Genomic DNA, 226631 nt, shown 5'->3' on the forward strand with positions numbered 1-226631 from the left:
GCCTGCAGGCCCTCGCTCGTGAGGTAGGAGTCGGTGCCGCGGAAGCGAACGGGAGTGGGAACCGGAGTCATGGATGGTTCCTTTAACATCCTGGGGAATGTTTCCATCCCTCCCCAGGCGGTTGGGTGTATATCCTGCCCCACATGGCCCCACTTTCCCTTGAAACCGAACTTCGCGACATGGTCCGCCGCGAGTTGCAACTGCAACTGGCTCCCGTTCAGAAGGCCGTGGCCCGTATGGCCAAGGGGCTGGATGCGTTGGATGCGCTGCGCGCGGTGACCGACCGCCTGGCGCCGCTGTCCAGCCGCCTGGGAGCCGTCGCGGGCGTGCGCACGCCCACGCTGGCGCCGGAGCCGGTGGCCCGCCGCCGTCCGGGCCGTCCGCCGAAGGCCACGCCCGCCGCGAAGGCCGCGCCCGTGAAGGCCGCGCCCACCGCGAAGACGCCCGCCGCGAAGGCCGCGCCCGTGAAGGCGCCCGCCGCGAAGTCTCCGGGCCGCCCGCCGAAGGCCGCCGCCGCGGAAGGCAACGAGGCCTGCGCCGTCGTTGGCTGCAAGCGCCAGAGCCGCTCCAAGGGCTACTGCTCGGCGCACTACCAGAAGCTGCGCCTGCTCATCCGCACGGGCCGCCGCCCGGACGCGTGGGTGGATGGCGCGAAGCCGCAGTCGGTCCCGGACGTCACGCTGCCGCGCGGTCGCGCGGGCAGCCAGGCGCTGAAGGAAACGGCGAAGCCGGCCGCGCCCGTGGCGCCGCCCAAGCCCAAGGCGTGGTTGCGCAAGAAGGGCTCCAGCGGCGGCATGGTGTCGCTGACCTGACGGAGGACGTCGTCCGCGCGCCTCCCCGCGTGCCGGGTCGCCCCGAGCGGCCCGCCGTGCGTGCCTCGGGCCCGACACGGCTTGCTTCCTTTGATTGACATGGGGGTCGTGGCGGTGGGAATCCCGGCCCCATGAGCGAGCAATATCCAGTCACCGTCGCGGTCCGCCGTCCCGACGGTTCGGTGGAGCAGGTTCGGGTGGGCACGGCGTACAGGAATGGCGAAGGCTTCACGCTGCAACTGGGCGAGCTGTCCATGAGCGCCACGCCCGTCGCGGCGTCGGCCCCGGCGTATCGCCGTCCCGCGTCCTCGGGCGCCCCGTCTGGTGGTGGCGGCGGCGGCGGTGGCGACGGCACGCTCCTGCCCAACTACGGCCGCAGCAAGGGCGCGCCCGTCTACGGCGCCAGCCTCCAGGACCTCGAGTTCTACGCCAACGGCGCGCGCCGCTCCCTGTCGGACCCCAGCAAGTCGCGCTGGCACGACAAGGAGCGCCAGCTCCTGGCCGCCATCGAAACGGAGATTGCCCGGCAGCGCGGTGAGGGCGGCGGTGGTGGCGAGGCCCCCTCGCGCGGTGGAGGCCGGGGTGGTGGTGGCTACGGCTTCGGCAACCCGCCGGACGACGGCGACATCCCGCCCCCCGGCGACGACGACAACATCCCTTTCTAGAAGGGGCGCGATCCACCCGGGCCCGCACCGCGCAATATCCGAAGAGGAATTCGACGCACCTGGGTGGCCGAAATCCGACTTTCCCTGTCTTCCGTAGTGCGGTCAGGGCTCGGAGCGACCTGCTGGCAATAGGGGGGGAGGCGCGGCGGGCTTGTCGTCAGTCCACCGCCCGCCCGGCAGGGGGCGGTGGACCCTTGCCGACGCGGGGGCCATTGACAGCGCCAGACCAATGGCAGACACCGTGGGTCATTCGAATGTCCACCAGCAGTGAATTGACACGTCGCGTGTGATTCATTCCACGTCGATGGCTTCACTTCTGAAACATTCCGCATCCTGTGGATTTCACAGGCCTCCGAGGCAGTTCTGTCCTGGCCTGTACTTCACGAATGACTTGTCCAGGAACAGGAACTCCGTCTTTCCAAGGGCTTAGGAAGTGGCCTGGAACGTGCTCTAGGCACAGGAGCCAGGGAATCCATCCCGTCCGGCAAGGCTGTGAAATCACGAGGCCATGGAAATGACCGAACGGGTGTGTGTGGTGGGCGCGGGTTCGTTCGTCCCAGCACGGACCATCTCCAACGAGCGGATCGCGAAGGCGATCCCCGGCTGGTCGGCCGCCCGCATCGAAGAGAAGATTGGCATCAAGGAGCGCCGCTTCCTCTGGGACTTCGACGACGAGACGGGCCGCGCCATCCCGCCGCCGGACGACGTGATGGGGCGCTTCTACCCGGCGACGAACACGGACATGTGCGAGGTGTCGCTGCGCCAGGCCCTCTCCCGCGGCGGCGTGGAGGCGAAGGAGCTGGACGCGCTCTTCGTGGTGACTTGCACCCCGGATGCGCCGCACTTCAACCACGACGCCATGGCGCTGCATGAGCGGCTGGGTCTGCGCGAGGACGCCTTCGCGCTGGTGGTGGACGACGGCTGCGGCGGCACGCCCTACGTGCTGGACCTGGTGCGCAAGATGATGGAGGGCGGCCGCTTCCGCACGGTGGCGGTGGTGGCCTCGGCGTTCACCTCGCCGCTGCTCAACCGGGAGGTCTACACGGACGAGCTGCCGCCCACGCCGGGCCGCCCCAAGGCGCTCAACGCCTACCTGTCCATGTATGTCTTCGGAGACGGCGCGGGCGCGGTGGTGCTGCGCAACCAGGAGGTCCCCGAGGACGGTCCGGGCATCCTCTCCTCGTTCTCCGGCAACGCGTACGCGGAGCTCGTCGCGCGCCGGGGCGGCGGCATGCTGAAGCTGCCCTACCAGCCGGGTCGCACGCGCCCGGCCGAGATGGCCTTCGTGGTGGACGGCTTCAAGGTCGCGCGCAGCTACCCGGAGTACATGCAGAAGTGCCTGAACGCGGTGCTTACGCCCACGGTGCGTGAACAGGTGAAGCGCTATTACTTCCACCAGCCCAACAAGCGGGTGATGGACTCGTTCGTGGCCCGCGCGGGCCTGCCGAAGGAGTCGGTGGCCTGCAACGTGGATCGCATTGGCAATACTTCCGCGGCCGGGATGTTGATTCTCCTAGCGGACGATTTGGAGCAGGGTCGCGTTGCACTCGGCAGTGGGGACCTGGTGGTGGTGGCGGCTGTCGGTGCCAACGTCCATTATGGGGCCCAGCTCGTGCGGCTGTAGCGCGCACGGGTGTTCATCTCCTCCCCCCTCGGAGATTCCCCCCTCTATGAGTGAGCAGCGCAAGGAAGTCGCGGTCCTGGAGCCGGCCATCGCCCAGGACCTGGAGAAGCGCCTGTCCGTGGCGACCCCCGACGACACGGCCCGAGGCATGTTCTTCAACGGCGCGTTGAACGCGGTGCGCATCCTGGGCGGCGACGCCGCGGTGGAGAAATGCCTGGCGGTGGTGCCGGAGAAGAAGTTCGTGGACTTCTTCAACTACCCGGTGGCGGGCTTCCTGAAGCTGTCCTTCACGGGCGCGCAGTTGATGGGCCCGCAGCTGGGCGGCTTCGACGCGATGTTGCGCAAGATGGGCACGCAGGCGACCACGGACTTCCTGTCGTCGGCGGCGGGCAAGACGCTGCTCCTGCTCGCGGGTGACAGCCCCAAGCGGCTGGTGTCGAACCTGCCCACGGGCTACCGCGCGGCGGTGAGCTACGGCGATCGCTCCGTGGAGTGGTCCAGCGACCGCGCGGGCAAGCTCATGATGAAGCGGGACTTCATGCCGCCCGCGTACCACGAAGGCGTGCTCCAGGCGGTCATCGAGGCACTCGGTGCCCGAGGCGTCCAGGTGAAGGGCCGCCAGACGGGCCCGGTGGACACGGAGTACGCGCTGTCCTGGCAGTGACCGGAGCACGCAACCCGCGGTCCTGAAGATGGGTTTGGACATGACGAGGGAACAGGCAGGAGCCACGGTGCGGCTGCGGTCCGGCACGGAGTGGGTGTATGCCTTTCGCTCGCAGGAGGATGCCGCCACGCCGCCGGATGAAGCGGTGTGCGCGGCGGCGCCCTTCACGCCCACCGTGAAGCTGGGCGCGGGGCTCTACGTGCCCGCGGGAGACGGCGCCTACGAAAGGGTGGGCTCGGCCACGGCCTGCTTCCGGCTGACGGACCGGGGCTTCACCCCGGGCACGCAGGTCCCGTTCCACGCGCGCTTCCTCCTGCCGGTGGGGGCCTTCACCGCGCAGGGCGAGTGCGTGCTCGTGAGCAACGACCAGCCCCAGTCAGGCGTGGTGCTCGCGGGAGGCGCGCTCAAGCTGGTGGAGGTTCCACCGGGCTTCGTGGGCGGCGTGATGACGAACCTGAGCGTGTTCAACCCCCTCAAGCTGCCCGGCTTCGCCACGGGCTCGTACTACACGCTCTACACCTTCCGGAAGGAAGGCACGGGCGCCTCCAGCCCCTGAGCTCCGGCACCCCAGGGTGAGCAGGAGTGTCGGGGATGCCTGGGAGAATACGTCCCTGGGCATCCGATGCCATCACCAGGGGGACGCATGGAAAGCAGGTGGAATCCGCTCTACGAATCGCTCGGCTACCGGCCGCCCGCGAGGAGCGGAAGGTCCGTGCCGTCGGAGGCGCCGCCGGAGGACACGGACCTGCCCCTCCTCGGCCCGGAGGAGCTGGAGGCGCTCAAGTCCGCCTTCCTGCGGGAGCCGGAGGACGTGCTGCGCTGGACGGAGAGTGGCCTGGGCGCGAGGGTCACGGTGGGCGCGTTCGTGGAGGCGCTGCGGGAGCTCGAGCTGCTCTTCACGGACCCCGGCCAGCTCCAGGAGCAGCTCGACGCGACGGAGCGTCACGCCCGTCAGGGATCGGGAGGGCTGCCCGCGGACTTCACCTTCCCCTTGAGGACGGAGGAGATCCCCATCGACCCCACGCGCACGCGCTTCGAGCCTCAGGCGGACCTGCGCGGCTGGCTGTTGTTCAGCGGCCCGGTCTGGTTGGAGCAGGGCGCGGCGGCGCGGCAGGCCCCCTTCCGCTGGCACTTCGGAGCGAAGAGCCGCTTCGTCTATCCGCTGCGGGAGCCGGAGCCCGGCCATCCGGTGGAGGTGGCGCTCTTCGGGGACTTCGGCACGGGCGAATATGCCTCCCGGTACATCGCCCGGCAGTTGGTGATGCGCGGCGAGCGCCTGGACTGCGCGGTGCACCTGGGCGGCGTCTTCTATTCGGGCCGCCAGGGCGAATTCGACGCGCACCTGGCGGAGCCGCTGGAGCCGCTGCTCGGGACGACGGCGCTGCTGACGCTGAACGCGCCGCCAGAGATGCGCTCGGGCGCGGGCGCCTACTTCCGCTACCTGGACGAGCGGCGGGGCGCGAGCTCCCGTCACCCGCAGGAGGGCAGCTACTTCTGCCTCGCCTCGGAGCGCTTCCAGCTCATCGGCCTGGACACCGCGTGGTTCGAAGCGGGCCGCCACCGTGAGCCCGCGCTGCTGCAGTGGCTGGAGCAGCGCCTGTCGGAAGGACGCCGGCGCGGAGCGATGAACATCCTGCTGACCCACGCCGCGCCCTACGGCCCGGACGCGGAGCGGCTCGCCCCGCTGGTGACGGAGGACCTGAGCCCCCTGGTCGTGGAGCGCGAGTGGGTGGACCTCTGGTGCTGGGGAGGCGCCCAGGCCGGAGCGCTCTACGACCGCGCACCGGGCCTGCCCTTCATCGGAGCCAGCCTGGGCCACGGGGGCTTCCCCTCCGAGCGCAGGGACGCACCGGAGTACCCGGTGGCCCCGGTCCGCTTCTTCGAGTCCCGGCCGCGCTTCCCGGAATGGACGGGCGTGCGCCAGGACCGCGGCAACCACGGTCACGCGACGCTGTGGCTGCACGCGGACGGCAGGGCGTCGCTGCGCTACACGGACTGGATGGGCCAGGTGCGCTGCGAGGCGACGCTGTCACGCCGGGGCCCCAGGGAGCCCGTGACGCTGAAGACGCTCGACGTGAGGGAGTGAGTCACTGTCCCTGAACGCCGCGCTCCTTCATGTACTTGCGCAGGCCGGCGGCGCCCTGGGCGCGCACCTTGTTCTGCAAAAGCGGCGTCCACCCGAGCGCCCACCCCACTGGCCCCAGCGCCTGGCGCGACCAGGTCCAGAACGGGAACCGGTCGGTGTGGCGGACAATCTTCCCGTCCTTGAACTCGAAGGTCGCGTCGATGCGGTTGAGCACCTTCCGGCCCGTCTGGCTGAAGGTGTAGCGCGCATCCCAGTGGGCGCTGCCGGTGCGGTCATCGGCCTGGACCTGGCTGAACTCGAGCTCCAGGTCCTTGCCGCGCTCCAGCAGCATGCGCCACATGGAGGTGACCCCCGCGTAGCGAAGGCCCTGGAACACGGCGTCGTTGAACTCCACGTCCGGGTGGTAGCAGGCGGCCATGCCGTCCGCGTCGCGCCGTTGGAAGGCCGTATAGAAGTCAGTGATGAGCTGGGAGTGCGGGTGCATGCCGCCGGTCTAGCGGAACTGCCGAGCAATGGAAGGGGCCGCATGGCAGAGTCCGCCGCATGGCTCGCGACATCGTCATCTGGCCCCACAAGGTACTCACCACCGCCACCCAGCCCGTGACCGACTTCGGCCCGGCGCTCGAAACGCTCCTCCAGGAGATGTCGGAGGCCATGGCGGAAGCCAAGGGCATCGGCATCGCGGCCAACCAGGTGGGAGTCGCCCTGCGCGTCGCCATCGTCGGCCGCGAGGACGGCACCCAGTTCGAAATCGTGAACCCCCAGCTGCTCTCGAAGGAGGGGAGCGTGAAGTACGAGGAGGGCTGCCTCTCCGTGCCGGACGTCTGGGAGAAGTGCCCCCGCGTCGAGCGCGTGAAGGTCCGCTACCAGGACAAGACGGCCCAGTGGCACGAACTGGAGGCGGACGGGCGGCTCGCGCACGTGCTCCAGCACGAAATCGACCACCTGGACGGCCACGTCTTCGTGGACCACCTCTCCAGCCTGAAGCGCACCCTCATCCTGGACCGGATGAAGAAGCTGCAGAAGTCGCTCGCGCGCCGGAAGGAAGAGCCCGCGGAAGACAAGGGTCCGAAGCGCTCCTGACGCATGGAACCGCGCCCCGTCCCCCAGAAGGTCCAGGCCTTCCGTGAGGAGTACCGGGCGCGGACCCTCGGGCCGGGCTACCGGGGGCAGGTCCACTTCGCCTTCACCAGCCTCGTCTGCCTGGGCGGAATCGCCCTGGCGCTGAGCCAGGTGGAGGCCCCTCGTTTCTGGGAGCTGCTCGGCGTCCCGGCGGTCATCGCGTTCGCGAACACCGTCGAGTTCCTCGGCCACCGGGGCCCCATGCACCACCGCACCCGGGGCCTGGGCCTGATGTTCGAGCGGCACACCGTCCAGCACCACCGCTTCTTCACCCACGAGGCGATGGCGTACGAGTCCCCCCGGGACTTCAAGATGGTGCTCTTCCCGCCGGTGCTGCTCCTCTTCTTCCTGGGAGCCATCGCCGCCCCGCTCGGAGCGCTCTGCTTCCTCCTGATATCCCCCAATGCGGGCTGGCTCTTCGTCGCCACGGCGCTCGGCTACTACCTGGCGTACGAGTGGGTGCACTTCGCCACGCACCTGCCGGGCAACCACTGGAGCGCTCGGCTGCCCGGCATCTCCTTCCTCCGGCGCCACCATCAGGTGCACCACGAGCCCAGCCGGATGGGCCGGCACAACTTCAACATCACCTTCCCTCTGGCGGACGAGCTCTTCGGGACGCGATGGCGCGCCCCACAGGACGAGGAGCAGGCAGCACGCCGAGGGAAGTGACTGGGAAAGAAGAAAGCCGGAGCCGGGGGTTCACACCTTGGAACGGCGTGCCCATATCCCCGGCGGCTGGGGACGAATGATCAGGCCCGGATCAATCAGGGTTTGACGTCGCCGAACCGAAGCGTTAGAGACTGGACCCCCGCGCAACGAACCGCTGGCCCCCGGGCCTCGGAAAGTCAGCGCGGGGGAAGAAAAGGATCGACGAAGGTTGTTGATCCCGAACGCGGCAAAGAGGTAGAAGCCGCGCCCCGCCCGAACCGGACCGAACGCAGCAGCTCGGAACGCGGAGAGTGGACAGCAGCAAACGGTCGCCACCAAAATGGTTGATCGCGGATGCGGTGGTGGTACAAGCCGCGCCCCTCGCTACGAAGCCCGCGCACTGGTGCGGAAGGCACTTCGTGGAGAGAGCAGCACCGACAAGGAAATAGGGCAGTCAACGAGCGGGTTGACAGCGAACGCGGCGAAGAGATAGAAGCCGCGCCCCACCGAAGAAGCAGCCGTCCGGAAGGCAACACAACGGACGCAAAGCGGTGGGAAAAGCTGACAGCAAGCGGTTGACAGGGAACGCGGCGCTGAAGTAGAAGCCGCTCCCCTTCGAAAAGAAGCGGCGAAAGTCACTGGACGGTGCCGACGAGATTCGAAGCAGCCCGCAGGACGCAAAAGCGAAGTTGACGCTGACTGCGAACTGAAATAGAAGCTGCAACCCCGCCGGTTGAAACGAAACCGGCAACGAAGTAGACGGTAGCAAAAGTCGCGAAGCAAAACAAGCGGCTCGGTCTTTGAAAACCAAATAGCAAGCCCAAGCAGTAATGGATTGCGGAAACCCGCAGTCAATTTTTTGAGGGCGCTTCACCTCCAAGAGCAGCGCTGAAAAGCGCAGCGAGGAGGGGAGTGCCGACGAATCAGCGAGCCGAGACTCCTTAGCCGGGTCTCGGGGAACGCCGGTTCAAGCAAACCAAGAATACAATTGGAGAGTTTGATCCTGGCTCAGAACGAACGCTGGCGGCGTGCCTAACACATGCAAGTCGAGCGCGAATAGGGGCAACCCTTAGTAGAGCGGCGCACGGGTGCGTAACACGTGGATAATCTGCCTGGATGCCTGGGATAACCAGTCGAAAGATTGGCTAATACCGGATAAGCCCACGGTCTCTTCGGAGGCTGAGGGAAAAGGTGGCCTCTGTATACAAGCTATCACAACCAGATGAGTCCGCGGCCCATCAGCTAGTTGGCGGGGTAATGGCCCACCAAGGCAACGACGGGTAGCTGGTCTGAGAGGACGATCAGCCACACTGGAACTGAGACACGGTCCAGACTCCTACGGGAGGCAGCAGTGGGGAATTTTGCGCAATGGGCGAAAGCCTGACGCAGCAACGCCGCGTGTGTGATGAAGGTCTTTGGATTGTAAAGCACTTTCGACCGGGACGAAACCGTAAAGCCTAATACGCTTTGCCTTGACGGTACCGGGAGAAGAAGCACCGGCTAACTCTGTGCCAGCAGCCGCGGTAATACAGAGGGTGCAAGCGTTGTTCGGAATTATTGGGCGTAAAGCGCGTGTAGGCGGCTTTGCAAGTCGGGTGTGAAAGCCCTCAGCTCAACTGAGGAAGTGCGCCCGAAACTGCAGAGCTTGAGTGCCGGAGAGGGTGGCGGAATTCCCCAAGTAGAGGTGAAATTCGTAGATATGGGGAGGAACACCGGTGGCGAAGGCGGCCACCTGGACGGTAACTGACGCTGAGACGCGAAAGCGTGGGTAGCAAACAGGATTAGATACCCTGGTAGTCCACGCCGTAAACGATGAGAACTAGGTGTCGTGGGAGTTGACCCCCGCGGTGCCGTAGCTAACGCATTAAGTTCTCCGCCTGGGAAGTACGGTCGCAAGACTAAAACTCAAAGGAATTGACGGGGGCCCGCACAAGCGGTGGAGCATGTGGTTTAATTCGACGCAACGCGCAGAACCTTACCTGGTCTTGACATCCTCGGAATCCTTCAGAGATGAGGGAGTGCCCGCAAGGGAACCGAGAGACAGGTGCTGCATGGCTGTCGTCAGCTCGTGTCGTGAGATGTTGGGTTAAGTCCCGCAACGAGCGCAACCCTCGCCTTTAGTTGCCACGCAAGTGGATCTCTAGAGGGACTGCCGGTGTTAAACCGGAGGAAGGTGGGGATGACGTCAAGTCCTCATGGCCTTTATGACCAGGGCTACACACGTGCTACAATGGCCGGTACAGAGCGCTGCAAACCCGCGAGGGGGAGCTAATCGCAGAAAACCGGTCTCAGTTCAGATTGGAGTCTGCAACTCGACTCCATGAAGGCGGAATCGCTAGTAATCGCAGATCAGCACGCTGCGGTGAATACGTTCCCGGGCCTTGTACACACCGCCCGTCACACCATGGGAGTCGATTGCTCCAGAAGTCATCTCACCAAGAGATGCCCAAGGAGTGCTCGGTAACTGGGGTGAAGTCGTAACAAGGTAGCCGTAGGGGAACCTGCGGCTGGATCACCTCCTTTCTAAGGAGACCGGGCATCGGGCTGACTCTTCGGAGCAGCAGGCGATGCCAGTAGCCGAAAGGCTATCAGGTCTAACTAGGTCAATGTTTCCGGTAAACAATCCATTATGAACTTCGGGCTTGCTGTTTGGTTTTGAAGGACCGAGCGAAGGTGTGCTCGGCTCTTTGAGAATGAAGGACGCTGTAAGGTTCGCCGATGCTTTAGCCCCCCTGGGCCTATAGCTCAGCTGGCTAGAGCGCGCGCCTGATAAGCGCGAGGTCGGTGGTTCAAGTCCACCTAGGCCCACCACTCTTCTTTCCTCACTGGAGGGAAGACACAGAGTGACTGGTGCTGACGCGAGAGTCGGGGCTGTAGCTCAGCTGGGAGAGCGCCAGCTTTGCAAGCTGGATGTCGTCGGTTCGAACCCGATCAGCTCCACAAGTTTCCTGGAAGTCGCAGGACGTTCTTTGACAAGTGCATACGAAGGGTAAGTTGCAATTTCTGCTGAGTGAAGTTCTCAACAGAAGTGCCGACTTCGAAATGAGTCTCACCTGGCGCCGCGAGGCAGCCGAGTGGGGCAAAAGCGAAGTCTCCCACACAAGAAGAAGCAGTGAGAAACAGCAATAAAGAATGTCTTCCGGGCCTGCTAGCGAAGAGCAGAGGTCTGGGCCTTGGTCTCCGAGTTTCGACAATCCGCCGGGAGGCGGGCGTTAGACAAGAGATTAGGGCAAGTAAGCTACTAAGGGCGTGCGGTGGATGCCTAGGTGCCAAGAGGCGATGAAGGACGTGGGTGGCTGCGAAAAGCTTCGGGGAGTTGCCAACCAAACGTTGATCCGGAGATGTCCGAATGGGGAAACCCAGCGCGGCGAATAGCTGCGTTACTGCAAACTGAATTCATAGGTTTGCAGAGCAAACCAGGGGAAGTGAAACATCTCAGTACCCTGAGGAAGAGAAAACAATGAGTGATTCCCAAAGTAGTGGCGAGCGAAATGGGAAGAGGCCAAACCAGCGCCATGCAAATGGCGATGGGGTAGCGGGTCCGCGGTAGGACTCTGGAGGGCTAGTGGAAGCGTCCTGGAAAGACGCACCAAAGAGCGTGATAGTCGCGTACACGAAAGCCAACTGGAGCTGAGCGGGTTACCCAAGTAAGACGGGACACGTGCAATCCTGTCTGAATCTGCCGGGACCATCCGGTAAGCCTAAATACTCCTTGGCGACCGATAGTGAACAAGTACCGCGAGGGAAAGGTGAAAAGAACCCCGGTGAGGGGAGTCAAAAGAACCTGAAACCGCATGTCTACAAGCAGTTCGAGCACTACGGCGCAAGCCAGTGCGAGAGCGTACCTTTTGCATCATGATTCGGCGACTTAATATACGTAGCGAGGCTAAGCCGTTAGGTGGAGCCGGAGCGAAAGCGAGTCCGAATAGGGCGCTAAGTTGCGTGTATTATAACCCGAAGCGGGGTGATCTACACATGGCCAGGTTGAAGTGCGGGTAACACCGCATGGAGGACCGAACTCATGAAAGTTGAAAATTTCTGGGATGAGCTGTGTGTAGGGGTGAAAGGCCAATCAAACTCCGTGATAGCTGGTTCTCCCCGAAAGATATTTAGGTATCGGCTCGGGTAATTCAATGCCGGAGGTAGAGCACTGAAACGGCTAGGGGTCTCACCAGATTACCAAACCGTATCAAACTCCGAATGCCGGCAATTGTTATCCCGGGACGCAGTCAGTGGGTGATAACGTCCATTGGCAAGAGGGGAATAACCCAGACCGACAGCTAAGGCCCCCAAATCTAGTCTAAGTGAACACTAGAAAGGATGTGGCAGGTCATTGACAACCAGGAGGTTGGCTTAGAAGCAGCCATCCTTTAAAGAAAGCGTAATAGCTCACTGGTCAAGACAGGCCGCGCCGAAAATGTAACGGGGCTCAAGACTAGTGCCGAAGCTTCGGGTCATGCATGTTTGGCATGCATGGCGGTAGGGGAGCGTCCCAGTTGCAGCGAAGGTGGACTGAAAAGGCCGCTGGAGCGACTGGGAGTGCTGATGCCGAAATGAGTAGCGATAAAGGGGGTGAGAAACCCCCTCGCCGTAAACCCAAGGTTTCCTGGGTCAAGTTAATCTTCCCAGGGTTAGCCGGGTCCTAAGCCGAGGCCGAAAGGCGTAGGTGATGGCAAGCAGGTTAATATTCCTGCGCCATCTTGCAGACGTTGAACTGAGGGAGGACGGAGAAAGCTAGGCGAGCTGACCGGTGGTTGTGTCAGTCTAAAGGCGTAGGGGTGTCGCGTACGAATAAAGGCGCGGCAGTCATCCCCGAGACCCCATGGCGCCCCGCAAGGGGTAAGTCGCTGATGCTCGGCTTCCAAGAAAAGTCCCGCAGGGAGTCTGCAGGGTGTCCGTACCGCAAACCGACACAGGTGGGTGAGGAGAAAATCCTAAGGCGCTTGAGAGAACTCTCCTCCAAGGAACTAGGCAAATTTCCACCGTAACTTCGGAAGAAGGTGGGCCTCTGGTAGGTGTAGGCGTACAGCCGAAGCCGAGAGAGGTTGCAGAGAAATGGCGGTAGCGACTGTTTACCAAAAACACAGGACTCTGCGAAGGCGACAAGCCGACGTATAGGGTCTGACTCCTGCCCGGTGCTGGAAGGTTAAGGGGATTCGTCAGCCGCAAGGCGAAGCGATGATCCGAAGCCCCAGTAAACGGCGGCCGTAACTATAACGGTCCTAAGGTAGCGAAATTCCTTGTCGGGTAAGTTCCGACCTGCACGAATGGAGTAACGACTTCCGCACTGTCTCGGAGAGGGACTCAGCGAAATTGAAATAGCTGTGCCGATGCAGTTTACCCGCAGCAAGACGGAAAGACCCCGTGAACCTTTACTACAACTTGACAGTGACACTAGGGATTGACTGTGTAGGATAGGTGGGAGCCTTTGAAGCCGGGCCGCTAGGTTCGGTGGAGGCAACGGTGAAATACCACCCTGTTGATTTCTGGTGTCTAACCACGTCTCGTCAGCCGGGACTGGGACACTGTCTGGTGGGTAGTTTGACTGGGGCGGTCGCCTCCCAAAAAGTAACGGAGGCGCGCGATGGTTCCCTCAGCCCGATTGGAAACCGGGCGTCGAGTGCAATGGCATAAGGGAGCTTGACTGCGAGACCGACAGGTCGAGCAGGTGCGAAAGCAGGTCATAGTGATCCGGTGGTCCTGAATGGAAGGGCCATCGCTCAACGGATAAAAGGTACTCCGGGGATAACAGGCTTATCTCCCCCAAGAGTTCACATCGACGGGGAGGTTTGGCACCTCGATGTCGGCTCATCGCATCCTGGGGCTGGAGCAGGTCCCAAGGGTTTGGCTGTTCGCCAATTAAAGCGGTACGCGAGCTGGGTTCAAAACGTCGTGAGACAGTTTGGTCCCTATCTGCTGTGGGCGTAGGATACTTGAGAGGCTCTGACCTTAGTACGAGAGGACCGGGTTGGAGGCACCGCTGGTGTACCAGTTGTCTCGCCAGAGGCATCGCTGGGTAGCCATGTGCCGATTGGATAACCGCTGAAAGCATCTAAGCGGGAAACCGACCTCAAGACCAGGTATCCCGGGCGCAAGCCCCTGAAGACTCGTGGAAGACTACCACGTTGATAGGCTGGGTGTGTAAGCGCGGTAACGCGTTAAGCTAACCAGTACTAATAAGTCGAGCGGCTTACTTCCCCCATTCTCTTGCATGCCCCCTCAAGGGGAGTAAGGGACTCGGGGCCAAGGCCGAGGCCAGGACGCCCATGCGCGTCCGCCCGGAAGGCAGCTGTTTCAATTGCTTCTTCGACTTCTGTCGCAAGAGGCTTCACTCAAGCGGAAGCTTGCAACTTACCCTTCGTATGCACCGTCATTCGTTTTTCCGGTGGCAATGTCGGAGGGGTCACACCCGTTCCCATCCCGAACACGGAAGTTAAGCCCTCCAGAGCCGATGGTACTCCGCGGGAAACCGCGTGGGAGAGTAGGTCGCTGCCGGATTCTTTTTGAAAGCCCCTGGTGCCGCAAGGCGCCAGGGGCTTTGTCTTTGCGGGCTGGTGCTCCCCCTGCCTGATCCTGGCTTGGGATGTTTGTCTTTGCGGCTCAGCCCAGCAGGCGTACCGCGAGAAAGACTGGCAGGGCCACGTAATACAGCGCCCGGCAGGTCCACTCCGCGCCGGTGCGGACGTTGCGTGCCCACCGTGGGCCCAGCCACGCGGCGCCGAAGCAAAACGCTTCAGCGAAGGCTCTCCAGAAACAACCAAACAACAGCAGGGCCAGGAACACTGGCAACCAGGTGCGTGCGAAGGACGTGAAGTACGCTGTCCATCCGTACATCTGGGCTTCTCCGAACGGACCTCCGAAGGAGATGTACTGGTGAGCTCGGAAGAAGATGCCGGCGAGCGCTCCGGGCACCAGGCCGTACTTCAAGGCCCAGTCGTACCAGCGCCTCCGCCACTTCTCGCTCCGCGCTTGCGCGTAGCGCACCCGCGGATCATTTCGTGCCTCTCCCAGCGGCCCCATCGCCTCGAGCAGGGGCATGGGCGCCTGTACTTCCAGTCCGTAGTCGAAGGCTCTTCCTGTGCGCAGCCGCAGGGTCAGTCCCGGGCCTGGAGTGGGCAGACGCCATGGACGGATGGATTCCAGTGCTTCGAAGGGGAGCTCGAAGTGCGCTCCCCCGGACAGGGTGAGCACCAGACCTTCTGGCCGGACCGTGACGGTGGCCCTCGTTCCCAGGCGCAGTAGGCTCAGCGCGATGAACGGCAGGACTCCCCCTGCCACGAGTCCTGTCGCCAGTGGCCCGGGGGCCAGCGTCTGGGTGCCCGCGAGCACGTCCTTGAACAGCAGCGCGGTGAAGTAGCCGAGCGTGCCCAGCACCGTGGTGTGCAGGAACGCTCCCAGCGCGCGCAGACGGGGTGTGAAGGCGTGAATGCGGAAGGGGCCGGACGCTTCGACGGTCATGGGAGGGGCATGGCCGCGCGCGCATTGCTTCGATGCGAGCGGCTTCCGTAGCATACGCACCCCGGAGGCCCCTCAAAACATGCGTTCCCCGCAGCCTGGCCCTGAGTGTCGCACGGATTCCGATGGCGTGACGCGGGTGGCGCCCTCGCGCGAGTCCTCGGGTGGCGTGGGCTCCTGGCTCATCGGTGGCGCCGTCGTCATCACCGGGCTGTGCGTGGGGCTCTGTCTCTGGTGGCTCTCCCGACCTGTTCCCGTCGAGGAGCTGCCCCAGGTTGTAGTGGCCGAGCGCCCCGCTCCGGTGGCTCCCTCCCTGGAGCCTGCGCGCCCTTCCGTGCGTCCCGCCGTCGCGCGTGTCGCCGCGCCCATGCCCGTGGAGGAGCCTGCTCCCATGCCTATCGATGACCCGCCGCCTCCTCCCGAGGGCAAGAGCGGGACGGCGCTGTATCAGCGCGGCACCAAGCCGCTGAAACGGGGGCTCGTGGTGCCCGACGGCTTCGAGTTGCCTCCTGGCTACATGCGCCACTACCAGGCGACGGACAACGGGCAGCCACTCGCGGCCATCCTGATGTTCCATCCGGACTTCACTCCCAAGGATGCCAACGGGCAGCCCATCCCCATCCCCGAGAACCGCGTGGTGCCCGAGGAGATGGCTCCCCCCGGCATGCCCCACCAGCTGCTGGAGATTCCTGTCGAGGACGGGGACTCGCAGTGACGTCCGCGAAGAGGTGGGCCGTGGCGCTACTGGGCGTCGCGGCGACCACCGTGCTGTTCGCGGCGTTCGGACAGCTGCGACCGGGTTGGGTGTGGCTGGGCGTGGTGGCGATGGCGCCCTGGCTCGCGGCCTTGGACGGGGCTCGTTCCGCTCGCGCCGCCGTGGGGCTGGGCGTGATGCTGTCGGTGACGTTCACTGCGGCGGTGTTCGGTTGGTTCCCGGGCGCCATCGCGGCGTACTCCCGTGCTCCATTGTGGCTGTGCTGGGGCGTGTTCCTGCTCATCGCGCCCGTGCTGGAGCTCCAGTTCATCACCGCCGCAGGGGTGCGCTGGTACGCGCGCCGGCGGGTGGGGGATGCGCCGCGCCTGGCGTGGGTGCCTCCCGTGCTCACCGCGCTCGTGTACGTGGGCACCGAGTGGTTCACGCCCAAGCTGTTCGCCGAGACGCTGGGCCACGCGCTCTATGCCTCGGAGACCCTGCGCCAGGGCGCGGACCTGGCGGGTGCTCCAGGGCTCACGCTAGGCCTGCTGCTCATCAATGAATGTGTCGTCTCAGTGGTGAAGGGATTGGCTTCGCGGCGGGGCTTACGGCCGCGGCCCGTAGTCCTGGCCGTGGTGCTGGCCGTTGTGGGCTGGGGCTATGGATGGATGCGGCTGGGGCAGGTGCGCTCGGCGGTGCACTCGGCTCCTTCGCTGGTGGTGGGCGCCGTGCAGGCGAACATCACCCACATTGAGAAGCTGGCCGCGGAGCAGGGCACGTACGAGGTCGTTCGCCACATCCTGGATACGCATTACGCGATGTCGGATGCGCTGTTGCGCTCGGGGCCGCTGGACCTGCTGGTGTGGCCGGAGACGGTGTATCCGACGACGTTCGGCACCCCGAAGAGTGAAGACGGCGGCGCGCTGGATGATGAGATCCGCTCCTGGGTGGCGGAGCGTGGCGTTCCACTGGTGTTCGGCACCTACGACCTGGACGGTGAACGCGAGTTCAACGCCGCCATGTTCCTGGGGCCCTCCGCGACGGGCGAGCTGGCCCAGGCCGCGTATCGGAAGACGATGCTGTTCCCGCTCACGGAGTGGGTTCCGGATGCGGTGGACACGCCCACCCTGCGCGCGATGCTTCCGTGGACCGGCCGATGGAAGCGTGGTCCGGGGCCCCGGTTGGTGGACTTCCGGATCAACGGCGGCCGGGTGCTCAAGGTCGCTCCGCTCATCTGCTACGAGGCCATCTTCCCCAACTACGTCGCGGCGGAGGTGCGCCAGGGGGCGGACCTGATTCTCACGCTGTCGAATGACTCGTGGTTCTCTGGCACTCCCGCGCCCCGGCTGCACCTGATGCATGCGGCGTTTCGGAGCATCGAGACGCGCACGGCGCAGGTGCGGGTGACCAACTCAGGCATCTCCGCGTTCATCGACCCCGCGGGGACGTGGACCTCCGAGCTGGAGGACAACCAGCGTGCCGGCACCGTGATGCGTGTGCCTGCGGCGGATCGGCTGAGTTCGCTCGCGGGGGCCTGGGGGGATTGGTTGGGGCCCGTGGCGCTCGTGCTGGCCGTGGTGCTGGGCGTGCGAATCAGGCGGCTTCGGCCTTCTGCGTAGGGAGCTGCGCGTCCGTCTTGGGCTTCTGGGCGATGACCTGGATCTCCCGGCGCATGTGCGTCAGGCGGCAGACCTGGACCCAGGCCCAGAGGAAGGCGAAGCGGACGTACTCGTAGGGGGCCCGTACCCCCTTCGCCAGCCTGCTGCGGAAGATGTCCTTGCCGGCCTTCACCGGCTGCATTCCAGCCCTGGCGCAGGCGTCCGCGAGGTTGTGCTCGTAGAAGTAGACGTGGTGCTGCCAGCCTCGGCGGTCTGGCCGGAAGGAGCGGCCCTTCTTCGGCATCACGATGATCTTGTAGTAGGCTGCGTCCGGCACGATGACGAAGGCCACTCCTCCGGGCCTCAGCACTCGCTGGATTTCGCGCAGCCCGTCCATGGGCTGATCCACGTGTTCCAGCGTGTGCTTCAACGTGATGATGTCGAAGGACGCATCCGGGAACGGCATCTGGGTCAGCGAGCCGTATTCGGCGGTGTAGCCCCGCTCGCGGCAGAGGCTCACCGAGAAATGGGAGTAGTCCAGGCCCGTGGCCTTCAAGCCTGCTCGCTGCGCTGCCTCTAGCACGTAGCCCGCGGAACAGCCCACATCCAGCAGGTCCTTCGCGTGCGGCGCGTACTCCAGGCAGACCAGCACCTGCCGCAGGCACTTGCGCACCCGGTGGTCCCAGCGGCTCAGGTACTTCGCGCGGTTGTGCTTGAAGTACTTCTCCTCGTAGCCCTCGCCCAGCCCTGGCTTCTGCTCGCGCTTGTAGATGAGTCCACAGCCTGTGCAGCGGCCGTAGCTCAGCTCCTGGAACGCGACGACCGGGCGGGATCCGGTTTCATTGCAGACAGGGCACGCGGAGTAGAAGGGTGCGAGCATTTCGCGTCGCACCATCAGGCTTCGCGTTCCAGAGTGTCAATCCCACTCACTCAGTGCGCGGGGGCTCGCTCCGCCAGGTTCAGTGCTCCCAGGGCGAGCAGGGCGGCGATGGCGACTCCCAGGGCCATGGGCCTCGCGGTGCCGTCGTGGCTCGCGCTCACCGCCGCGGAGGCTCCCGCCGCCAGCATGAATTGCAACGCTCCCAGCACCGCCGACGCGATGCCTGCCTGCTTCGCGTGGTGCTCCATCGCCAGCGCCGTCGCGTTGGGCGTGATGGCGCCCAGGCTGGAGACGAAGACAAACAGCGACAGCGCGATGCCCCACAGCCCACCGAAGCCTGTCGATGCCACCGCCACGAGCGCCAGCCCCGCGAGCGTGGCGACCCGCACCGCCTGCTTCAACACGCGGGCTGGCGAGGAGCGCGCCAACAGCCAATGGTTAATTTGGGACATCGCCACGAGTCCCGCGGCGTTCGCTCCGAAGAACCAGCCGAAGTGCTCCGGCTTCACGCCGTGCAACGTGATGAATACGAAAGGCGAGCCGCCGATGTACGCGAACATCCCTGCCTGCGCGAGCCCCGCCGCCAACGCGTGCCCCAGGAAGTCCGGCGCCTTCGTGATGCCCCACAGGGTCTGGAAGGGCTTGGAGGGGGTGGATCCGCTCCTCGGGGGCGCGGTCTCCGGGAGGATGGCGAGGACCGCTCCCAGGGCGATGAGCCCGATGACCGCGTGGCTCGCGAAGATGGCGCGCCAGCCCGCGGCTCGCAGCACCCAGCCTCCCAGCAGTGGGGCCAGGATGGGGGCCAGGCCCATCACCAGCACCAGGCGCGACATCATCCTCGCCGCGGCTGCTCCGGAGTGCAGGTCCCTGACGACGGCCCTCGTGGTCACCATGCCCACCGAGCCACCCAAGGCCTGCACGAACCGGCAGGCCGCCAGGATGTCCGCCGATGGCGCGGTCGCGCAGCCGATGCTGCCCACGACGTAGAGCAGCAGGCCCACGTAGAGCGGCTTCGTGCGACCGAAGCGGTCGCTCACCGGACCCGCGAAGAGCTGCCCCACCGCGAGCCCCGCGAAGAACGTCGCCAGTGTGCGCTCCACCTCGCCCGCGGTCGCGTGCAGCGACTCGCCGATGGCGGGGAACGCCGGCAGGTACATGTCGATGGACAGCGGCCCGAAGCCGATGAGCACCCCCAGGATGAGGGTCAGCCAGGGCCCCTCCGTGGAGCGGGAGAGCTTGGGCGTGGCGGTCGTCATCGGGTGGTCCTCTTCCGCGGCTTTCGCGCGGGTGCTTCCGCTGGCGTCAGCAGCACCCGGATGAGCTGGCGCAGGACGGCTTCGTCTCCGCCTGGGGCATAGGTGGCGCCGCCCACGTGGGCGTTGAAGCAGCGGGCCTCCAGCACTCCACAGAGTGCTTCCGCCGCGACCCTGGGCTCGGCCAGGTCCACCCTTCCGGCTCGCTTCACCCGGGCGAGCCACTTCGTCAGTCCCTCTCGCAGCGCGACAGGGGGCGGCGTGTCCAGGTGCATGGCCCTCGCGCCGCCCAGCGCCGAGTAGTGCAGCACGAACAACCAGGGCACCAGTTGGCGCAGGAAGTCCCGGTGGTGCAGGAGCGCTTCCAGGAGCTGGTCCTCGATGGACGCGGTGTCCTTCGGTCCTGGGGCCAGCAGCGCCAGCGCGGTGGGCGGGACGGGGCGCAGGGCTCGCGCCATCAGCGCTTCCTTCGTGCCCACCCGGTGCAGGAGCGCTGGCTGCGAGATGCCCAGCCGCTTCGCGATGTCCTGCAGCGGCGCGGAGGGGCCCTGCGCCAGGAACACGGCTCGGGCCGCTTCATCGATCTGCAGGTCGCTGACGCGTGGGGGACGGGACATGGCGCGAAGGGTTAGTTACTGACTGGTAGGTAATAAATTCGCGCCAGTCGTGCAAGGAGCCCGTTTCTCGCGGGCCCCTCGCGGTGACTTCAGGGGGGGAATCAGATGCGGCCGGCCTTGAGCTCGCCCACCAGGTGGGCGCAGGCGCGGACGGTGAGGGCCATCATCGTCAGGGTGGGGTTCTGCGGGCCCTGCGAGGGGAAGCAGGAGCCGTCCGTGACGTAGAGGTTGGGGACATCCCAGCTCTGGTTGAACGGGTTGAGCACGGATGTCTTCGGGTCCTTGCCCATGCGCGCGGTGCCCACCTCGTGGATGGCCATGCCCGGCTCGGAGAGCTGCTTGTTGACCTTCTCCACCGTGCAGCCCGACTCCTCCAGCATCTCCAGGCAGGACGTGACCGCGTCCTCCGTCATCTTCAGGTCGTTGTCCGAGTGACGGCACTCGATGTGCGCCGCCGGAATGCCCCAGCGGTCCTTCACCGTGTCGCTCAGCGTGACGCGGTTCTCCGCGCGCGGGACCATCTCTCCGAAGGGCACCATGTGCATCTGGTCATCGAAGGTGAAGACCTGCACGCCGTAGCCTCGGGCGAAGTCCGGGTGGCGCTCGGTGACGTTGCGGAACTGGGGGATGTACGCCCAGCCGTGCTCCTTCTGGTGCAGGTGCGAGGGCAGGTTCATCCGCGCCTCGATGCCTCGCAGGTACATGTGGTCCATCAGGTGCTTGCCCACGAGCCCGGAGCTGTTCGCCAGGCCGTCCGGGAACGCCCGGTTGCGCGAGTGCAACAGCAACCGCGTGGATTCAATCGTTCCCGCGGCCACGACCACGACCTTCGCGCGCACCTCTTCGGACGTGCCGGTGTTCGCGTCGATGAAGGACACCCCCGTCGCCTTGCCCGTGTTGGGGTCGTGCAGGAGGTGGCTGGCGATGGCGTGCGAGCGCAGCGTCAGCCGCCCCGTCTTCAGCGCCGCGGGCAGCGTCACCGGCGCGTTCGAGGTCCGCCGGGCGACGACGTGGCGGTCGGGCCAGCGGGCCTTCACCTTCTCGCGCAGGCGGACCTCGCCGGGGGACAGCGGCGCGGGGCCGGCGAAGACGGAGTCCGGCAGCGTGTCCACGCCGTCCGAGTTGCCGTACAGGCCCATCCAGCGCTCCACGATTTCGTAGGACGGCGCCAGGTCCGCGTGCGACAGCGGCCAGTCCGGGCTCAGCCCGTCCAGGCTTCCCGCGTGGAAGTTGAAGTCAGACAGCCGGTAGAACTGGCGGCCGTGAGCCTTCACGCTGGTCCGCCCGCCCACCTGCCTCGCGCGAATCCACGCGAACGGCGCGTCGGCTGGCGTGGTGTAGGGATTGTCCACGTCATCCACGAAGGCGTGCGGATGGAACGGCCAGGCGAAGCTGGTGGCCTGGATGGACTGGCGTGACGTGCGGGAGGCGTCCGATTCGATGCGGTAGCCCAGCTTCTGCTTCACGCGGTGCATCAGGTGGAGCGCCCGGTCCGCGTTCGCGCCGCGGCCCGCCTCCAACACCAGCACCTGAAGCCCGGCTTCCGTCAGTTGCTTGGCGGCCCACCCACCGCAGGCCCCCGAGCCCACCACCACCGCGTCATAGACCGTCTTCGACGTCTTCATGCCTGCTCACCCAGGACGGTCACTCTGCCGCCGCTGCTAAAGTTCGCCTAAATTGTAAATCAGGGACCCTGGTAGCGCCTATAGGGTCTCGATGTCTGGCGGGAGCCAACACCTGCCTCGGGCGGTGACTTCCGCCCTGGGGACGGGTCGCTTGCTGTCGGAGAGGTGCGGACATGGCCGGGGTGTTGAAGCGAATTCGGTGGGGGCGGGTGCTGGGTGTGTTGGTGTTGCCGTTGCTGCTGGTGGTGCTGGCGTTGGGTGGCCGCGCGGCGTGGCGCTCCGAGCAGTACTTCCACTACCCGAGACCGGCGGCGGTGCTGCCCGCGGACTTCGGCTCCGCGCGCGAGGTGACGCTGCGCACGGACGATGGGGTGGAGTTGCGCGGCTGGTACGTGCCGTCCCGGAACAAGGCGGCGTGGGTGCTGGCGCATGGCCTGTCGCAGACCCGTATGGATTTGCTGCCCGAGGCGCGTGTGCTGCGCGACGCGGGGTATGGCGTGTTGCTCTTCGACCTGCGCGCGCATGGACAGAGCGGAGGCGAGACGTCCACCTGGGGTGACAAGGAGCGCCAGGACGTGCGCGCGGCGCTGGCGTACGTGCGGGCCCAGCCGGACGTGGATCCGGCTCGCGTGGGGGCGCTGGGGTTCTCCATTGGATCCGCGGCGGTGGCGGAGGTGGCGGCGAAGGACCCGCGGGTCGCGGCGGTGGTGCTGCTGTCTCCGTTCAACACGCTGTGGCTGGCGGCGGCGTATGACTTTCGCCGCTTCGGTGTCATCACCCAGACGGGAGCGCTGATTCCCTTCTGGCGGCGGGGGATTGCCCTGGACGAGGTTCGGACTCTCGACGCGGTGGACCACATCAAGCCCCGGCCGCTGTTCATCGTCGCGGGGACGGAGGAGTCCGGACAGCCGCTGCTGGATGAGTTGTTCACGCACGTCGCGCCGTATGCCCAGACGTGGCGCATCCCTGGCGCGTCGCATGGCAACTTCGCCGCCGCCGCGCCCACGGAGTATCCGCGCAGGCTGCGGGAGTTCGCGGACTCGGCGCTGAAGCCGGCGGCTCCCGCCGTGGAGACGCCCGTGGCTCCGGCCGTGGAGAAGAAGGCTCCGGCGAAGAAGCCCTCCCGGCGGACGAAGAAGGCGGGGGCCCGCTAGGCCTGGGCGGGCTGGGCGGCTTCGAGCTTCGCGAGCTGATCCAGGTACATGCGGCCCTTCTCCGGGTCCGTCATGTGGATGAACGCCGCCATGCCCTTGAGCTGCTCCAACGACTCGCCCTCGCGGCCCGGCTTGCCCTTCAGGCGATTGTGGATGGCCGCGCGCAGGCGGCGCACCACGTCGCGGGGGACCCGGGCGGCGGGCGTGCCTTCCTTGGACTCGTTGACCACGAGCCCCGTGACGCGCTGACGGCTGCCCTTGCGCGCGACCCGCGTCTTGTCCGGGTGCACCGTGAAGCCTTCCGCCTCCACGATGTCCTTCACTCGCGCGAGCAGCACCGCCACCGGCGCTCCCTGCGCGCGGCGGGCCTTGGGCGCCTTCGCCTTCGTCCAGGAGAAGGTCAGGTCGTCCGCGTAGCGCGTGTACGTGAAGCCCAGCTTGCGCGACAGCGCCGAGAGCCGCTTGTCCAGGCGCAGGCACAGCGCGTTGGTGATGCCCGGTGAGGTGGGCGCGCCCTGCGGGAGGGCTCGCGGGCCCTTCGCCACGTGCAGCGTCTTGCCCCGGAAGGACATGCGCTCGCGCGGCGCCTCCGTGGACATCAGCGCCAGCAGCGTGGACGTGTTCTCCGGCAGCCCGCCCTTGCGCAACAGGCCCTTCACCCGGCGCCAGTTCACGGAAGGGAAGAAGTCCTTCAGGTCCACCTTCACCAGCACGTCCGCGCCCCGGTGCGCCAGGGCGTTGGTGAGGATGGAGCGCCCCGCCACGAAGCCGTGCGCCGCGCCGTGCACCGGCAGCCGCTCCACGACGTTGGACAGCACCCAGCGCTGCGCTTGCTTCAGCTCCGGCTTGGGCGAGGTGATGGTGCGCTCGCCGCCCGTGCGCTTGGGGATGCTCCACGTCACGTAGTTGGAGCCCGTGTCCACGTCGCGGTGGAACGCGAAGCCGCGCAGCTTGGACACGCTCAGGCCCAGCGCCTTGGCCAAGTCCTCCGCGTTGTTCAGCGGGGGCAGGCCGTTCTGGCGCGCGCGCTCCTCGCGGTGCTCCAGGTCGAACTTGTCCGGCAGGCCGGCTTCGTTCCAGTAGATGCCCACGCCCAGGTGGTTCACGTGCGTGGCCTTCCACGCCTCGTGGGCCTGGCGCTCCAGCGCGCGGCGCTCCACCGCTTCGGCCTTCTTCTTCTCCTTCCAGGCCGTCTTCTCCTTCTCCTTCAGCGAGGAGAAGTCGACTTCTTCCGCGAGCGCGCCCTTCGCGACGAGCTGGGCGCGCACCCATTCGTCCGCGCCGCCGGCCTCGGTGATGGCCTTCCAGCGCGTGAGGAGGGCGTCGTGCGCGGCCTTCGCGGCCTCGCGCTTCGCGGCGGTGTTGGGGGATGCGGCGGGCGTGACTTCAGGAGCAGCCTGCGGCGGGGCGGCGGGGACGAACGACTCCAGCTTGGCGGTCATCGAGTTACCTTCGACGGGCGCGGCGGCTCAGGGAGGGGCGACGGAGACGAATTCGAGCGGTCGAGGGAGGCCAGGAAGGCACCACCAGCTCACCTGGGGCACGGTAGCCTCACCGGCTCTCCCCTCCCGAGCACTACCGTCGGGGTGGGAAAACGGCGGCTGCGTCGTTGGTTCCGCTTCCCGCCCCGACGGTAGTGCTCGGGAGGGAGAGAGCCAAGAACAGGCTACCTTGCGGAGAGTGTCCAGCATTTCAACCAGAACGGCGCAACGCCGTTCCTACGCTCGAGGCGTTGAGGCTGATGCGGTCCAGACCTCTCTCGACCACTCGCTATTCGGTTTTCGTCCGGCGCCACCATCCTTCCGGCCGCCCCGTCGGCGGCCGGGCCGTTGAGTGAGTGTTTACACCAGAGTCGAGGCCGCGTCGATGTAGCCGTCCGCGGTCAATTTCTCCAAACGGCTGAAGTACGCCGTCCGGGCTTCCGTATCCGTGTCGAACCAGAGTCGCTGGTGGCGCGAGTCTCCCAGGCGCGGTCCCCACGTGAGGGCCACCACCTTGCCGTCCAGTGATACGCGATACACCTGCTCCAGCCCCGTGGCCGGGTCGCGGCGTACGTACGCGCGCGTCTCCGCGCGGATGAGCTTGCGGCCCTCCGGCGTCTGACGGAGCGCTTCTTCCTCGGCGCGGCGGCGGGCGTACGCCAGACGCAGCGCGAGCATGTGTTCGCAGGGGCCTTCGCGCAGACCGGAGCGGCGGAAGTGCGGGCAGCCGCAGCTCGCGTCCTTCACGCGGCCCTCCAGGTCCATGGTGAAGGTGGGGAAGAAGCTGCGCACCGCCTCGCGGTCCACGACCTCTCCCTGGATGCGCGTGCCTTCGCCGACCAGGTCGTGCACCTGGGTGAGCTTCACTTCGCCGGAGCCCGGGGCGCCGTCGCCCAGCAGGCGGTGGGCGCGGGCCTCGCGCTCGTTGCCGTAGCGCAGCGCGGCCTCGTCCACCGGCGTGGGCATCAGCTCGCGCGGGCGGTAGGTGCTACGGGACACGTCGAAGAGGACGCGGCCTCGCAGGCATTCGAGTTGGAGCGCGGCGCGCACCTGATCCTTCGGCGCTCCCGCGTCCTTCGCCAGCACTTCGAAGGCGAGGGGACCGTCCTTGCGCAGGCGGTTGCGCAGCTGCTCCGCCAGACCTTCCGGCACGTCGCGCGGCATCAGCGCGTCGAAGGCGGCGGCGCTGGACCAGCCGCTCTCCGTCCAGCCGGTGAGCCCCAGCGTCAGCGTGGCCGCGCCCAGGTCGATGACCCAGAACACCGGCAGGCCCGGACCCAGCAGCTGCACGTGCACGCTCTTCGCGTGGGGCAACAGGCGCGCGAGCGCGGCGAGGCGCTGACGGCCGAAGGTGCGCACCACCGCGGGCGCGCTGCCCGTGTACACGCCGCCGTGGCACTCCAGCACCTGCTCCCAGGGCTCCAGCACCAGCCGGGGCGGGGCGCCGGGGACCAGCTCGAAGCGCAGCGCGCGGGGCGCCTTCTTCGAGCGGCGGGTGCGCAGCGCGAAGAGCAGGTTGTACAGGTCGATGGGCGCGATGGCGCAGGTGGTGGCCGGCAGCGTCGCGGCGGACTGCACCTGGAGGAAGCCTCGCAGCCACGCATGGGGGACCTCCACCGTGCGCGGTGCCCGGGGCTCCGTGGCGGGGGCGGGCTTCGCGGTGGGGGCGACGTGGGCCTCCAGCACCACCGGGGCGTAGGCGCGCAGGCGGTCCAGCCGGGCGGGCAGGTCCTGCGGCACGTCCAGGAAGGTGGAGCCGTGCGCGGCCTGGCGCTTGTCGAAGAGGCTGTTGTCGAAGGCGAGGCGCGCGTAGGCGCTCTCGTCGCGGGAGAAGACCTCCAGCGAGACCTGATCCGGATCCACCGTGAGGACGGGGTCCAGGACGGCGTCCTTCTTCTCCTCGCCCTCCAGCGCGTTGTCGAGGAAGGCCTTCTGCGCTTCCCAGATTTGAGCGCTGGCGCGCTTGCCCTGCTTCATCAGGTACGCGAGGTACGCGGTGCGGTCGCGGCCCCGGTAGCGCAGGTCGCTGGAGAGCACCGCGAAGGCGGCGGCCAGCGCGTCGCGGAAGAGGGTGGGGTCCTTCACCTGGCCACTGACGCCCACGGTGCCTCGCGAGCCCTCCAGGGCCAGCTGCACGCGCGAGGCGTCCGGCGTGACGACCACGTCGCTCTGCGCGGCGTAGCTCAGCGCGACGGGATGACGTGCGGTTGCGGTGCTCACGACGGTTGACCTTCCTTCCGGGCGCGCTCAGCGGCCCGGCGTGCACGTTTGTGGGCGCGGTAGGCCGCCTTGCGCAGCTCCACCGACTGCGACTTGTCGAACGCGGCCGTCTTCAGCAGCGCCGCGGCCTCGTCTCCGCCCAGGCGGCCCAGCGCGGCCCAGGCGTCCTGCTTCACCTCCGCCTTCGGGTCGGCGGCCACGGACTTGAGCGGCTCCAGGTCCTTCTTCGCCAGCAGCGCGGGGACCGCGAGCCGGCGGCCTTCGCTGGCCGTGAGCGCGGACGTGGCCACCTTCGCGCCCGTGGGGCCCAGGGCCACCGGGTCGAAGGGCTTCACCTCCAGCGCCCAGGCCGCGGACTGCTCCGGTACCAGCGCGGCCAGCACCGACGCGGCGGCGGAGCGCACGTTCGCGTCCGGGTCACCCAGGGCGGTGCGCAGGGCCTGCGCTTCGCTCGACGCCTTCAGGCGGCCCAGCACTCGCGCCGCTTCCTGGCGCACGGCGGCGGGGGACTGGGCCTCACCCTTGCGGAGGATTTCGGCGGACGTCGCCACCAGCTCCTTCGCGCCCAACCGTGAACCCGCCCAGAGCAGGCGCTCCCAGGCGGCGGCCAGCGGCTCCTTCTTCGGCGGCTGCGCGGTGGCCCAGGCGGTGGCGGTGCGCCGTTCGGCGGCCACCAGCGCGCGGGTCAGTCCGGCGGTGTCCACGGCGCCGGCTTCACGCGCGTCACCCGTCCAGGTGCCCACGAGCCGCGCGGCCTCCTCGCGAGCCTCCGGCTTGTCGTGGCCGAAGAGGGCGATGACCTCCGGCACCGGCATCGCGCCACGGCGGGCGAGGCCGCGACGCAGACGCAGGCGCAGTTCCACGTTGTCCAGCGTGGCCAGGCGGGGCACGAGCAGGGCGGGGTCGCCTTCGCTCGCGAGGTACGTGGCGGCGGGCTCGGAGATGTCCTCGTGCTCGCTCTGCACCGCGAGGAACTCCACCCGCGTGCGCTCCTTGGGGAAGAGCACGTCCAGGGCCTTGCGCGCGGCGGCGCGAAGGTCGTCGTCCTCCTCGTTCAGCGCGGCGGCCAGGGCGGCCTCGGCGGCCGGGTCTCCGAGCTTGCCGAGCTGCTCCGCGACCGTGGCGCGCACGTCGTCGTCCGTCTCGCCGTCGGCGAGCAGCGCCTCCAGCTTCACCCGGGCGCGCTCTCCACCGATGGCGCGCAGACCGCGCACGCCGGCTTCCTGGCGCTGGAAGGCGGCGCCGTCCGTGGCCGCGGCCTCCACCTTCTCCTCGATGCGGCGGCGGTCCTCGCCATCCGGCATCCGGTTCGCGAGCCGGCCGAGCGCCTCGATGGCGGCGAACACCATGTCCTCTTCGGCCGGAGCGTCCGGCGTGCCTCCGCCGGCCACTGTCTCCAGCTCGGAGAGGGCTCGCACGTCGCCCAGGGTGCCCAGGGCGAGCAGGGCGCGGCCCCGCTCGTGCGGCTCACCGGCGCGCGCGTACAGGAGCAGGGGACGCAGGGCGCTGGCGCGGCGCTGGTGCGCGACGCCTTCCGCCGCGGGCAGCATCAGCTCGCGGGCGCCGGCGCGGAGGATCTCCTCCAGCGGCTCCACCGCCGCGCCCTCTTCCACCACGCGCTTCGAGTAGTGCTCCACGGCCGCCGCGCGCACGGTGACGTCGCGGTCGTTGAAGAGCTGGACGAGCAGCGCGTCCTGGCCCTCGCTCTTGCCGTGCTCCAGCTCGCGGGCGGCGGCCTTGCGGACCTCCGGGTCCTGGCTCTTCACCGCCACGCGCAGGAAGCGCACCGCGAGCGCCGCGTCGCGCTTCTTCAGTTCGCGCTCGTGCTCCTTGAGCTTCTCCTGCTCCGGCGGCCAGGTGAGCTGCATCGCCGCCGTCACGCAGGCGAGGCGCACGGAGGGGGCTTCATCCTCCACGCTCTGGCGCGCGAGCACGTCCAACGCGTCCGCGCGGTGGGTGCGGCCCAGCGCGGCCACCAGCCGGGTGCGCTCCGGAATCTCCGTGGCCACCGTCAGGCGCGCGGCGAGCGCGGCCACGGCGGCGGAGGTCCCCAGTCGCGCCAGGGCCTCCTGGGCACGGCGGGCCACGGCCGACGTCTCCGAGCGCAGGAAGGTGCCCAGCACCTCCACCGCCCGGTCGTCGCCCCGGAACGCGAGCAGCTCCGCGGCGCGCAGCCGCAGGTCCTCGTGCTCGCTGCCCATCGCGCGGCCCAGGGCCTCCGTGACGCGCGGGTCGTTGGCGCCCGCGAGCCGCTCGATGACGCCCACGCGCAGGTCCGCGTGCTCGCTGCCCAGCGCGGCCAGCAGCGGATCCAGGCTGCCCGGCGGGCTCAGCTTCTCCAAGAGCTCGAAGGCGGACTTGCGCACCTCCGGCAGCGGCGAGTTGAGCGCCGCGGCCACTCGCGGACGGGCCTTGTCACCGCGCTCCGCCAGCTCCTCCAGCGCGGCGCGCGCCACGTCCGGGGACAGCGAGGCCAGGGCCAGCGCCAGCGGCTCGTCGCTGCCGACGGGGTACAGCTCCTTGAGGCCCGCGAGCGCGGCCCGGCGCACGAGCTGGTGCGGGTCCTCCAGCGCGCGCAGCAGGGCGGCCACCGCGGCGGACGTGCCCGCGTAGCCTTCCTGCGTGAGCTTCACCACGCGGTCCACGGCGTCGCGGCGGACGCGGTGGCCCTCTTCGTCACCCGCGGTCACCTGCCGCAGCAGGCCCACGTAGGCACCGAAGGCGAGGCGGCGCAGGTGCTGACGCTCCGCCTGCGTCGCGTCCTTCGGCGTGCCCGTGCCCGCGCCTTCCGGCGGCTTCACCGCGGAGAAGAGGCGGCGCAGCCAGCTCTTGCCCGTGGCGGAGGCCGTGCCCTGCTTCTCCGGCGTGGAGGGTTGGATGACGTGCGCGGCGCCCTCGGCCGTCTCCGGCTTCCAGGGGGCCTGGAGCGAGCTGGGCCGCGCGACCTTCTGCGCCTCGCGGAAGTAGTCCAGCGGCTTGTTGCGCAGCAGCAGCACCTGGGCCGCCGCGTAGCGCTGCTCCGGCTGACCGCTGGAGAGCGCCTCGGCGAGGCCAATCACGCGCTTGGCCCGGTCCTCCTCCGAGGGCCAGTCCTTCATGTCGCCGGCCTTCTCCGGACGCGGCGGCAGCAGCACCTCCACCAGGTGCGCGCGGTAGGCCTCCGGCTCCGTGCGCAGCTCCAGCGCGCGGGCCGCGGCGTAGCGCACCTCCGGACGGCCGCTGGACAGCGCGCTCGTCAGCAGGTCTGGCGGTCCCCCCTCGCGGCTGGCGCGCAGGTCCCGCGCGAGCACGATGGCGAAGACCATCTCCTGCACTTCGCGCGCGGAGTCCTCCAGGCCGTGCAGCAGGCCGCCGTCGCCCTCGTGGCCCAGGGCCGCGAACGCGAGGATGGCGCCCAGGCGGATGGGCAGGTGCTCATGGCGCAGGTTTCCGGTGAGCACCGGCAGCGCGCGCACGTCACCCAGGCGGGCCAGACCGTCCGCCGTCCACGAACGCGCCGCCACCAGCGAGTGGCCCAGCGCGTCCAGCAGCGCGCCCTCGTCGCCCCGGCGGCTGGCCGTGGCGAGACCGCGCGCGCCCTGCTCCTGGAGGTCCGTCACCTCGTGGGGCAGGAGCGTGGTGGCGTAGAAGCCCAGCAGGCGCCGCGAGCCCAGCGTGGCCAGCGCGCGCGACGCGCGGATGCGCAGGGGGACGAGGATGGCGGGCGGGTACATCCGCTCCAGGTCCTTGTCCGTGATGAGCCCGCGCATGGGCTCGATGATGTCCTCCGCGCCGCGCGGGGCGAGCAGCTCCGAGGCCCGCACGCGCACCGGCAGCGCCGACGCCGCGATGCCCGCGAGCAGCGGCCCGTTCTCGTTCGGGATGAGCTTGTCGAGCGCCTCCAGCGCGGCGAAGGCCACGTCCAGGTGCTCGTCCTGCACGCGCTTGAGCAGCGCGGAGCGCATGGCTTCCGCCGGGGCGTGCACGGAGGCCTTGGCGGCCTTCTCGCGCAGCGCCGGGTGCGTGGTGTTGAGCGCGGCCAGGTGCGGCTCCGCCTTCTCCTTGCCGGCCAGCTTCACCCACGCCTCGTAGGCGGCGGTGGCCACGCCCGCGTCGCGGTCCTCCACGGACTTCTTCAGCCGCTCCAGCGCCCAGTCGTCGGTGCCCTTCTGCGCGAGCACCTCCACCGCGCGGGTGCGCAGGTCCGGGAAGCGGCCCGCCAGCGCGCGGTCCAGCGCCTTCACCGGCTCCTGGTCGTTCCACGCCCACAGCGTGCGGAAGGCCTCGCCGCGCACCTTGGCGGACTCGTCCTCCAGCGCGTCGCCCAGCAGCCCTTCGGCGCCCTCCGCCTTCGCGCCCAGCTTCACCAGCCGGTCCAGGCCGCGCACGCGCACGTCCTCGTGACCGGAGCGCAGCGCGGCCTCCGCGGCGGACAGCGGCGCATCCACGTCCAGCGCCACAACGGCCGCAAGCGCCGCCGCGCGCACGTCGCCGTCCGCGTCGTCCAGCATCCACACCAGCCGCTCGCGGGCGCGGGGGTCCTGCAACGCCTGGAGCGCGGTGGCCGTCTCACGGCGGATGGCGGCGTCGTCCTCGCGCGACAGCTGGAGCAGGGCGCCCAGGGCGCGGCCGTCACCCAGCTGCGCCAGCACGCGCGCGCCACGCACGGCGGTGTCCGGCATGCGGCACGCCATGGCGGCGAGCAGCGGCTCCAGGTCGGCTTCCGTCAGCGCGGTGCCGGCGGGCGTCTTGCCGAAGAGCTGCTCGCGCGAGGCGGCCAGCTCCGCGTCGGTGTTGAACTTCGCCTCGGTGTCCCCGGCCGCGCGCTTCGCCTGGAGGGTCAGCATGCGGGCCACTTCCCGCACCGTGCGCGCGAACTCCTCGTCCTTGGCCTCCAGCGTGGCGGCCAGCGCGCGGCGCTCCAGCACGCGCACCGCGAAGGCCACGCGGCGCACGTCCCGGTCCGCGTCGTCCAGCGCGCGAGCCACCAGCGGCTGCAGGCGCGGGTCGCCCAGCAGGCCCGCCACGGACGCGCGCAGCAGCACCTCCACCTTGAGGGCCGCGGGGCCGCGCTCGAAGGCGAGCTTCAGCGGCTCCGTGCTGCCCTTGGGCGACACGGTGGTGAGCGCGTCCAGCGCGGCGATGCCCACGTCGTTGTGGGTGTCCGGCAGCTTGCTGGCGATGAGGCCCGGCACCAGCGGCGACACGCTGCCCTGCTTCGCCAGCAGGCGCAGGCCCTGCACGCGCGTGTCCACGAAGCGCGAGTCCAGCGCGGCGCGCGGGGCCGCCAGGGGCGACTCCGTCTCCAGCTTCACCAGCGCGTCCAGCGCCGCGGCGCGCACCGTCTTGTCGTCGTCGTTGAGGCGGTCGCGCAGCTTCGGGCGCGCGGCGGTGCGGCCGTGGTTGCCCAGCTCCGTGGCGGCCAGCCGGCGCGCCGCGACGTCCTTGTCCGAGGACAGCACGCCCAGGACGAAGTCCAGCGCCTCCGGCTCCTGGAGGGCCACCGCCTCCTTCACCGCGGCCTCGCGGCGGGGGAGGGCGGCCTTCAGCGCCTCGTTGAAGACGTCGAAGCCGTGGCCGAACGCCGTCGTCTCATCCGTGGGCTTGCCGTCCGTGCCCAGCGTGATGCGGGTGACGCGGCGGTCCTCGCCGCCCACGAAGAGGAAGCCCAGGAGCTGCTTCGCCTGGCGGGGGTTCGCCGGCGGCGCGAAGGCCACCGCGTTCAGGGCCTTGCTGCCCAGCTCGAAGGTGCGCGGCTTGCGGCGCTCATCCAGGCGCCAGACCTTCAGCTTGCCGTCGCTGCCCACGGACGCGATGCGCTCCGCCGGGTCCTGGCCCGCTTCCGCCTGCGGCGTGGGCGGGAACACCAGCCCCAGCACGGAGCCCGCGTGGCCGCTGTCCTTGTCGCCGCGGACCTCGAACTCCACCGCGCCGACGAGGTAGCCGATGCGCAGCTTGCCGTCGTCACCCGCGGAGACGAGCCGCCCGTCGCGCGGCGTGAAGGCCAGCGCCCGCACCGCGCCCTCGTGGCCCGGCATGTCCCGGCGCGCACCCGTCGCCACCGTGAACGAGCGCACCACGCTGTCATCGCCCGCGCAGGCCACGTACGTGTGCGTGGGGTCCACCGCCACCGCGCGCAGCGGCTGCGAGGACGCGCTCCACTCCTTGAGCTTCTTCGTGCTGTCCCAGTCCCATGCGCGCACGAAGCCGTCCGCGCCGGCCGTGTAGAGCACCTTGCCGTCCGGGCTGGCCGCCACCGCCGTGCACCCGCCCGGGTGCGCGTCGTGGAGCTGGAACTTCACGGTGCCGTCGGTGAGCGACCCGAAGCGCACGGTGCCGTCCGCGCCCGCCGCGGCGAACTGCTCGCCGGACAGCGCCACGCCCAGCACGTGCGCGGGCAGCGGCGAAGTCCACAGGACCTTGTTGTTCGCTGCGTCGTACGCGGTGAGGCGGCTGTCCGCGGCGGCGCGGGTGCCGCCCACGATGAGCAGGCGCGCATTGGCGGCGAGCGCACGGACCTTCTCGATGTTGCCGATGGAGAGGCTGGCCATGGTGTCGTTGTCCTAGATGCCGCCGAGCTGCACGCCCGGGTGTGCCGCACGCAGTTGCACCAGCGAGGCCAGGCAGCTCTGCCACTCGCCCTTCGCCACGGAGCCGGTGAACTCGCCCAGCACGGGCGTCACCACTCGCGCGAAGCTCTCGTCTTCCAGGCCCAGGTCGCGCACCAGCTCCACCACGCGGCGCTTGGCCACGCTCGCGGAGAGCCGGCGCTGCACGTCGCCCTCGCGCGCTTCCTTCGCGCGCCCGGGCGGCAGGCCGAACATCATGCGCCGCAGGAACGTGCGCAGCGCTTCCACGTCGCTGAAGCGCGTGGTGCCACCCGCCTCGCGCTCGTCCTTGCCGCCGCCCGCGGGCTTCCAGCCCTCCGGCAGGTGCAGCGGGCGGTGCTTCTCCCAGAGCAGGCGCACCGCGAACAGGCCCACCTCGCGGTCCGCGCTCTGCATCAGGCCGGACAGCCGCTCCGCGCCACCCAGCCGCGCGTAGTGCCGGCGGATGAGCTCCACGGCGACTTCACGCGTGCTGCGCTTGGTGGACTCCGTGAGGGCGAAGACCTTGCCCGCGTCCAGTTCGTCCGGCTGCAGCGTGTGGCGCGCGTCCGCGCCCGGCTCGCCCGCGTTGAGCAGGGCGTCGTAGGCCAGGTTGCGGATCTCCTTCGCGTCCGAGTCCGCCAGCTCGTACACGCGCGTCTGGTAGCCCCACGCGCGCAGCTCCGAGCGGGCGATGGTCAGCGCGAAGCGGCGCACGTCGTCGCGCGCGTCGAAGAGGGCCGGCCACAGCCGCTCCGCCGAGTACGCCTTGCGCGGCGCGCGCGGGCGCAGCTCGTAGGACTTGGACTCCGGCTGCTCCGGCCCGATGCCCGGGTGGTGGCAGCGCAGGTACATCTGCGCGAACGCGCGCACCGGCGGCGGCTGCTTCGCGCCCAGCGCCAGGTCGAACAGGCGCTCCAGGCCCGCGTCCGCGTCGCCCGTGTCGCTGAAGTCCGCGGGCACCACGTTCGCCAGCAGGTAGCGGTGCGCGAAGTCGTGCAGCTGCGGGTCCGCCCGGCGCGCCAGCGCCAGCAGCCAGGGCACCGTGAGCTGCCGCGCGGTGAAGAGCTTGCGGTTGCCCAACAGCCCCAGCGCCGTGCCGCGGAACTTGCCGTTGAAGACGAGCGCCTTCACCCGCTCCACGTCCAGGCCCGGCAGGCTGTCCGCGCGGGTGAGCCACTGCGCCGCCTGACGGCCCAGGCGCGGGTTCGCGACGAGGTCCAGGACCCACTCCGGCCCGATGACCGCGACCTTGTAGGTGGACAGGGCCTTCATCGCCACGTCCTCCACGATGCGCTGGCGCGTCGAGTGCTGCTTCGCCTCCGTGAGCGCCACCTTCCAGAAGTCCGCCGGCATCTCCCCGGCCGCGTACTTCGTGGCGACGTAGTTCTTCGCCCAGTCGAGCTGCTGCTGCTTGCCCCAGAGCAGCTCGCGCAGGAAGTCGTGCGTGAGCTCCGCGCGGTCGAAGGACTGCTCCAGCGCCTTTGACGCGAACGCCGCGGTGGGCTTGGACACGAGCAGCCGGCCCAGCAGCGGCAGCCCCAGGTCGCGCGGCTTGTGCTTCTCCAGGGCGGCGGCGGCGAACTTCTGCACGTCGTCCTCGCCCTTCTCCACCAGGTCCGCCAGCCGGTCCGGGGCCAGGTCCTGCGCGTGGCCGCGCGCGTACTCGATGGCGTAGGCGCGGGCCTTGTCGCTGGGGGAGAAGAGCAGCGCGAGCACCGCCTCGTGCAGCCCGGCCGCGCGCAGCTTGCCCTGGTGGAAGTCCGGCGAGCCCTGGAGCGTCTCCACCAGGAAGTCGTGCGCGCTGCCCAGCGGACGGCGCGCCAGGCGGTCCAGCCACGCGGGCGTCACCTTGCGCAGCGCCTCCGGGTGGTCCTTGCGCAGGCCCTGGATGGCGAACTTCGCGGCGGGGTCCGACTGGCACGTGTCCAGCAGGCGCATCAGCGCGTCCGGCGAGCGCTTCCACGCGTCCGGGTACATGCGCTGCTTCACCATGTCGTTGGGCGGCTGGATGGCGAAGCGCGATGCCGTATAGCCCTTGCTGTTGTGCGCCCAGACGTGGTGCGCCACCCAGCACTGCGCCCAGGTGGTGTCCGGCTCGTAGTGCCGCAGCACCTCCACCGCGAACTGCGGGTAGAGCTCCGGGACAGCCGCGCCCAGGTGGCGCAGGAAGCGCCACGCGCGGCGCTGGAGGTAGGTGAGGGTGCCGCCGCTGACCTCGCGGTGACGGCGTCCGCCGCGCTCGGTGTCGAAGCGCCAGGCCATCGCGCCGAACATCTCCGCGTCGTGGCGCGCCTCCGCCAGTTTGTAGATGCGCTTGAGGCCCGCCCACAGGCCGAACTTCAGCGGCGCTTCCTTCACCAGGGTGATGAGGGCGGCTCTCGCGGGCTCGGTGTTCTTCTCGTAGAGGGACACCAGCAGGTCCGCGAGCAGCAGGCGCGGCGGCAGCGGCACGTCCTTCTGCGCGAGGAAGCGCTGCCACGCCTCGTGTGAACCCTTGCGGCGGCCCGGCTTGTCGTCGCTCGCGCGCGCCTGCTCCAGGAGCTGCTTCAGCGCGTCGAAGGACAGCGCGCCCTGCGGCAGCGGCGTGTCCGACGTGCGGTCCGGTTGGTCGAGGAAGGCCAGCACGGACTCGGCCAGGTCCGGTGCCTCCGCCCTGGCCAGACGTTCGAGGTCTGCTGCGCTCAGCGCGTCACTCGGGGTCATACGTGGGGTTTAACACAGCTCCCCTGGACCGCGAGGCATGTCGGACCCGCCTCACCACGGCAGCGCGGGGACCTCCACCTCCTGCGTGTCCCGCGAGGTGCCCGGGCCCACCGTCACGTCCTGACGGAACGACAGCCAGCGTCCCTCACGTTCTTGCAACACGAGAAGCGTGTACGGACCGGGAGGGACGAGCGCCCAGTGCCCTCCGATGCTGGGGATGAGCGCGGGGAGTGCCTGTTCGCGCAGCCACCGCACCTCCGCGGCCGAGGCCGATTCGGGCGGCGCGGGGACCCGGCCGGGGAGGAGATAGGAGGTGCCCTGCCTGCCGCGCTCGCCCCAGCGCAGCTTCAGCATGATGCCTGTCGTCGTCAGCGGCAGGTCCACCCGGTTGACGCGGTGGGGCTCCACGCGCACGACGCGAGGGATGGCCCTGCCGGTGTTCCCGCCCGCGATCTTCACCACGTAGTCGCCCGGGGCCAGGTCGCGGAACAGGGTTGTGCCGTCCATCGCCGGGGCGGAGATTTCCTTCTCCGGGTCCGCCTTCGAGACGGCCGCCAGGAAGTTCGACGATGGCCGGCCCTGGGCGTCCCGCGCCGTGACCTCCAGGCGGGTGGAGATGGGCAGGCGCAGCTCGAGCGTGTCCTCGGTGGGGCCCACGATGCGCTCGAGCAGCGCGTGTTCCTCCTCCTGCGCGGTGAGCAGGTAGGGCCGGGACTCCACGGCGGGCAGTTGGAAGGTGCCGTCCGGGCCGGTTTCGACGTCCGAGAAGGACCTGTCCTGCTCCGCGTTGGCGGCGCCTTCCGCGGGCAGCGACAGGGAGATGGACACGCCCTCCATCGGGGCGCCGGTGGCGTCGTCCACCACGCGGCCCTGGATGACGTGGCCCGCCTCCATGTGCACCGTGCCCAGGTCCACGTCCCGGCCGGCGGGGACGTCCACGTCGCGCTGGGTGAGGGCGTGACCGGGCGCCTCGAAGGTGAGGTGCTGGGGGCCGGGCTCGTCCACGAAGACGGCGAAGGCGCCCTTCGGGTCGCGCACCGCCTCTTCGTTCACGGTGAAGCGGGTGATGGGCGAGCCGTCCTTCTTCGCCAGACGGCCGGTGATGCGGCCCTGGAAGGCGAGGGTGATGCGCACCTCCATGTTCCCCGCGCGGGCCATGAGCTTGGGGCCCTCCCGCTCCTCCAGCCATCGCTTGTGCCTGGCCTTTATCTGCTCGAAGGTCTCGTCGTCCGGGGGCTCGTCGGAGCGCTCCTTCCTAGGCGGCTTGGGCAGCGCGTAGCCCGGCTTCGCCGCCGTCAGCTCGTAGTCCCAGTCGCGTACCACCGGCTCCAGGACGAAGCGGCCGTCCGGGCCCGTCGTGGCGGAGAGGGGGGAGTACCCGCGGCCGGTGCTGTCCTCCTCCTCCTTCGCGGTGGCCTCCACGGCGACGTCCGCCAGGGGACGGCCCTCCGCGTCCACGACGATGCCGCCCACCCGGCCGTCCATGTCCAGGCGCAGCGCCAGCTCTACGGTCTCCGAGCCGCGCAGCACCACGCGGTCGGGCAGGTGGCGCTCAAAGCCGCCCGTGGTGGTCCGCATCCACACGGCATAGGTGCCGGGCGGCAGGCCCTTGATGTCGAAGCGGCCGTCCTCGCCCGAGGAGCCCGCGAAGGTCGTGCGCTCGCCGTCGGACGCGCCGTCATCTTCTTTTCCTTCTGGAGACTCCGGCTCCTGCCGCTCCAGGGAGACGTCCACTTCATTGACGGGCGTGCCGCCCGAGCTCGTCACGGTGCCGCGCACGGTGGCGCCCGAGTCCAGGGTGAGCTTCAGGCCGGAGGTGGGGGCGCGGACCTGGAGCGTGCGCGGCAGGTAGCCCTCGGCCTCGACGGTGAGGGTGCCGGAGAGGGGCTGGTCCGCCTTGATGGCGAAGTGGCCCTCCTCGTCGGAGGTGGCGTCGAAGGTGAGGGGCGCTTCGTAGGACGGGGGCCTCATGATGAACGAGCGCGTGTACACGGGCGGAGGCATGCTGACCTTGCGCTTGCGGTCCGGGGGACGCAGCGACAGGGAGGCGTCCACCACCGGCTGGCCCGCGGCGTCGGTGACGGTTCCCTCCACGAGAATGGCGGGGGAGAGGACGAAGTCCAGCGCGGGGCCGCCCGCGGCGACGGTGCGGGTCTCGGTGAGATCCAACATCCGGTCCGCCTCCACCTGGAAGGTGTAGCCGCGGGCCCGGAGCGGGCCCAGGCGCACGCGGCCCTCCGCGTCGGTGGTGCCGAGCGCCTTGAAGCGGTGGGGGGCGATGTCCTCGTCGCGCTCACTTGGGAGGGCGGCGCTCACGTCGGCGTGGGCCACGGGGGCGCCGGCGGTGTCGTGCACGGTGGCCTCCACGTAGAAGATGGTGCCCAGGCGCAGCGTCACCGAGACCTCGCGCTGGTCCTCCCCGACCTCCACCGTCTCGTGCGCCTGGAGGCCGCCCTGCTCCGCATCCAGGGTGTACTCGTCGGGGGTCATTCCTTCGAAGGTGAAGCGCCCCTGGGCGTCGGTGGTGGCGACGAGATCGGTGTCGGCCACCGTGACGGTGGCGCCAGCGACGGGGTGCTCGCCGTCCACCACGGTGCCCACCATGCGCCGGGGCGTGTACAGCACCACGTCCTCCGGCAGGGGACCCACGGCCACCCCTCGCATCCACAGGGTGATGCGTCCCTGCCGGGCGGCGAGCAGGCCATAGGTGTCGTCGGGCAGGGGGCCCACGGAGAAGCGGCCGTCCGCGCCGGTCTTCGCGTCGAAGAAGCGCGCCGTGCCCAGATGCATCACGGTCACCTGGACCTGGGAGAGCGGGGCGCCGTCCTCGTCCACCACGCGGCCCGTGAGCGCCTGGCTGGCCTCGAGCTCCAGCGTCACGTCCTGGGTGCCGGAGGCGACGTCCTCCAGGAGTCCCGCGCCCTGGGCGCCCAGGGCCCAGAGGGTGACCGTCCCCTGGGGCAGGCCCTCCAGGGTGAAGGAGCCGTCCTGGGCGGAGGTGGTGCGCGACAGGACGAAGGCCCCGCCCCGGTGGGCCTCCACCAGCTCCCGGACCCAGAGGTTGGCGGGGGACGTGAGGCAGTCCTCCGAGGCCAGGGACACGTCGGGCTCGGCCGTGTCACACGGCAGCTCCGTCAGGGTCTCTCCGGGCAGCGGGACGGAGGCGGAGACCTCGATGCCGGCGACGGGCCGGCCCTGGAGGTCGACGACGCGGCCCTGGACCTGGAGGGCGCCCTGGGGCGGCGGGGGCGGCGCGGGGGGGAGCTGGCGGCGCGAGGCGTGGGCGGCCGGTGGGGCCGCGGGGGCGGTGGGGGTGGGGCGCGGCCACCAGAAGACCCCGGCTCCAATGAGGAGCAGGAGCACGACGCCTCCAATGACCACCGCCGACGTCTTCCGCATGGCGCCCCTCCAGGGTGGGCCACTGTAGCAGGAGCGCTGACGCGGGCCTCTTCAGAGGGGGCCGGCGAAAAAAAACAGGGCCGAACCAAGGTTTTTCGCGGCCGACGTATTGAAGGCGAGGTGGGGATGCTGGGGGCAGAGCCACCAGGGTCCAAGGGCTCGGGACGCAAGAGCGGACCGGGCAGCGGGGGAAAGGGTTTCGGGGGTCGATCTTCCGGGACTCAAGGTTTTCGGTAGTCGACGTCTTGAAGGAAAAGCAGGACGGACGCGGAGCTTTGGGGGCCGCATCCGAGAGGGGGACCCCTCGGGGGAGGGGTTGAGTTACTGGGAGCGCGTCGAGGGGGCGCGCTCCCAGTATTTTTTTGTGCGCCAGGGTCTGGTGCCGCGCGGCGGGTAGAATCGCCCGGCATGAACGCTCCGTCCTTCGAGAAGCCCTGGCGGGAAGCCTTCGAGGACTACTTCCGGTGGTCCACGCAGGGGCCACAGACCGTGGGCATCGACCTGGGCGCCAATACGCTCGCGCCCATGGCCAGTCACCCCGTGCTCTGGCGACTGGCCCTCCCGTTGAAGAACCCGATGTCGAACGGGCTCCGGGACAGCGACGAGCAGGACGCGGTGTTCGCGGTGCAGGGCGCGCTGGAGGCGTGCTTGCGTCCCCTGGGGCTGCTCAGGGTCGGGCACCTCGTGGATCAAGGCGTGCAGTTCGTCTACCTGTATGGCCCGAAGTCCATCTCGGCCAGGCAGGTACGGCCGCTCGTGCGGGCCCATCAGGGGACCTATGACGTGGGCGTGTCACGGACGTGGGACCCCCACTGGACGGCGTATCTCCGGATGCTCTTCCCGCCGCCCCTGCACTATCAGTTGAGGATGAACCGCCAGCGGGTCGCGCTCCTGCGAGCGGAGGGGGAGCCGCTGGACGTGGCCCGCAGGGTAGAGCACCGCGTGTCCTTCCAGGTGGGGGCGTTCGCGCAGGACGCGGAGGACGGGCTGAGGAGCGCGGGGTTCCAGGGCTTCCGGTGTGAGCTCGTCCGGGCGCCCGGGAGCGTGCTCGGGGTGGAGTGGCGCATGGACTTCCACCGGGTGGACACCGTGGACGACGCGCGGGTGGACGCGGTGGCCGAGGAGATCCAAGACATCGTGGAGTCGTACCACGGCACGTATGACGGCTGGGACTGCCTGCTCGTGGCGGAGGACTTCTAGCTAGCCGCTGGAGACGACTCGCAGGCTTTCACGGGGGGACTTCGTGGCGCCGGGCAGCTCCAGCACGTGGGCGCCCTCCGCTTCGAAGTGCTCGCGCAGCCACGGGTGGCAGGTGAAGGCGATGACCTGGTGGGCCTCCGCCAGCCTCGCGAAGAGCCGCACCGCGCCCCGGGCCCGCTCTGGATCGAAGTTCACCAGCACGTCGTCCGTGATGAGCGGCAGCGCGCCCCGGGTCTCTCCGAAGTCGCGGATGACGGCCAGCCGGAACGCGAGGAACAGCTGCTCGCGCGTGCCCCGGGACAGCTGCTCCGCGCTCCAGTCCCTGGTGCCGTCGCTGACGCGCAGCTCGCGCGCGTCCCCGGCCGGGATGAAGACGCGGCGGTAGCGCCCCGCCGTCAGCTCGGAGAACAGCTCGCTCGCCAGTTGGATGACGCGCGGCTGCTGCTCCTCCTCGAACCTCCGGCGCGCCCTCCCGAGCAGCGCGAGCGTCAGCCGGTCCGCCGCGTAGCGCGTGGCCAGCTCCGCCGCCTTCGCCCGCAGCGTCTCCTCCTGGATGCGCAGCCGGGACACCCGGTCGTCGTTCTCCCACTGCGACAGCTGCGTCTTCAGGCTGCCCTGCTCCGTGAGCAAGGCCTTGTGCCGCTCGCCCTCGGCCTTGTGGCGCTCGCGCAGCGTGGCGAGCTGTTCCTTCAGGCCCGCCTCACCGCCCGCCGAGTGGACCTCCTCGTTCGCCGCGTTCTCACCCAGGCCGGTGAGGGCCTGCACCCGCTGGACGTGCTCGCGCACCCGGGCGGCCAGCTCCGCGTACCTTCGCGCCTGCACCGCGCGGCGGCGGAAGGTGGCCTCGTCCTGGCAGCCGCCTTCCGTGAGCAGCGCCTCCCAGGCCTGGTCCTCGTCCAGCGACAGCTGGTCCAGCCGCGCCTTCTCCGCCAGCAGCTCTCCGCGCTGACCGTCCAGGTGCCGCTGGTCGGCAGCCCGCGAGCGCACCTCTTCCAGCGCCACGGACACGCGCGCGGCCACCGTCTCCGGCGGCCCCTCGGGCAGGCCGGCGGCCCGCGCTTCCTGTAGCAGCCGCGTCGTCACCGCGTCGCACGCGGCCTCCGCCACCGTGAACTCCTCTTCGTCCGTGCGCAGGTCCAACAGCCGCTGCCGCAGCGCCGCGGCATCCAGCCACAGCGTCAGCGCCGACGCCGCGGAGAGGGTCTCCGGGAAGCGGCGCGCCACCAGGAACGCCCTCCACTCCTCGCGCAGCACCTCCTCTCGCTGGCTCGCGCGCAGCCGCGCCTCCTCCACGCGCTGGTCCTCGCGCACCGCCGCGTCCCAGGCGGTGCGCAGCGTGTCCTCCTCGCGCACCAGCAGCTCGCGCCGCTCGGCCTGCGTCAACAGCTCCGCGAGCTGGGACTCCTGCGCGGCCAGGTCCGACAGCGAAGCGCCCGGGGACAGCCCCGCCGCGCCGGAGGCGTTCAGCAGCTCGCGCTGGAGCAACTCCTCCCGCGCGCACATCGCGGCCTGCGCCGAGCGGAAGCGCTCCTCCTCCTGCTGCCGCCAGCGGTGCCGCGCCGCCTGCGCCTCCAGGCTGGCCTTGCGCGCCGTCTCCACGCGGTGGCGCACGAACAGCAGCAACCCCACCAGCAGCAGGCCGCCCACCGCGCACAGCACGCCCACCGACGGACCCGCGAGCCACGCCGCGAGCGCCGCGAACCCCCACGCCACGAGGGCCGCCGCCACCACCCAGGACAGCGGCAACAGCGAGCGCAGCGGCACCGCGTCCGTGGGCGCCCGCACACCGTCCATCTGACGGCGCTGCTCCATCCGCTGCTCGGCCAGCCGTTCCAAATCTCCGCGCACCGCGCGCATCCGCCCCACCGCCGCCTGCCGCTGCCGCACCTGCGCGGGCCGAGCCTCGGGCAGCACCTCCAGCTCCGCCTGCACGCGCCCCAGCGCCGTCTCCAGCCGGGCCCGCTCCTCGCGCGTGCGCGCCTGCTCCGCCTCCGCCTGCGCGAGCGCCGTGTCCGCCGCGTCCAGCCTCCCCGCGAGCGACTCCAGCTCACCTCGCGCCCGCGCGCCCAGGTCCAGTGCGAGCAATCCGCCCGCGTCCACCGCGAGCCCCAGCTCTCCCAGCGACTGCTCCAACTGACGCCGCCGGGACGTGAGCGACGCCCTGCGCGCGGGCAGCGAGCGGAGCTGTTCGGAGTGCCCGGAATACGTGGCCAGCGCCGTGCGCAGGGACTCCGCGCGCTCGCGCACGGGCCATGGGGCCGCCAGCCGCTCCCGCGCCTCTTCGATGGGCGCGAGCCTTTCGTGCAGCTGCGCCTGCTGGGCCCGGTACGTCTTGCGCCGCTGGAGCACGTCCTCCAGCCGCGTCTCCGCGCCCGGTGGGAAGGTGTCCAGCACCGGCAGCGTGGCCAGCTCCGCCCGGTCGCGCGCGAGCACCGCCAGGTCCCCCAGCGCGGACTCCAGCCGCGAGGCGCGGTCCAGCTCGTGCTCGGTGTGCTTGCGCGCCACCTCCAGCGCGTGGCCCTCCGCGATGCGCTCCGCCAACTGGTCGCGCGTGGAGAAGTAGAGCGCGGGCCGGTCTCCCGCTTCGCGCAGCGCCTGCTGCACCTCCTCCAGTTCCTTCATCACGCGGTTCAATTCGGGCTTCTGCCCGCGCGGCGCATACAGCGCCTCCGCGTCCTTGCGCAGCCGCTCCACCGCCTCCGGCAGCCGCCGCGCGCCCTGCATGCCCGCGGCGAACAGCGCCTCCGACACGCCGCGCTGCTGCGCGAGCCGCTGGAAGGAGGACAGCTCATCCAGGCGGAAGGCGAACACCTCGAAGAACAGCTCGCGCGGCACGTCCGCCAGCGCCTGGTCGAGCAGCGTCTCCGGCAGCGGCTGTCCATCCAGACCGCGCACCGTGAGCGTGCCCTCCGACGCGCGCTTGCCGCCGTGGCGGTGCACCACCAGCGGGCCGACGGCCGTGTCCAGCCACAGCTCACCGCCGAAGAGCGCGCCCTCCGGTTCGTAGCGCTCCGGCTGGCCGCGCTTCTCGAAGCCGAACAGCACGCCGCGCAGGAACGCGAGCAGGGTGCTCTTGCCCGCCTCGTTGGGCCCGTACAGCAACGTGAGCCCCGGCCCCGGCGTGCCCGAGTAGCCCCGGAAGTGCCCGAAGCCGTCCACCTGGAAGCGGTTGATGCGCAGACCCGGCTTCATGATGCCTCCTCGTGGAGTTGCTCCACGCCGCGCTGGCCCGCCTGCGACACCCACTCCGGCCGGGGCGCTTCCAGCGCATCCACGCCCAGCCGCTTGAGGCGCTGTCCCAGCGTCGTCAGGTCCTCGTCGTCCCATAGGGCCGCGAGCGCTTCGTCGTCCTGGGTCAGCGCCCGCGCTTCTTCCAGCAGCGTGCCCAGGAAGCCGCCCCCGGCGCGCACCGCCTCCAGGTCCACCTCCGGCCGGCTGCCATCGCGCAGCGACTCCAGCAGCACCGGCGGATGCGCGCGAGAGAGCCGCTCGCGCAGGTCCGCCTCCAGCTGCGTCCTCGCGTTGGGCCGCGCGAGCTCCCGGTGCAGCGGGCCGCGTCCGGCCAGCGTGAGGCGCACCGCGTGCCCGTCGAAGTCCTCCGCGCAGCGCGACTCCACCACCTCCGTGGCCACCGCCTGGAGCATGTCCAGCGACGTGACGCCCGCGAGCGGCACGTCCAGCCGGTGCCAGCGCACGCGGTCCACCGGCACGAAGCGCCTGCGCGCGACGCCGTCCTCCACGTCCACCACCACGCAGCCGCGCTCGCCCGTTTCGTGCACGTGCCGGCCCTGCGGGTTGCCCGGGTACACCGCCACGCCGCCGCCGGGCAGCAGGTGCTCCGCGCGCGTGTGCACGTGGCCCAGCGCCCAGTAGTCCAGCCCGCCCGCCGCCAGGTCCGCGGCGGTGCAGGGCGCGTAGTTCGCGTGGCCCGCGTCGCCGCCCAGGTTCGCGTGCAGCAGGCCCACGCTGAAGTGCTCGCCGGTGCGGCGGAAGCGCGCGGACAGGTTCTCGCGCACCTCCACGTCCGGATAGGACACGCCCTGCACGTGGCACAGGCGCCGGCCCTCGCGCCGCACCTCCACGTCCTCCCACTCCGGGCCGAACACCTTCACCGACGCGGGCAGCCCCAGCGTGCCGGTGTCCCCGCTCAGCGGATCATGGTTGCCGTGGACGATGAAGGTCTGGATGCCCGCGCGGTCCAGCCGCGACAGCTCCGTGCGCAGCGCCAGCCGCGCGCGCACCGAGCGGTCCTTCACGTCGAACAAGTCCCCGGCCAGGAGGAGGAACGTCACGCGCTCGCGCAAACACACGTCCACGATGCGCGCGAGTGCATGGAAGGTGGACTGCTGGAAGCGCTCCAGGAGCGGGCCGTGCGTGGCCACTCCCCGGAACGGCGTGTCCAGATGGAGATCCGCGGCATGCACGAAGGAGAAGCGCATCGTGCGGGAACCGTACCCGAGTCCTGCCGTCCTCCCGACTTTCCCGCCCCCCGGGGTGATGCGCGGGTGGACAGAGGGGATGCCCCCGGGTCCCATGCCGCGTTCACCTCTGGAAACCCCGCACGTCGGACGCGCGGTCCGCCCCTCTTGCGCTTCGCGCGAAGTCCCATACCGGCTCCCTGCGATTCGCACGACGCCAGGGCCCACCCCGCTTCGCCAACCTCGCGGGGTTGCTGGCGTCCCGCGCGTTTCCGCCCCCGGGTACGACGGCTGCAATCCCGCCCGGCCATGAGACCCGTCACCTCCTGGCTGCCTCCGCTCCCGCTCCTACCCGCGCTCGCCGTGTTGCTGCTCGCACCGCGCGCCGAAGCCCAAGCCCCGTCCGACGAGGGCCCCGCGCCGCTGGCCTTCGCGGACTTCTCCTGGCTGCCCGGCAACGCGGGCGCCAGCGAGAGGCCGCTGAGCTTCGGCCCGTTCACCGGCGAGCTCCGCCTGGATACGGCGTACCACTACAGCTTCAACCGCCCCCAGGACGACACGCTCTCCGGCTCCAGCGAGGTGTTCCGCCACGGCGAGGTGCAGGTCACGCAGCTGGGGATGGGCGGGGACTTTCTCTACAAGAACGTCATGGGCCGCTTGATGACCCAGTTCGGCATGTACTCGCAGACCACGCCGCGCAACGACGCGAGCCCCTCGCGCGGCCAGTGGAGTCTGGACAACGCCTACCGCTACGTCTCCGAGGCCTACGGCGGCTACCACTTCGATGCGCTGCGAGGCATCAACCTGCAGGCCGGCATCTTCATGAGCTACATCGGCTTGTGGAGCTACTACAACGCGGACAACTGGACCTACCAGCCGTCCTACGTGTCGTCGAACACGCCGTGGTTCTTCAACGGCGTGCGCGCTCAAATCTTCGTCAGCGACACGCTCAAGATTGAACCGTGGCTCGTCAATGGCTGGCAGTCGTATGGCCGCTTCAACGACGGCCAAGGCGTGGGCGGGCAGATTCTGTGGCGTCCCACGGGCTGGCTGTCGGTGGTGGGCAACCAGTATTACGGCTCCGACACGCTGGGGAACCCGGGCCGCAAGCGCGTGCACACCGACGACAGCGTGATGGTGAAGTACCACGACGCGCCGGCCCGCTTCGTCAGCAAGGCGGCGGCGTCGCTCACGCTGGACGCGGGCTGTGAGTTCGGCGGCGGCGTGGACTGCGGGTCGCAGTACTTCCTGGGGTTCATGGCGTACCACCGCGCGTGGTTCCTCCAGGACCGGCTGGCGCTGACGGTGGGCGGTGGCGCCATCACCAATCCCGGGCGCTACCTGGTGCTGCTGCCGCCCATCAACGGGACGACCGCGGCCTCCGGCACGCCGTACTTCACCGCGAACCCGGGCGACCGCTACCGCGCCTGGGACCTCCAGGTGGCCGTGGACGTCATCCCCCAGCCGTTCATCACCTTCCGCGTGGAGTTCAACCACCGCGCCGCCAGCGTGCCGTACTTCTCCGGACGCGGAGGCGTCACGCCGCCCGGTGGCAACCAGGGCGCGCCGGGCTCGTTCGTGGACGGCTGGCGCCCCGACCTGGTGAAGACGGAGAGCCGCCTCACCGGCGCGTTGATGGTGAAGCTTTGAGCGAGGCGCGGGCGCGCCAGCAGGGCACGCCCGCGCCTTTCAGGGGCAATGAATGCCTAGCGGGTGGGCTCGGGGACCGTGCCACCCGTGTTCCCGGTGTCGGTGTTGCCGCTGGATTCCGGCGTCATGGAGCCGCCGGTGTCGCCACCGGTGCTGCCCGGCTCCATGCCGGAGCCGCCCGTGCCGGAGTCGTAGCCGGAGCCGCCGGTGCCCGCGTCGTAGCCGGAGCCGCCCGTGCCCGCGTCGTAACCGGAGCCGCCCATGCCCTGGTCCATCGTCGAACCTTCGCCCTGGGGCGGGGTCTGTTCCTGCCCCGCGCCCATGCTGGGCTCAGTGCCCTGGGTCCCCTGCGTGCCCTGGGACCCCTGCGTGCTTCCGGCGCCCCCCGTCCCACCCATGCTCTCCTGCGAGCGCTCCTTGCTCTGGCACCCCGTTAGGGCCATCGCGCCCGCCACCGCCCCCATCACCATCCATCGCGTGAAACCCGTCATGCATGTCCCCCCTTGTTGGTGTGACGAACCCAAGGCTGGGGGTGGGGCGGCGCGGGAGCATCGTCCGGGGGGCGGCACGACGCCGGGCCGCCCTCCCCACGTGCCTTGGGGCAGGGGCCCGCCAGGCCGTCTGTGCATGGGCTGCGGCTCATGCCTCGCGGCGCAGCACGAGCAGCGCGTACTCCAGGCCTCCATCCAGCAGGCCCTGCTGCAGCCACAGGTGCTCGCGGCGCGACTCGGCGCGCATGGCGTTGAGCGCGGCGCGCAGGCTGCGTGCGTCCGTGGGCGCGCGTGCCATGTGCTCGTGGATGCGCAGCTCCGAGCTCAGCGTCCAGAAGCCCACCGCTCGCGCGGACACGTCGTCGTGCACCTCCAGCTCCAGGCCTGCTTCGCGCGCGTCGGCGAGGAACGCGTTCACGCTGCCCAGGTGCCGGCTCCATGCGTTCTCGGTCGGATGCACGGCGTCGGGCCGCACCCAGAAGCAGTCCGCGATGGCGAGCATGCCGCCGGGCTTGAGCCGGGCGTGCGCGGCGCGCAGCCTCTCCGCCCGGGGCAGGGCGCAGGTGTTCTCCACGGCGATGATGGCGTCGTAGCGCTCGCGGGGCCGGGGCGGCTCGCCCGTACACGGCCGGACGTGCACGTGCGCGCTCATGCCCGCCTCGTGCACGAAGCGGCGCGCCTGCTCCACGTGCGTGGGCTCGCTCACCATCGCCGTCACGCGCGCGCGGTGCTCCTGGGCCCAGTAGAGCGCGCTGCCGCCCAGCACGCTGCCCACGTCCAGCACCTCGCCGCCGTCCGGGAAGGGGCCCATGGCGCGCGCCAGCTCCGCGAGCAGCGCCTCCTGCGAGCTCCTCAGCCGCTCGCGCAGCTCCGGTCCCGGCGTGCCGGGGGGAGGCAGCCGGTCCACCAGCCCCGTGTGGCAGTACACGCGGGGGCTCGCGCCCTGGCGGGCGAGGCCGCGCGCGGCGAGGGCTTCATGGTAGGCGCGCACATCGAGCGGGGTGGGCACGTGCGGGCCGCTGGACGGGGTCACCGCCTCATTCGCGGCGCGCCCGCGCGTCGGGGTCGTGGACGGCGTCGGGGTGGGTGCGCTGAGGGGCTTCATGGGTACTCCCGGGGCAGCAGGATGCGGAGCAGGGCGCCGCCTCCTGGTCCGTTGTGCCGGTGCAGCAGGCCCCCGCTGGCGCGGAGCAGGCACTCGCTGGTGTAGAGGCCCAGTCCCGTGCCCTGGGACTTGGTCGTGTAGAGCTCCTCCGCGGGTGCGGTGAGGCGCTCCGGAGGGAAGCCGGGTCCGTCGTCCTCGATCTCCACCTCCAGGCGTCCGCTGAGGGGTTCGGTGCGCGCCCGGATGAAGACCCGGGACGCGCCCTGCTCGCCATTGCCCTCGCATGCGTTGACAACCAGGTTCTCCACCACCCGGCGCAGCGTGAGCGGCCCGCCGCGCAGGAGCGCGCGAGGCGGCTGGGGCATCTGCAGCTCCACGTGGATGTCCACGTCGGGGAAGCGCAGGGACACCTGGGCCTGCACGGACTCCAGGACGAGCCCCAGGTCCACGGCCTCCGGCTCCGTGCCGGCGAAGCGGCGGCTCTTGGCGCGCACCTCCTTCACCATCTCCTGGAGCTGGCGCAGGCTGTCTTGCAGCTGGCGGGCCTGGTCCTCGAAGCCGGTGCGCGCGAGCACGCCGCGCTGCGTGCCGAAGGCCTTCATCATGTCCGCGGCGGTGCCGGCCTCGTGCAGCGCCTGGTCCATGCCCTGGTGGTGGCCGAGGATTTCCGCCATGGCCTGGGTGAGGCGGCCCACGTCGCGCTCCTGCTGCTCCACGAGCTGCGCGTGCACGGCGGCGCGCAGGCGGTCCGCGTCCGCGCGGGCCTGGTCGTAGCGCATGGCGAGCGAGCCCAGGTACACCTGCGCGCCGAGGGCCGCGGGCCCCACGACGGCGAGGAGCAGCCCGTTGTGGGCGTGCCACGCCAGGACCGCTGCGCCCAGCAGGGCCGCGAGCGTGCCGATCATGAGGAAGGGCTCGCGCCACGTCACGCGGTAGCGCTGGCCATGCACCGCCGAGGTGCCGATGAGCAGCAGGCCGAGGATGAACACCCCGGGCGGCGCGGCGAGCGCGGTGAGGCCCGCGAGGAAGAAGTGCTCCAGCGCCAGGCCCGGCAGCCACGCGAGCCAGCTCCCCTCGCCCACGCGACGGTGGCGCGCGTGCACGCAGGCGAAGGCGACGCGGTGGACGGCGCCGGGCAGGAAGCACGCGAGCGCGGGCGTGAGGGGCACGGCGAAGAAGGAGTGGACGCCGGGGGCCCACGCGACGGCGCCCACGAGCGCCGAACCCCGGAGGAGGTAGCCCGCGAGGGGGCGCACGCGCAGGGACGCGAGGAGCTGGCCCGCGTCCTGGGCGCGCATCCAGCGGCGGAAGGCCGTCACTCCCTGGCAGGAGGACGGGGGCGGGGACTTCATGCGGACGCTCCGGTGCCGGACCGCCACGCGGCGGCGCGGGCAGGTCGGTGCCCGGACGGATGCAGGTCTCCGCGATACGGACGCATGCTGGTCAACCCCCCGGCACCAGGCGCAGCCCTCGACACGGAGAAGCAAACGGCGGAGGAGGCCTCCCGGTCAAACCCGGGGGCATGGCCATTGTTGGCCAGTCCGCCGTCCCTGGCCTTCCGGTCAGGGCGGGGGGATGACTCCTGTCCGGAGCGACAGTGCTTGGGAGGGCGTGCGGGGCGCGATAGAGGGGCGCCCCATGCGTGACAGAATCCAGACGGTGTTGCGGCAGCTGGCTCAAGCTCCGGAGTTGGAAGTGCGGTGGCTGCACACGTTGTCGCTGCTGGAGTTCATTGGGGCGCGGAAGATTTCGCGCACGGTGGCGGACCGGCACCCGTCGCTGGAGGTGCTGGGGCACCTGGCGGACGAGACGCGCCACGCGTTCACGTTCAAGCGGCTGGCCTGTGAGGTGGCGGGCCGCGAGGACGTGACGGAGTTCCTGAGCGTGGACGCGGCGTCCGCGTGGTTCCAGTCGTTGGATCGGCAGTTGGCGGAGTGGGTGACGGGCGTCACGGGGACGGCGGACGTGTACCTGCACTACCTGCTCACGACGGCGGTGGTGGAGCGCCGGGCGATGGTGCTCTACCCGCTCTACAAGGCGGCCACGCGGCACGCGGTGGTGCGCGAGGAGCTGGGGCGCGTGGTGGTGGAGGAGCAGTCCCACCGCCGCGCCATCGAGGACGCCTGCCAGCAGCGCCTGGACAAGGCGGGAGTGACGCTGGAGCCCGCGCTCGCGCTGGAGGAGCGCCTGTTCGAGACGTTCCTCACCCAGTTGGAGAAGGACGTCACCCAGGCGCTCGGCGGAGCCCAGGCGGCCTGAGCCGTCACTCCGGTGACGGCTCGTCTTCGCCGTCACCGGCCGCGCTGGACAGCACCAGCTTCCCGCCCGTCCACGCCGCCTGGAGGTTCCTCGCTCGGCGTGCCCGCTTGCGGCTCAGCTCCACGCCCACCGCGTCCAGGCCCAGCGCGTTGGCCACCGCGAGCGCGGTGCCGTGGCCGCAGAACGGGTCCACTACCGTTCGCGTCCGCGTCTGCTCCAGGATGAAGCGGCACGCCACCAGGCACGCGTTGAGCCCCATGCCTCGCGTCCACGTCACCTCACCGGGGTCCGGCAACACGTCCGCCGTGGACCTCGCCGCGTCCGCCTTCAACCCCCGGCTGAAACACAGCAGGTGCGAGTACGCGGGCCTCCCGAACGTCACCGTCCCCGGCGTCCTGCGACACACCACCTTGTGCCAGAGCGTGTCGCACCCTGACAGCTCCGCCGCCTTCGACACCAGGTAGCCCTTGTCCACCCAGGCGCCGTCCTTCTTCACGTCCGACTGGTAGAACACCGCCACCCCGTCCTCCGGCACCCGCGACAACACCTTCGCCGCCGCCCCCACGAACCAGTCCTTCCACTGGGGCACCGTGAGCTGCGGGAACTCGGAGACGTCCGGCAGCGACGCCACCATCGAGCACCCCTCCAACACCGGCCGTGCGTCCAGCCACGCGAGCGCGTCCTCGCAGTACACCGTGCGCTTCGCTGCCGCCGTCCCGCTGCGTCCATCCGTCATGACGCACCCGAGTCTGCCGTAACCGCGCACCCGCTCCCACCCTTCATTCCCTCCCCCTCACACCTACCCGCCAGGACAGCTCGCTCCTCGGACCGTCAGGCAACCCCCGAGCATGTGGACGGCCACGCCCCAGTCGTGGCTTGCTACGCTTCCCCTGCAAGACGTGACTTCTCAGTCTTTCCCCCCGAAGAGGACAGCCCCCATGCCCACGACCCACGCGACGGATGGCACACCCCTGAACTACCGGGTGTTCGGGGACGGTCCTCGCGACGTGGTGCTGGTGCACGGGTGGATGGTGTCCGGCGCGGTGTGGGACGCGATGCTGGAGAAGCTGGACATGACCGGCCTGCGGCTCATCGTCCCGGACCACCGGGGCACCGGGGCGTCCGGGCGGCCGGCGTCGGGGTACACGCTGGAGCAGTACGCCAGGGACGTGCTCGCGGTGGCGGACCACGCGAAGGCGCAGCGCTTCGCGCTGGTGGGCCACAGCATGGGCGGGCAGATCGCCAAGTGGGTGGCGGCGGATGCGCCCTCGCGCGTCAGCGGCCTGGTGCTGCTCAACACGGTGCCCGCGGCGGGGCTGCCCCTGCCTCCGGACGCGGCGGGGCTGTTCCGCACCTCCGCGGGCGACCGGGAGAAGCAGAAGACCATCCTGGGCCTGGCCTGCAAGCAGCTGTCGCCGGAGTCGCTGGAGGTCCTGCTGAAGGACTCGGGCGCGGTGTCGAAGGACGCCATCGAGCAGTGCTTCGACTCCTGGACGGCGGGCGGCTTCGCGGACCGGCTGTCCGCCATCACCGCGCCCACGCTGGTGGTGGCCACGGATGATCCGTTCCTGCCGGCCGTGTTCCTCAAGCAGGCGGTGGTGGGGCTCATCCGCAACGCGCGCCTGACGCACCTGCCGGGGCCGGGGCACTACCCCCAGGTGGAGCGTCCGGCGGAGACGGCCGCGCTGGTGTCGGCCTTCCTCGCGGGCAACGCCGCGCAGGCCTGAAGGAGGACGTGACATGGCCTGGGGTATGTCGTTCGAGCGCGACGCCGAGCACGACGTCGTCACCGCGAACTTCACCGACTGCATCCTGGTGACGGACGAGGACGTGTTCCGCTGGCGGGACGAGGTGGAGGCCCAGTTCGCGAAGTTCAACGGCCGGGTGGACCTGCTCATCAACCTGGATGGGCTCGTCGTCCGCCACACGGCGGGGCGCACCTTCGGCAAGGTGCGCCGCGAGGTGCTGGAGCGCAACACGCACCGCTCGTACCGCTACGGCGGTGACACGACGACGCTCGTGTTCATCAACACCAGCGGCGCCATCAACGGCGCCGCCGTGAACCACTTCGCCACGCGCGAGGCCGCCCTGGCGGCCCTGCTCGCCGAGCGCGAGAGCCTGCGCAAGCGCGGCTTCACGCCGTTCCTGCCGGGCGTCATCAACTCCAAGCGCTAGACGCCGGCGAACCACTCGTAGCCGCGGTCCTCCCAGGTGCCCCCCGTGGGCTCCGGGAGGAAGCGCACGGTGGTGAGGTACTTCACCATCTTGTAGCCCAGCTTCACGCCCGAATAGAGGCGCAGCGGCGCGCCGTGGCCGGGGATGAGCGGCGCTCCGTTCATGCCGTACGCGAGCACGGTCTGCGGGTGCAGCGCGCTCGGCGCATCCCACGACGAGTAGTAGCCCTGGTCGAACGAGCGGAACTCCACGAACCCCGCGCGCGGATCCGCGCCCACGGCCTGGGCCAGGTCGCGGAGGGCCACGCCGTGCCATGACGCCACCGCGCTCCAGCCCTCCACGCAGTGGTGGCGGATCCGGTAGTCCGTCCGGGGCAGCCTCCGCAGCTCCTCCAGCGTGAAGGCGCGCGGACGGGCCACGAGTCCGCCCACTTCGAGCCTCCAGCCCGCGGGGGCCAGGGGCACGGTGTCGGAGATGAAGTAGTGGGGGAAGTCGCCGGGCGGGGTGAGCTGCTCGACGGGCTCCTCGGGGGCGAGCCGGTGGGGATGGAAGAGGGCGGCCTGGGCGCGCTCGTTGAAGCGGTCCATCACGCCGAGGAAGCCCGCGCGCGGACGTTGGGAGTCGCAGGCGCTGGTGGCGAGCGCCGCGGCGCCCAGGAGGACTCGGCGGCGGGTGAGGACGCGCTCAGCGGGCATCGGGCTTCCTCCCTCCGGTGATCATCTCCCCGAAGGTGCGCGGGTGCAGGGCGACGAGGAGGACGTGGCCCACGGTGAAGAACGCGAACAGCGCGAGCAGCAGCAGGTGCACGAAGCGCGCGGGGTCGTAGCCCCCGAAGAGCCGGGTGAGCCACTGGAGCTGCACGGGCTTGTAGAGGACGAGCCCGGACAGGATGGACAGCGCGCCCATGAACAGCGTGGCGGTGTACGCCAGCCGCTGGAGCCCGTTGTAGAGGCCCGTCTGTACGGGCGCGGGGCGCAGCCGCAGGTAGTACGCGAGCGTGGCCACGGCATCGCGCGTGTCGCGGCGCGGGAGGAACAGGCGGCGGCGCCACTCGCCGCTGATGGCGAGATAGAGCACGTACGCGAAGCCGTTGAGGGCCAGGAACCAGCCGAACGCGAAGTGCCAGCTTCGCGCCCCCGCGAGCCAGTCCCCCAGGCGCAGCCACGACGGCGGCGTGGCGTCCTGGAAGGGATAGAACGCGAAGGGCTGTCCGCGAGCGCCCATGCGCGGATACGCGGTGAGGATCTGCAGCCCGCTGGCCGCGAGGATGGCGAGCAGCGGCACGTTGGCCCAGTGCGCGAACCGGATGGGCCAGGGCTGGGGACGGCGGGACTCGGGCGGGTGCACGCGGCGGAACCCAACACCGCTGCGCCGCGCGAAACCATGCGGCGGGAGGGTGGCGCGAACGCTCGGGAGAGGACTTCGGTGGCACTGGCCCGCCGGTCGCGTAGGTCTGGCAGGCATTGGACGGCGTGCCGGATGCACGCGGCCCGTGTCCCCCGTGGATTGGACGTGTGGGAACGAGCCAGTATCGTTCCTGCTCCCGTCCTACTTCCCCGAGGATGCCGTGACCCTGAAGCCCGCCCGTGCGTTGCACCTCGTGGGGTTGTTGTTGCTGTCCACGTTCGGTTGCGTGGAGGAGGAGCCCGCCGTCACGGCGCCGCTGGCCGGTGGCGTGAGGGTGGTGGTCGCGGCGCCCCGCGCGGTGACGCCTCTCTTCGTGGGCGCGAGCGCGGGCCCTGCGTCGATGAACCTGACGCAGGCGCCAGAGGGGGGCCCCACCTGGGCCGGAAGCTTGAAGCCGGATGCCCCCGGGGAAGAGGTCTTCCTGTCCGCGGACGTCATGGACTCGGAGGACACCATCGCGGCCTCCATGAGGCTGGAGACGGGAGTGCGGGTCCCCCGGTATGGCGAAGCGCTCGCCGTCCTGGTGCCCACGCTGACGAGGAACCCGCCCCAGGGGTTGGCGAACCATGCGCCGAACATCCTCGCGGTGACCGGACCGACCGCCATCGTCGGGGACGGAGAGACGGTGGACCTGCTCGCGCACGCGAGCGACCCGGATGCGGACGCGCTCACCTACGCCTGGACCACCTCCTCCGGTGTGCTCGACTGCGCGGAGGCTTCATGCCAGTGGACGGCGGCCCTTCCCAAGGACGCCGATGAGCGCAGGAAGGGCGCGTTGATCAGCTTGCAGGTCACGGACGCGCGGGGCGCGGTGTCCACGCTCCAGTTCCGGATCGCCGTGGGCACCGTTCGCGGGCCCGCGTGGCTGGGGGACACGCGCTTCAACCGGGCCCCCATCCCTTCCGAAGCCGGTGAACCCCAGCAGGTGATGCTGGGCAGTGCCTTCCAGGTCCAGGCGACGGTGACGGACGAGGACGGGCCCCAGGAGGTGCTGACCTACGCCTGGAGCGCGACGTGCGAGGGCACCTTCGACAACGTCACCCTGGCCACACCCGCCTTCAAGCCTACGGCGGAGCCCACGGACGGCTGCGCCTGTCAGCTCAAGGGCGCCGTGACGGACGGCTTCGGTGGAAGCACGACGCAGCTCGTGAACCTGTGCGTGCGCGCGGAGGCGCCGCCGGTCCTGGAGACCACGTCGCAGTCCGCCACGAGCGCGCTCGCGGGTGAGCGCGTGACGTTCACGGTGGCCGCGACGGATCCGCGCGGCGAGGGGATGACGTTCGCCTGGTCCTCGAACGTCGGCGCGCTCGGCACGCCGGTGGGAAGTGGCGCGACGAGCACGGTGGACTGGACGGAGCTCTCCTGCCTGCCGGCGGGCGTGACGCCCACCGTGGAGTTGGTGGTGACGAACGCCTCGGGCGCGAGCTCGCGGCACTCCTTCCCCGTGGAGTGGATGGGCCGGCGCTGCGGCCCGGGCGAGACGGCCTGCGCCATCACCCTATCGCCCGGACAGGTGACGCTGCGCGAGGACTGCGTGGTGCAGAGCGCGGTGTTCATCCCGGACGGCTACACGTTCGACGGGGGCGGGCACACGCTGACCGCGTCCGAGGACGGGGCGGGGGCCAATTACAAAGGCGCGGTGCTGCGCAACCGGGGCGCGGTGGCGAACGTGCGGTTCGTCACCGTGACGGCGCGCAACCTGTCGGACGTGTGCGACGCGGGAGGGGACCGGCTGCGCGGCATCCTGCTGGAGGACGCGAGCGGCACCATCGAGAACACGGCGGTGGAGGACCTGAACCAGGGAAGCATCAGCGGATGCCAGGAGGGCTTCGCCATCGACGTGCGCAACAGCGCGACGGTTGGGGCGCCGCTGCCGGTGGTCATCCGGGGCAACCGGCTGCTGGGCTACCAGAAGGTGGGCGTGGTGGTGCAGGGGCGCGTGGCGGTCACGCTGGAGGACAACACCCTCGATGGCCTGGGGCCTACCGGCCGCATCGCGCGCACTGGCATCCAGCTCTCCTACGGCGTCTCCGGGCAGGTGGTGGGCAACGAGGTGCAGGGCAACGCGTACCAGTTCGATGAGCTGCGATTCGCCGACTACGGCTCCGGCATCCTGGTGGTGGGGGGCTCGGCCTACGGCGCGGGGCGGGAGCTGTGCCACGACCTGCTCATCCAGGAGAACGAGCTGGTGGGCAACGACGTCGGCGTCAACCTCATCCAGGCGGAGGGCAACGACTACGACCCGCCCGCCACGCCCCAGAACATCCAGGTGATTGGCAACGAGCTGAGCAAGGACGGGATGACGAACCAGGTCTACCAGGCCGCCATCTCGGACAACGGGACCGCCAACCTCATCAGCCGCAACCGCATCAGCGGTGACGGGTACAACGGCGAGCTGTACGAGAACGCCATCGGCGTGGACGTGGTGACGCAGGGCGATGAGCGCCAGGTGGGCTTCGCCACTCCGGCGCGGACGCTGGACGTGGGCACCTGTTCGGAGGAACTGGTGGTGCAGGGCTGGGACCTGGTGGGCAACCTGGCCGCGCTGTCCGTGCCGGAGGTGACGCTGGCCGCGTCGGATCCAGGCGCGACCTTCCACCTGCTGCCGGACTGCTCGGATGCGCCCGTGACGGAGGTCAGCCTCAAGAACGCGCAGCGCGAAGGCCTCTTCTTCGTCCGCGCCGCGACCGCCGGACCGCTGACCGTCACGGCGACGGGCGACGGCGCGAGCAAGTCCCAGGATCAGACGGTCCGTTGATCCACGCTGTGCGTGCGCGCGGCGGACCGACCGCCGGTCCAGATGGAGACGGTCCTCGCCGGATGTTCGCCTCGGCGATGCGGGCGCGGTAGAGGGGGATGCGTGTACGGACGGGCGGTCATTTCCTGGGTGGGGCTCTGCCTCCTGTTGCTGCTTCCCGCGTGCGCGCCGCGAGCCACGAAGCCCGCCGCGCCCACCGCGCCCACCGTGGCGCCCGGAGGCGTCGAGGACCGGGCCCTGCGGTACCTGGAGGCCTGGGCGCGCAACGACGTGGCCGCGCAGCGCCAGGTGGTCGTGGACGCGCCCCAGGACTTCGACGCGCAGCACGCGCGCTGGAGGCAGGACCTGGGCGTCATCGCCTCGCGCTTCGACCCGGTGGCGGTCGAGTCCCAGGACGCCACCACGGCGGTGGTGCGCTTCCACGGCGTGCACACGCTGCGGGGCCTGGGCGACTGGGAGGTCGAGTCCCGCCTGCGCTTCGTGCTCCGGAACAAGCGCTGGTACCTGCGCTGGACGCCGGAGGTGTTCCATCCCGACGCGCGGCCCGGAGACCGCTTCGCGCGCACGCGGAGCTGGGGCCCTCGCGCGGACCTGCTCGATGCGGAGGGTGAGTCGCTCACCGCGCCAGGCGAGGTGATTCGCATCGGCGTGATGCCGGGACGGGTGAAGGACCGCGCGGCCGTGGCCAGCGTGCTCCAGTCGCAGCTCGGCGTGGACCCCGCGAGGGTGCTCGCCGCGCTGAATGCCCCGAGCGCGCAGCCCGAGCAGTTCATCGCCTTCATCGACGTGCGCCCGGAGCGCTACCAGCAGGTGCGCCCCGTGCTCGCGCCGGTGCCCGGCATCTTCTTCCGCAAGCGGCCCGCGCGCCTCACCCCCGCGGAGGGCTTCGCCGCGCACACGGTGGGACGGGTTGGGGAAATCACCGCGGAGGTCCTCCAGGCGCTGGGCCAGCCCTACCAGCCGGGCGACATGGTGGGCCTGTCCGGCCTGGAGCGCGCGCAGGAGCGGACGCTGGCGGGACGTCCCTCGGGTGAGGTGCGGCTCCAGCGCCGCGCCGGCGGCAGCGAGCTGCTGTACCGCTTCGAGGGCGAGCCGGGACGCGCGGTGCGCACCACGTTGCGGATGGACGTGCAGGCGGCGGCGGAGGCGGCGCTCGCGGACGTCACCCAGCCCGCCGCGCTGGTCGCGGTGGACACGGCCACGGGCGAGGTGCTCGCGGTGGCCAGCCGGCCGTTGGGGGAGGGGTGGCACCGCGCGCTGATGGGGCGCTATCCCCCGGCCTCCACGTTCAAGCTGGTGACGGCCACGGCGCTGCTCGAAAACGGCCTGAAGCCGGACTCCCGCGTGGACTGCCCCCTGGAGGTGACGGTGGGCCGCAAGCGCTTCCGCAACTTCGAATCCGAGGTGCTGGGCACCACCACGCTGCGGCGGGCGTTCGCGTTGTCGTGCAACACGACGTTCATCCAGCAAGCGGCGAAGCTGGACCCGCGCGTGCTGGAGGACGCGGCCCGGCGCTTCGGCTTCGGGGTGCCCTACGATGTCGGGCTCCCGTCACCGGGCGCCACCTTCCCCCCGCCGAAGGACGACGCCGAGCGCGCGGCGGACGCCATGGGCCAGGGGCGCGTCCTGGTCACGCCGCTGCACATGGCCACCGTCGTGTCCGCGGCGGCCACCGGCGTCTGGCACGCGCCGCGCCTGCTCGCGGACGCGGCGCCCGGCCCGGAGGCGCGGCTGGGCGCGGGCACCACGGTCATGCTGCGTGACCTGATGCGCTCGGTGGTGACGGACGGCACGGCGAAGTCCGCCGCCGCCATGCCGGGCCTCATGGGCAAGACGGGCACGGCGGAGTTCGGCATGTCCGTGCCGCCCGAGACCCACGCGTGGTTCGTCGGCGTGCGCGACGGCATCGGCTTCGCGGTGTTCGTGGAGGGCGGCGGCGTGGGAGGCCGCGTCGCCCTGCCGCTCGCGGTCCGGTTCCTCCAGGCGCTGGACGCGGCCTCGGTCCTCTCCTTCAAGCGGGACGACGCCAGCTAGGGCCACGGGGCCGCCCCTCCGAGCGCCGCGCTCCCCTCCCGCGCTGGCTGGTCACCCCGGAGGACACTGCCCACGTTGCGAGGATGGGCGCCCAACGCTCGAGCGGCCAGGGCACCGGGCCCCTGGCGCACCCCCCGCGTCACTCCGGCGCGCGGCGGAGGCAGGCACCGAAGCGTGAAGGGCCCCCTGCCTGGAGCGAGCCGGTGGACTCCCTGCGCGCCCGCCTGGGTTCCCCACTCCAAGGACTGTCTCCCCAGGAGGCCGAGGAGCGGCTCGAGTCCCTGGGCCCCAACGCGCTGGAGTCCCGGCGCCGCCGGCCGCTCCCCCTGGAGCTGTTGCTGCGGTTGGGCAACCCGCTGGTGCTGGTGCTGCTGGTGGCGTGCGGCATCTCGGCCGTGGTCCACGACCTGACCAGCTCCGCCATCATCGCCGTCATCGTGTTGATCAGCGTGACGCTGGACTTCGTCCAGGAGCACCGCGCCAGCAACGCGGCGGAGCGCCTGCGCGGCACCGTGGCCCTGCGCGCCCGGGTGCTGCGCGACGGCGAGGAGCAGGTGCGGCCCGCCACGGAGCTCGTCCCCGGGGACGTGGTCCTGCTGGCCACCGGCAGCCGCGTCCCCGCGGACGCGCGCCTCCTGGAGTCACATGCGCTGTCCGTGAACGAGTCGCTGCTCACCGGCGAGCCCTACCCCGTGGAGAAGACGCCGGGCCTGGCGCCCGCGGACGCACCGCTCGCGGAGGTGGGCAACACCGTCTTCGCCGGGACGTCCGTGCTGGGAGGCACGGCCCGCGCGCTCGTGTTCGCCACCGGCCGCGACACCGAGGTGGGCGGCATCGCCCGAGGGCTGGACGCGCCCGTCTCCTCCACCGCCTTCGAGCGGGACACGCGCCGCTTCTCCGTGATGCTGATGCGGCTCACGGTCCTGATGGTGCTGTTCGTGCTCCTGGTGAACCTGACGCTGGAGCGCCCGCTGCTGGAGTCCTTCCTCTTCGCCATGGCGCTGGCGGTGGGGCTCACGCCGGAGCTGCTCCCCATGGTGGTCTCGGTGACGCTCGCCCGGGGCGCCCTGCGGCTCGCGGACCAGGAGGTCATCGTCAAGCGGCTGAGCGCGGTGCACGACCTGGGCTGCATGGACGTGCTGTGCACCGACAAGACGGGCACGCTCACGGAGGCGAACATCCGGCTGGAGCACACCGAGGACGCCGCCTCCCGGCACAGCGAGCGCACCCTCGCGTGGGCCTGCCTCAACAGCCACTTCGCCACCGGCCTGCGCAGCCCCATGGACGAGGCCATCCTGGCCCGGGGCGTGGCGTGCGCGCAGGGCTGGCGCAAGCAGGACGAGCTGCCCTTCGACTTCGAGCGCCGCCGCGTGTCCGTGCTGCTGGAGAAGGACGGCCGCCGCGTCCTGGTGGTGAAGGGCGCGCCGGAGGCCCTGCTGTCCCGCTGCGAAGCGTGGGAAGCCCCGGAGGGTCCGCCGCGAGCCCTGGACGCGGTCGAGCGGGAGGCGCTGCAAGCCCGCGCCGATACCCTGGGCGAACAGGGCTTCCGGGTGCTGGGGCTGGCCTGGCGCGACGTCCCGTCCCAGCGCGAGCCGCTGTCCCCGGAAGATGAGACGGGCCTCGTCTTCGCGGGCTTCGCCTCCTTCCTGGATCCGCCCAAGCAGAGCGCCCGGCCCGCGCTGGCGGCGCTGCACGCGGCGGGCGTCGCGGTGAAGGTGGTGACGGGCGACAACGCGCGCGTGGCGGTGCATGTCTGCCAGGAGCTGGGGCTGGAGGTGCGGGGCGTGCTCACCGGCGCGGAGCTGGCCCTGCTGGACGACCCGGGCCTGCGCGCGCGGGCGGAGGACACCACCGTCTTCGCGCGCGTGTCCCCCTCGCAGAAGAGCCGCATCCTGCGCGCGCTGCGGCAGCGCGGCCACGTGGTGGGCTACCTGGGGGACGGCATCAACGACGCGCCGTCGCTGCACGAGGCGGACGTGGGCATCTCCGTCGCGGGTGCGGTGGACGTCGCGCGCGAGGCCGCGGCGCTGCTCCTGCTGCGCCAGGAGCTGGGCGTCCTGCACGACGGCGTCCAGGAGGGGCGGCGCACCTTCGGCAACGTCATGAAGTACATCCGCATGGGGACCAGCTCCAACTTCGGCAACATGCTGAGCATGGCCCTGGCGTCGCTGGTGCTGCCGTTCCTGCCCATGCTGCCCATCCAGATCCTCCTCAACAACATGCTGTACGACGTGTCGGAGCTGGCCATCCCGCTGGACACGGTGGACGCGGAGCAGCTCGCGCGGCCTCCCCGCTGGGACCTGCGCTTCGTGCGCCTCTACATGGCGGTGTTCGGCACGCTCAGCTCGCTCTTCGACGCGGCCACCTTCACGGTGCTGCTGCACGGCTTCCGGGCCGACGCGCCGCTCTTCCAGACGGGCTGGTTCATGGAGTCGCTGACCACGCAGGTGCTGGTCATCTTCATCATCCGCACCCGGGGTGGCTCGGCGCGCAGTCCCCCCGCGCGGCTCCTGGTGCTGTCCTCGCTGGGCGCGGTGGCGGTGGCCTGCGTGCTGCCCTTCACGCCGCTGGGGCACTACTTCGGCTTCGTGCCGCCGCCGCCCGCCATCCTCGCGTCGCTGGGCGCGCTGGTGGCGCTGTACCTGGGCTGCGCGTGGGGGCTCAACCGCTGGTTCTTCCGCCGCTTCGACACCGCCTGAGGATGCAATCGCCCCGCCAACGGGGCGTAGGTAGGCTCATGCGTGGGAGAGAGCGAATGACCTGGAACCCGTTGCGCGTGCTGGCCGTGGCGCTGCTGTTCATCTCCGAAGCCGCGGTCGCCGCGACGAAACCGCAGGAGCTGGACAGGTTGCTGACGCAGTACCACCAGTTGCGCCAGTTCAACGGCGCGGCGCTCGTGGCCAACGAGAAGGGCGTCATCCTGAAGAAGGCCTACGGCCAGGCCAACTTCGAATGGAACGTGCCCAACACCCCGGACACGAAGTTCCGCATCGCGTCCGTGACCAAGCAGTTCACCGCGATGGTCATCCTTCAGCTTGTCGCGGAGGGGAAGCTGAAGCTGGATGACACGCTGGTGTCGGCCCTGCCGGACTACCGCAAGGACACGGGCTCGCGCATCACCGTCACGCACCTGCTCAACCACACGTCCGGCATCCCCAGCTACACGAACGCGCCGGACTTCTTCGCCAAGGTGTCGCGCAATCCCTACGTCGTCGCGGACTTCGTGAAGCAGTTCGCCAGCGGGGACCTGGAGTTCGAGCCCGGCTCGAAGTTCGCCTACAACAACTCCGGCTACTTCCTGCTGGGCGCCATCATCGAGCGCGTCACCGGCAAGACGTACGCGCAGGCGGTGCAGGAGCGCATCTTCACGCCGCTGGGCATGAAGGACTCCGGCTACGACGTCTCCACTACGGTGCTCCCCAAGCGGGCCAGCGGCTATGAGCTCGCGCCGGACGGCTACGTGAACGCCACCTACCTGGACATGTCCCTGCCGTACGCCGCCGGGTCGCTGTACTCGACGGTGGAGGACCTCTACCGCTGGGACCGCGCGCTCTATGAGAACAAGCTGCTGCCAGAGGCCCTGAAGCAGAAGATGTTCACGCCCGGCCTGGAGAACTACGGCTTCGGCCTGACCATGGACCCGCTGCCGCTGGACGACGGCAAGACGGTGCTCGCCACCATCGGCCACAGCGGCGGCATCAACGGGTTCAGCTCGCGCATCTACCGCGTGCCGGCGGGCAGGGAGGTGGTCATCCTCCTGGACAACACGGCCCGCGGCGGCAAGCTCAAGGAGCTGTCCGCGGGTCTCTTCAGCGTGCTCCACGGCATCCCGCCCAAGGCGCCCCGCATCGGCATCCGGGAGCTGCTGAGCACGACGGTCGAAAAGGAGCCCGTCGCGAAGACGATCGCGCGCTACCGCGAGCTGAAGGCCTCGAAGCCGGACGCGTATGACTACTCCGACGGAGAGCTCAACAGCCTGGGCTACCAGTTGCTCCGGATGAAGCGCCCGGCGGACGCCGTCGAAATCTTCAAGCTCAACGTGGAGATGTTCCCCAAGGTGGGCAACGTCTACGACAGCCTGGGCGAGGCCTACCTCGCGGTCGGAGACAAACAGCAGGCCCGCGTGAACTACAGTAAGGCGTTGGAGCTGGACCCGAAGAACACCAACGCGGCGGCCGCGCTTCAGAAGCTGGGGGCTCAGGCCGCTCCCTGACGCACGAGAGGTGCCTGCATGAAGCTCTATTTCAATCCGCGCAGCCGGGCGGTCATTGGCAAGTGGATGCTCGACGAGGCCGGAGTCGAGTACGAGATCGTGCCCATCGACCTGGAGAAGCGGGAGCAGAAGTCGCCGGAGTTCCTCAAGGTGAACCCCGCCGGCAAGCTGCCCGCGCTGGTGGACGGAGATGCGCGCGTGTTCGAGAACGCCGCCCTCTGTCTCTACGTCGCGGACAAGTACCCGAAGGCGAAGCTGGCGCCCGCGGTGGATGCGCCCGAGCGCGGCCGGTACCTGTCGCTGATGGTGTACTCCACGTCGCAGCTGGAGCCGTCCATGGGCGACCACATGGCCAAGGCCCCCATGCTGCCGCAGCGCGGGTGGACGGAGTACGCGCAGACGCTGGACGCCGTGGAGCGCGAGCTGGGGGACGGCCCCTACCTCTTCGGTGACTGGTTCACCGCCGCGGACGTGATGATCGGCTCCATGTTCATCTACCAGCGCATGCTGGGCGGTTCGACGGGGCGCCCGAAGCTGGAGGCCTACGTGGACCGGCTCCAGGCCCGCCCCAAGGGCTTGAAGCTGGGCTGAGCGCTCCACGCTTCACGGCGCGGTGAAGCCCCGCGTCAGCCAGTCGATGAAGACGCGCACGCGCGGGGACAGCTGCCGGTCGCGCGGGTACATCAGGGACACGGGCGTGGGCGTCGGCGGGTGCTGGGGCAGCACGGGCACCAGCGTGCCACGCCCGAAGTCCTCCTCCAGGCGGTAGCGCGGCGCCTGGATGAGGCCCAGCCCCAGCCGCGCGGCGGCGACGAAGGTCTCCGCGCCGTTCACGGACATCGTGGTGGGCAGCACGACGTGGCGCACCTCGCCGCCCACCGTGAACTCCAGCGGAATCAGGCTCCCCGTCAGTGACGAGCGGAAGCCCACCATGCGGTGCCCATGCTGGAGCGCCTCGACGCTCTCCGGCACGCCGTGCCGCGCCAGGTAGGCCGGAGACGCGCACGTCACCTCCTCCAGCAGCGCCACGCGGCGGGCCACCATGTCGCTGTCCCTGGGCTCCCCCGCGCGCAGCACGCAGTCCACGCCCTCGCGCACCAGGTCCACCAGCCGGTCGCCTTCGCTCATGTAGAGCTCGATGCCCGGGTAGCGCTCCAGGAACTCCGGCAGCCGCGGCAGCACGACCCTGCGCGCCAGCGTCCCCTGCACGTCCACGCGCACCAGCCCCTTCGGCTGGCCTCCCACGAACGCCGCGTCCGCCTCCTCCAGGTCCGCCAGCAGCGACACGCAGCGCTGGTAGTACGCCTCGCCCTCCAGCGTGGGGCTCACGTGCCGCGTGGTGCGCTGGAGCAGCCGCACCCCCAGCCTCTCCTCCAGTTGCTTCACCGCGTCCGTCACCGACGAGCGCGGCAGCCCCAGGTCCTTCGCGGCCTGCGTGAAGCTCCGGCGCTCCACGATGCGCGTGAAGGCCTTCATGGCGTCGAACCGGTCCATTGTCCGCCTTGTCGAACAGTGATGCCGGAACAAACCCGATTATCCGTGGAGCGGAAAGGTCCATCTTGTCCCCACCTGAAGGAGACGGACCCATGACGACCCAGACCCAGAAGAAGACGGCCCTCGTGACGGGAGGCTCGCGCGGCATCGGCGCCGCGGTGGCGGAGCGGCTCGCTCGCGACGGCTTCAATGTCCTCATCAACTACGCGGGCAACCGGGACGCGGCGGAGGCCGTGGTGCGCAGGATTGAAGCGGCGGGCGGCCGGGCCTCGAGCTTCCAGGCGGATGTCGCGGACCCCACCGCGTTCCCCCGGATGTTCGACGCGGCGGAAGCAGCGTTCGGCGGCGTGGACGTGCTGGTGAACAACGCCGGCATCGGGAAGTTCGTGCGCTTCGCGGACTTCGACGACGCGCTGTTCGACCAGCACGTGGCCGTCAACATCAAGGGCACGTTCAACGGCCTGCGTGAAGCCGCGCGCCGCCTGCGCGACGGGGGGCGCGTCATCAACTTCTCCACCAGTGTCATCGGGCTGCGGATGGAGAACTACGGCGTCTATTCCGCCACCAAGGCCGCCGTGGAGACGATGAGCGCGGTCCTGTCCAAGGAGCTGCGCGGCCGGAACATCACCGTCAATTGCGTGGCGCCAGGCCCCACCGCCACGGAGCTCTTCTTCGAAGGCAAGTCCCCGGAGCTGGTGGAGCGCATGGCGAAGCTGAACCCGCTGGAGCGGCTGGGCACGCCGGAGGACATCGCCGCGTCCGTCGCATTCCTCGCGGGCCCGGAGGGCGGGTGGATCAACGGACAGACACTCCGCGCCAACGGCGGCATGGTCTGAAAACCGCGCGGAGGGGGTGAGGGGAAAAAAGGGGCATTTCCGTTGGGTGGGGACAGGCGCGAAACCGGGAGGGCCCTCACGGCCGCCGGGCGCCACCATTGGGAGCAACCCCATGTCACCGTCCCCACGCCTTCGTTCCATGGCCCGGCTCACCGCCGTGGCCTTCACCACCCTGGGCTTCAGCGCGTCCGCGCAGACGACGTATGCCTTTCCCGGCGCCAGCGCGGACCTGCCCGAGGGCAGCCACTGGTGGATCGCCAGCGACCACGGCGGCACGAACAACCGCGACCTGGAAGCCGTGCGCTTCGACGACGACGCGAAGCGCTTCACCCGCGTGAAGATTCCCTTCGCGGACTACGCGGCCGACCCGAAGAACTCCGACTGGGTCATCTACGGGCTGCCCGTCTCCGCCATCGCGGACGGCGAGGTGCTCACCTGCTGGCGCAACGCCCCGGAGGGCCTCAAGCCGGCGGTGTACGGCGGTGACGACGTGCCCCACCCGGGCCGCACCACCAACCCGCTGCGCATCCCGCGCTCGGGCAACCACGTGAACGTCCGCACGGACGACGGGAAGATCATCCTCTACGCGCACCTCCAGCCCGGGAGCGTCCCGGAGGCGCTCTGCCCCTTCAACGACACCTACGTGGACGACGCCGAGGACCGCGTGGGGGACCTGCCTCGGGAAGTGATTGTCCCCGCGGCGCAGCGGGTGCGCGTGAAGCGCGGACAGTTCCTGGGCCGCGTGGGCAGCTCCGGCGCCTCGGCGCATCCCCACCTGCACGTGCACCTGCAACCCATGACGAGCGAGACGACGGTGGGCACGTCCCTGCCGCTGCCCTTCTCCCACGCGTGGCGGAAGAACGGCGACGTGGACTTCGACTCGTCGCTCACCTTCGACCCGCTCTTCAACCAGACGCTCAACCAGTTCCCCTCCGCCATCCACCCGGATCCGCTGCTGCGCCGGGGTGACATCACCGGGGACCCGGTGCTGGAGGTGGCGACGGCGTCCTCGGGCAGCATGGTGGTGACGGCCACGCGGGACGTGACGGGGCGGCTGGCGCTGGGCTCGTGGCAGCTCACGGGGGGCGGCCAGTTCACGAAGCTGCAGGACGCCTCAGCGGGTGCGGCGAGCTCCATCGCCATGGCGCACCCGCACGCCGGCAGCACCCGCGACGTGGTGACGGCGCTGCGGGATGGGAGCGGGAGCCTCAAGCTCATCGCGTGGCAGGTCGGCTCGAACGGCGCCATCGTGCGCAAGGGCGAGGCCGGAGGCGACGCGGACGCGACGGAGCTCAACGTCGCCGCCCTGCCTTCGGGGCTGGGCGTGGTGAGCGCCATCCGCGACGCCTCGGGCCACCTGAAGGTCAGCACCTGGGAGACGACCACGACGCTGGACACGTTGACCCGCATGGACAACGGCTTCGGCGAGGAGGCGACGAAGGTGGCCATGACGCCCGTCCTCAACGGCCGCGTGGCCGGGGACGTGAACCGCTTCACCGGCGTCGTCACTGCGGTGCGCACGCCCACGGGGAACCTGAGCCTGACGGCGTGGGAAATCACGCCGCAGAAGACGCTCATCCAGCGGGGCAGCCATCTGGCGGGCGCGGTGACGGACGTGGCCCTCAGCACCGTCATGGTGCCGGACGGTTCGCGCGAGATGGTGGTGGCCAGCACGCGCCTGACCAACGGGGTGCTGCGCAACATCTCCTTCGACGTCACCGCGGCCGGACAGTTCGTGCGCCGTGACCACGAGGACGGCGAGACCATCCTGGACCTGAGCGCGACGCGCGTGGGAGGCCAGCACCTGGTGACGCCGGTGCGCGACACCACGGGCAACCTGCGCGTCTACACCTGGGACGTGGGCACGGACGGCAAGGTGCGCCGCACCGGCAAGGAGCGCGCGGGCGCCATCGTGTCTGGCCTTTCCGCCACCTCCACCACCGTGGGCGTCCGCCTCGTCGTCACCGCCGTGCGCCTGACGACGGGCACGGGGGGCGGGGACCTGCGTCTGATTGCCTGGGACGCGAACCTCCGCTAGCACGGGTGTCGTCCCCGGAGCCCCAAGGCTCCGGGGAGGCTCCGGGGAGTTTTCCCGGATTGCCCGGCTTCTCCGAGGCGCCGATGATGCGTTCGAACGACGCTCGGCGCCCCATTCGCGAGGAGAGGCATCTTGGAGTTGCGGCACGGCCCATGGGCGGGTGCATCCCCGGACGCCGGGTTGGAGACGCTGCGGCGTGACCTGGGCCGGGCGCTCGCGAGCGTTTGTCCCGCGTCGCTCGCGGACCGGCGGGAGGACCTGTTGCAGGTCGCGATGATGAAGGTGGTGGAGCTGCGCGGGCGCACCCAGGGCCAGACGGAGCTGACCCCCGCGTACCTGTACCGGGTGGCGTACACGACGCTCATCGACGAGCTTCGCCGGATGGGGGCGCGCAAGGAGGTGGCGTTGGAGGAGGTGGCGGAGGGACCGGCCCAACCGGTGGCGCCGGGAGACCCGGAGCGGGCGGCGGGGGCCGCGCAGATTGCCCGGGCCGTGCGTGACTGTCTTCAGGGGCTGGTGCAGGACCGCCGCCTCGCCGTGACGCTGCACCTGCAGGGGCACACCGTCCCGGAGGCCGCGGAGCTGTTGGGGTGGGAGGCCAAGCGGACCGAGAACCTCATCTACCGGGGGCTGAGCGCGCTGCGTGCCTGTCTCTCCCTGAAGGGAGTCCAGCCGTGAGCGACCGCCGTCCCGAGGATGACACGCTGGATGCCGCGGGCGTGGAGCGGCTGCGCACGGCGCTGCGCGAGGATGACGCGGCGGGGGAGCCGGTGGACGCGGACCTCGTCTGGCGCGCGGTGAGGCAGGAGCTGCCGGTGGAGGAGCGCCGGGCGGTCGTCGAGCGCGTCGCGGCGGATCCCGCGTGGGCGCAGGCGTGGCGGTTGGCGAAGGCGATGTCGCAGGCAGCGGCGGAGGCGGAGCGGGGGGCTCCGGTGGAGGGAAGGGCGGAGGTGCCAGCGACAGGCTTGGAGACTCCCGCGAAGGTGGTGTCTCTGACCGCCCGGCGCTTCTGGCAGGGACGGCAGGCGATGGCCGCGATGGCGGCGACGGTGGTGGTCCTGGTGGGCGCGGTCGTGGTGGTGCGGCAGCAGCAGTCACAGGTGGATCCGACGCGCATCCGGGGCGGTGCGTCCGGGGCCATCGCCTCGCGGGTGCCGGAGGCCACCGCGCTTCCCCGCGAGCAGTTCGTGCTCCGCTGGAGCGGCGTGCCCCAGGCGGTGTCCTGGAGCGTGCAGGTGTCGTCGGAGGACTTGAAGGTGTTCCATCGCGCGGAGCGGCTGGAGTCGCGCGAGTACACGGTGCCGCCGGACGTGCTCGCGGAGCTGCCCTCCGGAGCGCGCGTCCTGTGGCAGGTGGAGGCGCGGCTTCCGGATGGAAGCGTCCAGCGCGGCAGTACGTTCGTGAACCGGTTGCGGTGAGCACCGCACCACCTTGGGCCAGGCCGGCGGCCCAATGACATGCAGAGGGGGATGCAATGAAAGCAATCAATATGGGTAGGGGATTCGTGCGCGCGCTGTCGATGATGGCGCTGCTGTGGGGTGTCTCGGTCGCGGCGCAGACCGCGCCCCCGTCGTACACGATGATCATCACCACGGAGCCGCTGACGGGCGCCACGAACGACACGGTGGTGGCCTCCGTGGTGGACGCGGGCATCCTGGGGTCATCATCCACGGTGCCCATGACCCTGCGCATCCTGGATGACTCCGGGGCGGTGCTCGCGACCGTCACGGGCACGGTGAGCACGACGGCGCCGCTGCGGGTGAGCGTGATGGCGCCTTCGGCCGGCGGCGTCCGCGCGCAGCTCACCCTGCCGCCCGGTGCCGGGAAGATGTCCGCCGGCATCCTGGTCATCGAGCGGTTGGGGCAGGGCGACCCGCCGCCGCCTCCCACGCGGGATGTCTGTGAGATTCCCCCGGTCAGCAGGGATCCCGGACCGGGCGGAGACCCTGTCACCCTCTGGGGATGCAGGGTGGAAACCCAGAAGACCTGAGGTGATGGAGATGCGGCGGCTGCGCGTATGGCGATGGGGCGGCTTCACCCTTTCGGTAGGGCTGGCCCTGTGCGCCCCCACGCGGGCCGCCGCGGAGTCCTCCGCGCTCGCCCGGTGCGAGGAGGGCTTCGACGCCCATCCGGAGACCTCCGACGCGGCGATGTGCTTCTTCCGGAGCGCCCAGGGGCAGGAGGCGCGCGACGAGGCCCGGCGCAGGCTGCAGGCCCTCATCGCACGGCACCCGGAGCGCCCTTGGCTCATGCTGGTGCTCGGCCACATGGAGCTGCCCTCCGACCCCGCGCTGGCGGAGGTGTCCTACCGCCGCGCGGCCCTCGCCTTCCGGAGTCAGGGGGATGCCGAGGGCGAGGTGATGGCCGGCATCAACGTGCGCAACGCGCTGGGCCTGCGCGGCCAGACGGAGGAGGCGCACCAGTGGGTGCTGCGCGTGGGCGAGGTGGCCCGGGCCTCCGGGAACCCCTGGCTGGAGGTGCGCGCGCTCATCCTGGAGGCGGCCGAGCTCTCCGACCTGGGCCAGGACCTGGGGCGTGCCTGGCGCCTGCTCAAGCGCGCGGAAGGGCTCGCCTTTCCGGACGGGACGGACGGCCTGAAGAAGCAGCTGCTGGTCCCGCTGGCCGCGGTGAGCGTGAACCTGGGGCGCTTCGACGAGGCGCTGGACGTGTACGGGCGGCTCGCGGAGCTGGCGGAGCGCACGAAGGACGCGAGCACGGAGGCGCGCGTCCGCTTCGCGCTCGCGAACCTCGCCTGGCGGCGGCTGGACGCGCGTCCCGACGCGGGAGGCCGGGCGGCGCTGCTGCGGCTCGGGCGCGAGGCGCTCGCGGCGTCCGAGCGCGCGGGCAGCAAGGTCTTGGAGACGAGCTCGCTGCGCCTCGTGGCGGAGCTGCTGGGCGACGGGCCTGGAGAGCGGAGCGAAGCGGAGGACGCGCTCGGCCGCTGCATCGACATCTCCCGGGAGACGGGCATGACCGAGCGGCGCATCACCTGTCTGTGGACGCGCGCCGAACGCAGAGCGGCGGTGGACGCGGCCGCCGCGTGGCGTGACGTGGACGAGGCCCTGGCGCTGGCCGCCGAGCACGACAACCCGCTCTACCTCGCCTCGGTGTGGCGCACGCGGGCGACGGTGGCGTTCCGCACGCGTCCGTTGCCGGAGGCCCTGGGGCACGCGGAGCGAGCGCTCGACGCGGTGGAGGTGCTGCGCCAGTGGCAGCGGGACGCCTCCAGCCAGGCCGAGCTCTTCTCCAACTGGGCCAGTGACTACCACCGGCTCGCGGGCTTCACCCTCGAGGCCGGAGAGACCTCCGCCCTGCCACCCCGCGAGGCCCTGGAGCGAGCCTTCGCGGTGAGTGAGCGCCTGCGGGCGAGGACGTTGTTCGAGGCCCTGGTGGCTTCACGCGCGCTCCCCACGCAAGAGGAGACACCGGAGCAGCGCAAGGCCCGGGACGGCGTGCTGCGGAACCTGTCCGCGCTCCAGCGCAGGCTGCTGGACCCGGCCCTGTCTGAGTCCGAGCGAACACGGCTGCTGGGCGAGCTCCAGGAACTGGAGCGCCGCGAGCGCGAGCTGCGACCCGCGACGCGGAGAAGGGAGCTCCCGTCCGCATCGCGCACCCCGACCGGGGCACGACCGGAGCAGGAACGCGAGGCGGGCACAGAGGCCGCGCATGCGGAGCTTCCCTTCGCGTCGCTCGCCGCGACGGAGCAAAGCCTGGGCGAGGAGGAGGCGCTGCTCGTCTTCCTCGCGGGTGTGGACCACGACCTCGTGGGCGAGCGCGCGGGAGGCGCGTGGGTGATGGCGGTGACACGCGAGGGCACGCGCGCGTACCGCATTCCAGAGCGAGCACGGCTACGCCCCTCGGTGGCGCTCCTGTCGGGCCTCATCGAGCGTCGCGATGGTTCGGAGGCAGGAGCCGCCGCGGCGCTGTACGCGCAGCTGCTTGCCCCCGCGCTGCGGGACCTTCCGTCGAAGGTGTCGCGCCTGCTGCTCGTGCCGGACGGTCCGCTGCACGACCTGCCCTTCGCCGCGCTGCGGGAGCACGCGGACGCTCCGCCCTTGATGGCCCGGTACGAACTGGCGCGGGTGCCCTCCGCGAGCCTGCTCCACTACTGGCGCGCGCAGCCCGCGCGGCCTCCCGAGGGCGAGGCCCTGGTCCTGGCGGATCCCGACCGGAAGGACACCCTCCAGGGCACGCAAGTGGCTTCCGCGCGAGGAGGCATGTTCCTGGAGACCGCGAACCTGGGCGCGCTCCCAGAGGCGCGGCGCGAAGGCCGCACCGTGAGCGAGTCCCTGGAGGACACGGCCGTGAAGCCCCGGCTGCTCATGGGCGCGGAGGCCTCCGAGCATGCGCTCAAGGCATCCCGTTGGGACGTGGTGCGCATCCTCCACGTGGCCGCGCACGCGGTCGTGGACGTCGAGTCCCCCGAGCGCTCCGCCCTGGTTCTGGCTCCGGGCGAGGCGGGGGAGGACGGCCTGCTCCAGCCCCGGGAGATCGCGGAGCTGCGGCTGCGGGACGCGCTGGTGGTGCTCTCCAGCTGCCGGGGAGCCTCCGGCGCGCTGCTCGCGGGAGAAGGCGTGCTGAGCCTCTCACGGGCCTTCTTCGAGTCGGGAGCGCGAGCCGTGGTCGCCAGCCTGTGGCCCATGCGCGATGCCGAGGCCGCGGCGCTGCTGGAGCGCTACTACCAGCACCTGGCGGAGGGACAGAGCGCGGCGTCGGCGCTGCGAAACGCCCAGCGCGACGCCTGGGAGGACGGCGAGCCCGCGGCCATGTGGGCCGGGCTGGGGGTGATGGGGGACGCGACGCTGGTGCCGGTGCGGCCCGCCGCGGGGGGCATGGGGCGGGGTGTCCTGCTGGGCGTGTCCACGGGGGCCGGCCTGCTGGCGCTGGGGTTGTGGGGTTTCGGGATGCGCCGCCGGAAGCGGGGGAGCGGGCAGGCGGCGTGAATCCGAAGCGGCCGGCGGGGCGTGCGCGGTAGGGTTCCAGGCGATGAGTGACGCGAGCCGTGAGCCGGCGCCGAAGCTGACCCTCGAGGTGCGGGACCTGCACAAGTCGTTTGGCGGGCAGGCGGCGCTGCGGGGCGTGGACCTGGTGGTGCCGGAGGGCACGACCTGCGTGCTGATGGGCGTGTCCGGTTCGGGCAAGACGGTGCTGATGAAGCACATCATGGGCCTGATTCGGCCGGACCGGGGCGTGGTGCTGGTGGAGGGCGCGGAGGTGGCGAAGATGAACGAGCCCGAGCTCAACCAGATGCGCCGCAAGCTGGGCATCCTCTTCCAGGCGAACGCGCTGTTCGACTCGCTGAACGTCTTCGACAACGTGGCGTTCCCGCTGCGCGAGCGCACGAAGATGTCCGAGCCGGACATCACCAAGACGGTGAACGAGACGCTGGGGAAGGTGGGTCTGTCGCACGCGGCCACGCGCTTCCCGGGAGAGCTGTCCGGCGGCATGCAGAAGCGCGTGGGCTTCGCGCGCGCGACCATCCTCCAGCCGAAGATTCTCCTCTACGACGACCCCACGGCGGGCCTGGATCCGCTCACCACGGCGGCGGTGAACGAAATCATCACCACGGGCAAGCAGCAACTGGGCGCCACGTCGCTGGTGATTACGCCGGACGTGGCCTCCGCCTTCGGCATGGCGGACAACCTGGCGCTGATGCACGAGGGCCGCGTGGTGGAGTACGGCCCGCCGGACCACTTCCGTCAGTCGCAGCACCCGGAGGTGAAGGCCTTCCTGCGCAACTGGTTGCGCAGGCGCTCCGCGCAAACGCAGGCACCCCAGGCCTGACAAGGATTGCTGAGGCACGCGGAGCAGTCCTGCTCCATCACCAATCTATTGCACCTGCGCCGCTCCTCGCTTCAGAGGGGCGGCAGCTTCTCCAGGAACCCCGAGCGTGACAGCCACAGCATCAGCGCGAAGCTGATGGTGTTGAAGGCCGCGTGGGCCACGATGAGCGGCAGCAGCCGCCCCCGGTACCAGAGGACGACGCCGAACCAGGCGCCCATCACGAACGTCTGGAAGACCGCGAGCGTGCCCTCGTAGAAGTGCCCCACGGAGAAGAGCACCGCGGCGCCCAGGATGGCCGGCACCCAGCCTCCCAGCACCACCTTCAGCCGGGGCACGAGGAAGCCCCGGAAGACGAACTCCTCGAAGCCCGTCACCACCACCATGATGGCCGCGAACGCCGGGATGCCCAGCCCCGTGTCCAGCAGCGCCGCCGCCACGCCCTTGCGCGCCGCCAGCTCCGCGCCCGCCAGCTTCAGCGCCACCGCGACCGCCGCCAACGGCACCGACACCGCGAGGTGCACCGCGTACGTGCCCGCCAGCACCACGCCGCCCAGCAAGAGCTCGCGCGCCCAGCCCTCGCGCACCAGCCCCACCTGCGCGGGGCCCTGACCGTCGCGCCACAGCAGCACCGCCACCAGCAGGCACATGCCCAGCGCCCGGACCACCAGCGGCGCCATGGACAGTGAGAAGCCCTTCGCCATCTCCGCTTCCGACGCCGCCACCCACGCCCCCGCGCCCGCGCCGCCCAGCGCCACCACCAGGCCCAGCACGCCCCACCACGCCCCGCGCCGCGAGGACTCCCAGGGCCGCAGCAGCAGCAGCCCCCACGCCAGCAGCGCCAGCTCCACCGCGACGGCGGCCCACTGGCTCAGCCGGGCCACCGAAGCGGGGCCCAGCACCGCGAAGAACACGAACGCCGCCTCCGCCAGCGCCTGGCGCTTCTGAGGGGCGTTCTCCAGCAGGACGGCGACATCACCACGAAGCAGCACGGGCACTTCCTTCCGGCGCCACGGGCCAAGGCCCGTGGGGTTCCCGGACACGCTACCGGCTTCATCCCGCCGCTCCCGGGTTTTCCTCCGCGAGACGCCCGGTTCAGGACGGGAGGGCCCTCCCTGGCATCTCCCGTCCCCACGGCCTACTGGCAGGTGATGCCGGGAAGTCCCCGGTACGCGCCCTGCGCGGTCCACCGCGTGTAGGGCGTGCCGCAGGAGCCCGCGTAGGGGTCATCCGTGCCGTAGCCCGGGACCCAGTACTCGAAGTGCAGGTGCGGGCCCGTGGACGCGCCGGACGAGCCCACGCGCGCAATCCAGTTGCCGCAGGCGAGCGTGGTCCCCCGCGCGAACTGCTGCGTGTATGCCTTCAGGTGCCAGTACCAGGTCTGCGTGTTGTCCGGGTGCCGCATGATGATGTAGTTCGCCGTGTAGAGGCCGCACGCGGCATAGGGATTGGCCTGGTTCCAATAATTGCACCGGTCGTAGTACCCATCCACCGACGCCTCGACGTAGCCCCGGGCGGCGTTCATCGCCCAGACGCCGTAGTCCATCTTGGAGAAGCCGCCCACCAGCGCGTAGTCCGTGCCCGTGTGCCCGCTGTAGCGCACGCCACCGCAGGCGTAGTCCCGGCCGCCGTAGTCCTTGTACGCGCTCACCGTGCAGCCACCGTTGCCGCACTGGTCCGCGAGCTGCGACGCGGGGAAGCGGAACATCGTCTGCGCGGTGGAGACCGCCGGGAGCGAAAGCAGCGCGAACGCCGCTGCCACCATCAGCCGCTGAAGGCGCATCACTTCGCACCTCCCACGTCCGCGGCCGCATGGCCGGTGCGCACGTTGAGCGTCCAGAACGCGCCGCCGCCCGCGTTGTAGCGGAGCACGTCGTCGTTCAGCCATTCCATGTGGTGGCTGGAGACGGGCGGGGGCACGAACTCCTTCGGCGGGCCGCCGAACAGCATCCAGTTCTCCAGGCCCACGTTGGTGAGCTGCTTGGGCTCCGCGCCCTCCACCGTCGTGACGAAGAACGACGCCACGCTCGTCCGGCCCGACACGAACACCACCGTCCTGCCGTCCGGAGAGATGCTCGGCGTCGCGTCCACGCCCGGGCCGTCCGCCAGCACCTTCACGCGCCCCTTCATGTCGATGATGCCCACCGCCGTCTCATGCGGGCCCGGAGCGCCCGTCTTCAGCGTGGCCACCAGCGCGTCCCCCTTCGCCGAGGGGAACAGGTCGCCGCCCACCTGCTCGGCGAGCAGCCGCTCCCGGCCGTTCGCGTCGCGCAGCCGCAGGGTGCCTTCGCCGTCCAGCAGCGCCACCTCCTGCCCCACGATGCGCGCCTCGCGGTACTTGAACTCCGGGGCCACCACGCGGACCGCGCCGGTGTCCTCGGCGTACCGGACGATGGCCAGCAGCGGCAGGTCATCCGTCCCCAGCGGCTCCGTGGGAATCTCCGCGACGATGCCCGCCAGCATCTCGCGGCCCTGGCCGAAGAGCTGGACGAAGCGCGCCTTGGGCCCGAAGGCCTTCTCCACGGCGGGCACCAGGCTCTCGCGCGCCTTCGTCACGCGGCGCAGGTCCGCGGGGTTCGGAGGCGCTTCCGCGAAGGCGGAGCCGCCCACCAGCGTCATCACGGTGAGTGCGAGGAATCGATGTGTCATTTCACTCCAGGGGATGGGGGAAACCGCGACGGGAGCGCGGTGACAGGGTTGTCTCAATGTCTGGGATTGAGTTGCTTTTAAACTGGCTATTCAAGATTAAGCGGAAAATTGAATGGATGATGCAGGAGCACGGCCGGGCCCGGCGTGTTACGAGCCCTGCATGGCGAAAACCCTTCCCGAGCGCCCGCGCGCGGTCCTCGTTGGCGTCCAGCTCCCCGGTGTCACGGACGAGGCGCATGCCGCGGACCTCGCGGAGCTGAAGCGGCTGGTGCACACGCTGGGCTTCGACACGGTGGCGACCGTGACTCAGCGCAGGCAGCGGCTGGCCACGGGCACGGTGCTCGGCTCCGGCAAGCTCAAGGAGCTGTCCGAACTCACCGGCGGCTCGGGCGTCATCCCGTCCGGCGCTCAGGGCAAGACGTCGAAGGCGCGGGAGAAGTGGGAAGCCGCAGCCGACATGGAGCCCGAGGCCCCGGACGCCCCGGTGGCTCCCGGCGAAGCGGACCTGGACGGCTCCGGAGCCGAGCCGTCGGATGAGGACGACGACGCCTTCCCGGACACGGACACGGACGTGGATCCGGACTCAGACGTGGACGCGGAGGCCACCGCCATCGAACCGGGCCCCAGGCCCACCGTGGTGGTCGTGGACCACGAGCTGTCCCCCAGCCAGCTGCGCAACCTGGAGCGCGCCACGGGCGTGCAGGTGCTGGACCGCGCGGGCGTCATCGTGGACATCTTCCACCGGCACGCCCGGAGCCACGAGGCACGCATGCAGGTGGAGATCGCCCGGCTCAACTACCTGGCCCCGCGCCTGCGCGAAGCTCCCGGAGGCCGCGAGCGCCAGCAGGGCCGGGGCTCTGGTGACTCCGCGATCGAGCTGGACCGCCGCAAGATTCGCGACCGGCTGGCGGAGCTGCGCGAGGGCCTGGCCGCCATCCAGAAGGACCAGGACCAGCGCCGCTACGCGCGCCGGGACCAGTTGCGCGTGGCGCTGGTGGGCTACACGAACGCGGGCAAGTCCTCGCTGATGCGGGCGCTGACGGGCAGCACGGTGCTGGTGGCGGATCAGCTCTTCGCCACGCTCGACACGACGGTGCGCGCGATGCAGCCGGAGACCCGGCCGCGCATCCTCGTCTCCGACACGGTGGGCTTCATCCAGAAGCTGCCGCACGACCTGGTGGCGTCCTTCCGCTCCACGCTGGACGAGGCGCTGGAGGCGTCGCTGCTGCTCTACGTGGTGGACGCGTCCGACCCCACCTGGGCCGCGCAGTTGGAGGTCACCCGCACGGTGCTGAAGGAGATTGGCGCGGACGTGGTGCCGGGCCGGCTGGTCTTCAACAAGGTGGACCGGCTGGACGCGGCGGCCCAGGAAGCGCTCCGGGCGGGACACCCCGAAGCGCTCCTCGTGTCCGCGCACCGGCCGGACGACGTGGCCGGGCTGCGCCGGGAGGTCATCGCCTTCTTCGAGGCCTCCATGGTGGAGGCGGACCTGGTGATTCCCTACGCGCGGCAGGCCCGCATCGGCGAGGTGTACGAGCACACCACCGTGGTGTCCCAGGCCTACGACGAGACGGGCAGCCGGCTGCGCGTGCGGGGATTGCCGGGCGCCATCGCCCGGCTCACCCGGTCGTTCCAGGAGTAGGCCTCAGCGCACGACGGGCACGGTCACCGGGTCCTTCTCGTCCACGGTGACCTCCACCTTGCCCACGCGCCAGAGCACGGGCTGGAACGCGAAGCTCAGACGGTGTCCGTCCGCGGTCTCCAGCAGGGCGGTGCCCTCCTTGGGAAGGTAGTTGCCGACTTCATATTCGAGCGCCGTGAGCGTGATGCGGTCCGTGCCGTTCGGGCCCGTCAGCTCACCCGGACCGTCGAACACCAGCGCCGTGCCGCCGATGATGGGCAGCCCGTCGCGCTTCCCCACGGTGCTGTTGATGTGGAAGCTGTGGCCCTCGCGGCCGGGCACCTGGCCCTCGACCTCCGCGAACAGGCGCGTCTCGTCGGAGCACGTGCCGTAGCCCACCTTGGCCTGGAGCGTCTGGCCATCCACGGCCAGCTCGCGCAGGTCGGCCTTCAACTCCATCAGGTCCTCGCCGCCGCGGTACTCCAGCACCGCGCGGCCGGTGAAGCGCAGGCCGTGCACGTCACAGCCGCTGGACGGGAAGGACACGACGACGGAGTCGGTGACGTCGTCCACGGCCTGCACCCGGGCGGTCGCGCAGGTCACCGAGGCGCTCAGCCCCTCCACGGCGTGGTTCAGGAAGGAGCGCCGGGGCTCGCCGCACGTGTACACGGGCATCAGGCCCAGCATCTCGAACGCGCCCCGCACCTGGTGCGTGGAGGCCGCCAGCCGTTCCACGCGGGCCTTCGCGTCGTCTATCTCCTCCTGAGAGGGGAGGTTGTCCCCACAGGCGGTGGTGGCGAGGGCGGCGAGGGCAGCGAAGGCAATGCGGCGCATGAAGGTCTCCGGAACGACGGTGCGGCTCCCCCCGCGCCATCGCGGGGGACCGTACCCGAGCCTTCAGCAACGGTCATGCCCCCCTCAACCCCGCGAATCTCCAGGGAAACGAGCCCCCATGACGCATGTGACGTGTGCAGCGCGCTGCGCACCCACGGGCGGCCCTGTCCGGGCCCGCCCGGTCCAAAACCTGTCCGACAGTCGGACCCGTTCGCGCGCGTCGCCTCCGGCCCGGCCCGCCCGGTTCAAAACCTGTCCGACAGTCGGACCCGTTCGCGCGCTTCGCCTCCGGCCCGGCCCGCCCGGTTCAAAACCTGTCCGACAGTCGGACCCGTTCGCGCGCGTCGCCTCCTACCCGGCCCGGCCCGATCCAAAACCTGTAGGACAGTCGGACAAGTTCACGCGGTCCGCCGCCCGCTGGGCCTCGGTCCAAAACCTGTAGGACAGTCGGACAAGTTCGCGCGGTCCGCCGCCCGCTGGGCCTCGGTCCAAAACCTGTAGGACAGTCGGACAGGTTTCTACGGGTCGCCGCCGGAGGGGCGGCAGCGCTCAGGTCCGAGGGGGCTGGGAGCTGCTTTCGTCCTGGGTCGAAGCATCCGGGGCCGCGTCCGCGTCATCCCCGGTTTCTTCGTCCACGGCCGACGCGTCGTCGTCCTCCAGCTCATCATCCGGCTCTGGGTCGTCCACGTACTCCGGTGCTCTGTCGGACGCTTCCGTGAGCACGGTGCCCAGCGGATAGATGACCAGGTGGCGCAGGGGCTCGCTGCCCACGCTCACGGCCTCCAGGTGGTTCTTCACCACCACCGTGTGCTGCAACTTCCGCAGGCGCGACGGACGTGGCGCGAGCGGCAGGCTGATGCCCTCCGAGAGCACTCGCTGGATGGCCTCTTCCACGTCCGCGACCGCGGCGTGCACGTCCGCGGGGGCCACGCCCTCCAGCAGATGGAACTCCGTGCGCAGCGCACGGCGGATCTCCGTGGCGCTGTTGCGCTTGATGGCCAGTACCCGCGCGCCCACGCGTTCCGCCGCGCGGCGCAGCCGGGGCGAATTCGCGCGGCTTCGCAGCGTGAGTACCACCTCCGCATTCTCCGGACGGCCCACCACCACGGCTTCCACCGGCAGGTCGCGCAGCACGCGCTCCAGCAACTCACGGCTCACCGCGTGCGCGGCGATGCGCGTGGGCCCGGGCCGTGGCGCACCCAACGCGGGCGTCCCCTTGGGCACACGGCCTCCCGGCGGCGTGGCCTCCACCACCTCCGGCGCGGCCTCCACGTGCACGGCGCCGTCCTGCTGCCGCCGCTTCTCGCCGCCCACCTCCGCGCCCGTGAGCAGCCGGTCCACCGCGCCGCCCGTGTCGCGGTGCACGCGCACCTCGTCGCGGCTCACCATCTCCACCACGATGTCGAACGTGGGCGTGCCCTTGCGCTCCGTGACGGTCTTCTGCGTGCCCCGGCGCCGGGCCTCGTCGTCGCTCAGCGTGACGGTCTGCACGCCGCCCACCAGGTCGGACAGCGTGGGGTTCAGCACCAGGTTCTCCAGCGTGTTGCCGTGCGCCGTCGCCACCAACTGCACGCCGCGCTCCGCGATGGTGCGCGCGGCGGCGGCCTCCGCGGCGGTGCCAATCTCATCCACCACGATGGCCTCGGGCATGTGGTTCTCCACCGCCTCGATCATCACGTCGTGCTGGCGGTCCGGCCGGCTCACCTGCATGCGCCGCGCGCCGCCGATGCCCGGGTGCGGGATGTCCCCGTCGCCGCCAATCTCGTTGGACGTGTCCACCACCATCACGCGCTTGCCCAACGCGTCCGCGAGCACGCGCGCCACCTCGCGCAGCTTCGTCGTCTTGCCCACGCCCGGCCGCCCGAGCAGCAGCAGGTTGCGGCCGGACTCCACCAGGTCGCGCAGCATGTCGATGGTGCCTTGGATGGCGCGCCCCACGCGCAGCGTGAGCCCCACCACGCGGCCCTGGCGGTTGCGGATGGCCGACACGCGGTGGAGTGTGCGCTCGATGCCCGCGCGGTTGTCGCCGCCCACCTCGCCTACGTGGGCGAGCACCGCCTGGAGCGCATCCTGCGTCACGGGCGCTTCCGACAGGCGCGCCACGCCGTGCACCAACCGCGCCTCCGGAGGCCGGCCCAGGTCCATCACCACTTCCAGCAACTCCGCCTCGGGGAGCCGCCGCACCGCCTCCTGGAGCGACGGCGGCAGGACCGCCACCAGCAGGGCAAAGTCATCCATCCCCCAAAGCTGCCTCGCCCCGCCCCCCCGCGCACGGCTTTCCTACGAGGGTCCATGAACGGGACGCCCGGAAGAACAACCCCTCCCAGCCCGGCAGGCGGCCAGGCGCACCGCGCGTGACGGGGAGGAGCCAGTCGGGGGCCATCCCTACCTTCAGGCCATGACCACCGCGACGCAGGACCGCTCCCCCCTCTGGCCCCAGCTCGAGCAGGAGGCGCGCGAGCGGTTCGGCGTGGAGGACTTCCGGCCGGGCCAGCGGGACATCATCGAGGCGGTGCTCGCGGGGCGTGACGTGATGGGCGTGCTGCCCACGGGCGCGGGCAAGAGCCTCACCTTCCAACTGCCCGCCCTCTTCGTGCCCGGCGCCACGTTGGTGGTGAGCCCGCTGCTCGCGCTGATGCACGACCAGCGTGAACACCTCACGGAGCGCTACGACCTGGACGCGGCGAAGCTGGACTCCACGCTGAAGGCCGGTGAGCTGAAGGCGCTCCAGAAGGAGATCCGCCGGGGCGAGCACGAGTTCATCTACGTCACCCCCGAGCAGTTGGAGAACCCGGAGCGGCTGGCGCTGCTCAAGCGCGCGAACGTAAGCCTCTTCGTGGTGGACGAAGCGCACTGCGTCTCGCAGTGGGGCCACGACTTCCGGCCCGCGTACCTCGCGTTGGGGGACGCCATCCGCGCGCTGGGGCGCCCCCGGGTGCTCGCGCTCACGGCCACCGCCACGCCCCGCGTGCGCGAGGACATCCGCACGCAGCTGGGGATGGAGGACCCGGTGGTGGTGCGCACCGGCATCCAGCGCGAAAACCTCACGCTGGAGGTCCACCGCACGGTGAACCCGGAGCTCAAGCGCCAGAAGCTGCTGGAGCTGCTGCGCGCCAACGACGGCAGCGCCATCGTCTACACGGCCACCGTGCGCAAGGCGGACGAGCTGTGGCGATGGCTGCGCGCGGAAGGACTGGAGGCGGGCCGCTACCACGGCAAGCTCAAGGCCGCCGAGCGCGAGGAGAACCAGCGCCACTTCATGGACGGCACCACTCCGGTGGTGGTGGCGACGAAGGCCTTCGGCCTGGGCATCGACAAGCCGGACCTGCGGCTCGTGGTGCACTACCACTTCCCCGACTCGCTGGAGAGCTACTACCAGGAGGCGGGCCGCGCGGGCCGAGATGGGCTCCCCGCGAAGGCGGCGCTGCTGTACCGGCTGGAGGACCGGCGCATCCAGGGCTTCTTCCTGGGCGGCAAGTACCCGCGCCGCGACGAGAGCCAGCGCCTCTACCAGGCCGCGAACACGCTGTGCGCGCAAGGCAAGGCCGTGGCCCTCAAGCGTTTGTCCGAAGCGAGCGGACTGGGCGACAAGCGCACCCGCGTGCTGGTGGCGCAGCTGGTGGCCGCGGGCGTGCTGGAGAAGGGCGCGCGAGGCGTGAAGCAGCTGCGCGCGTTCGAATCACCCGAGGAGCTGGATGCGTACCTGCGCGCGTACGAGGACCGCCACCAGAATGACCACGAGCGCCTGGACGCGATGATGCGCTACGGGAGCACCACCGCGTGCCGCTGGAAGGTGCTGGGCACCTGGTTCGAGGAGCCGCTGGAGGACGACTGCGCCCGCTGCGACAACTGCCGCGCCCGCGCCGAAGGCCGCTTCGAAGCCCGTCCTCCCACCCGCGCGAAGCCTCCTGTTTTCACTGACGGTGTTGGTTTGGGGGTCGCCGCCGCCCCTGCGGCGTAGGACCCTTTTTCCCCACCCTCGCGCGACTTGGAGAGCGGAAATCCGTACTCAAAGTACAGGTCTCCCAGGTCTTCAGGCTTGGGGGCATTGTGCATGAATACAGGTATGGCGTATATTGCACAGCATACCTGGACGTAATGCACTTCAGACCTTTCCCCCGGGGTCTTGAAAGGCGGAGACGCGATGGCGGAAGGCAAGTTGAAGGCGCTTGTGGTGGATGATGACCCACTCGTGCTGGAGCTGGTGGAGCGCTCCATCAGCCGCTACGGCTTCGAGGTCGTCACCACGCGCGCGGCGCTGGGTGTGGCCAACCTGCTGCGGACCGAGCAGCCGGACATCGTGCTCCTGGACGTGAACATCCCGGCGCTGAGCGGCGACCGCATCCTGGGCGTGGTGCGCCAGTTCGCGGGTCCGGACACGCTCTTCATCCTGTACTCGTCCATGGACGAGTCGCGGCTGCGCGAGCTGGTGCGCGCGTCCGGTGCGGACGGCTACATCCCCAAGGGTGTCACCGGTCCGGAGCTGGCGCTGAAGCTGTCCGGCCTGCACCACAAGCGGATGGCGAACCGCCCCACGCCGGTGCGCGCGGACAACGTGCTTCAGCGCGACGTGCCCGCGCCCCAGTCCCAGAGCACCACGGCCCAGGTGTCGCTGGCGTCGCGGTAGGTGTGGACGGTCTCGAACCCGACCCGCGCGTGCGCGCGCAGGGAGCGGGTGTTGCGCACCGAGACCTCCGTCACCACGCAGTCGAAGCGCGAGCGAAGCTGCTCGCGGTGCTGGTGGTAGAGCGCGTCGAAGAGGCCCTTCCCCCGGTGGGCCTTGTCCACGCACACCTGCCCCATCACGTAGAAGCGCTGGTCCTTCAGCGGCCGGCCCCGGTGTTCGAGCCCTTCGAGGAGCGCGAACATCGGGTCCAGGACGGGGACCCAAGCGCGGCACTCGCGAGGCATCACCAGCGCGTACGCCACGACCTCCGAGCCCTGCATGGCGATGACGCTGGGCTCCAGCGCATGCATGTGCAGCAGCGTGGCCAGGTCATGCTGGACGGTGACGAAGCCCTGGGCCTGCTGCTCTTCAGGCGATAGCGACGGAGGCAGGTTGCGGCGCTGCAGGGCCAGCACCTGCTCCAGCTCGTCCTGGGACTGCACGGCCCTCACGACATAGGGATGCGACGGCATGGCGCGGGAGCATAGGCCCGCGCCATGCCTTGAAGCGTCAGCGTTGAAGACCGCCAGTCCCGGCGAAGGCTCGTCCGGCAGGCCGTGGGGTCGCATAGGGTGATGCCCATGACGCGAGCCGTGAAGACGCCGAAGCCGGTAGTGCTGGGAGAGGTGGATCTGCCGGAAGGGGTGTTGCTCATCCTGGATCCAGGCCTGGGGCGCTTCTGGCGGCATGACGCGGAGCCGGCGTCGCCCCGGAAGAAGGCGCCGGCGGAGCACGACCTGCGCATCACCGGGCCGGACGCGGACGCGGCGGGCCAGGCCTACGACCGCGAGTTCGACCCGCGCTTCCTCTTCGACCGGAAGGACCCGGCGGACGCCGCGGCGCACTTCGAGGGGTTCGCGAAGGAGCGGGGCTTCGACGCGCGAGCGGAGGTGTTGTCCGCGCGGATTCCGCACACGGAGCGGGCGCGGCTGGCGCTGGAGCATGGAAGGGGATTGGGGGTCGTGAAGTACAACGGCCTGTGGGCGGTGGTCGCGGGAGACCTGCCCGCGGGCCAGGGCTTGAAAGTGATTGGAGTCCCCATGCCGCCGGGGGAGTTCGGCGGGCGTTGGCGGTCCATCGACATCGTCGTTGGCGGGGAGGCGGAAGCGGTCCGGTCAGAAGATGTGGCCGGAGTGATGGTGGACCATGGTCAATTGATGTTCACCGGGTTGGGCCCGATGGGACGGTTCCGCATGTGGGAGCCGGAGGACGGGCTGGCCGACTATGTGTTTCACGGCCGGGACGCGCCGAAGCTCGCGAAGGAGCTGGGCGCAAGCGACCTGGGCGGCGGGCTGTATGGGTGGAAGGACCTGCCCATGGAGCGGGTGGGGGAGAAGGCCACGCCGTTGCAGGAGCGCATCGAGAACGAAGGGCTCGCGGTGGGCGTGGACTACCGGCCGCACTGCAACCTGGAGAAGCTGAACGCCGCGCTGCGGGAGAGCGAGGAGGACGCGGCCTCGCTCGTGCTGGACGGCGCGCGCGTGGTGGGGTGTGGGAATCGCTGGGGAGACGGCATCTTCACGGTGAGCCGGCACCTGGACGCGGAAGGGAGGACGGTGCGCGTCCGGGTGGAGCTGGGCACGGAGCAGCGGCAGAAGTTGCTGCGAGGCATCCGGCTGCGTCAGGGCAAGGCGCTCGCCACGCGCTTCATCACTGAGAACGGGGAGCCCATCCGCTTCGCGGAGCGCTCGGAGCCCGCGGCGGAGGAGGACAGCGGCTGGCTCTTCACCTCGGGCCTGGAGACCAAGGAGTACATGGAGGACAGCGACAACGCGGTCATCGTCCCGCTGCGCGCGTTGCTGGGCCGGTACAAGGAATTGGACGCCATCCTGGACGCGCCGGTCGGCACGGTGTTCCGGCGCGAGGGGAACGGGTTCGTTCCGGAGGAGTAGGGCTCCACCGAAAGATCCGCTGATTCCGTCTGAATCCCCGCTCTGCCATTCAGCGCGGGGCGGACGCATCTTCCGGTCATGAACCACGACCATTCCGCACACGCGCCGGTGCACGGCTTTGGCGCAGACCGCGCGCCCCACTACGACGCCCAGGCCGCGGTCAGCCTCGCTGGCTACCAGGCGGCCTACGAGCTGGGCGTCAGCGCCCTGGCTGCCCATCTGGACGGCCAAGAGACGGCGTCACTGCTCCACGTGGGCCTGGGTACGGGCGCGGAGCTGCTGCCCTATCACCGCTTCAACGTGCCGGGCTGGCGCTTCACGGGCGTGGAGCCCTCCGCGCCGATGCTCGCCGTCGCGCGCAAGCGCCTGGAGGAGGAAGGACTGCTCTCGCGCACGCAGCTGCATGAAGGCGAGCTGCGCACGTTGCCGCAAGGTTCCTCGTTCGACGGCGCGCAGATGATGGGCGTGCTGCACCACGTGGAAGGGGAGGAGGCCCGCCTCGAATTGCTGCGAGAGGTGGCGCGGAGGCTCAAGCCGGGATCGCCGCTGGTGCTGGGCTGCCGCATCGGCCAGGACCCCGAGTTGACGAAAATCGAGTTCCGCCGGCTGCGGGCGTATGGCGTGACGCGGGAGAAGTTGGAGGCCCGGGGGCAGGCCATGGCGAAGATGCAGCCCATCGATTCCGACGCGGCGCTGTTCGCGATGTTCGAGCGAACCGGCTTCACGGCGCCGAAGACGCTCTTCGTCTCGCTCCAGTACAAGGTCTTCCTCGCGCACCGCGCGACGTGAGCGTGGCTTGGACCCCCAGGAGGGGGATGCTATGTCCCAGGTTGTATGCGAATCGCTCTACCTGGGACGTGGGCGCTGCTCGGGACGCTGTTTGCTGGCGCCGCCGTGGCGCAGGAGCACGAGCACGCCGTCATCCGGACGCTCTTCCTCCCCGAGGAGCCCGAAGCCGCGCCCCAGCGCATCTACGTGAAGGGGCAGGTCGTAACGGTCCTCCGCTTCGAGCAGGACCTCGCGCCGCTCCGGGCACGGCTGGTGGGCGGAGAGGGACGGTTCGAGCCGGTGGGCGTCGTGGGCCGGAAGGTGGTGCTGGAACCCCGGCGCGACCTGGCACCGGAAGAAGGATTCTCCCTGCTCGTCACGATGTCGGATGCGCGGGAGGTCCCCTTCCTCCTCCGTCCTCCGGGACGGCGCGAGCACGGAAGCGCGGACCAGCAACTGAATGTCTACAAGGACCGTGATGGCTACGAGGCCATGGCCTCCGCGCTGTTGGATTCGGAGAAGGAGAACAAGACCCTCCGTGCGGAGAACGAGCGGCTCCACAAGGAGGAGGTCTCCGAGGACCATGCGCTGGCGGCCTTGCTGACCACGGGCGCGGTGGCGCAGACGCCTTTCGGTGTAGCGGATCATTTCTCCGGCTCGGATGGCGAAACGGCAATGGATGGCACTGTCTACCGGGGCACGGGCAAGGCCGCGGTCGTGTTCAAGGTGAAGAACCTGAGCGCTCAGCGTCCGTGGAGCATGAGCTCCGTGCGGCTCGTGGGCAGGTCGGACACGCGTGAGCGGCCGCTGGCGGTCCGGTCATCCTCAGCGGTGATTGCGCCTGGGACCTCGGGTGTCATCGGGCTCGTGGTGGATGGAAGTGCGTTCGTGGACAGCGGGACCCTGACCTCCCTGTTCCTGGAGCTGTACCGGCACGATGGGCTGCGGCAGGCGGTTGTTGAGTTGAGCCCGAGCTTGCTCGGGAAGTAGGAACAGCCGCATGACCTCGCGTCGATACGTGCTCGTGGCCTGGATGGGCCTGCTGGCCCTTCATCCGGGTTGTGCGACGACCCTGGGCGACGTCCGCCTTCATGCGGATGGGACGCCCATGTCGGAGAAGTGTCCGGAGAAGTCGCTGGAAGTGATGCGCTACCTGCAGCTCTATGTGGGCGAAGCCGCGTGGGTCCAACTGGATGCGAACCAGAGCCGGGCGGAGCACATCACGCTTCACGACGGGCCCATCGAGAGCGTGCTCGATGAAGACATCGGGACGTTGGAGGCGCCCATGCGCCTCTACGGGCGCGTCTGGACCGGCGGAGAACAGCCGGTCATCCGGTACTACGAAGCCCAGTTCCTGAAGGGAAAGGACCGCGTGCCCATCTGCGCGGTGGCGAGGCTCGGCTTCGGACAGCTGCGCAAGCGACCCGAGTCCAAGCCAGGAACAGCGATCCTCAACTCCCCGCGAGCAGGCGTGTACATCGTGGACGAGTTCCGCTGAGCCGCCAGGGATTCGAGGCGTCATCAGATTTCCGAGGCAGCCTCCCGCCGCCAAGCACGCGGAATCCCTGCGATGCCCTCCTGGTCCACGCCTTGCTCCCGGCATGAGGCTTCACGACTCCAAGGAGCCACGATGCGCTGGATGCGGATGCTGGGCGGTTGTCTGACGGTGATGGCCCTCGCGGCCTGTGGGTCGAACGACGAAGGCGCGCAGGGGAGGCTGAAGCTGCGCGAGGGGCAGTCGCTGGACCTGGCGCAGGAGTGCGGAGTGGACCTGCCCCAGTGTCCGCAAGGCCTGTCCTGCCTCGTGCTCAAGCTGGACGGCGAGTCCAAGGCACGCTGCGTGGACGATTCCAAGGTCTGCACCGAACTCGTGTCCTGCACGGGCGGCACCACGTGCGCCATCCTGGACTCGTACCCCGGACAGGTCGCCTGCTCGGGCAAGTGCACCTCGGACTGTGACTCGTCCGTGTCCAGCAGCCCGTGAAGTCAGCGAATCTGGAGCAGATGCTTTATGGCGGCGGTCCAGAACTCCGTGGCGAGCTTGATCACGGAGACATCGGACTCGGCCTGACTGGAGTTCCCGTCGCTTATGACGTGAAAGGTGTGCCCTGTGGGAACCGCCTCGATGCGGTGGTCCCGGGGCACAGCTTCCGTGCTGGGAAGGGTCAGTCGAACGCCCGTGCCCTCCTTGTTCCATCCGCCAATCCCTCCTCCCGGAGGAATCGCACTGAAGGAAAGATCCATGTGCGCGCCATGGCTGTCACCCACCAGGCCGAAAAGCCAGTAGGGAGCTTTCTGGATGGAGGCCCATTCGCGCTCAGTCAGTGCAGGAAGGTCAGACACCTGCAGGTGCGGTCGATTGTCCTCCGGGAACTTCGCCATCAACTGCCCGGCGAAGTCCACGAGTGCGCCATGAAGCACTCGGACGGCTTCGTACCAACGGCTGAACTGGGATGACGTCGCGGCTCGCGTCTTACCCAGTTGCTCCGCCAGGTAATCAATCGAAGGCTCACGGACCTCCGTGATTTCACGGGACGCGCGCTCGTATTCTTCGAAGCTTTGGTCCAGACGATCGAGCGTCAACTCCACCATCGCGGTGATGTCGCCCGAATGGGATGCATCGAGCGCCAGGTAATACCGGGCCCGGTCCTCGACGAGCAGGACGATGGCGGGGTAGTGCTCCCGCATCAGCAACAGATTGGCGAGCAACCTCCCTGTCCGTCCGTTTCCGTCCACGAAGGGATGAATCGTCTCGAACCACGCATGCGCGATGGCGCAGACGACCACCGGGTGCTCGGTCTTGGCTCCCGCCAACCACTCTCCGAACATCCGCATCTCCTCCGGCACCTGGACAGCTTGCGGAGGCACGTACTTCGTACCGCCGATCCGTACGTTGATGCGCCGATAGGCTCCGGCGTTCTCGGGGTCGATTGCCCGCAGGACGATGCCGTGCATCTCGCGCACGTCCCGCTCGCCCAGGACGGAATCCTTGCGGGCCAACGCTTCGACGAAGTCGAGCGCGTGTGCGAGGTTCACCGCCTCGAAGTGATCCTTCAGCGACTTGCCCGCGATGGTGATGCCGTCCTCCACCACTGCGCGAGTCTCCGGCAGGGTCAGACGGTTCCCTTCAATCGCGTTCGAGTTGTACGTGTGATGGATCCGGAACCAGTGCCGCAGATTCTCCACCGCCGCAGGCGGCATCCGTGTGGCACGCAGCCGGCGCATGCGCTCGGTCGCCTGCTGAAGCCTGGGTTCGATGCTCTCGCTCCACCGGTACTGATGCACGCCAACCACCTCCGCTCTCCACTGTAACGCCGCCGCCCCCTTTCACCTCGCAGGGGCGAACCGCGCCGGTTCGTGCACGTTGCAACCCGGGCGTGGACCACGCGCCCGCAACCCCTCGGAATGTCTGGGCCTGACGCAAGGCCCGCTCCGGTACGGCGGATGCTCATGCCCCTTCCGTCATGAGCTTCGAATACGCCGCAGGGACCGCGCTCGCGGTCCTCCTCTCCATCTACCTCGTCTACGCCCTGCTTCGGCCCGAGCGCTTCTAGGAGCACGCCATGACCCTCATTGGCTGGCTCCAGACCCTGCTGTTCTTCACCCTCGTCCTCGCGCTGACGAAGCCCGTGGGCCTCTACCTCTTCCGCGCCTTCGAGGCCGACACCCAACCCCTTCCCCGCGTGCTCGGTCCCATCGAGCGCGCCCTGCTGCGCCTTTGCGGCGTGGACCCCAAACACGAGCAGACATGGGGCCAGTACACCGTCGCCCTGCTCGCCTTCAGCGCCGTGGGCCTCGCCGTCCTCTTCGCGCTCCAGCGGCTCCAGCACGTGCTCCCGCTCAACCCCCAGGGCCTGCCCGCCGTGGGCCCGGCGCTCGCCTTCAACACCGCCGCTAGCTTCGTGGCCAACACCAACTGGCAGGCATACGCCGGTGAATCCACGATGAGCTACGCCACCCAGATGCTGGGGCTGACGTGGCAGAACTTCGTCTCCGCCGCCACGGGCCTCGGCGTCGCGCTCGCCCTCGCGCGAGGCCTCACCCGCCGGAGCCTGGGCAACTTCTGGATCGACCTGGTGCGCGGCACGCTCTACGTGCTCCTGCCCCTGAGCTTCCTCGCGGCCCTGTTCTTCGTGTCGCAAGGCGTGCTCCAGAACCTCGCGCCGTACCCCGAGCACACCACCGTGGAGGGCGTGAAGCAGACGCTCGCCTTCGGTCCCGTGGCCTCGCAAGAGACCATCAAGATGCTGGGCACCAACGGCGGCGGCTTCTTCAACGCCAACAGCGCCCACCCCTTCGAAAACCCCACCCCGCTCACCAACCTGGTCCAATTGCTGCTCATCTTCCTGCTGCCCGCGGGGCTCACGTACACCTACGGCAAGATGACCGGCGACACGAAGCAGGGCTGGGCCCTCTTCGCGGCCATGTCCGTCCTCTTCCTCGTGGGCGCGGCGGCAAGCTACGCCGCCGAATCGCAATCCAACCCCGCGCTCACCGCCGCGAACGTCCTCCAGACCGGAAACATGGAAGGAAAGGAGACGCGCTTCGGCGTCGCGGCCTCCACGCTGTTCGCCACCGTCACCACCGACGCGTCCTGCGGCGCGGTCAATTCCATGCATGACAGCTTCACGGCGCTCGGCGGGCTGGTGCCCATGGTCAACATGCAGTTGGGCGAGGTCATCTTCGGCGGCGTCGGCGCGGGCCTCTACGGCATCCTCGTGATGGCGGTGCTCGCGGTCTTCATCGCGGGCCTCATGGTGGGCCGCACGCCGGAGTTCCTCGGCAAGAAGATCGAAGCGCGAGAGATGACGCTCGCGATGCTGTACGTGCTCGTCTTCCCGCTGGTCATCCTGGGCCTGTCCGCCGTGGGCGCGGTGCTCCCGCAGGGCACGTCATCCCTCAACAACGCGGGGCCGCACGGCCTGTCCGAAATCCTCTACGCGTTCACCAGCGGTGTCGCCAACAACGGCAGCGCCTTCGCGGGCCTCAACGCCAACACGCCGTTCTGGAACATCAGCCTGGGCGTGTCGATGCTCGCGGGCCGCTTCCTGATGATGGTGCCGGTGCTGGCGCTGGCGGGCTCGCTCGTGGGCAAGAAGACCGTGGCCCCCGGGCCCGGCACCTTTCCCACGAATGGAGTCCTCTTCACCGGCCTGCTCGTGAGCGTCGTCGTCGTCGTGGGCGCGCTGACGTTCTTCCCCGCGCTGTCCCTGGGCCCCATCGTCGAGCACTTCCTCGGCGCGGCCGGAAAGGTGTTCTGACCATGGCCCCCGCAAGCAAGCAGGCCTCGCTGTTGGACCCCGCGCTGCTCAAGCCCGCCGTCTGGGAGAGCCTCAAGAAGCTCCACCCGCGCGACGTGGCCCGGAACCCCGTGATGTTCGTGGTGTGGGCCGGAAGCCTGCTCACCACCGTGTTCGTGCTCAAGGACCTGGTGGCGCGCCGGCCGGACAGCGCGCCCGTCTGGTTCACCGTGTCCGTGATGCTGTGGCTGTGGTTCACCGTCCTCTTCGCCAACTTCGCCGAAGCCGTGGCGGAGGGCCGAGGCAAGGCCCAGGCGAGCGCCCTGCGCCGCATGCGTCAGGACACCCAGGCCCGCCGCCTCACCGACGATGACCGGGAGGAGCGCGTCGGAGCCCCCGCCCTGCGCAAGGGAGACCGCGTGGTGTGCGAGGCCGGAGACGTCATCCCCGGCGACGGAGAGGTGCTGGAGGGCATCGCCAGCGTGGACGAGTCCGCCGTCACCGGCGAGTCCGCCCCCGTCATCCGCGAGTCCGGCGGAGACCGCTCCGCCGTCACCGGAGGCACGAAGGTGCTGTCCGACCGCATCGTCATCCGCATCAGCGTGGATCCGGGCGAGTCGTTCCTCGACCGGATGATCGGCTTGGTGGAGGGCGCGGCCCGCAAGAAGACGCCCAATGAAATCGCGCTGCACATCCTGCTGGTGGGCCTCACGCTAATCTTCCTGATGGCGTGCGTGACGCTGGTGCCGCTGGCGCTCTACTCGGGCGTGCCGTTGTCCGGCACGGCGGTGGTGGCGCTCTTGGTGTGCCTCATCCCCACGACCATCGGTGGACTCCTGAGCGCCATCGGCATCGCGGGCATGGACCGGCTGCTGCGCAAGAACGTGCTCGCGCTCAGCGGGCGCGCGGTGGAGGCGGCGGGGGACGTGGACACGTTGCTGCTCGACAAGACGGGCACCATCACCCTGGGCAATCGCATGGCCACGGAGCTCTTGCCCATGCCGGGCGTCCGCGTGGAGGAGCTGGCGGAGGCCGCGCAGCTCGCGAGCCTCGCGGACGAGACCCCGGAAGGGCGCTCCGTCGTCACGCTGGTCAAGGACACCTACAAGATGCGTCCGCGCGAGCTGCGAGCGCACCAGGCCACCTTCGTCCCCTTCACCGCGCAGACGCGCATGAGCGGCTGCGACCTGGTGGATCCGCACCCGCGAAGCATCCGCAAGGGCGCCGTGGACGCCATCGTCCGCCACACGCAGGCGCAGGGCGGCACCGTGCCGGAGGAGCTGACCCAGGCGGCGGGCCGCATCGGTGACGCGGGAGGCACGCCGCTCGCGGTGGCGGACGGTGCTCGGGTGCTGGGCATCATCCACCTGAAGGACGTGGTGAAGGGCGGCATCAAGGAGCGCTTCGACCGCTTCCGCGCCATGGGCATCCGCACGGTGATGATCACCGGCGACAACCCGCGCACCGCGGCGGCCATCGCGCGGGAGGCCGGCGTGGACGACTTCCTGGCGGAGGCGACCCCGGAGGCGAAGCTCGCGCTCATCCGCGCGGAGCAGGGCAAGGGCAAGCTCGTGGCGATGACGGGTGACGGCACCAACGACGCGCCCGCGCTGGCGCAGGCGGACGTGGGCGTGGCGATGAACACCGGCACCCAGGCCGCCAAGGAGGCCGGCAACATGGTGGACCTGGACTCCAACCCCACCAAGCTCCTGGAGGTGGTGGAGGTGGGCAAGCAGTTGCTGATGACGCGAGGAACACTGACGACGTTCTCCATCGCCAACGACGTCGCGAAGTACTTCGCCATCCTCCCGGCGCTCTTCATGGGCGTCTTCCCTCAAATCGCCCCGCTCAACGTGATGGGCCTGACGTCGCCGTTCAGCGCCATCCTGTCCGCCGTCATCTTCAACGCGCTCATCATCGTGGCGCTCATCCCGCTGGCGCTGAAGGGCGTGCGCTACCGGCCACTCGGAGCGGCGGCCCTGCTGCGCCGCAGCCTGCTCCTCTACGGCGTGGGCGGCGTCATCGTCCCGTTCGTGGGCATCAAGGTCATCGACGTGCTGCTCACCACCGTGGGCCTGACCTGAGCACACAAGAAAGGAACACCCATGGTCTCCGCGCTCCTCACCGCCCTGCGCGTCAGCGCCGTCACGCTGGCCCTCACGGGCGTGCTGTACCCCCTGACCGTCACCGGCGTGGCGCAGGTGCTGTTCCCGAAGGAAGCCAACGGGTCGCTGGTGAAGGACGACCGGGGCCGGGTGGTGGGCAGCGCGCTCATCGCCCAGGGCTTCACGCAAGCCGGCTACTTCCAGCCGCGTCCCTCCGCCGCCGGCACGGGCTGGGACGCGACGGCCTCCAGCGGCAGCAACCTGGGCCCCACCTCCCAGAAGCTCCGCGACCGGGCCGTGGCGGAAGCAGACCGGCTGCGCCGCGAGAACCCCGAGGCCGAAGGCCCCGTGCCCGCTGAATTGGTGACAGCCTCCGCGTCCGGGTTGGATCCGCAGGTGTCGCCGGAGGCCGCGCTGTGGCAGGTTCCCCGCGTGGCCAGGGCGCGAGGCATCGACCCGGCGCGCGTGCGGGCGTTGGTGCTGTCACGGGTGGAAGGACGGACGTTCGGCGTGCTGGGAGAGCCCCGGGTGAACGTGCTCACGTTGAACCTCGCGATGGACCGTCAGTTCGGCGGGCCCGCGCCCACGGCCTCCCGGTGAGAGGAACGCAGGCATGACGACGCGGCGCCCTCGCGCGGAGGACTTCCTGGAGCTGGTGGAGCGAGGCCGGCGCGGCCGGCTGAAGCTCTACATCGGCTTCGCTGCGGGCGTGGGCAAGACGTTCCGCATGCTGGAGGAGGCGCACGCGCTCAAGGCGCGAGGCGTGGACGTGGTGCTGGGTTTCGTCGAGACCCACGGCCGTCCAGAGACGGAGGCCCTGGTCGAAGGCCTGGAAGTCGTGCCCCGCCAGCGCCTCACGTACCGGGACGTCACGGTGGAGGAGCTGGACCTGGACGCCGTCCTCGCGCGCAAGCCGCAGGTGGCCATCGTGGACGAGCTGGCCCACACCAACGCGCCCGTGTGCCGCCACCGCAAGCGCTACCAGGACGTGCAGGAGCTGCTGGCCGCGGGCATCAACGTCATTGGCGCCTTCAACGTGCAGCACCTGGAGAGCCTCAACGACCTGGTGGAGCGCAACACCGGCGTCACCGTGCGGGAGACGCTGCCAGACAGCTTCCTCAAGACGGCGGACCAGGTCGTGAACCTGGACCTCGCGGTGGAGGACCTGCACGAGCGGCTCAAGTCGGGGAAGATCTACGCGCCGGACAAGGTGCCGCACGCGCTGGAGCGCTTCTTCACCGGAGACAACCTCTCCACCCTGCGCGAGCTGGCCCTGCGCGAGGTAGCGGAGAGCCTGGACCGGGCCACCACCGGCAGACAGGCCCGGGCGGGCGAGGACGCATCCCAGAAGGGTGGCGCGTGGGGCAGGGTGCTGGTGGCGCTCTCCAGCCATCCGCCGCGCGCGGCGACGCTGCTGCGCCGGGGCTCGCGCATGGCGGGCCGGCTCAACACGGACTGGTTCGTGGTGTACGTGGAGACGCCGCGCGAGGCGCCCAACCTCATCGACGCGGAGGCGCAGCGGCACCTGCTGACGAACATCGAGAAGGCGAAGGAGCTGGGCGCGGAGGTGGTGCGCCTGCGCGCCAGCGACCCGGTGGCGGCGCTGCTGGACTTCGCCCGCTCGCACGGCGTGGGGCACATCATCATCGGCCGTTCGAACCAGCCGAAGTGGCGCCAGCGGTTGGGGATGACCGCGGACGCGCGCCTCCTGCGGGAAGGGGAGGGCTTCGACATCCACGTCGTGTCCTTTGAGTCCCACGAGGAGAAGCGTCCATGACGCTGCGCTCGCGTCTGCTGCTGGCCCAGGCGCCGCTGGTGCTGGCGTTGCTCTTCCTGGGAGCCACGGCCGTCATCACCCTGGCGCGAGTGGGCCGCTCCGGCCAGCAGGTGCTGGAGGACAACTACCGCAGCGTGCTCGCCACCCAGCGCATCACGGAGCAACTGGAGCGCATGGACAGCGCGGCGCTGTTCATCATCGCGGGAGAGCGCGAGCAGGGCCTCACCCAGCAGGCCACGCAGCGCCCTGCGCTGGAGACGGAGCTGGGCATCCAGCAGGGCAACATCACCGAGCCCGGCGAGGCGGAGGCCACGCAGCGGCTGCGCGCCGCGTGGACGAAGTACCGCGAGGAGTTCGACCTCTTCCTCCAGGCGCGAGACGCGGAGGCCGCGCGCACGCGCTACTTCGAATCGCTCGCGCCGGCCTTCCAGGAGGCGAAGGCCGCAGCGTCGTCCGTCCTCGCGCTGAACCAGGACGCGATGGTGCGCAAGAACGACCGGCTGCGCCAGCAGAGCGAGCGGGTGAACACGCTGATGGTGCTGGCGGTGGTGGCGGCGCTGGGCTTCGGCCTGGTCTTCACCACGTCGTTGGTGCAGCGAGCGCTCCGGCCGGTGTCCGTGCTGTCGCAAGCCGTGCGTCGCCTGGGGCAGGGCGACGTGGAGGCGCGAGCGGTGGTGGAGGGGCGGGACGAGATCGCCGGGCTCGCGCGGGACTTCAACACCATGGCGGAGCGGCTGGCGCAGTACCGCAAGAGCAGCCTGGGGGAGCTGCTCCAGGCGCAAGCAGTGTCCCAGGCGGCCATCGACAGCCTGCCCGACCCCGTGCTGGTGCTGGGCGCGGAAGGCGGGCTGCTCAACGTGAACGCCGCGGCGGAGGACGTGCTGCGCCTGCGGCTGGATGAAGGCGGGGACGCGCTGGGCCGCGTGGAGCCTGAAGTGCGCGCCGTGCTGGAGCGGGTGCGAGCCCACGTCGTGGGAGGAAGGGGCGCGTACCAGCCCCGAGGCTACGAAGAGGCGGTGCGCGTCGAGTCATCCCCGGAAGGCGTCCGGTGGCTCCTGCCGCGAGGCAGCCCGGTGCACGGAGAGACCGGGGACGTGGTGGGCGCCACGCTCATCCTCCAGGACGTGACCCGGCTGCGGCGCTTCGACGAGCTGAAGAACGACCTGGTGGCCACGGTGGCGCACGAGTTCCGCACGCCGCTCACGTCCCTGCGCATGGCCATCCACCTGGTGGCCGAAGGCGTGGTGGGGCAGGTGACGGAGAAGCAGGCGGACCTGCTCTTCGCGGCGCGCGAGGACTGCGAGCGCTTGCAGGGCATCGTGGACGACCTGCTGGACCTGTCGCGCATCCAGTCCGGGCAGCTCCAACTGGACGTGCGGGAGGTGCGCACGGAGGACCTGCTGGAGCAGGCCCTCTCCGCGCAGCGCGCGCTGGCGGAGGACCGGGGCGTGCGCCTGTCGCAATCCCTGTCACCGGACGTGGAGACGGTGCGGGTGGATCCAGACCGGATGCAGTTGGTGCTGGGCAACCTGCTGGGCAACGGCGTGAAGCACACGCCGCATGACGGCGAGGTGTCCGTGCGCGTGTCGCGCGAAGGCCCCCACGTGCGCTTCGAGGTGAAGGACACCGGCGAAGGCATCCCCGCCCAGGAGCAGGCGCGCATCTTCGAGAAGTTCTACCGGGCCCCGGGCGCGCCCGCGGGAGGCGCGGGGCTGGGGCTGTCCATCGCCCGCGACATCGTCCAGGCCCACGGCGGCGAGCTGGGCGTGGTGAGCACTCCGGGGCAGGGCAGCACCTTCTGGTTCACGCTGCCGCAACCTGAACAGGGCTGAACCGCATCAAATCAGTCGAGGCCTGAATCAGGAGGAGACCGCAGGATGAAGGTCCCCTGGAGCAGGTGCTCGACACACCGGATCAGGTAGAGGAGTTGGTCTCCACGGACTGGCGTGCCCTCGTGAATGGCGGCGTTGCCACACCCCATCACCTGGCGCAGACGGTCTCGTTCTCGAGTGCCGAGCAGTCCCTGTGCGTGGAGCCTGTCGATCAACTTCGACTGAGGCTGGGTCGGGCAGCCGACCTGTCGCGCTACCAATTCGATCAGCATGCGCAGGCCTGCCACCGCGAGGATGGACTCGCATCGGGTCGCAAGGGCGTAGACCTCCTCAAGGCCAGTTCGGATGGGCTTGGGAAGCTCCTGGAGCCAGTTGGGTCTGGGCCAGAGAGAGGGATTCATGCGGGAAGACCTCCGTGAGTTCAGGACAAGGACAGGAATAGGCCCCAAACGTGGAAGCTTCAACACAGCGCCAATTGGCCGCCAATTGGCACTGTGCGAGGCTGAAGCAGGCTCTTTTCCTTGGGGACTCTCATGGGGTGGTTGGAAGCGCGCGCACAGGAAATCGATGGCACAGGACTTACGCTCACCGAGTGGGCGCGACGGCTGCGAAGTAAGTCCAATTGGCCCAAGGCGGTACGCCTCAAGGCATCCTCCCTGGGGACGTACTTGAAGAAGTTCGACCAGGGAAAAGACCTCCACTTCCTCGAAGAGAATCCTGCGCTTCGCGAGTTCCTGTCTGTCGCTCTGAATCTCGACGCGGATGAATTCGAGGCGCAGTTGATGGCGTCGAAAACTCCGCGTGACCGTCAGTTCTCTCTCTTCGAACTCTGGGACGCGGGCACTCGCCCACTGGACCTGCGCAAGGAATCACTTCCCCCCGCTTTCCCGCCTCAGGTGCTTGAGCCAAAGGCATGGCCCGTGTTGTGGCAGGCCCCCAGTGGCTCGGCGCGAACGCTCGTTGGCGAGTGGCTGGCGGCGCAATTGGATGTGGTTTTCATCAAGGCCGAGCACTGGGCCGAGGCGCAGCTGCAGCTGCCATCAGGCAAGGGCAAGGTCTTCATCTCACTGAAGTCGCCCATCGGAATGCCCGTGGTGCAGGAAGTGCCATCGAGGTTGTCCATCTGTGTCGCGGTGGATGGAGTGAGGGAACACCGTGTTCTTCCGCGGAATGTGTTGGATGGGGTGCCCCTGAAGCAGGACGAGCCCAACCCGGAGCAGACGTGGCCCCTGGTGAGGTCACCGCCGGTGGCGCAGTGGCTGGAAGCGCTCGTGGGCTGGATCTGGGAGCGACGAGACCCTGGTGTGGAGTTCAAAGTCCTCTCCTGCATCGAATGGCTACGGGAGGGAGTCTTACCCATGGGCTTCATCGACGGGTTCGACTCCGCCGTGGGCTTTGTTGGGCTCTATGCCACCCACCGGAATCATCTCCTGAGCGAGAAAGGCCCCTTGCAGTTCGAGTCCCTGCTGAAGCTCGCCCGCCCATTCATCCGGACGCGTCTGAGCCATGTCAGGAGCGAGCGCCAAGTCCCAAAGCTCGATGCGCTCTGGTCTTACTTGCAGCAAATGGCGAAGGGGATGCTTACGCACAACGAGCAATCCTGGGAGCAGGCTCGCTCGATTGAGGAGTGGCAGGAACTCGTTCCGGTCAACCCGGGTTCGGATGCACTCGCATGGCTTTCACAACAGGCCGTCCGCGACAAGCTGAAGGTGAGCGAGCGCGCCATCCAAGAGCTGGCTGAGAAGCACCCGCCCGATGCATTTCTGATGGTCCGCGCGCTGCAGGACACTCGGCTGCTTCGGGAACAGCAACCTGGCCAGTACATCCCGCGGCCCAGGTGGGTGTTCCTCTTGCTGTTCCAGCATGCCGCAGGCGCTCTCTTGAATGACTCTGCGGCTGCATGGGGCCAAGCGCTGCTGCATTCGCATTCAGCGCGTGCCATCCTCGGCAACCTTCTCATGCGGTGCGGCACAGGAGACTTCAAATCCATCCAGTCTCTTCTTGACCAGCGTGAGCCCACTTCCCCTCAGTGGGTGGCTTCATTAGAAGCTAGCTTCGTGGCGCTGGGCTGGACACTTCTAAAGGGCGGCCAAGTCCCTCCAGCGCTCGCCATTGGGGTTTTTGAGGCGCAGCAGCGGCTCATGGTCGAGCACCATGGGGTGCCACTTCCGCGACTGGGCTATGGGTATGATGCGTGGCACCCGATGTTGAAGCCGGGGGCCTGGCTGCTCGCGGCGCACGCCCTGGCCGAACAGCGCAACCCACCGCCAGACACGGATCACCCCTTGCTCAATCCATGGAGTGCAGGCGGGGAGCTTCCGCTGATGGAGCGGATGTTGTCCTTGGTCCAGGACGTGGTTTTCGATGATGCGATAGAGGAAGAGACGCGGCTGTGCGTCTTCGAACTCTACGGGCGCCTGTTGTGGACCGTAGGGCCCATCGCTCATCTGGGCGAACCCGTGCATGACCTGCAGATGCCAGAGTTTCTGTCCCAATGCGCCAGGGTCGAGACCCTCGACTGGAGCTACTTCAAGGGGTACCGCCAAGCTCGCGAGTTGTTCATGCCGCTGATGCGTGAGTACCTGGAACGACAGGACAACTCCTGGGAGGTGTTTGCACGCGCACTCTGGCGAGCATGGCTGGATTCGGATGAAGGGTTGGGAGGACGGCGAAAGACCGAGCTGCCAGACTGGGTCGTGGAGTGGTATGCCTTCGTGCCTCCCGAAGCCATTCTAGACAAGCGGCTCGAGCACGTTCTGAAGAACAACGAACTCCCCTTTGAGCGCTTCGGGGATGCGCAATGGGAGGCCTTCCTTACCTACTGGAAGCGAAAGGAGAACTCGGGTTTCTCCGAGGACTCCGAGGCCTGGCGCCACATGCCCGACAGGTTCATCCGGCGCGCCATCGACGAGGAGATCTTCTACCCCTACCAGCGAGGAGCCTTGGAGGTGATCTGGGAAGTTGCCGCCTCCTCGGTCCGGCAGGAACTAGGCCGGCTCATTGAGCAGGGACGATGGACTTCCGCCTTACTCCTTGTGTGGGAAGCGCCCGACGGGGAGACCCAGGCGATCACCCAGATGGTGCGGCAGGGCCTTAGGCAATCTGACGGGCCCCGTCAGGATGTCATTCACTGGCTTCACGAACGGATCCGGAGGCGGACCCAGGGGTGGAAGGAGGTCTGGTCCCTGCTCAACGAATTGACGGGCTCCTTCCCCTGATTCTCAAGTCGTGGCGTCACACCGGCGCGGCCGTCTCCAACTGGCGCATCGCTTCCTTCCGGGCGTCGGACGCGGAGCGGACGATTTCATCGCTGGACAGGCCGAACGCGCTCGCGTCCATCTTGCGCAGGCGGGGAATCACCTCGCGCTCCTCCTCCGACATGTGTTGCGCGGCCACCGCCTCCAGTTGCCGCACCGTGGCCTCGCGGCGGCGGGCGTCGTGACGGACGCGCAACAGTTCGGAGATGAGCTGGGTCATCTCCCCATGCTCCTCCACCGCGAAGTCGATGCGCGGCCCGTCCACGACGCTCCGCGCGACGGGATACACCCAGCGCTCCTCCAGGGTGCTGTGCAGGGTGAGCGTCTCGGCCAGGCGCAGGCACAGCTCCGCCTTCTCTTCGTCCAGGGCGTGGCGCCAGGCCTCGAAGAGGGCCTCTGCGTCGCGGTGCTGCTGGATGAGCATGTCGATGAGGTTCATGACGGGCCAGGGTTCGCACGCGCGCGCAAGGACGCAATCCACTCTCCAGGACGAGCGCCCCTGCACGCCCCGGCCGCCAGTGCCGGGCCTGCATGCACTGGAGCACAAGCCCAGGTGCGTCACGTCTCCGCTTCGTACTTCTTGCGCTTGCGCCACAGCGTGGACGCGTCGATGCCGAGCAGCCGGGCCGCTTCATCCAGCGTCGGCACGGAGGCCATCACCCGCAGGATGTGTTCGCGCTCCACCGCTTCCAGCGTGTGCGGCCCGCCCAGCGTCACCCCCGGCCCCACCGCGGACGCGATGCGCTCCGGGAACGCCTGCGGCTCCACCACGCCCGACGCGCCCACGATGAGCGCCCGCTCCAGCGCGTTGCGCAGCTCGCGCACGTTGCCCGGCCAGGGGTAGGCCCGCAGCATCGCCTCCGTGGCGGGTGACAGCTCCGGCGCCGGACGCTGCGCGGCCTTCGCGAAGAAGGCGATGAAGCGGCGCGCCAGCGGGAGCAGGTCCTCCGGCCGCTCGCGCAATGAAGGGAGCTTCAGCTCCAGGACGTTCAACCGGTACATCAGGTCCTCGCGGAAGCGTCCCTCCGCCACGTCCTTCTCCAGGTCGCGGTGCGTGGCCGCCACCACGCGCACGTCCGCCTTGCGCGTGCGGGCCTCGCCCAGCCGTTCGAACTGCTTCTCCTGCAGGAAGCGCAACAGCTGCGCCTGGAGCGCGGGGCTCATCTCCGCCACTTCATCCAGGAAGAGCGTGCCCCCTTCCGCCTGCTCCACGCGCCCCGGCTGGTCCTTCACCGCGCCCGTGAAGGCGCCGCGCGCGTGGCCGAACAGCTCGCTCGCCAGCAGTTGTTCGGACAGGGTGGGGCAGTTGATGGTGACGAACGGCCGCTTGCGCCGCGCGCTCATCGAATGCAGCGCCCGCGCGAGCACCCCCTTGCCCGTGCCGCTCTCCCCGCGCAGCAGCACCGAGGCGTCCGACGTGGCCGCGCGCTGGATGAACCCGATGGCCGCGTGCATGGCGGGCGACGCCGTCTCCAGCGTGGCCTCCGGCACCGCCTGCGCGAGCTGCCCCTCCAGGTCCCCCAGGTGTGAAGTCAGCTCCCGCTGCGCCTTCGCGCGCTCCAGGACGTGGCGGATCTGCGCGGGGGTGAACGGCTTGGGCAGGTAGTCGCGCGCGCCACGCTTCACCGCCTCCACGGCCGTGTCGAACGTCGCGTAGGCGGTGATGAGGATGACGTCCAGCGCGGGGGACTCGGCGAGCAGGCGGGGCAGCAGCTCCAGCCCGGACGCGTTGCCCAGGCGCAGGTCCACGAACGCCAGGTCCGCCGGGCCCTGGGCGAGCGCCGCGAGCGCGGCCTCCGGCGTGGCGGCCTCGCGCACCTCGCAGCCCAGGCCTTCCAGGCACACGCGCAGGGTGTGGCGGATGTTTCGCTCGTCGTCCACCACGAGCACCCGCATGGGGCGCTCGGTGGCCTCGGCACTGGCACGCACTTCCATGGTCACAGTCTAAGAGCACGCCGTGTGCCGGGCCCGTCTGTCGGATGCCGGGCGGCGCAAGTCACGGTGCGCGCATCGCATCCGGCACGGTGTGCCCCGGATGGCGGTTGCAAGGTGCAACGTGGAACGGGCTGGTGTCTGCTGCGGCTTGGGCCGTGCGGCTGGCACGCGCCATGGATGGAAGGGAGCCCATGGGCAACGAAGGGACGCCTCCGGACGCGGGGGGCGACGACAAGAACATCTTCGCGAAGGAGCTGGCTCCACCGCCCAGCATCTGGCTGCGCAAGGGCACCTGGCTCACCCTCGTCTTCGTGTCGATGGTGGGCGTCTTCATCTGGCTCCAGGGCGGGGAGAACCGCGCGCTGGACGCCATGTCCCCCTCGCAGCGTGAAGCCCTCTTCACGGACACCCGCGACGAGTTCCGCCTGCTGTGCCTGGCGGACGGCGGCGCCTCGCGCTGGCCCAAGAAGTGCGCGAGCCACGCGGCGTTCCTCGTCCGCTTCTCCGAGTGCGACGACGTCTGCCACCGCGAGGTGGCGCCCTTCCTCCCACAGCCCACCCGCTGAGCGGCCGGCCTGGCGCCTGCTTGGCCGCACCCGGGATGGCGTCACCGCCAGTGAAGCCATGCCGGTGGGCTTGGAATGATCGCGCCAGGGTGGTCACGCCAGCCCTCCACGGCTGACGTGCGGCGTCCTTCGCCACGAGTCCCACCTGACAGGGTGAAGTGTCCCGCATGACCCTGAGGGGCAATGCCGACCCGTTTCTGAGACAATTCAAGGGACGCGGGCTTGAGTCAGGGGGAGAGGTGTTGTCTATCCTACGAGTCCTGACGGAGCCCCGGCCCCCGGGAGAGCCCGTGGGGGCCGCGGAAGGATGAGCGACAATGAGCTGGCGCAGCAGGCCCGGCGCGGGAGTACGGCCGCGCTTCATCGGGATGGGTGACATGGGCGCGCGAGGGGGTGCGTGATGGCGATGCGGCTCAAGCAGAAGATGATGGTGCTGCCGACGGTGGCGGCGGTGTTCCTGGTGGCCATCGTGGCGGTGACGGTGGTGCTGGGCGCGCGCACGCGGAATGCGTCGGAGCGCATCGGCTCCAGCCTGGCGCCTTCGGTGAGCCAGGCGCAGACGGCTCGCGCCGGGTTCGCCGCGCTGCACCAGGACATCGTCGACGCGGTGGCGCTGAACGCGGTGAAGCAGGAGACGCTGGACGCGCAGATGGAGGGGCTCCAGAAGGGGCTCACGGCGCTGCGCGCGTATCCGGACGTGGATGTCCCGAAGGTGGAGGCGCTGCAGGCGGCCTTCACGCGCTACTGGAAGGAGGCGTCGCAGGTGGTGGCGCTGGCGGCGCGCAATGACACGGCCGCGGAGGCCGCGCTCGCGAAGCTGGAGCCCGCCTACCGGACGGTGCACGACGGCCTGGAGTCCGTGACGGCGCAGCAGGAGGCGTCGCAGCGCGAGACCTTCATGGAGGTGTCCTCGCTGCACGGCATGACGCTGACGTGGGTGCTGGTGCTGGCGGTGGCGTGCATCGTGGCGCTCGCGGTGGCCACGGTGTGGCTCTTGCGCGAGGTGACGACGCCCCTGGCCCGGCTGACGGCCACGGCGACGCGCATCGTGCGGGAGGGTGACCTGTCGCTGGCCATCGACACGAGCGCGCAGGACGAGGTGGGCGAGCTGGCGCGCAGCATCCAGTCGCTGATGACGCGGCTGGGCTCGGTGCCCAACACGCTGCACTCGGTGGTGACGGAGCTGACGGCGGCGGCGGCGCGGCTGAACGCGGCGAGCCACGAGCAGCTCAACTTCCTGACCAGCCAGTCGCGCAGCCTCACGGAGGCCAGCTCCACCATCGCGGAGATCGCCCAGACGTCCGGCATGGCGGCCAGCCGCGCGGAGATGGTGTTGAAGGTGGCGGCGCAGGCGGACGCGTACAGCGCCTCCGGGCAGGTCTCCATCGAGCGCAGCGCGGAGGGGTTGCAGCAGATCCGCGCGCGGGTGGGCGCGCTGGTGGGGAGCATCGGCGTGCTGTCCGAGCAGGCGGTGCACGCGGGTGAAATCATCGGCAGCGTGAAGGACCTGGCGGACCAGTCGAACGTGCTCGCGTTGAACGCGGCCATCGAGGCGGCGCGGGCCGGTGAAGAGGGCCGGGGCTTCGCGGTGGTGGCCAAGGAGATGCGGGCGCTCTCCAGCCAGTCGCTGCAGAGCACGCAGCGCATCGGGAAGATCCTCCTGGAGATCAACCAGGCCATCCGCGAGACGGTGGGCATCGCGGAGGAGGACAGCCAGAAGATGGAGGAGGGCATCGAGCAGGTGCTCTCGTCCGCGACGACGCTGAAGGACATCACGCAGGTGGTGCAGGAGAGCAGCCAGGCAGCGCGGCAGATCGTCGCCTCGGTGACGCAGCAGAACGCGGGCATCACGCAGATGACGGAAGTGGTGACGCAGCTGTCGGAGATGATGAGCGACGTGGTGATGGCCACGAGCAACGCCGAGCAGGCGGTGGGGCAGATCAACACCTCCCTGGGCAAGCTCCAGGAGCTGTCCACCACCTTCCGCGTCTAGCCGTCCGCGAAGGCATCCAGCAGGGCCCACGGGCCGCTCCGGAACACCGGGGCGGCCCGTCGTGCGTCAGACGCCCTTGAGGATGATCCGCTTGTCGCCGAAGACGGCGGAGACCTCGATTTCTCCGCCCATGGCCTCCACGGCGCGCCGGAGCGTGGAGAGCCGGTGGTCATCCCGTGCCTCGGTCTGGGAGAGCTGCCCCTGGGAGATGCCCATCCGTTCGGCGAGCTGCGTCTGTGTCAGCCCCGCGAACTCGCGCACCTCCCGCAGGCTCATCTCCAGGAGCTCTTTGCGGACGCGCTCGTCCTGCTCCTTGAGTTGCGCTGCCGTGAACTTCTCCCGGCGCATTCCCTTCCAGCTGTGGAGCTTCATGACTCCGTCTCCTCGCGCTCGTTCTTCGAATCGTCGTGAAGTCCGGCGGCCCTCTCCCAGAGGTACTGCAGCCAGATCTTCTCCGCCTGGGGGATCATCCGCTCGTAGAAGCGCTTGTCTGCGGTCTTGTCGCCTCCCAGGAGCAGGACCGCGTTGCGCTCAGGGTCGAAGGCGTAGAAGACCCGGATGGGATGCCCTCCGGACTGGATGCGAAGCTCCCGGAGCGGCTGGGAAGACCCCTTGAGCTGGCTGCTGTACGGGAACCCAAGTGCGACCCCCTTCGCGGCCAGAAGCTCCACCCCGTGGTCCACGGACCGCGCCGTCACCTCGTCGAGAGCAAGGAACCAGTCACGGAACTCATCGGTTCCGAAGACTTCAATCCCGTGGGACGGAATATCATTCCTGGATGATATTCCGTCAAGATGATGGGGGGATGGTTTGGTGCGCTTGGAGTGGGGCAGGGGCGGGCTCTCCCGTCGAGAGAAGACGGGAGACCCTAGGCCCTACCCCTGACGTCACTCGCCCTGCATCAGGCCCGTGATGCTGCCGTCCGGGTGGACCGTGACGCGGCGGGCGGCGGGCTCGCGCGGCAGGCCCGGCATCGTGAGCAGCTCTCCGGTCAGCGCCACCAGGAAGCCGGCTCCCGCGGACAGGCGCACCTCTCGCACCGTCAACGTGAAGCCTCGGGGCCGGCCTGTCTTCGCCGGGTCGTCCGACAGGGACAGGTGTGTCTTCGCCATGCACACCGGCAGCCCTGCGCCTCCCAGCGCTCGCGCCGTCTCCAGGTCCTTACGCGCCCCCGGCGTGAAGGCCACATCGTCCGCGCCGTACACCGTGCGCGCGATGGCGCGGATCTTCTCCTCCGGCGTCTGCTCCAGCTCGTAGAGGAAGCGCGGCTTCGGCGGCGCCGCGTCCGTCGCGTCCAGCATCGCGAGCACCGTGTCCGCCAGCTCCAGCGAACCCTCGCCGCCCTTGCCGAACCCGTCGCAGACGGCGATGCCCACGCCCCTCGCCTTCGCGAACGCCCGCAGCTCGTCCAGCTCGCTCTCCGTGTCCTGCGGGAACCGGTTCACGCACAGCACCGCCGGCAGGCCGAACGCCGCCACCGACTCCAGGTGCTTCTCCAGGTGGTTGAAGCCCTTCAGGAGCGCTTCGCGGTCCGGATCCGCGACCTTCGCCGCCACCGCGCCGCCGTGGTGCTTCAGCGCCCGCAGCGTCACCACCAGCATCACGCCCCGGGGCCACACGCCCGCGCTCCGGCACTTGATGTCCAGGAACTTCTCCGCGCCCAGGTCGAAGCCGAAGCCTGCCTCTGTCACCACCTCGTCCGCGTACGCGAGCGCCAGCCGCGTGCCCACCACCGACGAACACCCGTGCGCGATGTTGCCGAACGGCCCCGCGTGGACGATGGCCGGGCCGCCCTCGCGCGTCTGGGCGAGGTTGGGCATCAGCGCGTCCTTGAGCAGCGCCACCATGGACGCCGCCGCGTTCACGTCGTTCGCGCGCACCGGCGAGCCGTCCGGCGCCTGCCCCACCACGATGCGCCCCAGCCGCGCCTCCAGGTCCTTCAGGTTCTCCGCCAGCGCGAGGATGGCCATCACCTCGCTGGCGGCCGTGATGTCGAAGGACGTCTCGCGCGGCACGCCGTGCGCCTTGCCGCCCAGCCCCACGATGACGTTGCGCAGGAACCGGTCGTTCATGTCCATCGCGCGGCGCCAGCGAACCCGCGTGCCCTCCAGCGCCACCGGGTGGCCGTAGTACACGGCGTTGTCCACCAGCGCGGACAGCAGGTTGTGCGCGCTGGTGATGGCGTGCAGGTCGCCGGTGAAGTGCAGGTTGATGTCCGCCGCCGGCTCCAGGCTCGCCTGCCCGCCGCCAGTGCCGCCGCCCTTCACGCCGAAGACAGGCCCCAGGGACGGCTCACGCAGCGCGGCCACCGCCTTGCGGCCCCGCTTGCGCAGGCCCATGGCCAGCGCCACGGACATGGTCGTCTTGCCCTCGCCGGGGGGCGTGGGGTTGATGGCCGACACCAGCACCATGCGGCCCTGGCGCGAGCCACGGCCCAGGGCGTCCAGCGACACCTTCGCGCGGTCGCGGCCCCAGGGGAGGATGTCTTCCGGCGCGAGACCCAGCTCGGCGCCGACTTCAGTGATGGGACGGAGCGTCATGGCCGGGGACTCTCCGTGGCCCGCGGGAGGAGGTCAACGCTCGCGACATGGGGGGCAGGCAGGCGCGCGTCGCAGGCCGGTTCCCCGGGAGGCGGGCGGGGTGGGAGGATGCAGGCGCAGGGCGGAGAGCTTTGGGGGCGCGGATGGAATACGCGGCCGGGAGCTCCGTCAGGGAGAGCATCATGAACCGCATTCTCGGCATCGCATCGGTGGGGATGGCTTCGCTGGCACTCGGGGTGGCCCTGTGGGGGCCTGGGAAGTCGGAGGCCCCCGTCGTCCAGGAGGCGCCCCGCGCGCAGGACTCGACGGCGGACGTCCGGGCGCTCCAGAACCGGGTGAAGGCGCTGGAGGAGACGGTGCAGCTCTTGTCCCGGCGCATGATGGCCTTCGAGCAGGGCGGCGGCACGGCCCAGGCCGGCACGGGCGGTCCTCCGCCCGCGGGCCTGGAGGCGGAGGTCGCGAAGCTGCGCGAGGAGCTGCGCGGCGTGATGATGGGCGAGGCGCTGAGCAACGACAGCGCGAAGCAGTCGCTGAAGGAGCTGATGCGCACGGTGCAGGACGAGCAGCGCACCGAGCAGCGCCAGCAGTGGCAGCAGCAGGTGGACCAGATGCGCGTGCAGGCGGAGACCGAGCGCTCCCAGCGCATGAAGGACTTCATCCGCAACGCGGGGCTCAACTACAGCCAGGAGCAGACGCTGACGAAGGCGATGCAGGCCGAGGACGCGAAGCGCCAGGAGCTGTCGTCGGCGATGGCGGGAGGCCGGCCGGGGCGTGACATGCGCCAGCAGATGCGAGACCTGCGCACGCAGACCGACGCGGAGATGCAGAAGGTGCTCAGCGCGGAGCAGATGACGCAGTACCAGCAGATGCGCCGCGACGACATGAACCCGCGCGGCGCGGGCGGCCCCCGGGGCGGGCCCATTGGCGGCGGCTGGGACACGCGCGCCGCCGGGGGGCAGTAGCCGCTCAGGCCCGCAGGACGTCTTCGAGGTCGAAGGCGTCCGCCAGGGCCAACGACGGGGTGCACAGCAGCACAGGGATTCGTGAGGACGCCGCGCGAGCGGATTGGACCCGGTCCCAGATGGCATTCGCGGGCAGGTCCACGTCCCGTTCCTCCAGGAAGAGGAGCGGGACGTTCGCGTCGAAGGACTCCGCGGGCTGGACACGGAAGCCCCGCAGGAAGCCGTTCATCGCCCGCGAGGCACTGTCGGCGATCTCCCCCAGCCACGCGGCTTCTCCGTCGCCCAAGGAGGCCGTGGGGCCGGGAGGGAAGGTGGAGAGAAAGGCCTCGTCGCGAGGCGCGTCGGACTCGACGAAAGGGAGCGATATCCCCGCGAGCAGGGACAGGTCCTCCTGGACGACGCGCCACCGGCCGTCGGGAAAGCGCCGCAGCGTCACGCTGTAGTCGTCGCCATCCACACCCAGCACCAGCGTCACGGGGCCGTCCACCGCGTCCAACACCTGCGTCTGTTGAAGCCGGCCATGGGTCAGTTCGCGCAGCAACGTGAAGAACGCCACCAGGTCGCGCGTGACCGTGCCCTCCGGATCCACGAGGACTGTCAGCCGGGGCCTCGGCACGAAGTCGCGCAGCGAGCGCAGTCCCTCGGCCTGGATGCGCGTGAGCCGGTTGGACATGGCCGCGGGCCTATTCCTTTGCGAGGGCTTCGAGCTTCGACAGCCACTGGGCGAAGTGGGGACACGCGGCGCGGATGGCCGGAAGCCCGATGCTCATCACCGCCAGGGGACCGTGCAGGGTCTTCTGATAGCCGGGAGAAACAGCCAGGACGCGCTTGGAGGGAGCCGTGTCTGGATGCTCGTTGATCTCCTCGGGAGATTGCGCGCTGGCCCGGATGACCTGGAGCTTCGTGATCTCCTCCGTGGAAAACGAGATGGAGCACTGGCTGGGGTCGGTGAACAGCAACGCCTCGAACTCGTGCAGCACCAGATGGGGCAGGAAGCGGCGATGGCCGATGTCCTCTGCGAAGGCGCGCTCCACATGGTCGACGCGCGCGTAGCAGTCACCTTGGGGACGGGTCGCGAGTCCTGGGAAGTCCTTGGGCAGGCCGTAGTAGTCGAGCATCGACGTCACGCACGTTGCCCCTGTATCGCCAAGCAATCGCCGCAGGTCCCCCTGGACGAGCGCGTATTGGGGAACGCCGCCTTTGAAGCTGCCGCCTTCCTTGACGTACTTGGTGACCACCAGACGCGGAATGAGTGCCAGCCCCAGGCGAAGCAGATGAGGTGCGAGCACTTCGCGGACGAAGGTCTCCTCGGTCTGCCCTTCCACGAGGATGAGGACTCGCTTCATGGCTCAGCCCGGACGACCGCCCAGGACGTTCTTCTCCCAGAGTTCTCCCAGGCTGTAGCTCTCCAACCAGGAAGCGGTTTTTTCCGCGGTAGGGCGGTGGAACGTGGACGCGCGGTCCTGTCGGTCCACGATGACAAGGTCTTCCGGGGTGAACTGATTCACCAGTGTCACGGACTGCGTGGAGAGGATGATCTGGGACTTCTGTGATGCGCTGCGCACCATGCCGGCGAGGAGTTGGATGGCATAGGGGTGCAGGCCCAGTTCTGGCTCGTCGATGATGATCATCGGTGGGAGTTCAGGCTGGAGCAGGAGCGTCGCGAGGCAGATGAAGCGAAGTGTTCCGTCCGAGAGCGCATGCGCGTTGAAGTAGTCGTCGGATTCGCGTTCGGACCACTCCAGCAGGATCTTCTGCTCATTGAGCGGGCTGGGTCGAAGGCGGAAATCGTCGAAGTAGGGCGCCGCGAGTCGGACCGTCGCCACAATGCGGCGATAGCTGTCGGAGTGCTTCTCTCGGAGGAGATAAAGGAACGCAGCAAGGTTCGAAGCATCCGCGCGGAGGGCTTCGTTATCATCGATGTTCTGGGTCTGCTTCAGGCGGGCGCTCGAGCTTGTGTCGTGAAAATGATAGACTTTCAGTCCGCCGAAAAGAGAGCCTAGCTGGGCGAAGGATTGTTTGATGTCTTTGACGAGGGGCTTCATCATCGGGCGCGCGCTCTTCTCAAGCCAGATGAATGCATCTCGAAGCACTGACTCGTGTGATAGCGCCCAGCCAGCTTCGCGCATCGGGCGCTGATCTGTTGCCAGCGGGAAGGGAGGGGGAGCACTGTCGGATGGGAGTGCGATGGTCTCATTCGTGATGATGAGGGAATCGTCATCCGAGGGGGCCAGATCGAACTGGTGCGAAGTCTTCTGCTCGGAAAAAGTGAACTTGAGTCGGAGGAGTGGCGTCCGCTTCCTGCCGTAATGCAGCAGGCTGTCAGCGCCCCCAGCCTGCGCGACGTGCTGCTGAAGCTTCCCCTCCCTCATCCGCTGAAGCAGCGTGAACACGGAGATGAAGTTGCTCTTCCCCGCGCCGTTCGCGCCAATCAGGACGTTGATGGGACGCAGGTCGAGCGCCATCTCCTTGATGGACTTGAACCCCGCGATTTCAATCCGCTCCAGCGTCGGCATCGTCCACCCACCTTACGACGTCAGCCCCTGAAGCAGCCACGCCGCGAAGCTCCCGGAGGAACCTCGCGGCGCGAGTGATGCCAGGCCTCTCCGGCGCCTACTTCCCGCCGAAGATGCCCTTGAGGCGCTTCTTCGCCTCTTCCTCGGCGCGCTGCTTGGCCTTCTCCTGCTCGAGGCGGGCCTGGTCCTCCAGCTTCTTCTTCTCCTCGTTGGCGCGCGCCTCCAGCTCCTGACGCTTCGCCTCCGCTTCGGCCTTCGCCTTGTCCTGGCCGCCCGTGATGATGTCCTGCACGGCCTTGCCCTTCTCACCCAGCACGCCGCTCAGCGCGGCCCCTCCGGCCAGCTTCAGGATGGTCGTCGCCGCCGGCTTCACGTCCACGCCCGTCACCTCCGGGCTCCACGCCTTGCCCGAGATCTTCAGCCCCACCGGGATGGCCTCCGTCGGCGTGACCTTGCCCACCGTCAGCGTCTTGATGGTCGCGGGCGTCAGCGACACGCCGCCCGTCAAATCCAACGTGCCGTCCAGCCCGATGCCGCCGTCGAAGCTCATCGCCGCCTCCGGCCGCGTCCAGGTGATGGGCTTGCTCAACTGCGCCACGCCGTTCTTGATGGTCACGCTGAAGGGCAGGTCCGCGCCCAGCGACGTCACCTCGCCGCTCTTGAGCGCCTTCGCGAAGGGCAGCGCCTTGGCCAGCGGCCCCGTGACGGACGACACCAGGTCCTTGCCCAGGAACGTGCCCTCCAGCAGGTTGCCGTTGATGCCGCCCAGCAGCGTCTGCTTCAGCCTGTCCGGCGTGTAGCCCACGCCCTGCACGTCCACGTTGCCGTTGAACTTGCCCGTCAGCACCTGCTTCGGCGTGCGCGCCGCCAGCGCCTGCGCCATCTCCAGACCCTGCACCTGCACCTTCGCGGTGAAGGGCCGGGCCTCCGGCGCGGGCCCCAGGCGGATGGTCGTCCCGTCCGCCACCACCTTGCCGCCGTAGAGGCCCGTCGAGAACTTCTCCACGGTGATGAGGTCGTCCACCATCTTCACCACGCCCGTCACGTTCGTCAGGTCCATCGCCGTGTAGCGCAGCGACGCGATGGCGAACTGGATGTCACCCCGGTAGCCGTTGAAGCGGTTGGCCTCCACCGGCGGCTCCGGCGGGAGCTTGCCGCCGTTGCGCGCCAGGACCTCCTCCTCGCTCATCAACAACTTCTCCGCATCCAGCTTCGCGGCCTTCACGTCCGCCTTGAAGGTCGTCGTCGCCTTCTTGCCCGTGCCCGCGAGCGTCACCGTGGCGGTGCCCGTCACCGTGTCCTCCAGCGCGCCCAGGCTCATGCTGGTGACGTTCACCGTCATCCCGCTGCCCGTCTTCGCCGGCGCGTACGTGCCCGCCGCCGCGACCTCCAGCCGCTGCCCCGGCGCCTTGTTCACCAGCAGGCCCGGCCGCATGTCCACGCCGTTCAGGTCCGCCTTCGCGTCGAAGCGCAGCGCGCCGCCGCTCGCCGCCGCGCCCGTCACCTTCGCGTTCAGCTTCATCGCGCCGCCGGCTTCCTTGGACAGCTGAGCCGGCACCCGCAGCCGCACCGGCGTCAGGTCCACCGCGATGTTGATGGCCTGCGCCTCCTGCGTGCCACTGCCGCGCACGTCCAGGCCAATGGGGCCGGCGATCATCCCGTTGAGCTGCTTGCGCAGCGGCGGGTAGTACTCGGCGAGCACGGCCGGATCCAGGTTGCGGCCCACCAGCTCGAGCCCCTCCACCGCGGGCTTGTCCGTGAGCAGCCCCTTCACCTTGCCCTTGCCCGTGATGGCCGCGGGGCCCAGGTTCAGGTTCAGCTTGTCCAGCGCCAGGTCGCCGGTGGCCATGTCGCCCGTCACGTCCGTGTCGAGCACCACGTCCAGCGCCTTGCCTCCTTCGGAGCCGGCGAACTTCATCCCCAGCGCCTTGATGACGCCCACGAGCTTCGTGGGGCCCTTGCCGCCGGGCACCGCGCCGCCCAGGTCCGCCTTCCAGTCCGCGTCCAGCGTGCCCGCCTGAAGCCCCACGTCCGGGGGCAGGAACGGCCCCAGCGGCGACAGGTCGATGTGCTCCGCCTTCAGCGTCACCTGCTCCGGCGTGGGGATAAGCGTCGCCGGCAGCGGCGCCGCGGCGAGCGTCATCTTCAAATTCTGCTTCTCCGCCAGCACCGCCGCCGCCAGGTCCACCTTCAGCGGCTGGCCCACGCGCAGGTCCTTCACCTCGATGTCCAGGTCCTTCACCGCCAGCTCGCGCGCCTGCGCGCCGCCCGAGCGGTCCACGAAGCGGATGACGCCGTCGGTGAGAGCCGCGCGCTCCACGTGCACGCCCGACAGGTCCGTGGGCTGCGTCTCCTCCTCCGGCGTCTCCTCCTTCGGCTGCTGCGCGGCCAGCTTCTCCTGGAGGCGCTGCACGTTGGTGGTGCCATCCGCCAGGCGGATGACGTTCACGGTGAGCCCGGACACCTCCGCGTCCTGCACGCGGATGTCCTTGCCCTTGGAGGTGAGCAGCGGCATCGCCGCCACGCTCACCGTCACGTCCTTCACCTCCGCGAGCGGCAGGTCCTCGCCCTCGGCGGCGCCCACGCTGACGTTCTGGATGCGAGCGCCCACGTAGGGAAAGAGCTTCGTGGAGACGTCGCCAATCTCGATGGGGCGCCCCAGCTTCTGCGAGTACGTCGCGGCCTGGTCCCGCGCCGTCTTCAGCAGGATGGCGTCCAGGCGCCACAGCACCACCGCCACGATGGCGATCAGGAGGACGAGGATGCCTCCCAGCACATACGGCCAACGCTTCTTCTTCACAGCCGCCACGGTTCCTCCTCCGTCGGGAGAGCGATCGAACGCTTAGCGCAGCGCCAAGAGGGCCGCACCTCCCATGCTCGAGGGGAGGTTGTAAGCGTGACGGTCAACACCCGGGGGGAAAGTCACACTCCTGTCGACCCTTGCATCTAGGCACGAAGGGTCCCGCTCGGAAGGGGGTCGCTTGAGTCCCCACGACTTCGTGGATTCAGGAGTTTGACGGGTGCTCTGGGACCCTGAAATGAAGGGCCATGGGGAACACGACGCGTCTGGGGATGGCAGTCCTGTCGGGAGTGTGTCTGGCGACGCCCGCGGTGGCGGCGGAGCGCGGGGGCTGCAAGGAGTTGTTCGTCGCGCCGCTGGAGGCCGCGCTTCCACGGACGAAGCCCGGCGGTGCTCCGTGGGACGTGGACTCGCCCGCGGATCCCCAGCTCACCGCGGTGCCCACGAAGCGCAAGGGCGCGAAGCCCGTGGTCATCGGGCCCCGGATGGACGACACGGCGAGCCCCCGCTGGAACAGCGTGTTCGTGGAGCCCGGGCAGTCGGGCGGGTGGCTTCGCGTGGGCGCGGGGGACTCGCTGGACCTGACCCTGACGGACCAGGATGGCCGCAAGGCGGAGGTGGTGGGCCGCTACACGGTGGCGGTTCCTCCCGACGTCGCACGCCACGGCGTGGCCTACGCCCAGGCCCGGGGCGCGGACGGCTCCGAGCTGTCCCTGCGCTTCTCCGTCACGGATGGGACGCGTCCGTGCGCGGGCCTCGAGCCGCCCGTCACCGTGGAGACCGTGCTCCCGTCAATGCTGATCCGCGCGAAGGTGGACGCGGCCTTCTTCGCCCGCATCCGGCAGGTGCTCGGGTGCGACCAGAAGCCCGCGACGGCCGAGGAATGCCAGGCGGGCTCCTATGCCGCCACCTTCTCGGACCCCAACCGGGATGGCGTCCCGGATGCACAGGTCATGGGCGGTCCATTCGGAGCGGACAAGCGCCAGGTGATTGGCGTCGCATGGGGCTTCGACCCCGCCACGCGCAAGGAGCTCTTCGTGGGTGAGTGCGAGGAGCTGGCGCTCGTGCAGCACACGCGCGAGGCTTCCTGCTTCCTGGGGGACATGGCGACCCTGGTGTCCATCGACGGAGCGGGCGGCGTCCGCACGGCGCCGAAAGAGGAAGCGAAGAAGCTCGTCGCCTCGGAGCCCCGGACCGTTGCCACCACCGAGGTGAAGCTCTACCTCGGCGAGCTCTTCCAGCAGCAGCGGCGGTTCTTCGAGCGCCAGGAGCGCTTCACGGACAACATGGAGGCGCTGGGGTTCAGCCCCAGGCGGGGCAACTGGTACATGTACCTCCTGGACCCGCGCAAGCCGGAGTCCATGGTCTCGGCGACGTCGTACGAGCTGCGCGACCGGCCCGGGCCGTCGAGTTTCGAGACCTCGGGCTGTCCGGTGACCCCGGCCACCGCCCCGAACGGCGAGAAGGTGGGCCTGGGGTTCGCCGGAGCGCAGAAGCCACGGCACTTCATCGCATACGCGATGTCGAACCTGGATGACGACGAGGACATGGACTGCTGGTCCATCTCCAGCCTGGACCGCTCGACGAAGGACGGCACCCCCATCCCCGCCGGCCGGCCCTTCCACGAGCAAGACGACCTGGAGGCCCCTACAGGTCGATGACCTCCGGCTCCAACCCGGACGGGGGCGGCGCGTCGCCCTGGCCTTCCAGCAGGAAGCCCCAGGGCGCGTAGACGTTGCCGCCGGTGAAGGCGTCCACGTAGAGCACCACCGGCGTGTCCAGGCCTTCGTACGTCACTTCGAAGATGGACAGCTGGCCCTGGGACTTGCCCTGGCCGTCCACCTCGGTGAACTCGCAGCAGTCCCCCATGCGGCGCCACGCCACCGGCTGGCCCTGCGGGCCTCTCAAGAGCTTGAAGTACGCCATCACGCCCTTGTCGCCCCAGCCCACCCGCACCGGGTTCTCCGGCCGGGTGCCGTAGGTCAGCGGATCCGGCCGCTTCGGCATCAGGGGCGCGGTGCGGCGCATCACGTCCTCCATGGACGTGCCCGGGGAAGCGCACGCCGTCAGGAGCAGCAGCGCGGCGGGGATGCATCGGAACAGGGACATCGGGGCCTCCAGCTCGGCATTCGCGAACGCCCCAAGCTGGCGCCCGCACTGCTTCCGGCGCATCCCCGGCCCCGGGCGGACCGTCCTTCGGGAAACGCACCCCCGAGCCTGGCGCACACGCGCAAGGTCCCGGGGGGAAGGACGGCCAGGCTCCGCGCCGCTTTCAGCTGAGCGACTTCAGGTCCAGGCCCAGCTCGTGGCGGTAGCGCTCGAAGCACCGCGCGCCCGCCGTCAGCCGCAAGAGCGCCCCTTCCGCCAGGGGACGCGCGCACGCGGGGTTCGCCTCCACCAGCGGACGCAGGACCTCCTTGTTCCAGGTCTCGGAGTGCTTCACGTCCAGCGTGGAGTGCAGTGCGTAGTAGCGCCGCACGCGCATGTCGAACCCCAGACGCTTGAGGCCCTCGTTGACGCACGCGGTGCGGCCCGGCGCCGTCTCCTCCACGATGCCCAGCGCGCCCACCGCGTGGTACGTGTAGCGGCGGTTGAACGCGAACGCGCAGAGCAGGTTCGCCAGCGCGTGCGCTTCCCACACCGTGCCCTCGTCCGTGGGCTTCAACCCCAGCTTCTGCGCCATCTCCGCGAGCATCGGGCCGTGCATCGCGTCCTCGCGCCCGCGGCCCATCTCGTCCCAGTAGTTGCGCGCCAGCTCCAGCTTCGCCCGCGTGGGCAACTGCAGCTGCGTCAGCGCCACCAGGTCGTCGAAGCCCGCCTCGCCCGCGACCTCCTGCGTGAGGAACCAGTCCATCTGCTCACGCGTGGCCTGCGTGGCAAGCCACGGGAACAGCGGATCATGCTGTCCGGGACCGGACTCCTTCAGGTCCTCGAACCACGCGATGAACCCGTCCGCGTCCTCCGGTGCTTCGGCGGCCCATGCCGCCACGCGCTGTCGCTCCGCCTCCACATACTCACCCTCGAGCAACCGCAACTGCGTCTCTTCCTGCACGGCTGCTCGCCAGCCCTCGGTGGGAAAGCCCGGAGCCAGTCGTGCGTGGTTGAAACGCAAGAGGGTCCGGTGAAGCCGTTCGGACAGGCGTGCGTCCTCCATCCCCGCTTCCCCAGCCACCTCGCCAAGCCCGCTCATGGTGCGCACCCTCTCTTCACATCACCGGAAGGCGGGAGTGCCTTCCGGCCACATGTATGGGGATGACCTTGCACACCGGCCACATCGCTCCCGCCACCTTCGCCGTCAGTCAGGTGCGCTGTGAGAAGGACCACGTCCGCTCTCGCGACTGCGCGTATCAGGTCGCATGGAACATCAACCCGCATATGAAGCCCGGCGCCGTCGCGTGGCGGCGCGCCTGCACGCAGCACCGCGAGTTCCTGCGCGCCCTGCGTGAAGCAGGCGCGGGCTTCTTCGAGCTGCCCTTCGTCCACGGCGCGTTCGACTCCGTGTTCGCCAAGGACAACGCGGTGCTCATCTCGCAGGAGGGCGAGCTGCGCGCCCTGCTCGCCACCATGCGCCACGGGCAGCGCCGCAACGAGCAGCTCGCGCGCGCCCGGTGGCTGTCCGCGCGCGGCTTCGACGTCATCGAGCCGCCGCGCGTGCACATCGAAGGCGGCGACGTGGCCATGCTGCCCTCGGGCCGGGGCGCCCTCCTGGGCTGGGGCATGCGCTCCACGCAGCGCGCCGCGGGCGTGCTGGAGGCGTTCCTCTCCGCGCCCGTCACGCCGCTGGAGCTGTGCGACCCGTACCTCTACCACCTGGACACCGCGCTCACCGTCCTGTCCGACGGCACCGCGCTGGTGTGTCCGGAGGCCTTCACGCCGGAGTCGCTGCGCATGCTGGAGCGCACGGAGGGCATCCAGCAGGTGGTGCCCATCGCGCGCGAGGACGCGCTCGCGTTCGGGCTCAATCTGGTGGAGGTGGGCAACACCGTCATCGTCGGCGCGCGCGTGCCCCGCGTGGAGGCGGTGCTGCGCGGCCTGGGGCGGCGGCCCGTCAGCGTGCGGTTGGATCAGTTCCACCTGGCCGGCGGCAGCGCGGCGTGCCTCGTGGCGCGCGTGCACACCCTGCCGCCCCTGTCCGCCCGGCGCTTTCGCGAGGAGCAGGAGCAGGACGTGGCCCAGCCGCTCTCCGCGTGACGTGCGCCGGAAACGAAGAACCTCCCCGGGCGGCGAAGCGCGCGGGGAGGTCCGGGGTGAAGCGGGAGCGGATGCTCAGGACTGCTGTTCGCTGGGGACTTCCGTTGCGCTCAGCGCTTCGGCCTGCTGGAAGCGGCGCGGGTGGCCGTCGCCGCGGGTGCCGCCGGAGAGCTTGTCCACCCAGGGGTACTTCACCGCCTCTTCGGCCGTGTAGCCCAGGTTGAAGACGGTGGGGCTCTTGGGCTTGTCGGAGGCCTTCTCGTACAGAGTGCCGAACACGCGGTCCCAGAAGTAGTTGGTGATGCCGTAGTTGCCCTGCTCGTTGTGGAAGTGGTGGGACATGTGCAGGCGCTTGATGTCCTTCAGCCACTTCTGCTGCGGGGCGTAGTTGAGGTGCTGGATGCAGTGGCAGAACTCGTAGAAGCACGTCGTCACCATGCCCCAGCCCAGCGCCGCCGCCGCGCCGGACCGGCCGCCGATGAGGTAGCCGATGGGCGTGAGCACCAGCGCGATGGTGGGCAGCGTGGTGTGCAGCGCTCCGAAGAGCACGCGCAGGTCGTGCGGGTCCTGGTGGTGGTCGAAGTGGATGCGCTTCCACGTCACCGCCGTCGCCGCGGACTTGTAGAGGAAGCGCCCGTGCAGGATGTACCGGTGGATGAGGTACCAGCCAAACGGGTACGCCACCGTGGCCAGCAGCACCGCCGCGCCCATGCGCACCGGCGCCTCGAACCACTTCACCGACAGCACGATGCAGGTGATGCCGATGAGGATGTACGCAACGACGGCGTAGTAGGTGAAGAACGAGTAGACCAGGTCGCGCAACGACATCCGGTCCAGGTTGTGCTTCCGGTTCAGGAAAGAGACCGCCACGGGGATTCCCTCACTATCCGCTCCGCCGCGGGCCCCGGGCTGCCGGGGTGCGCGGGGCTCGAAGGCTTGCTCGCATCCCGGCCCTTGGGGTGATGCGGAGTTCCTGAGCTATCAGTCAAGAGGCCCCTTGGCCCAGGAACGATGGAGGCTCTCTTAGCGCCTTCCTGGAGGCGTTGAGAAGCTCCACTGTTGCCGCGCCCGCACATTGTCTGTCCGCCCGCCCTACATCCGACCCAGGGTCGGGCTTCCGTGCGGGAAGTCCACACCCCACCTTTCCGCCCACAGGCGCGAGCGATCGCGCGAGGGGGCAGACAGATGGCGCGCAAGGCACAGGGACAACAGGGCAGTGAGACCCAGGCGGGGGAACGCCCCGCGCGGCGGAAGATGGCCACCCGGAAGAAGGCGGGCGCCCCCAGCGAGGGACGCCTGGAGCTGCGCCGGGACATCGCGGAGTACCGCGCCGCCGCGGAGGCTCAGGCCGACATCGTGCGCGAGCGCATCAACGCCGCGCTGGAGGTCAGCCGCCGCACGCGCGAGGAGATTGAGCAGCGCATCGCCAGCGAGCTGCACACGCCGCGCGTCACCGCCGCGAAGAAGGCCGCGGCTCCGGCGCGCAAGCGCACCCGCGCCGCCCCGCGCACGTCGGCGAAGTAGGACGCGCCCCCGGCCTTCAGGAGCGGATCGCCGGAGCCCGCGCGGCCTGCGCGTTTCCCTCCGGGCCGGAGGACTCCAGGTCCAGCGCGGAGAGCTTGTCCGCCAGCGCCTGGACCTGGTCGTCGCCGCCGCCACCCGGAGAGGACGCGGCCCGGGCGCCGATGAAGCACACGCGGGCCCGCTCCAGCAGGGCCACCTGGGCGTGCAGCTGCGCGAAGAGGCGCTCCTGCTTGCGCGACAGCGCATCCAGGTGGTTGAGCTCCTCTCCCAGTGACGCGGCGGCGCGCTCCAGTTGGCGCCGGGCCACGCCGTCCTGCGTGTCTTGGGCGCGCTTCTTCAACTCCTGCACCTGCGAGTCCACGCTCCCCTGGGACGCGGAGGCCAGCTGCGCCTCCAATTCGGTGTGGGACTCGGCCAGGGTGAAGGCGTCGCGGGCCAGCTTCCCGAGCACGCCCTGGAGCTTCTCCAGCCCCGGGCCCCGGGCCAGCTTGCGCGCTTCATCCTGGCACTGGCGGTAGAGCGTGAGCGCGCGGGCCACCAGGCCTCGCACCTCGCCGGTGAGCGTGGCCTCCAGGCGCATGCCCCGGGTGGCCACCGCGTCCACGTCCATGGCCAGGTTCGCCGGCAGCGTGCCGATGCTCCAGAACAGCGCCACCACGGCGTAGTCCACCATCAGCGGGAAGTAGCCCCACGCCGGGAGGAAGCGCGCGTCCAGCACCTGGTGCACGTACAGGCCCAGCGCGGTGGTGACGGCCGCGGCCCCGGCGCACAGCGCGACCTGGAGCGGCGTGCCCACGCTGTCACGCCCGTTGCCCCGCCACGCCAGCAGCCCCGCGGCGATGGCGCCCGCGACCGTGTGTGTCCAGGGCGACCCGAGCCCCAGCACATAGGGCAGGGCGGGCAGCAGCACCATGCCCGCGCGCACCAGGAGGTTCTCCGCCGCCCTGGGCTTCACCGCGGTGATGGCCGCCGCCATCAGCGCGAAGTAGCCCGGCTCCACCGGGACGCGCAGCACCTGCCGCGCCACGCCGGCCACCATCGCCATGGCCCCGGCGCCCACGAGCGCGTACAGGCAGCGCGACTCGAAGTCCTCCCGCCGGATGAGTTGGATGGAGAGCGACATGGCGCACCGTGCTCGCGGACCGCGGGGGGACTAGTAGCTGTTGCTCTGGCCGAAGTTCTTCATCGTCTTCTTCTTGAGGTTGAGGGCCTCTTCGCGGACCTCGGAGTCACTCCGGGCATTGCCATAGGCTGCCTGGGTCCTGTCCAGGTCCGCAAGCTCCCCCGAGAGCGCGGACGCCGAAGCGCCGAACAGTTTACGCGCGTTGGTCAGGAGGTTGAGCGCGCTCTCGCGGTTGCCGCTCTGCATCTGCACCGCGGCCGCCTGGAGCTGCTGGGTCCCCAACGCCCGGATGGCATGGACGCGCACGTCGCGGTCCAGGTTCGCGTGCACCACCTGGACGTCGTCCGTCACCTTCGCGGCCAGCGCCAGCGTCACTTGCGACGGCAGGTCCGCCGCCACGTCCACGTACGACACCGCCGCGTCCAGCACGTTCATGTCCGCCGCGTTCGCGGGCGCGTCCAGCGTCAGCTTCGCCACCACGCGCGCGGACTGGCCGCCCGTCAAGTCGTAGAGGGGGATGCGCACGACGTTGCCGTCGCGGGTGGACGGCAGGCCCATCACCTCCACGCCGCTCACCCCGGGCGGCAGGGTCAGCGTCAGGCTCACGTTGCGAGCGACGGTGCTGGCGGCCTGCTCCAGCTCACGGGTGAAGATGGCGGCCAGCTGCGAGGAGTCGCTGACGAAGCCGGAGAAGCCGCCGCCGCGCTCGGCCATGCCGCGCATCAGCGTGTCGTTGAAGCCGCTGCCCACGCCCAGCGCGCTCACGGTGATGCCCGTCTCGCGCAGCCGGGCCACCGCGGAGAAGAGGCCGTCGTTGGACGTCACGCCCTCGGTGGGCTCGCCGTCGCTCAGCAGGATGGCGCGCGTCACCCGGTACTGCGTGGCGTACGCCCGCACCGCGTCCGCGCCCGCCATCAGCCCGCCGCTCATGTGCGTGCCGCCGTTCACCTGGATGGCGTCGATGGTGCTCAAGAGCTCACGGCGCGTGGCGGCGTTGATCTCCACGCTGGGCACCACCTTCACGTCGGAGCCGTAGTGCACCAGCGCTAGGCGGTCCCCGTCGCGCAGTTGCCGCACCAGCTCCTGCGCGGCGCGCTTCGCGTCCGTCAGCTTGGAGCCATCCATGGAGCCGGAGCGGTCGATGACCACCGCCAGGTTCACCGGCACGCGCTGGACCTTCTCCGGCATGCGCGCCGACAGCTCGAACACGGCGAAGGCCTCGCCCGGGCCCGTCTTCACGTACGCGCCGGACAGCTTGCCCGTGAGCTCCACCGGGCCGGCCTTGCCGGACGCGGGCTGGCCCAGGACGACGGGCAGCACCCCGTTGATGGGGGCCTCACCCGGCTGGATGACGGTGTGGGTCTGGTCCACGGTGGAGGTGGCCACGGCCGGGGTGCGGCGCGGGTGCCCGTTGGGGAGCCGGTCGGAGACGGGCGCGTTCATGGGCGGGTGCGAGGTGCCCTTCGCGAAGAACGAGCGCGCGTCGAGCGCGAGCGCGCCCACGAACAGCAGGCCTGCGAGGGTCAGCAACAGCTTGGTGCGGTTCATGCGCGACGGACCTTCCCCCAAGGGGTGCGAGCGGACGAGCACACGCTCGCAGACCCGTCACATGGGCGCATCGGTCAGCGGGAGGACCCTCCTCCCGATGACCGATGGGTCAGGCCGCGTCCGGCGGACCGTGCCGCACCAGCTCCTCCACGGCGCCGCGCACGCGCGCCTCGTCGAAGGGCTTCTCCAGCAGCGGGTTGGGGATGTGCTCCAGGAAGTCGCGCGCGCCCGCGGTGAAGGCGCCGCCGGACACGAAGACGAAGCGGCGCTCCAGGCCCGGGTGCTCGCGCCGCACGGCCTCGTAGACGTCGCGGCCGGCGAGGTCCGGCATCATCACGTCGCACAGCACCGCGTCGAAGGCCGGCGCCCGCCCCATGCGCTCCAGCGCCTGGCGGCCGCTCGTGGCCACCTCCACGTCATGGCCGCGCAACAGCCGCTGCAGCACGCGGCCCACCGCGGGCTCGTCGTCCACCACCAGCACGCGGCCCCGGGGCGCCACGGGCGCGACCGGCACCGGGGCCTCCGGCGGACGGACCTCCGGTTCGGGCTGGGGCGCGGGCAGCACCACGCGGAACGTGCTGCCCTTGCCCACGGTGCTGTCCACCTGGATGTCCCCGCCCAGCCCCGTGATGATGCCGTGGCAGATGGACAGCCCCAGGCCGGTGCCCACGCCCACGGGCTTGGTGGTGAAGAACGGGTCGAAGATGCGCCCCATCACCTCCGGCGCGATGCCGCTGCCCGTGTCGCGCACCTCCACCAGCACCTGCCCGCCGGACACGCGCGTGGCGAGCACCACCTCGTGGTCGTGCGCGGAGCCCTCTGGAATCGCCTGCGCCGCGTTCACCACCAGGTTGAGGAACACCTGGCAGAGCCGGCCCTCGTTGGCCATCACCTGCGGCACGTTGCCGTAGTCCCGGCGCAGCCGCGCGCGGTGCCGGATTTCATTGGCGGCCATCATCACCACCGAGTCCAGCACCGCGTGCACGTCCACCGGCGTCATGCGCTCTTCATCCGGCCGCGAGAACGTCTTCAGCTGGCGGACGATCTGGCGCACGCGCTCGGCGCCCTCGCACGCCTCGCCCAGCACCTCCTGCCACTCCGCCACGTCCGGCGGACGCACGCCGCGCACGCCGGGGCCGGGGGACAGGTGGCGGCGGAACTCGTCCGACAGGAAGCCCAGGTTGGAGACCACGAAGGCCAGCGGGTTGTTGATTTCGTGCGCGATGCCCGCCGCGAGCGTGCCCACCGACGCCAGCCGGTCCGCCAGCGTCAGCCGCGCCTGCAACTGGCGCTGCTCCGTCACGTCCCGCGCGATGGACACCACCGCGGGCTGGCCGTCGAAGCGCAGGGGCAGGGACGCCAGCTCCACCACGCGCGTGCGCCCGTCGCGCAGCACCAGGCGCCGCTCGCTGGTGAGCGGCTTGCTGTCCCCGGACACCACGCCCGTGCCCGGCACGTCCGCCAGGAACTCCGACAGCCGGCGGCCCACCAGCTCCTCCGCGCGCGCGAAGCCCAGCGTGGTGACGAGCACCGCGTTGGCGTAGACGATGTGGCCGTCGCGCTCGATGGCCGCGGGGTCGGGGAAGCCCTCCATCAGCGCGCGCAGGCTGGCCTCGGAGCGCTTCAGCGCCTCCTCCACCTGCCGCCGCTCCGTGATGTCGCGCGCCAGGCCCTCCACCGCCACCACGCGGCCCGCGGGGTCCGTCACCGGCGCCACCACGTGCTCCAGCCACAGCAGGGTGCCGTCGGGGCGCAGGAAGCGCAGCTCCACCGTGGCGCCATCCACGGACTGGGGCGACTCCAGGAGCCGCTCCAACGCGGCCCGGTCTTCCGGGAGCACCTGCCGGTACCACAGCTCCGGATCCGCGTAGTGCGCCTCCGGCCCCAGGCCCAGCTTCGCGTGCGCCACGCGGCTGACGTACGCGAAGCCGCGCGGCTCCTCCCGCCGGTAGAGGTACAGCACGTCCGACGCGTTCTCCGCGAGCTGGCGGAAGCGGTGCTCGTGCTCGCGCAGCGCCCGTTCGGACGCGCGGCGCTCCAGCGCCACGGAGATGGCGCCGCTGGCCGCGGACAGCAGGTCCACCTCCAGCCGGTCCCACTCCCGCGCCTCGAAGCAGTTGTCGAAGCCCACGAAACCCACCAGCCGGCCCTGCACGCGCAGGGGCAGCACCAGCAGCGTGAGGATGCCCTGCGGCTCCAGCAGCTCCCGCTCGACGGGGGGGAACGTGGCCACGCGGCCGGTGACGACCTCTCCGCGCTCCAGCAGGTTCACCCAGCGCCCCAGGATGGGCCGCATCGGGAGGTCCTGGAGCATCGGGTTGTCGATCTCCGGCGTCACCCCGGGCGCGCACCACTCGGCGCGCTGGCTGCACAGCAGCGCCCCCTTCGCGTCGGTGAAGGTCTCGAAGACGTAGACGCGGCTGGCGCCGGAGGCCTGCCCCAGCGGCGCGAGCGCGGGGCTGTACAGGTCCCCCCCTTCCGGCACCGACAGCAGCCGCTGCTGCATGTCCACCAGGGCGGTGAGGTAGCGCTCGCGCCGGGCCAGCGCGTCGCTCGTGCGCTTGCGCTCGGTGATGTCGTTGAGCGTGCCGGCCATGCCCACCAGCGTGCCCTCTTCGTCGAGCGTCACCCGCGCGAAGACGTCCACCCACCGGAAGCCGCCGTCGCGCGTGAGGTAGCGCACCTCGTGCTGCACGTAGTCGCGCTCGCGCGTGAGCAGCGAATGGCACACGTCCAGCACGCGCGCCCGGTCATCCGGGTGCACGAAGTCCAGCGCCACCCGGCCCAGGCACTCCTCCACGGGGAAGCCCGTCACCTCGGTCCACGCGGGATTGAGGAAGACCCACGTGCGCTCCGTGTCCGTCTGGAACACGACCTCCTGGAGCGTGTCGATGACCTGACGGAAGCGGCGCTCGGTGGGGGTGGTGCCGTCAGGCCGGGGAAACGGCATCTGCATGCAGGGGACTCGCGGTGGAAGAACTTGGCCGTGCGGGCGGAACGTCCGCGGCGCGGACGTGGATTGTCGAACGATTGAGGATCGCCGTCATGCAGGCAAGGGGGCCCGCGGGAAGAGCGCGAGGATGGGAAGCATTCCCTGTTCTTGAGGATGGAGTGGGCTTCAGGTCCTGTCTTCCTTTCTTCCCGGGAGGCGGAGATGACACCATGATGCGTGCGGAAAGCCTTGGCATGTCCGGCATCACCTCTCCAGCCTCGGAGGCTCGCGTGACGGATGGGGATGGCCCGCCCCTGTCGACGCGCGTCATGGACGCGGAAGGCGTGGTGCTCGTCGAGTGCACGGGCCGTGTGACTGTTTTCAACTCACAAGCCGCGGCGCACTTCGGCATCCCGGTTCCTCTCCACATCGAGCACGCCCGCCTGCCTGGGTGTGAATGGGTGCGGGACGACGGCACACCGTTGCCGCCGTGGGACTCACCGCTGGCGCGAGCGCTGGCGGGTGAGCCGGTGGACGCGGCCGTGTCGCACGTACTCCGTCCAGATGGAACACGCGCCGTGTTGCGTTGCAACGCAATGCCGGTGCGGGCCGCGGACGGGCAGGTGGCCGCCGCGCTCCTGCGCACGCATGCCGTGGAGGCGGTGCCCGCGTCCATGCTGGATGCGTCCCGCCTGCTGGCGGAGGCCGGGGCGCTCCTGGGCACGTCGGTGGACGCGGAGGCGCAGCTGGAGCCGCTGCTCAAGCTGCTGGTGCCCGCGCTGGGGGAGGGGGCCCTGCTCGTCCTCCGCGCGCCGGGCGCCCTGGGCGATGAAGCGCTTCGCGTGGCGGCGTCCCTGCACGTGGACGCGGGAAGACACGCGCTGTTGCGCGACCTGCTCACGCGCTATCCGCCGGACCCCGCCGTGCCGGGCGGGCTGCCCCACGTGTTCGCGTCCGGGGCGGTGGGGCGTCTGGCCCTCCTGTCCGAGGAGCACGTGGTGGCCATCGCGCGGGACGCGGAGCACGCGAGGCTCCTGCGCGAGGTGGGGCCACACGGCTGCCTGAGCGTGCCGCTGGGCGCGCGCGGCAACGTGCTGGGCGCGCTGATGGTGCTGCGCTCCAACGTGCTGCGTGTCTTTGGCGCGGAGGAGGAGCGCTTCCTCACGGAGCTGGCCCACCGCACCGCGCTCTACCTGGAGAACGCGCGGCTGTACCGCGAGGCGCGCGAAGCGGTGCGCCAGCGCGACGAGTTCCTGGGCATCGCGAGCCACGAGCTGAAGACGCCGCTCACGCCGCTGAGCCTCAAGGTGCAGTTGCTCCAGAAGCAGGTGGTGGTGCTGGCACGCGAGGGCAAGGACGTGCCCACCGACCGCGTCGCGGACGCGCTGGATGTCGTCCAGCGCCAGGTGCGCCGGCTGTCGGGCCTGGTGGACAACCTGCTGGACGTGTCGCGCATCACCGCGGGCCGGCTGCGCTTGGAGCTGGAGGAGATGGACCTGGCGAGCGTGGCCGCCGAAATCCTCTACCGCTTCTCCGCCGCGGCGGCGCAGTCCGGCACGGAGCTGGGCCTGGAGGCGCCGGTGCCGGTGGTGGGCCGGTGGGACCGGCTGCGGCTGGAGCAGGTGGTGACGAACCTGGTGTCCAACGCGCTCAAGTACGGCGCGGGCCAGCCCGTCATCGTGAGCGTGGAGGCGCGGGGCACGCTGGCGCGGCTCACCGTGAAGGACCACGGCATCGGCATCGCGCCGGACGACCTGACGCGCATCTTCGAGCGCTTCGAGCGCGCGGTGAGCGACCGGCACTACGGCGGCCTGGGCCTGGGGCTCTACATCACGCGCCAGATCGTGGAGGCGTTCGGCGGCACGGTGAGCGCCGTGAGCACGCCGGGGGAGGGCGCCACGTTCCTCCTGGAGCTGCCCCGGGGCGACATCCCGGAGGAGTGGCTGGTCGCGCACGCGGCGCCGGGGCCCACTCAAAGCGAGTAGGCCGGCGCCAGCTCAGGCGACCTCCAGCACCGTCCACTCACGCACCTCGCCCGCGAGCGTCACCTCCACGGTGTCGCCGGCCTTCTTGCCCAAGAGGGCGCGGCCCACGGGGGAGCTGGGCGTGATGACGGAGAGGAAGCCGTCGCCGCCGGGGCCGGTGAGCTCGGTGCCCGCGCCGGCGGGGAGCACGAAGAAGGTGCGCTCGGCGAAGCCGTCCTCGTCCTCGGTGCTGCAGTCCACCAGGGCGCCCAGGCCCACGGGGCCCTGGCGCGGGAAGCGGGGCAGCTCCTTCTGGCTGAAGGCGGTGAGCGCCTGGAGCTCTTCTTGAAGGCGGCGGGCGCGCTGGGCCTGGCCGGTGGCGAGGCTGCCGTACTCGATGGCGGCGCGGCCGTCCTCCTTCTTCTCGGACTCCGTGGCGAGGCTGCGGGCGGCCTCGCGGGCATCGGCCTCCGCGCGGTGGGCCAGCCGGTCGCTCTGCTGGAGCCGCTCGGACAGTTGGTGGAGCAGGGTGAGCTTGTCGAGTCGCATGGGTATCGTTACAGGACTGTAGCGCCCGGTGCGGCGGCCTCCAGTTTTCAGCCCGGATGGGCCCCCGGCTTTGGTTGAATGGGTGCCATGACGCCTCAGGAACGCTCGCAGAAGGCCCACGAACTCGTCGCCCACGGCGCGGTGCTGCTGGATGTGCGCACGCCGGAGGAGTTCCAGCAGGGACACCCGGACGCCGCCCGCAACATCCCCGTGCAGGTGCTGGCCCAGCGCCTCTCTGAGGTCGGCCCGGTGGGCACGCCCGTGGTGGTGTACTGCGCGGCGGGAGGCCGCAGCGCCGTGGCCGCGGAGCTGTTGCGCAAGGGCGGCTTCCCGGACGTGTTCGACCTGGGGTCCGTGAAGAACTGGTAGGCGTGCGCGCGGAAAAAGCGCCATGCAGCCTCGCACCGCCGGCTTCCTCCTCGTTGCCCTGTCCGGCGCCTCCTTCGGCGCGCTGGGCCTGTTCGCGCGCCTGGCCTACGCGGCGGGCACGGACATGCCCACGCTGCTCTTCCTGCGCTTCACGCTGGCGGGCCTGGTGCTCGCGGGCGTGATGGTGGCGAAGGGCGGAAGGTGGCCCCGGGGCCGCCTGCTGTGGGGCCTGGTGGGCTTGGGCGCGGTGGGCTACTTCACCGAAGGCAGCGTCTACTTCATCGCGCTCCAGCACGCGTCCGCCGGGCTGGTGGCGCTGCTGCTCTACCTCTTCCCCGCGCTGGTGGCCCTCATCCAGGTGGCCCTGGGCCGCGAGCACCTGAGCCGGCGGCGCTGGTTGGCGGTGGGGCTGGCCCTGTGCGGGACGGCGCTCACGGTGGACCCCGGCCCGGACGCGAAGCCGCTGGGCATTGGCCTGGGCGTGCTGTCGGCGGTCATCTACGCGCTCTACGTCCTGTCCAGCGCGCGGGTGGCGGGGCCAGCGGGGCCGCTCGCGGCGAGCACCGTCGTCCCGCTGTCCGCGGGGGCCGCCTTCGGGGCGCTGATGCTGGTGAAGGGCCCGTCCTTTCCGCAGACGTTGGGAGGCTGGGGCGCGGTGGCGGGGTTGGCGCTGCTGTCCACGGTGGTGGCCATGCTCACGTTCTTCGCGGGCCTCAAGCGCATTGGCCCGGTGAACACGTCGCTGCTCTCCACGCTGGAGCCGGTGATGGCCGTGGTGCTGGGCGCCATCTTCCTGGGGGAGCGGCTGTCCCTGCGTCAGGGCCTGGGCGGCCTGCTCATCCTGGTGGCGGTGGTGGTGCTGGCCCGGGGCGACTCCGGCCGCCCGGCGGAACCCGGAACGGCCGGAGCCTGAGCACGGACTACAGGCACTCGAGGAACCGCTGCACGTCGTTCACGAAGCGCTGGGGGCGCTCGGCGTGCGGCGCGTGGCCGGTCTCCGGGTAGAGCAGGTACTTCGAGCCGCGGATGGCGCGGGCCAGGGCGCGCTGCTCGTCCACGGAGAAGAAGCCGTCATGGTCCCCGCCGATGATCAGCGTGGGCACGCGGATGCGGCCCAGGCGCGCGGAGTGGTCCTCCGCGATGAGCCCGTCCAGCGCGTCCTGCCACACGCGCGCGGGCAGCTTGGAGCTCTCCGACACGAGCGTGTCCAGGTACGACTCCGGCACGGGCGCGTAGAAGGTGCTGGCCTGGAACTCGTAGATGAAGGCGGGGTCCACGGGGTCGGTCAGCGTGTCCACGACCTCCTTGAGGCCCAGGGCCACCTCGTTGCCCGCGACGGTGGGCGCGGAGCCCACGAGCACCAGCCCCTTCACGCGGCCAGGGAAGTCCAGCGCCACCTGCTGCGCGATGAAGCTGCCCATGGAGTGGCCCACGAGCACGGCGCGGGACACGCGCTTCGCGTCGAGGAACGCCACCACGTCCTTCGCGAACGCCTGCTGCGTGTAGCAACACGCCGGGCGGGACGAGTCCCCATGGCCGCGCTGGTCCAGCGCGTAGAGGTGGAAGTCGCGCGAGAAGCGCTGGAGGTCCAGATCCCAGGTGTGGTGCGAGTCCGTATAGCCGTGCAGGAAGACGACGACGGGCCCGTCCTGGCGGCCCTGCTCGACGTAGCGGAGCGTGACGCCGGTGGACAGCCGGACGGAGCCCTCCCGCGCCTGGCGGCTGGCGTCCTCCAGCGAAGCCGGAGCACTCACGAGGTCGGACGCGGACTCCGAAGCGGCGTCGGGTCCACAGCCAGCGAACATCAGCACTGCGAGGAGGGGGCGAAGGGCGCGCAGCATGCGTCAGGGCCTCACGGGATGGGACGCGGCGGGTAGGTCCGCCGCGAGGATGCACGCCATCCTAAAGTGACCTCTGACATCCCTTGTGTGAATCTATCCTGGCAGGTCGGAAGTGACCTGCCAGGACGGGTCGCACGGGCCCCCTCCTGAAGGGAGTCTCACGGCCGCCGGGCGACGATGAGCTCGCCCACGCCGCCCAGACGCTGCTCGCGCCGGAGGATGCGGAAGCCCGTGGTCTCCACCAGGCGGAAGGTGTCGCGGTTGAGGCGGCAGCCGCCAGTCAGCTTGCGCCAGGCGGGCGTCAGCAGGTCCTGCGCGGTGGCCACGGCCGGGTTCGGGGCGCGCACGTGCTCCAGCAGGCGCAATTCACCGCCCGGCTTGAGCACCCGCATCACCTCCGAGAGCGCCGTGGCCGGCGCGTCCACGCAGCAGAACACCAGGCTGGACACCACCGCGTCGAACGAGCCGTCCGTGAACGGCAGCGCCTGCGCATCCGCCTGGAGCAGCGCCACGCCGCTCCTCCGGGCCCGCGCGCGCACCAGCGCGCCCAGGTCCACGTCCACCGCGGTCACCGACGTCACCGTGTCCGGATAGCCCGGCAGCGCCAGGCCCGTGCCCGCGCCCACCTCCAGCACCTTGCCGGACAGCCCTTCCACCAGGTGCCGTCGGGCGGCGTTCAACCCCACCCAGCCCAGCGGCGCCATCAACGCGTCGTACGCCAGTGCCTTCACGCGACACCCCCCGAAAAGCGGAACAACGATGACGCGCTAGCGCGCTGTCTCCACCCGGCCCTGCGGCGCGGGCGGCTTCTGGGAGGAAGCGCTCGGCGCCTGCTTGCGCAAGAGGCCCCACAGTCCGTACACCACCAGCAGCAGGCAGCCGTACTGCGCCGGCGTCATGCCGAAGTAGCGCGCGTCCACGTACGACAGGTCCGTGGCCCGCAGGAAGTCCAGGCCGAAGCGGGACGCCGCGTACAGGAGCGCCAGCAGCGGCAACAGCCGCCCCTTCATCTTCGGCATGTCCCGCACCGCGTACAGCAGGCCCGTGAGCGCGAAGAGCACGATGGCGTCGTAGAAGCCCAGGTCGTGCCGGTTGCCGTTGGGGAACTGCACCGCCAGGAAGAAGTCCGTCAGCTTCCCCGGGTGGTCGTGCACCGCGAAGCACCCCAGCCGCGCCACCGCCCAGCCCGGCGCCACGCCCAGCGCGAAGCTATCCGCGTAGTCGTTGAAGCGCAGCTTCTTCACCCGGAAGAACACCACCGCCGCCACGATGCCGCCCAGGAGGCCGCCGAAGGAGGACAGGCCATCCCAGAACCGCAGTATCTGGAACGGGCTCTTGGACAGCTCCTCCGGGTGGTAGAAGAACAGGTGCACCCAGTGGCCGAAGAGCATGCCGGCCGCCACCCCCCACATCGCGAAGTCCGCCAGCGGGTTCGGGTCCAGGCCCTCGCGCTCCGCCTGCTTCGTCAGCAGCCGGGCGGCCAGCAGGATGCCCGCCGCCACGAAGACGTTGAAGGGGTTCAGCTCCAGGGGCCCCAGCTTGAACGAGGGGGCGTGCCAATAGGGAATCAAGGGGGCTCCAGAAAGGCCAGGGCTCCGCGCGGACGTACTCCGGGCGGATGGAAGCCGAACAATCGGCGCATCCCGGGCTTCCCTCCACCTCTTTTTCCACGCACCGCCCGCCGGGCTCGCAAGCCCCGCCCGGACGCCCTCTTGGGCCCCCGCCCCTCCTGCCTGCCCCTTCCCCACATCCGCTGGCGGACAGAGCCCGTGTGCGCCCCCCGCCACTGCCCTCGTCCCAGGGAGGGAATCCGTTGTGTTTCCGGAGGTTCGGGGAAGCCGAGTGAGGACCGAGACACCAGACAATGGGTGTCTATTACGGAAATCCCGTGATTTTTTGTCAGGGGGGCGCGGTCAAATCCCCCGGTTGGCCCCCAGTGCATGGGGAGAGGGGAGGGCAGGTGATGCAACGGCTCCGGGCGCGCGCCCGCGAGCCCGACCCACCGGATCCGAAGGGGCTTGTCAGGGTCCCCAGGTGGGCGCGGTCGTACCGCAGGTGCTCCCCCTTCGGGGCCCGGCGCGGATTGAGCGGTCCAAGGAGCACAGCCATGAAGTCTTTCCTGTTGGTACCCAAGGAGTCCATCGAGACGCAGGCCCGGCCCGGTGTGCGTGGCACGGCGCAGGGCGAGCGCGTCCTCAGCCGCAGCACCGCGCTGCGCTTCAGCGCGGCCCAGAAGGCACCGGATGCCCTCACCGCCCTCGGACTGCGGTCGGCCACGCTGCCGGGCATGAAGCCGGAGGTCAGCGGCCAGGCGCAGCGCGGCCGCAAGCGCGCCCGCGGCAAGAAGGGCAGCGACGTCGACGCCACGCCCATGCCGGGCGCGCCCGTGACGGAGCAGGCCGGCACGGAAGCAGGCAGCTACCGGTTCATGCCGCTCATCGGCGCCACCATGGCGCACTTCTACTCCCAGGACGCGGAGAAGGCGGCCCGCGGCGAGCTGGCGCGGGAGTTCGAGTTCATCCCGGACGTGGTGCCCCTGTCCTTCCCCGGTCCGGTGTCCGCCGGACAGACGGGGCCGCGCAACCGCGGCATGAGCTCGCTCGCGCAGCGCGAGTGGCCTGACGAGTCCGGCGTCCCCCTGGCGCACGCCCAGGGCATCCGGGGCGCCGGCGTGATGCTGGGCATCCTGGACACCGGCGTGGACGCGGACCATCCGGAGCACGCGAGCAAGACCATCCAGTTCCGCTACGTCTCGCTCTTCCCCAACTCGCCGCACAACCCCGCGCGCGACGTGCGCGGCTTCGACCCGGACGGCCACGGCACGCACGTGTGCGGCATCGCCGCGGGCGTGCACCACGGCGTCGCGCCGGAGGTGGACCTGTACGCCGCGTCCGTCATCGAGTCGGAGACCATCCGCACCAGCCTGGGCCGCGTGGCCGCCGGCATGGAGTGGCTGCTGCACCAGTTCAGCCGTCCGGAGAACGCGTCGCGTCCCGCCGTCGTCAACCTGTCGCTGGGCTTCCCGCTGCAGCCGCCTCCGGGCATCTCCGAAGCGGACTACCTGCTCAACCAGCGCGCGCTTCAGGCCATGCTGCGTCGGCTTCTGGACAGCAACATCCTGCCCATTGTCGCGGCGGGTAACAGTGGACCCGACACGGTTGGTTACCCAGCGGCCTTTCCCGAGGCCCTGGCTGTGGGGGCAGTCGACTTCGAGCGCACCGTGGCCACTTTCTCGGCCAGCGGCGCCGTGGGGCGTCGGGTCGTCCCTGACGTCATGGGCTACGGGGTGAATGTGTATTCGTCTACTGAACGCCGCTGCAACAATCAGGCGTTCTATGAACGAATGAGCGGCACCAGCATGGCGGCGCCATATGTCGCGGGTATCGCTGCCCTGTATCGTTGCCGTGCCCCTGACTTGACGGCATTGGAAGTGAGAGATTTGATTCTGGCCAATGCCATCAAGCTTCCTCGCTCGGCGAACCACCGGACGGGGAAGGGCCTGGCTGTTTTCAGGTGACGCGGTAGTTGCCGGGGCCGGTGCCACGTGAGCACCGGACCTGGGGAGGATGTGGCCATGCGCAGGAAGAATGGCGTGCCGGGCGAACCCCAAGACATTTCGGCCCGGATGTCCTCCGTCGCCGCCGTGCGTCCGCTGCCGGGCAGCGGAGGCACGGTGCGTGCGTTGCCGGGCTCCGGCGGCGTGGAGCGCGACGCCCAGCCGGGCGGCGACATCGACGTCACGGTGATGCCCCGGGAGCCGGCCGCGCCGAAGCGTCCTGCCGCGGCCTCACGGGCACCCCTGCGTTCGCGCGCGGACCTCTACAAGGAAGGCCAGGCGGAGAACGCCCGCTTCCGCGAGAGCTTCATGCGCTGGCTGGAGGCACACCAGTTGGTGGGCGCCGTGCGCGCCATGAGCGAGCCGGGCGGTTCCCTGCCCATGCTGCACCTGAGGTGCGCCCCGCGCGTGCTGGACCAGTTGCGCCGCGCGCCGGAGTTCGAGGCGGGCACGATGATGCCGCTCGAACAGCTGTACTAGGCCCGCCCCACCGCACCTGACTCCCGTCACCGGCCCCATGCCCCGTTCAACCGACGCCGGGACAGCTTCTTCCTGATTAACCTAGAAACTCAGGATTGTAGCCGCCTGAAGCCATTGAACGGGGGGACCACTGCGCTGTCTGGGATTGGACGGTGTCAGTCCAGCCGGCAGGCGTCCTCGAAAGCCAGACGCGGGTTGCGCGGGAAGAGCTTCGCCGGGTCTCCGTAGCCCAGGTTGAGGAGGATGTTCGACTTCCAGCCGGTGCCCTGGAGGAAGGCCTCGTCCACCTTGGCCTTGTCGAAGCCGCCCATGGGTCCGCAGTCGAGCCCCAGCGCGCGCGCCGCCAGGATGACGTAGCCCGCCTGAAGCGTGCCGTTGAGGAACGCCGCCTGCTCGCGCGCCTCCGGCGTCTGGGCGGCGAAGACGCTCTTCATGTCGCGCGACGGGAACAGCTTGGGCATCTGCTCGTGGAACGCGGTGTCGTACGCCACGATGACCGTCACCGGCGCCTGCATCGTCTTGTCCACGTTGCCCGGGGACAGCGAGGGCTTGAGCTTCTGCTTGGCTTCGTGGCTCCGCACGAACACCAGGCGCACCGGCTGGCTGTTGACCGCGGTGGGCGCCATGCGCGCCAGTTCGTAGATGCGGCGCAGCGTCTCATCCGTCACCGGCCGGTCCTGCCAGCCCGAGTGCGTGCGCGCCTCGATGAAGAGCTGCTCCAGCGCGTCCGTGTCCAGGGCCGTGTTCGTCGTCGCCATGCGGGGTGTCCTTTGTTGCGAACACCCCATGGCTACCCGCGGCACTTTTATTTCGCAAGTTACTTCCAAAAAGTAAGTGCATGCCGCGCGGAGAGGGCGGGCGCTATACTTCCGGGTGGAGGCGGACACGATGCATGACGACTCAAGCCCGCTGTGCGCGCGGTTCCTGGCGGCGGCCGACCTGTTGGGCCGGCGCTGGACGGGCGTCATCCTGCGCATCCTGATGGACGGACCGTGCCGCTTCGGGGAGCTGACGGAGCGCATTGGCACCATCAGCGAGCGCGTCCTGTCGGAGCGGCTCAAGGACCTGGAGGCGGAGGGAATCGTGGAGCGCCACGTGGACCCGGGCCCGCCCATCCGCTCCGAGTACCGCCTGACGCAGAAGGGTCAGGCGTTCTGGAAGGTCATCGACGAGCTGGGCAAGTGGGCGGAGCGCTGGGTGGACGTGAAGCCCGCGCCCCGGAAGCGCAAGAGCGCCTGAGGTCCGGGGCGCGGTGCGGCAGCGGGCGGCCTAGAAGTTGTGGCCGCCGTCCACGTCGATGGTGCGGCCGTTGAAGTAGTCGCACTCCACGATGAACTTCACGGCCTGCCAGATGTCCTCCGGCTCGCCGATGCGGCCCACCGGGATGGCGGCCACCAGCGCGTCGCGGGCCTTCTGGTTCATGCCCTGCGTCATGGGCGTCTCAATCATGCCCGGGGCGATGGCGCCCACGCGGATGCCGAACGGCGCGAACTCGCGCGACCAGGTGACGGTGTTGGCGGCGAGCGCGGCCTTGGCGGACACGTAGTTGGACTGGCCGCGGTTGCCGTGCCGCGCGATGGACGACATGTTCACGATGACGCCGGGGCGCTGGTCCGTCTCCACCATCTTGGTGACGACCTCGCGCACCATCAGCGTGGCGCCGGTGAGGTTCACGCCGATGACCGCGTTCCAGTCCGCCGTGGACAGCTTCTTGATCTGCCCCGTGGTGCGGTCCTTCTTCACGAGCAGCGCGTCGCGCAGGATGCCCGCGTTGTTGATGAGGCCGTTGAGGCCGCCCATGGCGCCGTGCGCCCACTGCACGAAGTCCGTGACGTCCTGCTCGTTGGACACGTCCAGCTTGCGGCGGTGGATGCCCGCCGGCAGCGCCGCGAGCTTCTCCTCGTTCACGTCGCCAACGGCCACCTGGCCGCCCGCCTCGTGGATGCGCTGCGCGAAGTGCGCGCCCATGCCCTGCGCGCCACCGGTGACGATGATCTTCAGGTCCTTCAGCTGCATGTGCCTCTCCTGGGCGTCCAAAGAAAAAACGCGCGCAAGGGTACGCACACCGCGCGGGCGCTGGCCAGCGCCGCGGAGGCTGAAACCTGAATCAAGCTTCAACTTCTCATGAGGCCCGGGCCCCCGACGCGGTGCGTTGGGGGCCGCAGGACGGGAACTAGAGAGCGTCCGCGATGACGGCGCCCAGCCGCTTCATGCCCTCGACGATGAGCTCGGGCGGGCGGTTGGAGTAGTTCAGCCGCATGAACTGGGGCTTCTGGTCGTTGGCGAAGAAGGGTGCGCCGGGGACGAAGGCGACCTTCTGCTCCACGGCGCGGGGCAGCAGCTTCGCCGCGTCCAGACCGCCGGGCAGCTCCACCCAGAGGAACATGCCGCCGTCCGGCCGGGTCCACTGGGTGCCCTGGGGCATGTGGGTCTTCAGCGCGTCCAGCATCGCGTTGGCGCGCTGGGCGTAGATGGGCATCAGCGCCTGGATGTGACCCGCGTAGTCGAACGTCTCCAGCAGCCGCGCCGTGGCGCGCTGGGCGAGCGTGGCGGTGTGCAGGTCCGTGGCCTGCTTCGCGATGGTCATCGGCTTGAGCAGCGCCTTCGGGCCCGTCACCCAGCCCAGGCGCAGGCCCGGGGCCAGCGTCTTGGAGAAGGTGGACAGGGACAGCACCACGCCCTGGTCGTCCAGCGACGCCAGCGACGGCAGGTGCACGCCCTTGAAGCGCAGCTCGCCGTACGGGTCGTCCTCCAGGATGATGAAGCGGTGCTCCTGGGCCAGCCGCACCAGGGCCTTGCGGCGCTCCAGCGACAGGGTGGTGCCCTTGGGGTTCTGGAAGTTGGGGATGACGTAGAGCAGCTTCGGCTGGCGCTTCTTCAGCAGGGCCGCCAGGTCGTCCGTGTCCATGCCCGCGTCGTCGCTGCGCACGGTGGCGAACTCCACCTCGTAGCCGCCGAAGGTCTGGAGCGCCGCCAGGTAGCTGGGGTCCTCCACCACCACCAGGTCACCCGGGTCGAGCAGGATCTTCCCCACCAGGTCCAGGCCCTGCTGCGAGCCGCTGGTGATGAGCACCTGGTCCGCGTGGACGTTCTGGCCCTTGCGGGCCAGGTGCCCGGCGATCCACTCGCGCAAGGGGGCGAAGCCCTCCGTGGTGCTGTACTGGAGCGCGGAGCGCCCGTCCGCGTCGCTGGCGAAGGTCTCCGCGAACGCCTTGGCGATGGCGTCCTTCGGGAAGAGCTCCGGAGCCGGCAGGCCGCCCGCGAAGGAGAGGATGTCCGGGCGCTCGGCGATCTTGAGGATTTCGCGCACCGCGGACGTCTTCATCCGGGACATGCGCTGGGACAGCCGGTAGGCCGGAGGAGGGGGCAGGGGGGCACTCATAGCGTCCGCGCTCATGTTCATTCTCCGTTCAACAGCTCATCGGGGACACGCACGTGCGTGTCTTCCTTCAAGGTCGACAGGACGATGGTGGTGCTCGTGCGGGTGACGCCCGGGATGGTGCGCAGCGTCTCCACCAGCAGCGAGTCCAGCGTCCGCGTGTTCGCGGTCTTCACCTTCAAGACGTACGAGTCCTGCCCCGCGACCCGGTGGGCCTCCAGCACGTCCGACAGCTCCGCCACCTTCCGCGCGAAGCCCTCGAAGTGCTTGGGGTGCTCGATGCTCACCCCGATGAAGGCGGTGATGTCCTTGCCCAGCTGCGTCGCGTCCACGCGCGCCGTGTAGCCGGTGATGACGCCCTTCTCCTCCAGCTTGCGGATGCGCTCCGCCACCGCCGGCTGGGACAGCTTCACCCCACGTGACAGCTCCAGCTGCGTGGCCCGGCCATCGCGCTGAAGCATGTCCACGATGCGATAATCCAGGGCGTCCATGGGGCTTGAAACCTTATTTTTATAAGCAGCCTTGGCAGTCGACGGTGAAGTTATATGCACTTGTCCCCAAGTGCAAGTCCGTTTGCACGCAAAATGGTTGAGGCCGGTGGATCGTCCTCCACCCGACCTCCGGAGTCTCCAGGCGGGCAGGCGGCGAGGTGTTTGACGCCGCGCGTCCGTGTCTGTCTTTGACGCAAGGAGCCATCCATCCGCTTTTGACAGGGCGGTCGGCCGGGTGCTACCCGTCCTGAAAGATGAATCGCCCTTCAACTTCAGAACGAGTCCCCGTCACGCCGCGCGGTCAGCGGACGCGGCAGAAGTTGTTGAAGGCAGCGGAGGCGGTGTTCGGAGACAAGGGCTACGAGCGCGCGTCCATCGCGGACCTCACGCGCAAGGCCAGCGTCGCGCTGGGCACCTTCTACGTGTACTTCCCGGACAAGCAGTCCATCTTCGTGGAGGTGGTGGACGAACTGGGCGCGCGCCTGCGCCGCCTCATCGCGGAGTCCACGGCCGCGTGCACCACGCGCCTGGAGGTGGAGCGCGAGGGGCTGCGCGCCTTCTTCCAGTTCGTGCGCCAGCACCCCAACCTCTACCGCGTGGTGCGGCAGGCGGAGTTCGTGGACGCGGACTGCTACCGCCGCTACTACGACCGCTTCGCCAAGGGCTACGTGCGCGGCCTCCAGCAGGCCATGGACAAGGGCGAGGTGCGCCGCATGGATCCGGAGGCGCTCGCCTACTGCCTGATGGGCATTGGCGACTTCCTGGGCATGCGCTGGGTGCTCTGGGAGGAGGACATGGGGCTGGAGCGCGTGCTCGACACGGCGATGACGCTCCTGTCCCACGGCCTGCCCCCGGACGCCGCGCGCACGCATCTCCAGGCCGTCCCGAAGCCCTCGAAGCCCGCCCCCCCGAAGTCGAAGCCGTCCCCCCGCCGTCCGTCACGCGGTCCCCGGAGCTGAAACACCGTCATGCGTTACGCGAACATCCTGTCCACCGGCCGCTACGTCCCCGAGAAGCTCCTCACCAACGCCGACGTGGAGAAGATCCTCGGCGAGAAGGTGGACGAGTGGCTCCAGCAGAACGTGGGCATCAAGCAGCGCCACGTGATGGCGGATCACCAGGCCACCAGCGACCTGGCCGTGGCCGCCGCGAAGGAGGCGCTCGCCCGCGCGAAGGTGGACCCCAAGGAGCTGGACCTGGTGCTCGTGGCCAGTGACACGCCGGACTACCTCTCCCCCGGCACGTCGTCCGTGGTGCAGGCCAAGCTGGGCGCGGTGAACGCGGGCACCTACGACATCAACGCCGCGTGCGCGGGCTGGGTGACGGCGCTGGACGTGGCGTCGAAGACGATTTCGTCGGACGACAGCTACCAGCGCATCCTGGTGGTGGGCGCCTACGGGATGACCCGCTACGTGAACTGGAAGGACAAGAAGACCTGCACGCTGTTCGCGGACGGCGCGGGCGCGGTGGTGCTGGGCGCGTCCGACAAGCCGGGCTTCCTGGGCGCGAAGCTCTTGGCCAACGGCGAGTACCACGACGCGCTGGGCATCTACACCGGCGGCACGAACCGGCCCGCCACGGCGGAGACGCTGGCGCTGACGGACGGCAAGCCCGCGGTGCAGTTCGTGCGCAAGTTCCCCTCCACGTTCAACACCGAGCGCTGGCCCATGCTGCTGGACACGCTGCTCAAGCGCGCGGACCAGACGCTGGACGACGTGAAGCTGTTCGTCTTCACGCAGCTCAACCTGCGCACGATTGAAGCCACCATGAAGGCGCTCAATCAGCCCATGGAGAAGGCGCACTACACGATGGACAAGTGGGGTTACACGGGCTCCGCCTGCATCCCCATGACGCTGGACGACGCGGTGGTGCAGGGCAAGGTGAAGAAGGGCGACCTGGTCGCCTTCTGCGCCAGCGGCGGTGGCCTCGCCATGGCGTCCGCCCTCTACCGCTGGACGGCTTAGTCCCCCCCCACACCCCGCCTCATTCAGACAGGAGTTCTTCGCATGTTCATCGGGGACTGGATGGGGCGGGGTGCCCTCTACTGGCCGGACGCGGTGGCCGTGGTGGACGTGGCCCGCAGGGACGCGGGCCGCTTCACCTACCGGCAGATGAACGCGCGCGCCAACGCGCTCGCGGGCTGGCTGCGGGACGTGGCGGGCGTGCGGCGCGGCGACCGCGTGGGCATCGTCGCGCACAACGGCGTGGAGTACCTGGACACGCTGTTCGCGTGCGCGAAGCTGGGCGCCATCTTCGTGCCCTACAACTGGCGGCTGCACGCGGCGGAGTTGACGGAGGGCGTGCGCGCCGTCCGCCCGCGCGTGCTGCTGTTCGGGGACGACTTCAAGGACGCGGTGGCCCAGGTGCGCGAGCACGTGGGTGACGGCCTGCGCCTGGTGTCCCTGGAGGCTCGGGGGCTGCCCGGCGCGGATCCGTACGAGGAGGCCGTGGCGTACGCGCCCGCCGCTCCTGTCACCAACGACGCGGTGAGCGAGGAGGACATCCTCTGCCTGCTCTTCACCGGTGGGACGACGGGCCGGTCCAAGGGCGCGAAGGTTTCGTACCGCATGGTGGCGTGGAACACGCTCAACACGCTGGTGCATGAAATCCGTCAGGGCGACGTGACGGTGACGCACACGCCGCTGTTCCACACGGGCGGGCTGCTCGTCTACACGCTGCCGCTGCTCACCGTGGGCGGCACCGTGGTGCTGATGCGCCGGTGGGACCCGGACGAGATGCTGGGCCTGGTGGCGAAGGAGAAGGTGACGCTCTTCTTCGCGGTGCCCACGCAGTACCAGCAGTTGATGGACTCGCCGCGCTGGAAGGGGACGGACTTCTCCTCCGTGCGCTTCGTCACCAGCGGCGGGGCGCCCCTGCCGGTGCCGCTGCTCCAGGCGTGGCAGGCGGTGCACCCGGTGCCCTTCAAGCAGGGCTTCGGCATGACGGAGTTCGGCCCGGGCATCTTCAGCATGGGGCCGGAGTTCGCGGTGTCCAAGGCGGGCTCCATCGGCCGGCCCAACTACTTCATCGACGCGAAGCTGGTGGACGACGCCGGCAACTCGGTGCCCGTGGGCGGGGTGGGGGAGCTGGTGCTGAAGGGGCCCTCCATGTGCTCCGGCTACTTCGAGGACGACGCCGCCACGAAGGAGGCCATCAGCGCGGACGGCTGGTTCCACACCGGGGACCTGGCGCGCGTGGACGCGGATGGCTTCTTCACCATCGCGGGCCGCAAGAAGGACATGTTCATCTCCGGCGGAGAGAACGTGTACCCGCTGGAGCTGGAGTCCGTCCTCTACGAGCACCCCGCCGTGCAGCAGTGCGCGGTGGTGGGCGTGCCGGACGCGAAGTGGGGCGAGTGTGGCCGGGCCTACGTGGTGCTCAAGCCCGGGGCCGAGGCCTCGGCGGAGGCGCTGCTCGAGCACCTCAAGGGCCGGGTGGCACGCTTCAAGGTCCCCAAGCGGGTGGAGCTGGTGAAGTCCCTGCCGGTGTCCGCGGCCGGGAAGATTCTCAAGCGCGAGCTGCGCGAGGCGGCCATCGCCGCGGACGCGCGGGCCGCTTCGTGACGCACGGGTTTCCTCTTTCACGCAACGCAATCAGGAGCGCGCACATGGCTGATACATCCAGGAAGGTCGAGATCCGGGACATCCCCACGCAGCGGCTCCGGGTTCGCGCGCGGCTCGTGGGCGAGGACGGCTTTCCCGTCATCTTCGTGCACGGCAACTGTTCCTCGTCCGCCTTCTTCGAGTCGCTGATGAAGACGCTGCCCCAGGGCTTCCGGGGCATCGCGCCGGACATGCGCGGCTACGGGCACACGGAGCCGAAGGGCATCGACGCGACGCGCGGCATGCGCGACTTCGCGGATGACCTGGTGGCGCTGATGGACACGCTGTCGTTGAAGCGCGCGGTGTTCGTGGCGCACTCGGCGGGCGCGGGCATGGTGATGCAGCTGTCCATCGACCACCCGGAGCGCGTGGCCGGCCTGGTGGTGGAGGCGCCGCTGTCCCCCTACGGCTTCGGCGGGACGAAGGACGCGGACGGCACGCCGTGCTGGGCGGACTTCGCGGGCTCCGGCGGCGGCACGGCCAACCCGGACTTCGTGCAGCGGCTGAAGACGAAGGACCGCTCCACGGAGTCGCAGACGTCGCCGCGCAACGTGATGAACGGCTGCTACGTGAAGCCGCCGTTCCGCCATCCGGACGAGGAGATGCTGCTGGACTCCGTGCTGGACACGCACGTGTCGGACCAGCTGTACCCGGGCAACTTCGCCCAGTCGCCCAACTGGCCGGGCGTGGCGCCGGGCACCACGGGCATGAACAACGCCATGGCGCCCGCCTACTACAACACCTCCTCCTTCGCGGCGCTGAAGAACGGGCCGGACGTGCTGTGGATCCGCGGCGCGGACGACGCCATCGTCTCCGACACGTCCCTGTTCGACTTCGGCTTCCTGGGCAAGCTGGGCGCGGTGCCCGGCTGGCCCGGGGAAGAGAAGTACCCGCCGCAGCCCATGGTGTCGCAGATGCGCAAGGTGATGGAGCGCTACGCGGCCAACGGCGGCCGCTACCGCGAGGTCGTCCTCCCGGATACGGGCCACAGCCCGCACCTGGAGAAGACGCAGGAGTTCCACGACCTGCTCGTCCCGTTCCTGCAGGAGCACGCCCGCTAGGCGTTCCTGACGCACGGTGAGCCACGCGAGGCCCTTCCGGGGAGACCCTGGGGCCCGTCGTGTGTCCCGTGCGTCCTTTCTTCTGTCGCAGTCCGCTGTCGCCGCACCCTTCACCACCCGGAGGTCCGCATGCGAAGCACCTGGACATTGTCGCTCACGGCCGCATTGCTGATGGCAGGTTGCGGGGCTGAGCCGCCCGCGGAGGCGCCCCCGATGGAGGAGGCCGTCGGTACGGCCGAGGCTCCGCTGGACGCGGACCTGGCCCCGTACTTCGACGCCATCCCCACCAACTTCACCACCAACTACCGCGTGGTGGGCACGTACACGCCGCCCTCGTGGTCCTGGGGCCAGATTGAGCTCCTGGAGGGCCGGCAGCGCTTCCGTTCCGAGTACTACAACCCGCGTACGCTGAAGCTGCGGGACCAGGACACGTACCAGTCCAGCGACTACCCGCTGCGGACGTACTTCGGTTCGCTGAACCAGCAGCTGGTGAACGCGTTCAACCTCTACTACGGGAACAGCTGTGCCACGACGACCGGGGCCACCTGCCCCACGCCCGGCCCGACCAAGCCGGAGGCGCGCTTCGTCCTGCTGCACAAGGGGCGGGCCACCGCGGCGCGCACCTGTGACGTCACCAAGACGCCGACGCTGCTGGTGCACGGCGCCATCCAGGACGCGAACGTCTGGATGTTCCCCAACGGCAACAACGGCTCGGGCGGCACCTATGGCGGCGCGGCCCAGCTGACGGGCATGGTGCAGGACCTGGAGTCGAAGGGCCGCTGTGTGTACGCGGTGACGTTCGGCTCGTTCCACGGCGACAACTTCAACCACGCCATCCACGTGGCCAACGCCGTGCAGCGCGTGAAGGCGCTGCACCCGGGCGTGGCGCGGGTGGACGTGGTGGCGTGGAGCAAGGGCGTGCTGGCGGTGGACCCGTGGCTGGCGAACGCGGCGACGTGGGGCGGCTTCAGCACGACGCGCTTCTTCGAGCGTCTGGCGAAGGAGCAGGCGTCGCAGGTGCCGGCGTATGACGACTCGGTGCGCGTGTACGTGCCGCTGTCCGGTCCGCACAAGGGCATCGACCTGAACTTCCGCCACCCCATCCACACGCTGACCATCGCGAGCACGGCGTCCAACGCGCCGGTGGGCCGTGGCCCGATGCCGTGGACGTACTTCTCCGCGATGCAGTGCGTGACGTTTGGTTACAGCGTGCCCTGGTTCAACAACCCCTACGCGGAGAGCGTGTGCAAGGATTCCGGCGGCGTGTGGACGGACTACTTCCGCCGCATCTACCTGTCGAACATCACGGGTCTGAGCAGCACGGGCACGCCGGTGTACGCGAGCTCGCTGCAGACGCTGAACACGAACCAGGGCCTGTCTTCGTCGTCGTTCAACTTCGACGACTACAACATGAGCCTCTTCGGCGCGGTGAACACCAGCGGCAAGTACGTGACGGCGTACCCGGGCCAGCTGCAGGCGGCGTATGACCTGCGTGGCACGTACCCGATTCCGGACCGCAGCGCGTCCGCGTGGGACAACATCGATCCGGACGAGAACCGCTACTTCCCCTGGCTGGACACGAAGCTCATCTACAACCCGTACAACCCCTGGGTCGCCGCGGGCTACATGGCGTCCAGCGACCACCGCGTGTGCCGCACGACGGCGTTCGACCCGGTGGGCTCGCCGTGCTTCGCGTACCACGCGTACAACACGAACCAGAACCGTGAGGCGTACGACTCGCTGATGTACGGCAAGTACCGCATCATGGACGGCCTGGGCATCAACGCGGCCATGGAGATGGGCGGCAAGTTCATCACGCGCCTGGCGGAGCACGGCCTGGATTCGCGCCTGCCGTCGCTCTACGTGCTGTACGGCACCACGGGCGGTTCCCAGCCCTTCGAGACCGACGGCATGACGTCCACCACGTCCACGCTGCGCAGCGACGGCGTGCTCTTCGAAGCGAGCATCGCGGCGATGACCCAGCTCACCCAGGGCTGGACGTCCACGAAGAAGACCGCGGACGCGAAGCAGGAGGGCATGGCCTATGACCACCTGAGCATGGGCATCACCCCGGCGGTGTGGAACAAGATCTCCGCGCACTTCGTTTCGCGGGATTGATGACGTAGGAGCCGCCGGGCATGCCCATCGTCCACGACTGGCTGTCCCGGCGGGCCTCGCTCGCCCCGGAGCGCACGGCGCTCGTTGATTCGCTCCGGGGTGGGCGGCGCATCTCGTGGGCGGAGTGGAATGACTCCGCCCACCGGACCGCGCTCTTGCTGCGCGGCCTGGGCGTGGGAGTAGGGGACCGCGTCTCCGTGCTGGCCTCCAACGGCGTGGAGACGCTGGACCTGGTGTTCGCGTGCGCCAAGCTGGGCGCCGTGCTCCAGCCGCTCAACTGGCGCCTGGGCGTGGAGGAGCTCCACGGCCTGCTCTCCGATGTCGCCCCCTCCGTCGTCTGCTTCGGGCCGGAGTTCCACGCCCAAGCCGACGCCCTGCGCCTCCGGATTCAGGCGCACTGGGTCTCCTTCGCGGATCCGCTCTTCCGCTCCCGCGAGACCCTGACCGGCGCGCTGCCCTCCATCGAGCTGGAGGCGGATGCTCCCTGGGTGCTGTGCTCCACCGGCGGGAGCACCGGCTTGCCGAAGTCCGCCGTGCTCACGCATGGCTCGCTCACCGCCAACGCCGTGAACACCGTCGTCAGCTGGGGCCTCACCCAGGACGACGTGGCGCTGCTCAACGCACCCCTGTTCCACACCGGCGGCCTCAACGTCTTCACGCTGCCCCTGGTGTACGCGGGCGGTGCCTCCGTCGTGTGCCGCGCCTTCGATGTCGCGCAGTGCTTTGACCTCATCGACTCGGGGGCCGTGAACCTGGTGTTCGGCGTGCCCACCATGTTCATCGAGATGCAGCGGCACCCCCGCTTCGAGGCCGTGGACTTCTCCCGCCTCAAGCTGCTCATCAGCGGCGGCGCTCCCTGTCCCGCCCCCGTCTTCGAGCGCTTCTTCGCCCGCGGCATCGCCTTCCGCACCGGCTATGGCCTCACCGAGGGCGGCCCCAACAACTTCTTCCTCCCCGACGCCGTCATGCGCTCCCACGCGGGCTTCGTCGGCGTGCCCCTCTTCCACGTCGAGGCGCGCATCGACGGTGAAAAGCACCCCGGTGACGTGGGCGAATTGCTCCTTCGCGGCCCCCACCTGTGCGCTGGCTACTGGCGCCGCCCGGAGGAGACCGCCCGCGCCTTCGTGGATGGCTGGCTGCACACCGGCGACCTGGCCTCGCGCGATGCCCGGGGCTTCTTCCGCATCGAGGGCCGCGCCAAGGACCTCATCATCTCCGGCGGCGAGAACATCCACCCCTCCGAGGTCGAGAGCGTCCTCGCCGGCCACCCCGACGTCACGGAGGTCGCCGTCATCGGCGTCTCCGACCCCAAGTGGGGCGAGGTCCCCCGCGCCCTCGTCGTCCCCCGGCCCGGTGCGGCCCCCACCCTGGAAGCCCTCACGGTCTCCTGTGCGGGCCGGCTCGCCCGTTACAAGCTGCCCCGGACGCTGCGCCTCCTGGAGGCCCTGCCGCGCACCCCGGCGGGCAAGGTGGACCGGCGGGCGCTCACCCGGCTGTACGGCGAGCCCTGAATTTCCATCCGTTGCGGCCGTCCCCCTGAAAGCCCCTGGGATGTCCCGCCGGACCGTCGTCCGTAATATTTCGTCATGGGCCCGTAGCCCCCTGGAAATGTAGGGGTGGGAGGTTGCAGGTCGCGGCCCGGAGGCGGTCCGCATCCCACGCGGAGATCCAACCCATGGAGACGACCCCACGCCCCACGACCTCCGAGGACGCCACCATCCAGGTGCTCCTCGTCGAGGACGATGAACGCCTGGCGCGGCTCACTGCCCGCTACCTCCAGGAGCACGGCATCATCGTGACCGTCTCCGCCTCCGGCACCGACGCGCTCCTCCAGACGTCCCGCCACACCTTCGACGTCATCCTCCTGGACCTTATGCTCCCCGGCCGCGACGGCCTGGAGGTCTGCCGCGAGCTGCGCACCCGCACGGACGTCCCCATCATCATGCTCACCGCGCGCGGCGAGGAGGCCGACCGCGTCCTGGGCCTGGAGTCCGGCGCGGACGACTACCTGCCCAAGCCCTACTCGTCGCGCGAGCTGCTGGCCCGCATCCGCGCCCAGGTGCGCCGCGCTCGCGGCAAGGTGGGCCCCACCAGCCACCCCGTGCACGCGGGCCGCCTGGTGCTGGACCCGCGCAGCCTGAGCGCGTCCCTGGACGGCAAGCCGCTGTCCCTCACCACGTATGAGTTCAGCCTGCTGCGCGTCCTGGCCGAGCGCGCCGGCCGCGTCCTCAGCCGAGAGCAGCTGCTCGACCTGGTGAAGGGCAGCGCGGACGAGGTGTTCGACCGCTCGGTGGACGTGCACATCTTCCGCCTGCGCCAGAAGCTGGAGGTGGACCCGCGCAACCCGCGCCTGCTCAAGACGGTGCGCGGCGCCGGCTACATGCTGGCCACGGAGACCGAGGCGGAGCCGTGAGGTTCTTCCGTCTGCCCATGGGCCTGCTCCCCCGCATCTACCTGGTGGGGGTCATCCAGATCGTCCTCGTGGGCGTGTCGCTGATGCTCGCGCGCGACCTCTTGCGCAACGAGTCCTGGCGCAACCGCTTCGACGACGAGCTGTCCTACTTCCTCGACGAGTGGTCCACCCTGCGCGACCACCCCGCCGCGCTCCAGGCGTCGCTGGCCCGCGCCCAGCAGCGCATGGGCATGCAGGTCACGTTGCGCGCCGCGGACGGGACGCTGCTCGGCAACACGCGGCAGGAGCCCGCGCCCGCGCTTGGCGCCGAGGAGCTCTCCGCCGTCACCTCCCGCGTCACCCGCAGCGGCCCGCGTGGACCCATCCCCGGAGTCGGTGGCGGCCCCGGCCGCCTGCTGGTGGTGAGCCCCTTCCCGGGCCCCATCCAGGTCTACGCCTCCGTGTCCCTGCCTCCGCCGCCTCCTCCTCCGGACGGCGACCGGCAGACGGCCATCATCGTGGGGCTCGTGCTGGCGTGTACCGCCATCACCTCCGTCGCCTTCGCGCGCACGCTCGCGGGCCCGCTGGAGAAGCTGGCCTCCGCGGCGCGCGCGTTTGGCGCGGGTCGGCTGGACGTGCGCGCGGGCCTGCGCCGCAAGGACGAGCTGGGCCTGGTGTCCGAGGCCTTCGACGAGATGGCCGGCCGCATCACCCAGCTCCTGCGCTCGCAGAAGGAGCTGCTCGCCAACGTGTCGCATGAATTGCGCACGCCGCTGTCGCGCATCCGCGTGGCGCTGGACCTGGCCGCGGAGGGCGACGCGCAGACGGCGCGCGAGCTGTTGCCCGACATCACCGAGGACCTGTCGGAGCTGGAGCGCCTGGTGTCGGACGTGCTCACCACGTCCCGCCTGGAGCTGGTGACGGAGGGCGCCAGCGGCGTGCCTCCCCTGCGCCTGGAGCGCGTGGACGCGAACGCGCTGTTGGACAAGGCCGCCGCCCGCTTCCACACCGCCCGGCCGAAGCACCGGCTGGAGGTCCAGGTGGACGGCACGCTACCCGCGCTGGAAGCAGACCCCGTGCTGCTTCGGCGCGTGTTGGACAACCTGCTCGACAACGCGGGGAAGTACTCGGAGCCCGGCACCACAGTGACGCTGCACGCCCGGGCGGCGGGCGACGGCCTCCAGGTGGACATCCAGGACCAGGGCATCGGCATCGAAGCGCAGGACCTGGAGCGCGTGGGCACGCCCTTCTTCCGCACCGACCGCAGCCGCGCCCGCACCACCGGCGGCGTGGGCCTGGGGCTGGCGCTGGTGCGCCGCATCCTGGACGCGCACCACGGCCGCCTCACGCTGGAGAGCCAGCCCGGCCAGGGCACCACCGCGCGGGTCGTGCTCCCCGGAGTGGGAGCGGCGGACACACCGGAAGGCCGCCTCGCCGTGGGTCATCTTTCGTAATAGAGACGAGATTCGCCGAAACATTTCAAAACGTAGATAAGGGGCATGAAGGCCTTGAGCGAGATGCCGCGGGAAGCGCCGGCCCTGGCGCCGGTGGAGCTGGATGAGGACGAGGGTCGCAAGCGGGGCGTGCCGCGCTGGGCCTGGATCCTGGCCATCCTGGTGGTGGCGGGCGCGGTCGTGTTCTGGCGCATGCGCGCTGGAAGCCCGTCGGACGCCGTCACCTACGACACGACCCCCGCCGAGGCCCGGAAGCTCACGGCCAAGGTGACGGCCACCGGCACCGTGGCGGCGCTGGTGACGGTGCAGGTCGGCAGCCAGGTGTCCGGTCGCATCCAGGAGCTGATGGTCGACTACAACTCCCAGGTGAAGAAGGGGCAGGTCATCGCCCGCATCGACCCGCAGCTGGTGCAGGCCGCGCTGGACCGGGCGAAGGCGAACATGACCGCCGCGCGCGCGAACCTCCAGAAGGCGCGCGTCAACGCGGACGTGGCGAAGAAGCAGGCCGTGCGCTCGAAGGAACTGCGCGCGCAGCAGTTCATCTCCCAGTCCGAGCTGGAGACGGCGGAGTCCGCCGCCGCCAACGGTCAGGCGGAGGTGACGGCCGCGGAGGGCTCGGTGGCCCAGGCGCAGGCCGCGCTCAACGAGGCGGAGGTGAACCTCAAGTACACGACCATCGTGTCGCCCACGGACGGCATCGTCATCTCGCGCAGCGTGGACGTGGGCCAGACGGTGGCCGCGTCCCTCCAGGCGCCCGTGCTCTTCACCATCGCGGAGGACCTGCGCAAGATGCAGGTCAACACCAGCATCGCGGAAGCGGACGTGGGCAAGCTGCAGCCCGGCCAGAAGGCCACCTTCACCGTGGACGCCTTCTCGGGGGAGACCTTCGAAGGCACCATCCGGCAGATCCGCAACGAGGCCATCACCGTGCAGAACGTGGTGACCTACCTGGCCGTCATCGACGTGCCGAACCCGGACCTGAAGCTCAAGCCGGGCATGACCGCCAACGTGACCATCGTCACGCAGCAGAAGGACCAGGCGCTCTCCGTGCCCAACACGGCCCTGCGCTACCGCCCGGCGCCGTCACCGAACGCGGCCGAGCAGGCTCCGGCACAGCCGCCCCCGGCCGGCATGCGCACCATCTACGTGCTGCGCCGCCAGCCGGAGCAGAAGCCGCGGCCGGTCGCCGTGAACGTGCGCACCGGCATGACGGACGGCACCTTCACGGAGGTGGTGGAGGGTGAATTGAAGGCGGGAGACCGCGTCATCACCGCGGCGAACTCGCCCGCGGGCTCCACGCCCTCCGCGGCTCCGTCCGGCGGCGCGAGCCCCCTGGGTGGCCCGGGCGGCGGCCGGGGCATGGGCGGCGGGCGCCGCGGCTTCTAGGCGCGCGCGAGGCCGTTCCAATCACAGACATAGAGGGCAGGGGAAGGGACAGAAGGCGGACCGATGGACGCGGACACGAAGCGGGCACCCCCCGTCATACAGCTCAAGAACGTGGTGAAGGTGTACAAGTCCGGCGACGTCGAGGTGCGGGCCCTGCGCGGCGTGGACTTCACGGTGGAGTCCGGGGAGTTCGTCTCCATCATGGGCTCCTCCGGTTCGGGCAAGTCCACGCTGATGAACATCCTGGGCTGCCTGGACCGGCCCTCCTCCGGTGAGTACCTGCTCAACGGCCGCGAGGTGGCCCGCCTGGACCGCGACGGCCTGGCGCGCGTGCGCAACCGCACCCTGGGCTTCGTCTTCCAGAGCTTCAACCTGCTGGCGCGCACCACCGCGCTGGAGAACGTGGAGCTGCCCATGCTGTACGCGGGCGTGCCCGCCAAGGAGCGCCGCGCGCGGGCGAAGGAAGCGCTGGAGCGCGTGGGGCTGGGGGCCCGGCTGGACCACCACCCGAAGCAGCTCTCCGGCGGTCAGCAGCAGCGCGTGGCCATCGCGCGGGCGCTGGTGGGGCGGCCCCGCGTCATCCTCGCGGACGAGCCCACGGGCAACCTGGACTCGCGCACCACGGTGGAGGTGATGGCGCTGTTCCAGCAGTTGCAGAAGGAGGGCCTCACGCTGGTGCTGGTGACGCACGAGCCGGACGTGGCCGAGTACACCCAGCGCATCGTGGTGGTGAAGGACGGGCGCATCGTGAACGACAGACGCCAGACGCCGAACCCGGCGGTGGTGCCCGCCGAGGAGGTGGGGACATGAACATCCTGGAGACGCTCGTCCTGGCGCTGCGCGCGCTGTTGCGCAGCAAGACGCGCTCGGTGCTCACCGCGCTGGGCATCATCATTGGCGTGGGCGCGGTCATCGCCATGGTGGCCATTGGCGACGGCGCGAAGGCCAGCGTGCAGAAGGTCTTCGACTCCATGGGCACCAACCTGCTCATCATCCTGCCGGGCTCGTCCAAGTCCGGCGGCGCGCGCGGCGGCTTCGGCAGCCAGCCCACCATCACCTGGGACGACCTGGAGGCCGTGCGCACGCAGGTGCCCAGCGTGCGCGGCGCCGCGCCGGAGATGCGCTCCAACGCGCAGGTGTTCAGCGAGGACCAGAACTGGAACACCAGCATCATCGGCACCACGACGGACTACTTCACCGTGCGCAGCTGGACCATGGCCAAGGGCGCGCACTTCACGGACGCGGACAACGAGGCGGGCGCGAAGGTGGCGGTGCTGGGCCAGACGGTGGTGGACAACCTCTACGGCAAGGGCTTCAACCCCGTGGGGCAGGTCATCCGCATCAACAAGACGCCCTTCACCGTGATGGGCGTGACGGCGCCCAAGGGCCAGTCGCCCGTGGGCCAGGACTTCGACAACACGGTGTTCGTGCCGGCCACCACGTTCAAGCGGCAGGTGCAGGCGCAGAGCCTGGGCGCGTACATCACCGGCGCGGTGTTCGTGCAGGCCGCCAGCGCGGACCTCACGGCCAAGGCGCAGGCGGACGTGACCAGCCTGCTGCGCGAGCGTCACCGGCTGGGCGAGGACGACGCCAACGACTTCGACGTGCGCAACCTGGCGGAGGTGGCCAGCGGTCAGCAGCAGAGCACGGAGACGTTGAGCCTGCTGCTCGCGGCCATCGCGGCGGTGTCGCTGGTGGTGGGCGGCATCGGCATCATGAACATCATGCTGGTGAGCGTCACCGAGCGCACGCGCGAGATTGGCGTGCGCGTGGCGGTGGGCGCGCGGCCGCGAGACATCCTGGCGCAGTTCCTCATCGAGGCGCTGACGCTGGCGGTGCTGGGCGGCATCATCGGCGCGGCCGTGGGCCTGGGCGTGGCGAAGCTGCTCGCCGCGCAGTTCGGCTGGCCCATGCTGGTCCGTCCTGACGTCGCGCTGCTGGCCATCGGGTTCAGCGGCCTGGTTGGGGTCGTCTTCGGGCTGTACCCGGCGCGCAAGGCGAGCCTGTTGGATCCCATTGATGCACTGAGGTACGAGTGATGCGCGCGCTTCCGTTGACGCTTTCGTTGTGCGTCCTGCCCGTGGTCGCGGGCGCCCAGGCTCCGGCGCCGGACCCGGCCAGTCCCGTGACGCCTCCGGCCGTGCGGCAGTCCCTGACAATGTCCGCCTCCGAGGGGCGCGTCATCACCCTGGCGGAAGCGGAGGCCGCGGCGCGCCAGTACCAGCCGTCGCTGCGCTCGGCGCAGGCGAGCACCGACGCGGCGTACGCGCGCGTGGACCAGTCCTTCTCCAACTTCCTGCCGCAGGTGAACGCCAACGCGGGCTACACGCTGGGCACCAGCAACCGGGCCGTCATCCAGAACGTGCCGGGCAGCGACACCGGCGTGGTGTCCAACTCCACGCGGCGCTTCAGCGGCAGCATCGCCGCCAACCAGCTCATCTACGACTTCGGCAAGACGTCCGGCCGCTACAACGCGTCCAAGGAGTCCGCGGGCGCGCAGGAGAACTCGCAGCAGCAGGTGCTCCAGGACGCGCTGCGCGACGTGCGCGCGGCGTACTTCAATGTCCTCACGCAGAAGGCCCTCCTGGGCGTGGCGCGCGAGACGCTCCAGAGCGAGGAGGCGCGGCTCAACCAGGTGAACGCGTCCGTGCAGGTGGGCTCGCGGCCGGAAATCGACCTGCTCCAGCAGCGCACCGCGAAGGCCAACGCGCAGGTGGCGCTCATCCGCGCGCAGAACGCGTACGCCACCGCGAAGGCGCAGCTCAACCAGACCATGGGCGTGGAGACGGGCACCGACTACACCGTGCAGGACGTGACGGTGGCGGCCGTGGCGGGCGAGGACGAGGTGCTGGACGCGCTGGTGAAGCGCGCGCTGGAGGCCCGCCCCGACGTCGCCGCGCGCGAGCGGCAGATTGCCGCGCAGGAGTCCCAGGTGAAGGTGACGAAGGCCGGCCACCTGCCCAGCTTGAGCGCCACGGGCAACCTGTCCGACGTGGGAGCGAACCCGTTCAACGGCGCCACGCTGAGCGCGCAGGGCGGCGTCCAGTTGAACTGGGCGCTGTTCCAGGGCGGGCTCGTCAACGCGCAGACGCGCGAGGCCCAGGCCAACCTGCGCGACCTCCAGGCGCAGAAGGACGCGCTCCGGCAGCAGGTGCGGCTCCAGGTGGAGCAGGCCCGGCTCAACGTGGTGGCCACGCGCGAGGCGCTCACCGCCGCGGACGAGGCCCAGGTGAACGCGCGCGAGCGGCTGCGGCTGGCCGAGGGGCGCTACCGCGCGGGCGTGGGCAACATCATCGAGGTGAGCGACGCGCAGGTGGCCTTCACCAACGCCGCCGCCCAGCAGGTGCAGGCGACGTACGACCTGGCCACCTCCCGCGCGGAGCTGGCGCGCGCCCTGGGCACGGTGGAGCTCACCACCCTGGCGTCGCGGTAGGCGCCCCGCGGCGCGGGTGTATCTGGACGGCACTGAAAACATGAGCCAACCCTGAAGGGTGGCAGTGGCGGCAGGACGCTCGAACACCGTAGGAAACGGCGGCCCCAACGTCATGGGTCACCTCCGGACAAGCCCGAAAACGGACGGTGACACACCCGCCGGAGGCCGTTTCCAGAGGGCGCTCCGTCTCAAAAGAGCCATGGGTGTCGGGGTTGCCCGGACTCCGAAAGTCCACCTCCCGCGCAGCGACCCTATGGGTGAACAATGGGAGGCTGACCCGGCAAGTTCTGTCTGTCTGCCTCTATACGTCCTATGCCGTCGGCCAAACGTTTCGGGTCGGCAAGCAAAGGCATGGACAAGAAACTCGCAACCACCATCGGCGCATCCGCACGGGTCGCCCGGGGCCGCATGGAGCTTACGCAGGCCGACGTGGCCGAGCGAATCGACGTGGCCACGGAAGTGTACGGCCGCTTGGAGCGCGGCGGCATGCTCCCCAGCGTCCAGACCCTGCTGAAGCTGTGCCACGAGCTGCACGTCTCCGCGGACGAGCTGCTGGGACTCGCGGCGCAGGGCGCTCCGCCGGCGCGCACCAGCGAGGCTCCGCCGCCCACGCCGGAGCGTCCGGAAGTGCGCCGGCTGTTGCGCAGCGTGCGCCAGCTGGACCCCGCCCAGGTGAAGCTGCTGGGCCTGGTGGCCAACGCGCTGACGCGGCGGTAGCCACCCTTCACTCCCACTTTCAGAGGTTCGACAGGACCCGGTCCAGGTCCGCGGGCCGCACCGGCTTGGTGAGGTGCACGTCGAACCCGGCCTTCAAGGCCTGCTGGTAGGTCTCCGCGTCGCCGTAGCCGCTGAGCGCCACCAGCCGCAAGCCCTGTCCCACGCGCGCGCGCAGTGTCCGGGCCACCTGGTAGCCGTCCAGCCCCGGCAGGCCAATGTCCACCAGCGCCAGGTCCGGCGCGTGCTCCAGGGCCATCTCCACGCCCCGCAGGCCGTCCTGGGCTACCGCCACCTGGTGGCCCCACAGCTCCAGCAGGTCGCGCATGGACTGGCGCGCGTCCGAGTTGTCCTCCACCAGCAGGATGCGCCGCGCGCGCCGCGCGTCCAGGAGGTTCGTCCCGGCCGACACGGGGACGCGGTCCGCGGGGATGAGGGGCAGCCGCACCACGAACTCGCTGCCCAGGCCCGGGCCGCCGCTGGTGGCCTCCACGGTGCCGCCGTGCATCCGCACCAGCGTGCGCACCAGCGTGAGGCCAATGCCCAGGCCTCCGCGTGAGCGCTCCAGGGACGTGTCCGCCTGGGCGAACAGCTCGAACATGGCGGGCAGCTTCTCCGGCGGGATGCCGATGCCGGTGTCCTTCACCCGCAGCACCGCCTGCGCGTTGCCGTCCACGCCCTCCTGGAACAGCTCCACGGTGACGCTGCCCTCGTCCGTGTACTTGGCCGCGTTGTCCACCAGGTTGGTGAAGACCTGCTCCAGGCGCGTGGCGTCACCCTCCAGCCACAGCGGCGCGCGCGGCAGGTGGACCTCCAGCTTCAGGCCGCGGGACTCCACGCGCGGGCGCAGGATGGCGAGCACCTGCTGGAAGGTGGCGGTGAGGCTCACCGGCTCCTTGCGCAGCTCCACCTTGCCCCGGGTGATGCGGCTGACGTCCAGCAGGTCGTCCACCAGCCGCGCCAGGTGGTGCGTCTGGCGCTGGATGATGCCGTGCATCCGCGCTTCCTTGGTGTCCGAGGGCGCCTTGCGCTCCAGGATGCCAATGGCCGTCATGATGGCGGCCAGCGGGTTTCTCAGCTCGTGGGCCAGCATGGCCAGGAACTCGTCCTTGCGGCGGTCCATCTCGATGAGCTGGTCCGTGCGCATCCGGGCCTGCTGCTCCGCGTGGCGCAGGCGCAACAGCGAGCGCACCGTGGCGATGAGCTCCGAGGGCTCATAGGGCTGGGTGAGGTACGCGTCCGCGCCGCCCTCCAGGCCCTGCACCTTCTTGTCCGGCGTGACGAAGGTCGCGGACGTGTGCATCACCGCGATGGCGGCCGTGGCCGCGTTGGCCCTCAGCCGCGCGCAGACCTCATAGCCGCTGATGTCCGGCAGCTTCACGTCCAGGACGATGACGTCCGGGCGGTGCTCCTCCGCCATGAGGAGCGCCGCCATGCCGGTGGCCGCCTCCAGCACGTGGTAGCCGGACATCTCCAGGATGCGGTTGACGAGGTAGCGGTTGGCCGCGTCGTCGTTGACGTTGAGGACCGTTGCCAGACGCGACTCCTCAGCCACGGGGGTTCACCTCGCGCAGGTCCCGGTTCCCCAGTCCCGCCTTGGACAGCGCGTCGCGGATGCGGGTGATGGCCACCTCGCGGCTGAGCGTGTGCTTGGCCAGGATGGCGGAGGTCTCGCGCGCCAGCCGCTGGCGCTCCGACTCCTGCAACTGGTGGGAGGTGTGCAGGATGATGGGGATGTCGCGCGTGCGGGGGTCCGCCTTCAGCTCGTCCAGCACGTCGAAGGCGGTGATGTCCGGCAGCACGAAGTCCAGGAAGATGAGGTGCGGGGCGTTCTCGCGGGCGATGCGGACGCCTTCGCGGCCGTTGGCGGCCTCCAGCAGCTGGAAGGGCGTGTCCTTGAGCAGCTGCTTGAGCAGGTAGCGGTGCACGTCGTCGTCGTCAATGATCAGCACCCGCTCCACGGGCCCGGTGCGCGCCATGGCGGACAGCTTGCGCTGCAGGCGCACCTCGTCCACGGGCTTGAGCCAGAACTCGTCCGCGCCCAGGGCGCGCGCCTTCTGCTCGCGGTCCGTCACGGTGACGACGAGGATGGGGATGTCGCGCGTCTGCTCCCCGTTCTTCATCTCCGCGAGGAAGCTCCAGCTCGTCTCGCCCTCCAGCATCACGTCCAGCACCATGGCCGCGGGGCGCACGCGCTGCATCACCTTGCGCGCGTCCTCCACGCTGCGCACGGGCAGCACCTGGAAGCCGGAGCGCGCCAGGTACTTCTCGTAGAGGAAGAGCGTCTGGCGGTCGTCCTCCAGCACCAGCACCGGCGCGCGCGAGGGGTCCAGCGCCTCGCTGCGCTGGGTGAGCCCCGTCATCTCCGACACCTCCGGGTGGACGCGCGGCAGGGTGATGGTGAACGTGGCGCCCTCGCCCAGCCGGCTCTGCACGTTGAGCGTGCCGCCCAAGAGCTCCGTCAGCTTTCGCGCCAGGGGCAGGCCCAGGCCGGTGCCCTTCACGCGCCGCTGCAGGTGGCTGTCCACCTGGATGAACTCCTCGAAGACGCGCTCGTGGTTCTCCGGCGCGATGCCGATGCCCGTGTCCTTCACGGTGAACACCACCGTGTCGCGCGGGCCCCGGGCCGCGGTCACCGTGACGGCGCCGGACTCGGTGAACTTGAGCGCGTTGGAGATGAGGTTGCGCACCACCTGGCTGAGCTTGGCCTCGTCCGTCTCCAGCTCCAGGGGCTCCGTGGGCTCCACGAAGTCGAGCGCCACCGTCGAGTCCGGCGGCAGCAGGGGCCGCGTCATGCCGCGCAGCGCGCTGATGAGGTCGGACGCGACGAAGCGGCTGTGGCGCAGCGTCGTCTTGCCGGACTCCACCTTGGACAGGTCCAACAGGTCGTTGACCAGCTCGAAGAGCGCCTCCGCCGAGCCGCGGATGAACTGGACCTGCTTCTCCTGCTCCGGCGCGAGGCTGCCGTTGAGCGGGTTGAGCAGCACCTTGGACAGGCCGAGGATGGAGTGCAGCGGCGTGCGGAACTCGTGGCTCACGTTGGCCACCACGCGGCTCTTGATTTCAGACGCGCGCTGGAGGCTCTCCGCCTTCTCGTCCAGGGCCGCGTGCAGGCTGCGCACGCCCTTGTTGGACTCCTCCAGCTCGCGGTTCAGGCGGGCCAATTCCTCCGCGCGGCGCTTGAGCTCGTGCTGCTGGCGCTCCGTCTCGCGGTGGAGCGCGGACAGCTCTCCCAGCGTGGTGCTCACCTGGGTGAGCGCGGCGCCGTAGTCCTCCGGCACCAGGCTGCCCACCAGCGCGATGCCGCCCTCGTGCGGCCGGGCGCGGAAGGCGAACGTCGCGGGCTTGTGGCCGTCCTGGAGGATGAGCTCCCACCCGTCCACGGCCTCGTCGCGCGCCTGCACGAGCAGCTTCTCCACCTTGCTCTCGCTGCCGTGGCTCGCCAGGCTCTTGAGCGTCTGGCCCGGCTTGATGCCCAGGAGGCGGGCCGCGCGCTCGTCGCGCCAGACGACCGTTCCTTGCGCATCGCAGGCCAACGCCAGCTCTCGGCTGAGGGATTCGAAAATCCCGGAGGCGCGGTCGTCTTCCTTCATCATGAGCAGGTCTCCTCCCACGAATCGGGCGTTCGCGCGAGCAACGTCAGCGCTTCGGAATGTCCGTCCAAGGTTGCCTTCAAGGCGTCCAGGGTTTGAACAAGAGTCAGGGGGGAAAGGCCCCGCTGGGGCCAGAAGCCCGCGTACCACTGGAGATGGGCATGCCACAGGTCGTCGCGACCGAGCGCGAGCGCATCCGAGAGATAGGACAGTTGGAGCCGCACCTCTTGTTCCAGCCGGGGGCGGCTTCCGGCGGGGAGCGGGTGTTCCAACCGCCGGACGACCGCGCTGATGAGGCCGGGCGCATCCGCCTCCAGGACGTGGGCGGGGCCTTCGTTGTAGTGCAGGGCCTGGCGGGCGGACTCGACGTAGGTGAAGGGCAGGGAGCCCGGGCCGAAGCCCTCCGCCTGGAGCGCGCGGCCGAGCCCCTGGAAGTGCTGATCCAGGTGCAGCGAGCACATGCCGCGCGTGACGAGCAGGGTGCGCAGCCAGCGCGCGTAGTCCTCCAGGATGGCGGGGCGCGCCGCGTCCAGCGCCTGTACCAGGTAGCGCACGTGGAAGACGGCGTCCTCGTCACCGAAGCGCCGGGCGCGCTGGATGCCGTAGCGCGCGGCCCAGAACGGGTCTTCATACAAAGCTTGAACAGAGGCGGAAGCGAGGGGCCCGGTCCGCGACTCGACCTGAAGGCTCACGTGCGGCATGGCGTCAGACCCCCAGCAGGCGGCAGGTGGAGGCGACCAGCTCGCGGACGCTCTTGCCGAAGAAGGACACGGCCAGTTCCTCTTCCAGGGCGGAGCCCCAGTCGAAGGCGAGCCCGCCCACGGCGATGGGCAGGGACGGCGACACCTGACGCACCTTGCGCACGGCGTCCCGGACCTGGGGCATGTGGAAGGGCATGGTGACGGAGAGGGCCACGAGGTCCGGCGGGGACTCGCGCACCATGCGGGCCAGGTGTTCGGCGGGCACGTTGGCGCCGAGGAAGCGCACGTCGAAGCCGGCCATCTCCAGGAAGTCGCTGGCCATGCGCGCGCCCACCTCGTGGAGTTCGCCCTCCACGCACGCCATCATCACGACCTTGCCGTTGGCCGGGTCGCGGGGCAGGTGGCGGTACAGATGGGCCAGGACGTACTGGGAGATGGCGGTGGCCAGGTGCTCCTGGGCGACGGAGATGATGTTCTCCTGCCAGAGCCGGCCGATTTCGTACTGGGCCGCCTGGATGACCTCCAGGTGGAGCTCCTGGAGGGGCACGCCGCACAGCACGCCCTCATCCACGAGCAGGCGCAGGGCCTCCTGGCGGTTTCCGGAGAGCTGCGCGGCCAGATACCGCGCCCGCAGCGAGTCGATGGCAGGGGTCGTTTGGATCACGGGAGCGCGAAGCGGACGGGGGAGGGTAGAGACGTTCCAGCTTCCGTTAAACCCTGGAACGGTCTCCCGCATCCGTAAGTAAACAGTCCCCGGTCCCGAGGATCGAACGGTCGCTTTTCTGCTTGCAGGTCAAGTGGACTCGCGAGTTGGGCGCACGTCCTGGACGTGCTTTGCTGGAATTCATGTTTAACCGTTCTCGCTGGTCTGGGTGGGGGCTGGTGGCCGGGCTGGGCCTGCTGGCGGGCTGCTCGGCTCCGCGGGAAGTGGAAGGGGTCTGGCGACCCGGTCCCGGTGCGTCGCCGGAGCACATCCCGGGGCCACTGAAGAACTTCGGGCCCTTCGACCTGGCGGCGGATGCGCTGTCCGCGGCCTGTCCTCTCATCCTCTCCAAGCCGAACGCGTCCGTGGTGGCGCTCCAGGAGACACAGCCCGAGGTGGCCCTCCGCATGGCGACGGAGTACTGCGCCTGGCTCTATGCCACTCCCGAAGGGCGATACGAGATGAGCATGCTGTCGGACTCATCCCGTCCCGGAGACGCGGTGCGCGGGCTGCGCAGTTGTTCGCTGCCTCCGTTCGTGGACGATTCCCGCTACGCGCCCGGCACGCTCAAGCAGATCTTCGCGCTGCACAACCACCCCTTCGGGACGCGCCTCTCCGCCGGTGACCTGCGCTTCATCGAGTCGATGGCCACCGTTCACGATTGGGAGGTCCTGACGCGGGAGGGCCGCGTCCGCCTGTCCATCATCGCGTTCTTCTCGCGGTCGCGAGATGCGACCGCGCCCACGTGCGATGGCTTCTATCAATACGTTCCCGCCACCCGGGAGATGATGCTGTGGTCGCGCACGGGCGGCCGGTGGAAACAGGAGTCCCATGGCACCGTCACCTGGCTCGATGGGCGCACCTATCGGCTGGATGCGCTGTAGGAAGGCCGCATGCGAGGGCGGATCATGTCGCTGAGGACGGTCGCGTTGGTGCTGGGGCTGCTGGGCTGCGCCCGGAGGCCCGAGCCTCTTTCGGCGCCAGTGCTCGAAGACCGGACCGTCCGCTTCCCGATCTCCTCCGATGCCGACGCGGGCGTCATCCCTGCCGGTGTGCCGGTCGTGCTGGATGGCGAGGCCCTGCGCGCGTTGACCATCGTCTCGCAGGACCTGTTCCCGCTGGGGAGCGCGGCGACATCCTGTGACAGCCGGCCCGAGTCCTACACGTACCGGGTGCTCCGGCAGGACGGCCTGCTCTTCGTCTTCGTGGACGAGAACCCCGCCGCGTGTGGACGGCGTTTTCCGTCGCTCGATTCCGGCGCGAAGTACGCCCTTCGTCCGGATGGGCGCATCCTCCGGCGCGTCGTCGATGGCGTGGACGCGGATGACGACCTGCGGGGCGTGATGCTGCCAGATGGCGGCGTGCAGCCCGTCCTCGTTCCCCAGAGCCAGGGGCTGCTTCCGGGGGACGCGGGGCAGTGAGGGCCATGGGTGGGCGGGTGTGCTCCGCTCGCCCAGGTCGGAGCTGGCGGGCGGACGTGCGGGCTTTCCTTTCCCGGCTCGGGGTGGCCGGGGTGGGGGGAAACGGGGTAGGCACGGCGCTTTCGTCAAAAGGCCGGTGACAGATTTCCGGGGCACCGGTGTTCCCCTGGCCAACCGGGAGGCGCGTGCGGTGTCCGTCGATGTGGAGGCCTATTACCGACGCTATGGCCCCCAGGTGCTCCGGCGCTGCCGCTTCCTGCTGCGCGACGAGGAACAGGCCGTGGACGCCATGCATGACGTGTTCGTTCAACTGCTGCGCTACCAGGCCGCGCTGAAGGACGCCGGGCCCTCCAGCCTGCTGCATCAGATCGCCACCCGCGTGTGCCTCAACCGCCTCCGCGGCGCGAAGCGGCGCCCCGAGGACCGCGACGATGAGCTGGTGCTCCGCATCGCAGCCTCCGGCGACACCGAGGCGCGCACCGCCGCCCGGGGCCTGCTGGACCGCCTCTTCGGGCGCGTCCCCGCGTCCAGCCGCGACATCGCCGTGCTCCACTTGGTGGACGGCATGACGCTGGAGGAGACCGCCCGCGAGGTGGGCCTGTCCGTGTCCGGAGTGCGCAAGCGCCTCCGGGCCCTGTCCGCTGTCCTGCAGGAGCTGGAGGCCGCATGACATCCCCCCACCGCACCCCGGACTGGCTGCTGGAGCGAATCGCCCTGGGGGAGCTGCCCCCGGACGAGCTCGCCGCCGCCCGCGACCGCCTGTCCCGCGAACCCGATGGCCCCTCACGCCTCGCCGCCCTGGAGGCCGACTCGCGCGCCACCCTGGAGGCCCTGCCCCCCGACCGCGTCGCCCGCGAGGTGAAGGCCCGCTTCGCCCGCGCCGGCTCGCCCGCCGCCGCGCCCCGCGCCGAGGCCCCGCCATCGCGCCCTTCCTGGCGCTTCCTGCCCGCCCTGGTGCCGGTGCTCGCCGCCGCGACCCTCGTCGTCCTCGTCCGGCCGGGGGCCTCGTCCCAGGAGCAGGAGGCGCGCGACCCGTGGTCGGCGACGGGCACCCCCGGCGTCCTGGAGCCCACGCGCAGCAAGGGACTCCAGCCCCGGCTCGACGTGCACCGCCAGTCCGGCACCCGCACCGAGCGCCTCACCGACGGCGCCCCCGCCCAGGCCGGTGACGTGGTCCAACTGTCGTACACCGCCGCCGGCCACGCCCACGGCGTCATCCTCTCCGTGGACGGCCGGGGCACCGTCACGCCGCACCTGCCCGCGACAGGCGACACCTCCGCGCCCCTGGAGCGCGGCGGCACGCACCTGTTGCCCCGCGCCTACGAGCTGGACGACGCCCCCGGCTTCGAGCGGTTCTTCCTCGTCTCCTCGGACACCCCCTTCGAACTGGAGGGCGTGATGGCCGCCGCGCGCGTGCTCGCCGCCTCCCCCGAGGCGCGCACCGCGCCGCTGACCCTGCCCGCGGGCCTGGGGCAGACCTCCTTCCTGCTGGAGAAGCCCTCCCCATGAGAGCGCTCGTCATCCTCCTGGTCGCGCTCGGCGCGGCCACCCCCGCCCCCGCCGCCGAGACCGCCGCCGTGCGCCGGCTGGCCCTGCTCGTGGGCGTCAACGACGGCGGCCCGGAGCGCGTGCGGCTGCGCTACGCGGAGACCGACGCGAAGGCCTTCTCCACGGTGCTGTCGGAGCTGGGCGGCGTGCTGCCCCAGGACCGCGTGCTCCTCACGGACGTGGACCGCGCGGGCGTGCTCGCCGGCTTCGACCGAGTGCGCCGCCTGGCGGAGGGCGTGCGCACGGCGGGGGCGCGCCGCGTGGAGGTGCTGCTGTACTACTCCGGCCACTCGGACGACGAAGGGCTGCTGCTCAAGGGCCAGCGCCTGGACTACGGCGAATTGCGCCGCTCGCTGGAGGGGCTGCCCGCGGACGTGCGCATCGCCGTATTGGACTCCTGCGCGTCCGGCGCGTTCGCGCGCAAGAAGGGCGGCGTCTCGCGGCCCGCGTTCCTGGTGGACTCCGCCATCCAGGTGAAGGGCCACGCCATCCTCACGTCGTCCAGCGCGGACGAGGCGTCACAGGAGTCGGACCGGCTGGGCGGCTCATTCTTCACGCACCACCTGCTGTCCGGCCTGCGTGGCGCCGCGGACGTCACGCACGACGGCCGCGTCACCCTCACGGAGGCCTACCAGTTCGCCTTCCACGAAACGCTCGCGCGCACCGAGCGCACGCAGGGCGGCGCGCAGCACCCCAACTACGACATCGAGCTCGCGGGCACCGGCGACCTGGTGATGACCGACCTGCGCGCCACCACCGCGGGCCTGGTCCTCACCGAACCGCTGGAGGGCCGCCTGTACGTGCGCGACGCGGTGGGCACGCTGGTGGTGGAGGTGCAGAAGCAGTCCGGCCGCGCCACCGAGCTGGGCCTGGCCCCTGGCATCTACCGCGCCCGGCGCGAGTGGGACGGCGGCGTGTCCGAGGCGGCCTTCACGCTGAAGGAGGGCATGCGCACGCCGCTGGCCCCCGGTGACTTCCTGGGCGTGGGCCACGAGGCCACCGTGATGCGCGGCGGTGGCGGAGGCATGTCGCTGTCTCCGCGGGGGCGCGTCCAGCTGCCGGTGAACCTGAGCCTGGTGCCGTCGATGAGCACCAACACGCTGCGGGTGGGGCGCGCGCAGGTGGAGAACCGCTTCGCGCTGGGCGTCGTCAACGGCGGCGCGGCGCTGGGTGGCGGGTTGGCGCTGGGCTTTGCGGGCAACGTGTACGACGCGGAGGTGTCCGGCCTGGCCATGGCGCTGGGCTTCAACACGTCCGGCCGCGAGGTGCGCGGCGCGCAGCTGTCCCTGGTCACCAACGTGGCGGGCGGCCCGGTGCTGGGCGCCCAGGCGTCGCTGGGGCTCAACGTGGCCCACGGCGACGTGGACGGCGTGGGGCAGCTGGCTCTGGGCGCCAACGTGGCCCGCGGCGCGCTGGGCGGTGTGCAGGCGGCGCTGGGCGCCAACGTCACCACCTCGGACGCCACCGGGATGCAGCTGTCACTGGGTGTCAATCACGCGAACGGCACGATGAAGGGCGTGCAGTTCACGCTGGGCGTCAACTCCGTGGCGGCGGCGGCGCGCGGCATCCAGGGGTCGGTGCTGCTCAACCACGCGCCGTCCCTCACCGGCATGCAGCTGGGGTTGATCAACGTGGGCGGCGACGTGTCCGGCATGCAGCTGGGGTTGATCAACGTCGCGGACACGGTGCACGGCATGCAGTTGGGCCTGGTCAACGTCTCCGACGAGGTGAACGGCGTGCCGGTGGGCCTGGTCTCCTACGAGAAGAAGGGCCAGCTGCACCTGGAGCTGTTCGGCAGCGACGTGCAGCTCACCAACCTGGCGTTGAAGTTCGGCGGCAAGCACTTCTACACGACGCTGCTCGCGGGCATCGGCCCGGACGACCGCTTCCAGCGCTTCAGCCTGGGCCTGGGTCTGGGTGGGCACATCCCGCTGGGCTCGCGCTTCTGGGTGGACGTGGACGTCGCGGCCAGCCAGGTGCTGTCCACGCGAGACCCGTTCTCCAGCGCGTCCAACAACCTGCTGTCCCAGGCGCGCGCCATGCTGGGCTTCCAGGTGATGCCCCGGCTGGCCGTGTTCGCGGGCCCCACCTACAACGTGGCCTTCACGTGGGGGGAGCCGGAGTTCGCGAAGCTGACGACGCTGCCGGTGCGCTTGCACTCCATCGGCACGGACACGCGCATGCAGCGCTGGCCGGGCTTCCAGGTGGGTGTGCGGCTCTGAGCCTTGCTGAGGGACCGCGCGGGACGCGGTCCCGGTGGGCAGAGCCGCTCAGCCGACGACGCGGGTGGCGCGCAGGACGATGGCGTCGCCCGCGGGGCCGGCCTTGAGCCGCTTGTCCAGGGAGCCCTCCACCTTGAGTCCGGGGCCGCCCTTGGCGGCGCGCTGCATGAGCTCACCCAGCTTCGCGTCGTCCCCGCCGGTGACCGCCGTCAGGTCGATTTCATGGAAGGACTGGAGCTTCTTGTCCGGCGCGTCCGCGCTGAACAGGTCGTAGTGGTCGCAGGGCGGCGCGAAGCAGCGCTTCCCGTTGTCCTTGATGATGTAGACGGTGCTGGTGGTCATGGTGGCGTCTCCGGGTGAGGGGGTGGGGGCGGCCGTACCGGGCTCGTTGGCGGCGCCCGTGGGCGCGTTCACGTCGGTCCGCTTCAGGTCGGCGGGGGCCTCCGCGCCGGACATGTCGCTGGACGGCTGCGCGGTGGGGGAGGACGGCGTGCTGCACGCCACCGGGCCGAGCATGAGCACGGCGGACAGGAGCAGGGAGCGGGCGTTCATGGCGGACTCCAGAAGGAGGACGGGGTGCCCTCCTTCAACGCGGGAGGGGCACGGCCGGGTCCACTCTGCCCGGCCGCGCGCCCTCCTGCCAGGGCGACAGGCGCGATTTTGCTCCATGTCCTACATGGGCCCCAGAGCGTCTGGAAGCGGTCGGAGCCCGTCCAGAAAGGGGTGCCAAGACAGTGCCTGTTCGTTGTACACCCGCGCCCCAAGAGATCGGCCTCCGGGGCCGTGACCTGTAAGGACGCCCACGATGGAATTCCGCATCGCCGCCGACGAGCTGAAGAAGGCCCTCTATCGCGCCCAGGGCATCGTGGAGCGCAAGACGACGATGCCCATCCTCGCCAACGTGCTGCTCACGGCGAACAAGGGCAGCATCACGGTCACGGCCTTCGACCTGGACATCGGCATCGTGTCCGAGCACCAGGCGGACGTGGCCAAGCCGGGCGCCGTCACGCTGAGCGCGAAGTACGTCTTCGACATCGTCCAGAACCTCCCGGACGCGGAGGTCACGCTCAAGAAGCTGGCGAACAACTACGTCGACATCTCCTCCGGCTCCGCGCACTTCAAGATCGTCGGCATGGCCGCCGAGGAGTACCCGAAGCTGCCCAAGGAGGAGAACGCTCCGCTGGTGCAGATCTCCGGCAACGTGCTGCTGGAGATGATCAAGAAGACCCAGTTCGCCATCTCCAGCGACGAGACGCGCTACATCCTCAACGGCGTCTTCTTCGAGCCGCAGCAGAGCGGCAAGGTCCGCATGGTGGCCACGGACGGCCACCGGCTGTCGCTCATCGAGCGCGAGATGTCCGGTGACTTCAAGCTCAAGAGCGGCGTCATCATCCCGCGCAAGGGCCTGATGGAGCTCAAGCGCCTGCTGGATGAGGCCCCGGACGCGGAGTGCCACCTGGGGTTCGCGGAGAACTCGGCGCTGTTCAAGAAGCCGGGCCTCACCATGGTGATGCGCCTCATCGACGGGCAGTTCCCCGAGTACCAGCGCGTCATCCCCAAGGAGGGCGAGAAGGTCGTCCTCGTCCCGAAGGTGCGCCTGCTGGAGGGCCTCAAGCGCATCGCGTTGTTGTCCGCGGACAAGAGCAACGCCATCCGCATCGGCCTGGAGAAGGGCAAGCTGCTCATCACCGCCAGCAACCCGGACCTGGGTGAGGCGCGAGACGCGCTGGACGTGGACTACAAGGGCAACGACATCACCATCGGCTTCAACGCCCGTTACCTCATGGACGTCCTGGGCGTGACGGAGACGGACGAGGTCAGCTTCGAGCTGGGGGACGAGCACAGCCCGGGCGTGCTGCACGGCCCCGGCGACCGCAGCTTCACCGCCGTGGTCATGCCCATGCGCGTCTGAGCCGGCGCGGTCGTCCACCTTCCCACGTCGGCGGGACGCCACCGTTCCAAGTCCGACGCTCCGCGCCATGGGGAGGCCTGCGCCCGGCGCGGGGCGCCCTTATGATGAAGGCGTGGCCACCCGTCCAGACGACCTGAGAGCGCGGCTGGAGGACCGAGCGGACCTCCTGGAGGCCACGCGCCTGCGCTACCGCGCGCTCAAGGGCGTGCTGGAGTCCTTCTTCTGGAAGGACCGGATCCGCAACCACTTCGAGCTGCTGCGTGAAGTGGCCGCCGACCAGCCGGAGGTGGACGCGACGCTGGCCGCGATGCGGCGCCGCGTGGAGGCGGAAGGCTGGCCCCACAACGCCGCCCCTGTCCGGTTGATGCACGAGGTGGAGCGCCTGCGCGAGGCGGTGGAGCGCGCGGCCGAGCGGCGGCTGTCCGCCAGTGTCTCCCCGGCTTCCGACGACGCGGAGGAGGACGACGGGCCCGCGACGTTGGGCGCGCGGCTGCTGCGCCTGGAGACGGAGGTGCTGGACGCGGCGCCATTCCTGGGCGGCCGCGTCTGGGCCCAGGCGGTGGAGCTGTTGCCGCGCAATCTGCCGGAGCTGCGCGCCGCGTGCGCCGCGGGCGAGGTCTTCGAGCGCGTGTTCAAGCGCCCGGTGACGGAAGGGGCGCCGGCCTTCTCCGACGATGAGGCGCGGGAGCTGGCGCGGGCGCTGCCGCTGGGCGCCGCCGCGCTGGTGGCGCTGTGGGAGCGGCTGGAGCGTTACGACAGCCGGGGGCGGGTGAAGGACTTCCTCCAGCGGCGCATGCGCCGGGCGCCGACGCGGGTGGCGCGCAGCGGTCCGGAGTTGCTGTTGCACGCGGCCTTCTGGCACGACGTGGCGCGGGTGCGGGTGCGCGCGGTGCTGGAGGCGGAGCTGGCGCCGGTGGTGCCGCGTGAGTCGGAGCTGCCCGCGCTGTTGTCCTGGAGGGCCGCGCTGTCGGAGGACCCGGCGCTGCGGCTGTCCGCGCGGAGTGTGTTCACGGAAGGGCGCGCGGGGCTGGTGGAGACGGCGGCGGCGCTGGCGGCCCTGTCTCGCGAGCGGCCCCGGGGCGCGTGGAATGAAGAGGTGGCGTGGTCGCGGCTGGAGCAGGCCGCGCAGCGGGCGCGCGCGGAGGAGGGGCAGGAGGCGGAGGCCCTGCGGGACGCGCTGCGCCTCTTCGTGATGCTGCGGGGCCAGGCGCGCACGCCCGCGCGGCTGTTCTCACCGGAGCACGCGAAGCCCGCTGGGGGAGACGTGGCGCGCAACGGGGACCTGGTGGTGCTGGTGCAGGCGGCTCGGCACGCGGCGCTGAAGCAGGGCGGCTGAAGACAGACACCGGTTTGGGGACGGTGCGAGGCTTCTGTTAGGTTGGCACGGCTGCTTCCTTTTCCTGTCGTCACCCCGCCCATGACCCAGCCAGTTCCTCCGCCGGCCTCCGACGAGGCATCGCTGCAGTTCGACCGCGCCGAGTTCACCGAAGCACCCTCGGCGCCGAAGTGCTCCTTCTGCCAGCGCGCCATCAAGAGCGTGTATTACGACTTGAACACGCGCCTGCTGTGTCCCGAGTGCCGCGAGCAGGTGGAGGCCGCGATGACGGGCGGCTCGAAGTCAAAGCGCGCCCTGAAGGCGGCGGTGTTTGGCTTTGGCGCGGCCATCGCGGGGGCGCTCGTGTATTGGGTGGTGAGCCTGACGGGCTACAACATCGGCCTCATCGCCATCCTGGTGGGGTGGATGGTGGGGACAGCGGTGTTCAAGGGCTCGGAGTCGCGCGGCGGCTGGTTCTACCAGGCGCTCGCGGTGGGGCTGACGTACTTCGCCGTGGCGGCCTCGCTCGCGCCGGATGTCTACAAGGAGCTCACGACACAGCCTCCGGCCGAGGTGGCGGCGGACGCGCCTGCTGGGGAAGCGGTGGAGTCCTCTCCCGCGGCCAACGTGGTCCTCGCGGGAGTGATTTCCGTGGCGGCGCCGGTGCTGGTGGGAATCAACAGCCCCATCTCCGGGCTCATCTACGGCTTCGCGCTGTTCGAGGCGTGGCGCCGCACGAAGCGGACGGAGCTGAACATCGCGGGGCCGTTCAAGCTGGCGGAGGCGCCGGCCGAGGGCGAGGCCGCGCCCGCGGAGCAGGAGCGGTCCGTTGGCTGAGGCGCTCGCGGTATCGCTCCTCACGCAGCGGTGTGAGGGGTGTGGTTCGGAGCTGGCGCCCCGGCTGCTCACGTGTCCGTCGTGCCGGAAGCTGGTGCACGGGAAGCGGCTGACGCAGCTGGCGGCGGACGCGCAGGCTGCGTCAGCGCGGGGCGCGCCGCTGGAGGCGCTGGCGCTGTGGCGTGAGGCATTGGAGTTGTTGCCGCCGGACACGGCGCAGCACGCGCAGGTGACGGCGCGGGTGACGGCGCTGAGCCAGCAGGCGGACGCGCAGGGCCTGGCGGCGCCGCTGGCGGAGGCGGAGCGCAAGCGTTCGGGGATGCCGAAGGTGTTGGCCAGCATGGGCGCGGTGGGCCTGATGCTGTGGAAGTTCAAGTTCGTGCTGGCGCTGCTGCTGGGCAAGGGAAAGCTGCTGCTGCTCGGGCTCACGAAGGCGAGCACGCTGTTCTCCATGCTGTTCGCGGCGAGCGTGTACTGGACGATATGGGGCTGGAGCTTCGCGCTGGGGCTGGTGGCCTGCATCTACGTGCACGAGATGGGGCACGTGGCAGCGCTGCGCCGGCTGGGCATGAAGGCGGACGCGCCCATGTTCATCCCGGGCCTGGGCGCGTTCGTGCGCCTGAAGCAGTTGCCGGTGGATGAGCGCGAGGATGCGCGAGTGGGGCTCGCGGGGCCCATCTGGGGCAGCGCGGCGGTGGTGGTGACGCTGGTGGCGGCGGTGCTGACGGGGTGGAAGGCGCTGGGCGCCATCGCGCACTTCGCGGCATGGATGAACCTGTTCAACCTGGTGCCGGTGTGGCAGCTGGATGGCTCGCGCGGGTTCCGGGCCCTGGCGCGCCAGCAGCGATGGCTGGTGGTGGCCGTGGTGGGCGCGACGTGGTTCGCCACGGGAGAGAACCTGCTCCTGCTCATCGCGGGTGTGGCGGCGTACCGGACCCTGCTCACGCCCGCGTCGGAGACGGGCGACCGCCGCACGCTGGTGGAGTTCTGCGCGCTGGTGGTGGGCCTGGGCGCGCTGGGCTGGGCCGCGCAACACTGGACGGGGGCGGCGGCGGCGCTGTGACGAACGCAACGGCGGAGGTTGTCAGCACACGGTCGAGCCGGATGCTGCGCGCGGGCGTGTATGGCTATTTCACGGCGCTCGGGGGAGGGCTGGTGCTCTTCTGCGCGGGCCTGTCGGGCTACAACGTCAGCGTGCTCGCCATCGCGGTGGGATGGGGGGGGGGCACGGCCGTGGCGAAAGGGGCGGACCGGCGCGGCGGCTGGTTCTACCGGACGCTCGCGGTGGGCCTGACGTACCTGGCGGTGGGCGCCGCGCTGTCTCCGGCGCTCCACACGGAACTGCAGACGCCGCGGCCAGGGATTGATTTGTACGTGCGCGGAGACATGAAGGCCTTCAAGCGAATCTTCGCGGGGAAGGATGCACCCCTCGACCCTCCGCCGCCCCCGCTTTCTCGGGGAGATCGCTGGGGGAAGGCCGTCATCTCCGGTGTGGTGCTGCCATGGATGGCCATTCCCATGGATGGCCTCACGCATCCGTGGTCGGGGCTCTCCTACGTCACGGCGTTGTTCGTGGCCGGGTTTCGCAGCCGGCGTGTTGTCCAGGAATCCGCGTTGTCCCCACGGTAGATTCCGTGGCATGGGTTGGAGACTCGTATCGCTGTGCGCGGTCAGCGCGTTGCTCACAGCCTGTGCCGGCGGAAGCGCACGGCGCTCCGTGCACGGAGACCTGCGCTTCGTCGACACGGAGACCGCCGCGAGGCTTCGCCATGCGGCCGTGGTGGCGGAGCAGGGCGCCTCTTCCACCACGGCCTCCGCCCTGGTCCAGGCCGCCCCGGTCATCCTCGGCTTGATGCAACAGGACCACTCCGCGGATGAGTTGGAGGCGCGACTCGTGGAATGCGCCGTCCAGGCCGAGCGCCAGGGCAATGCGCGTTTCTTCGAAAACCGCTCGCCGACACGGCAGGAGTGCCGCGAGGTGGTGGGGCGCGACCGCTGCGGCAACCCCATCACGCGGGCCATGCAGCTCGGAAAGCAGAAGCACGTCCTGGTCCTCCAGTGCGCGGAGGAGGTGCTCAAGGAACTCTGGGCCGCACCCTACAGCATCGAGCAGCGCTATCGCTACTATCCGAATGCCCGATTCGTGGAGACGATCAGCCGGGAGAAAGAAGCGCGGATGCTCGCCGAGGGCTGCACAGATGAACTCCGGGGCACGATCAAGCCGGATCTAGTCCTTCATGCGGACCGCAATCTGCTCGCGTCCGCGCTCACGTTGGACTTCAAGTTCCCCTGCCCTGAGGACAACCCACCTCGGTGGTCACCCTATGGGGACGGCAGTCCCTACAAGGGACAAACGCAAGGAGAGGTCTACGAGGATGCGCTTGGTGGGAGGGCCCTGCTCGTTTCTCCTCGCCGTGGAGTGGTGCGCTGGCCATGAGCGCGAACCTCCCCACCCTTCGTCGCCATCACAGGGACGGCGCAGTAGCGGCCCGCGACGGTGTCGCGGTCTTGTTCTTCATCCCCCATGACCACAGCATCGTGGCGCAGGCATGCTGGCGGGCCTTGCAGACCTACGTTCGAGCCCTCCCGCCCCAGTCGCTGAACTGGTACGGCGCGGACGATGGGGATGTCCTGGAGCTGGATGAAGACGGATGGGAAGTCATTCGCAAGCGGATGGTGGATCAGCCCTCCCGGTTGGCCTGGCACGTCGAGTTGTTCGACCTACCTGGAGGAACTGGCGGGTACCAGTTCGAGTATCACAGCAACCGGATCGTGCGCCCGCTCTGCATTGGGTCCAGCACCGCGATATCTTTCTCGTTCCCGACCGAATTCCTCCTGGAACAGGGGTCCCATCAGATGCGTGCCCTGGTGTTGGAGTTGGCTCGGGAACTGCCCTTTCATTTCGGCTACGCGAGCTTCGCCCTTGTCCCGCCAGATGGCTCCTGGGCCGCTGGAAAGTGGCAGGTCCTGGATGAATACTTCGCGCGCTATCTGGGCTTGGACCTGCCCTCGACCGCCAGGATCGGTTCCGTCATCGGGCTCCACGCCCTTGGAGCCCACTGGCTCACCTTCCTGGGCCCGCCGCTGCTGGACCGGATGGGCGGCACCGAAGCGGTGCGGCAGGCACTGCCGTTCCCGGAGGTCTCCCTCCTCCCCATGGAACAGGAGCGCCTGCTGGTCACCCTGAGCGAATGGCCCCAGGCCATCGACATCGAGCAGGAACCCGTTCCGCCCCAGTACCGCGCCCTGGCCTGCTTCCTGAAACCCTTCATGTACAAGTCGGACGACCCCGGGATCGGCAGCTACCTGGACCGCTGGCGGCGACGGCTCTGTCCGTGACGCCCCCGCGCCCACCAACCGAGCGTCACCCGCTGAATCCCGCGCCCCGCCGGCCGCCGCATCTGTAGTACGAAGGTCGGCCCCTTCACGGTGACGCTGTGCGCCTCCTCTCGCTCCAGGTCCAGGACTTCCGCAACCTCCCGGCGGTGCAGCTCGCACCCAGCCCCCACTCGACCATCGCCGTGGGCCAGAACGGGCAGGGGAAGACCAACCTCCTGGAGGCGCTCTACTTCCTCGCCACCCTCAAGCCCCTGCGCGCCGGACGCCTCTCCGAGCTCGTCCGCTGGGGCTCCCAGGCCGCTCGCGTCACCGGCCGCTTCCTCCTCAAGGGCGCCGAGCGCGAAATCTCCGTCGAGGTCGGCGGTGGCACCCGCCAGGCCCTCGTGGACGGCAAGAAGGCCGCCAGCCTCGAGGACTACTTCGGCGGCGTCTCCGTCGTCGCCTTCACGCCCGATGACCTGGAGGTCATCAAGGGCGGCCCCGACGCGCGCCGTGCCTTCCTGGACCGCGCCGTCTTCAACCGCTTCCCCGCCTTCCTCAAGGAGAGCCGCGAGTACGCCCGCGCCCTCAAGAACCGCAACCGCCTGCTCCGGGAAGGCGCCACCGTCGACGCCGCGTACCTCGACGCCTATGACGAGACGCTCGCCCGCGCGGGCGCACGCCTCTACGCCCGCCGCCGCGCCCTGATGGCCGAGCTCGCGCCCCTCGCCCAGGCCACCTTCGCGTCCATCGGCCGCACCGCCGACCCCGCCGTCTACGGCTACCACCCCGCGCACCTCGGCGCCGACTTCGCCCACGCGGACGAGGGCGCCCTCGCCACCGCGCTGCGCGAGGCCCTCTCCGCGCGCCTGCGCCGCGACCTGGACCGCGGCTTCACCTCCGTGGGCCCGCACGTGGACGACGTGTCCGTGACGCTCGGAGGCCGCAGCGCGCGCGCCTACGCGAGCCAGGGGCAGCAGCGCGCCCTGGTGCTCGGTTGGAAGATCGCGGAGATTGAAAACCTGGAGGCGGCCATGGGCTTCCTCCCCCTGCTGCTCCTGGATGACGTCTCCAGTGAGCTGGACCCCGAGCGCAATGCCTATCTCATGGGCTACCTGGCCCGGAGCGGCGCGCAGGTCTTCCTCACCACCACCGACGCGGGGCTCGTGAGGGCCGCCGCCGCCAGTGACACCCTCTGGCTCACCGTCCACGCGGGACAGGTGGCCACCGAGTCCCCGTCACAACCCTAGTGCACCCGCCGCCGGTGCCAGGGCCAGTGCACCGACCTGCGGTGCGTGTGGTGGGGCAACTCCTGCCGCGTCACGTGCCCGAAGTACTCGAAGCGGAACTCCGCCCAGAGCAGCCCGAACGCCACCGCGAACAGGAACACCGCCAGCGTCAGCCACCACACCGTGCCCGTGGCCAGCGCGGCGATGAACAACACCCCCAGCACCGCCGCCACCCCCAGCGACACGTCCCGCAGGCGCTTCGACTCGCTGAACGCCATCCCCATGGCCAGCATGGAGAGCGCCAGCAGCGGCCACGCCAGCCAGTACGACGTGCGTGCGTACAGGTTGGCAATCGACAGCAGGAACAACCCGAATCCGAATATCGCCAGTCCGCCGTCCATCGAATCCTCCTCGTGAGAATCCCCCGGCTCCCGGCTGAACATGCGCCCTCCGCAAGGCCGGGGGCACCCCGCCTCCGCCTTCCGTCCGGAGCCCGATCAGGGCGGCGGGCCCTCGGCGGGCGCGCGTCCGTGAGCCAACGTTCGCTCCGACGAAGTTCTTGCGGACCCGACGGGCGTGCACCATGACCATGCCCGCCGTCCCACCGGGCGGACCCGGGACGAACGAAATGGTGCCATGTCGCGCTTGCTGCTGACGCTCGTGCTGTCCGGCCTCCTCGCGGGGTGCCACCGCGCGACGTTCGAGGACTCGGTGCTCCAGAAGTCCGACGTGAAGTACCGCGTCGGCCCGCTGTCCAACGACGTCTGGGAGCGCCGCGGCTTCGACGACAACGACCTGGCCTTCGTGGAGCGCGGCGACACCGGCCGCGTCATCGCCTCCAACGCCACCTGCCGGGACCATGACGACCCGTCCCTCCAGGTCCTCACGAAGCACCTGCTCATGGGCTTCACCGAGCGCCAGGATCTGGGCCAGCGCACCTTCACCCTGGACGGCCGTGAAGCGCTCAGAAGCCGCTACGTCGCGAAGCTCGACGGCGTGCCCATCTCCCTGGAGCTGGTGGTGGTGAAGAAGGACAACTGCGTGTTCGACTTCAGCTACGTCGCCCCCGTGGGCACCGCCGACGCGCGCATGGCGGACTTCGAGAGCCTCTTCCAGGGCTTCCACGCGGAGCGCCAGCGATGATGCCCGAGGCGAAGCTCTTCGCCGGCGGCCCCAGCCTCAAGGAGCGCCTGCGCGAGCGCATGGAGTCCCTGGGCGCCCTGTCCGTGATGACGGGCCAGGTGTTCAGCCGCGCCGTGCGCCCGCCCTATGACTGGGCCGGCCTCATCTTCCACACCGAGTCCCTGGGCGTGCGCTCGCTGCCCATCGCGCTGCTCACCGCGACGTTCGCCGGGCTCGTCATCTCCCTGCAGTTCGGCTACTTCCTCGCCCGCTTCGGCGTCCAGTACACCGTGGGCCGCGTGGTCATCCTCACGCTGTTCCGGGAGCTGGCCCCCGTGCTCACCGCCCTCACCGTGGGCGCGCGCATCGGGTCCGGCATCGCCGCGGAGCTGGGCTCCATGACCGTGACGGAGCAGGTGGACGCCATCCGCGCGCTGGGCGCGGACCCCTTGCGCAAGCTGGTGGTGCCGCGCGTGTTCGCGTGCCTCATCGTGCTGCCGGTGCTCACCGTGTTCTCGGACGTGGTGGGCCTGGTGGCGGGCGCCCTGGTGGTGAAGTCCCAGTACGGCATCTCCCTGGACCAGTTCTCCCAGGGCGCGCTGGATGCCGTGCTGATGGGCGACTTCGTGTCCGGCGTCATCAAGGGCGCCGTGTTCGGGCTCATCATCGGCCTGGTGGGGTGCTTCAAGGGGCTGGCGGTGGAGGGCGGCACGGAGGGCGTGGGCCGCGCCACCACGCAGACGGTGGCCATCACCTCCGTCACCGTGTGTCTGGCGGACTTCTTCATCACGAAAATCACGCTCTACTTCTGAAGCCGTCCGCACCATGCGCAAGGCCCGCCACCACCACCACCGCGACCCCGCCGTCCCGTTCAGCTTCCGCAAGCCCACGCCGGGCGAGGAGCTCATCCGCTTCGACGGGCTCATGAAGCAGTTCGGCCCCAAGCGCATCTACGACGGCGTGGACCTGGACGTGCGCGCCGGGGAGACGCTGGTGGTGCTGGGCGGCTCCGGCGTGGGCAAGAGCGTGCTGCTCAAGTGCCTCATCGGCCTCTTGCACCCGGACGGCGGCAGCATCCTGTTCGAAGGCTACGACCTGGCGAAGTTCTCCGAGGAGCAGTTCCTGGAGGTCCGCAAGCACGTGGCCATGGTGTTCCAGGGCGCGGCGCTGTTCGACTCGCTCAGCGTGGCGGACAACGTGGCGTACCCGCTGCGCGAACACTTCAAGACGATGACGCGCGCCGAAATCCAGAAGCGCGTGGCGGAGAAGCTGGAGCTGGTGGACCTGCCCAACACGGAGAAGCTGATGCCGTCGGATTTGTCCGGCGGCATGCGCAAGCGCGTGGGCCTGGCGCGCGCCATCGCCACGGACCCGGAGGTCATCCTCTGGGACGAGCCCACGACGGGCCTGGATCCCGTCACCACGCAGACCATCAACGAGTTGATTGATTCGATGAAGCAGCGCCTGGGCGCCACGTCCATTGTCGTCACGCACGACATGGTGAGCGCCTTCGTGCTGGCGGACCGGATGGCCATGCTGGCCAACCGGAAGATCGTCCAGGTGGGCACCCCGGAGGAGATGCGCCGCTCCCAGGTGCCGGAGGTGCGCGCCTTCATCGACGCGCGCCGCCTGGAGCTGAACCCCCGGGGAACACCATGAGTCTCTTCACGTCGACCTCGAAGGAGAAGCGCCTGGCCGTGCGCGCGGGCCTCTTCGTCGCCGTTGGCCTCGCCGTGGCTGGCGTCGTCGTCTTCTTCATCGGCCGCGAGTCCAATCTCTTTCAACGCCAGGTCGTCTTCCACGCCTACTTCAACAGCGTGGACGGCCTGAGCGACCAGTCCCCCGTGTGGATTGGCGGCCTGAAGGTGGGCCGCGTGAACAGCGTGTCCTTCTCCCAGGACTTGAATGACAGCCGCCTGCAGGTGGAGCTCCAGGTGGCCAGCGCCTACGCGAACCGCATCCGCAAGGACTCCGTGGCCAAGCTCACCAGCATGGGCGTGCTGGGCGACAAGGCGGTGGACATCTCCCTGGGCAGCGCGAACCAGCCCCCCGTGGAGCCCGGCGGCGTCATCCAGTCCAGCAGCGGCGGGGACCTGTCCAAGCTGATGTCCAGCGCCAGCCGCGTGATGGATAACTCGGTCGAAATCAGCGAGTCCCTCAAGGACGCCGTGAAGGCCTACTCGAACCCGGACCTGACGCGGGACCTGGCCAAGAGCGTCGCGTCGCTGCGCTCCATCATGGAAGAGGTGGAGAAGGGCGACGGCGCGCTGCACGCGCTCATCTACGACCGGCGCACCGGCCAGGAGGTGAGCACGCTGCTCGCCAACGCCTCCGGCGCCGCGAAGCGCATGGACGGCGCCCTGGGCCACGTGGAGGCCATCCTGGGCGAGGTGCGCCGCGGCGACGGCACCGCGCACGCGCTCATCTACGGCCAGGACGGCGCGGTGGCCATGCGGGAGCTGGGGGAGGCCGCCGGCCAGCTCGCGGGCCTGCTGGAGGACGCGAAGAAGAGCCCCAACGGCGCCGTGCACCAGCTCGTCTACGGCGACGCCAAGGGCATGTTCGCGGACCTGGGCAGCGCCGCCGCGGACATCAAGCAGATCACCGCCACCGTGGCCAAGGGCGACGGCACCCTGGGCGCGCTCGTCAACGACCCCACCGTCTACGACGACCTGCGCGAGGTGCTGGGCAACGTGAAGCGCAACCGCATCCTCCGCGCCCTGGTGCGCTTCTCCGTGAGCAACCGCGAGTCCCTGGAGCAGGTGGGAGCCCCCCAGACGGCGCCCACCCCCCTCACGCCCGCCCCGGACGCGGGCGGCGCCCCCGCCCCGACGCCCTGAGTCGTCAGTGCGCGTCAGGGATTGGCGGGGTGCGAAACGCCTTCCGGGTGAAGATGACACCCGGAGGTTTCACGCGGTGAGACATCCTACGGGTTCGTAAGGTTTTACTTTGTTTCCACGACTGTCCGCGTATTGACTCGGATGTCGTTGGAAACGTATTCCCGCTCCCCCCTACTTTTCGAGGAGTTGGGAACCCATGCTTCGTCACGTCGCGCAGCGCAGCGGTCGATTCGCGGTGGTCGTTGGCACCCTGATGTCCCTGGCGGGCTGTAACAACAACGCCCCCACCACCGAGGAGCAGACGCCCGCTCCCGCGGAGGAGACCACCAACGCGCAGGCCATCCCGCACCGCGGCTGCGCGACCGTGGAGCCGTCCGCCGACGAGAAGCTGGAGATTGAAGCGGCGATCGCGGGCCGCGTGTCCGCGAAGCGCGCGGTGGGCTCCGTGAACGTGCCCGTGTACTTCCACGTCATCCGCAAGGGCACGGGCCTGTCCAACGGCGACATCCCGGACTCGCAGATCACCTCGCAGATGAACGTGCTGAACGCGGCGTACGCCAACACCCCGTTCCGGTTCACGCTGGCGGGCACGGACCGCACGACCAATTCGACCTGGTACACCGTGACGCCGGGCAGCTCCGCCGAGTCGAGCATGAAGAACACCCTGCGCAAGGGTGGCAAGGAGTCGCTGAACCTCTACACCGCGAACATCGGCGGTGGCCTGCTGGGCTGGGCGACCTTCCCCTCCAGCTACAGCAGCCAGCCGAAGATGGATGGCGTGGTCATCCTCTACACCAGCGTCCCCGGCGGCACCGCGTCCCCCTACAACCTGGGCGACACGGGCACGCACGAGGTCGGCCACTGGCTGGGCCTGTACCACACGTTCCAGGGCGGCTGCTCCGCCTCGGGTGACTCCGTCAGCGACACGCCGCCGGAGGCCTCGCCCGCGTACGGTTGCCCCGCCGGCCGCGACACCTGCTCCGGTGGCGGCGCGGACCCCATCTACAACTTCATGGACTACACGGACGACAGCTGCATGAACTCGTTCACCGCCGGCCAGGTGGCCCGCGCGGACAGCCTCACCGCCACGTACCGCTAGAAAAATCACGCAGGGCTGTGGCCGTTTTCCGGATGCCGGGGTCCCCGTCCAGGGGGCTCCGGCATTTTCCATTTCCAGGCGGATTCACGGACAGGCCGTCTCCCGGCCCTGTGACGCTTGGTTTGTCTTCAGTGTTTTGCTGGGAGTTCAATTTTATCGCGTGATTTGACATACGCTGTTTCATCCGCGTATCACTGTTTCACCCCTTTTCTGAGGAGTTGGGAACCGATGCTTCGTCACATCGCGCAGCGCAGTGGCCGTATCGCGGTTGTCTTTGGCACGCTGATGTCCCTGGCGGGTTGCAGCAGCAGCGCCCCGACTTCCGAGGAGCAGACGCCCGCTCCCACCGAAGAGACCAACGCCCAGGCCATCCCGCACCGCGGCTGTGCGACCGAGGAGCTGTCCGCCGACGAGAAGGCGGAGGTCGACGCGGCGATCGCGGCCCGCGGCGTGTCCGCGAAGCGCGCGGTGGGTTCCGTGAACGTGCCCGTGTACTTCCACGTCATCAACAAGGGCACGGGCATCGCCAACGGCGACATCCCGGACTCGCAGATCACCGCGCAGATGAACGTGCTTAACGCGGCCTACAGCAACACCCCGTTCAAGTTCACGCTGGCCGGCACGGACCGCACCACGAACAGCCAGTGGTACGGCCTGCGCAGCGGCTCCGCCGCGGAGAAGAAGATGAAGGCCGCGCTGCGCAAGGGTGGCCCGGAGTCGCTGAACATCTACTCGGCGAACCTGGGCGGCGGCCTGCTGGGCTGGGCGACCTTCCCCTCCAGCTACACCAGCCAGCCGAAGATGGACGGCGTGGTCATCCTCTACAGCAGCGTCCCCGGCGGCACGGCGTCCCCGTACAACGAGGGTGACACGGGCACGCACGAGGTCGGCCACTGGCTGGGCCTGTACCACACGTTCCAGGGCGGTTGTAACAACCCGGGCGACTCCGTCAGCGACACGCCGCCGGAGGCCTCGCCCGCGTACGGCTGCCCCGCCGGCCGTGACACCTGCTCCGGTGGCGGCGCGGACCCCATCTACAACTTCATGGACTACACCGACGACAACTGCATGAACACGTTCACCGCCGGCCAGGTGGCCCGCGCGGACAGCGTGACCGCGACGTACCGCTAGTCCACGGCTTCGCTTCCTGAAGTCACAGACGCCGGGGTCCCCGCCGCAGGGGGCTCCGGCGTCGTCTTTTTCCTGCGTGGACAAGCCGGGCCCGCGCTGGCCACAGTGGGGGACCGCCCTCCGGCTGTCCGGAGGGGGCCCTTCAGGAGGAGTGGCGCCGTGAGAGACCTGTTGATGATTCCCGGGCCGGTGGACGTGGACGCGGACGTGCTGCAGGCGATGTCCGGGCCGGTGCCCGGGCACCTGGACGCGGGCTTCATCGCCACCTTCGGCCGCGCCCTCAAGCGCCTGCGAGAGGTGTCGCTCGCTCCCGGCGCGCAGCCCTTCGTCGTCTCCGGCAGCGGCACCCTGGCCATGGAACTCGCGGTGGCCAACCTCATCGAGCCCGGCGACCGCGCGCTCGTGGTGAACACCGGCTACTTCAGCGACCGCATGGCCCACATCCTGGAGCGCCACGGCGCGAAGGTGACGCACGTGCGCGCGGCCAGCGTGGGCAGCGCCCCGGACGTGGCCCAGGTGGAGGCGGAGCTGCGCGGCGGCGGCTTCAAGCTGATGACCGTCACCCACGTGGACACCTCCACCGCGGTGCTCGCGCCCGTGGAGCCGCTGGTGAAGGCCGCGCGCCAGCACGGCGTCCTGGCCGTGGTGGACGGCGTGTGCGCCACCGCCGGCGAGGCCTTCCAGCAGGACGCGTGGGGCGCGGACGTGTACCTCACCGCCAGCCAGAAGGCGGTGGGCGTGCCGCCGGGCCTGGCGCTCCTCACGGTGAGCCCCCGCGCCATCGCCGCGTGGAAGGCGCGCAAATCGCCCGTCGCCAGCGTGTACGCGGACTGGGCGGAGTGGCTTCCCGTCATGGAGGCCTACGAAGCCGGCAAGCCCGCCTACTTCGCCACCCCGCCCACGTCCCTGGTGTGCGCGCTGGACGTCAGCCTGGGACAGATATTGGCGGAGGGCATGGAGGCCCGCTTCGAGCGCCACCGCCGCATGGCCCGCGCCTTCCGCGCCGCCTGGAGCGCGCTGGGCCTGAAGCCCGTTCCCACCTCCGAAGCCGTGGCCGCCAACACCCTGAGCGCCGTGTACTACCCGGACGGCGTGGACGCGACGCTCGTGGGCCGCGTGAAGGCGCAGGGGGTGGCCATCGCCGGGGGCCTCCACCCCGAAATCAAGACGCGCTACTTCCGCGTGGGCCACATGAACCGCGTCAGCCCCGGGGACGTGCTCGTCACCGTGGGCGCCATCGAGCGCGCCCTTCACGCCGCCGGCCACCGCGCCGCCGCCACCGGGACCGCAGTCGCCGCCGCCCAGGCCGCCCTCTCCGGGTAGGGCCCGAAGTGAGGGGCCTGACCCCCAATTCTTTCTCAGGCCACAAGAAAACCCATCCGCCCTCCCATTAGATTTGTGTAAGCTGGTGGATAATGACAGGTACTTCCGGGCTTACTGGGATTTCTTGTCGTTTTGGTGGAATTGTGTGATTTGGCTGCACGGTGTGAGCGGGGCGTGGGCCCCGGCACCTGTGAGGGGGAAGGGCTGCGCTGGCGGATGGCACCACGAAACGGGGGGGCCGATTCCAGCGCCTGAGGTGGAAGTGAGGTCGGTATGGATCGCGGACCGGTGGAAGGTTCGACGAGGGCGGCGGGCTGGGCGGAGCAGTACGCGGCGTGGCACCTGACGGAGCGGTGCCTGGCCGCGACCCCGGAGGACGGGGCGCGTGGGATGTTCTTCCAGGGCGTGGTGGGCGTGGTGAACTTCCTCCAGGGCGAGGAGGCCGCGGCGAAGTGCCTGGCGGCGTCCGGGCTGAAGGATCTGAACGCCGGGGAGCTGTACCCGGTGACGCGCTTCCTGGAGATGGCCGCCGAGGCGACGCGGCTGCTCAAGCCCCAGCTGGGCGACTGGGAGCAGGCGCTGCGCTACATCGGGACGCAGGCCACGTTGGACTTCCTGGGCTCCATGTTCGGCCGGGACCTGATGCAGGCGGCCGGCCGCAACCCCCGGAAGATGCTGCACCACATGGTGGAGAACTACCGCGTCGCGGTGAGCTACGGCGAGCGCGGCGTCCTCTGGACGGGCGACCACAGCGCCCGCTTCGTGATGCGCCGGGACTTCATGCCCGCGCCGTACCACGAGGGCGTGCTCCAGGCCGCCCTGGAGGCCGTGGGCGCCCAGGACGTCCAGGTGCACGGGCGGCAGCTGTCCCTGCTGGATACCGAGTACGACGTTTCCTGGTAATCCGGGGCTGTTGCGCTTCTTGGCGGTGGGCGCTGGCTTGGGGACGTTCACCAGCCAGCGCTCGGTGCTGAACGTCCGCCATTTCTCCCGCTGGCGTGACAGGCAGGGCCACTAGCATGCAGTGAAAGAGGCCCACACCCCACGGGAGGAGCAACGCGAATGGATGCAGCACGAGGCTCCCGGCCGAAGGGGCGATGTCGGGCCCCGGGGCTGATGGGCGGGGCCCGGGGATGACGCCCTTCCGGCTGTTGCTCGTGGAGGACAGCGTCAACGACGCGGCGCTGGTGACGGCGGCGCTGGAGCAGGCGGGCTACCTGCCCACGGCCCGGCGCGTGGAGACGCTGGACGCGCTGCGAGACGCGCTGGCCCATGCGCCGTGGGACCTGGTGCTGTGCGACTACCGGCTGCCGGGCTTCACCGCGCTGGACGTGCTGTCGCTGCTGCACGGGCAGGGGCGGGACGTGCCCCTCATCGTCCTGTCCAGCCAGCTGAGCGAGGACCAGGCCGTCACGCTGATGAAGGCGGGCGCGCGCGACTGCTTCTCCAAGGACCGGATGGCCCGGCTGGGCCCGGCGGTGGCGCGCGAGCTGGAGGAGACGCGCGTGCGGCGCGAGCGCGCGCGGGCGGACGTGGACCGCGACATCCTGTCCCGGGCCAGCGAGCTGCTCACCGCGTCCCTGGAGCAGGCGGCGCGGTTGGACCAGCTGGTGCAGTTGATGGTGCCCCGGGTGGCGGACTGGTGCGCCTTCTTCCTCCAGGATCCGGACCAGGGGGGCTTGCGGCTGGTGGCGCTGGCGCACCCGGACGCGGAGCGGCGCGCCCACGCGTGGAAGCTGGACCAGCGCTTCCCGCTGGACCCCCAGGCCGCGGCGGGCCCCGCGCACGTGCTGCGCACCGGCCAGCCGGAGTTCATGCCGGACGTGCGCCGGCGCCCGGAGCCCATCACGAAGGACGCGGCGCACCAGCGCGCCATCGAGGGGCTGGGGCTGCGCTCGGTGGTGAACGTGGCCCTGCCCGGCAACGAGGGCCGGCTGGGCGTGCTGTCCATGGGCACGCTGGGGGAGCGCACGCTCGCGCCGGTGGACCTGTCGCTGGCGCAGGAGCTGGCGCGCCGGACGGGGCTGGTGCTGGAGAACGCGCGGCTCTTCCAGGAGGCGCGCGAGGCGGTGCGCCTGCGCGACGAGTTCCTCACCGTGGCCGCGCACGAATTGCGCACGCCGCTCACCACGCTGCGGCTGCAGCTGGGCACGCTGTTGCAGCGCTCGGAGGCGCACCGGCTGGAGCCGGAGGTCGTCACGCGCCTGGAGCGCAGCGTGCGCCAGGTGCGCCGGCTGGGCACGCTGGTGGAGGGCCTGCTGGACGTGTCGCAGCTGTCCAGCGGCGAGCTGTCGCTCATGCCCGAGCGATTCGACCTGGAGGAGCTGGTCTCCGAGGTGCTGGAGCGCTACCAGGCGGAGGCCCGCGCGGCCGGGTGTGAGCTGCGCCAGTCCCCCCGCCGCGGGCTGTGGGGGACGTGGGACCGGCTCCGGGTGGACCAGGCGGTGGCGGCGTTGATATCCAACGCGCTCAAGTTCGGTCCGGGGCGGCCGGTGGAGGTGGACGTGGGGCGGGAAGGCAGCTTCGCGCGCATCCAGGTGCGCGACCGGGGCATCGGCGTGCCCGTGGACCAGGTGGAGCGCATCTTCGAGCGCTTCGGCCGCGCGGTCAGCTCGCATTCGTATGGAGGCCTGGGGCTGGGGCTCTACCTGGCCCGCCGCGCCGCGGAGGCGCACGGCGGACGGGCCTGGGCGGAGTCGGCCTCGGGAGAGGGCGCGCGCTTCACGCTGGAGCTGCCGCTGGAGAAGGAGACGCGCGAGTGAGTCGGCCGGTGTTGGTGGTGGATGACGACACGGACCTGCGGGAGGCGCTGGAGGAGGTCCTGCGCGACGCGGGCTACACCGTGTTCGGCGCGGGCAACGGACTTCAGGCGCTGGAGGTGCTCCGCCGGGAGCCGGTGATGCCGTCCCTGGTCCTGCTGGACATGATGATGCCGGTGATGGACGGCGCCACCTTCGGCCGGCAGATGCGCCAGGTGGAGGCGTGGCGGGACATCCCCGTGCTCGTCTTCTCCGCCTCCGCCAACGCGCGCCAGGTCGCCGAGGAGATGGGCGCCTGCGGCTACCTGCGCAAGCCGGTGGACGTGGAGACGCTGCTCAAGGCCGTGGCGGCCAACAAGGCCCCCGAAGCCGCCTGACACTCCGGGTGTGTCCGCTCGCACGCGCGGCCCGGCTCGCGCGGGTTGACGCTGCGCGAGACGCCTTGGTAAGTGCATCCTTAACACTTTCCCAGCGAGGCCTGTCCGATGAATCCCCACATGCTCGCCCAGCTCCTGGTCCAGCTCATCGTCATCATCGCGGTGTCCCGGCTGATCGGCCGGGGCGCGCGCTGGATAGGCCAGCCCCTGGTCATCGCGGAGGTGGTGGCGGGCATCGCGCTGGGCCCGTCGCTCCTGGGCTGGCTGGCGCCGGACGCCATGCGCTGGCTGTTCCCGCCGGAGTCCATGCCGTTCCTGAAGATGCTGGCCGAGGTCGGCCTGGTGCTCTTCATGTTCCTCATCGGCCTGGAGCTGGACCCCAAGCTCCTGAAGGGGCGGGGGCACGCGTCGGTGGCCATCAGCCACTCCAGCATCATCGCCCCGTTCGCGCTGGGCGCGGTGGCGGGCGCGCTGTGGCTGTACAGGTCGCTGTCCAGCCCGGACGTGCCGTTCTCCTCGTTCGTGCTGTTCATGGGCGTGTCCATGAGCATCACGGCCTTCCCGGTGCTGGCGCGCATCCTCACCGAGCGCGGGCTCATGCAGTCGAAGCTGGGCGCCATCGCCATCGCGTGCGCGGCGGTGGACGACGTGACGGCGTGGTGCATCCTGGCGTTCGTGGTGTCGCTGGTGCGCGCGTCGGACCTGGCGCAGGCGGGGCTCACCACGGTGTTCGCGCTGCTCTACATCGGCTTCATGCTGCTCCTGGTGAAGCCGTTCCTCGCCCGGCTGGGCGCGCGCGTGGCCAACCGCGAGGGGCTCACCCAGAACGTGGTGGCCATCACCCTGGTGATGCTGCTCGGCTCCGCGTGGACCACCGAATCCATCGGCATCCACTCGCTCTTCGGCGCCTTCATGTTCGGCGCGGTGATTCCCAAGGAGGGCGGGCTGGCGGCGGCGCTGGCGGAGAAGCTGGAGGACGTGGCCGTCGTGCTGCTCCTGCCCGTGTTCTTCGCCTTCAGCGGCCTGCGCACGCAGCTGGGCCTGCTGAACACGCCGGAGGCGTGGCTCACGTGCGGCGCCATCATCCTGCTGGCGTGCCTGGGCAAGTTCGGCGGCAGCGCGGTGGCCGCGCGCCTCACGGGCCTGCGGTGGCGGGAGGCGGGCGCCATCGGCATCCTGATGAACACGCGCGGCCTGATGGAGCTCATCGTGCTCAACCTCGGCCTGGACCTGGGCGTCATCTCGCCCACGCTCTTCACGATGATGGTCATCATGGCGCTGGTCACGACCTTCATGACCACGCCGCTGTTGCGCCTGATGTACTCGCCGGAGGAGCAGGCGCGGGAGAAGCTGGTGCAGGTGGCGGAGCCGGCGCTGGCCCCGTCCGCGTACACGGTGCTCCTGTGCGTGTCGCACGGGCAGGCCGGCCCGGGCATGGCGGTGCTGTCGCGCGCGCTGTCGGGCGAGCGCAACGAGGCGAACCTCTTCGCGCTGCACCTGCTGTCCCCGGAGCGCTCGCTCAAGGCCCGCGGAGAGGAGTCGCTGGACCCCACGGCCGCGTCCGGCGGCGCGCTGGCGCCCCTGGTGGGCCGCGCGGAGAAGCTGGGGCTGTCCGTGCGCACGCTGTCGTTCGTGTCCTCCGAGCCCGCGCGGGACATCTGCCGCACGGCGCGGGCCAAGCGCGCGGACCTGGTGCTCCTGGGCTGGCACAAGCCGCTCTTCAGCCAGACGGTGCTGGGCGGCACGGTGCACGAGGTGATGCAGGAGGCGGGCGGCACGGTGGCGGTGCTGGTGGACCGGGGCCTTGCGCAGGTGCGCCGGGTGCTGGTGCCCTTCGTGGGCAGCCGGCATGACCGCGCGGCCCTGGGCCTGGCGCGGCGGCTGGTGAAGCAGGCCGGCGCGGAGGTGACGGTGCTGCACGTGACGTCGCCCAGGGACTCGGGCCCGGGCGCGGGCCGCGCGCAGGTGGAGGAGCTGTTCCCCGCGGACGAGGGCGCCTCCGTGAAGCTCAAGGTGGTGCGCCACGCGTCGCCGGAAGAAGCCGCGCTGGAGGAAGCGAAGGCGGGTTACGACCTCGTGGTGGTGGGCCTGGGGGCCGAATGGGGCCTGGAAGACCGGTTGTTCGGCGTGCAGCGCGAGCGAATCGTGCGCGACGCGCCCGCCTCGCTGCTGCTCGTGCACCACCCGGAGGCGGCGGCGGTGCTGGCCCGCTCCCCGGAGCAGGCCCGGGCGCAGGGGACGGAGCCGGAAGCGAACCCGACGACGCAGCCGCTCGGCGCGCGGAGCTGACCGCCATGCACCTGGGAGCGACACTGCGGCTGCTGCGGGTGGATGCCGGATTGTCCCTGCGGGACCTGGCCCGGCGCATCGGCGTGTCGAGCGCGTACCTGAGCCGCGTGGAGAACGGCGTGGACGCGCCGCCCACGCAGGAGCGGCTGACGGCCATCGCCCGGGAGCTGGACGTGCCCCCGGGGCTGCTCATGGACGTGGCCAACCGGGTGAGCCCGTACGTGGCGGGCTACCTGGAGGACGTGCCCGCGGCGGGGACGCTGATGCTGGACATCGCGCGCCGCAAGCTCACCGGCGCGCAGCTGGCCCGCGTGCGGGCCTTCCTGGACGCGGAGTTCCCCCTGCGCGAGGTGCGCGGCGACGAACCCGTGCCCCCGCTGGTGCCGCTCTTGAGCACGGAGCGGGTGGTGGTCCAGCTCTCCTGTAGCGACTACGAGGACGCGCTGGACGTGGCGGCCGGACGGCTGGCGGCGGCCCTGCCCGGCGTGGACGCGGCGGCGCTCGCCGAAGGGCTGCGCCAGCGCGAGGGCGAAGCTCCGTCCCAGGTGGGCAACGGCGTGGCGGTGCCGCACGCGTTCGTCCCCGGCGCGGCCCCGGTGGCGGCGCTGGTGACGCTGGCCCGGCCCCTGAAGGTGGATGCCCCGGACGGCCAGCCCCTGCGGCTGGTGGTGGCGCTGGTGGACGGCCACGTGGGCCGCGCGCGGCTGATGCGGCTGGCGCACGTGGCCCGGCTCGCCGGGCGCGGGCTGGCGGACCGGCTCCTCGGCGTGGAGGAGCCGCGGCGGGTGCTGGAGACGGTGGAGGAGCTGGAGGCGCTGCGCTGAGGGCCGCGCGGCTTCAGCGCCTGGGGGGCACCCAGTGCTCCCAGGGACCGAGGTCGCGGAAGCCCAGGTGCCGGTACACGCGCAGGCCCGCCTGGGTGGACTGGAGCACCATCGCGATGCACCCGCGCTGGCGCGCCTGGGCGATGATGCCCCGCATCACCGCCGACGCGAGCCCCAGCCCCCGGGCCTCCGGGTGGGTGGCCACCAGGTACACGCCCGCCGTGTCCGCCACGTCCACCACCAGCCCGCAGGACAGGGCCCGGCCCTGCTCGCGCGCCACCACGGTGTGCACCGGCAAGCGGGGCGGCCGCTGCCACACGGAGAGGATGTCCCGCCACTCCGGGCCGTAGGTCTGGACGTTGATTTCGACCAGCTCGTCCATGTCCTCCACGGGCTCCACCGGCACGCCGGGCGCCGCGTCCGGCAGCTCCCTCAGCCAGGCCCCCATGGCCACCACGGTGAAGTCCGGCCGGTAGCCCCCGGCGCCCAGCACGCGCGTCGCGTCCCGCTGCCCCGGTGTCAGGGTGACGCGCCATTGCGACAGCCCGTGTCCCCGGTAGAAGTCCATGACGGCCGGCAGCGCGGCGGCCAGCGCGTCCACGTCCGTGAAGAGGACCTGCTGGAAGTGCGCGTCCTGGTAGCCGGGCAGCGCGAACGCGTCCACCCCGGGGAGCTGGAGGTGGCGCAGCGGGCCGCGCTCGGCTTGCAAGCGTTTGAAGGCGATGAGGTTGGTGTGCAGTCGAAGGGTGAGCTCGGCGTCCGTCATTGCGGGCCGGGAGCCTATGCGCGGGGACGACGGCCACAGAACAGCCCCGGAGGAAAGGACGCGCACACCGTGCGCCAGGGGGTTAGGTTTCATTCCTTTCGCCCGCCACCATGACCCCGCGCTTCTTCTCGTTCGATCCGCGTCCCACCCGAATCGCCCTCATCCTGGGCGCGTGCCTCCTGGCGGTCCTCACCGCGTGGGCCCTGGCGGATTACCGAGGCGGCGGAGGGCTGGTCGCCATGGCGCGGGCCGGCATCAGCGCGGGCCTGATGCTGACCTTCCTCGTCTCCGTCCACCGCCTGCGCCCCCGCGCGCAGTGGGGCATCACCCTGGACGCCGCGGGCGTGCGGGTGGCCCGCCCCTTCAGCGGCCAGCCGCTGGAGCTGCACTGGGGACAGATTGATTCCGTGCGCCGGGTCGGCCGCAAGGGGAGCGTGCTGGGCCTGTTCCTCAAGGAGGAGGGAAGGGTGCTCGTCACGCGACATCTTTTCGCCCGCAAGGCTGTTTATGAAGAGTTGATCGCGGCGCTGGAGGACCGCCTCCCGCCCTCGCGTTTCGACGCCTGATTCATGAATCTTTCCGCAGCCTTGCGTGGGCTCCCGGAGCTTGTCCGGGATGCCCGGTGGTGGTAGGCACAACGGGCTTGAGCCCTGTCGCAACGGCAGCCTTTCCCAAGGACACGCTTCACATGGAAAAGACCCCCGCTACCGGTGTCGCGCCGGCCGCGCCGCCCGCCGATTATGGGACGGACGCCATCACCAAGCTCGAAGGGCTGGAGGCCGTCCGCAAGCGCCCCGGCATGTACATCGGCGACACGATGACCTATGGGCTCCACAAGCTCGTGTACGAGGTCGTCGACAACTCCGTGGACGAGGCCCTGGCCGGCCACTGCACGGACATCGACGTGATCATCCACGTCGATGGCTCGCTCAGCGTCCAGGACAACGGCCGCGGCATCCCCGTGGGCCCGCACCCCGACCCCAAGTTCAAGGGCAAGGACACGCTGGAAGTGGTGCTCACGGAGCTGCACGCCGGCAGCAAGTTCGGCAACGGCGCGTACAAGGTCTCCGGCGGCCTGCACGGCGTGGGCGTCACCTGCGTGAACTTCCTGTCGGAGTGGTTCAAGGTCCGCGTCCAGCGCGCCGGCAAGGTCTACGAGCAGTCCTACGCGCGCGGCGTGTCCAACGGTTCGCCCCAGGAGGTGGGCACCACGGACAAGCGCGGCACGACCATCCACTTCAAGCCGGACTCCACGGTGATGGAGACGGTGGACTTCAACTTCGAGACGCTCAGCCAGCGCCTGCGCGAGCTCGCGTTCCTCAACGCGGGCCTGCACATCACCATCCGCGACGAGCGCACCCAGAAGGAGCACGACTTCAAGTTCGACGGTGGCATCTCCTCCTTCGTGGAGTACCTCAACAAGGCGAAGGAAGCGCTGCACGACAAGCCCGTCTACATCAAGTCGGAGCGCGAGGGCGTGTCGCTCGAAATCGCCATGCAGTGGAACGATGGCTACGACGAGCGCATCTTCACCTTCGCCAACAACATCAACACCCACGAGGGTGGCAGCCACCTGTCCGGCTTCAAGGCCGCGCTCACGCGCACGCTCAACAGCTACGCGGAGAAGGGCGGCCTCTGGAAGGACCTGAAGGAGACGCCCACGGGCGAGGACGCGCGCGAGGGCCTCTCCGCGGTCATCTCCGTGAAGCTCTCCAACCCCCAGTTCGAGGGCCAGACGAAGACGAAGCTGGGCAACAGCGAGGTGAAGGGCCTGGTCGAGCAGATGGTGAACGACCAGCTCGCGTCCTTCCTGGAGGAGAACCCGCCGCTCGCCAAGAAGGTCGTGGTGAAGATTGGCGACGCGTGCCGCGCCCGCCTCGCCGCGCGCAAGGCCCGTGAGACGGTGCGCCGCAAGGGCGTGCTGGACGGCGGCGGCCTGCCCGGAAAGCTCGCGGACTGCCAGAGCCGCGACCCGCACGAGAGCGAGCTGTACATCGTGGAGGGCGACTCCGCAGGTGGCTCCGCGAAGCAGGGCCGGGACCGGCGCAACCAGGCCATCCTCCCGTTGCGCGGCAAGATCCTGAACGTGGAGAAGGCGCGCTTCGAGAAGATGCTGACCAGCGCCGAAATCGTCACGCTCATCACCGCGCTGGGCACGGGCATCGGGGCGGAGGACTACGACCCGGAGAAGGCGCGCTACCACCGCATCATCCTGATGACGGACGCGGACGTGGACGGCAGCCACATCCGCACGCTGCTGCTCACGTTCTTCTACCGGCAGATGCGCGAGCTCATTGACCGGGGCTTCGTCTACATCGCGCAGCCGCCGCTCTACAAAGTCACGCGCAACAAGAAGGACAGCTACGTCAAGGACGAGCGCGCGCTCAACGAGTACCTGCTGCGCATCGCCGCGGAGCACTGCCGGGTGAAGACGCCGGCCGGTGAGCTGGGCGGCAGCGACTTCAAGGCGCTGCTGGAGAAGGTCATCACCTACGAGGAGCGGCTGGAGAAGCAGGCCAAGCGCCGCGACGCGCGCATCGTGGACGCCCTGGTGCAGGCCACCGACCTGCGCGCGGAGCTGCTCTCGGATGGGGCGGCGGTGGAGGCGCAGCTCGCCACCATGCGCGACTACTGCCAGCGGCGCATGCCGGAGGTGGTGGGCCGGCTGTCCACGCGGCTGGAGAAGGACGCGGAGCAGCAGGAGGCCCAGCGGCTGGTGGTGACCACGGACGTGAACGGCTCCATGCGCGAGTCCGTCTTCGACCACGCCTACCTGTCCTCGCCGGAGTACCTGGAGCTCGTCGCCCTGCGCGAGGCCTTCCACTCGCTGGGCAAGGCGCCCTACCGGGTCCTGGTGGACAGCGGTGAGGTGTCCGCGTTCTCCGTGCAGGAGGTGCTGGCCGCGGTCCGCAAGGACGCGCAGAAGGGCCTGGGCCTGCAGCGCTACAAGGGTCTGGGTGAGATGAACCCGGAGCAGCTCTGGGAGACGACCATGGACCCCACCCGCCGCACGCTGCTCCAGGTGCGCGTGGAGGACATGGTGGAGAGCGACGAGATCTTCTCGCTGCTCATGGGTGAAGCGGTGGAGCCGCGCCGCGAGTTCATCGAGCGCAACGCGCTGGACGTGCAGAACCTGGACATCTGAAGCCTGGAAAGACCCGTGGGCCCGGTGCCGTTTTCGGCTCCGCGCCCACGTGCCCTTCCCATCCTTTTCGAGCCGGGCCGCGGATGCTGCGCGGCGGCCCCCGTGAGCCCTTACGGAAGGAACCTGGCGACCAGTGACCAGCGCGAGGACGCCCCCGCGCGCATGTTGAGGATGGCGGTGATGCCGATGACGCCCGCCAGGGTGGCGAGGTTCACGATGCCGCCCACGTCCAGCGCCTTCATCGTCTTGGCGGCCTTCTCCGGCGTGCCCACGGTGGGCGTCAGGCCCGTCTCCGAGGGGACGGCGCCCTCCGGCGCCTGCTTCGCCAGGAAGGCCCCGCCGAAGATGTTGGCCGCGCCCAGCGCCACGCTGGCGCCCAGCAGCACGTCCTTCGCGATGACCAGCCCGCGCGTGGTGCCGTCAATCTCCCGGCCCGTCAGCCGCGAGCGGCCCACCAGCCAGGTGATGGCCGCCAGGCCCACGGACGCGGCGTTGACGATGTTGAAGCCGTTCCAGGCCGCGTTCACCACCTGCCCGCGCTCCGCCGTGGAGCCAATCACCTTCACCGCGGGGTTGAGGGCCACCTTGCCGAAGAGCGAACCGCCGAACCCGGCGGCGAGCCCCAGGTTGTGCAGCACCAGGCCGGTGGAGGACAGGACAGGCATCATGGACGGACTCCAGTGGAGAAGAAGTGGATGTCCGTGAGGGTAGGCACTGCCCATTCGCGCGGGAGCAGCGCGTCAGGGTGACACTGGGAGTGGATCAGCCGCCCGCCTGCTGGACGAGCCCCCGGGCGGGGGCCCGGGTGCCCGCCCGCTACCGGTCCGCGCGCTTGGCGCCGCGCAGCGCCTCCGCGCGCTCCTTGCGGGACATGTTCGTCACGTCGACGATGTCGAAGTCGAGCGCGCCCTGGTTGTCCGCCAACTGCAGGTCGGGGAAGACGCAGCGGAGGTCCTGCACGCCGGACACCTGGTAGCGCTTGCCCGTCTCGAAGAGGCGGTGCGAGCTGCGCACGGACTGGGCCTTGGGGCCCTTCTCCACGCACAGCACCGTGTGCACGCGGCCATTGGCGCCGGAGCCCACCTCCGCGAAGTCGTCGCGCACGGTGAAGGCGTAGGTGGACTTGGGGTTGAGGCCGCGCAGCAGCATCTGGTGCTGGGGCTTCACGTTCAGCGCGTTCTTCTCCGGCTCGAACAGCACGGAGCGGGGCGGGATGTACGCGGACTGCCGCAGGTGCACGCGGATGGAGCCGCGGTTGTCCTCCAGGCCGGTGTCGTCCAGGGCGAAGAAGTGGAGCTTCTTCGCGCCCTTGATGGTGCGCGGCGCGCTGCTGATGAAGCCCACGGCGTTGTCCGCCGGCAGGTCGCCTTCCGCGTAGTAGACGAGCGTGCCGGACGCGGTGCCGTCGCCTTCCGCGAACGCCGCGCTGCCCTCGGTCCACACGGAGTAGGCGGCGCCGGGCGACACGTCGATGGTGGCCGTGGGGTACTCCGGCAGCGGCAGCGCGTTGTACATGGGCCGCAGCACCAGCAGGCGCGTGGGGTAGTCCATGCGCCGCATCTCGCGGTCCTTGTCGTTGGCCAGCGGGTCGTCGTTGGCGCCGGCGGCCACGGCGGGCTCCGTCCCCGCGTCCGTGGAGGCCAGGCCTCCGTCCATGTCCAGGGCGGTGCCCGCGTCCGTGCCAACGGCGGCGGCGACGGCGCCCGTGCCCGCGTCCAGGGCCCCCGCGTCGGGCGTGGTGGAGGTGGGAATCTCCGACGCCATCTGGGTGGTGCCGGCCGCCACCTCCAGCTCCGCCTTGACGTGGACCTCCGCCTGGTTGGGCGTGAAGCGCCGCGTCCAGGCGCGGTAGCCCGGCTTGGTGACGACGATGGTGTGGGACGTGCGTTGATCCGCGCCGAGGACGCGGCTGGGCGTGTTGCCCACCGGCCGGCCATTGACGACGACGGCGGCCCCTTCCGGCTTGGAGGTGACCCACAGGACGACGGGCTCGTTGGAGACCTCGCCCTCCTCGGCCGGGGACAGGAAGTGGAACAGCAGGCCGATGACGAGCAGCACGCCGGTGATGCCGAACACGGCCATGCTCAGCTGGCGCACCTGCTTCGTGCGCTTCTGCTCGCGCTCGGCGGCCTCGGCGGCCAGTTGCTCGCGCGCGTCGTCTGCGGTGGTGCGGGCGCGCGGGGCCTGCTTCTCCTCCGGCTCGGACGCCTCGAGCGACTCCCGCGGCTCCGTCGCGATGGCCGTCTCCACCGGCGTGTCATGCGGCGCGGCCAGCGTGGACAGCGCCCGGGGCATCGCCGTGGGCTCCGTGCCCCCGTCGGTGTCCGGCTCGGCCGCGAGCTCGGGCGGCAGGGGGCGGCGGCCGGTGCCGGTGGTCTCACGGGTGCCCCCGGCCGTCACGCGGCGCACGCCGGTGGTGCTCCTGCGCACGGCGGTGGCCTGGGTGGCCGAGCGGCGCGGGGCGCCATCCGTGGAGGGGCGCAGGCCCGGCGCGCCGCCGGACGCGCGCACGCCGGGGCTGGAGGGGCGCGCCACGCCCGGGCTGGAGGGCCGCGCCACGCCGGGGCTGCCAGGGGTGGACGACCGGCCGTTGCTGGACGGCAGCCGCGCGCGGCCCTGGGACGGCTCCGACGACGGCGACTGCCACGCGGCCAGCTGCTCCTTGAAGCCGGGCGGCAGCTCCACCTTGCGTCCCTCGGCGGCCAGCTCCTCCGCGAAGAGGTACGTCATGAGCTGGCTCAGCATCGTGGGCGTGAAGCGCGGCGTGTCCCGGTAGAGCAGCTCCACCGCGGACTCGCTCAGGTCCTTCGCCGTCTGGTAGCGGGCCTCGCGGTCCACCGCCATGGCGTGCGCGATGATGGTCTCCAGGTCCTCGCCGATGCCCGGGTTGACGGCGGACGGGGGCAGGCAGTCGCCGGTGATGATGCGGGGCAGCACGGTGACGAACTCGCCCTCGAAGGGGCGCCGGCCGCAGAGCATCTCGTAGAGGACGACGCCCGCCGCGTACACGTCCGTGCGCGCGTCCAGGTCCTGCCGCCCCTGGGCCTGCTCCGGGGAGAAGTACGGGTACTTGCCCTTGAGCGTGCCCGGCGACGTCCGGGCCTCCACGACGCTCGTGGCCTTGGCGATGCCGAAGTCGATGACCTTGACCTCGCCCTCGTAGGAGATGAGGACGTTGTCCGGGGACACGTCGCGGTGGACCAGGCCCAGCGTCTGGCCGTCCTCGCCCACGTGGCGGTGCGCGTAGTCCAGGCCCTCGCACAGCTTGCTGGCGATGTGCAGCGCCAGGGGCTGCGGGAGGAACCCGATGCCCGCGCGCGACGCGCGCCGCAGCACCTTCGACAGGGGCTGGCCGTGCACCAGCTCCATGGCGATGAAGTACTGCCCGTCCACCTCACCGAAGTCGAAGATCTGCGCGATGTTCCCGTGCGTCAGGCCCGCCACCAGGCGCGCCTCGCCAATGAACATCTCCACGAAGTCGTGGTCGTCCACGAAGTGCGGGAGGATCTGCTTGATGACGCAGGGCTTGGTGACGCCCATCGCGCCCGTCATACGCGCGCGGTAGGTGACCGCCATGCCCCCCGCGGCAAGCTTGGAGACCAGGACGTACTTGCCGAATTGCTGGGGACTGGGTTCTGCCACGGGCGGGAGGCGAGGCCGGGATTGGGGAAGCCCCAGCATACTCGTCTTCCATCGAAAGTCCCGGCCGCGCTCGCATGGCATGCGAAGATTTCGCTCGGAGTGCTGGCCGGGCTGGAGCGGGCGTCCTGGTGGGTCGGAACCGCCCTCGGGCGTGACGCGATGTCCCAGGTGGGACGTGAGGCGGACTGTTGCGCCGGTTCACACTTCTTCACGCTGCTTCGTTCAGCGCATTCCGGGGGCGGGGTTATCTCCTGCGCCATTCCGGGCCTCGGGCCGGGTGGGAGGGGTGGAAGGCCGCTCCCAGGGAAGCGAGACGACGGTCATGGGGCATGGGCGCCCGGTGTGGAGTGCGCGAGCCACCTTCGCGGTGGTGCTGGGGCTCTGGCTGGCCGCGGGGCCCGCGCGGGCGCAGGACGGCGGCGGCTGGCGGTCCGCCTTCGAGCTGTTGGCGAGCGGTCCCGAACTGGGCGGCAGTGACATCCCCCGGGACGTGCCGAAGCGCCGGGGTGCGGACGCGTCGGTGGTGCCGCCGGAGGTGATGGCCCGGGTGCTGACGGAGGAGGGGCCCCGGCCGGTGCCCACGGCGTCCGCGGCGGAGTCCGGGCCGGTGGTGGCGCCGGAGGGAGGCCGGGTGTCGGAGCCCCGCGTGCGCCTGACGGAGGACGCGCCGAGGCCCCCGTTCAAGGCGGTGCCGGTGGTGGTCGCGGTGGTGCCGGGGCTGCTGCTGCACGGGCTGGGGGCCTGGACGGCGGGGGACCCCGAGACGGCGCGCGGCCTGTTCGCGGCGGAGGCGACGGGGCTGGGGCTCATCGCCGCGGGGCTGGTGCCCATCGCGTTGACGGGCGCGTCGCGAAAGACCATCGGGCCGCTGTACGCGGTGACGCTGACGGGGGCGGGGGTGTTCTCGCTGTCGATGCTGGCGAACCTGTACGCGGTGACGTCGCCCGCGTTCGACCCGGGGCGGGTGCCGGACACGCTGCCGCCGCTGGAGCTGGACCTGGGCTACCAGTACGTGCACGACGCGACGGCGGACTACCGGAACTTCTTCGCGCTGGGCGCGGTGGCGCGCCTGTCGAAGGTGCGGCTCCAGGCGTCCGCGCGGCTGGCGCCGGACGAGGGCAACACGTTGATCCGCGCGGGCGCGGCGTACCGGCTGTGGGGCGCGCCGGAGCGGACGCCAGGCCTGGGAGACGGGACGTCGTTGGACGTGGAGGGCTTCGCGACCTACCACCGCTACCCGACGGAGGGCTTCACGCTGGGCGGCGGCGAGGTGGCGCTCAAGGGCCGCTACGCGATGGCGCGCTTCGGGCCGCGCTTCGCGGGCTCGTTCGTGGAGGGCGGCGTGGGGCTGTCCGCGCAGGCGTACAGCTACCCGGGGCGCGTGGACGACGACAACCTGTACGGCCAGCTGCTCTACACCTTCGGCTACGGCGTGTGGCTGGGGCGGGGCGGGGCGCTCCGGGGCGATGCGGTGCTCTTCTACGACCACCGCAAGGACGGGCTGGTGGGCGGGCTGCGCGGCCGGGGCGGCGGCATGGTGGGGTCGTTCGGCCTGAAGGGGCGCGTGCTGGTGACGGAGCACTGGGGCGTGGCGGCGGAGGCGCAGGCCGGTGGCGCGCTGATGGGGCGGCTGTCGCTGGTGTACGCGGTGGGAGGTGACACGTGAGCGGGACGCGTGAGGACACGGTGGGCGCGCGTGAGGCGGGGCGGACGCTCGGAGGCGCGGGGCGCGGATCCGCGCGGTCCCGGCGCGTCCTGGGCGCGCTGGGCCTGACGGCGGCGCTGCTGTCCTTGGGCTGCGTGCGCCCCAGCGAGGACCGCGCGGTGCGGGACACGCGCGTGGGGCAGGCGGAGGCGGACGCGCTGACGGTGGAGGTGGAGGGCGGGCTCGCGTCGGTGCGGACGCTGGCGTCGGGGACGTTGGAGCTGTGGGGCCAGGCGCCGGTGTTCACCACGAAGGTCACCGCGGGCGCGGACGCGCGGACGGACTGGCTGTTCATGGTGCACAACGCGATGCCGGACGCGGTGCTGGACGCCGTGGACGAAGCGGGCACGCCGCTGACGGTGGTGGCGATGCCGGACGCGCACCCCACGGTGAAGGCGTGGCGCGTGGCCCTGCGGCCGGGGACGCTGATGCGGCTGACGGTGGCGCCGCCGGACTGGGACGCGCGTCAGCCGTTCCGCTTCGCGGCGCTGGCGGACGTTCAGGAGGCGCTGTCCAAGGTGGGAGACATCTACGCGAAGCTGAACCAGGACCCCACGTTGCGCTTCATCTTCTTCGCGGGGGACCTGACGGAGTTCGGCACGCGCGAGCAACTGGAGGAGTTCCAGCAGCGGCTGGAGGCGGACTCGCGGATTCCCCTGTACGCGACGCTGGGCAACCACGAGACCTTCACGGACGACGCGCGCGAGTACCAGCGGCTGGTGGGCCGGGGCAGCCAGCACTTCACCTTCCATGGCGTGCACTTCAGCCTGGTGGACTCCGGCAGCAGCACCGTGGATCCGATGGTGGAGGAGGCGCTGGACGGCTGGCTGGAGGAGGCGCGCGACGCGGTGCACATCGTGGCGATGCACATCCCGCCATTGGATCCGATTGGCGTCCGGGGCGGAGGCTTCGCGGTGCGCAACGAGGCGGCGGGGCTGGTGGGGAAGATGGCGCGGGCGGGGGTGGACCTCACGCTCTACGGCCACATCCACAGCTACTACTCGTTCTCCAACGCGGGCATCCCGGCGTACATCTCCGGAGGAGGCGGGGCCATCCCGGAGCGCTTCGACGGGGTGGGGCGGCACTTCCTGGCGGTGGACGTGGATCCGTCGGCGGGTGTGCGAGAGGTGGGCCTGGTGCGGGTGGATTGATCAGGGCCGACTTTCCGGCCGGTTAGACGACCCCCTTGAAAGGGCACTGAACATCTGGGCAGATAGGCGCCGTTCAAACGCCTTGTGAGGAGGCCTGCCCATGTTCGAAACCCCCGAGAACGATTCCATCTCCCCCGCGCTGCGCGCGCTGCTTGAGCTGTTCGCCACGGACCTGGCGGACGTGAAGTTCCCGGACGTGGACACGGCGGTGCTGGGCGAGTCCGCTGCGCACGTGCGTGAGAAGGCGGAGTTGGTGGCCCGGGCGCAGGCGGCGCTGGACATGGCGAGGCAGGCGCTGAACGAGAGCCAGGAGTCGCTGCTCCAGAAGGGTCAGCGCGCGCTGTCGTACGCGAAGGTGTTCGCGGAGGACGACGCGGAGCTGGGCGCGAAGCTGGAGGCCATCCACCTGCCGCGCCCGGTGCGCAAGGGCGGCCAGGCCCAGGTGGAGCCGGTGGGCGCCGCGCCGGGCAACGACGACAACGCTCCGCGCCGCCGCGGCCGTCCCCCCAAGCTGCGCCCCGTGGCCAACCTCTTCACGGACGGCAACGGTCCGGATTCCGCGCAGGACGAAGCCCCGGCGAGCCTCCAGTCGTAGTTGGTTCCCTGGCCTCCGGCCCGGCGCTCCTGCGAGGGAGTGTCGGGCCGTGTTGTTTTCGGCGGGGTGCTGAACTGGGGCGGAGCCTCGAAGTTGAAGTAAGGAAGCATCCATGATGCCGAAGCCGGAGGCCCAGGATGCTTGAGCGGTTGGAGATGGAGGGAGTGGGGCCCAGCCCGCACCTCTCGTTCGAGTTCGCTCCGCGCCTCAACCTGCTGACCGGTGACAACGGGCTGGGCAAGACGTTCGTGCTGGAGCTGGCGTGGTGGGCGCTGACCCGGAATTGGGATGATGTTCCTGCACTGCCGAGACCTGACCGGAACGTCGTACCCAGCATCGAGGCGGTCATCCAAACGTGGGGGGGCCGGGAAAGCATCAAACGTGAAGTGGTGCTTGTGCCGGGGCAGGCTCCATCGACGTTCATACCTCCCAGAAACGGATTGACCGTCTACGCTCGCGTCGACGGCAGCTTTTCCGTTTGGGACCGGATTCGGAACAGTCGGAAGGTCGGCTACTTCAAAGTCCCTGCGCAGCCTGCCTTCAACTTCACGCCGAACGAACTCTGGAACCGCTTGGAACAGGATGGACGTACGCTCTGTAACGGGCTTATCCAGGACTGGGTGGCGTGGCAGATCAAGGACGCGGAACCTTTTCACCGCCTGAAGAGGGTCCTGGAAACGCTTTCGCCCGGGGCTCATGAGCCACTGATTCCAGGCGAGCCTACGCGTATCAGCATTGATGAGGTCCGGGACATCCCGACCCTTCAAATGCCCTACGGCCTGGTTCCCCTCACGCATGTTTCGGCGGCGGTAAAGCGCATCGTAGGACTGGCCTACCTGTTGGTCTGGTCGTGGGAAGAACATGTGCGTGCCGCGGAACTCAGCCGCGAGCCTGTGACGGACCACATCGTGCTGCTTGTCGACGAGTTGGAGTCTCATCTCCATCCCCGTTGGCAGCGGCTCATCCTGCCCTCGCTGCTCGAAGTCGTCCGTGCGCTTCGCGAGGACGTGAAGGTCCAGGTGATTGCCGTCACGCACTCACCCCTGGTGCTGGCCTCCGCCGAACCCCTGTTCGATGAATCGCAGGACGCGCTCTTCATGTTCGACCTGGTGGGCCAGGAAGTGCAGGCCACCAAGGCGGAGTGGCGCCCACGCGGAGACGCCAATGCCTGGCTCACCTCCGAAGTCTTCGACTTGAAGGAGCCGCGCTCCGTGGAGGCCGAGCAGGCCATCACGGCGGCGAAGGCCGCGCTCAAGGACCCGAACCTCCCCATCGAAGAGGTCCGCCGCATCCACAACGAGCTCTACCGGGTGCTCCGGGATACGGACCCGTTCTGGCCACGGTGGCTTGCGCGCGCGGAGGCCGCGGGCATCGACCCATGATCCACGTCGCCCCGCAGCCAGAGCCCGCGGACTTCGATGCCCGGGTTCGACAGAAGGGACAGGAGGACCTCCAGGGCACGGACGAACTGCGTCCCCACTGGAGGCATTGCAGCCTTCAGCTTTGGAAGGCTTATCAGGGCATCTGCGCCTATTCGTGCCTGTACATCCCGCGAGGGACTGGAGCCCTCACCGTGGACCACCTGCTGCCCAAGTCGAAGCAGCGTGCGCTGGCCTACGAGTGGAGCAACTACCGGCTGGCCTGCAACCGGATGAACGCGCGCAAGAACGCCTTCGAAGACGTGCTCGATCCCTTCGAGGTGCAGGACGGCTGGTTCGCGCTGGAACTCTCCACCTTGCAAGTCATCCCTGGCGCGGGGCTACCGCCCTCAATGCAGCAGCGGGTCCAGGACACCATCGACCGGCTGGACCTCAACGACGAAGAGTTCATCGAGGCCAGGACGAGCTGGTACGACAACTATCGCCAAGGGGCGTTCACCTTCGACTTCCTACGAAGGCACTTCCCCTTCCTGGCCATGGAGCTCCTCCGCCAGGGACTGGTCCAGCCGTAGAAAGAAGACCGCGTGCCCCCGTACGGCGTCGCCGGGAGCACGCGGTCATGTGTTCACCGAAGGGCTAGTTCTTCGGGAACGCGGTCCAGCCAGCCAGCCAGTTGGTGGTGCCCACCGCGCCGACGAAGCGGGCGCTGGTGTCGAAGCCCGCGCCCGGGGTGGCCGCGTTGTCCGGGTTCAGCGCCGGGGAGCCGGTCGCCGGGGTGAAGTTCGGGGCCTCCAGGTTCGTCGCCGCCGTCAGCTGCGCGTCCACGACCTTGTTGTTCAGGCCCGTGGCCAGCACCTTCTCCGCCTCCGTGAACTTGCTCACGTCCGGATCCGTCACGTTGCCCGCCGCGTCCTTCTTCGGGTTCGGCGCGTTCGGGATGGAGACCGTGTCGCCCTTGTTGTTCCAGAAGAGGGCGTTCTGGATGGAGAGCTCCGGGGTGGCCGCGTTCCACAGCGCCGCGGAGGCCGTGCCGTCCACGTCGACCGCCTTGTCCGCGAAGTTCGCCACGATGACGTTGCGCAAGAGGCCGCCCGCGCCCGTGTTGAACACCAGGCCCTCCTGCGCCGGAGCCGTGCCCGCCGGACGGCCGGAGCCGATGAACGTCGCGTTCCAGATCTCCGGCACCGTGTGCGGCTGCGCGACGTTGTCGTTCTTGTTGCCGGACGCCTCGATGCCGCGGTTGCCCACCGTGGCGTTCTGCTGCACCACCAGGAACTGCACCTTGCCGCGCCAGCCCAGGTCGTAGTCCAGGCCGTCGTCGTCCGGCTGGCTGATGACGATGTGCTTCAGGCCCGCCGTGCCACCGAACATCTCCACGCCGTCGTCCGCGCCCTTGTGCACCTGCACGTAGTCGATGTCCGTCGCGGTGCCGCACGCGCCCGTCGTCAGGCCGTTGAGCTCATTGTCCTCGGCCAGCTCGTAGCCCGCGAACTCGATGCGTGCGTACTTCAGCTTGCCGCAGTCGTGCGCGTCGTCCTGGCCGCCGTACTTCGTGCGCGTGTCACCGCTGGTAGCGAAGAAGCCCTCGATGGTGTTCTCGCCGCCGGCCACGTTGATGCGCGCCTTGCCCAGCAGCACCACGCCGCCCCAGTCACCGGCCGCGCGCGTGCCCTCCGCCTGCGAGCTGGTGAAGACGATGGGTTTCTCCGCCGTGCCCACCGCGTTGAGCTTCGCCTCGCGGGTGATGACCAGCGCGCTGCCCGTGTCGCCCTTGACGATGACGCCCGGCTCGATGGTGAGCGTACCGCTCTCCACGAACACGTAGTCCTTCAGGGTGTACGTCGTGCCGGCCTTCCACGTCGTGTCGCCGGTGATGCTGCCCTTCACGTCCTGGGCGGTGGCCTGCGGATCGCCGCCGCCGTCCGGGGTGTTGTTGGTGTCGTCGTCGTCGCCGCAGCCGGCGAGCAGCGTCAGGCTGGAGAGCGTGAGGACGGAGGCAAAGAGGCTCTTCATGTCGGTGCGTCCTTTCAGGGAAATGGGAGGAGCTACAGGGCCCAGCCGAGCGACGCGGTGAACGCCACGCCGGGCTTGTACGTCTGCACCGTCACGTCCCCCTGGCGGAGGGTGACGGACGCGTTGAGGAGGTTCGCGGCGGTCAGCTTCAACTGCGTCGCGCCGAGCTTCTGGGTGAGGCTGAGGTCCACGCGGTGGAAGGGCCGCTCGTACACGTCCGGCAGGCCCTGCACGCCGACCTCGCTGATGCGCTGGCCGTACACGTTGTAGAGCAGGGCCACTTCGGTGCCGCTCTCCGGCCGCTCGTAGCCCACGTTCACGTTGACCACGTAGGGGGACTGGCCCTGGAGCGGGCGGTCCTTGTTCGTCTGCGCGCCCAGCGCGGAGTCACCCAGGTCCACCCGCGACTGGATGAGCGTGAGGTTCGCGCCCACGCGCACCGGACGCAGCGCGGGGCTGAAGCGCGCCAGCGACGTGCGCGCCTCCAGCTCCACGCCGTAGCTGTCCGCGCCCGCGGCGTTCTCGAAGCCCAGGTCGCCCGAGTCCGGGTTGCGGATGACGCGCTCGATGGGGTTCTGGAAGCGCTTGTAGAAGGCGCTCGCGGCCAGCACGTCGTTCTCTCCGACGAACCACTCGGCGCGCACGTCCACGTTGTGGATGCGCGTCTCCAGCAGGTCGGGGTTGCCGGACACGTTCCGGCGGCGCACGAAGTCGAAGAAGATGAAGGGGGCCAGCTCGCGGAAGGTGGGCCGCGCCAGCGTGTAGCTGTAGCCCGCGCGCAGGTTCACTTCCGGAGACAGCGCGTAGGTCGCGTTGAGCGACGGCAGCACGTCCAGGTAGTTCTGGTCCGCACCGCCGGAGTCGCTCTCCACGCCGGTGAACGGGTCCTTGAGCGTCAGCTGCTGGTTGGACGCCTCCAGGCGCACGCCGCCCACCAGGCGCAGCGGCTCCACGGGCTTGTAGTCCGCGGACACGTAGCCGGCGTAGATGCCCAGGAAGGCGTTGTAGGCGTCATCCGCGCGCGTCGTCTCGCGCACGCTGATGGAGGTGCCCACGTTCTCAGGCGAGAAGAGCTGCTCGGGGGTCTGGGTGCGGTCCACCGGCTCCTCGGTGAGCAGGTAGCGGAAGCGGCGCGCGTTGAAGTCGCGGAAGGACACCTGCGTGAGGCCGCCCACCTTCAACCGGAAGTCGGAGCTGAAGGGCAGGGTGAGGTTGAGGCTGCCGCCGGTGGACGTCTCGCCCAGCTCCGCGAAGAAGCGCTCGCCGCTGTTGGGCTGGTTGGGGAAGGACAGCTGCGCGTCCGGGTTGTTGAGCGCGGCGCTGTAGAGCGTGTCGCGCGTGTCCGGCTCGTCGCGGTCCACGCGGGAGAGGTTGGCCTGCCAGTCCACCTCCGAGTCGCCCAGCAGCCCCAGGCGGTGGAAGCCGCGCAGCTGCGTGAAGGACAGGGCGCGGGTGATGAACTGGAGGCGGGTGCTGGCGTAGGTGTCGCCGCGCACGTTGTTGTTGCCGTTGGCGGTGTACGTGCGCGTATCGGTGCCGCGCGTGTAGAGGCTGAAGAGGGTCAGCTCGTTGTCGCGGTCGAACTGGTAGCCCACGCTGGCCAGGCCGCTGAGGTTCGCGGTGGAGAAGCCCTGCGTGGTGCGGGCGACGTCCTGGGAGATGAGGCTGCCGGACTCGTCGCGGGCGGCGCGGGCGAAGTCGCCTGTCTGCACGCCGTCGCGGTGGCCGTAGTTGATGGTGGCCAGGTAGCCCAGGCGCTGGTTGCCGAAGCGCAGCGTGTTGCCCAGGGACGCGCCCAGGCCCAGGTTGGGGGCGGCGCGCGTGGTGCGCTTCTCCCAGATGTTGGAGAAGCTCTCCCACTGGCTCTCCAGTTGCTGCGCTGACTCGCCGCCCGCGCCCAGGCGGTGGTCGCGGGGGAGCGCGGAGGGCAGGGCGCGGTCGGAGGAGGCGAAGCCCAGCGTCTCACCGAAGCCGCCCTGCGCCTGCGAGTTGCGCTCGCGGAAGGTGGTGACGGTGTCGCCGCCCAGGGTGAGGCGTGGCTTGAACTCGAACTGGGAGGGGTAGGTGTTGGTCTCGATGAGCAGCGTGCCGCCGCCAAAGGTGCCCGGCAGGTCCGGCGTGTAGCTCTTCACGACGTTGAGGTTGGCCAGCAGGCTGGTGGGGAACAGGTCCAGCGGCACGCTGGGCTCGTCCGGCTCCGGGCTGGGCAGGAGCGCGCCGTTGAGGAGCGTGGTGGCGTAGCGGCCACCCAGGCCGCGCAGCAGCACGTAGCGGCCGTCCACCACGGTGGCGCTGACCACGCGCTTCACGGCGTCACCGGCGCTGGAGTCCGGCGTGCGGGCGATCTCCTGCGCGCTGATGGCATCGGAGACGGCGGCGGCCTTCTTGCGGTCCTGGAGCAGGGCGCCTTCCGCGCGGCGGTCGGAGCGGGCCTCGACGACGACCTCCTGCACCGCGCCCACGTCCGCGCTGAGCGCGACGTCCAGCTTCGTGGCCTTACCCTGCGTGACGATGACGCCCGTGATGCGGCGGCCCTGGTACACGTCGTAGAAGGCGCGCAGGTCGTACTTGCCCGGCGGAAGCGCCAGTCGGTAGTTGCCGTCCAGGTCCGTGAGGGCCTGCTTGTCGGCGCCCGTCACGACCTTCACGGTGGCCTCGATGAGGCCCTCACCGTTGGCCTCGTCCGTCAGCCGGCCGTAGATGCCGGTGAAGCCCGGAGGCGGTGTGGCGGACTCGGCCAGGGCCTCGTCGCCCATGGCCGCGTCATCGGAAGCCGTGGCCTCTGAGGGAGTGGCACCGTCGGCCGGAGCCGGCTGCGCGGTGGTCGGAGCGGAAGGATCCGCGGGCTGCACGGGCGAGTTGCTCGCGGGTGCGCTACCCGGCTGCGCGGCCTGCGACGGATCCGCGTTGCCGGGCTGCACGGGATCAACAGGCAGCGGGTTCGCGGCGCTGCCGGGCTGGGTGCCCAGGGACGGCGCGGGGCTGGTAGGCAGTGCTCCATCCGGCTGCGACGGCGCGGAGGTCGCGGGCGTGCTGCCCGGCGGAGGCGGAAGCTCTCCGGCCGGTTGCTGGCCGGGGGACGCGGAGGGCGAAGGCGCGGCGGGCGCGGTGGAGTCCGCGCCGGGCGCCTGCGCGAAGGCAGGCAGGGTGATGAGCACGAGTGACGCGACGAAGGCGCGCACGAAGCTTGAGGAAGACAACACGGCTCTCCTTGCCGACAGCGACGCGCACTCAACGCGACGCCCGTGGCATTGGGATGAAGGGTTTGTGACGTCTGTGGCGGCGGCGGGAAAACTCGGCGTCACGAACCGCGCGCGGCTTCACGAAGCCGCGCGCGGGGCGCCTGGAGTCAGTCCGCCAGTCGTTCCGGCAGCACGGCGACGGTGATGTTCCCGCCCCGCGCCAGGTCCAGCACTTCCATCGCACTTCCGTACGGCACCGCGTCGCCCGCGTCGAAGAAGACGATCTTGTCCGCGCGCGCGTTCAACATCCGTTGCAGCCGCGCCACCACCTGGTCGCGCGGAACCTCTTCGCGGTTGATGCGCAGCGTGCCGGCCTTGTCCACCGTGAGCACCACCGGCGGCTTCGCGTCCGGAGGCGGAGGCGTGGCCTCCTCCTTCTTGTCCGGCTTCGCGGGCACGTTCATCCACAGGTTCTTGGTCATCAGCGGCGTGACGACCATGAAGATGATGAGGAGGACCAACACCACGTCCACCAGGGGCGTCACGTTCATCGTGGGGCGGACGCCGCCGCCCTTATTGCCACCGACATCGAAAGCCATGGCGCGTGCCTCCCCTTCAGTGCTTCTTCCGGTCGATGACCTGGAGACTGATGCCCGGGAACCCGATGTCCTGCATCGCCTTGAACACGCCGCGCACCTGCGCGTACGCCACGCCCTTGTCCGCCTTGAGCACGACGGGCGCGTCCGGCTTCGCCTGGTGCAGCGCCTTCAACTCCACCACCAGCGCGTCCCGGTTCAGCTGCTTGCGGTCCAGGTAGAACGACCCGTTGGCCGCCAGGCTCACCGTGGTGGGCTCCAGGTTCTTGTTCTCCGCGTCCGGGTTCATCGCCGCGGGCAGGTCCACCGCGGCGCCGGCCTCCAATTGCGGCGTGACGACCATGAAGATGATCAGGAGGACGAGCACCACGTCCACCAGCGGCGTCACGTTCATCTCCGGCGTGAGGCTCCTACGCGTGGCCGACATCGCCCGCCTCGGTCCGCGTGGAGACGACGTCCGTGGCGCCCGCGTGCGAGCCGCCGTGGGCCGCCACCGCGCGCTTGTCGCCGGCCATGTCCTCCAGGTGGTCCATGAACTCGCTGCGGGCCTGCTCCAGGGAGAGCAGCAGCGCGTCCGCGCGGGTGGACAGGAAGTTGAACATCAGCACCGCGGGGATGGCGACCAGCAGGCCCAGCGCCGTCACGACGAGCGCCTCCGCGATACCGGCGGACACCGCGCCCAGGCCGCCGGAGCCCTCCTTCGCGATGCCGGCGAAGGCCTCGATGATGCCCACCACCGTGCCGAGCAGACCGACGAACGGCGCCACCGAACCCACCGTGGCCAGCACCGACATGCCCCGGCGCACGTCCGCGGTGATGCGCTCGTTGATGCGCACCAGGTCGCGCCGCGTGAGCTCCACCGCGCCCAGCTTGCCGGCCGGAGCCCGCGACTTGGCGAGGAACGTCTTCATGCCGCCGCCCAGCATCATCGCCAGGTGGCTGCTCTTGTTGCCGTCCGCCTCCTTCACCAGCGCGTCGTGCTGCTGCTGCGCGAGCAGCGGACCGGCGCGGCCCGCGAACTGGCGGGACGCGGCGCGCGAGCGGAAGAAGACGAACAGGCGCTCGAAGAACACCGCCAGCGACGCGACCGCGAAGGCGATCAGCGTCCAGGCGATGCCCAGGGCGAAGACGCCCATGTGCGCGTAGATTTCCTTGAGATTGAAGTTCATGGCGGTGGCTCTCCGAAGGGGGAGGAAGGCGTCAGGACTTGAGGCGGAACGGGACCTTGAAGATGCGGAAGACGGCGGTGGGCTGACCCGACACGACGGCGGGCTTGAAGCGCCACGTGCGAACGGCGGCCAGCGCGGCGCTGGCGAAGGGCTCATCGCCGCGCATCACCTTGAGGCCGGTGACGCGGCCGTCGACCTCGACGACGCCCTTGAGGATGACCAGGCCCTCGAGCCCCTTGGAGCGGGCGTCGGAGGGGTACTCGGGGATGAGGTTCGCGGCCAGCGGCTCCGGCGGCGTCCCCGTCTCCGGGAGGTTGATGGGCTGCGCGCGGCCACCACCAATGGCCATGCCCTCGCCGCTGCCGGTGCCACCCACCACACCGCCAGGGACGAGCGTGCCCGTTCCACCCACGGCCATGGGCGCCGCGGCGACCACTTCCTTCTCAGCCTCGGGCGGCTTGTCGAGCGGCACCGCGTCCGGGGCCTTCAGCGGCGCGGGAGCGACGGTGGGCACCGCCGCGGGCGGAGGCGCGGCCTTGGCGACAGGCGGCGCGGCGCGCGGAGGCGGCTTCGCGACGGGAGGAGGCGGCAGGGGCGGCGGCTTCACCTCCACGACGGGAGGCGGCGGAGGCGGAGGGGGACGGAAGACGACGTCCACCTTCTTCTCCTTGATGACTTCCTTCACCGTGTTGGCCGCGGTCATCGCCGCCACGGCGATGAGTCCGAAGACGGCGACCGACGCGGTGGTGGAGAGCGCGAACCGCCGGGCGGCGGGGGCGCTGGAGGCGCTGTCGAACGTTTCGAACATGACGGGGACGCATATAGCGACACCGTGTGTCACGAAGGTTCAGGCTCCGTGACACTTTGCCCCCGGCGATGTCTCGATTGGGTCACGAACCGCGAGCGTTCAAAAATCCGCGCGGCAGGTGGGTCACGGTCTTGTCGGAGAGCACCGCCGTGGGCGTCCCATGGCGCCGCGTCTGCCACAACAGCGCGATCAGCAGGGCGGCGTACGCCACCGCGAACGGCCGGAAGAGCAACACGCGCCGGGCCGGGTCCGCGCCCAACACCGCGTCGGACAGGGCCATGCCGATGAGGGCCACGCCGGCCACGCACGCCTGCCCCAGCCGCGAGCGCCCCTCCAGCGCCGCGCGGATCACCGGCCAGGCGAGCAGGTAGTTCGCGCGCCACGCCAACGGTGACAGAAGCGTGACGCCCAGGCAGCAGAACGCGAGCAACTCCACCGGACCGGGCCGCGCCCACACGAGCGCGCCGATGAACAGCCCCAGCGCCACGACCTGCGCCAGCGTCATCGCGCCCGCGGGAGGGATGGACTCCGGAGGCAGCACCAGCGACAGCAGCAGCGTGGGCAGGCCCTGAGGGTTGTGGCCCAGCGCCCACGGCGGCGTGGTGCGCGCCAGGGTCTCCGTCCAGTCACGCAGCTGTGACAGCGTGCCCGCCCACCCGTAGCGGCCCAGCGTGGGCAGCACCAGCAGGACGCCGAAGAGGGCGGTGGTCCCCGCCACCCGCCAGTGCCGGCGCGCCAGGAAGAACAACCCCAGGAGCGCGGCCGGAGGCTTGAGCAAGCACGCCACGGCGAAGGCCGCGCCGGGGCCCCACGTCCGGCCCCGCTCCGCGCCCACGGCCGCGAGCACCCCCAGCCACAGCAGCACGAGGTCCACCTGGCCGTAGAAGATTTCGAAGGAGAACGCGGGCAGCAGCGCGGCGGTGGCGAGCACCGGCGCCCAGGGCCACGGCGTCGCCTCTGCGTTCCTGGGGGCCGCGCGGCGCGTGAGCACGGACACGGCGCCGAGCGCGAGCACGGAGCCCAGGTTCCACAGCGCTACGGCCACGCGCGGCGGCACGGCGGTGAAGGGGAGGAACAGGGGCGCGGTGACGGGCGCGTACTTGAACGGCATGGTGCCGTCCTCGGCGCGGTAGAGGTCCGTGCCCTCGCGGAAGCGCTCGGCGGCGGTGAGGTAGACGCGGAAGTCCGCGCCGCGCCGGGGATGCTGTCCCACCGCCACGGCCGCCACGGCGAGCACCAGGAGCAGCGCCCACTCCACCTTCAGGGATGCGCGGTGGCGGGCGGGCTCATTCACGGACGGGGACACGGTGGGGCGCGCACCATTCCACGCGGGGGCGCCCCGCCGCAATCACAGGCCGTAGGCTTCCAGGAGCCGCAGCCACACCTCGCTCACGGTGGGGTACGACGGCACCGCGTGCCAGAGCGTGTCCAGCGGCACCTCGCCCGCGACGGCGATGGTGGCCGCGTGGATCATCTCGCCCACGCCTGGACCGGTGAACGTGGCGCCCACGATGACCCGACGCTGCTCGTCCACCACCAGCTTGGCCGTGCCCTTGAGGTCCTTGCCCATGACGGACGCGCCCGCCACGTTGCCCAGCTCGTACTCCACGGTCTTCACCGGCACGCCCGCCTTGCGCGCCTTCTCCTCGGTGAGGCCCACGCTGCCCACCTGCGGGTGCGTGAAGATGACCTGCGGCGTGGCCTTCGCGTCCGCCCACGCCTTCGCGGGCTTGCCCAGAATGACGTCGCCCAAGAGCCGCGCCTGGTACTTGCCCATGTGCGTGAGCAGGTTGCGCCCGTTCGCGTCGCCGCACGCGTACAGCCAGCCGCCGTCCACGCCCGTGGCGCGGAGCTGATCATCCACCTCGATGGACGCGCCGGGCTTGAGCCCCACCGTGTCCAGGCCCAGGTCGTCCGTGCGAGCGGTGCGGCCCATGGCGACGAGCAGCGCGTCCGCGCGCAGCGTGTCCCCGCCGGTCAGCGTGATGGTGTACTCGCCCTTTTCGCCGGAGCGCTGCACCTTGGTGGCCTGCGTCTCCAGCAGCACGCGCACGCCGGAGTCGCGCAGCGCCTCGGCCACCTGCTCGCTCACGAAGGGTTCGAAGCGCTTGAGCACGCGCGGCCCGCGCTGCACCAGCGTCACCTCCGAGCCCAGCTCGCGCCACGCCTGCGCCAGCTCCACCGCCTCCACGCCGCCGCCCAGCACCACCAGCCGGCCCGGCACGGCCTTGGCGCCGGTGCCCTCGCGGTTGTCCCACGGCTTGGAGTCCTTGAGGCCCGGGATGTCCGGCAGGCGCGGCTTGCTGCCCGTGGCGATGACGACGGCCTGCTTCACGTCCAGCTCGCGCACCTTGCCGTCCTTGCCCGTGACGGCCACCTTGCGCGGGCCGGTGAGCCGGCCGTGGCCGCGCATGACGGTGAGCTTCGCGCCCTCCGCCCACTTCACCTGGGACTTGTCGTCGTAGCCGGACACCATCTGGTCGCGGTGCTTGAGCACGGCGTCCGCCTTGAGCGGGCCCTGGATGAGCTCGCGCACGCCGGGCGTGTGCTTCGCGAGCCACAGCGTCTCGCTGGGATGCAGCAGCGCCTTGCTGGGCATGCAGGCCCAGTAGGAGCACTCGCCGCCCAGGAGCTCCTGCTCCACCAGCGCGACCTTCAAACCCCCCGCCGCCGCGCGCGCGCCCGCGTTCTCGCCCGCGGGACCCGCCCCAATCACCACCACGTCGAAAGTCTCGGCCATGACGCCTCCTGGCCCCTGCTTGCCCGGTGACGGCCGTCCCGCCAATCCGACTGTCGCCGCGCGTCGGATGGTGGATGGAACGGCTGGTCACCAGAGGACAGCACCGCCCTTTGTCAGGACCTGGAAGGCCCCCGCGTCCGTGGACGGTCCGCGCATCGGCTCGCGCGGCGGGAGGTGTGCCATGGGACGTGTCGCCAAGGTGGTCTCGGTCCGCTCCGCGGGGTCGCGCTTCTAGCGTCACCGGCGGCGTCCAGCGCCCGTCCGAAGGCCGCGCCCAGGTGAGCGCCGCCTTTGGTCGTGGAGGACGCCATTGCCGTGAGGTCCAGACGGCGTGTCCGCGCGGAGCCGTTCGCGTGCACACCCGGCCGTGCTCCGGCACGGCTTGCAGGAATCCGTCTTCATTCATGTCCTCTTCCAGGCATCGCCGTCCCCGCGCGTCCCTCCGGCGCTCGGGCTCCTCGCTGTTCCATTCCGAAGCCCCGTCCGCGCGTCACCTGCGCGTCCAGTCCACCCTCTCCGAGGACGTCTCGCTGCTCTTCCGCGGCGAGCTGTCCGACCCCAGGCTCGAAGACCTCACGCTGACGTCCTGCGAGCTGTCCCCCGAAGGCCGCACCGTGCGCATCGGCTACTCGCTGCCGCACGACGCGGACCCCGCCGCCGTGAAGGAGGCCCTCGTCAGAGCAGAGGGCTTCCTGCGCTCGCGGCTCGCGCAGCACCTGAACCTCAAGCGCACCCCGCACCTGCGCTTCGTCCTCGTGGGCACTGCCCCACGCACGGACGCCGAGGAAGGCGGTGACGCATGATGCCCCGCGTCCTCGAGGTCCCACCGGGCGCGGTGCCCCTCCTTGCCTGGGCACGCACGGTCCCCCCGGCGGCCTTGAAGCAGCTCCAGCTCCTCGCCGCGCAGCCCTGGGTGACGGAGCACGTGGCGGTGATGCCGGACGTGCACCTCGCGTCGGGCGTGGCGGTGGGCACCATCTTCGCCACGGAAGCGCACGTCGTCCCCGGCGCGCTGGGCAACGACCTGGGCTGCGGCGTGAGCGCGCACCGCTTCGCCTTCCCCGCCGCGTCACTCTCGCGCGCGGACCTGGAGCGGCTGTTGTCCCAGCTCGCCCGGGTCATCCCGGTGGGAGACGCGGTGCACCGGGGACGGGGCCTGCCCCTGCCACCGGGGCTCGAAGCGCCACCGCTGTCCACCCAGAAGCTCGCGCATGCCTGGGAGCGGCTGGCGCCGCGTCACCTGGGCACGCTCGGCGGGGGCAACCACTTCCTGGAGCTGGACCGCGACGGGGCAGGGGACCTGTGGCTGCTCATCCACTCCGGCTCGCGGGGCGTAGGGGGCGCCGTGGGGGAACACCACCAGCGCGTGGCCCGGGCGCTCGGGCAGGGCACGCCGCCCGCGCTCGACACCGGCACCGAAGCGGGCCGGGCCTGCGTGAACGACCTGGACCTGGCGTGCCGCTTCGCCCGCGCGAACCGGGACCAGCTCGCCGCCCGGGCCCTGGCGGTGCTGGCGGATGTGCTGGGCGTGGCCCCGGACCCGGGGATCACCGTGGACGTGCACCACAACCATGTCGCCTCAGAGCCGCACTTCGGCCGCACGCTCTGGGTCCACCGCAAGGGCGCGGTGGGGCTGGAGGCCGGAGCCCGGGGGCTCATCCCCGGCTCCATGGGCACGGCCTCCTACGTCGTCGAAGGCCAGGGGGAGCCCCGCGCCTTCCGCTCCTGCTCGCACGGGGCGGGCCGCGTGCTCACCCGCACGGAGGCCCGCGCCCGTATCCGCCCGGACGCCCTGGTCCACGCCCTGCGCCGCGTGGTGTTCGACCCGGGCCGGACGCACGCCCTGGTGGAGGAGGCCCCCGCCGCCTACCGGGACCTCACCGAGGTGCTGGAGGACGAGGCGGACCTCGTGACGCCCCGCGTTCGGCTCACGCCCCTGGCCGTCCTGAAGGGCTGAGGGCCTGGAAGGGGAGGGGGGCGCCTGTCGGGTGGATGACAGCCCGCCCGGGTGATCCACCCCCCGCACTCCACGGACGGAGGGGGTCAGCGTCAGAGTGGGTTCCCGCGCCCGTCAAAGTGCCGTAGTATCGGCCCACGAGTACGCGTGCGAACCTGCTGGGGCGTCGTCTAATGGCAGGACGTCAGACTTTGACTCTGATTATCAAGGTTCGAATCCTTGCGCCCCAGCCACTCCGCTCCGGGGGGACGCGGTAACGTCGTCCGTCCGGAAGCAAAGGCGGTGGGCTGATGCCGCAGAAGACGCTCCTGCTGGTCACCGTGGGCAGTCCACCGTCCGCGCTCGTGAACGCCCTGCAGGAACCGCTGGCGACCCATCTGGGCGTCAGCGCGGTCGTGAGCCGGATGGCGCTGTCGTCCCCGGCCTACGCCTTCAACAAGGACCGGAGCCAGTACCACTGCAACGCCATCATGCGCCGGCTGGGCACGGTGCTGGATGAGTCGCCGCAGGAGCTGGTGATGGGCGTGACGGACGCGGACCTCTTCGAACCGGACTCGCCCTTCGTCTTCGGGCAGGCGGACCGGGAGTCCAAGGTCGCGGTGATGAGCCTGTTCCGGCTGCGCCAGGGCGCGGAGGGCGAGACGCTGCGCCGCCGCGTGCAGGTGGAGGCGGTGCACCAGGCGGGGCACCTCATCGGCCTGTCGTACTGCGAGGACTCACGCTGCGTGATGTTCTTCCCGCAGTTCCCGCAGGACATCGACCGCAAGTCGCTGGGCCCCTGCAACGTCTGCCGCAACGAGCTGAACCGCCTCAACCGCTGAAAATCGCGTGCGCGCTCCCGGACACGGGCGCGCGTGAATGCCCGCGTGTGCGTTGACGTCCTGTCCGGCGCGCCCTGTAGTGTTCGGGCGGCAAGCGCGTGTGACAGGGCCGGCACGGCGGGAGACACAGCGATGATGGGCATGCGGCGATGGCTCGGCGGAGTGGTGGCGGTGGGGTTGTTGGGGGCGTGCGAGCCCACGGACTTTGGCGGCGGCGGCGGCACCGCGGGTGACGTCCTCTTCGACCGGGGCTTCGCCTTCGTGCGCGGCGACCGGAACATCTACGTGGTGGACGACGACGGCGACCCCAACAGCCCGCAGCGGCTGACGACGGCGGGCGGCGCGTACACGCCGGCCATCTCCAAGAACGGCAACAGCATCGTCTTCGTGCAGCGCTCCGGCAGCACGTACTCCCTGCAGACGGTGCCCACCACGGGCGGGGCGGTGGCCACGCTGCTGAGCACCAACGACGCGGCCTGCGGCGGTTGCACCAACTTCCGCGGCCCCAGCTTCAGCCCGGATGGGCGCACCATCGTGTTCGCGTTCGACCGGGGCTCGGGGTCGCAAAGCTCGCTGGGCCGCATCGCGGCGGATGGCAGCGGCTTCGTGGACCTGACGCCCGGCACGACCATCGCCTACGGCGCGCCGTCCTTCTTCCCCAGCGGGAACACGGTGGTGGCGCCCGCGGGCACCAATTCTTTCCAGTTCGACCAGCTCGCGTTCGTGCCGGTGGGCGGCGGCAGCCCCAGCTACGTGCGGCTGGGCAACGAGGTGCTGGCCATCGCGAACCGCGCGGTGATTTCGCCGGACGGGCGGCAGATTGCCCTGGACGGGCGGCTGTCCTCCGGAAGCACGCGCATCTTCGTGGGCAACGTGACGGCCTCGGGCCTCGGCGGCGCCCTGCGGCGGCTGACGGACTACACCGCGAGCACCGTGCAGGAGAGCTTCCCCAGTTGGACGAGCAGCACGGAGCTGGGCTTCCTCTTCAACGACTCCGGCGGTGACCCCAGCATCTACCGCGCGCCGGTGTCCTCCACGGCCAGCTCCGTGACGCTCGCGGTGCCCGCCGCGAACGAGCCCTTCTACGGGCCCAACTAGTCCGCGCCCTGCCGGAGGCCCTTCACCGCGATGAGCACGAGGGGGACGTCTTCTCCTGATGGAGGCTGAACGAAACCCCTCGCGGCCTCCCGGGTCATCGTTCGTCCGGTTCAGTACCCGATGCCCCGCTTCGTGCGCGGAGGCGGCTCGTCGTAGTTCCGCAGCCTGCCGGAGGGCGTGGGCCCGCGCGGCGCCGGGGCCTTCTTCGCCGGCGCGTTCATCATTACGATGATGGTCAGGGACGTGAAGACCACCGCGGCGAGCGCCAGGCTCAGGACGGCGAGCAGCCCGACCTCCGTGCCCACGCGCTGGTGCCGGTGGGGGTTGTCCGGCAGGTAGCGGACTTCAATCTGCTCGCCCTCGACCGTGCCCTGGGACAGGAACCCGCGGGACTGCTTGAACTCACCGTGGACCCGCGAACCGTCCGGCAGGGGGAAGACGTACTCGATGATGCGGTACCTCGTGTTCAGCCAGTTCGTGCGGGTGCCGACCACCTCGGCCCAGGCGTGAGCTCCCTTCTCCTCCAGCTCCACGGTGAGCTGATACTGGCGCCACAGCTGCACCATCATCACGAGGGGCGCTCCAATGAGGAGCACCAGGATCACGATCGCGTCAAAGGGCATGGCCGCCTCAGGATGACGGGGGAGGGGACTCAGGAGCAACCGGCGCCGCCTTCGCCAGCAGCGCCACCCCTCCGATGAGGGTGATGGACACCAGCACGACGCTGAGAAAGAGCGCGAGCCCCAGCGACGTCACCCCATGCCCCTCAGGGAAGCTGCGGCGCGGGTCGCTCTGGCCATATTGCACCTGGATGCGGTCCCCGGGGCGCAGCCGCTTCCACAGCTCCGCGGAGACGTTCCGCTGGTGCTGCCGGCGCTCACCGCCCTGGGGCGTGAAGGCGTAGACGAGGACGTAGTCACTGTCGTCCGGGGCCGCGAGGAACTCCTTCTTCACCACCGTGCCCTCCGCGTGCAGCCCCTCGCGCAGGATGCCCATGTCCCGCCGGTACGACCCCCAGGTCAGCACCAGCATGGACGCGCCCAGCACCACGAACGTCGCACCCAGGACCCGCGCCGCGAAGAGAGCCACGCCGTGCCTCCTGCCCGCCCTCTAAGCGGGCGCCCGGCGACGCGAAACGGCAATGCCCTGCATTCTTCGCCGTAGAGCCAGCGCGTGGGCCCCTCCCTGGCGTCGCGTTCGCTGAAACGCCATGCTCCCGCGCGTCCTGCCGGAGGTACGCACCGTGTCCCTGTTCGATGCCGTCGCCGCGGGTGACCGCGCCGCCCTGAGCGCCCAGTTGGACGCGGGCGCGGACCCCAACCCCTTCGACGAGGAGGGCCGCACGCCGCTGATGGTGGCCGCGCGCGCGGGCCAGGAGGACCTGGTGCGCTTGCTCCTGGAGGCCGGCGCGGACCCCTCGCTGCCGGACGCCGTGGGCGAGACGCCGTTCGTCGCCGCCGCCGCCTACGGCCACCTCCCGGTCTGCGCGCTCCTGTTCCCGCACGCCACCTCGGACGAGAAGGACATGGCGCGCACGCTGCTCAAGAACCAGGGCATCGAGGAGATCCCCGCCCGCCCCTCGCGCCCCTCCGAGGTCCCGCCCGGCGGCTTCCGCCGCAAGCTCGCCTCCGCGGGCGCCTACGTCGCGGGCAAGCTGGGCGACGACGGCGCCACGAAGCGCCTGGAGCGCGTGCTGCGCTCGGAGGGCCACACGCCCAAGGGCCGCAAGTAGGCTTCCGAAGCCCGGAAAGGCGAAGGGCCCGGCCGCTCCCACTCGGGGAGCCACCGGGCCCTCGTCACATCAGGAGCTGGGACTGCGTTACTCCGGCTTGGCGCTCACCACGGGGCTCGGCGCCACCGTGCCGCCCTTGTTGCTGACCTCCATGGAGTCGGCGACCAGCTCGGTGATGTCCTTGACCTGGATCTGCTCACGGCCGGTGTCGTTCTTCGCGTCGTTGAGCATCGTGGAGCAGAACGGGCAGGCCACCGCGACGATGCCCTTGCCGCCCGGCTCCTTGTAGTCACCCACCATGCCCGGCTTCTTCTTGTCCGCGGCGTCGGGGTAGGGCGTGTTCGGGTCCTCCGCGTGCTTGAGCGTGAGGGCCACCTCGTTGATGCGGTTGTGGTTGATGCGCGTGCCGATGTGCTCCTCCATCCACATCCGGCCGCCACCGGCGCCGCAGCAGAAGCCTTCACGCTTGCTGCGCTGCATCTCCACCACTTCCAGGCCCGGGATGGCGTTGAGCACTTCGCGGGGCGCGTCGTACACGCCGTTGTGCCGGCCCAGGTAGCAGGGGTCGTGGTAGGTCAGCTTCGTTCCGGCGTTCATCACCGAGGACAGCTTGATGCGCTTGTCCTTGAGCAGCTCGTTGATGAGCTGCGTGTGGTTGATGACGCGGTACTCGCCGCCGAACTCCGGGTACTCGTTCTTGATGGTGTTGAAGCAGTGCGGGCACTGCGTGATGACCGCCTTCACGCCCATCGCGTTCCAGGACTCGACGTTCGTCTTGGCCAGCGTCTGGTACAGGTACTCGTTGCCCATGCGGCGCGCGGAGTCGCCGTTGCACATCTCCTGCTTGGACAGCGTCGCGAAGGACACGCCCGCTTCGCGCATGATTTTGACCAGCGCGCGGCTGACCTTCTTCTGCTTGTCGTCGTAGCTGCCCGCGCAGCCCACGAAGAACAGGTACTCGTACTCGCCGCCGTCGCCCCAGGTGGGCAGCGCCAGGTCCTCCGCCCACTCGTCGCGCCGGTCCTGGCCGATGCCCCAGGGGTTGCCCTGGCGCTCCATGCCCTCGAACACGCGCTGGATCTCCGGCGGGAACTCCGCCTTCACCTGCACCTGGTAGCGGCGCATGTCGATGAGGCGCGGGACGTTCTCGATGAACACCGGGCAGGCCTGCTCACACCAGCCGCAGCTCGTGCACGCCCACACCGTCTCCGCCTTCAGCGCGCTGCCGATGATTTCCGGCAGGGGCTCCTTCACGCCGTGGGGGCCGTAGCCCTCCTCCACCCAGCGCTCGTTGTCCCAGAGCCAGTGCTTCAGGTCCTGGTTGACGGCCTTGTGCGTGAGCGGCTTGCCCGTGATGTACGTGGGACAGTGCGTCTGGCACCGGCCGCACTCCGTACAGGAGTACAGGTCCATGCCGTTCTTCCAGGTGAGGTCCTTCACCGTGGCGGCGCCGAACTCCTCCTTCTCCAGGTTGGGCGTGGGCAGCTTGCCGGTGGAGTGCGTGCGCTGGAAGAAGACGTTGGGCAGGCCCGTGATGATGTGGAAGTGCTTGCCCAGCGGCAGGAAGTTCAGGAACGCCAGGATGATGGTCAGGTGGATGAAGAAGCCGCCCACGCCCAGCACGTGCGCCGCCGTGGCGCCCAGGGGCATCATCGCCAGGCCCATCAGGCTGGTGACGGGCTCCCACCAGACCATCGCGGCCGGCGCCGCTGGCACCTGCGTGGCGCCCATGGGCACCTGCTGCGCGGCGGCGTGCGCGGCCACCATGTGGCTGCCACCGAACATGAACTCGGTGATCATCAGGCCCGCGATGAAGCCCAGGATGAGGTAGGCCTCCCAGGACTGGGACATGCGGTCCGGCTTCACCTTCCAGCGCGTCCACACGAAGTACGCCACGCCCGCGAGCGCCAGCGCCGCGACGATGTCCTTCACCAGCAGGTAGACCTTGTAGAGGCCCAGGAGCGGCGGCGCGGCGTCCCACGCCGGGTGCGACAGGTCGGTGAGCACGTCCAGCGCGGTGGACGAGAAGCCCATCACGAACAGCATGATGGTGCGCACCGCCAGCACCATGAACGCCGCGTAGATGAAGATGTGGAACAGGCCCGGCGTGAACTCCTCCGGATCCACCATGCGTTTCTGGCCCAACCCGAAGCGCACCAGCTGCGCCACGCGGTAGGGGATGTGGTCCAGCCGGTTCTCCTTCTTCATCGCGAGCAGCACGCCCACGCGGCCGGACATCGTGATGACGAAGATCGAGATTGCGCCTGCCAACAGCAGGCCGGTGATGATGGGGTTCATGGAACCTCGGGACCCTCTGGGGCCGCACGGCGGCAACGCCGGTTGCTGCGACGCGGCAATTCGGGAGTGATTGTCAACCCTAGCAGGGGTGATTCGCGAATCAAGCGCTCTGCGGAGGCCATGTCCCGCAGCGTTCCCTTCATCGCTTCCAGGCCGCCCTCCAGGGTGGCGCCCACCCACCCTCCGTCCCGGACCCGTCGTGCGCGAAATCCCCGCGCCTGGCGTGCTGGAAGGCAGGCGGCCGGGCGTGGTCCCGCGGACGCTCCCGGAACTTTGCTGTCCCGAGGGCTTTACAAAATCGGGGCTGGCTCCCAACATGTTCGTAAATCGGTCAAGAAGCGCTTGTAAAGGGACCCGCATGGGGCGGGCCCGGTGACCGACGCAGGGCGTCCAAGGGGACGCGAGCCGTCATGAGGCCGTACACCCCGTGAATGGAGCGCCGAGGAGCCGGACATGAGCCACGACGAGAGCACGTACCTGGACGAGGGGTTGGACGACCTGGAGCTGTCCGCGACGGGTGAAAATGGCCGTTCGGTTCCGCTGGACCCCACGGATGACCGGCGCTGGGGCCACCTGGATGAAGAGGCCTGGGGCGGCTGGCACGTGGCGGAGTGACGCCCTGCCCCCGCGGCCCGTGGCCTGCGCGGGGGCCTCCGTTGTCGAACCTGTCGGACAGTCGGACAGGTTGGGGAGCTGACACTCCTGGACGCTGATGCAGTGCGCTGGACAACCGTGACGCTCCCCGCCCAAGGCCGGGTCGAGCTCACCAGAGCGGTCCCCGGAAATGCCCGGTGCCGGACCCTCCAGAAGTAAATCCGTAAAACGCCGGACGAACCTGCCGAAATCCGTGTGTTTGTAGGTGACGCAAGGCGTCCCGAGGCGCGCCGGACGGGATGATCGCCAGTGCCGGTCGGGCCTGGGACACCTGGGGCCGGTCGGGCCGGACACGTTGCTTTCACGACCGGAAACCCGACATCCTCCAGGAACAGCGACAGGACTTCGGGCGGACGCGGGCCCGTGCAGGGGCGTCCGGGGCCAGGGGGTCGTCGCGACGGCAATCGCGAAGAGCAGGATGGGGCCCACCCACCATGCGGGAGTGCGGATGAAGCAGACGGCCTGGGCAGTGGAGCGCGACGCGGAGGGCGGCCGCGAAGTGCTGCTGCTGGTGACCCTGGAGGCCGAAGCGGAGACGCCTCGGGCCCCGGTGGCGGTGAACCTGGTCATCGACCGCAGCGCGTCCATGCGGGGCGCGCCGCTGGCGGCGGCGGTGGAGGCGGCGCGCGCGCTGGTGGAGCGGGCGGGCCCCAAGGACTACGTGGGCCTGCTCACCTTCGACGCGGACGCGGAGCAGGTGCTGCCCGTGCGCGCGATGGAGCCGGGCGCGAAGGCAGCGTTCCTGAAGGCGCTCTCCCGCCTGGACTCCGGTGAAGGCACCGCGCTGCATGAGGCCGTGGAGAACGGCGCGGAGGCCGTGCGGCGCGTGCTGGTGCCGGGCGCCCGGCCGCAGCTGCTCATGCTCACGGACGGCGAGCCCTCCGTGGGGCCCACCGCGCTGGGCGAGTTCAAGGTGCTGGGCCAGCGGGTGCACGACTCCGGCGTGGCGCTGCACGCGCTGGGGCTGGGCAAGCACTACCTGCCGGAGATCCTGGAGGCCCTCACCGGCCCGTCCGGCACGGGCTTCACGCACGTGGACGACGCGGAGGGCCTGCCGCTGGCGGTGGGCGCGCTGGGCGCGGAGCTGTTCGGCGAGGTGGTGTCGGACGCGCGCGTGTACGTGCTGCCCACGGGCTTCGCGGACCTGCGCTGCCGTCACCGCTACCCGTCGCGCGTGGAGGGCGACGCGATGAGCGCCGCGCTGGGCGCGGTGTCGCACGCGTTCCCGCGCCGCGTCCTCTTCGCGGGCGTGCTGGAGAAGGGCGACTGGAACCTCACCGTCACCGCTTCGTACACGGAGCACGGCGACACCCGGCGGCTGTCCGTGCCGGTGACGCGCCTGCTGCCGGACAGCGACGAGGGCCGCTTCGTGCGCGCGGTGTCCGCGGAGCTGGAGCTCGTGTCGCACGAGGCCGCCGCCTGGAAGGCGCTCTCCCGCCGTCAGCAGGACGCGGCCGAGCGGGCGCTCGAGGGCGCGGACAAGGGGCTCTACAAGCTGGCCCGCCTGGGCTCCGCGGAGGTCCCCGCGCAGCGGCACGTGGACCGCCTGGCGGACCTGCGCCGGGCGGTGGAGCGCCGGGCGGCCCAGCCGTCCGCCCTGGGGGTGCGCCGGGCCCAGTCGGAGGTGTCGCGCATCACCATGAGCCGCATCGGGCCGGCGCTTCCGGCCGCGGTGAACGTGGGGCCGCCTCCAAGGCCGGCCCTGCCCGCTCCGGCGAACGGCGGCGCGCCTCCGGGTGGAACGCTGGATGGCGCGGCGCTGCTGCCCTGGAAGACGGGTAACACCGAGCCGTAACCGGCCGGAGTCCTTGAACGTAGGGGAAAGGCACGGGGGCCGGGATGGCCCCTGACGCCGGGCGTGCGGGCATGCGGAATGCCCGGCTGCCCGGAAGGTTGAGTGCACCCTGTGGGGACGCATCCCAGGTAGCACGGCGTTTCCAGGTGGATTAACGGGAGTCGCATGACGCATCCGTGGAGCAAGAGGTCTGGAAGCCGGCTCGGTGGGCTGGGCGTGGTGGGCGCGCTGCTGTTGGCGACGTGGGCCCAGGCCGCGCTGCCGCCCACCGCCGTGGGCAGCACCGCGCCAGACGAGGGCGACCCGCGCCTGGAGGGCGCGCTGCTCCTGGACGCCACGCAGGTGAAGGCGGGCGGCGACTTCCGCGTGGGCGTGCGCCTCAAGATGGACCCGGAGTGGCACGTCTACTGGAAGAACCCGGGCGACTCCGGCCTGGCCACGGACGTGTCGTGGGACATCCCGGGCGTCACGGTGGGGGACCTGCGCTGGCCCTTCCCCAGCACGTTCCGCACGCCGGACGGCTTCATCACCACGCACGGCTACCACGACGAGGTGCTGCTGTTCGCGCCCGCGCACGTGTCCAAGGACGCCACGGGCACGCTGAACGTGGCGGCGGCGGTGGACGCGCTCGCGTGCAAGGTGCACTGCATCCCCGCGCAGCTGGTGCTGACGCGCACGGTGCCGGTGGGGCCGGAGACGGTGTTGGATCCGGAGTTCGCGCCGCGGTTCGACGCCGCGCAGGCCCAGGTGCCGTCGCCGGTGGGAGCGCAGGGCGCGCCGCGCGTGGCCCTGGCGCTGGATGGCACGACGCTGACGGCGGGCCAGCCGTTCACCGGCAAGCTCACGGTGACGGCGGCGGACGGCAAGCCGCTCGCGGGCGACGTGGAGGGTGACTTCTTCGTGCCCGGCCGCATCCTGGGCGTGGACAGCGTGAAGCTGAAGCAGACGGCGCCGGGGACGTTCGCGCTGGAGGGCCAGGCGTCGACGGTGGTGCCCAAGGGCGAGCCCCGGCTCACGGGCGCGCTGCGCCTGGGCACGAAGGCCACGGGCTTCACGGCGGTGGACGTGGACACGGCGCTCGCGCCGATGGTGGCCGCGGCTGGCGCGTCCGCGGGCCCGGCGCCCCTGAAGGTCCCGTCGGTGAAGGACGCGATGGGCAAGGTGAAGCCCGCGGTCGCGGCGGCGCCGGTGGCGGCGGGCGAGTCCCCGCTGGGGCTGGGCGCCGCGCTGCTGTTCGCGTTCCTGGGCGGCGCGCTGCTCAACCTGATGCCGTGCGTGTTCCCGGTGCTGGCGCTCAAGGCGTATGGCTTCACGCGGATGGTGCAGGAGGAGAAGGGCAAGGTCGCGCCGCACGCGGCGGCGTACGCGGGCGGCATCCTGGCGACGATGCTGCTGCTCGCGGGCGCGGTGCTGGCGGTGCGCGCGGGCGGGGCCAGCGTGGGCTGGGGCTTCCAGTTCCAGGAGCCGCTGTTCGTCGCGGGCGTGAGCGCGGTGCTGGTGGCGTTCGCGCTCAACCTCTTCGGCGTCTACACGCTGGGCGCGGACGGCACGGCGCTGGCGGGCAAGGTGGACCAGAGCCACGGCCTGATGCGCAGCGCGGGCGAGGGTGTGCTCGCGGTGGTGCTGGCGACGCCGTGCTCGGCGCCGCTGTTGGGCACGGCGGTGGGCTTCGCGTTCGCGGCGGGCCCGGCCACGGTGGTGGCGGTGTTCGTGGCGCTGGGCCTGGGCCTGGCGCTGCCCTTCTGCCTGCTGGTGCTGGTGCCGGGGCTGGCGAAGCGGCTGCCCAAGCCGGGCATGTGGATGGAGCGCGGCAAGCAGTTCCTGGGCTTCGCGCTGTTGGGCACGACGGTGTGGCTGGTGTGGGTGATGGGCGGGCTCGCTGGCGTGGACGGCATGGCGCGGCTGCTCGCGTTCCTCATCGCGGTGGGCCTGGTCACGTGGCTGTATGGCCAGTCGCAGGGCCTGGAGGGCGGGCGCCGGGGCGTGACGGTGGCGCTGGCGGTGCTCGTGCTGGTGGGCGCGGGCGCGGTGGCGCTGCGCTTCGAGGAGGCTCAGGCGTCACTGGAGACGCGCGGCGCGGCGGTGGCGGCGCACGGTGGCGCGCAGGCGTGGGACGAGGCGGCGGTGACGGCGGCGCTGGCGGCGGGGCAGCCGGTGTTCGTGGACTTCACGGCGGACTGGTGCCTCACGTGCAAGTTCAACGAGCGCACCGTGCTGTCGCGCGATGACGTGCGGCAGGCGTTCCTGAAGCACAACGTGGCGTTCTTCGTGGCGGACTGGACGCGGCGGGACGCGCGCATCACCACGAAGCTGGCGGAGCATGGCCGCGCGGGTGTGCCCATGTACCTGGTGTTGAGCCCGGGCGCGCCGGACAAGCCGGAGGTGCTCAACGAGCTGCTCACCGCGGACAGCGTCATCACGGCGGTGCAGCGCGCGGCGGAGTGTGGGTCACCGTTGAAGGGTGGCTCGGTGGTGTGTGCCCGGCCTTGAGCCGGGAGTGAAGTGGCGGTCGGGCTGTTCGTTGCGCGGCGTTCAACTCATTGGAGGTTCCGTCATGAAGCAGGTCTTCAAGGCTCTGGCTCTCACCGCGGCTTTCGTGTCCGCGCCCGTCTTCGCCGCTGACACCGCGGAGGTGGGCAAGCCCGCTCCGGCGTTCACGCTGAAGGACGAGGCGGGCAAGGCCCACTCGCTGTCCGAGTACAAGGGCAAGGTGGTGGTGCTCGAGTGGACCAACCCGGAGTGCCCGTTCGTGAAGCGGCACTACGAGGCCAAGACGATGCAGAACACGCAGAAGGGCTTCGACGCGAAGAAGGTGGTGTGGCTGGCGGTGGACTCGTCCTCCACGCACAACGCGAAGAGCGCCGCGGACTGGAAGAAGAAGGAGGGCTTCAGCCAGCCGGTGCTGCTGGACACGGACGGCACGGTGGGCAAGAGCTACGCGGCGAAGACGACGCCGCACATGTACGTCATCGACGGTGAGGGCGTGGTCCGCTACGCGGGCGCCATCGACAACGACCCGCGTGGCAAGGAAGCCACCAAGGTGAACTACGTGCAGACGGCGGTGGACGCGCTCCTCAACGGCAAGCAGGTCCCGACCGCGACCTCCGAGCCGTACGGCTGCTCCGTGAAGTACAAGAGCTGAGCCGCTGTGACGTCATGAGGTCCGAAGGCCCGTGTCTCTGAGAAGGGATGCGGGCTTTTTCGCGGTTGACGTTGTCCTTTTTCTTCGGGAAATTTCGTACCACCATGCCCGCCGCCGTCCATCCCGTGCTGGAGCCGGGCCGCGTCTACCGGACGAAGGAGCTGGCCACGTGGGGCGCGAATGCACCCCGGCTGGCCCGGCGATTGGTGGGCGAGGGCGTGCTGATACCCCTGGCGCATGGGCTCTATGCCTGTCCCAAGCGGGGACGCTTCGGCGTGGTGGCTCCGTCCGATGAAGCCATCATGAAGGCGTTCCTGGAGGGCAGTCCGTTCGTCTTCACCGGGCCGGAGCGATGGAATGCGCTCGGGTTGGGGTCCACGGCGGTCTTCGCTTCGGCGCTCGTCTACAACACGAAGCGCTCGGGTCGCTTCGAGTTGGGGGGAAGGGCCTTTGAGCTGCGGCGGGTCGCCTTCCCTCAACCCCCGACGCCGGAGTGGTTCGTGGTGGATCTCTTCGAGAACGCCGGGAGTGCAGGCGTCGCACCCGCTCAGTTGGCGCGCGCATTGATGCGCGCACTGAAGCGAGGCGCGTTCGATGCCCGGCGGCTCGGAGAGATGTCTGACCGGTTTGGTAGGCAGAGCACGCGTGAGTGGATCCACGAAGCGATCCTCTCTGCCTCTGCATGACCTTCATCCACGACGACCCCGAATTCGATCAACTGCTGCGAATCGTCGCCGACAAACGGCGGCTCTCTCTTGGACTCACCGAGAAGGACTACTGGGTCACCCATACGCTGTGGGCCCTGCATGACGTGGGCTTCGAGGTCTGGTTCAAGGGCGGCACGTCGCTCTCGAAGGGCTTCTCGCTCATCCAGCGGTTCTCGGAAGACCTGGACCTCAAGCTGGAGGCAGGAGCGGTCGAGCTTCCCCGGGTGACGGACTGGCTCCGCACCGGCGCGGGAGCAACGAAGGCTCGCCGCGCGTTCTTCGAGGCCCTGGCCGAGCGCATCCAGGTTCCCGGAGCGAGGACGGAGCTGGATGTCGACGGAGCGGATCGGTACTGGCGCTCCGCCAGCGTGCGCATCCTGTATCCGGCGCAGCACCTGGGCGGCATGGTGGGAATCCTGCGTCCCTTCGTCCTCCTGGAAGTTGGCAATGCGCGGGTGACGCCCTTTGTCCGGCGCGACATGGCGTCATTCGTCCATGATGAGCTTGAGGCCCAGCGCCAACTGGCGGACTTCAGGGAAAACCGCCCCAGGGCCGTGCGGTGCGTTCATCCCATGGTCACGCTGTTGGAGAAGGTGGATGCCATCCAGCGCCGGCTCAAGAAGGAGCCGCTGGAGCCCGCTACCTTCGTGCGTCACTACGAGGACGCGGCACGCATCATCGCCGCCGAGGATGCGCTACCTCCTCTTGCCGACTACCCGGATGTCCGTGCGCTGGCGGAGGAGATGATCCGGCAGAAGCAGATTTCAGCGCCTCCTGCTGGTGACCTGCGGCACTTCCTCCCAGGCGGCGAAGGCACCGAGGCCATCCAGGATGCCTTCGAGGCGATTGCCCCGATGTTCTGGGGGCCACGTCAGACGCTGGATGAGTCCGTGGCGGCCCTCTGTGCCTGGCTCACCCGTTTTCATTCCGCGTCGCGGTGGGCGTAGTCCGGGCCCAGGCCTTCGATGCGGTAGGTGTTGCCGGGGTAGGTGCGGTTGAGCGTCGTGTCCAGGGTGGATGGATAGCGCTCCAGCGAGACGTGGCGTTTGACGCGCTTGCGCAGCTTGAGGGCGCCCTTCACCAGGCCTCCCACCCAGGCGGGTGGGGAGTCGAACTGGATGGCGGGGAGCAGGCGCGGCGGCACCAGGCTGAGGCTGATGGGGGCCACCAGCGGACGCAGCGGACGCGGCACCCAGCCGGCGAGGATGTCCACGGTGGACTGGGCGACGCGGTGGCTGGCCTCGTTGGGGACGAACTCTCGCGCTTCGTAGTCGCGGATGAAGGCGTCGTAGGCGGGCTTGTCCTCGGGGATGTCCTTCAGGCCCATGCGGCGGCCGATTTCGCACCAGTAATGGAACCAGGCCTCCTGCTCGTGCTGGGTGAAGGGACGCCAGCCGTAGTCCTTCATCCACTGGATGGGGAAGTCGATGAAGGTCCACAGCACGAAGAGGAAGTCCTCGTTCGGGATGCGGAAGAAGGAATGGATGTGGTTCATCTGCTCCAGCGAGCGGCGCCCATCCGCGCCATCCCAGCCGCACTCCATGAACCGCGCGATGAGCAGCCGCGTGTCGTCGTAGCGCTTCTGGCCTCGCTTGTTGAACTCACCCGTGCGGTCCAACAGGCGTGAGACGGAGCGGCTGCCGTAGGTGTGGAAGAGGGCAATCTCCGTGGACCGCACGATGTCGAAGGGGAACTCGTAGTTGGTCAGCAGGTGCACGATGCGCTGGCAGTCACGCCGTGCATCCAGGGAGGCGATCTCCCGGCTCACTTCGGGCAGACGCGCTCGCCAGAACGGCTTCCGGTAGACGGGGCCGGGGACTCGAGCGGCGGAGGCCTTTCCCGCGCCGCTGAAGGGACAGCTGGAGGGGACAGCGTCGGCCGGGTGGGTCATGGCGAGGCGGCTCCGAGAGGCAATGCGATTGGCCATGCTAGCCCGCCAGTGGCCTTGTCGGGGGATGGGACGCGCCGGACCTTGTCCTGGAGGGCAGGACATCCAGACAGGAGACGCGACCATGGCCAGCAACAAGGGGCCGCCGGTGAAGGGGCCCGAGCGCACGGATACCCACAGCGCGGAGGAACTGGAGCGTGAAGCCAGGCACCAGCGCCCGGGCACCGAACGGGGCGACGTGACGGACGAGGACGTGGGCGAGGACCGCATCCTCCAGAAAGGCATTGGCGGCTACGGCGCGGAGAAGGGCACGGAGCCCGCGAGGGAAGCGCCACCGCTCAGTGACGACGGCGAACGGTAGCGCGGGCGGCCGCACGGCGGACGGGCCTTGGCGGGCCTAGAGTGCCGCCATGGCCTCCGCCCGCCTTGTGCGTTCCTGCTGCGTCCTGGTGCTGTTGTTCTTCGCGATGCCAGGAGTGGCGCAGGAGAGGCCTGCGCCGGACGCGAAGGCGTGGCTCGCGGAGCACAACGCGGAAGCGGTGCGCGTGAACCAGACCGCGATGGGCATCCTGTTCGGCTGGGCGGTGCTGAACATCGGCACGGGCGTCGCGGGACACTTCGCGAGCGAAGGCGAGACGCGGGCCTTCTTCCAGGCGAACGCGGCCTGGAACGTGGTGAACCTGGTCATCGCGGGGCTCGGCTATCACGGGCAGGCGACGGCGGATCCCGCCTCCTGGGACCTGGCGCGCAGCCTGGCCGAAGGGCAGCGGATGGAGAAGGTGCTGCTCCTCAACGCGGGCCTGGACGTGGGCTACATCGCCTTCGGCGGGTTCCTGTGGGAGCGCGGGATGCGCAAGGACTCGGAGCGCCTGCGAGGCTGGGGCAAGAGCGTGCTCATGCAGGGGGCGTTCCTGCTGGTGTTCGACGGCGTGCTGACGTTCCTCAACGCGAAGCTGAACGGGCAGCTCACGGCGCGCCTGGTGCCCGCGCCGGACGGCGTGGGCTTGGTGCTGACGTGGCCGTGAGCCTCAGACGCGCGCGTGCCATTCGAGCCCGCCAGGCAGGGGCCGTGCCGCGAACTCCAGGTGGATGACCCGGCGGTGCGCGGGAACGCGTGCCGGTGACGAGGCGTGCAGCAGCAGGGGCCGCATCACCAGCAGGCCGCAGCGGGGCACGAGGCAGTCCACGGGGACACTTCGTTCGAGCCACCCCGGGATGCTCGAAGTGGAGAGACGACCTTCCCGGTGTGAGCCCGCGAGCACGCGCACGGGGCCGTTGTCCTCTCCGCAGTCGTCCAGGTGGACGCGCACCGCGACCATGGCCTCCAGGACGGACGTGGGCGGCTGCACGCATGGCACACCGGCCTTCTCCGACCAGGGACTGAAGCCGGGCACGTCGCGACGCTCGCGCACGGCGACGGTGAGATCCTGGTGCCAGATGACCTTCCAGTTCGCGTCCGGCGTCTTGTCGAACAGCAGGCCTCGCACCGCGAAGCAGTGCGGGCCCAGGACGGACTCGGCGGCTTCGCGCACCGGACCTGAACGGGCCAGCTCCCGGACGGCGGGCACGTTCTCCAGAAGGTTGCGCACGCCGCCTCTCCGCTGGGAGGACGCGGCCTCTTCATTCACGCGACGCAGGGCCTGGAGCAGTGCGTCCGCGGTGGCGGGCGTGATTCCGTGCGGGAGGATGGCGAAGCCCTCGCGCTCGATGCGTTCGGCCATGTCGTGCGCCTGCAATGAGGACATCGTGGGGCGCAGTATAGCGGTGGCTCAGGCCGCCACCGGTTCGCGGCGGTGGCGGGCCCGGGCGGAGACGTCCTTGCGGCGGCCCTTGCGCAGCACGTCCAGGTGCACCTCTTCCTCGGAGGCGAGCGCCATCAATCGCTGCAGGTCGTCCA

Annotated in this window: 187 protein-coding genes, 3 tRNA genes and 3 rRNA genes (2 of these 193 cut by a window edge); 119 read left to right on the forward strand and 74 right to left on the reverse strand. The window is 70.1% G+C overall.

What is annotated here, in order from left to right; all coding sequences use genetic code 11:
* Positions 1 to 71 carry the 5' end (the start) of a MoxR family ATPase gene (locus tag JYJ93_RS04075; protein WP_120618255.1) on the reverse strand. Its footprint begins 778 nt before the window's first position, so only the first 71 of its 849 coding nucleotides appear in the window; the start codon lies at positions 69 to 71; its stop codon lies beyond the left edge, outside the window.
* Positions 72 to 179: 108 nt separating this feature from the next.
* Between JYJ93_RS04075 and JYJ93_RS04080 the strand changes: the two genes are divergently transcribed.
* The 6 genes from JYJ93_RS04080 to JYJ93_RS04105 all read left to right on the forward strand — a co-directional run bounded on the left by JYJ93_RS04080 (position 180) and on the right by JYJ93_RS04105 (position 5851).
* Positions 180 to 812, forward strand: a complete 633-nt coding sequence (locus JYJ93_RS04080; protein WP_242543662.1) for a vegetative protein — start codon at positions 180 to 182, stop codon at positions 810 to 812.
* Positions 813 to 943: 131 nt separating this feature from the next.
* A complete protein-coding gene (locus tag JYJ93_RS04085) occupies positions 944 to 1477 on the forward strand; it encodes a hypothetical protein (RefSeq protein ID WP_206786693.1) in 534 nt (177 codons plus the stop codon).
* 514 nt (positions 1478 to 1991) lie between these two features.
* Complete coding sequence (locus tag JYJ93_RS04090; RefSeq protein WP_206800080.1) at positions 1992 to 3101, forward strand: 3-oxoacyl-[acyl-carrier-protein] synthase III C-terminal domain-containing protein; 1110 nt, start codon at positions 1992 to 1994, stop codon at positions 3099 to 3101.
* A gap of 46 nt (positions 3102 to 3147) precedes the next feature.
* Complete coding sequence (locus tag JYJ93_RS04095; protein ID WP_206786695.1) at positions 3148 to 3765, forward strand: DUF2378 family protein; 618 nt, start codon at positions 3148 to 3150, stop codon at positions 3763 to 3765.
* Between the two features lie 40 nt (positions 3766 to 3805).
* A complete protein-coding gene (locus JYJ93_RS04100; protein WP_206786697.1) occupies positions 3806 to 4321 on the forward strand; it encodes a hypothetical protein in 516 nt (171 codons plus the stop codon).
* 87 nt (positions 4322 to 4408) lie between these two features.
* A complete protein-coding gene (locus JYJ93_RS04105) occupies positions 4409 to 5851 on the forward strand; it encodes a hypothetical protein (RefSeq protein WP_206786699.1) in 1443 nt (480 codons plus the stop codon).
* A gap of 1 nt (position 5852) precedes the next feature.
* Here JYJ93_RS04105 and JYJ93_RS04110 read toward each other — a convergent pair whose 3' ends face one another.
* Positions 5853 to 6335, reverse strand: coding sequence for a nuclear transport factor 2 family protein (locus tag JYJ93_RS04110; protein ID WP_206786701.1), 483 nt, complete (start codon positions 6333 to 6335; stop codon positions 5853 to 5855).
* A 59-nt stretch (positions 6336 to 6394) separates the two neighbouring features.
* Here JYJ93_RS04110 and def point away from each other — a divergent pair, with 59 nt between their 5' ends.
* From def to rrf, 7 genes are all read left to right on the forward strand, one after another.
* Entirely contained in the window at positions 6395 to 6934 is a 540-nt protein-coding gene (gene def, locus JYJ93_RS04115) for a peptide deformylase (protein WP_206786702.1), read from the forward strand.
* A 3-nt stretch (positions 6935 to 6937) separates the two neighbouring features.
* Entirely contained in the window at positions 6938 to 7642 is a 705-nt protein-coding gene (locus JYJ93_RS04120) for a sterol desaturase family protein (protein WP_206786704.1), read from the forward strand.
* Between the two features lie 964 nt (positions 7643 to 8606).
* Positions 8607 to 10144 (forward strand): 16S ribosomal RNA (locus JYJ93_RS04125).
* 211 nt (positions 10145 to 10355) lie between these two features.
* Positions 10356 to 10432 (forward strand) — tRNA-Ile (locus tag JYJ93_RS04130).
* A 56-nt stretch (positions 10433 to 10488) separates the two neighbouring features.
* Positions 10489 to 10561: transfer RNA gene (locus JYJ93_RS04135), tRNA-Ala, on the forward strand.
* Positions 10562 to 10852: 291 nt separating this feature from the next.
* A 23S ribosomal RNA gene (locus tag JYJ93_RS04140) occupies positions 10853 to 13819 on the forward strand.
* A 183-nt stretch (positions 13820 to 14002) separates the two neighbouring features.
* Positions 14003 to 14119: ribosomal RNA gene (rrf, locus tag JYJ93_RS04145) — 5S ribosomal RNA — on the forward strand.
* Together the 16S, 23S and 5S rRNA genes with 2 tRNA genes alongside form the textbook arrangement of a ribosomal RNA operon.
* Before the next feature lie 102 nt (positions 14120 to 14221).
* Here rrf and JYJ93_RS04150 read toward each other — a convergent pair.
* Positions 14222 to 15079 (reverse strand): hypothetical protein, encoded by an 858-nt coding sequence (locus JYJ93_RS04150; RefSeq protein ID WP_206786706.1) that lies wholly within the window; start codon positions 15077 to 15079, stop codon positions 14222 to 14224.
* 127 nt (positions 15080 to 15206) lie between these two features.
* On the opposite strand from JYJ93_RS04150, the gene JYJ93_RS04155 reads away from it, so the two are divergent.
* Both JYJ93_RS04155 and lnt read left to right on the forward strand, forming a co-directional pair.
* Positions 15207 to 15791, forward strand: coding sequence for a hypothetical protein (locus tag JYJ93_RS04155; protein WP_269012896.1), 585 nt, complete (start codon positions 15207 to 15209; stop codon positions 15789 to 15791).
* Positions 15792 to 15811: 20 nt separating this feature from the next.
* On the forward strand, positions 15812 to 17389 hold the full coding sequence (gene lnt / locus JYJ93_RS04160; RefSeq protein WP_269012895.1) for an apolipoprotein N-acyltransferase: 1578 nt from the start codon (positions 15812 to 15814) through the stop codon (positions 17387 to 17389).
* Here lnt and JYJ93_RS04165 read toward each other — a convergent pair.
* The 4 genes from JYJ93_RS04165 to JYJ93_RS04180 all read right to left on the reverse strand — a co-directional run bounded on the left by JYJ93_RS04165 (position 17364) and on the right by JYJ93_RS04180 (position 21743).
* Positions 17364 to 18263 carry a class I SAM-dependent methyltransferase gene (locus JYJ93_RS04165; RefSeq protein WP_206786712.1) on the reverse strand — a complete coding sequence of 300 codons (900 nt, stop codon included), beginning with the start codon at positions 18261 to 18263 and terminating at the stop codon, positions 17364 to 17366. The genes lnt and JYJ93_RS04165 overlap by 26 nt on opposite strands.
* Before the next feature lie 35 nt (positions 18264 to 18298).
* A complete protein-coding gene (locus tag JYJ93_RS04170) occupies positions 18299 to 19504 on the reverse strand; it encodes a multidrug effflux MFS transporter (protein ID WP_206786713.1) in 1206 nt (401 codons plus the stop codon).
* Positions 19501 to 20118 (reverse strand): TetR/AcrR family transcriptional regulator, encoded by a 618-nt coding sequence (locus JYJ93_RS04175; protein ID WP_206786715.1) that lies wholly within the window; start codon positions 20116 to 20118, stop codon positions 19501 to 19503. The genes JYJ93_RS04170 and JYJ93_RS04175 overlap by 4 nt, the downstream gene beginning before the upstream one ends.
* 101 nt (positions 20119 to 20219) lie before the next feature.
* The gene (locus JYJ93_RS04180) at positions 20220 to 21743 is read right to left on the reverse strand and encodes a GMC family oxidoreductase (protein WP_206786717.1); all 1524 of its coding nucleotides are present in this window, start codon (positions 21741 to 21743) and stop codon (positions 20220 to 20222) included.
* A gap of 173 nt (positions 21744 to 21916) precedes the next feature.
* Here JYJ93_RS04180 and JYJ93_RS04185 point away from each other — a divergent pair, with 173 nt between their 5' ends.
* The gene (locus tag JYJ93_RS04185; protein ID WP_206786719.1) at positions 21917 to 22897 is read left to right on the forward strand and encodes an alpha/beta fold hydrolase; all 981 of its coding nucleotides are present in this window, start codon (positions 21917 to 21919) and stop codon (positions 22895 to 22897) included.
* Here the strand turns inward: JYJ93_RS04185 and JYJ93_RS04190 are convergent.
* The 5 genes from JYJ93_RS04190 to JYJ93_RS04210 form a co-directional block, all read right to left on the reverse strand.
* Positions 22894 to 24339 (reverse strand): reverse transcriptase family protein, encoded by a 1446-nt coding sequence (locus JYJ93_RS04190; protein WP_206786720.1) that lies wholly within the window; start codon positions 24337 to 24339, stop codon positions 22894 to 22896. The genes JYJ93_RS04185 and JYJ93_RS04190 overlap by 4 nt on opposite strands.
* Before the next feature lie 399 nt (positions 24340 to 24738).
* Positions 24739 to 26598, reverse strand: coding sequence for an SWIM zinc finger family protein (locus JYJ93_RS04195; RefSeq protein ID WP_206786721.1), 1860 nt, complete (start codon positions 26596 to 26598; stop codon positions 24739 to 24741).
* On the reverse strand, positions 26595 to 33128 hold the full coding sequence (locus JYJ93_RS04200; RefSeq protein WP_206786722.1) for a HEAT repeat domain-containing protein: 6534 nt from the start codon (positions 33126 to 33128) through the stop codon (positions 26595 to 26597). Before JYJ93_RS04200 ends, JYJ93_RS04195 begins: the two co-directional genes overlap by 4 nt.
* Before the next feature lie 12 nt (positions 33129 to 33140).
* Entirely contained in the window at positions 33141 to 35870 is a 2730-nt protein-coding gene (locus tag JYJ93_RS04205) for a hypothetical protein (protein ID WP_206786723.1), read from the reverse strand.
* Between the two features lie 51 nt (positions 35871 to 35921).
* Positions 35922 to 39269 carry a carboxypeptidase regulatory-like domain-containing protein gene (locus JYJ93_RS04210; protein ID WP_206786724.1) on the reverse strand — a complete coding sequence of 1116 codons (3348 nt, stop codon included), beginning with the start codon at positions 39267 to 39269 and terminating at the stop codon, positions 35922 to 35924.
* Positions 39270 to 39677: 408 nt separating this feature from the next.
* Here JYJ93_RS04210 and JYJ93_RS04215 point away from each other — a divergent pair, with 408 nt between their 5' ends.
* Positions 39678 to 40469 carry a DUF695 domain-containing protein gene (locus JYJ93_RS04215; RefSeq protein ID WP_206786725.1) on the forward strand — a complete coding sequence of 264 codons (792 nt, stop codon included), beginning with the start codon at positions 39678 to 39680 and terminating at the stop codon, positions 40467 to 40469.
* Here the strand turns inward: JYJ93_RS04215 and JYJ93_RS40520 are convergent, their stop codons facing one another.
* The gene (locus tag JYJ93_RS40520) at positions 40470 to 43661 is read right to left on the reverse strand and encodes an AAA family ATPase (protein WP_206786726.1); all 3192 of its coding nucleotides are present in this window, start codon (positions 43659 to 43661) and stop codon (positions 40470 to 40472) included. It abuts the gene before it with no gap.
* Positions 43658 to 44908 (reverse strand): DNA repair exonuclease, encoded by a 1251-nt coding sequence (locus JYJ93_RS04225; RefSeq protein WP_206786727.1) that lies wholly within the window; start codon positions 44906 to 44908, stop codon positions 43658 to 43660. Before JYJ93_RS04225 ends, JYJ93_RS40520 begins: the two co-directional genes overlap by 4 nt.
* A gap of 288 nt (positions 44909 to 45196) precedes the next feature.
* Here JYJ93_RS04225 and JYJ93_RS04230 point away from each other — a divergent pair, with 288 nt between their 5' ends.
* Positions 45197 to 46537 carry an outer membrane beta-barrel protein gene (locus JYJ93_RS04230; RefSeq protein WP_206786728.1) on the forward strand — a complete coding sequence of 447 codons (1341 nt, stop codon included), beginning with the start codon at positions 45197 to 45199 and terminating at the stop codon, positions 46535 to 46537.
* A 56-nt stretch (positions 46538 to 46593) separates the two neighbouring features.
* Here the strand turns inward: JYJ93_RS04230 and JYJ93_RS04235 are convergent, their stop codons facing one another.
* From JYJ93_RS04235 to JYJ93_RS04245, 3 genes are all read right to left on the reverse strand, one after another.
* Entirely contained in the window at positions 46594 to 47028 is a 435-nt protein-coding gene (locus JYJ93_RS04235; RefSeq protein ID WP_206786730.1) for a hypothetical protein, read from the reverse strand.
* A gap of 148 nt (positions 47029 to 47176) precedes the next feature.
* On the reverse strand, positions 47177 to 48133 hold the full coding sequence (locus JYJ93_RS04240; protein ID WP_206786732.1) for a class I SAM-dependent methyltransferase: 957 nt from the start codon (positions 48131 to 48133) through the stop codon (positions 47177 to 47179).
* Positions 48130 to 49485: a HAMP domain-containing sensor histidine kinase gene (locus JYJ93_RS04245; protein WP_206786734.1), complete on the reverse strand. Its 1356-nt coding sequence runs from the start codon at positions 49483 to 49485 to the stop codon at positions 48130 to 48132. Before JYJ93_RS04245 ends, JYJ93_RS04240 begins: the two co-directional genes overlap by 4 nt.
* A 286-nt stretch (positions 49486 to 49771) precedes the next feature.
* Here JYJ93_RS04245 and JYJ93_RS04250 point away from each other — a divergent pair, with 286 nt between their 5' ends.
* A complete protein-coding gene (locus tag JYJ93_RS04250; RefSeq protein ID WP_206786736.1) occupies positions 49772 to 50392 on the forward strand; it encodes a hypothetical protein in 621 nt (206 codons plus the stop codon).
* A gap of 4 nt (positions 50393 to 50396) precedes the next feature.
* Here the strand turns inward: JYJ93_RS04250 and JYJ93_RS04255 are convergent, their stop codons facing one another.
* Complete coding sequence (locus tag JYJ93_RS04255; protein ID WP_206786738.1) at positions 50397 to 51128, reverse strand: SAM-dependent methyltransferase; 732 nt, start codon at positions 51126 to 51128, stop codon at positions 50397 to 50399.
* 202 nt (positions 51129 to 51330) lie between these two features.
* Between JYJ93_RS04255 and JYJ93_RS04260 the strand changes: the two genes are divergently transcribed.
* Together JYJ93_RS04260 and JYJ93_RS04265 are read left to right on the forward strand one after the other, a co-directional pair.
* Positions 51331 to 52119 carry an alpha/beta hydrolase gene (locus JYJ93_RS04260; RefSeq protein ID WP_206786740.1) on the forward strand — a complete coding sequence of 263 codons (789 nt, stop codon included), beginning with the start codon at positions 51331 to 51333 and terminating at the stop codon, positions 52117 to 52119.
* Between the two features lie 13 nt (positions 52120 to 52132).
* Positions 52133 to 52567: a hypothetical protein gene (locus tag JYJ93_RS04265; RefSeq protein WP_206786741.1), complete on the forward strand. Its 435-nt coding sequence runs from the start codon at positions 52133 to 52135 to the stop codon at positions 52565 to 52567.
* Here JYJ93_RS04265 and JYJ93_RS04270 read toward each other — a convergent pair.
* Together JYJ93_RS04270 and JYJ93_RS04275 are read right to left on the reverse strand one after the other, a co-directional pair.
* On the reverse strand, positions 52564 to 53262 hold the full coding sequence (locus JYJ93_RS04270; RefSeq protein ID WP_206786743.1) for a molybdopterin-dependent oxidoreductase: 699 nt from the start codon (positions 53260 to 53262) through the stop codon (positions 52564 to 52566). The two genes, JYJ93_RS04265 and JYJ93_RS04270, sit on opposite strands and share 4 nt — an antisense overlap.
* Entirely contained in the window at positions 53252 to 53914 is a 663-nt protein-coding gene (locus JYJ93_RS04275) for a cytochrome b/b6 domain-containing protein (RefSeq protein WP_206786746.1), read from the reverse strand. The genes JYJ93_RS04270 and JYJ93_RS04275 overlap by 11 nt, the downstream gene beginning before the upstream one ends.
* 220 nt (positions 53915 to 54134) lie before the next feature.
* On the opposite strand from JYJ93_RS04275, the gene JYJ93_RS04280 reads away from it, so the two are divergent.
* The 5 genes from JYJ93_RS04280 (at position 54135) to JYJ93_RS04300 (ending at position 63570) form a co-directional block, all read left to right on the forward strand.
* Positions 54135 to 56732 carry a right-handed parallel beta-helix repeat-containing protein gene (locus JYJ93_RS04280; protein WP_206786748.1) on the forward strand — a complete coding sequence of 866 codons (2598 nt, stop codon included), beginning with the start codon at positions 54135 to 54137 and terminating at the stop codon, positions 56730 to 56732.
* Between the two features lie 102 nt (positions 56733 to 56834).
* On the forward strand, positions 56835 to 58766 hold the full coding sequence (locus JYJ93_RS04285) for a penicillin-binding transpeptidase domain-containing protein (RefSeq protein ID WP_206786750.1): 1932 nt from the start codon (positions 56835 to 56837) through the stop codon (positions 58764 to 58766).
* A gap of 203 nt (positions 58767 to 58969) precedes the next feature.
* Positions 58970 to 61465 (forward strand): magnesium-translocating P-type ATPase, encoded by a 2496-nt coding sequence (mgtA, locus tag JYJ93_RS04290; RefSeq protein WP_269012894.1) that lies wholly within the window; start codon positions 58970 to 58972, stop codon positions 61463 to 61465.
* Positions 61466 to 61521: 56 nt separating this feature from the next.
* A complete protein-coding gene (locus JYJ93_RS04295; RefSeq protein WP_206786754.1) occupies positions 61522 to 62979 on the forward strand; it encodes a serine hydrolase in 1458 nt (485 codons plus the stop codon).
* A gap of 18 nt (positions 62980 to 62997) precedes the next feature.
* Complete coding sequence (locus tag JYJ93_RS04300; RefSeq protein ID WP_206786756.1) at positions 62998 to 63570, forward strand: glutathione S-transferase family protein; 573 nt, start codon at positions 62998 to 63000, stop codon at positions 63568 to 63570.
* A 12-nt stretch (positions 63571 to 63582) separates the two neighbouring features.
* On the opposite strand, the gene JYJ93_RS04305 is transcribed toward JYJ93_RS04300, so the two are convergent.
* Entirely contained in the window at positions 63583 to 64473 is an 891-nt protein-coding gene (locus tag JYJ93_RS04305) for a LysR family transcriptional regulator (protein ID WP_206786758.1), read from the reverse strand.
* A 92-nt stretch (positions 64474 to 64565) separates the two neighbouring features.
* On the opposite strand from JYJ93_RS04305, the gene JYJ93_RS04310 reads away from it, so the two are divergent.
* The 7 genes from JYJ93_RS04310 to JYJ93_RS04340 all read left to right on the forward strand — a co-directional run bounded on the left by JYJ93_RS04310 (position 64566) and on the right by JYJ93_RS04340 (position 73131).
* Complete coding sequence (locus tag JYJ93_RS04310; protein ID WP_206786760.1) at positions 64566 to 65309, forward strand: SDR family oxidoreductase; 744 nt, start codon at positions 64566 to 64568, stop codon at positions 65307 to 65309.
* A gap of 112 nt (positions 65310 to 65421) precedes the next feature.
* Positions 65422 to 67347 (forward strand): M23 family metallopeptidase, encoded by a 1926-nt coding sequence (locus JYJ93_RS04315; protein WP_206786763.1) that lies wholly within the window; start codon positions 65422 to 65424, stop codon positions 67345 to 67347.
* Between the two features lie 132 nt (positions 67348 to 67479).
* Positions 67480 to 68025 (forward strand): RNA polymerase sigma factor, encoded by a 546-nt coding sequence (locus JYJ93_RS04320; protein WP_206786764.1) that lies wholly within the window; start codon positions 67480 to 67482, stop codon positions 68023 to 68025.
* The gene (locus tag JYJ93_RS04325; protein WP_206786767.1) at positions 68022 to 68765 is read left to right on the forward strand and encodes a hypothetical protein; all 744 of its coding nucleotides are present in this window, start codon (positions 68022 to 68024) and stop codon (positions 68763 to 68765) included. Before JYJ93_RS04320 ends, JYJ93_RS04325 begins: the two co-directional genes overlap by 4 nt.
* 56 nt (positions 68766 to 68821) lie before the next feature.
* Entirely contained in the window at positions 68822 to 69337 is a 516-nt protein-coding gene (locus tag JYJ93_RS04330; RefSeq protein ID WP_206786769.1) for a hypothetical protein, read from the forward strand.
* Positions 69338 to 69341: 4 nt separating this feature from the next.
* On the forward strand, positions 69342 to 72290 hold the full coding sequence (locus JYJ93_RS04335) for a CHAT domain-containing protein (RefSeq protein ID WP_242543663.1): 2949 nt from the start codon (positions 69342 to 69344) through the stop codon (positions 72288 to 72290).
* A 43-nt stretch (positions 72291 to 72333) separates the two neighbouring features.
* Positions 72334 to 73131: an ABC transporter ATP-binding protein gene (locus JYJ93_RS04340; protein ID WP_206786771.1), complete on the forward strand. Its 798-nt coding sequence runs from the start codon at positions 72334 to 72336 to the stop codon at positions 73129 to 73131.
* A 71-nt stretch (positions 73132 to 73202) separates the two neighbouring features.
* Here JYJ93_RS04340 and JYJ93_RS04345 read toward each other — a convergent pair whose 3' ends face one another.
* The 3 genes from JYJ93_RS04345 to JYJ93_RS04355 form a co-directional block, all read right to left on the reverse strand.
* Positions 73203 to 74120 carry a CPBP family intramembrane glutamic endopeptidase gene (locus JYJ93_RS04345; RefSeq protein ID WP_269012893.1) on the reverse strand — a complete coding sequence of 306 codons (918 nt, stop codon included), beginning with the start codon at positions 74118 to 74120 and terminating at the stop codon, positions 73203 to 73205.
* Positions 74121 to 74266: 146 nt separating this feature from the next.
* The gene (locus tag JYJ93_RS04350; protein ID WP_206786772.1) at positions 74267 to 74911 is read right to left on the reverse strand and encodes a M23 family metallopeptidase; all 645 of its coding nucleotides are present in this window, start codon (positions 74909 to 74911) and stop codon (positions 74267 to 74269) included.
* A complete protein-coding gene (locus tag JYJ93_RS04355; RefSeq protein WP_206786773.1) occupies positions 74911 to 75777 on the reverse strand; it encodes a PD40 domain-containing protein in 867 nt (288 codons plus the stop codon). The genes JYJ93_RS04350 and JYJ93_RS04355 overlap by 1 nt, the downstream gene beginning before the upstream one ends.
* A 160-nt stretch (positions 75778 to 75937) precedes the next feature.
* On the opposite strand from JYJ93_RS04355, the gene hflX reads away from it, so the two are divergent.
* The gene (hflX, locus tag JYJ93_RS04360; protein ID WP_206786774.1) at positions 75938 to 77419 is read left to right on the forward strand and encodes a GTPase HflX; all 1482 of its coding nucleotides are present in this window, start codon (positions 75938 to 75940) and stop codon (positions 77417 to 77419) included.
* A gap of 3 nt (positions 77420 to 77422) precedes the next feature.
* Here the strand turns inward: hflX and JYJ93_RS04365 are convergent, their stop codons facing one another.
* Positions 77423 to 78232, reverse strand: coding sequence for a hypothetical protein (locus JYJ93_RS04365; protein WP_206786775.1), 810 nt, complete (start codon positions 78230 to 78232; stop codon positions 77423 to 77425).
* A 549-nt stretch (positions 78233 to 78781) separates the two neighbouring features.
* A complete protein-coding gene (locus JYJ93_RS04370) occupies positions 78782 to 80470 on the reverse strand; it encodes a R3H domain-containing nucleic acid-binding protein (RefSeq protein WP_206786777.1) in 1689 nt (562 codons plus the stop codon).
* Between the two features lie 160 nt (positions 80471 to 80630).
* Between JYJ93_RS04370 and JYJ93_RS04375 the strand changes: the two genes are divergently transcribed.
* Both JYJ93_RS04375 and JYJ93_RS04380 read left to right on the forward strand, forming a co-directional pair.
* Positions 80631 to 82193 carry an ATP-dependent DNA helicase RecQ gene (locus JYJ93_RS04375; RefSeq protein ID WP_206786778.1) on the forward strand — a complete coding sequence of 521 codons (1563 nt, stop codon included), beginning with the start codon at positions 80631 to 80633 and terminating at the stop codon, positions 82191 to 82193.
* A gap of 213 nt (positions 82194 to 82406) precedes the next feature.
* The gene (locus tag JYJ93_RS04380; protein WP_330166763.1) at positions 82407 to 82859 is read left to right on the forward strand and encodes a response regulator; all 453 of its coding nucleotides are present in this window, start codon (positions 82407 to 82409) and stop codon (positions 82857 to 82859) included.
* Here the strand turns inward: JYJ93_RS04380 and JYJ93_RS04385 are convergent.
* Positions 82793 to 83371, reverse strand: a complete 579-nt coding sequence (locus JYJ93_RS04385; protein ID WP_206786780.1) for a GNAT family N-acetyltransferase — start codon at positions 83369 to 83371, stop codon at positions 82793 to 82795. The genes JYJ93_RS04380 and JYJ93_RS04385 overlap by 67 nt on opposite strands.
* A 108-nt stretch (positions 83372 to 83479) precedes the next feature.
* Between JYJ93_RS04385 and JYJ93_RS04390 the strand changes: the two genes are divergently transcribed.
* From JYJ93_RS04390 to JYJ93_RS04410, 5 genes are all read left to right on the forward strand, one after another.
* Positions 83480 to 84790 carry a DUF2185 domain-containing protein gene (locus JYJ93_RS04390; protein ID WP_206786782.1) on the forward strand — a complete coding sequence of 437 codons (1311 nt, stop codon included), beginning with the start codon at positions 83480 to 83482 and terminating at the stop codon, positions 84788 to 84790.
* Between the two features lie 78 nt (positions 84791 to 84868).
* Entirely contained in the window at positions 84869 to 85579 is a 711-nt protein-coding gene (locus JYJ93_RS04395) for a class I SAM-dependent methyltransferase (RefSeq protein WP_206786783.1), read from the forward strand.
* Between the two features lie 45 nt (positions 85580 to 85624).
* Positions 85625 to 86548 (forward strand): DUF2381 family protein, encoded by a 924-nt coding sequence (locus tag JYJ93_RS04400; protein WP_206786784.1) that lies wholly within the window; start codon positions 85625 to 85627, stop codon positions 86546 to 86548.
* Between the two features lie 10 nt (positions 86549 to 86558).
* Complete coding sequence (locus tag JYJ93_RS04405; RefSeq protein ID WP_206786786.1) at positions 86559 to 87056, forward strand: hypothetical protein; 498 nt, start codon at positions 86559 to 86561, stop codon at positions 87054 to 87056.
* A gap of 132 nt (positions 87057 to 87188) precedes the next feature.
* Positions 87189 to 87542, forward strand: a complete 354-nt coding sequence (locus JYJ93_RS04410; RefSeq protein ID WP_206786788.1) for a hypothetical protein — start codon at positions 87189 to 87191, stop codon at positions 87540 to 87542.
* Between the two features lie 2 nt (positions 87543 to 87544).
* On the opposite strand, the gene JYJ93_RS04415 is transcribed toward JYJ93_RS04410, so the two are convergent.
* On the reverse strand, positions 87545 to 88843 hold the full coding sequence (locus JYJ93_RS04415) for a Fic family protein (protein WP_206786789.1): 1299 nt from the start codon (positions 88841 to 88843) through the stop codon (positions 87545 to 87547).
* Between the two features lie 179 nt (positions 88844 to 89022).
* Here JYJ93_RS04415 and kdpF point away from each other — a divergent pair, with 179 nt between their 5' ends.
* The 7 genes from kdpF to JYJ93_RS04450 all read left to right on the forward strand — a co-directional run bounded on the left by kdpF (position 89023) and on the right by JYJ93_RS04450 (position 99730).
* Positions 89023 to 89112 carry a K(+)-transporting ATPase subunit F gene (gene kdpF / locus JYJ93_RS04420; protein WP_206786790.1) on the forward strand — a complete coding sequence of 30 codons (90 nt, stop codon included), beginning with the start codon at positions 89023 to 89025 and terminating at the stop codon, positions 89110 to 89112.
* A 9-nt stretch (positions 89113 to 89121) separates the two neighbouring features.
* Positions 89122 to 90819: a potassium-transporting ATPase subunit KdpA gene (gene kdpA, locus JYJ93_RS04425; protein WP_206786791.1), complete on the forward strand. Its 1698-nt coding sequence runs from the start codon at positions 89122 to 89124 to the stop codon at positions 90817 to 90819.
* A gap of 2 nt (positions 90820 to 90821) precedes the next feature.
* On the forward strand, positions 90822 to 92882 hold the full coding sequence (gene kdpB, locus JYJ93_RS04430) for a potassium-transporting ATPase subunit KdpB (protein ID WP_242543664.1): 2061 nt from the start codon (positions 90822 to 90824) through the stop codon (positions 92880 to 92882).
* A gap of 21 nt (positions 92883 to 92903) precedes the next feature.
* A complete protein-coding gene (gene kdpC / locus JYJ93_RS04435) occupies positions 92904 to 93503 on the forward strand; it encodes a potassium-transporting ATPase subunit KdpC (RefSeq protein ID WP_206786792.1) in 600 nt (199 codons plus the stop codon).
* 13 nt (positions 93504 to 93516) lie between these two features.
* The gene (locus JYJ93_RS04440; protein ID WP_206786795.1) at positions 93517 to 94680 is read left to right on the forward strand and encodes a universal stress protein; all 1164 of its coding nucleotides are present in this window, start codon (positions 93517 to 93519) and stop codon (positions 94678 to 94680) included.
* Complete coding sequence (locus JYJ93_RS04445) at positions 94677 to 96512, forward strand: ATP-binding protein (protein WP_206786796.1); 1836 nt, start codon at positions 94677 to 94679, stop codon at positions 96510 to 96512. The genes JYJ93_RS04440 and JYJ93_RS04445 overlap by 4 nt, the downstream gene beginning before the upstream one ends.
* A 668-nt stretch (positions 96513 to 97180) precedes the next feature.
* A complete protein-coding gene (locus tag JYJ93_RS04450; protein WP_206786799.1) occupies positions 97181 to 99730 on the forward strand; it encodes a hypothetical protein in 2550 nt (849 codons plus the stop codon).
* A 16-nt stretch (positions 99731 to 99746) separates the two neighbouring features.
* Here the strand turns inward: JYJ93_RS04450 and JYJ93_RS04455 are convergent, their stop codons facing one another.
* Together JYJ93_RS04455 and JYJ93_RS04460 are read right to left on the reverse strand one after the other, a co-directional pair.
* The gene (locus JYJ93_RS04455; protein ID WP_206786800.1) at positions 99747 to 100208 is read right to left on the reverse strand and encodes a hemerythrin domain-containing protein; all 462 of its coding nucleotides are present in this window, start codon (positions 100206 to 100208) and stop codon (positions 99747 to 99749) included.
* A 119-nt stretch (positions 100209 to 100327) separates the two neighbouring features.
* Positions 100328 to 101665 (reverse strand): sigma-54 dependent transcriptional regulator, encoded by a 1338-nt coding sequence (locus JYJ93_RS04460; RefSeq protein ID WP_206800086.1) that lies wholly within the window; start codon positions 101663 to 101665, stop codon positions 100328 to 100330.
* A 230-nt stretch (positions 101666 to 101895) separates the two neighbouring features.
* Here JYJ93_RS04460 and JYJ93_RS04465 point away from each other — a divergent pair, with 230 nt between their 5' ends.
* Positions 101896 to 102270: a hypothetical protein gene (locus tag JYJ93_RS04465; protein WP_206786801.1), complete on the forward strand. Its 375-nt coding sequence runs from the start codon at positions 101896 to 101898 to the stop codon at positions 102268 to 102270.
* A gap of 400 nt (positions 102271 to 102670) precedes the next feature.
* Positions 102671 to 104263, forward strand: a complete 1593-nt coding sequence (locus JYJ93_RS04470; protein WP_206786803.1) for a methyl-accepting chemotaxis protein — start codon at positions 102671 to 102673, stop codon at positions 104261 to 104263.
* A 66-nt stretch (positions 104264 to 104329) separates the two neighbouring features.
* On the opposite strand, the gene JYJ93_RS04475 is transcribed toward JYJ93_RS04470, so the two are convergent.
* From JYJ93_RS04475 to JYJ93_RS04485, 3 genes are read right to left on the reverse strand one after another with little or no spacing between them, the layout of a single operon-like run.
* A complete protein-coding gene (locus JYJ93_RS04475) occupies positions 104330 to 104635 on the reverse strand; it encodes a helix-turn-helix domain-containing protein (RefSeq protein WP_242543665.1) in 306 nt (101 codons plus the stop codon).
* Positions 104632 to 105096 carry a type II toxin-antitoxin system RelE/ParE family toxin gene (locus JYJ93_RS40525; RefSeq protein ID WP_277989506.1) on the reverse strand — a complete coding sequence of 155 codons (465 nt, stop codon included), beginning with the start codon at positions 105094 to 105096 and terminating at the stop codon, positions 104632 to 104634. The genes JYJ93_RS04475 and JYJ93_RS40525 overlap by 4 nt, the downstream gene beginning before the upstream one ends.
* Positions 105097 to 105150: 54 nt before the next feature.
* Entirely contained in the window at positions 105151 to 106803 is a 1653-nt protein-coding gene (locus tag JYJ93_RS04485) for a formate--tetrahydrofolate ligase (protein ID WP_206786805.1), read from the reverse strand.
* A 182-nt stretch (positions 106804 to 106985) separates the two neighbouring features.
* Here JYJ93_RS04485 and JYJ93_RS04490 point away from each other — a divergent pair, with 182 nt between their 5' ends.
* Positions 106986 to 107765, forward strand: a complete 780-nt coding sequence (locus JYJ93_RS04490; RefSeq protein ID WP_206786807.1) for a hypothetical protein — start codon at positions 106986 to 106988, stop codon at positions 107763 to 107765.
* Between the two features lie 4 nt (positions 107766 to 107769).
* On the opposite strand, the gene JYJ93_RS04495 is transcribed toward JYJ93_RS04490, so the two are convergent.
* The 4 genes from JYJ93_RS04495 to JYJ93_RS04510 form a co-directional block, all read right to left on the reverse strand.
* Positions 107770 to 108438: a hypothetical protein gene (locus tag JYJ93_RS04495; protein ID WP_206786808.1), complete on the reverse strand. Its 669-nt coding sequence runs from the start codon at positions 108436 to 108438 to the stop codon at positions 107770 to 107772.
* Between the two features lie 10 nt (positions 108439 to 108448).
* Entirely contained in the window at positions 108449 to 109111 is a 663-nt protein-coding gene (locus JYJ93_RS04500; RefSeq protein ID WP_206786809.1) for a DUF4276 family protein, read from the reverse strand.
* Between the two features lie 3 nt (positions 109112 to 109114).
* Entirely contained in the window at positions 109115 to 110281 is a 1167-nt protein-coding gene (locus JYJ93_RS04505; RefSeq protein WP_206786810.1) for an AAA family ATPase, read from the reverse strand.
* Positions 110282 to 110378: 97 nt separating this feature from the next.
* Positions 110379 to 113090 carry an AsmA family protein gene (locus tag JYJ93_RS04510; RefSeq protein WP_206786811.1) on the reverse strand — a complete coding sequence of 904 codons (2712 nt, stop codon included), beginning with the start codon at positions 113088 to 113090 and terminating at the stop codon, positions 110379 to 110381.
* Positions 113091 to 113329: 239 nt separating this feature from the next.
* Here JYJ93_RS04510 and JYJ93_RS04515 point away from each other — a divergent pair, with 239 nt between their 5' ends.
* On the forward strand, positions 113330 to 114742 hold the full coding sequence (locus tag JYJ93_RS04515) for a hypothetical protein (protein ID WP_206786813.1): 1413 nt from the start codon (positions 113330 to 113332) through the stop codon (positions 114740 to 114742).
* On the opposite strand, the gene JYJ93_RS04520 is transcribed toward JYJ93_RS04515, so the two are convergent.
* On the reverse strand, positions 114729 to 115190 hold the full coding sequence (locus tag JYJ93_RS04520) for a fibril protein (RefSeq protein WP_206786815.1): 462 nt from the start codon (positions 115188 to 115190) through the stop codon (positions 114729 to 114731). The genes JYJ93_RS04515 and JYJ93_RS04520 overlap by 14 nt on opposite strands.
* Positions 115191 to 115353: 163 nt before the next feature.
* A complete protein-coding gene (locus JYJ93_RS04525; RefSeq protein ID WP_206786817.1) occupies positions 115354 to 116271 on the reverse strand; it encodes an iron-containing redox enzyme family protein in 918 nt (305 codons plus the stop codon).
* A 62-nt stretch (positions 116272 to 116333) separates the two neighbouring features.
* Between JYJ93_RS04525 and JYJ93_RS04530 the strand changes: the two genes are divergently transcribed.
* Positions 116334 to 117272 carry an arginine deiminase-related protein gene (locus JYJ93_RS04530; protein WP_206786818.1) on the forward strand — a complete coding sequence of 313 codons (939 nt, stop codon included), beginning with the start codon at positions 116334 to 116336 and terminating at the stop codon, positions 117270 to 117272.
* Positions 117273 to 117347: 75 nt separating this feature from the next.
* Here JYJ93_RS04530 and JYJ93_RS04535 read toward each other — a convergent pair whose 3' ends face one another.
* The gene (locus JYJ93_RS04535; protein WP_206800089.1) at positions 117348 to 118100 is read right to left on the reverse strand and encodes a sterol desaturase family protein; all 753 of its coding nucleotides are present in this window, start codon (positions 118098 to 118100) and stop codon (positions 117348 to 117350) included.
* Positions 118101 to 118457: 357 nt separating this feature from the next.
* Here JYJ93_RS04535 and JYJ93_RS04540 point away from each other — a divergent pair, with 357 nt between their 5' ends.
* A complete protein-coding gene (locus JYJ93_RS04540) occupies positions 118458 to 118796 on the forward strand; it encodes a hypothetical protein (RefSeq protein WP_242543666.1) in 339 nt (112 codons plus the stop codon).
* 16 nt (positions 118797 to 118812) lie between these two features.
* Here JYJ93_RS04540 and JYJ93_RS04545 read toward each other — a convergent pair whose 3' ends face one another.
* The 3 genes from JYJ93_RS04545 to JYJ93_RS04555 all read right to left on the reverse strand — a co-directional run bounded on the left by JYJ93_RS04545 (position 118813) and on the right by JYJ93_RS04555 (position 124423).
* On the reverse strand, positions 118813 to 119919 hold the full coding sequence (locus tag JYJ93_RS04545) for a hypothetical protein (RefSeq protein WP_206786820.1): 1107 nt from the start codon (positions 119917 to 119919) through the stop codon (positions 118813 to 118815).
* 30 nt (positions 119920 to 119949) lie between these two features.
* On the reverse strand, positions 119950 to 121467 hold the full coding sequence (locus JYJ93_RS04550; protein ID WP_206786821.1) for a VWA domain-containing protein: 1518 nt from the start codon (positions 121465 to 121467) through the stop codon (positions 119950 to 119952).
* 109 nt (positions 121468 to 121576) lie between these two features.
* A complete protein-coding gene (locus tag JYJ93_RS04555; RefSeq protein ID WP_206786823.1) occupies positions 121577 to 124423 on the reverse strand; it encodes a PAS domain S-box protein in 2847 nt (948 codons plus the stop codon).
* A 230-nt stretch (positions 124424 to 124653) separates the two neighbouring features.
* Here JYJ93_RS04555 and JYJ93_RS04560 point away from each other — a divergent pair, with 230 nt between their 5' ends.
* Entirely contained in the window at positions 124654 to 126384 is a 1731-nt protein-coding gene (locus tag JYJ93_RS04560; RefSeq protein ID WP_269012890.1) for a GAF domain-containing sensor histidine kinase, read from the forward strand.
* A 12-nt stretch (positions 126385 to 126396) separates the two neighbouring features.
* Here JYJ93_RS04560 and JYJ93_RS04565 read toward each other — a convergent pair whose 3' ends face one another.
* A complete protein-coding gene (locus JYJ93_RS04565) occupies positions 126397 to 126912 on the reverse strand; it encodes a GreA/GreB family elongation factor (RefSeq protein ID WP_120526938.1) in 516 nt (171 codons plus the stop codon).
* A gap of 87 nt (positions 126913 to 126999) precedes the next feature.
* Between JYJ93_RS04565 and JYJ93_RS04570 the strand changes: the two genes are divergently transcribed.
* Both JYJ93_RS04570 and JYJ93_RS04575 read left to right on the forward strand, forming a co-directional pair.
* Complete coding sequence (locus JYJ93_RS04570) at positions 127000 to 127281, forward strand: rhodanese-like domain-containing protein (protein ID WP_120621372.1); 282 nt, start codon at positions 127000 to 127002, stop codon at positions 127279 to 127281.
* A gap of 22 nt (positions 127282 to 127303) precedes the next feature.
* Entirely contained in the window at positions 127304 to 128194 is an 891-nt protein-coding gene (locus JYJ93_RS04575) for an EamA family transporter (protein WP_206786827.1), read from the forward strand.
* Positions 128195 to 128201: 7 nt separating this feature from the next.
* Here JYJ93_RS04575 and JYJ93_RS04580 read toward each other — a convergent pair whose 3' ends face one another.
* From JYJ93_RS04580 to JYJ93_RS04590, 3 genes are all read right to left on the reverse strand, one after another.
* A complete protein-coding gene (locus JYJ93_RS04580) occupies positions 128202 to 129122 on the reverse strand; it encodes an alpha/beta hydrolase (protein ID WP_206786828.1) in 921 nt (306 codons plus the stop codon).
* Positions 129123 to 129280: 158 nt separating this feature from the next.
* On the reverse strand, positions 129281 to 129853 hold the full coding sequence (locus JYJ93_RS04585; RefSeq protein ID WP_206786830.1) for an SAM-dependent methyltransferase: 573 nt from the start codon (positions 129851 to 129853) through the stop codon (positions 129281 to 129283).
* 36 nt (positions 129854 to 129889) lie between these two features.
* Complete coding sequence (locus JYJ93_RS04590) at positions 129890 to 130693, reverse strand: prolipoprotein diacylglyceryl transferase family protein (RefSeq protein WP_206786832.1); 804 nt, start codon at positions 130691 to 130693, stop codon at positions 129890 to 129892.
* A 536-nt stretch (positions 130694 to 131229) separates the two neighbouring features.
* Between JYJ93_RS04590 and JYJ93_RS04595 the strand changes: the two genes are divergently transcribed.
* The gene (locus tag JYJ93_RS04595; RefSeq protein ID WP_206786833.1) at positions 131230 to 132639 is read left to right on the forward strand and encodes a S8 family serine peptidase; all 1410 of its coding nucleotides are present in this window, start codon (positions 131230 to 131232) and stop codon (positions 132637 to 132639) included.
* Positions 132640 to 132696: 57 nt separating this feature from the next.
* Positions 132697 to 133158, forward strand: coding sequence for a hypothetical protein (locus JYJ93_RS04600; protein WP_206786834.1), 462 nt, complete (start codon positions 132697 to 132699; stop codon positions 133156 to 133158).
* Positions 133159 to 133313: 155 nt separating this feature from the next.
* Here the strand turns inward: JYJ93_RS04600 and JYJ93_RS04605 are convergent, their stop codons facing one another.
* Positions 133314 to 133916 carry a malonic semialdehyde reductase gene (locus JYJ93_RS04605; protein WP_206786835.1) on the reverse strand — a complete coding sequence of 201 codons (603 nt, stop codon included), beginning with the start codon at positions 133914 to 133916 and terminating at the stop codon, positions 133314 to 133316.
* 130 nt (positions 133917 to 134046) lie between these two features.
* On the opposite strand from JYJ93_RS04605, the gene JYJ93_RS04610 reads away from it, so the two are divergent.
* Positions 134047 to 134397 carry a helix-turn-helix domain-containing protein gene (locus JYJ93_RS04610; RefSeq protein ID WP_206786836.1) on the forward strand — a complete coding sequence of 117 codons (351 nt, stop codon included), beginning with the start codon at positions 134047 to 134049 and terminating at the stop codon, positions 134395 to 134397.
* Positions 134398 to 134427: 30 nt separating this feature from the next.
* On the opposite strand, the gene JYJ93_RS04615 is transcribed toward JYJ93_RS04610, so the two are convergent.
* The 3 genes from JYJ93_RS04615 to JYJ93_RS04625 all read right to left on the reverse strand — a co-directional run bounded on the left by JYJ93_RS04615 (position 134428) and on the right by JYJ93_RS04625 (position 137028).
* Positions 134428 to 135174, reverse strand: a complete 747-nt coding sequence (locus tag JYJ93_RS04615) for an SDR family oxidoreductase (RefSeq protein ID WP_206786837.1) — start codon at positions 135172 to 135174, stop codon at positions 134428 to 134430.
* 157 nt (positions 135175 to 135331) lie between these two features.
* Positions 135332 to 136555, reverse strand: a complete 1224-nt coding sequence (locus tag JYJ93_RS04620; RefSeq protein WP_206786838.1) for a PLP-dependent aminotransferase family protein — start codon at positions 136553 to 136555, stop codon at positions 135332 to 135334.
* Positions 136556 to 136557: 2 nt separating this feature from the next.
* Positions 136558 to 137028: an Lrp/AsnC family transcriptional regulator gene (locus JYJ93_RS04625; RefSeq protein ID WP_206786839.1), complete on the reverse strand. Its 471-nt coding sequence runs from the start codon at positions 137026 to 137028 to the stop codon at positions 136558 to 136560.
* Positions 137029 to 137282: 254 nt separating this feature from the next.
* On the opposite strand from JYJ93_RS04625, the gene JYJ93_RS04630 reads away from it, so the two are divergent.
* From JYJ93_RS04630 to JYJ93_RS04690, 13 genes are all read left to right on the forward strand, one after another.
* Positions 137283 to 137987 carry a TetR/AcrR family transcriptional regulator gene (locus tag JYJ93_RS04630; protein WP_206786840.1) on the forward strand — a complete coding sequence of 235 codons (705 nt, stop codon included), beginning with the start codon at positions 137283 to 137285 and terminating at the stop codon, positions 137985 to 137987.
* Positions 137988 to 137996: 9 nt separating this feature from the next.
* Entirely contained in the window at positions 137997 to 138992 is a 996-nt protein-coding gene (locus JYJ93_RS04635; RefSeq protein ID WP_206786841.1) for a ketoacyl-ACP synthase III, read from the forward strand.
* 42 nt (positions 138993 to 139034) lie between these two features.
* Entirely contained in the window at positions 139035 to 140591 is a 1557-nt protein-coding gene (locus JYJ93_RS04640) for a long-chain fatty acid--CoA ligase (protein ID WP_206786842.1), read from the forward strand.
* Between the two features lie 44 nt (positions 140592 to 140635).
* On the forward strand, positions 140636 to 141691 hold the full coding sequence (locus JYJ93_RS04645) for an alpha/beta hydrolase (RefSeq protein WP_206786846.1): 1056 nt from the start codon (positions 140636 to 140638) through the stop codon (positions 141689 to 141691).
* A gap of 129 nt (positions 141692 to 141820) precedes the next feature.
* Entirely contained in the window at positions 141821 to 143809 is a 1989-nt protein-coding gene (locus JYJ93_RS04650; RefSeq protein WP_206786848.1) for an alpha/beta hydrolase, read from the forward strand.
* Positions 143810 to 143829: 20 nt separating this feature from the next.
* Complete coding sequence (locus JYJ93_RS04655; protein WP_206786850.1) at positions 143830 to 145320, forward strand: long-chain fatty acid--CoA ligase; 1491 nt, start codon at positions 143830 to 143832, stop codon at positions 145318 to 145320.
* 164 nt (positions 145321 to 145484) lie between these two features.
* A complete protein-coding gene (locus tag JYJ93_RS04660) occupies positions 145485 to 146222 on the forward strand; it encodes a response regulator transcription factor (protein WP_120591571.1) in 738 nt (245 codons plus the stop codon).
* Positions 146219 to 147655, forward strand: coding sequence for a HAMP domain-containing sensor histidine kinase (locus tag JYJ93_RS04665; protein WP_206786853.1), 1437 nt, complete (start codon positions 146219 to 146221; stop codon positions 147653 to 147655). Before JYJ93_RS04660 ends, JYJ93_RS04665 begins: the two co-directional genes overlap by 4 nt.
* A gap of 45 nt (positions 147656 to 147700) precedes the next feature.
* Positions 147701 to 149041 carry an efflux RND transporter periplasmic adaptor subunit gene (locus tag JYJ93_RS04670; RefSeq protein WP_206786855.1) on the forward strand — a complete coding sequence of 447 codons (1341 nt, stop codon included), beginning with the start codon at positions 147701 to 147703 and terminating at the stop codon, positions 149039 to 149041.
* Between the two features lie 63 nt (positions 149042 to 149104).
* Positions 149105 to 149851: an ABC transporter ATP-binding protein gene (locus tag JYJ93_RS04675; RefSeq protein ID WP_206786856.1), complete on the forward strand. Its 747-nt coding sequence runs from the start codon at positions 149105 to 149107 to the stop codon at positions 149849 to 149851.
* Complete coding sequence (locus JYJ93_RS04680) at positions 149848 to 151080, forward strand: ABC transporter permease (protein ID WP_206786857.1); 1233 nt, start codon at positions 149848 to 149850, stop codon at positions 151078 to 151080. Before JYJ93_RS04675 ends, JYJ93_RS04680 begins: the two co-directional genes overlap by 4 nt.
* On the forward strand, positions 151080 to 152474 hold the full coding sequence (locus JYJ93_RS04685; RefSeq protein WP_206786858.1) for a TolC family protein: 1395 nt from the start codon (positions 151080 to 151082) through the stop codon (positions 152472 to 152474). Before JYJ93_RS04680 ends, JYJ93_RS04685 begins: the two co-directional genes overlap by 1 nt.
* A 351-nt stretch (positions 152475 to 152825) precedes the next feature.
* On the forward strand, positions 152826 to 153191 hold the full coding sequence (locus JYJ93_RS04690) for a helix-turn-helix transcriptional regulator (RefSeq protein ID WP_206786859.1): 366 nt from the start codon (positions 152826 to 152828) through the stop codon (positions 153189 to 153191).
* A gap of 19 nt (positions 153192 to 153210) precedes the next feature.
* On the opposite strand, the gene JYJ93_RS04695 is transcribed toward JYJ93_RS04690, so the two are convergent.
* From JYJ93_RS04695 to JYJ93_RS04710, 4 genes are all read right to left on the reverse strand, one after another.
* Entirely contained in the window at positions 153211 to 154743 is a 1533-nt protein-coding gene (locus JYJ93_RS04695; protein WP_206786860.1) for a response regulator, read from the reverse strand.
* Complete coding sequence (locus JYJ93_RS04700; protein WP_206786861.1) at positions 154736 to 156784, reverse strand: response regulator; 2049 nt, start codon at positions 156782 to 156784, stop codon at positions 154736 to 154738. The genes JYJ93_RS04695 and JYJ93_RS04700 overlap by 8 nt, the downstream gene beginning before the upstream one ends.
* Positions 156781 to 157416, reverse strand: a complete 636-nt coding sequence (locus tag JYJ93_RS04705) for a hypothetical protein (protein ID WP_242543667.1) — start codon at positions 157414 to 157416, stop codon at positions 156781 to 156783. The genes JYJ93_RS04700 and JYJ93_RS04705 overlap by 4 nt, the downstream gene beginning before the upstream one ends.
* A gap of 70 nt (positions 157417 to 157486) precedes the next feature.
* Positions 157487 to 158218, reverse strand: coding sequence for a cobalamin-dependent protein (locus JYJ93_RS04710; RefSeq protein WP_242543668.1), 732 nt, complete (start codon positions 158216 to 158218; stop codon positions 157487 to 157489).
* Positions 158219 to 158328: 110 nt separating this feature from the next.
* Here JYJ93_RS04710 and JYJ93_RS04715 point away from each other — a divergent pair, with 110 nt between their 5' ends.
* The 5 genes from JYJ93_RS04715 to JYJ93_RS04735 all read left to right on the forward strand — a co-directional run bounded on the left by JYJ93_RS04715 (position 158329) and on the right by JYJ93_RS04735 (position 163376).
* Positions 158329 to 159069 (forward strand): hypothetical protein, encoded by a 741-nt coding sequence (locus JYJ93_RS04715; RefSeq protein WP_242543669.1) that lies wholly within the window; start codon positions 158329 to 158331, stop codon positions 159067 to 159069.
* A gap of 9 nt (positions 159070 to 159078) precedes the next feature.
* Positions 159079 to 159606: a hypothetical protein gene (locus JYJ93_RS04720; RefSeq protein ID WP_206786866.1), complete on the forward strand. Its 528-nt coding sequence runs from the start codon at positions 159079 to 159081 to the stop codon at positions 159604 to 159606.
* Between the two features lie 190 nt (positions 159607 to 159796).
* The gene (locus JYJ93_RS04725) at positions 159797 to 160276 is read left to right on the forward strand and encodes a sigma-70 family RNA polymerase sigma factor (protein ID WP_120565395.1); all 480 of its coding nucleotides are present in this window, start codon (positions 159797 to 159799) and stop codon (positions 160274 to 160276) included.
* Positions 160273 to 161115, forward strand: a complete 843-nt coding sequence (locus JYJ93_RS04730) for an ActD-like protein (RefSeq protein ID WP_206786868.1) — start codon at positions 160273 to 160275, stop codon at positions 161113 to 161115. The genes JYJ93_RS04725 and JYJ93_RS04730 overlap by 4 nt, the downstream gene beginning before the upstream one ends.
* On the forward strand, positions 161112 to 163376 hold the full coding sequence (locus JYJ93_RS04735; RefSeq protein WP_206786869.1) for a caspase family protein: 2265 nt from the start codon (positions 161112 to 161114) through the stop codon (positions 163374 to 163376). The genes JYJ93_RS04730 and JYJ93_RS04735 overlap by 4 nt, the downstream gene beginning before the upstream one ends.
* Positions 163377 to 163424: 48 nt before the next feature.
* On the opposite strand, the gene JYJ93_RS04740 is transcribed toward JYJ93_RS04735, so the two are convergent.
* Positions 163425 to 163928: a hypothetical protein gene (locus JYJ93_RS04740; protein ID WP_206786870.1), complete on the reverse strand. Its 504-nt coding sequence runs from the start codon at positions 163926 to 163928 to the stop codon at positions 163425 to 163427.
* Positions 163929 to 164181: 253 nt separating this feature from the next.
* Here JYJ93_RS04740 and dnaN point away from each other — a divergent pair, with 253 nt between their 5' ends.
* From dnaN to JYJ93_RS04780, 8 genes are all read left to right on the forward strand, one after another.
* On the forward strand, positions 164182 to 165288 hold the full coding sequence (dnaN, locus tag JYJ93_RS04745; protein WP_206786871.1) for a DNA polymerase III subunit beta: 1107 nt from the start codon (positions 164182 to 164184) through the stop codon (positions 165286 to 165288).
* Between the two features lie 112 nt (positions 165289 to 165400).
* Entirely contained in the window at positions 165401 to 166624 is a 1224-nt protein-coding gene (locus JYJ93_RS04750) for a hypothetical protein (protein ID WP_269012876.1), read from the forward strand.
* Between the two features lie 81 nt (positions 166625 to 166705).
* Complete coding sequence (locus tag JYJ93_RS04755) at positions 166706 to 167440, forward strand: hypothetical protein (protein ID WP_206786873.1); 735 nt, start codon at positions 166706 to 166708, stop codon at positions 167438 to 167440.
* Complete coding sequence (locus JYJ93_RS04760) at positions 167433 to 168503, forward strand: site-2 protease family protein (RefSeq protein WP_206786874.1); 1071 nt, start codon at positions 167433 to 167435, stop codon at positions 168501 to 168503. The genes JYJ93_RS04755 and JYJ93_RS04760 overlap by 8 nt, the downstream gene beginning before the upstream one ends.
* A complete protein-coding gene (locus JYJ93_RS04765) occupies positions 168500 to 169069 on the forward strand; it encodes a hypothetical protein (RefSeq protein WP_206786875.1) in 570 nt (189 codons plus the stop codon). Before JYJ93_RS04760 ends, JYJ93_RS04765 begins: the two co-directional genes overlap by 4 nt.
* A gap of 10 nt (positions 169070 to 169079) precedes the next feature.
* Positions 169080 to 169877, forward strand: a complete 798-nt coding sequence (locus tag JYJ93_RS04770; RefSeq protein ID WP_206786877.1) for a hypothetical protein — start codon at positions 169080 to 169082, stop codon at positions 169875 to 169877.
* Complete coding sequence (locus JYJ93_RS04775) at positions 169874 to 170779, forward strand: type VI immunity family protein (protein ID WP_206786879.1); 906 nt, start codon at positions 169874 to 169876, stop codon at positions 170777 to 170779. The genes JYJ93_RS04770 and JYJ93_RS04775 overlap by 4 nt, the downstream gene beginning before the upstream one ends.
* Before the next feature lie 98 nt (positions 170780 to 170877).
* Positions 170878 to 172008 (forward strand): DNA replication/repair protein RecF, encoded by a 1131-nt coding sequence (locus tag JYJ93_RS04780; RefSeq protein ID WP_206786882.1) that lies wholly within the window; start codon positions 170878 to 170880, stop codon positions 172006 to 172008.
* Here JYJ93_RS04780 and JYJ93_RS04785 read toward each other — a convergent pair.
* Entirely contained in the window at positions 172005 to 172388 is a 384-nt protein-coding gene (locus tag JYJ93_RS04785; RefSeq protein WP_206786884.1) for a hypothetical protein, read from the reverse strand. The two genes, JYJ93_RS04780 and JYJ93_RS04785, sit on opposite strands and share 4 nt — an antisense overlap.
* Before the next feature lie 235 nt (positions 172389 to 172623).
* On the opposite strand from JYJ93_RS04785, the gene JYJ93_RS04790 reads away from it, so the two are divergent.
* The 12 genes from JYJ93_RS04790 (at position 172624) to JYJ93_RS04845 (ending at position 185751) form a co-directional block, all read left to right on the forward strand.
* On the forward strand, positions 172624 to 173130 hold the full coding sequence (locus tag JYJ93_RS04790) for a hypothetical protein (RefSeq protein ID WP_206786885.1): 507 nt from the start codon (positions 172624 to 172626) through the stop codon (positions 173128 to 173130).
* The gene (locus tag JYJ93_RS04795; protein ID WP_014400570.1) at positions 173127 to 173921 is read left to right on the forward strand and encodes an ABC transporter permease; all 795 of its coding nucleotides are present in this window, start codon (positions 173127 to 173129) and stop codon (positions 173919 to 173921) included. The genes JYJ93_RS04790 and JYJ93_RS04795 overlap by 4 nt, the downstream gene beginning before the upstream one ends.
* Positions 173922 to 173934: 13 nt before the next feature.
* A complete protein-coding gene (locus JYJ93_RS04800) occupies positions 173935 to 174768 on the forward strand; it encodes an ABC transporter ATP-binding protein (RefSeq protein ID WP_206786886.1) in 834 nt (277 codons plus the stop codon).
* A complete protein-coding gene (locus JYJ93_RS04805; RefSeq protein WP_206786887.1) occupies positions 174765 to 175949 on the forward strand; it encodes an MCE family protein in 1185 nt (394 codons plus the stop codon). The genes JYJ93_RS04800 and JYJ93_RS04805 overlap by 4 nt, the downstream gene beginning before the upstream one ends.
* A 196-nt stretch (positions 175950 to 176145) precedes the next feature.
* The gene (locus tag JYJ93_RS04810) at positions 176146 to 177048 is read left to right on the forward strand and encodes a zinc metalloprotease (RefSeq protein ID WP_206786888.1); all 903 of its coding nucleotides are present in this window, start codon (positions 176146 to 176148) and stop codon (positions 177046 to 177048) included.
* A gap of 228 nt (positions 177049 to 177276) precedes the next feature.
* Positions 177277 to 178179: a zinc metalloprotease gene (locus JYJ93_RS04815; protein WP_206786889.1), complete on the forward strand. Its 903-nt coding sequence runs from the start codon at positions 177277 to 177279 to the stop codon at positions 178177 to 178179.
* Between the two features lie 159 nt (positions 178180 to 178338).
* Entirely contained in the window at positions 178339 to 179502 is a 1164-nt protein-coding gene (locus JYJ93_RS04820; protein ID WP_269012874.1) for an alanine--glyoxylate aminotransferase family protein, read from the forward strand.
* A gap of 273 nt (positions 179503 to 179775) precedes the next feature.
* A complete protein-coding gene (locus JYJ93_RS04825) occupies positions 179776 to 180405 on the forward strand; it encodes a DUF2378 family protein (RefSeq protein ID WP_206786890.1) in 630 nt (209 codons plus the stop codon).
* A gap of 230 nt (positions 180406 to 180635) precedes the next feature.
* Positions 180636 to 182264, forward strand: coding sequence for an ATP-binding protein (locus JYJ93_RS04830; RefSeq protein ID WP_242543670.1), 1629 nt, complete (start codon positions 180636 to 180638; stop codon positions 182262 to 182264).
* Positions 182261 to 182638: a response regulator gene (locus JYJ93_RS04835; RefSeq protein WP_206786893.1), complete on the forward strand. Its 378-nt coding sequence runs from the start codon at positions 182261 to 182263 to the stop codon at positions 182636 to 182638. The genes JYJ93_RS04830 and JYJ93_RS04835 overlap by 4 nt, the downstream gene beginning before the upstream one ends.
* Before the next feature lie 108 nt (positions 182639 to 182746).
* On the forward strand, positions 182747 to 184927 hold the full coding sequence (locus JYJ93_RS04840; protein ID WP_206786894.1) for a cation:proton antiporter: 2181 nt from the start codon (positions 182747 to 182749) through the stop codon (positions 184925 to 184927).
* Between the two features lie 5 nt (positions 184928 to 184932).
* A complete protein-coding gene (locus JYJ93_RS04845) occupies positions 184933 to 185751 on the forward strand; it encodes a helix-turn-helix domain-containing protein (protein WP_206786895.1) in 819 nt (272 codons plus the stop codon).
* Between the two features lie 13 nt (positions 185752 to 185764).
* Here the strand turns inward: JYJ93_RS04845 and JYJ93_RS04850 are convergent, their stop codons facing one another.
* Positions 185765 to 186517, reverse strand: coding sequence for a GNAT family N-acetyltransferase (locus JYJ93_RS04850; protein ID WP_206786896.1), 753 nt, complete (start codon positions 186515 to 186517; stop codon positions 185765 to 185767).
* Positions 186518 to 186627: 110 nt separating this feature from the next.
* Here JYJ93_RS04850 and JYJ93_RS04855 point away from each other — a divergent pair, with 110 nt between their 5' ends.
* Entirely contained in the window at positions 186628 to 187083 is a 456-nt protein-coding gene (locus JYJ93_RS04855; protein WP_206786897.1) for a hypothetical protein, read from the forward strand.
* A gap of 122 nt (positions 187084 to 187205) precedes the next feature.
* On the forward strand, positions 187206 to 189662 hold the full coding sequence (gyrB, locus tag JYJ93_RS04860) for a DNA topoisomerase (ATP-hydrolyzing) subunit B (protein WP_206786898.1): 2457 nt from the start codon (positions 187206 to 187208) through the stop codon (positions 189660 to 189662).
* A gap of 110 nt (positions 189663 to 189772) precedes the next feature.
* On the opposite strand, the gene JYJ93_RS04865 is transcribed toward gyrB, so the two are convergent.
* Both JYJ93_RS04865 and JYJ93_RS04870 read right to left on the reverse strand, forming a co-directional pair.
* Entirely contained in the window at positions 189773 to 190330 is a 558-nt protein-coding gene (locus JYJ93_RS04865) for a hypothetical protein (protein ID WP_206786899.1), read from the reverse strand.
* A gap of 148 nt (positions 190331 to 190478) precedes the next feature.
* The gene (locus tag JYJ93_RS04870) at positions 190479 to 193304 is read right to left on the reverse strand and encodes a protein kinase (RefSeq protein WP_206786900.1); all 2826 of its coding nucleotides are present in this window, start codon (positions 193302 to 193304) and stop codon (positions 190479 to 190481) included.
* 322 nt (positions 193305 to 193626) lie between these two features.
* On the opposite strand from JYJ93_RS04870, the gene JYJ93_RS04875 reads away from it, so the two are divergent.
* The 5 genes from JYJ93_RS04875 to JYJ93_RS04895 all read left to right on the forward strand — a co-directional run bounded on the left by JYJ93_RS04875 (position 193627) and on the right by JYJ93_RS04895 (position 198706).
* Positions 193627 to 194970 carry a hypothetical protein gene (locus tag JYJ93_RS04875; RefSeq protein ID WP_206786902.1) on the forward strand — a complete coding sequence of 448 codons (1344 nt, stop codon included), beginning with the start codon at positions 193627 to 193629 and terminating at the stop codon, positions 194968 to 194970.
* Positions 194971 to 195059: 89 nt separating this feature from the next.
* A complete protein-coding gene (locus JYJ93_RS04880; RefSeq protein ID WP_206800093.1) occupies positions 195060 to 196160 on the forward strand; it encodes a metallophosphoesterase in 1101 nt (366 codons plus the stop codon).
* 100 nt (positions 196161 to 196260) lie between these two features.
* Positions 196261 to 196755 carry a hypothetical protein gene (locus JYJ93_RS04885; protein WP_206786904.1) on the forward strand — a complete coding sequence of 165 codons (495 nt, stop codon included), beginning with the start codon at positions 196261 to 196263 and terminating at the stop codon, positions 196753 to 196755.
* 137 nt (positions 196756 to 196892) lie between these two features.
* Positions 196893 to 198137 (forward strand): ATP-binding protein, encoded by a 1245-nt coding sequence (locus JYJ93_RS04890; RefSeq protein WP_242543672.1) that lies wholly within the window; start codon positions 196893 to 196895, stop codon positions 198135 to 198137.
* Positions 198134 to 198706 carry a hypothetical protein gene (locus tag JYJ93_RS04895; protein ID WP_206786905.1) on the forward strand — a complete coding sequence of 191 codons (573 nt, stop codon included), beginning with the start codon at positions 198134 to 198136 and terminating at the stop codon, positions 198704 to 198706. Before JYJ93_RS04890 ends, JYJ93_RS04895 begins: the two co-directional genes overlap by 4 nt.
* 64 nt (positions 198707 to 198770) lie before the next feature.
* Here JYJ93_RS04895 and JYJ93_RS04900 read toward each other — a convergent pair whose 3' ends face one another.
* From JYJ93_RS04900 to JYJ93_RS04935, 8 genes are all read right to left on the reverse strand, one after another.
* Positions 198771 to 200147, reverse strand: coding sequence for a hypothetical protein (locus JYJ93_RS04900; protein ID WP_206786906.1), 1377 nt, complete (start codon positions 200145 to 200147; stop codon positions 198771 to 198773).
* A gap of 32 nt (positions 200148 to 200179) precedes the next feature.
* Positions 200180 to 203350 carry a TonB-dependent receptor gene (locus JYJ93_RS04905; RefSeq protein WP_206786907.1) on the reverse strand — a complete coding sequence of 1057 codons (3171 nt, stop codon included), beginning with the start codon at positions 203348 to 203350 and terminating at the stop codon, positions 200180 to 200182.
* A 146-nt stretch (positions 203351 to 203496) separates the two neighbouring features.
* Positions 203497 to 203928: a biopolymer transporter ExbD gene (locus JYJ93_RS04910; RefSeq protein ID WP_206786908.1), complete on the reverse strand. Its 432-nt coding sequence runs from the start codon at positions 203926 to 203928 to the stop codon at positions 203497 to 203499.
* A gap of 16 nt (positions 203929 to 203944) precedes the next feature.
* Complete coding sequence (locus JYJ93_RS04915; RefSeq protein WP_206786909.1) at positions 203945 to 204352, reverse strand: biopolymer transporter ExbD; 408 nt, start codon at positions 204350 to 204352, stop codon at positions 203945 to 203947.
* On the reverse strand, positions 204336 to 205094 hold the full coding sequence (locus JYJ93_RS04920; protein WP_206786910.1) for a MotA/TolQ/ExbB proton channel family protein: 759 nt from the start codon (positions 205092 to 205094) through the stop codon (positions 204336 to 204338). Before JYJ93_RS04920 ends, JYJ93_RS04915 begins: the two co-directional genes overlap by 17 nt.
* 31 nt (positions 205095 to 205125) lie before the next feature.
* The gene (locus JYJ93_RS04925) at positions 205126 to 205902 is read right to left on the reverse strand and encodes an energy transducer TonB (protein ID WP_206786911.1); all 777 of its coding nucleotides are present in this window, start codon (positions 205900 to 205902) and stop codon (positions 205126 to 205128) included.
* A gap of 82 nt (positions 205903 to 205984) precedes the next feature.
* The gene (locus tag JYJ93_RS04930; protein WP_269012871.1) at positions 205985 to 207208 is read right to left on the reverse strand and encodes a glycosyltransferase family 87 protein; all 1224 of its coding nucleotides are present in this window, start codon (positions 207206 to 207208) and stop codon (positions 205985 to 205987) included.
* Between the two features lie 42 nt (positions 207209 to 207250).
* Complete coding sequence (locus JYJ93_RS04935) at positions 207251 to 208642, reverse strand: NAD(P)/FAD-dependent oxidoreductase (RefSeq protein WP_206786912.1); 1392 nt, start codon at positions 208640 to 208642, stop codon at positions 207251 to 207253.
* 404 nt (positions 208643 to 209046) lie between these two features.
* Here JYJ93_RS04935 and JYJ93_RS04940 point away from each other — a divergent pair, with 404 nt between their 5' ends.
* From JYJ93_RS04940 to JYJ93_RS04960, 5 genes are all read left to right on the forward strand, one after another.
* Positions 209047 to 209445 carry a ribosome-binding factor A gene (locus JYJ93_RS04940; protein ID WP_206786914.1) on the forward strand — a complete coding sequence of 133 codons (399 nt, stop codon included), beginning with the start codon at positions 209047 to 209049 and terminating at the stop codon, positions 209443 to 209445.
* Positions 209442 to 210599 (forward strand): RtcB family protein, encoded by a 1158-nt coding sequence (locus JYJ93_RS04945; protein ID WP_206786915.1) that lies wholly within the window; start codon positions 209442 to 209444, stop codon positions 210597 to 210599. Before JYJ93_RS04940 ends, JYJ93_RS04945 begins: the two co-directional genes overlap by 4 nt.
* Positions 210600 to 210758: 159 nt before the next feature.
* A tRNA-Gln gene (locus tag JYJ93_RS04950) sits at positions 210759 to 210832 on the forward strand.
* Between the two features lie 57 nt (positions 210833 to 210889).
* Entirely contained in the window at positions 210890 to 211420 is a 531-nt protein-coding gene (locus tag JYJ93_RS04955; protein ID WP_206786916.1) for a non-proteolytic archaemetzincin-like protein, read from the forward strand.
* Between the two features lie 141 nt (positions 211421 to 211561).
* Entirely contained in the window at positions 211562 to 212518 is a 957-nt protein-coding gene (locus tag JYJ93_RS04960) for a hypothetical protein (RefSeq protein WP_330166762.1), read from the forward strand.
* Between the two features lie 110 nt (positions 212519 to 212628).
* On the opposite strand, the gene JYJ93_RS04965 is transcribed toward JYJ93_RS04960, so the two are convergent.
* Together JYJ93_RS04965 and JYJ93_RS04970 are read right to left on the reverse strand one after the other, a co-directional pair.
* Positions 212629 to 213141, reverse strand: a complete 513-nt coding sequence (locus JYJ93_RS04965; protein ID WP_206786918.1) for a DUF3592 domain-containing protein — start codon at positions 213139 to 213141, stop codon at positions 212629 to 212631.
* A 7-nt stretch (positions 213142 to 213148) separates the two neighbouring features.
* Positions 213149 to 213607 carry a DUF3592 domain-containing protein gene (locus tag JYJ93_RS04970; protein WP_206786919.1) on the reverse strand — a complete coding sequence of 153 codons (459 nt, stop codon included), beginning with the start codon at positions 213605 to 213607 and terminating at the stop codon, positions 213149 to 213151.
* Positions 213608 to 213728: 121 nt separating this feature from the next.
* On the opposite strand from JYJ93_RS04970, the gene JYJ93_RS04975 reads away from it, so the two are divergent.
* The gene (locus JYJ93_RS04975) at positions 213729 to 214250 is read left to right on the forward strand and encodes an ankyrin repeat domain-containing protein (protein WP_242543673.1); all 522 of its coding nucleotides are present in this window, start codon (positions 213729 to 213731) and stop codon (positions 214248 to 214250) included.
* Between the two features lie 87 nt (positions 214251 to 214337).
* Here JYJ93_RS04975 and JYJ93_RS04980 read toward each other — a convergent pair whose 3' ends face one another.
* Positions 214338 to 216548 (reverse strand): (Fe-S)-binding protein, encoded by a 2211-nt coding sequence (locus JYJ93_RS04980; protein ID WP_206786920.1) that lies wholly within the window; start codon positions 216546 to 216548, stop codon positions 214338 to 214340.
* Between the two features lie 453 nt (positions 216549 to 217001).
* Between JYJ93_RS04980 and JYJ93_RS04985 the strand changes: the two genes are divergently transcribed.
* The 6 genes from JYJ93_RS04985 (at position 217002) to JYJ93_RS05010 (ending at position 223793) form a co-directional block, all read left to right on the forward strand.
* Positions 217002 to 217163: a hypothetical protein gene (locus JYJ93_RS04985; RefSeq protein ID WP_206786921.1), complete on the forward strand. Its 162-nt coding sequence runs from the start codon at positions 217002 to 217004 to the stop codon at positions 217161 to 217163.
* Between the two features lie 487 nt (positions 217164 to 217650).
* The gene (locus JYJ93_RS04990) at positions 217651 to 218997 is read left to right on the forward strand and encodes a VWA domain-containing protein (RefSeq protein WP_206786922.1); all 1347 of its coding nucleotides are present in this window, start codon (positions 217651 to 217653) and stop codon (positions 218995 to 218997) included.
* Positions 218998 to 219162: 165 nt separating this feature from the next.
* On the forward strand, positions 219163 to 221487 hold the full coding sequence (locus JYJ93_RS04995) for a thioredoxin family protein (RefSeq protein ID WP_206786924.1): 2325 nt from the start codon (positions 219163 to 219165) through the stop codon (positions 221485 to 221487).
* Between the two features lie 64 nt (positions 221488 to 221551).
* Positions 221552 to 222139 (forward strand): redoxin domain-containing protein, encoded by a 588-nt coding sequence (locus tag JYJ93_RS05000; RefSeq protein ID WP_206786926.1) that lies wholly within the window; start codon positions 221552 to 221554, stop codon positions 222137 to 222139.
* Positions 222140 to 222243: 104 nt separating this feature from the next.
* Positions 222244 to 222825: a hypothetical protein gene (locus JYJ93_RS05005; protein WP_206786928.1), complete on the forward strand. Its 582-nt coding sequence runs from the start codon at positions 222244 to 222246 to the stop codon at positions 222823 to 222825.
* The gene (locus tag JYJ93_RS05010; protein ID WP_206786930.1) at positions 222822 to 223793 is read left to right on the forward strand and encodes a nucleotidyl transferase AbiEii/AbiGii toxin family protein; all 972 of its coding nucleotides are present in this window, start codon (positions 222822 to 222824) and stop codon (positions 223791 to 223793) included. The genes JYJ93_RS05005 and JYJ93_RS05010 overlap by 4 nt, the downstream gene beginning before the upstream one ends.
* Here the strand turns inward: JYJ93_RS05010 and JYJ93_RS05015 are convergent.
* The gene (locus JYJ93_RS05015) at positions 223769 to 224737 is read right to left on the reverse strand and encodes an oxygenase MpaB family protein (RefSeq protein WP_206786932.1); all 969 of its coding nucleotides are present in this window, start codon (positions 224735 to 224737) and stop codon (positions 223769 to 223771) included. The two genes, JYJ93_RS05010 and JYJ93_RS05015, sit on opposite strands and share 25 nt — an antisense overlap.
* A 121-nt stretch (positions 224738 to 224858) precedes the next feature.
* On the opposite strand from JYJ93_RS05015, the gene JYJ93_RS05020 reads away from it, so the two are divergent.
* Complete coding sequence (locus JYJ93_RS05020) at positions 224859 to 225095, forward strand: hypothetical protein (protein WP_206786933.1); 237 nt, start codon at positions 224859 to 224861, stop codon at positions 225093 to 225095.
* Between the two features lie 49 nt (positions 225096 to 225144).
* Positions 225145 to 225759, forward strand: a complete 615-nt coding sequence (locus tag JYJ93_RS05025; protein WP_206786934.1) for a hypothetical protein — start codon at positions 225145 to 225147, stop codon at positions 225757 to 225759.
* A 3-nt stretch (positions 225760 to 225762) separates the two neighbouring features.
* On the opposite strand, the gene JYJ93_RS05030 is transcribed toward JYJ93_RS05025, so the two are convergent.
* Together JYJ93_RS05030 and JYJ93_RS05035 are read right to left on the reverse strand one after the other, a co-directional pair.
* Positions 225763 to 226455 carry a phytanoyl-CoA dioxygenase family protein gene (locus JYJ93_RS05030; RefSeq protein ID WP_242543674.1) on the reverse strand — a complete coding sequence of 231 codons (693 nt, stop codon included), beginning with the start codon at positions 226453 to 226455 and terminating at the stop codon, positions 225763 to 225765.
* A 48-nt stretch (positions 226456 to 226503) separates the two neighbouring features.
* Positions 226504 to 226631, reverse strand: the end of a protein-coding gene (locus tag JYJ93_RS05035) for a trypsin-like peptidase domain-containing protein (protein WP_206786935.1). The gene runs 787 nt beyond the window's last position; 128 of the gene's 915 nt are visible here — the last part of the coding sequence; the start codon falls outside the window, past its right edge; it ends in the stop codon at positions 226504 to 226506.

This window comes from Corallococcus sp. NCSPR001 (assembly GCF_017309135.1).
GTDB lineage: Bacteria > Myxococcota > Myxococcia > Myxococcales > Myxococcaceae > Corallococcus.

Bases quoted from the DNA above. Each gene is read 5' to 3' on its own strand.
- JYJ93_RS04080 (WP_242543662.1), top strand. From the start codon at position 180: ATGGTCCGCCGCGAGTTGCAACTGCAACTGGCTCCCGTTCAGAAGGCC.
- JYJ93_RS04085 (WP_206786693.1), top strand. From the start codon at position 944: ATGAGCGAGCAATATCCAGTCACCGTCGCGGTCCGCCGTCCCGACGGT.
- JYJ93_RS04090 (WP_206800080.1), top strand. From the start codon at position 1,992: ATGACCGAACGGGTGTGTGTGGTGGGCGCGGGTTCGTTCGTCCCAGCA.
- JYJ93_RS04095 (WP_206786695.1), top strand. From the start codon at position 3,148: ATGAGTGAGCAGCGCAAGGAAGTCGCGGTCCTGGAGCCGGCCATCGCC.
- JYJ93_RS04100 (WP_206786697.1), top strand. From the start codon at position 3,806: ATGACGAGGGAACAGGCAGGAGCCACGGTGCGGCTGCGGTCCGGCACG.
- JYJ93_RS04105 (WP_206786699.1), top strand. From the start codon at position 4,409: ATGGAAAGCAGGTGGAATCCGCTCTACGAATCGCTCGGCTACCGGCCG.
- JYJ93_RS04110 (WP_206786701.1), bottom strand. From the start codon at position 6,335: ATGCACCCGCACTCCCAGCTCATCACTGACTTCTATACGGCCTTCCAA.
- def (WP_206786702.1), top strand. From the start codon at position 6,395: ATGGCTCGCGACATCGTCATCTGGCCCCACAAGGTACTCACCACCGCC.
- JYJ93_RS04120 (WP_206786704.1), top strand. From the start codon at position 6,938: ATGGAACCGCGCCCCGTCCCCCAGAAGGTCCAGGCCTTCCGTGAGGAG.
- JYJ93_RS04150 (WP_206786706.1), bottom strand. From the start codon at position 15,079: ATGACCGTCGAAGCGTCCGGCCCCTTCCGCATTCACGCCTTCACACCC.
- JYJ93_RS04165 (WP_206786712.1), bottom strand. From the start codon at position 18,263: ATGGTGCGACGCGAAATGCTCGCACCCTTCTACTCCGCGTGCCCTGTC.
- JYJ93_RS04170 (WP_206786713.1), bottom strand. From the start codon at position 19,504: ATGACGACCGCCACGCCCAAGCTCTCCCGCTCCACGGAGGGGCCCTGG.
- JYJ93_RS04175 (WP_206786715.1), bottom strand. From the start codon at position 20,118: ATGTCCCGTCCCCCACGCGTCAGCGACCTGCAGATCGATGAAGCGGCC.
- JYJ93_RS04180 (WP_206786717.1), bottom strand. From the start codon at position 21,743: ATGAAGACGTCGAAGACGGTCTATGACGCGGTGGTGGTGGGCTCGGGG.
- JYJ93_RS04185 (WP_206786719.1), top strand. From the start codon at position 21,917: ATGGCCGGGGTGTTGAAGCGAATTCGGTGGGGGCGGGTGCTGGGTGTG.
- JYJ93_RS04190 (WP_206786720.1), bottom strand. From the start codon at position 24,339: ATGACCGCCAAGCTGGAGTCGTTCGTCCCCGCCGCCCCGCCGCAGGCT.
- JYJ93_RS04200 (WP_206786722.1), bottom strand. From the start codon at position 33,128: ATGGCCAGCCTCTCCATCGGCAACATCGAGAAGGTCCGTGCGCTCGCC.
- JYJ93_RS04205 (WP_206786723.1), bottom strand. From the start codon at position 35,870: ATGACCCCGAGTGACGCGCTGAGCGCAGCAGACCTCGAACGTCTGGCC.
- JYJ93_RS04210 (WP_206786724.1), bottom strand. From the start codon at position 39,269: ATGCGGAAGACGTCGGCGGTGGTCATTGGAGGCGTCGTGCTCCTGCTC.
- JYJ93_RS04215 (WP_206786725.1), top strand. From the start codon at position 39,678: ATGAACGCTCCGTCCTTCGAGAAGCCCTGGCGGGAAGCCTTCGAGGAC.
- JYJ93_RS40520 (WP_206786726.1), bottom strand. From the start codon at position 43,661: ATGAAGCCGGGTCTGCGCATCAACCGCTTCCAGGTGGACGGCTTCGGG.
- JYJ93_RS04225 (WP_206786727.1), bottom strand. From the start codon at position 44,908: ATGCGCTTCTCCTTCGTGCATGCCGCGGATCTCCATCTGGACACGCCG.
- JYJ93_RS04230 (WP_206786728.1), top strand. From the start codon at position 45,197: ATGAGACCCGTCACCTCCTGGCTGCCTCCGCTCCCGCTCCTACCCGCG.
- JYJ93_RS04235 (WP_206786730.1), bottom strand. From the start codon at position 47,028: ATGACGGGTTTCACGCGATGGATGGTGATGGGGGCGGTGGCGGGCGCG.
- JYJ93_RS04240 (WP_206786732.1), bottom strand. From the start codon at position 48,133: ATGAAGCCCCTCAGCGCACCCACCCCGACGCCGTCCACGACCCCGACG.
- JYJ93_RS04245 (WP_206786734.1), bottom strand. From the start codon at position 49,485: ATGAAGTCCCCGCCCCCGTCCTCCTGCCAGGGAGTGACGGCCTTCCGC.
- JYJ93_RS04250 (WP_206786736.1), top strand. From the start codon at position 49,772: ATGCGTGACAGAATCCAGACGGTGTTGCGGCAGCTGGCTCAAGCTCCG.
- JYJ93_RS04255 (WP_206786738.1), bottom strand. From the start codon at position 51,128: ATGACGGATGGACGCAGCGGGACGGCGGCAGCGAAGCGCACGGTGTAC.
- JYJ93_RS04260 (WP_206786740.1), top strand. From the start codon at position 51,331: ATGCCCACGACCCACGCGACGGATGGCACACCCCTGAACTACCGGGTG.
- JYJ93_RS04265 (WP_206786741.1), top strand. From the start codon at position 52,133: ATGGCCTGGGGTATGTCGTTCGAGCGCGACGCCGAGCACGACGTCGTC.
- JYJ93_RS04270 (WP_206786743.1), bottom strand. From the start codon at position 53,262: ATGCCCGCTGAGCGCGTCCTCACCCGCCGCCGAGTCCTCCTGGGCGCC.
- JYJ93_RS04295 (WP_206786754.1), top strand. From the start codon at position 61,522: ATGACCTGGAACCCGTTGCGCGTGCTGGCCGTGGCGCTGCTGTTCATC.
- JYJ93_RS04300 (WP_206786756.1), top strand. From the start codon at position 62,998: ATGAAGCTCTATTTCAATCCGCGCAGCCGGGCGGTCATTGGCAAGTGG.
- JYJ93_RS04305 (WP_206786758.1), bottom strand. From the start codon at position 64,473: ATGGACCGGTTCGACGCCATGAAGGCCTTCACGCGCATCGTGGAGCGC.
- JYJ93_RS04310 (WP_206786760.1), top strand. From the start codon at position 64,566: ATGACGACCCAGACCCAGAAGAAGACGGCCCTCGTGACGGGAGGCTCG.
- JYJ93_RS04315 (WP_206786763.1), top strand. From the start codon at position 65,422: ATGTCACCGTCCCCACGCCTTCGTTCCATGGCCCGGCTCACCGCCGTG.
- JYJ93_RS04330 (WP_206786769.1), top strand. From the start codon at position 68,822: ATGAAAGCAATCAATATGGGTAGGGGATTCGTGCGCGCGCTGTCGATG.
- JYJ93_RS04335 (WP_242543663.1), top strand. From the start codon at position 69,342: ATGGAGATGCGGCGGCTGCGCGTATGGCGATGGGGCGGCTTCACCCTT.
- JYJ93_RS04340 (WP_206786771.1), top strand. From the start codon at position 72,334: ATGAGTGACGCGAGCCGTGAGCCGGCGCCGAAGCTGACCCTCGAGGTG.
- JYJ93_RS04350 (WP_206786772.1), bottom strand. From the start codon at position 74,911: ATGCGCCTTCAGCGGCTGATGGTGGCAGCGGCGTTCGCGCTGCTTTCG.
- JYJ93_RS04355 (WP_206786773.1), bottom strand. From the start codon at position 75,777: ATGACACATCGATTCCTCGCACTCACCGTGATGACGCTGGTGGGCGGC.
- hflX (WP_206786774.1), top strand. From the start codon at position 75,938: ATGGCGAAAACCCTTCCCGAGCGCCCGCGCGCGGTCCTCGTTGGCGTC.
- JYJ93_RS04365 (WP_206786775.1), bottom strand. From the start codon at position 78,232: ATGCGCCGCATTGCCTTCGCTGCCCTCGCCGCCCTCGCCACCACCGCC.
- JYJ93_RS04370 (WP_206786777.1), bottom strand. From the start codon at position 80,470: ATGGATGACTTTGCCCTGCTGGTGGCGGTCCTGCCGCCGTCGCTCCAG.
- JYJ93_RS04375 (WP_206786778.1), top strand. From the start codon at position 80,631: ATGACCACCGCGACGCAGGACCGCTCCCCCCTCTGGCCCCAGCTCGAG.
- JYJ93_RS04385 (WP_206786780.1), bottom strand. From the start codon at position 83,371: ATGCCGTCGCATCCCTATGTCGTGAGGGCCGTGCAGTCCCAGGACGAG.
- JYJ93_RS04390 (WP_206786782.1), top strand. From the start codon at position 83,480: ATGACGCGAGCCGTGAAGACGCCGAAGCCGGTAGTGCTGGGAGAGGTG.
- JYJ93_RS04395 (WP_206786783.1), top strand. From the start codon at position 84,869: ATGAACCACGACCATTCCGCACACGCGCCGGTGCACGGCTTTGGCGCA.
- JYJ93_RS04400 (WP_206786784.1), top strand. From the start codon at position 85,625: ATGCGAATCGCTCTACCTGGGACGTGGGCGCTGCTCGGGACGCTGTTT.
- JYJ93_RS04405 (WP_206786786.1), top strand. From the start codon at position 86,559: ATGACCTCGCGTCGATACGTGCTCGTGGCCTGGATGGGCCTGCTGGCC.
- JYJ93_RS04410 (WP_206786788.1), top strand. From the start codon at position 87,189: ATGCGCTGGATGCGGATGCTGGGCGGTTGTCTGACGGTGATGGCCCTC.
- kdpF (WP_206786790.1), top strand. From the start codon at position 89,023: ATGAGCTTCGAATACGCCGCAGGGACCGCGCTCGCGGTCCTCCTCTCC.
- kdpA (WP_206786791.1), top strand. From the start codon at position 89,122: ATGACCCTCATTGGCTGGCTCCAGACCCTGCTGTTCTTCACCCTCGTC.
- kdpB (WP_242543664.1), top strand. From the start codon at position 90,822: ATGGCCCCCGCAAGCAAGCAGGCCTCGCTGTTGGACCCCGCGCTGCTC.
- kdpC (WP_206786792.1), top strand. From the start codon at position 92,904: ATGGTCTCCGCGCTCCTCACCGCCCTGCGCGTCAGCGCCGTCACGCTG.
- JYJ93_RS04440 (WP_206786795.1), top strand. From the start codon at position 93,517: ATGACGACGCGGCGCCCTCGCGCGGAGGACTTCCTGGAGCTGGTGGAG.
- JYJ93_RS04445 (WP_206786796.1), top strand. From the start codon at position 94,677: ATGACGCTGCGCTCGCGTCTGCTGCTGGCCCAGGCGCCGCTGGTGCTG.
- JYJ93_RS04455 (WP_206786800.1), bottom strand. From the start codon at position 100,208: ATGAACCTCATCGACATGCTCATCCAGCAGCACCGCGACGCAGAGGCC.
- JYJ93_RS04460 (WP_206800086.1), bottom strand. From the start codon at position 101,665: ATGCGGGTGCTCGTGGTGGACGACGAGCGAAACATCCGCCACACCCTG.
- JYJ93_RS04465 (WP_206786801.1), top strand. From the start codon at position 101,896: ATGGGCAACGAAGGGACGCCTCCGGACGCGGGGGGCGACGACAAGAAC.
- JYJ93_RS04470 (WP_206786803.1), top strand. From the start codon at position 102,671: ATGGCGATGCGGCTCAAGCAGAAGATGATGGTGCTGCCGACGGTGGCG.
- JYJ93_RS04475 (WP_242543665.1), bottom strand. From the start codon at position 104,635: ATGAAGCTCCACAGCTGGAAGGGAATGCGCCGGGAGAAGTTCACGGCA.
- JYJ93_RS04485 (WP_206786805.1), bottom strand. From the start codon at position 106,803: ATGACGCTCCGTCCCATCACTGAAGTCGGCGCCGAGCTGGGTCTCGCG.
- JYJ93_RS04490 (WP_206786807.1), top strand. From the start codon at position 106,986: ATGAACCGCATTCTCGGCATCGCATCGGTGGGGATGGCTTCGCTGGCA.
- JYJ93_RS04495 (WP_206786808.1), bottom strand. From the start codon at position 108,438: ATGTCCAACCGGCTCACGCGCATCCAGGCCGAGGGACTGCGCTCGCTG.
- JYJ93_RS04500 (WP_206786809.1), bottom strand. From the start codon at position 109,111: ATGAAGCGAGTCCTCATCCTCGTGGAAGGGCAGACCGAGGAGACCTTC.
- JYJ93_RS04505 (WP_206786810.1), bottom strand. From the start codon at position 110,281: ATGCCGACGCTGGAGCGGATTGAAATCGCGGGGTTCAAGTCCATCAAG.
- JYJ93_RS04515 (WP_206786813.1), top strand. From the start codon at position 113,330: ATGGGGAACACGACGCGTCTGGGGATGGCAGTCCTGTCGGGAGTGTGT.
- JYJ93_RS04520 (WP_206786815.1), bottom strand. From the start codon at position 115,190: ATGTCCCTGTTCCGATGCATCCCCGCCGCGCTGCTGCTCCTGACGGCG.
- JYJ93_RS04525 (WP_206786817.1), bottom strand. From the start codon at position 116,271: ATGAGCGGGCTTGGCGAGGTGGCTGGGGAAGCGGGGATGGAGGACGCA.
- JYJ93_RS04530 (WP_206786818.1), top strand. From the start codon at position 116,334: ATGACCTTGCACACCGGCCACATCGCTCCCGCCACCTTCGCCGTCAGT.
- JYJ93_RS04535 (WP_206800089.1), bottom strand. From the start codon at position 118,100: ATGTCGTTGCGCGACCTGGTCTACTCGTTCTTCACCTACTACGCCGTC.
- JYJ93_RS04540 (WP_242543666.1), top strand. From the start codon at position 118,458: ATGGCGCGCAAGGCACAGGGACAACAGGGCAGTGAGACCCAGGCGGGG.
- JYJ93_RS04545 (WP_206786820.1), bottom strand. From the start codon at position 119,919: ATGTCGCTCTCCATCCAACTCATCCGGCGGGAGGACTTCGAGTCGCGC.
- JYJ93_RS04550 (WP_206786821.1), bottom strand. From the start codon at position 121,467: ATGAACCGCACCAAGCTGTTGCTGACCCTCGCAGGCCTGCTGTTCGTG.
- JYJ93_RS04555 (WP_206786823.1), bottom strand. From the start codon at position 124,423: ATGCAGATGCCGTTTCCCCGGCCTGACGGCACCACCCCCACCGAGCGC.
- JYJ93_RS04560 (WP_269012890.1), top strand. From the start codon at position 124,654: ATGTCCGGCATCACCTCTCCAGCCTCGGAGGCTCGCGTGACGGATGGG.
- JYJ93_RS04565 (WP_120526938.1), bottom strand. From the start codon at position 126,912: ATGCGACTCGACAAGCTCACCCTGCTCCACCAACTGTCCGAGCGGCTC.
- JYJ93_RS04570 (WP_120621372.1), top strand. From the start codon at position 127,000: ATGACGCCTCAGGAACGCTCGCAGAAGGCCCACGAACTCGTCGCCCAC.
- JYJ93_RS04575 (WP_206786827.1), top strand. From the start codon at position 127,304: ATGCAGCCTCGCACCGCCGGCTTCCTCCTCGTTGCCCTGTCCGGCGCC.
- JYJ93_RS04580 (WP_206786828.1), bottom strand. From the start codon at position 129,122: ATGCTGCGCGCCCTTCGCCCCCTCCTCGCAGTGCTGATGTTCGCTGGC.
- JYJ93_RS04595 (WP_206786833.1), top strand. From the start codon at position 131,230: ATGAAGTCTTTCCTGTTGGTACCCAAGGAGTCCATCGAGACGCAGGCC.
- JYJ93_RS04600 (WP_206786834.1), top strand. From the start codon at position 132,697: ATGCGCAGGAAGAATGGCGTGCCGGGCGAACCCCAAGACATTTCGGCC.
- JYJ93_RS04605 (WP_206786835.1), bottom strand. From the start codon at position 133,916: ATGGCGACGACGAACACGGCCCTGGACACGGACGCGCTGGAGCAGCTC.
- JYJ93_RS04610 (WP_206786836.1), top strand. From the start codon at position 134,047: ATGCATGACGACTCAAGCCCGCTGTGCGCGCGGTTCCTGGCGGCGGCC.
- JYJ93_RS04615 (WP_206786837.1), bottom strand. From the start codon at position 135,174: ATGCAGCTGAAGGACCTGAAGATCATCGTCACCGGTGGCGCGCAGGGC.
- JYJ93_RS04620 (WP_206786838.1), bottom strand. From the start codon at position 136,555: ATGAGCGCGGACGCTATGAGTGCCCCCCTGCCCCCTCCTCCGGCCTAC.
- JYJ93_RS04625 (WP_206786839.1), bottom strand. From the start codon at position 137,028: ATGGACGCCCTGGATTATCGCATCGTGGACATGCTTCAGCGCGATGGC.
- JYJ93_RS04630 (WP_206786840.1), top strand. From the start codon at position 137,283: ATGAATCGCCCTTCAACTTCAGAACGAGTCCCCGTCACGCCGCGCGGT.
- JYJ93_RS04635 (WP_206786841.1), top strand. From the start codon at position 137,997: ATGCGTTACGCGAACATCCTGTCCACCGGCCGCTACGTCCCCGAGAAG.
- JYJ93_RS04640 (WP_206786842.1), top strand. From the start codon at position 139,035: ATGTTCATCGGGGACTGGATGGGGCGGGGTGCCCTCTACTGGCCGGAC.
- JYJ93_RS04645 (WP_206786846.1), top strand. From the start codon at position 140,636: ATGGCTGATACATCCAGGAAGGTCGAGATCCGGGACATCCCCACGCAG.
- JYJ93_RS04650 (WP_206786848.1), top strand. From the start codon at position 141,821: ATGCGAAGCACCTGGACATTGTCGCTCACGGCCGCATTGCTGATGGCA.
- JYJ93_RS04655 (WP_206786850.1), top strand. From the start codon at position 143,830: ATGCCCATCGTCCACGACTGGCTGTCCCGGCGGGCCTCGCTCGCCCCG.
- JYJ93_RS04660 (WP_120591571.1), top strand. From the start codon at position 145,485: ATGGAGACGACCCCACGCCCCACGACCTCCGAGGACGCCACCATCCAG.
- JYJ93_RS04670 (WP_206786855.1), top strand. From the start codon at position 147,701: ATGAAGGCCTTGAGCGAGATGCCGCGGGAAGCGCCGGCCCTGGCGCCG.
- JYJ93_RS04675 (WP_206786856.1), top strand. From the start codon at position 149,105: ATGGACGCGGACACGAAGCGGGCACCCCCCGTCATACAGCTCAAGAAC.
- JYJ93_RS04680 (WP_206786857.1), top strand. From the start codon at position 149,848: ATGAACATCCTGGAGACGCTCGTCCTGGCGCTGCGCGCGCTGTTGCGC.
- JYJ93_RS04685 (WP_206786858.1), top strand. From the start codon at position 151,080: ATGCGCGCGCTTCCGTTGACGCTTTCGTTGTGCGTCCTGCCCGTGGTC.
- JYJ93_RS04690 (WP_206786859.1), top strand. From the start codon at position 152,826: ATGGACAAGAAACTCGCAACCACCATCGGCGCATCCGCACGGGTCGCC.
- JYJ93_RS04700 (WP_206786861.1), bottom strand. From the start codon at position 156,784: ATGATGAAGGAAGACGACCGCGCCTCCGGGATTTTCGAATCCCTCAGC.
- JYJ93_RS04710 (WP_242543668.1), bottom strand. From the start codon at position 158,218: ATGCGGGAGACCGTTCCAGGGTTTAACGGAAGCTGGAACGTCTCTACC.
- JYJ93_RS04715 (WP_242543669.1), top strand. From the start codon at position 158,329: ATGTTTAACCGTTCTCGCTGGTCTGGGTGGGGGCTGGTGGCCGGGCTG.
- JYJ93_RS04720 (WP_206786866.1), top strand. From the start codon at position 159,079: ATGCGAGGGCGGATCATGTCGCTGAGGACGGTCGCGTTGGTGCTGGGG.
- JYJ93_RS04730 (WP_206786868.1), top strand. From the start codon at position 160,273: ATGACATCCCCCCACCGCACCCCGGACTGGCTGCTGGAGCGAATCGCC.
- JYJ93_RS04735 (WP_206786869.1), top strand. From the start codon at position 161,112: ATGAGAGCGCTCGTCATCCTCCTGGTCGCGCTCGGCGCGGCCACCCCC.
- JYJ93_RS04740 (WP_206786870.1), bottom strand. From the start codon at position 163,928: ATGAACGCCCGCTCCCTGCTCCTGTCCGCCGTGCTCATGCTCGGCCCG.
- dnaN (WP_206786871.1), top strand. From the start codon at position 164,182: ATGGAATTCCGCATCGCCGCCGACGAGCTGAAGAAGGCCCTCTATCGC.
- JYJ93_RS04755 (WP_206786873.1), top strand. From the start codon at position 166,706: ATGACCCAGCCAGTTCCTCCGCCGGCCTCCGACGAGGCATCGCTGCAG.
- JYJ93_RS04770 (WP_206786877.1), top strand. From the start codon at position 169,080: ATGGGTTGGAGACTCGTATCGCTGTGCGCGGTCAGCGCGTTGCTCACA.
- JYJ93_RS04775 (WP_206786879.1), top strand. From the start codon at position 169,874: ATGAGCGCGAACCTCCCCACCCTTCGTCGCCATCACAGGGACGGCGCA.
- JYJ93_RS04785 (WP_206786884.1), bottom strand. From the start codon at position 172,388: ATGGACGGCGGACTGGCGATATTCGGATTCGGGTTGTTCCTGCTGTCG.
- JYJ93_RS04790 (WP_206786885.1), top strand. From the start codon at position 172,624: ATGTCGCGCTTGCTGCTGACGCTCGTGCTGTCCGGCCTCCTCGCGGGG.
- JYJ93_RS04795 (WP_014400570.1), top strand. From the start codon at position 173,127: ATGATGCCCGAGGCGAAGCTCTTCGCCGGCGGCCCCAGCCTCAAGGAG.
- JYJ93_RS04800 (WP_206786886.1), top strand. From the start codon at position 173,935: ATGCGCAAGGCCCGCCACCACCACCACCGCGACCCCGCCGTCCCGTTC.
- JYJ93_RS04805 (WP_206786887.1), top strand. From the start codon at position 174,765: ATGAGTCTCTTCACGTCGACCTCGAAGGAGAAGCGCCTGGCCGTGCGC.
- JYJ93_RS04810 (WP_206786888.1), top strand. From the start codon at position 176,146: ATGCTTCGTCACGTCGCGCAGCGCAGCGGTCGATTCGCGGTGGTCGTT.
- JYJ93_RS04815 (WP_206786889.1), top strand. From the start codon at position 177,277: ATGCTTCGTCACATCGCGCAGCGCAGTGGCCGTATCGCGGTTGTCTTT.
- JYJ93_RS04825 (WP_206786890.1), top strand. From the start codon at position 179,776: ATGGATCGCGGACCGGTGGAAGGTTCGACGAGGGCGGCGGGCTGGGCG.
- JYJ93_RS04830 (WP_242543670.1), top strand. From the start codon at position 180,636: ATGACGCCCTTCCGGCTGTTGCTCGTGGAGGACAGCGTCAACGACGCG.
- JYJ93_RS04840 (WP_206786894.1), top strand. From the start codon at position 182,747: ATGAATCCCCACATGCTCGCCCAGCTCCTGGTCCAGCTCATCGTCATC.
- JYJ93_RS04845 (WP_206786895.1), top strand. From the start codon at position 184,933: ATGCACCTGGGAGCGACACTGCGGCTGCTGCGGGTGGATGCCGGATTG.
- JYJ93_RS04850 (WP_206786896.1), bottom strand. From the start codon at position 186,517: ATGACGGACGCCGAGCTCACCCTTCGACTGCACACCAACCTCATCGCC.
- JYJ93_RS04855 (WP_206786897.1), top strand. From the start codon at position 186,628: ATGACCCCGCGCTTCTTCTCGTTCGATCCGCGTCCCACCCGAATCGCC.
- gyrB (WP_206786898.1), top strand. From the start codon at position 187,206: ATGGAAAAGACCCCCGCTACCGGTGTCGCGCCGGCCGCGCCGCCCGCC.
- JYJ93_RS04865 (WP_206786899.1), bottom strand. From the start codon at position 190,330: ATGATGCCTGTCCTGTCCTCCACCGGCCTGGTGCTGCACAACCTGGGG.
- JYJ93_RS04875 (WP_206786902.1), top strand. From the start codon at position 193,627: ATGGGGCATGGGCGCCCGGTGTGGAGTGCGCGAGCCACCTTCGCGGTG.
- JYJ93_RS04885 (WP_206786904.1), top strand. From the start codon at position 196,261: ATGTTCGAAACCCCCGAGAACGATTCCATCTCCCCCGCGCTGCGCGCG.
- JYJ93_RS04890 (WP_242543672.1), top strand. From the start codon at position 196,893: ATGCTTGAGCGGTTGGAGATGGAGGGAGTGGGGCCCAGCCCGCACCTC.
- JYJ93_RS04895 (WP_206786905.1), top strand. From the start codon at position 198,134: ATGATCCACGTCGCCCCGCAGCCAGAGCCCGCGGACTTCGATGCCCGG.
- JYJ93_RS04900 (WP_206786906.1), bottom strand. From the start codon at position 200,147: ATGAAGAGCCTCTTTGCCTCCGTCCTCACGCTCTCCAGCCTGACGCTG.
- JYJ93_RS04910 (WP_206786908.1), bottom strand. From the start codon at position 203,928: ATGGCTTTCGATGTCGGTGGCAATAAGGGCGGCGGCGTCCGCCCCACG.
- JYJ93_RS04915 (WP_206786909.1), bottom strand. From the start codon at position 204,352: ATGTCGGCCACGCGTAGGAGCCTCACGCCGGAGATGAACGTGACGCCG.
- JYJ93_RS04920 (WP_206786910.1), bottom strand. From the start codon at position 205,094: ATGAACTTCAATCTCAAGGAAATCTACGCGCACATGGGCGTCTTCGCC.
- JYJ93_RS04925 (WP_206786911.1), bottom strand. From the start codon at position 205,902: ATGTTCGAAACGTTCGACAGCGCCTCCAGCGCCCCCGCCGCCCGGCGG.
- JYJ93_RS04935 (WP_206786912.1), bottom strand. From the start codon at position 208,642: ATGGCCGAGACTTTCGACGTGGTGGTGATTGGGGCGGGTCCCGCGGGC.
- JYJ93_RS04940 (WP_206786914.1), top strand. From the start codon at position 209,047: ATGTCCTCTTCCAGGCATCGCCGTCCCCGCGCGTCCCTCCGGCGCTCG.
- JYJ93_RS04945 (WP_206786915.1), top strand. From the start codon at position 209,442: ATGATGCCCCGCGTCCTCGAGGTCCCACCGGGCGCGGTGCCCCTCCTT.
- JYJ93_RS04955 (WP_206786916.1), top strand. From the start codon at position 210,890: ATGCCGCAGAAGACGCTCCTGCTGGTCACCGTGGGCAGTCCACCGTCC.
- JYJ93_RS04960 (WP_330166762.1), top strand. From the start codon at position 211,562: ATGCGGCGATGGCTCGGCGGAGTGGTGGCGGTGGGGTTGTTGGGGGCG.
- JYJ93_RS04965 (WP_206786918.1), bottom strand. From the start codon at position 213,141: ATGCCCTTTGACGCGATCGTGATCCTGGTGCTCCTCATTGGAGCGCCC.
- JYJ93_RS04975 (WP_242543673.1), top strand. From the start codon at position 213,729: ATGCTCCCGCGCGTCCTGCCGGAGGTACGCACCGTGTCCCTGTTCGAT.
- JYJ93_RS04980 (WP_206786920.1), bottom strand. From the start codon at position 216,548: ATGAACCCCATCATCACCGGCCTGCTGTTGGCAGGCGCAATCTCGATC.
- JYJ93_RS04985 (WP_206786921.1), top strand. From the start codon at position 217,002: ATGAGCCACGACGAGAGCACGTACCTGGACGAGGGGTTGGACGACCTG.
- JYJ93_RS04990 (WP_206786922.1), top strand. From the start codon at position 217,651: ATGAAGCAGACGGCCTGGGCAGTGGAGCGCGACGCGGAGGGCGGCCGC.
- JYJ93_RS04995 (WP_206786924.1), top strand. From the start codon at position 219,163: ATGACGCATCCGTGGAGCAAGAGGTCTGGAAGCCGGCTCGGTGGGCTG.
- JYJ93_RS05000 (WP_206786926.1), top strand. From the start codon at position 221,552: ATGAAGCAGGTCTTCAAGGCTCTGGCTCTCACCGCGGCTTTCGTGTCC.
- JYJ93_RS05005 (WP_206786928.1), top strand. From the start codon at position 222,244: ATGCCCGCCGCCGTCCATCCCGTGCTGGAGCCGGGCCGCGTCTACCGG.
- JYJ93_RS05010 (WP_206786930.1), top strand. From the start codon at position 222,822: ATGACCTTCATCCACGACGACCCCGAATTCGATCAACTGCTGCGAATC.
- JYJ93_RS05015 (WP_206786932.1), bottom strand. From the start codon at position 224,737: ATGACCCACCCGGCCGACGCTGTCCCCTCCAGCTGTCCCTTCAGCGGC.
- JYJ93_RS05020 (WP_206786933.1), top strand. From the start codon at position 224,859: ATGGCCAGCAACAAGGGGCCGCCGGTGAAGGGGCCCGAGCGCACGGAT.
- JYJ93_RS05025 (WP_206786934.1), top strand. From the start codon at position 225,145: ATGGCCTCCGCCCGCCTTGTGCGTTCCTGCTGCGTCCTGGTGCTGTTG.
- JYJ93_RS05030 (WP_242543674.1), bottom strand. From the start codon at position 226,455: ATGGCCGAACGCATCGAGCGCGAGGGCTTCGCCATCCTCCCGCACGGA.